Genomic DNA, 230686 nt, shown 5'->3' with positions numbered 1-230686 from the left:
TGAAAAAAAATACCGACATGGCCCGTCTGATTCAATCCAAGGGGCATGAGCTGTCCAATCATGCCTATTCTCATCCTGATATGAGCAAGCTTGACCGGCAATCCGCTTACAATCAAATCGCCAAAACGGAAGCGCTGCTGAAGTCAACCTTCAATGTGTCCAATGTGTGGTTTGCGCCGCCTTCCGGGGATTTTAATCAGATAACAATCGAGGTGGCGGCGGAGCAGGGGTTGAAAACGGTGCTTTGGACCCTCGACACTGTGGATTGGCAGCATCCTCCGGCCGCATCGATCGTGAACAAAATCCGGACCCGTGTCGAACCGGGATCACTGATTCTCATGCATCCCACCGATTCTTCAAGTCAGGCGCTGCCGGGTATAATTGCCGCAATCAGGCAGAAAGGACTTTCCTTAGGGACGGTCAGCGAAACATTATCCCCCAAGCGGGTGCATTTAGTTGAGGCGGGGCCTTAATTTTGTTATAGTGAAATCACTGATTTTGGCGATATGAACGAGTACTGCGCTTACGAAGTGATTTTTCTGCTTTGCAGAGAAGTAATTCACGAAGAAAGCAGAAAACTCAAAGCGAATGCTTACGAAGCCAGTTTTGCAAGCAAAACTTAAGATTATGCTTACGAAGTGATTTTTCTGCTTTGCAGAGAAGTAATTCACGAAGAAAGCAGAAAACTCAAAGCGAATGCTTACGAAGCCAGTTTTGCAAGTAAAACTCTTTAGGAGGAAAATAAGTGAACAATTATACACTCAGCAACGGGATGCGGGTCGTGGTGGAGTACATACCAACCTTTCGTTCCGTGGCTTTCGGGATATGGGTTAAGACAGGTTCGCGTAATGAGACGCCAGTCAATAACGGAATTTCCCATTTTATTGAGCACATGCTTTTTAAAGGAACAGCCAGACGAAGCGCGAAGGACATTGCCGATTTGTTTGATGGCATAGGCGGCAATATCAATGCTTTCACAGCCAAAGAATATACATGCTATTACGCCAAGGTGCTGGATCAGCATCTTCCTATCGCGGTTGATGCTTTGGCAGATATGTTCTTTGAATCGGTGATGGACGCCGGTGAATTAAGCAAAGAGAAGAACGTCATTCTTGAGGAAATATCCATGTACGAGGATACGCCTGATGACAAGGTGCATGATGAAGCATCACGCGCTTCTTACGGAGACCATCCGCTTGCCTACTCGATTCTTGGGCTGGAGGAGCGTCTGAATGCCATGGATGGCGATACACTCCGCGGCTATATGCGCGATCATTACCGGATCGACAACACTGTAATCAGTGTCGCGGGCAACGTCGAGGAAGGTCCTCTGCTTGAGCTGCTGGAGAAGCAGTTCGGCGGATTTAAGAATAAAGGCTCGGAAAGCATTCTGGAAGCACCTGACTTTAACGGCCAATATTTATTTCATAAGAAAAAAACAGAGCAAAACCATATCTGCCTGACCTTTCCCGGGTGCTCGATCGCCGACCCTCAGCTGTACGCGATGATTCTGCTGAACAACGCGTTGGGAGGCGGAATGAGCTCCAGGCTTTTTCAGGAAATTCGCGAGAAACGCGGTTTGGCTTATTCGGTGTACTCGTATCACTCCTCCCATGCGGATAGCGGCTTGTTTACGATTTATGCCGGAACCGCACCGAAACAAACGAAGGAAGTGCTCGATCTCACGCTGGAGCAATTGCATGACTTGGCAGCCAAGGGCCTCTCCGACAGCGAGCTGCATCGGGGCAAGGAACAGCTCAAGGGCAGTTTGATCCTCAGTCTGGAAAGCACAAGCAGCCGAATGAACCGGCTGGGGAAGAACGAGCTTATGATCGGCCGTCATTACACGCTTGATGAGATGCTGCTACGGATCGATTCTGTGCAAATGAGCGATATTCAAGCCGTTACCAAGCAAATGCTCTCCGTTCCGTTTGCGGTAGCAATGGTAGGATCCAATGATAAAGCGGCTTCCGCTCTCGGGAGGGATAGTCTTGTTTCAAGTATTGTTTAAACGATTGCCGGGCAATGAAGAACTGGTGCTTCCCCGCAGGATGTCGGAATTAGCAGCGGGATTTGACCTGCAGGCGGCTGTTGATGAACCCGTGACACTCGCTCCAGGCGAACGCAAGCTTATTCCGACAGGTTTCTCAATGGCCATGCCGGCGGAGCTTGAAGCCCAGATCCGCCCGCGCAGCGGCCTGGCATACAAGCATGGAATCACCTGCCTGAATTCACCCGGAACGATTGACGCTGATTATCGGGGAGAAGTAAAAGTGCTTCTCGTCAATCTCGGGAAGGAACCATTCGTCATCGAGCGGGGGGAGCGGATTGCTCAAATGCTGTTTCAGATTGTGCCGGCAATCAAAATTACGGAAGCAGAGGAATTGCCGGATACGGTTCGCGGAGCAGGCGGCTTCGGCCACACCGGAGTTTAACATAACTCGATATTCATCCGATTCATATTATAAATATTACGGCCATAATAAACCCGGTGCGGATGCATCGGGTTTTTTTGCCTGTTTTCGCCTTTAGTATCGGCAATGTGCCAGGCCTTGGTACTTTCAAACCAATACGAAAACCTCAAATGGCGCATTTTCCTTTTCACCCCTTTTGGGCCTTGGCATAAGATAATCTATATCCGAGGATTCGAATGTCGTAACGGATGAAGGGAGAAAGGAGTGATACCCTTATGCTGACAGGGGTTCAGGTCGTGCTGCTGGGTGGCGATGCCAGACAGCTTGAGGTTATCCGCAAGCTGACGGAGCTGGATGCGGCTGTAACGGTTGCCGGATTTGATCAGCTTCACACCCCGCTGGATGGAGCAGTACACGCTGAATTGAGCGCTGATTTATTTCCAGGCGCCGATGCGCTTGTGCTCCCGGCGGTCGGGACCGATGATGACGGAACGATTCCGGCTGTTTTTAGCGACCGCGAGCTTATTTTGACGGAAGAACATATTGCTCTTTTGCCAAAACACTGCAAGGTTTATACAGGTATGGCGAAGCCATATTTACGTGAGGCTTGCCAGAGACAGTCTATCGCGCTGGTTGAGCTTTTCGATCGTGACGATGTGGCGATTTACAATTCAATCCCGACAGCCGAAGGCGCCGTAATGATGGCGATTCAACATACGGACATTACCATCCACAGCTCATCCTGCATGGTGCTGGGTATTGGACGGACGGGAATGACGATGGCCCGGACGCTCCAGGGACTAGGGGCAAAAGTAAAGGTTGGCGTAAGAAGGGAAGAGCATTTTGCAAGGGCCTTGGAGATGGGTTTTGAGCCTTTTTATATCACGGATTTGCAGCAGCATGTGAGTAATATTGACTTGCTTTTTAACACAATTCCGACTATGATAGTCACAGCGCAAATTATAGCGAATTTGCCTTCGCGAGCGGTCATTATCGACCTCGCTTCCAAGCCGGGCGGAACGGATTTTCGCTTCGCTGAGAAGCGGGGCATTAAAGCGTTGCTCGCCCCCGGTCTACCAGGTATCGTCGCACCGAAAACCGCTGGACGCATCATTGCGGATTGTTTGAGTCGGTTGATTACGGAAGATACCAGGCAACGGGGGAATGCGCAATGAAATGGCAGGGTAAAACGGTAGGCTATGCCTTATCCGGTTCACATTGTACGTTTGCGGAAGTAATGCCGGTCATCCAGCGATTTGTTGATGAAGGTGCGAATGTCGTTCCGATTGTGACTCAAACACTTATGACGACAGACACCCGTTTCGGCACTTCGGAGGATTGGCAGCGGCAGTTGAAGATGATTACGGGCAATGATATTATTTCGACTATTGTAGAGGCTGAACCGCTGGGTCCCTCAAAGCTCCTTGATGTGCTGGTTATTGCACCGTGCACAGGAAATACTACGAGCAAGCTTGCCAATGCAATGACAGACAGTCCCGTACTAATGGCTGCCAAAGCCCAGATGCGTAATCTGCGGCCGCTCGTGCTGGCCATTTCCACTAACGACGGGCTCGGACTGAATGCGGCGAATATCGCCAAATTGCTTGTTTGCAAAAATGTTTATTTTGTTCCATTCGGGCAAGACAATCCGGTGCAAAAGCCGAATTCGCTTGTAGCCAAGATGGATTTGATACCAGAAGCCTGCGAAGCGGCTCTTCAAGGTAAACAGCTGCAGCCGTTATTGATTGACCGTTCCCTGGGATAAGCAGGAATGGCCGATGGCAGCTCGATTATAGAATATTTATATTCCCATCCGATATTTATTTCTATAAGCTGCGAGGGAAGAGGAAGAGATCTTTCCTCCAAGTTTCTTCCGGTATTTTAGTATGCAATTGGAGCAATCCTTGACATAAGTTTCATTTTGAGAGGAGACGACATATGTCGAATCAAAAATTGTTTAACGTTGCCGTAGTTGGGGCAACAGGCGCAGTAGGAGAACAAATTATAGGTCTGCTTGAAAAACGGAATTTTCCGGTTGCCGCGCTAAAGCTGCTTTCATCCGCACGCTCAGCCGGTACGAAGATTATGTTCAAGGGTCAGGAGCATACAGTGGAGGAAGCAACGCCGGAGAGCTTTAAAGATGTGGAGATCGCATTATTCAGCGCTGGCGGCGATGTGACGAAGGCGCTTGCCCCTCATGCAATCGAGCATGGGGCGGTCTGCATCGACAATACGAATGCCTTCCGGATGGATCCCGACACTCCGCTTGTTGTGCCGGAAGTGAACATTGATAAAATAAGCGAGCATAAAGGTCTTATTGCAAATCCTAACTGTTCAACCATTCAGATGGTTGCCGCGCTTAAACCGCTGCTGGACCGTTACGGCATCTCCCGTATTATTGTCTCGACGTATCAGGCCGTATCCGGAGCTGGAAGCCGGGCTATAGAAGAGATGCTGCGCCAGACGCGCGAGGTGCTTGACGGCAATGAGCTTGTTCCGGATATTTTGCCGGTTGGCTCGCTCCCGGTCAAACATCAAATCGCCTTTAATGCAATCCCGCAAATCGATAAATTTCAGGATAATGGCTATACGCTGGAAGAGATGAAGATGATTCGGGAAACCAAAAAAATTCTGGGGGACGATTCGATTGAGGTAACGGCGACCTGCGTGCGCATACCCGTTGTCTACGGCCACTCGGAATCCGTTTATGTTGAATTAAAGAATGATTACGACCTTGAAGATGTCAAAAAGCTGCTGGGAGACGCCCCAGGCGTTATTCTCGTAGATGATCCAGCCAATCAGCTCTACCCGCTGGCGACGGATGCTGCCGGTAAGCCGGATGTATTCGTCGGTCGTCTGCGTCGTGATTTTGGCTCCTCCCGCGGTCTCAATATGTGGATCGTTTCCGACAATCTGCTCAAAGGCGCAGCATGGAACGCAGTTCAAATTGCGGAATATATCGCAATCGGCAAATAATAGGATAAGCAGCATGGGCAGCTGGTCAAACATGAATGATCCGGCATCTAAAAAGTGCGGATACGGAGGTTTGACAATGGGCATCCTCGTCCAGAAATTCGGTGGAACCTCGCTTTCCACCGGGGAAGCAAGAGACTTTGTGCTTCGTCATATCGAAAGAGAGCGGCAACGACAGCATCAGCTTGTCGTTGTCGTCTCTGCTATGGGGCGTCAGGGTGATCCTTACGCGACGGACACGCTGCTCTCGCTTCTCCCCGATCATGGAGCGGGTTTGCCGGCCAGGGAGCGTGATATGCTTCTTGGCTGCGGCGAAATCATATCGGCAGCTATGCTTTGCGGACTTTTACGTGCACACTCGGTACCTGCTGTTGCTTTGACAGGGGGTGCGGCTGGTATTTTGACCGATAATCAATTCGGTCGTGCACGAATTGTCGAAATACGTACGGAGCGAATACTCCAATTTTTGCAGGACGGCAATGTAGTGATCGTCACCGGATTTCAGGGAATGACGGAAGCCGGTGAGACAACAACGCTGGGACGTGGGGGCAGCGATACTTCAGCCACCGCGATAGGTGCCGCCTTGAAGGCGGAAAGAGTCGATATCTATACCGATGTCAACGGCATATTAACGGCTGATCCGCGCCTGGTGGCGGATGCGCGCCCGATTCCGATTGTCGGTTATACGGAAATTTGCAATATGGCCCGGCAAGGAGCCAAAGTGATTCATCCCCGTGCCGTTGAAATTGCCCAGCAGGCCCGGATCCCGCTTCGCGTCCGTTCAACCTTCTCGGAGGATGAAGGGACATTGGTGACCGACACATTGAATCTCGCTCAGTCCGCGACGGTTCGCGACCGCTATGTAACAGGCGTAGCTCATGTTAGCGGAGTTACGCAAATTACGGTTCATGCGCAGGACGGGCATAATGATGTTCAGCTTCAGGTATTTCAGGCGATGGCGCGGCATCATATCAGTGTGGATTTTATTAATGTGACACCTGGTGGAGCGGTTTATACGGTTTTTGATCAGGATGCCCGGCAGGCGGTTGCGGTTTTGCAGGCGATTGGATATGCACCGATCGCAGTTAGCGGCTGCGCCAAAATATCTGTAATCGGCGGGGGAATGAACGGTGTTCCCGGGATTATGGCCAAAATCGTGGAGGCGCTAACAGCTCAGGGAATTCCGATTCTGCAATCGGCCGATTCCAACACTACGATATGGGTGCTGGTGAGCGAGAGTTTCATGGTAGACGCCTTAAGGGCCCTGCATGCGAAATTTTCGCTGCACGAATAAATGTTTGAAACGATGTTTAGGAGGAGTCATAATGGATTTCGGAAGATTGGTTACCGCCATGGTAACTCCGTTCGATGCGGAAGGAGCGGTTGACTGGGAAGCGACCGGCCGCGTTGTCGATTATTTGATTGATGAACAATTGAACGACAGCATCGTGGTTTCCGGAACCACCGGGGAATCACCGACGCTGACGGATGATGAGAAAATTGCTTTGTTCAAATACGTTGTCAAGCGCGCTAACGGCCGCTGCAAGGTCATAGCGGGAACCGGCAACAATGATACAGCCCACTCCCTTCAAATGACCCAGCTTGCTGAGCAATGCGGCGTAGATGGCGTTCTGCTCGTGGTTCCTTACTACAACCGGCCAAGCCAAGAAGGCATTTACCAACACTTTAAATGTATTGCCGAGGGCACTTCGCTGCCGGTTATGCTTTATAATGTTCCAGGCCGCACGGTCGTGAGCATGACAGCCCAAACGACGCTGCGTCTGGCGCAGATACCTAATATCGTGGCAACCAAGGAATGTGCATCGACAGATCAGGTGACTCAAATAGCTGCTGCAGCTCCTGAAGGCTTCCGGGTGTACAGTGGCGATGATGGAGCGGGACTTCCAATGATGTCTGTCGGCGCATATGGTATCGTCAGCGTAGCCAGCCACATTATCGGCCGTGAAATGAAACAGATGATTGAGTCCTTCGTCAACGGAGACGTTGCGGGAGCTGCCAGGATTCACGCATCCTGTCATCCGATTTTCAAAGGCTTGTTTGAACTGCCGCATCTCGTTCCCAATCCGGTTCTGGTCAAGTCAGCACTGGCGATTCGCGGCATTCCTGTCGGCGGAGTGCGCTTGCCGCTCGTGGGACCTACGGAAGAAGAGCTAGCTGCTCTTCGTGAGTTATTGAATTCTTGAGTTGCTTGCAGCTCTTTATGCAGCACTCACCAAAAACCGGTGCGTTTGCATCGGTTTTTTTTGACGTATATATAGGTATAACATCGGGAAGAAGCTAACTTCGACGCCGGAGAGTGGCGAGAGCCGGTTCTTCCTGCATACATGATCTAAAGTAATCATGACGTGAGTCCGGACAGATAAACGTCCTGTTTAACCTATATTTTCTAACAGTTCTTCGCCTTTACTTGTGTTTCATAAATTCAATCATGTATAATGGGGACAAGTGATGGTGTGCGGCAAATAATAATGAATCCTTTCCCTTGTTTTGAGCGGCATACAACAGCATAAGACACGGCTTCCTTGATAGAATGATGCGAATCTGATCAGGCAGGCTGATGTCCGCTTCTATCAGGCATTTTGCAATCGGAAGCATTCCATGTCCCGCCCAAGCATGAAGCTGGGTCACCGGACATTGTTTTGCTTTGCTTATTCACTTAAGTTTTATAAGTTTCATTAACATTTGACCATGGTTACGAAGATTTTCTTCGTAAAAAATATAACATGCTAACGAAGCGACTTTATTTCGTGAGGGTGATTGATTCTACACTTATGAATTTGGTTTTACTTCGTAAAAATTAGGAGGTACGGATACAATTGTCAAAGAAAAACAGCCAAGATAAGCTGCTCATATTTGCTTTGGGCGGCGTCGGCGAAATCGGAAAAAATATGTATGTCGTTCAGTATGGGAACGATATTGTCGTAGTCGATGCAGGTTTGAAATTCCCGGAAGAAGATATGCTCGGTATTGATATCGTGATTCCGGATATTACGTATTTAACGGAAAATAAGGACAAGGTACGGGCTATTCTTATCACGCACGGACATGAGGATCATATTGGCGGACTGCCTTATGTATTGAAGCATCTGAATGTTCCTGTTTATGCCACGAAGCTGACACTCGGATTGATTGAAGGCAAGTTGAAAGAGGCAGGTCTGCTTGGCGAAACGAAACGGATTCTGATTAATGCCGATTCCGAAATCCAGCTCGGCACGATCAAGGCATCATTCTTCAAAACCAATCACAGTATTCCGGATTCGGTTGGTGTTTGTCTCGATACGCCGGAAGGCACGATTGTCCACACTGGCGATTTCAAATTCGACCACACGCCGGTTAATAATCAATATGCGGATCTTCAGCGTATTGCGGACATTGGCCGGCGGGGCGTACTCGCTCTATTGTCGGACAGTACGAATGCGGAACGCGCAGGGTTTACACCCTCGGAGAGCATGATCGGTCCTTCTCTTGAAGATATTTTCCGCAAAGCTACACAGCGTGTAGTTATTGCAACCTTTGCTTCCAACGTGCACCGGATTCAACAGGTTATTAACGCCGCTATGGCTACGAAACGCAAAATCGTTGTCGTTGGCCGCAGTATGGTGAACGTGGTGTCTATTGCTTCTGAATTGGGTTATTTAACCATTCCGGAAGGCATGCTGATCGAGCCTGAAGAAATCAACAAGATGGCGGCTGACCGCGTCGTTGTGCTCTCCACAGGAAGTCAAGGCGAGCCCATGTCGGCTCTAACGCGTATGGCTCGTTCTACGCATCGCAAAGTGGACATCCTGCCGGGAGATACGGTTATTATTGCAGCTACGCCTATTCCAGGGAATGAGCGTTATGTGGGACGCACGGTGGACGAGCTTTTCCGCTTGGGCGCCAATGTTATTTACGGTCCGGGATCTGTTTCCGGCGTTCACGTATCCGGTCACGGAAGTCAGGAAGAATTGAAGCTGATGCTCAATCTGATCCGTCCAAAATATTTTATTCCGATCCATGGCGAGTACCGGATGCTTCGTCAGCATTCCCTGCTTGCAGAGGCGGTTGGCATCGAACGGGAGAACATTTTCATTATCGACAACGGGGATACGATCGATGTGCAGGGTGGAGTAGCACGCAAAGGCAGCAAAGTACCTGCCGGTAATGTGTTGATTGATGGTTTGGGTGTCGGCGATGTTGGAAATATCGTGCTTCGTGACCGTAAATTGCTTTCGCAGGATGGTATCCTCGTGGTAGTGGTTACGCTCAGCAAACAAGACGGCGCTATTTTATCCGGTCCGGATATCATTTCCCGCGGTTTTGTGTATGTGCGTGAATCCGAAGGGCTGCTTGAGGAAGCGAACCGCATCGTGACTTCGACCCTGCATAAATTAATGAATGATAAGGTGAACGAATGGGCTTCACTGAAAACCAATGTGAAGGATGCGCTCGGCCGTTTCTTATACGAACAGACGCGCCGCCGTCCAATGATTTTGCCTATTATCATGGAAGTATAATGATTTTCAGCCAAGAGTGATAAAACATGCAAAACGGTTTTCTCCTGCCCGGTTCATTCCGGGTGGGAGTAAACCGTTTTTTGTTATACATAAAATTTGTCTCACGAACGCGGCAATGGGACGTTCCAGGCTGTCAATTCCGTATAAACCGTATAATAATTCTCTGTCCTTCCATACTATGCAGAGCACATGAAAGAACAGGATTGATTCCTGGCGAATAGGCATAAGGAGGAAAAATCACATGCGGGAAATTGAAGTGCTTCAAAAATCGGAACAGCCGGATCCTGAAGGCGGCGACCGGAAAATGGTGAATCCTACGCTGGAAACGCTGCAGCAGTTGGGACAGACGACGATACCCACAACAGAATCTAATGTATTCTGCATGACCATCATTGGGCAGGTTGAAGGGCATATGGTGCTCCCTCCACAAAATAAAACGACCAAATATGAGCATATTATTCCACAACTGGTGGCGGCGGAGCAGAATCCAAAAATCGAAGGCCTGATCATCGTGCTGAATACGGTGGGCGGGGATGTTGAGGCCGGTCTTGCCATTGCCGAGATGATTTCCTCGTTGACGAAGCCGACCGTTACCCTTGTTCTGGGCGGCGGCCATTCCATTGGCGTACCCATTGCCGTAGCGGGAATGAAGTCATTTATCGCCGAGACCGCGACGATGACCATCCATCCCATCCGGATGAACGGCATGTTTATCGGAGTACCGCAAACCTTTGAATATTTGGAGAAAATGCAGGAGCGGGTGGTACGGTATGTAACTTCACACTCGAACATAAGCACCGAGATGTTCAAAGAACTGATGTTCAAGACCGGGGAGCTTAACCGCGATATCGGGACAACCGTAATTGGGGTGGATGCGGTCAAGTATGGATTGATCGATGCGGTCGGCGGGATTGGAGTGGCACTGCGCGAGCTGGATGGTTTTATTGCGGAACGCAAGAGAATAGGGCCGGGAGGGCTGACGCAATGACGCTGTACACGACGATGCCGCTGGAGCTTGTCCTAGATGGAATGGATGAACAGCCTGGTCCATATGTGGACATCACCATAGGCAATGTAAGAATGCAAATTGAGCCGATCTCACCGGGGATCGGTAAAATCGTCCGGCTGCTCGAGTGTCCATTGGACGCTTATTTGCAGCCGCAGTATTCACCGGGCACGGTTATTTTATTTGGCTCCCGCTCCTCCTGAAACAGCTGTTTTTCTCATAGTAAAGCTTCGGGGTGGGGTTATGAGCAGTTGGCAGCTCTACCCTGGATTGGAGATTAGTAGCGGCATCCAGAGGCCTCGTATGGTATAATGGCAACCAGAGGTGACTGAAGTTGGCGAAAAAAAAGCGAAGAAGAAAGAGCTCGATTGGGACGAGCCTAAAATATGAGGTTTATGGTATTTTGTTGATTACGGTGTCCGTCATCGCGCTTTCGGGTGAAGCTACGGTAGGACGTTCATTGTCCAAACTGTTTGGACTGATGCTTGGAAAGTTTTACTTTGCCCTGGCTCTTGTAGGCATTTACGTTGGTCTGACCGTTATGATCAAACGTACCTGGCCATCCGGCTGGTCCACCCGCAAGACCGGGATTTTGCTGCTGGTGCTGGCATTTACGCTGATGAGCTCGATTACGGTAATGGATCAGAAAACAGAGCCTACCGGGGGGTTGACTTCCGGTTACATATTAAGTCAATTAGGCGGCGATATTCGTGCTTCGTTAATTGATACTCCTGTCCTGGATGACGGCAGCGTGGCGCCGAGAGCAATCAGCGGCGGTTATGCAGGGGCAATTCAGTATACGCTGCTTTATTGGTTATTTGGTTATTTTGGCGCCAAATTCATTATGATCGTCATGTTTGCCATTTCTATTATGTTGATGACAGGCCGGTCCTATGTGGATTTGATGAAAGCCCTGCGCGTCCGGGGCGGACGTTTCTGGTCGCTAATGCGGGCGAAGCTGGTTGCCAGACGATCAGCGCAGCTTGCAGCAGCTCCGGCAAGAGGGGGCAAGGGCGCAGCCCCTATTATTCAGGATGATGATTTGGAAGATGATGAGGATGATCTTTATCAGCCGCGTCCCCGGGCGGCAAAGAGGAGAATACCCTTTTTCTCCTGGTTTAACGAAACATCGGATCCCGAGGAGCACTCAAGCAGCGACAAAGACGATTGGCAGATGGATGACGACCATTTGGTTCAGCCTGCCGGAAGCAGCCGCAGCAGAGTACCGCAGTGGGATGACGATGATGAAGAGGGCAGCGCTGAATGGCAGGCTTATAATGCCGGTAAAGGCAGTCCGGCAGTGGTGCCGGAGGTTTTTGATCCTGCAGGCGAAATCGAGCTTCCTCCTGCAATAGACAGCAGCAGGGGACTGATCGATAATACGGCTTTCCAAGGAGAAGATCTGGAACCGCATCTTGTCGATGGGGAAGAAATAGATGATGCATTTACCAGCATCTCTTCCCCAAGCTCGCCGCCTGTAAGTCCGGCAATTGAAACTGGCGAACTGGCAGAGGGCTCCGCCGCTGTAAATCCTGTTCCCCGTGTGCCTGCCGTCAAGCCTTATCAGCTGCCGTCACTTTCGCTGTTGACCAAGCCGAGCGGCAGCGGCAGAGCGGGGGAAGCTGCGGATGCGAATGACTCCCGCCGGAAACTGGAAGCTACGCTTGAGAGTTTTGGGGTGCGGGCGAAGGTTTTGGATGTTGTGCGTGGTCCGGCCGTAACCCGATATGAGGTACAGCCCGCGACAGGCGTCAAAGTAAGCCGGATAGTCGGACTGACCGATGATATCGCCCTCGCGCTGGCTGCCAAGGATATCAGAATGGAAGCGCCTATTCCAGGCAAATCCGCCATTGGCATCGAGGTGCCCAACACCGAGGTATCCGTCGTCACGATGCGCGAGGTTATGGAGATGCCTGCATTCTTGAATGCGCCTTCGAAGCTGTCCATCGCCTTCGGAAGGGATATTTCCGGCCAGACGATTGTGGGAAATCTTGCGAAAATGCCCCATCTTCTCGTCGCCGGGGCGACAGGCTCGGGTAAATCCGTTTGCATTAACGGTATCATTACCAGCATTCTATACAAGGCGCGGCCGGATGAAGTCAAGTTTCTGATGGTTGATCCGAAGATGGTTGAGCTTAATGTGTACAACGGCATTCCCCACCTGCTGGCGCCTGTTGTCACCGATCCGAGACGGGCGTCGCTCGCTTTGAAGAAGATCGTGGTGGAGATGGAGAAACGCTATGAGCTGTTTTCCAAATCGGGCACGCGCAATATAGAAGGCTATAATAATCTGATGGCGGAGAATCCATCCGCGGTTCTGCCTTATATTGTCGTCATCGTGGATGAATTAGCCGATTTGATGATGGTCGCCGCCAATGACGTCGAGGATGCGATCTGCCGTCTAGCCCAAATGGCCCGTGCCGCCGGCATCCATCTGATTATCGCGACACAGCGCCCGTCCGTTGATGTCATCACCGGACTGATCAAGGCGAATATACCATCCCGGATCGCCTTTGGCGTTTCCTCGCAGGTCGATTCCCGTACGATTCTGGATATGGTTGGGGCGGAAAAGCTTCTGGGACGCGGGGATATGCTTTTCCTGCCTGTTGGAATGTCCAAGCCCATCCGGGTGCAGGGGGCTTTCCTTTCCGACCAGGAGGTGGAAGCCGTGGTAAACTATTCGCGCGGCCAAGCCGAAGCGGAGTATACGAATGATCTGGTACCCGAAGTGGATGATTCCATGCCGGAAGCGGATGAGCAGATGGATGAGCTGTATGATCAGGCTGTCCGTATTGTTCTTGAAGCCAAGCAGGCATCCGTATCCCTGCTTCAGAGACGCATGCGAGTAGGCTATACGCGCGCGGCCCGGCTTATTGACCAAATGGAGGCCCGCAGCATTATAGGACCTTATGAAGGCAGCAAACCGCGTGAGGTTCTGCTGACAGTGGATCAGTATGATGCAGGAAAGATTAGCTCGTAAGTCAAATTCGTGCATAGAAGGCAATCCGATTTCTCATACTAGGAATAAGCTTCGCTTGCTTTTAGAATCCGCAAGAGAAAGGCAGATTCCAAAGATGAGAAATCGATTAATAATGGTGACCGTCGTCATCGTTCTTCTGTTGTTCGGCGCGTTCACGCTTAAGCATGGCAACAGCGGGAAAACCGCTGAAACTTTCAGCAGCGCCACGTTAAAGCCCGGATCATCCGGAAAAGATGTCAGTGAACTGCAGGGCCGTCTGAAGTATTTGGGATTTTTTAATGGCAAGGTGGATGGCCAGTTCGGGTCCACGACGAAAAATGCCGTCACGTGGTTTCAATGGAAATTCGGAATGAAATCCGACGGCGTTGTCGGGGCAAAAACCAAGCTGAAGCTTTGGGAGGCTACAAAGAGCTGGAAGCCAACCGCCGCGGACGCTCCGGCGCCTGCATCAGGCGGAGATGGCGGGAATACGGGTTCCTCGGGCGGAGGATCCAATGAAACGAAGTCCTCGAAGCTGGGACTATCCGCAAATGATTTGAAACTGATGGCCAACGCCGTATATGGAGAATCCCGCGGTGAGCCGTACGTCGGTCAGGTTGCCGTTGCCGCTGTTATTCTAAACCGTGTCAAATCGCCAAGCTTTCCGAATTCGATATCGGGCGTAATTTTTCAGCCGGGGGCATTCACGGCAGTTGCGGATGGACAAATCTGGCTGACTCCCAACGAGAGCGCCACAAAAGCCGTCAATGACGCCATTAACGGCTGGGATCCTTCAGGGGGCTGTACCTATTATTTCAACCCTGAGACGGCGACATCCAAATGGATATGGTCCCGTCCGCAGGTCAAAACGATTGGCAAACATATTTTCTGCATGTGATGCATGTTCACCCGAAGCAGCCCGTTTATGAACGCGGGTTGCTTCTTCCATTTCTCATCAGTTAGAATGGAATAGAGCTTTGAAAAATGGAATAGATTGACTTAGGAATAAGAAACTATTAGCGGAAGGGGACGCGAGGCGTGACCAAATCTGCATTTGAACGAGGACAGCTTAACCGTATACGTTTGCACGTCTTACCGACACAACGATTCAAGACATTCTCCATTTCGCTTTATATGGGGTCTCCCTTAACGGAAGCAACAGTGACAGCCAACGCATTGATACCATTCGTGCTGCGGCGCGGCACCGCTTCTACACCCGAGACCATCGCATTCCGCGAACGTTTGGATGAGCTTTATGGCGCGGGTTTCGGATTCGACGTGTACAAGCGTGGAGATTCGCAAATCATCCAGTTCCGGATGGATGTTATCAATGACCGGTTTGTTTCTTCCGAGCAGCCGCTTCTGGCTTCCTCGCTTAAATTTCTTGGTGAGGTGCTGACTGCACCGGCAGTGGAGAATGGATATTTTCGCGATAAATACGTCCAGGCCGAGAAAGAGACGCTGCGCAAACGTCTGGAAGCGATCATTAACGATAAAATCCGTTACGCAGCGGAGCGCTGTCTGGAGGAAATGTGCCGCGACGAGCCTTACCGCCTTCATCCGCTTGGCCAAATGGCCGATATTGATGCCATAACGCCGCAAAGTTTAACAGAGAGATATCAATCCTTATTATCCGAAGCTGCTTTCGATTTGTATGTGGTTGGGGATACGACGCTTGAAGAAGTCAAATCGCTTGTAGCAGAAGCTTTCCAGACAGGTTCAGGGACACCGTCGTCTTACACGATGCCGCCTGTTGCGCGTAAGGTTGCCGATGTGCGAACCGTCATTGAGCGGATGGATGTCAGTCAAGGCAAGCTCAATATGGGCCTGCGGATCAATACCTCGTACGGTGATGAGGATTACCCTGCAGCGCTGATGTATAACGGGATACTGGGCGGTTATCCGCATTCCAAGCTGTTCCTGAATGTCAGGGAAAAAGCAAGCCTGGCCTATTATGCGGCTTCCCGTCTGGATGGGCATAAAGGCATCTGCACCATACAATCCGGTATTGAAATCGATAATTTCGACAAAGCGACCGCTATCATTGAGGAGCAGCTGGCGAGCATGCGAACCGGTACCTACAGCGATCTGGAAATGAATCAGACCAAGGCGATGATTGCCAATCACCTTCGTGAGCTGCAGGACTCCGCCAATGAGATGATTGGGTTCGATTTCAATGCAATTTTAACCGGGCGTGAGCGTTCTGCAGATGAACTGATGCGCCAGGTGCAGGCGGTAACTGCCGGGCAGATTGCGGCTATTGCCCAAAAAACAGAGCTGGATACGATATATTTCCTGCGCGACGGGAAGGAGGACTAAGCCTGTGGAAACATTAGCTTATCCAGGCGTTCAAGAAACGATATACCGGGAAGTTCTGCCGAACGGGCTGGAGGTTGTTATTTTACCGAAAGCAGGCTTCAGCAAAACCTACGCCACATTTTCAACGCGTTATGGTTCGGTAGACAACCGCTTTTCAGTTGGCGGAGAGGAGCCGGTGTCCGTACCGGATGGAATTGCCCATTTTCTTGAGCATAAAATGTTCGAGGAGCCAACGGGCGATGTGTTTGCCACATTCGCTTCCCAGGGAGCGTCGGCCAATGCGTATACCAGCTTTGACCGTACGGTGTACTTGTTCTCCGCAACGGAGCAGATTGAGGCGAATCTGGAAACGCTGGTGAATTTCGTACAGAACCCTTATTTTACCGATGAAAATGTGGAGAAGGAAAAAGGCATCATCGAGCAGGAAATCAACATGTACCGCGATAATGCGGACTGGCGTGTTTATTTTGGACTGATCGACGCCTTGTACAACAATCATCCGATTCACATCGATATCGCCGGAACGGCGGAATCCATCGGAAAGATTGACAAGGAGACCCTTTACCGCTGCTATGAAACCTTTTACCATCCATCCAACATGTTTTTGTTCATTGTTGGAGGAGTTGATCCAGGCAAGGTGATGGAGCTTGTACGTAATAATCAGGCGCGGAAATCCTTCGAGCCGCAGGGGGCGATCAACCGCTTTTTTGATCCCGAGCCTTCATCCGTCAAGAATGCACGCAAAACAGCTGTGCTGCCCGTATCCATGCCAAAATGCATGATCGGTTTTAAAGAGGATCCCAAGCCGCTGGATCCGGCCGGACTTCTCCGCAAAGAGCTGATAACCAAATTGATGCTGGATGCGCTGCTCAGTTCCAGCTCTCCGATTTATAACACACTGTATGACGATAAATTGATTTCCGATTCCTTCGGTCATGAATATAACAGCAGCGAGGATTATGCTTTCTCAGTGATCGGCGGAGAGACCCCGGACCCTGACGAGCTGCTGGCGCGGCTCAAGGCAGCGATTGAAGCAGCACGTGCTAGCGGTCTTCAGGAAAGTGCTTTCGAACGGACACGTCGCAAAAAGATCGGTGGCTATCTCCGCATGCTGAATTCTCCCGAAGCGATTGCCGGAGAATTTACGCGTTATCGGTTCCGCGGCGCCGATTTGTTCAAGCTGGTGCCTATTTATGAGAGCATTACTTTAGAGGAAGTCAACGAACGGCTGCGTGAGCATTTCAACTGGGACCGCATGGCAGTTTCGATCGTGGCCAAAGCTCCACTTTGAAAACATTAAATGAGATGACGGTGCTCGTGACCGGGGGAAGCCGCGGGATTGGCGCGGCAGTGTCGCGTCGCTTTGCCAAGGAAGGCATGAATGTCGTGATCCATTACAATGAAGCTCATGAGGCGGCCAATGAAACAGCCAGAAGCTGCATGCTTCTTGGTGCGGCTAATGTGACCACCGTCTCGGCTGATCTGCGCTCAAAGGAGAATTTGCTGCGGATGCAGGAGAAGCTGGATGCTCGCGGCATGATACCGGATATCCTCGTCAACAATGCTGGTATTTCCCATAATGGGATGCTTGCCGATGTGTCGGAAGAAGAATGGGACGACGTGATGGCGGTTAATTTAAAAGGCATGTTTTTATGTACCCAGCTTTTTATGCCCGCTATGGTAACCCAGCGTTTTGGGCGCATTATTAATGTGTCTTCGATTTGGGGGTTATCGGGAGCGTCGTGCGAGGTGCTGTATTCCACAACCAAAGGCGGTATGAATGCATTTACGAAGGCGCTGGCCAAGGAGCTTGCGCCTTCCGGCGTGACCGTTAATGCAGTCGCTCCGGGCGCTGTCAATACAGTGATGCTCGATAACCTGGAGGCTGAAGAGATTTCGGCGCTGGAGATGGAAATCCCGGCGGGAAGACTTGGACAACCTGATGAAATTGCCTCTCTGGTCTATTTTCTGGCCCTGCCCGAATCGGCGTATATTACAGGGCAGATCATCAGTCCCAACGGCGGATGGCTCACTTGACCAACTTGGAATTAACTTTGAGTTCAAGGGGTCATATGGCGAATTTTCAAGGAATCGAAACTTTATGGCGGTTAAATTCGTCGTATAAGAAAGAACCTTTGCGCGCAAAATACGTTATGTTGCCGGATAACGGTTAACACGCAGAGGAGGCGTCAACACATGTCAAACGTCCTTTCTAATTTCGACACATGGAAAAAGTTCTTGGCCGGTCGGGTGGAGCAGGGAAAGAAAATCGGTTTGAGCGAGGAATCCATTTCGGATCTTGCTTATGAAATCGGGGCTTTCCTTGGCGAGAAGGTCGATCCCAAGAATGAGCAGGAGCAGGCGCTCAAAGAAATTTGGGAAGTCGGCAATGAAGAAGAACGCAAAACCATCGCCGGGCTGATGGTCAAGCTTGTACAAAGATCGTAAGCAGATTGCTTGCGGAAGAGCCTCCCTTGAAGGGGGCTTTTCTGCAATCTTTTATAGATGTGTTGCAGGAATATGGCGAATATTGTAGAATAATCTTTCTTGAACGATTGAACTTATTTCCTCGAATGAGGTGTCAAATTTGGAAGTTAAACAATGGTATATGGAATATAAAATACATAAAAACCGACCGGGACTTTTGGGGGATATCGCTTCATTGCTTGGTATGCTGGAAGTCAATATTGTCACGATTAATGGGGTAGAAAATAGGACGCGAGGCATGCTGCTGCAGACGAATGATGAAGAGAAGATCGAAATTCTTGGCAGAATGCTGCAAAAGGTCGACAATATCACCGTGCTGAAGCTCAGAGAACCTAAGTTGGTTGATATATTGGCTGTACGTCATGGCCGTTATATTGAACGTGATTCGGATGACCGCAAAACATTCCGGTTTACAAGAGACGAGCTTGGGCTGCTGGTGGATTTTCTGGGTGAAGTGTTCAAGCGTGACGGCAATCAAATCATCGGGCTTCGCGGCATGCCGCGGGTAGGCAAAACGGAGTCTATCATTGCGGGCAGTGTATGCTCCAATAAACGATGGACATTCGTTTCTTCAACCTTGCTACGTCAGACTGTCCGCAGCCAATTGTCCGAGGAAGAAATGAATCCGAATAATATTTTTATTATCGATGGAATCGTCAGCACGGTGCGTTCCAATGAGAAACATCATGCTCTTCTTCAGGAGATCATGGCTATGCCCTCAACGAAGGTAATTGAACATCCGGATATGTTTATTAAAGAGTCGGAATATGATTACAGCGCTTTTGATTATATTATCGAACTGCGCAATACACCGGATGAAGAGATTTCATACGATTTGTTTACATCCGGATTTCATGAATTTTAAGAATAGGAGGTGTGGTCAATGTCGGATTTGGGCGCTTTACTCCGCAAGGCGCGTGAGCAGCGCGGGCTGTCATTGGATGATATTCAGGATTTGACAAAGATTCGCAAGCATTACCTGGAAGCTATTGAAGAAGGAAATTATTCCGTATTGCCGGGGACATTCTACGTGCGCGCTTTTGTAAAAAATTATGCCGAAAATGTTGGTCTTGATGCTGAAGAAGTGCTGCGCTTATATCAAAGGGAAATTCCATCGGCAGCTCCAGAGCAAATTGCCGAACCTGTACAGCGGCCGCGCCGCGCCCAAACCCAAGCCTCCGACCGCTGGAGCCGGTTTGGGTTCCGCGTTCTCATGTGGTCCTTTCTGCTGCTTATTGTTGTGGTTGTGTACATTTTCGCTATCAACCGACCCGGCGGGGACGGTACTGAATCTGTTGATCAAACAGGAATGACAGACAAAACCGAGCCGCCAGTTACGGGAGGCGCTGCCGATCCATCGGGGACGACCAACACGAACGAGCCTGATCAAACCACGGACCAGGGAAATGGTACGAATACGGGCACTGATGAGTCAACTCCGAATAACACTCCAGAAACACCTGATAAGATTGCGCTGACATTAGACCGTTCTTCCGGAAAAACCGATTATTTCTTCTACTCTCCGAGCGCAGGAACGCACACTGTGACCTTCAAGCTCACAGGAGGAGGCAGTTGGGTGGGAATTAATCAGAACAGCGTATCGGGCAAAAGCCTTTACCAGAAAACCCTTCAGGATGGGGAGACCGGCTCAGCCGAAGTTGAGGGTAAAATTTATATCAATATCGCCCATGCCAACATCGTCGAGGTGACGATTGACGGCGTTCTGATCGATGATAAGGATCAAACCGGATCTCACAAAATGCTGTTAACCCCTGCTGATGATTCCGGTGAAAACGGGCAATCGCAGGATATAGCAGAGGGAACACAGGATGGCAGCCAGGAAAGTGAATAAATCAGATTGAAGACATCCAATCCTTGTGGACTTCCAGGATGGATGTCTTTTCTTATACATAAGGATCGGTTATAATACGGTTCAAGTAATAATTGGAAAAAGGAGCTGCTTACGAAAATGAGTTCGGAAAGTGCATTCGATATTGTTTCAAAGGTGGATATGCAGGAATTAGCCAATGCGATCAACCAGGCAGAGAAAGAGATTGAGACTCGATTTGATTTCAAAGGAAGCAAAAGCAAAATTTCGCTTGAGAAAGAAGACATCATACTTGTCTCCGACGATGAATACAAGCTAAAGAGCGTCATTGATATTTTGCAATCCAAAATGATCAAACGCGGCGTGCCCATCAAAAACATGGATTTTGGCAAAGTAGAATCCGCTTCCGCCTCTTCGGTCAGGCAGCGGGTTAAATTGCGACAGGGGATTGAGCAGGATATTTCAAAAAAAATCAATATCCTTATCCGGGATTCCAAACTGAAGGTGAAAAGCCAGATACAGGGAGATCAAATCCGGGTTACCGGCAAAAGCCGCGATGATTTACAGGCTGTAATGGCGCTGCTCCGCGGTGCGGATTTGCAAATAGAATTGCAATTCACAAACTACCGATAACTTTTTTTGCTGTGAACGTGGATGAAGTCCTCTTTAACGCCTGAGAGCGCGTGGGAAAGGACTTTTTCCTGTTTTGACACGCCTTGGGCCTTGTATTATACTTGTTGAGATAGCTTTTCGGAGGAATCTGGGGGATACATGATGACGGAACGAGTGAAAGTTGTAACATTAGGTTGTGAAAAGAATTTGGTCGATTCAGAGATTATGTCTGGATTAATCGATGAACGAGGTTATCAGCTTGTCGATCAGGCTGATGAAGCTACTGTAATTATTGTCAATACATGCGGTTTTATTGACGCGGCCAAGGAAGAATCGGTTAATACGATTCTGGATATGGCGGAGTTCAAGCAGACGGGCCGGCTGAAGGCGCTTATCGTTTCCGGGTGTTTGACTCAGCGTTATAAGAAGCAGTTGATGGAAGAGATGCCGGAAATAGACGGCATCGTTGGAACGGGTGATTTTCATCACATTACCGATATCGTTGATGAGGCACTCCGCGGGAAGAGACCGGTCAAGGTAGGCAATCCTGCTTTTGACTATGACCAGAAGCTTCCTCGTCTGGTAACCACTCCCCGTTATACCGCTTATGTGAAAATCGCGGAAGGCTGCGATAATGCTTGCACATTCTGCTCGATACCGATTATGCGGGGCAAGTTCCGCAGCCGGTCTATCGAATCCATTGTAAACGAAGTTCAGATGCTTGCAGATCAAGGCGTGAAGGAAGTCAGCTTGATTGCACAGGATTCAACGAACTACGGAACGGATTTGTATGACAAATTCATGCTTCCGGAGCTTCTTAATCGTGTCAGCGAAGTGGAAGGCATTGCTTGGGTCCGGCTTCATTACGCCTATCCGGGATTTTTCACGGATGAGCTGATTGATACGATTGCATCCAATTCAAAGGTTTGCAACTATATTGATATGCCTTTGCAGCATAGTGAGGATTCCATCCTGAAACGGATGCGCAGACCTGGCCGGCAGCGTGATACAAGGGAGCTCGTAGCCAAAATCCGCTCCAGAATTCCGGATGTCGCCCTGCGTACTTCAATTATCGTTGGTTTTCCAGGGGAAACCGAAGAAGACTTTAACCGCCTATGCGATTTTGTCCGGGAAATGAAATTTGACCGGCTGGGTGTGTTCTCCTACTCAAGCGAGGAAGATACGCCGGCTGTCCGGCTTCCGGATCATGTGCCAAGCGAAGTGATCGAGTGGCGAGCCAATACTCTGATGGAAATCCAGCGGCAGGTATCCAAGGACATCAGCGGCAAATACGTTGGCAATGATATTGAAGTGCTAGTTGAGCGCTACGATGGCCGCAGCGATGTCTACGTGGGTCGTTCGCCTTATGATGCGCCGGAAATTGACGGTGAAGTTTTTATTTCCAACTGCACGGCTGGAATTGGCGAAATTCAAAGAGTGCGCATAACGCATGCCTATGAATTTGATATGTCCGGGGAGGGGCTATAATCGTGAATTTAGCCAACCGGATCACATTGATTCGCATATTTTTAGTCCCGATTATTATGTTTTTGCTGCTCATCAATGTGGATTTAAAGCCGCTTAGCTTTGATGACTTCTCGATAACCTGGAATCAGATCTTGGCTGCATTGATATTTATCGTTGCGGCCAGTACGGATGGACTAGACGGTTATATCGCACGCAAGAACAAAATCGTGACTAACCTGGGCAAGCTGCTTGATCCATTAGCCGATAAGCTCCTTGTGGCGGCGGTGCTTATTTCGCTTGTCGAAATGGATAAGCTGGATGCCTGGATTGCAATTGTGATCATAAGCCGCGAATTTGCGGTGACCGGGCTTCGCCAAATTGCGCTGCTGGAGGGCAAGGTGCTGGCGGCGAGTACGTGGGGCAAGTGGAAAACAGCCGTGCAAATTACGATGATCATCGATTTGCTGCTGAATAATTTTCCGTTTACGTTTCTCGATTTCCGATTCGATCTTATTTCAAGCTGGGCTGCTGCCCTTATTACGGTCTATTCGGGAATTGATTATTTCATCAAAAATAAAAATCTTATTCCGCTTACGGAGTAGGACAATTTGTTTGTAAAGCATCATTCTCTGTCATTACAGGGGAATGGTGCTTTTCATTACCTAATGGAATGGAGCGGTTTATATGCGCGCTGAAATTATAGCAGTCGGAACGGAACTATTGCTGGGTCAAACGGTGAACACCAATGCCACATATATTTCAACAGGCCTTGCCGAGCTGGGAATCGATGTCTATTTTCAGACGGTAGTAGGGGATAATGCCGTCCGTATTGTGCAGGCGGTCGAGATTGCCCGCACCCGGGCCGATCTGATTGTATTTACGGGCGGACTTGGACCGACCCAGGATGACCTGACCAAGGACGCGCTCGCCGGTTACTTGAACCGTGGAATTTCGATTCATCAGCCGTCCATGGTGAAAATTGAGAATCTGTTCACTTCGCGCGGCATGCATATGGTGGAAAGCAACCGCAGGCAGGCGAATCAGATTGAAGGCAGCGATCCGCTCGTGAATGACGCCGGTCTTGCTGTAGGCAACGCTTTGATTGTCGAGGGTACTCATTATGTGCTGCTGCCAGGGCCGCCCCGGGAAATGAAGCCGATGTTTGACGGTCCGGCCAAAGCCTGGCTGCGAAGCGTAATGGGCGAGGAACGCAGGCTCTTCTCCCGTCTGCTGAAATTTGCCGGCATTGGAGAATCCAGTCTGGAGCAGGCGATTATTGATTTGATCGAGGTCCAGTCCGACCCTACAATTGCCCCGTATGCCAAAGAAGGTGAGGTAGCCATCCGACTTTCCACCAAGGCGCTCTCCTTGCATGAGGCGGATTCCAGACTGGATCAGGCGGAGCTGCAGATAAAGGAGCGTGTTGGCCAATATTTGTTTGCGAACGAGGATATTCCCCTCGAGGAAGCGGTCATACGCCTGCTTAGAGTAACGGGACGCAAATTTGCCAGTGCCGAAAGTCTTACAGGAGGGCTGTTGGCTGAGCTTGTGACCACCCTGCCGGGAAGCAGCGGCGAATTCGTCGGTGGCGTCGTTACCTACACCAACGAGATGAAGCATCAACTGCTGGGCATCCCGTTGTCCCAGCTGGAAGGAGCAGGCGCGCCTGGCGCCATATCTGAATCAACGGCAGCACTTATGGCGGAGCGGGTGCGCGATTTAACGGATTGCGACTTCGGCTTGTCGCTCACCGGGGTTGCAGGCCCGAGTGAAGCTGAAGGCAAGCCTGTCGGTCTGGTTTATTTTGGCATTGCCGAGCGCGGCAAACCGACAATTGTGCATAAGGCGCAGCTGAGCGGAACGCGCGATATTATAAGAGTGAGATCGGTGAAGTCGCTCCTGTACAGGTTCTGGCAGCTGCTGTCTGCCGAACAGCCGGGCAGATGATGATTTATTGCTTGTCAGAATACGGAAAATGAAATATAATCGTCATTAGTTGACGGAAGAACCGTGGCGAAGATCACTTTGCTGCGGTTCTTTTTTTCATTCATCGGCCGATGAAAAAAATAAGAATATATGTTCGTAAAAACTATTGTCATTAGAGGAGAAACAAGGTATCATTACATTATAAATAATGAAGGATGTGAACGCGTTGTCAGATCGTCGCGCTGCGCTTGAAACGACATTACGTCAAATAGAGAAACAATTCGGGAAAGGCTCCGTCATGAAACTCGGGGAGTCGAATCATATGAAAGTGGAAACAGTATCCACTGGTTCCCTTGCCCTGGATATTGCTCTTGGTATCGGCGGCTTGCCCAAAGGCCGGATTATTGAAGTGTACGGACCGGAATCCTCCGGTAAGACGACAGTAGCTCTTCACGCCATAGCTGAGGTACAGCGTGTGGGTGGACAAGCCGCTTTCATCGATGCGGAGCATGCTCTTGATCCGCTGTATGCCAGCAAGCTTGGCGTTAATATCGATGAATTGCTGCTCTCCCAGCCCGATACCGGTGAGCAGGGACTCGAAATCGCTGAGGCGCTCGTCCGCAGCGGCGCAGTGGATATTGTTGTTATTGACTCGGTTGCGGCACTTGTGCCCAAAGCCGAGATCGAGGGTGAAATGGGAGATTCCCATGTCGGCCTGCAGGCGCGATTGATGTCGCAAGCATTGCGTAAGCTGTCAGGCGCCATCAGCAAATCCAAGACGATCGCGATTTTCATCAATCAGCTGCGTGAGAAAATTGGCGTTATGTTTGGTAATCCAGAGACGACCCCTGGTGGACGCGCATTGAAATTCTACTCCACAATTCGACTTGATGTGCGCCGGATCGAATCCATCAAGCAGGGTAATGACATTGTCGGCAACCGAACCCGTATCAAGGTCGTTAAGAACAAGGTAGCCCCGCCTTTTAAACAGGCTGAGATTGATATCATGTATGGCGAAGGCATCTCCAAGGAAGGCAGCATTGTCGATATCGGCGTTGAGATGGATATTGTACAGAAGAGCGGAGCCTGGTTCTCGTATAACGGAGAACGTTTGGGACAAGGCCGGGAGAATGCCAAGCAGTTCCTGAAGGATCACCCTGATACTTCAACAGTAATCGAGAATCAAATTCGGGAAGCAAGCCATTTGTCAGCCGCCGCGCTCACAGCTTCTGCCGTGGATGATGAGGACGAGGACGAGCTGGATCTTGATCTCGAGTTGGAATAACTATTTACCCTTGGCTATGAATAGATTCGGAAGAGCACCTTCGCGGGTGCTTTTCTGCATGATATAGAACATGAACTTATTTATTTGATGCCATTCATTTTAGGGAGAAGCTCAAGGGAAATGGCAGGGAAGGAGCAGCCATAAGATGAAGGATGATGAACGGGTGCAAGATGAGCAAGAAGAGCAGGAAGAACAAACCGAGGCAGGTATGATGCTTATAACCGCTATTGAACAGGAGCGCAAGGACAAGCGGCGTTACCATTTGTATATGGATGGCAGTGATGAGCCCTTTACCTCTGTTCACGAAGATTTAATTGTCACGCACAGGCTTTTGAAGGGGAGGCAGATTGATCCGCATGAGCTGAAACAGATTGTGGAGAAGGACAATGATCATCGTGCTTATATTTTGGGATTGATTTATTTGGGGCCAAGGCCCCGCACCGAGAAGGAAATCTCGCGTTATCTCTCTGGCAAAGGGCTTGATGAATCCGCAATCGGCAAAGCTCTGGCGAGATTGCAAGGCGAGAGGCTGATCGATGATATCTCCTATGCCAATCAGTTTGCCGAGCAGCGAATGCGAAGCCAATTAAAGGGAAGACGACTGCTGCAGCAGGAGCTGACGCATCGCGGCATAGCCAGCGGTACAGCTAAGGAGGCCGCTCAGGGACTCGATTCGCAGATGGAGACCGAGGTTGCAATACGCGCAGCCAAGAAGAAATGGCCTTATGTCAAAGGGGAAATCCGGGACCGAAAACGGAAACTGATGGCATTTCTGCTGCGCAGAGGATTCCCGAGCGCGGTGGTTAAACAGGCCGTTAACGAGGCATGCCGGTCCGATGAAGACGACGAAAACGGGCATACCCTTGACAATTGATTTTCACAAAAGATAAAATGAGTGTGTATTCCTTCTTCCAGAGTCGATTTTTCTTCCAAAAATTGATTCGAAACGATTTATTTCGTCAAAATGCTATGTATGGATCGGGTTAAAAACCGGCTGGAAAACAAAATAGTCCCAAGCGTTTGCTTTGGTGAGCAACGAGGAGGTGAGAAGATGCCAGATTGGATTTGGATCCTGATCGCTCTCGTTGTTGGTGTGATTTTCTTTGGTATCGGGTATTTTATTCGAAAGTCAATCGCCGAGGCCAAGATTTCTAGCGCCGAGCAAGCCGCAAGTCAGATCGTTGACAGTGCGCGTAAAGAAGCAGAAGCGCTCAAGAAAGAAACAGTGGTCGAAGCGAAAGACGAAGTCCACAAGCTCCGTACCGAGGCAGAGAGAGATATTCGCGAACGTCGCAATGAGGTACAGCGTCTTGAAAGACGGCTTGTTCAAAAGGAAGAGTCGTTGGATAAAAAGATAGAAACGCTGGAGCGCAAAGAAGAACAAGTAGCCAACAAAGAGAAACGGATCGAGGAGACGCAAGAACAGATCGATTCTCTCTACAAGCAGCAGCTTAGTGAGCTTGAGCGTATTTCGAACTTGACGATGGATGAGGCCAAACAGATCATCCTGAACAATGTCGAATTGGAAGTTCGTCATGAAACAGCGCAAATGATTAAAGAAATTGAACAACAAGCAAAAGAGGAAGCCGATAAGAAAGCCCGCAATATCATTTCGCTTGCGATTCAACGCTGCGCAGCAGATCATGTGGCGGAAACAACTGTATCCGTCGTTACACTGCCTAATGAAGAAATGAAAGGCCGCATTATCGGGCGTGAAGGCCGCAATATTCGTGCCCTGGAAACGTTGACCGGTATCGATCTCATAATTGACGATACACCGGAAGCGGTCATCTTGTCCGGATTTGATCCAATACGACGCGAGATTGCCCGGACATCGCTTGAGAAGCTGGTTGCAGATGGACGAATCCATCCAGCCCGCATCGAAGAGATGGTCGAGAAATCGCGTAAGGAAGTGGATGAACGAATCCGCGAATACGGGGAGCAGGCTACCTTTGAGGTTGGCGTGCATGGCTTACATCCGGACTTGATCAAAATTTTGGGCCGATTGAAATATCGGACGAGTTATGGTCAAAACGTATTGAAGCATTCCATGGAAGTCGCCTATTTGACAGGACTTATGGCAGCGGAGCTAGGGGAAGATATCACGCTCGCCAAACGTTCCGGATTGCTTCATGACATCGGTAAAGCACTCGATCATGAAGTGGAAGGCTCTCATGTGGAAATTGGCGTTGAGCTGGCCAAGAAATATAAGGAACATCCCGTTGTTATCAACAGTATTGCATCCCATCACGGCGATTGTGAAGCGACATCGGTTATTGCGATGCTGGTTGGAGCTGCAGATGCTCTGTCCGCTGCAAGACCGGGAGCAAGACGTGAAACGCTCGAAACGTACATCAAGCGTCTGGAGAAGCTTGAGGGCATCTCGGAATCGTTTGAAGGCGTTGAGAAGTCGTATGCTATACAAGCAGGACGCGAGGTTCGCGTCATGGTTCAACCGGACAAGATTGATGATACCGAAGCATTCCGCTTGGCGCGTGATATTACGAAGAAAATTGAGAGTGAGCTCGATTATCCGGGTCATATCAAAGTGACAGTCATTCGCGAAACGCGTGCAGTCGAGTATGCCAAATAACAAAATCAGAAAGAAACTGGAAAAGTGGCTGCTTGTCGGCCACTTTTCTAGTCTATATAAGCGAGGTTATGAGATGAACGTCTTATTTATCGGTGATATCGTCGGCAGCGTCGGCCGCACTGCGGTCAAAAAAATACTGCCGTCGCTCAAGAGCAAATATAATCCCCATATCATCATCGCAAATGGTGAGAATGCAGCAGCAGGAAGAGGAATCACAGCCGCGATTGTTAAGGAATTATTGGATGCAGGCGTTCATGGCATCACCATGGGGAACCATACATGGGACAACAAAGATATATTTGAATGGATCGATGATCAACCGCGTATCATCCGTCCCGCCAATTTTGCTGATGAGGCTCCTGGCAAAGGGGCAGCGATTATAAAAGCGAATGGCAAGGAGCTCGCGATTATTAATCTTCAAGGCCGGGCCTTCCTGCCTCCGATTGATTGTCCATTCCGCAAGGCGGATGAACTGGTGGATCAGATGCGAGCGGAAACCAAATGCATTCTCGTAGATTTTCATGCGGAAGCGACTTCGGAGAAAATTGCCATGGGCTGGTATCTGGATGGCAGAGCTTCTTTTGTTGTAGGTACACATACCCATGTACAAACCAATGATGATAGGATTTTGCCTGGGGGCACTGCATATTTAACCGATGTCGGCATGGTGGGCTCCAAGGAAGGCGTTCTCGGTATGGAACGTGAAGCGGTTATTTACAAATTCAAGACGCAGCTTCCGACCCGGTTCGTAGTGGATGAAGGAGACTGGCATTTTCATGCGGCCCTGATTGATATCGATGAATCTACCGGGCAAGCGAAGCGGATTCAGAAAATACGCATGACCGAGACAGACTTGGCCATGATGTAATCATAGCGGCTTCCAATATGAAGCATTGAAAATTCTCATAATTCAGAACATTTTGTAAAGTGTTCGCCAATAAAGAAGGAATTTTATTGCCTCTCTCGAATACTATTTAAATAGTGGTATCCATCCATCATTCCCGAGGAGGTACTTTACATGGACGTAAATGTATTAAAAGTTTCAGCAAAGTCCAATCCTAATTCCGTTGCAGGGGCGTTGGCGGGTGTACTGCGTGAGCGCGGAGCGGCCGAACTGCAAGCCATCGGGGCTGGTGCTTTGAACCAGGCGGTAAAAGCGGTTGCTATTGCCCGTGGATTTGTGGCTCCCAGCGGGGTGGATCTGATCTGCATTCCGGCTTTTACAGACATCGTCATTGATGGAGAAGATCGTACGGCAATCAAGCTTATTGTGGAGCCGCGATAAGGATACTGCCTAAATATTCAATTTGAAACCTGTTTACGGCGTAGACAGGTTTTTTTGCATGCAAATATGGGAAAGCTTGGGAGGAAAGGTTATATGAAAATGATACCCACCGTTGATTTTCATTGCGATGTGCTGTGGAAGCTGCTTGAAAATGACCGGTTGTCCTTCATAGATAACCCCGATTTGATGCTCGATGTGTCATTGCCAAGATTGCAGCAGGCGGATTCGATCCTCCAAATCTTTGCTATCTATATCTCCGAGCGCAGCGAGAAAACAATGGTTCCAATTCTGCGAAGCATCGATTTGTTTCATCAAAAGGTGCTCGCGGCACCCGGTATGCGCTTCGTGCGCTCTCCGGAAGATGTGCGGAATTTGCGCAAGGACGGGGCAATCGGCGCTATGCTTTCACTCGAAGGCGCAGATGGACTGCAGGGAGATATGGCAATGCTGCGCATCCTGTTTGAGCTTGGCGTCCGCGCGGCGGGTCTGACCTGGAATAATGCCAACTGGGGGGCTGACGGTGTCATGGAGCCCAGGCAGGGGGGGCTAACGGCCAAAGGCAGAGAGTTTGTGGCGGAATGCAACCGATTAGGCATACTGCTGGATGCTTCGCATTTGAGCGAGCGCTCTTTTTGGGATGTGGTGGATGCTTCAGGCAGACCCATTATTGCTTCCCATTCCAACTCCAGGGAGATTTGTAACCATCCTCGCAATTTGTCGGATGATCAGATAAGAGCTCTTATTGCGGTGGACGGATTGATCGGTATAACTTTTGTGCCGCAGTTCGTGCGTGAAGGCGGCCGCGCTGATATGAATGATGTCCTGCGGCATGTGGAGCGGATATGCGGTCTGGGGGGCGGAAAGCAATTGGTTTTTGGTTCCGATTTTGATGGTATCGATACCCATGTGGCGGGCCTATCGAATCCCGGGGAGCTGGTGAATTTGAAAGAAACGCTGCTGAAACAGTATAATGCAGAGCAAGTTCAAGATTTTTTTGCTGAAAATGCGCTTCGTTTCTTAACGAAACATCTGCCTGCCTGAATAATTATTCGCCATTCGATCTCTTTCCGGTATGGATTCCATCGAAAAGAGTTATATTAGAAAATAGCGTTTACATCTTGCTTTTTAGTACCTGTCATCATACTATTTATGAGACTCTATATAATTTCCATGAACATACAGCATGTATTTCGTTATAATTTGTCGAGAAAGAACGTTCATCAAAAAGAGGAGATGGGCATTTTGATCAGTCAATTGTCTTGGAAGATCGGTGGACAACAAGGGGAAGGCGTTGAAAGTACGGACCGTATTTTCTCTACGGCGCTCAACCGACTTGGCTACTACTTGTACGGGTATCGTCACTTTTCTTCCCGTATTAAGGGCGGGCATACGAATAACAAAATTCGGATCAGCACGAATCCGATTCGGGCGATATCCGATGATTTGGACATTCTGGTCGCGTTCGACCAAGAAAGCATCGATTTGAACGCACATGAACTTCGTGCAGGCGGCGTAGTCGTAGCTGACGCAAAATTCAGTCCCGTTCTGCCGGAGGGTACCAACGCCCGTTTGTTTCCTGTTCCAATCACATCGATTGCAGAGGATCTTGGCACCTCCCTTATGAAAAATATGGTGGCGTCCGGCGCATCCTGGGCGCTTCTTGGTCTGCCTATCGATGTATTTAATAAAGCGGTGGAAGAGGAGTTCGGACGCAAAGGTCCGGCGATCGTCGAGAAGAACGTGGAGGCTGTCAAGCGCGGCTCGGATTTTGTACTGGATCTGGCCGGTGGTCCGCTGGAGGAATTCCAGCTTGAGCCTGCAGACGGCAAGCAAAAGCTGTTCATGATCGGCAATGAAGGAATCGGACTCGGCGCTTTGGCCGGCGGATGCCGCTTGATGGCCGCTTACCCGATTACCCCCGCTTCGGAAATTATGGAATATTTGATCAAAAAGCTGCCCAAGCTCGGCGGGACTGTTGTCCAAACCGAGGATGAGATTGCAGCAGTAACGATGGCGATCGGAGCCAATTACGCAGGTGTGCGTACAATGACCGCTTCCGCGGGACCTGGCCTGTCGTTGATGATGGAGGCCATCGGCCTTGCGGGCATGACCGAGACGCCGCTCGTTATCGTGGATACCCAGCGCGGCGGACCTTCAACTGGGCTGCCTACGAAACAGGAGCAATCCGACTTGAACGCCATGGTTTACGGAACGCATGGGGAAATTCCGAAGATTGTCATTGCTCCAGCTTCGATAGAGGACTGCTTCTATGACACTATTGAATCCTTCAACTTATCCGAGGAATATCAGGTTCCGGTCATTCTGATGACGGACCTGCAGCTTTCGCTGGGTAAGCAATCCTGCGAGACGCTTGATCTGGACAAAGTGAAAATCAGCCGCGGGAAGCTTACCCGAGACCTGCCGGAGCTTGAAACCAATCAGTTGTTCAAGCGTTACGAGCTGACGGAAGATGGCGTTTCACCGCGCGTTATTCCAGGCGACAAGAATGGTATCCATCACGTGACAGGCGTTGAGCATGACGAGACCGGGCGTCCATCCGAGAGCGCCGTCAACCGCAAGAAAATGATGGACAAACGACTTTCGAAGCTTGACAATATGCTGATCCGCGATGCGGTCCGGGCTGATGCTCCACATGAGGAAGCAGATCTGCTTGTCATTGGAATGGGTTCCACCGGCGGAACGATAGACGAAGCGCGCACCCGACTGGATAAGGATGGACATACAATCAATCACATTACTATTCGCCAAATCCATCCATTCCCTACCGATCTGGTAAACTCGTACATGCAGAGCGCGAAAAAAGTGGTTGTGCTTGAGAATAACGCGACAGCGCAGCTTGCTTCCCAAGTGAAGCTGCACGTCGGTCAAGCCGAAAAAATACACAGCCTGCTGAAATATGACGGCAATCCGTTCCTGCCTTCCGAAGTTTACAAAGCTTGTAAGGAGTTGGTCTAGAGATGGCGACATTCAAAGAGTTCCGTAATAACGTAAAGCCTAACTGGTGTCCCGGCTGCGGCGACTTCTCCGTACAAGCGGCGATTCAGCGTGCGGCAGCGAATGTGGGCCTGGAGCCTGAAAAATTGGCAGTCGTTTCCGGCATCGGCTGTTCCGGCCGGATTTCCGGTTATATCAATGCCTATGGGCTGCATGGGATCCATGGCCGGTCGCTCCCGATCGCTCAGGGTGTGAAGCTTGCCAACCGCGAGCTGACCGTTATTGCCTCAGGCGGCGACGGGGACGGCTTTGCGATTGGTATGGGACATACCGTGCATGCCATTCGCCGCAACCTGGACATTACGTATATTGTTATGGATAACCAAATATACGGTTTGACAAAGGGGCAAACTTCCCCGCGCAGCGCGGAAGGCTTCAAAACCAAGTCAACGCCTGAAGGATCGATCGAGTCGACGCTGTCCCCACTTGAAATTGCAATGTCGGCAGGAGCAACATTCGTAGCCCAATCATTCTCGAGCGATTTGAAGCAGCTGACTGCATTGATAGAAGCAGGCCTAAATCACAAAGGCTTCTCGCTGATCAACGTATTCAGCCCTTGCGTAACGTTCAATAAAGTCAACACCTACGACTGGTTTAAAGAGAATATCGTCAATCTGGAACAGTTTCCTGAATATGATTCTTCCAACCGGATGCTGGCGATGAACAAAATCATGGAGACCGGCGGCATGCTGACCGGCCTTATATACCAGAATAAAGAGCGGAAAGCCTACGATGACCTGATTGTCGGCTTCAAAGAAGAAGGCTTGGCCAACCAGGATCTGACGCTGCCGCAGGATCAATTCGAGAAATTGCTTGCCGAGTTCAAATAAGACGGCGCGGCAGCTTAATGAAGGCATACAACCCACTCGGGCTGTATGCCTTTTATACAAGATAAGCGAATCAATACTTTTTAGATGAATAGGAGAATTCAGCATGAGGACAGTACCTGTAGGTGTTTCCGCCCGGCATATTCATTTATCTCCAGAAGATTTGGTCTTGTTATTCGGCGAGGGTGCCGCTCTTACCGAGTTTAAACCATTGTCACAACCCGGCCAATATGCGGCAAACGAAACTGTTGAGGTCATCGGACCAAAAGGCAGCTTCCCGAAGGTCCGCATACTTGGACCGGTACGCAGGCGAACCCAGCTGGAAGTGTCGCGTACGGACGCTTTCGCTCTCGGAGTGAATCCGCCGGTACGGGAATCGGGCAATATTGCCGGATCTGCCGGTATTGTAATTAAAGGTCCGGCGGGGGAAGTGAAGATAGAAGAAGGCGTTATAGTAGCCGCCAGACATATTCATTTTCACACAAGCGATGCCGAGCGTTATGGAATAACGGACAAGCAGCGGTTATCCGTGCGACTGCACGGCGAAAGAGGCCTTGTGCTTGACCAGGTGATCGCCCGCGTATCACCGGACTATGCGTTGGATATGCATATTGATACGGATGAAGCCAATGCGGCCGGGGCAAAGACAGGAGATCAGGCGGAAATCATCGGATAAGAAGACTGATGATGGTACGTGAGGGCCCGAATGCGGGTCCTCATTTTTCTTTATAAACAGACGGCAGTTTGATATAATCAGGGAATGGACCGATACAATCAAGCAATTGGTGCACGTATATTGGAAGGAAGTGAAACACAACGTGAGCAAGGAGAGCCAGAACGCTGCGGAGCTGCAATCCGTGAAGAGCGAAAAAGACTACTCCAAATACTTCGATTTCTCAGGCGCCAAAGTCATCAAGGAGACTGAAGGCAAGACGACATACCGGATTAAGGGCCGGGATATTACGATCAACTCTGCGCCAAGCTACAAGAATGAGAAGAGCCGCGGCAAGGAAGAGATTCAGGTGCACTACGATTTTGCTATCCCTCCCCAGATTGCCAAGCTTGGTCAAGGCAAGTTTTATTTGATCGCCACTTACGGCTGCCAGATGAATGAGCATGACACGGAAGTGATGAGAGGCTTGTTCGAGGAGATGGGCTATCAGGCGACGGAAGACCGTCAGCAGGCCGATGTAATCCTGCTCAATACCTGTGCAGTAAGAGAGAATGCGGAGGATAAAGTATTCGGCGAGCTTGGTCATTTGAAGCATTTGAAGATTGAGAAGCCAGGGCTGATACTTGGCGTTTGCGGCTGCATGTCCCAGGAGGAATCTGTGGTAGGCCGCATTATGCAGAAGCATCCGTTCGTGGATATCATCTTCGGTACACATAATATCCATCGGCTGCCGCAGCTGCTGCAGGATGCCATGTTCAGCAAGGAAATGGTCGTCGAAGTGTGGTCCAAGGAAGGCGATATTATCGAGAACCTTCCGAAGAAACGCGAAGGCATGCGGGCCTGGATTAATATCATGTATGGCTGCGATAAATTCTGCACCTACTGTATTGTACCGTATACGCGCGGGAAGGAACGCAGCCGCCGTCCGGAGGATGTAATCGCCGAAGTGCGGGATTTGGCCCGTCAAGGCTTTAAGGAAATAACGCTGCTTGGCCAGAATGTGAATGCCTACGGCAAAGATTTTGAGGATATCCAATACCGATTCGGGGATCTGATGGCGGATATCTCGAAGATCGATATTCCGCGTGTACGCTTCACGACAAGCCATCCGCGCGACTTTGACGATCGTCTGATTGAAGTTCTGGCCGGAGGCGGCAACCTGGTGGAGCATATCCATCTGCCGGTCCAATCGGGCAACTCGGAAGTCCTGAAGCGGATGAGCCGAAAATATTCGCGGGAGATGTATCTGGAGCTGGTCGGCAAAATCAAACGGGCGATTCCGGATGCCGTGTTAACGACGGATATCATTGTCGGATTTCCCGGCGAGACTGATGAGCAGTTTGAGGATACGCTGTCGCTTGTGAGCGAGGTCGGATTTCATTCCGCCTATACGTTTATTTATTCGCCCCGTGTCGGGACTCCGGCAGCCGACATGGAAGATAATATCCCCATGGAGGTTAAGAAAGCCCGTCTGGCGCGTCTGAACAGTCTGATAGCCGAGCTGAGCCGGGTCAGCCATGAGAGAATGGTCGGCCAACTGGTGGAAGTGCTCGTGGAAGGCGAAAGCAAGAACAATGCCCATGTATTGTCCGGAAGGACGCGCACGAATAAGCTGGTTCATCTGGAAGGGCCCAGGGAATGGATCGGACAGTTCATCCAGGCACGTGTTACCGATTCACAAACCTGGTATATCAAAGCAGAACCGATTAAAGAACCGTCTGCGCAAGAAGCGGTGTCATAAGGACAATGGCTGCGCAAAAAATTGAGGAGTTGGAATGAACATGGCAAACGAACAGACAGCGGCAAATCATGAGCATGGACACGAGCATGATCATGCGCACGGAGAAGGTTATAATGTACCTTCGTTTAATACGGAAGATATAATCGTTCGTAAAGATATTATGCTCAAAACCAAGGAATTGGCCGACATGCTGTATACATCCGAGGAAGTTCAGCATTTCCGCCGCGCAGAGAAGCAGATTCAGGGCAATACGCGCATTCAGGATCTGATTGCGCTGATCAAGAAGAAGCAGAAGGAAATCGTGGCATTTGAAACCACGTTCAAAAATACGGATATGGTCGCCAAGATCGAAAAAGAAATAGAAGTGCTGCAGGATGAGCTGGATGGAATTCCGATTATTACGGAATTTCAGCAAAGCCAGGCGGATATCAATTATCTGCTGCAAACGGTCGTGTCCGTCATTCGTGACACAGTCGCCGAGAAAATCAATGTTGAGGATGCATCGCCTGCCGATGATCCGGAGGAATGTATCGAATAAGAAGGAACACCCGTCCCGATCCCCGCAAAAAAGCTGGCCCGATTCTTATCGGCGCCAGCTTTTCTAAAATATAAAGTTTACCGTGTTTTGCGCCTGGGGAGCAAGCTTTGCAGCGCTGCCGGGATACAGCTGTGTTCCATCGCCGCTTTACCCGCTGCATAGAAGTAAAGCGGCGGTAAAAAAGATAGACAGCCATACTTCCAAAGCTGCAGGCAAGCTGACAGGAAGGCCGCCGTTTGGTAAAATAAAGAAAGCTTTGTTAACAGCCAAAGAATTGCAGCCGTTACGAGATGGAGCAGCTTTTAACGAATGGTTTGATTGGGAGAGCGTTTCCAGATCAAGGTAAGTATAACGGCGCTGAGCGCAAATGCCCCTCCCAGCCAAAATCCGTAATCCCGGCCAAAGCCGTCATTAACAAAGCCGGCAAGAAAAGGTCCTGCGAACATGCCTATGGAATATACCGCCTGGTAGAATCCCATGGCCGTCGCCCGTTTAGACGGCTCAAACGGCTGTATGGCGAGTCCCAGCAGGAGCGGGAAATGAAGGCCCTGGGCAAAGCCGTTCAGCGCCTGTGTGGCTGCCAGCCACCCCAGTGACGGCGAGTATGCGATGGCCACCGTGAACACCGCGCTGAGTGCGAATCCGGCTGCAGCAACATTCCAGGTTCCGAAGCGTGGTGCAATAATTCGTCCGCTTAGCAGGGATGTGATTGCATGCGGCACCATGAACGCAATAACGATAATCGTGAGTTGGCCGCTTGTCGCTCCCAGCGAGGTCGCTTTCAGCGGCGTGAAGCCAAACATAGTAATAAACAGCACGCTGTGCGCCAGAATAGATAGTATGGATACCTGCAGCAGGGTCGGATTCCGAACGATCTCCCGCAAGTATTTGAGCGATATCGGGGCACGGGCGACACCGCCCTGCGGCTCTTTTACCGCAAAGGTCAGAATCAAACCCAAGAGCCCAAGTCCCACACCTGTAATAAAAGCCGCATTCCAGTTGTAAGCGCCAGCCAGCCAACCGCTTAGCGTCATTCCGATCAATTGACCGATGACCGTCAGGAAGCTGATGTTGCTCATCGCTTTGGTCGCTTCATTAGCGGAGAAGTAGGCGGCATAGAGCACTGTAAAGGCAACCCAGGCGGATGCGCATACGCCGGACATGATCCTTCCAGCCAGCGGCCACATCCATGAACCCGGAATCATAAACAAGAGACAGCTGAGGGCTCCGCTCAACAGACCCAGCATCATGAAGGGCTTGCGCTTGTGCATCTTGTCCGACAACAATCCCAGCGGGAAACGGATGAACATCTGCGTAAAACCATAACTCCCGAGCACGACACCGATCAGGATGTCCGAATAGCCGCCTTCCTTCATAAAAGGTGTCAATATAGGAACATAAACGTACAGAGTTGACCAATAAAGTAATGTAACGGCGATAAAGACAGCATGGTCAAACCGGCTTAAGGCCATGCTGGTCCCGCTCAGGCGGGCGGCAGTTTCAACTTGCAAGCTGTTTCACTCCTTGGCATAGAGGGTTTTGTCTCTATACTCTATCGCATGGCGCTTAGGAGGGGCAATCCTTTTTTTTATTGAAGATTTGGATGTGCAAAGCAACTAATTACCAGGTTCAATCGTATTAATGACAGATGCTTAGCCTGGATATCCTTGTAGGACAGAGAGGAGAATGGAAGTTGAAAGTGGAGCCGGAGCAGCCAAGGACCAGGAAATGGGTACGCGAGGTCAGAGACTGGTTATTATCATTAACGATCGCAGTGGTCGCAGCACTTCTCATTCAGAATTATGCATTTGCCCAAACCGAAGTTAGAAATGTTTCCATGCAGCATACCCTTTTTGAAGGGCAGCGGCTTATCGAGGACAAATTGTCCTATCATTTTGATCAGCCTAACCGTGGTGATATTGTCATTATTTCGGGGCCTGAAAGCGATAAAAGACTAGTTAAACGGGTCATCGGACTGCCAGGGGACATGCTCGATATCAAGGATGGACACGTTCTTATTAATGGAACCGTGCTGGAAGAGCCTTATGTAAAAGGGTTGACATTCAGCAACGGGTTGAGTATCCCCTATACCGTTCCGGACAAAAAAGTATTCGTGATGGGCGATAATCGCGAGAACAGCCAGGACAGCCGGGAGCTCGGCCCGATCTCCATATCAAGCCTGGAGGGCAGAGCGGTGTTCCGCTTGTGGCCGCTTAATAAATTCGGACTGCTGAATTGATTTTTGAAAAAAAGGGGGTAGACGATGCCTTTTACATTCGCGCATCCGTTATATGCAGCACCGCTGCACCGCATTGCCCCGAAATGGCTAAGCGTGACTGGACTTGTGCTTGGCAGTATGGCGCCTGATATGGAGTATTTTATTGCCATGGAGCCGTACCGTACCATCGGTCATTCCCTGAAAGGGTTTTTGCTGCTCGGAATGCCGTTGTCAATCGCTCTTGCTTTTGTATTTCATTTGGTCGTCAAGCCTGTTCTGCCAAAGTTTATGCCTGCCCGGGGAGGCCTTGATCATTTCGTTCAAAGCATGCTCAAGGATTGGCGTGTCCGTTCTTTTCGTGAATGGTCGGTCCTTCTCGTATCGCTGTTTATCGGCTTCCTGACCCATATTTTCATGGACGGCTGGACGCACACAGGAGGGTTTGTCAGCGATTTTCCTGTTCTGCGGACCATAATAGCAGGTAAAGGCGTCTACTCATGGCTGCAGTATGGATTTTCTGTTCTGGGGCTGCTTGTTCCGGCGCTGGTGCTGCTCCGGCGTTATTTCGTATGGTTAAGGTCCGTTTCCCTCATCACGCTGCAGCCTCTCGCCATCCCCATGACGCGCAAATTACTATGGGGTTGTGCGGTGGTCCTTGGGGCTCTCCTGTTTCTGGCCAAGGGCCTCTCCGCCGATAATCTTGATTGGGTCGGGGTATGGATCGTGGCTCCCATGTCAGCGATGCTGTTCGGCTGGTTTGCCTCCTCGCTGCTGTATATCGCGGCCAGAAACAACCGGATCATCGCTGCTGTTGCATCACTTGTGCTTATCGGAATCACGATTCTTTCCTATAAAGCGGCCCAGGTATGGCTGGAGCATAGGCTGATGGCCAGCCGTACCATCCTGGATTGGCGGCATGTTCAGAATGAACAGCAGGTTATCTGGTTTTGCTTTTACCTGGCCTGGGCAGTTCTGCTGATTATATCCTGCATGTTATGTGTAAGGGCCAACGGCAAGAACGGGGACCAAGGAAAAGCCTTGAAACAAAGGGTAACCTTTCCTGGGAAGTACTAGACATTCAACTGACGTTTCACGAATAGAATAGAGCTTGTGCGGGCACTCTACTTTCCAAATAGTGGAGGTGTCCTTTTATGAAAAAAACAATGATTCTAACAGCGGCTCTGCTGATTCTGATGGTCTGCCGTACGCACGCGGCTTCAGCTGAACCCGATTATGCCAAGTGGGGAAGACTTGCGGTGAAGGAAACAATCAAACGGTATCATGCCGATATAGTGGACTATAAGCATTTGGGAAGACGAACCGAGCAGGCAGGCGTTCTCTCCGAATCTTTCCGTTTAATTGTTGATAAAGGCAACCGGAAGCTCGCTGTAAAGGTAAGCATCTGGTTCGATCGCAAGACCGAGAAAGTTATTATGATCCGGTTTACGGAGGATGGCAAGCCTGCCAAGCAGGCCGCTCATTATAAAATAATTTGAGCCTGGGAGAGTGAAGTATGATATTCACAACAACGCCGACGATTGAAGGAAAGCCGATTCAGGATTATTTGGGTGTCGTAACTGGCGAAGCCATTATGGGAGCCAACATCATGCGCGACTTGTTCGCATCCATTACCGATATTGTCGGGGGGCGCTCAGGAGCATATGAAACCAAACTGAAGGAAGCGCGCGATGTAGCCTTCAGCGAAATGTCCGCTAATGCTTCGCGTATGGGAGCCAATGCGATTGTCGGGATTGATATCGATTATGAGGTGGTTCGTGAAGGAATGCTCATGGTTGCCGTGAGTGGAACGGCAGTCCGCGTGTAGAAATGGATAAATAGAATACGCGATCAAGCATCTGCCTTTTCTGGGCGGGTGCTTTTATTTTGAAAATAGCTGTTTCTTTTCGATTTGAGGCGTAATGCGCATTTTCCGGATGACTGGACATCGGCAGCGGACAACGGTACAATGCAAATGTGATTGCTGAATAAACTTCAATCCTGAATGGACCTATAAGAAGGAGATGCTTGTGTATGTATGGGGAAATAACGGCAAGCGAGCTTGAAACACGTCTGCGTGAAGGGGAGAAGCTGAGCGTTATCGATGTCAGAGAGCCGGATGAGTGGCAATCGGGCCATATCGCCGAAGCGGTCAGCATCCCGTTGTCCGAGTTCGTGGAGCGTGTAGGAGAATTGACTGATTTTGAGGAGCCGATCTATCTGGTTTGCCGGAGCGGCAACCGCAGCGGCAAAGCCTGCGATTATTTGTCCGCTCAGGGCTACGAGGTTGTGAACATCGCTGGCGGGATGCTGAGCTGGCCTGGGGAAGTAGTAACAGGAGAGTAAGGCAGGCTTCGATAACCGGTTTGATAGACATAGCAGTATATAAGAGGAGCATCGGCGTAATTGCCGGTGCTTTTTTGTTTGTTCAGGAACAGCATGTTGGATAAAGCCGGATCCCGGGAGCAGCCAGCCTGGAGACGACGTATTGAATGGCGATGGCTCGTGAATCAGGCAAGATTATCGCCCGGATAATCATGAGGAGCGGAATTCTGCCATATAGTGAGGAATAGGACAATCCTTGACGGTTTCGCAGATGGCAGACAAAGCTTTGATCTGGGGAAGGAGGGATGCATGGTGCAAAAGTTTGCCGCAGAGGAAGTGCTGGATCTACGCATTGAGGGGATGAGCTGCACCGCGTGCGCGGTCAGAATTGAGAAGGCTGTGGGCAAGATGGATGGCGTATACGGAGTCTCCGTCCATTATGCCGGAAAATCAGCCAACATCCGTATCGCCGAAGGGCTGGTGAGCTCATCCTCCGTCATTGAGCGCATTGCCCAGCTCGGGTTCCATGCGTTCCCTTTCGGCGAGGAACAGACAGGTTTATCCGAAATCGGTTCTCTGCGTATGCGTTTTATTATTTCTGCGCTGCTCACACTCCCTCTGCTCTGGACTATGGCGCATCATTACAGCTGGCTGCAGGGGGTTCCCCTGCCTGTCATGCTGCAGGAGCCGCTGCTGCAGTTTGCGCTTGCATCCATCATACAGTTTTTCATCGGCATGCCTTTTTATTTCGGTTCCTATTATGCGCTGCGGGAGCGGACAGCTACGATGGATGTGCTTGTAGCCATTGGGACGACGGCTGCCTTCGGATACAGCTACTATGCGATGATGGCCGGCAAACCGCTATATTTTGAAACCTCGGCTGTTGTCATCACAGCCGTTCTGCTGGGGAAGCTGTTGGAAGCCGCTGCTTCCGAGAGGGTGATGTCGGAAGGAGAGGCATTTGCACAGCTGCAGCCCAAGGACGCGGTTATCGTGCGCGGCGGCATCCAGGAGAGAGTACCGCTTGCGCGAATCCGGACTGGCGAACATCTGCTGACTGAAGCGGGTATCCCATTGCCTGCTGACGGAGTATTGCTGGACGGAGAGACGGAGATCAATGAATCCTTTCTGACCGGCGAAAGCATGCCGGTGGTGAAAACAGCCGGCGACCAGGTATTTGCCGGTACGACGGCTGCGGTCTCCGGGCTGCATGTGCGAATCACAGCTGCCGGTGACGATACGCTGCTGAGCCGAATCGCGGCATTGACCCGCCAGGCCCAGTCAACCAAATCGACGATCGGCCGGAGAGTGGACCGCCTTTCCGCAATATTCGTACCCGTCATGCTGGGGTTGTCCCTTGCAACACTGCTGCTTTGGCTGTTTGTGCTGCGCCCGGGCGACGCAGGGGCAGCGGGAATCCACGCGCTCGCGGTACTGCTGGCGGCCTGCCCCTGCGCGCTGGGGCTGGCTGCGCCCATATCGCTTGTTCTGGCCTCAGGCAAGCTTGCGCGGCGCGGGATTGTGCTCAAAGAGGCAGGCGCTCTGGAGCGTTTGGCGCAGCTCAATACGATTGTGCTTGACAAGACGGGCACGCTTACCGAAGGACGTCCCGCCATTACCTCGATATTCCCGCTTCGTGGCTCCCGGAATGCGCTGCTGCGGCTTGCTGCAGCAGCGGAATCCCAGGCGCAGCATCCTTTTGCCGCGGCGATCAGAACCGCAGCGGAGAGGGCCGGGATTGACGTGCCGCAGGCGGACGCGTTTCATTCTATGCCCGGCAAGGGCATTGGGGCGGTTGTGGAGGGAGAGCAGGTCCAGATCGGCAATGCGGCCTTTGCCGCAGAGCAGGGCTGGCAAATTAGCCCGAGCACAGCCATGTTTGCCAGCCATAGGGAGCTGGCCGGCGAAACCATTATCTACGCGGCGCGGGATGGGATATGCGCTGGCGCGTTTGCTTTCGCCGATCCGGTGAAACGGTCGGCCCCGGAGGCAGTCCGTTTGCTGCAAGCCGCGGGGGTCTCCGTCCTATTGGCGACGGGCGACCATTTGCCCGCTGCCAGGCATGCCGCACATGCTGTCGGCATAGCGGATTTCCATCCGTCCATGCTGCCGGAGCATAAGGCGGAGCTTGTCCGCAGTCTGCAGAAGAAGGGACAGGTAGTAGGCATGGCCGGAGACGGCTGGAACGATGCGCCAGCGCTGGCCGCAGCCCATGTCGGTATGGCTATGGGCAGCGGGACCAACGCTGCGCTGGATGCGGGCCATCTGACGCTGCTGCGTCCGAGACTTACCGGTATACACGAGGCATTGGTCATCAGCCGTTTGACGGTGAGGAATATCCGCCAGAACCTTGGCTTTGCCTTTGTTTACAACATGGTTGTCATCCCTTTTGCGGCCTTCGGCGGACTGGAGCCATGGATGGCAGGAACGGCGATGGCGCTTAGTTCGGTATCTGTTGTCGGCAATGCGCTTCGGCTTAACGGGCAGATGAAGAGGGCTTTGGGAAAAAGCAGCGATGCCAGGAGGGTCGATCAGCAGCCTGTATAGACAAGCAGCGTATGAGAGTGATATATTTACACATGCACAACTGAATAGGATTAAAAACAGGTGCCGCAATCCGCTTTTTTGTTAAGATTTTCTGCGATTCGGCTTAATAGGGGAAGACCGGTGAGAAGCCGGCACGGACCCGCCACTGTAAGGAGCTCCCGATGATCCGCTTGGATTCGGGCCTGCTTCAAGTCAGACAACCTGCCTGTTTTTATATAAACGCTACCTACGAGGACTTAGGGAGGTGCTTAAAGATTGGCTTTGACACGGGTTCATATTATGAACGCTCCGCCTGACGAGGCGTTCCGTCAACAAGCCGCTGTTCGAAAGAACTAGAGCATTTCTGACACTTCCATGTCGGCGATGCTTTTTTTGATATAAGGAAGTATAAATCCCACCATACTTTGCTTATAGTTCTGAGGTGAAGAAGCTTGGCATAGCCGCCAGAAGGCTGCGACAGCCGTTTCTTCTTTGTTTGAGATGTACAAAATTATATTTTTTTAGGAGAGAGACGAATTGATGAATACTGTAAAACGAATATCCTGGACAAAATATTCTCTTATGCTGCTTCTCGCAGCCATGCTGCTGCTTACCGCAGCATGCGGAAACAGCAATACCAATAACACGGGCGGATCCGGCACAAGCGTGGAAGATCCGGCAACGGCGACAGAAACCACGGCAAACGGCGGTACGAATCAATCCGGAACGGAAGAAGCGGCCAATAACGGTGCGGCCGATGCGGAAACAGCCGCAGGAGCAACCGTTTATCCGTTGACCGTCAAGGATGCTACAGGTACAGAGCTTACTTTTGCCCAGGCGCCTGCCAGAATCGTGACGCTTGTACCAAGTGAAACGGAAATCGTTTATGCTATTGGAGCAGGCGAGCAGGTCGTGGCTGTGGATGATTTCTCCAACTACCCGGAGGATGCTGCAGCCAAAGAGAAAATTGGCGGCATGGAAGCGAATGTTGAGAAAATCGTCAGCCTGAAGCCGGATCTGGTGCTTGCTTCTTCGGGAATGAACCAGCCGATTGTCGATAAGCTGCGTTCACTGAAGCTGACTGTATATGCAAGCGATCCGAAAACGTATGATGATGTCATAGCTAAAATCACGCAAATCGGTTCCATTATGGACAAGCCCAAGGAAGCGGCTGAAGTAACCGGGCATATGCAGGACGTTCGCCAGCAGGTGACAGATGCGGTAAAGGATGCGCCAAAGCCCAAGGTATTCCTTGAATTCTCCCCTGGCTGGACGGTAGGGAAAGGCGAATTTCTTGACGAGCTGCTTATGATCGCAGGCGGCACCAATATTGCCGATCAACAGGGCTGGTATGAAATCGATCCCGAATCGGTCGTGAAAACGAACCCGGATGTGATCATCTACGCTTCCATGATCGTCAAGGAAGGCGAGAAAAATCCGATCCTGACAGGAATTGAAGGCCGTCCGGGCTGGAACACGATTGCGGCGATCAAGGATAAGAAGATTTTCGAGGTCGACCAGGATCCTCTTGTGAGGGTTGGCCCCCGTCTTGCGGAAGGACTGCTGGAGGTAGCCAAAAAGCTGCATCCTGACCTGATCAAGTAAATGAAACTTAAACTGTACGTATTCGGAGGAGCAGCCATGCTCCTCCTTGTCGCATCTATTGTGGTCAGTATGTCGATCGGTTCAGCCGGACTTCCGCTGCGCGACGTATGGGGCATTCTCGTTCATCAGCTTCCCTGGATGAGCGGTGCGGAGGGCAAATGGGACGCAGGGGACATTGCTATTGTCACACAGCTCCGCCTCTCTCGCGTGCTGCTTGCTGTGATGGTCGGGGCCTGCTTATCCTTGGCCGGGGCCGGCTTCCAGGGTGTGCTGCGCAATCCGCTCGCAGACCCATTCACGCTAGGCGTGGCATCGGGCTGCGCTGTCGGCGCATCCTTCCTGATTCTCTTCGGCTATCAGACGGTTATCGGGATTTGGTCCATACCGCTGGTTGCTTTTATCACCGGCATCATAACGTTGATTATTGTGTTTGCCCTCTCGCGCGCGCGCGGAGCGGTGAATGTGGAGACTCTGATTTTATCGGGCGTGATTGTGCAGGCCTTTCTTGGCGCCTTCGTCACATTTATGGTCTCCTTGTCGCAAGGGGTTGTCAATGAAATTATGTTCTGGCTGATGGGAAGCCTGAGTGCGCGCGGCTGGGAGCATGTGCAGCTCATTTTTCCTTTTCTGATCATCGGTCTTCCTGTACTCATCCGCTATTCACAGCCGCTTAATATGTTTGCTTTTGGCGAGCGCCACGCGGCTTATATGGGGATTGACGTGGAACGGACGAAGATCATTGTACTTATTGTCTCTACGTTACTGACCGCTGTGGCGGTATCGATCTCCGGCGTGGTCGGATTTGTAGGGCTGGTTGTCCCGCATCTGCTGAGGCTGCTGGTTGGACCGGATTACCGTATTATTATTCCGCTGTCGGCCGTTGGCGGCGGCATCTATCTGCTGTGGGCCGATACGCTGGCGCGGACGGCGCTGAGTCCCAAGGAGATATCGCTGGGTGTAGTCACAGCCTTGATCGGAGCGCCATTCTTCGCCTATCTATTGTACAGGCGCAAGGTGCAGCGGGGAGGGGCATTATGATCGAAGCGATCGGGCTTGAGAAATCAATCGACGGGACACGCATCCTGAACGGAATATCGTTCAAGCTGGAAGCCGGGCGGATGTACGGGATTATCGGTCCGAACGGCGTTGGCAAATCGACTCTGCTGCAGCTCTTGGCTGGCGTTGAATCGCCGACTGCCGGGAAGCTGCTTCTTGAAGGTATTCCTGCGGAGCGGTACGGCCGCAAGCCCTTGGCCAAATGGCTCGCGGTGCTGCAGCAGGGCGGCCTAGCGTCTGTTGGCTTCACAGTCCGCGAGGTAATCGGCATGGGACGGTATCCCTTCCAGAACTGGATGGGCGATGAGCAGACAGATGCCGGGCCGCTGATCGATGAGGCTATTTCCGCGATGGGGCTTGACGAGCTGCAGCATCGGCGGATAGATCAGCTGAGCGGCGGTGAGCGGCAGCGCGTTGCCTTGGCCAAGGTCATGGTGCAGCAGCCAAGACTTCTGCTGCTCGATGAGCCGACTACTTATCTGGATATCGGCTACCAGATGCAGATGCTGGACACGGTAAAAAGCTGGCAGCAGGAACGCGGGATGACGGTGGTGGCTGTGCTGCATGATTTGAATTTGGCGGCCCAGTATTGCGAGGAACTGCTCGTGCTCAGCGAAGGGCGAGTTGAAGCATTTGGGACGCCGGCCGCTGTCATGAACGAGGATATGATCCACCGCGTGTACGGTGCAAGGTCCGTTGTGCTGCCGCATCCGCAGACCGGCGTACCGCAGCTTCTATTGCTGCCGGGCAGAGCTTCTGCCAAGCAGGGATAAAGGAAAGGAGATTAGGAAAAATGAATGAAGCGAAGCTGAACAGGCTCATCCAGGGCATTGATCCTGTGAGCAAGGAGACTGTTGAGGCTGCGGAGCAGCATCTGAACAATCTGACCAAGCCTCCGGGAAGTCTCGGCAGGCTTGAGGAGATAGCAGCTCAAATAGCCGGAATAACCGGCGAACTGGCACCGGACTTGTCGAAGCGGGCGGTTGTCGTAATGGCAGCCGACCATGGGGTTTGCGAAGAGGGCGTAAGCGCGTTCCCTTCCGAGGTGACAGCACAGATGGTTTTGAATTTTCTGGCAGGCGGAGCGGCAGTTAATGTTCTGGCCCGTCAGGCAGGAGCGCTGGTCAGCTGCGTCGATATCGGCGTGAAATCAGAGCTTGAGCATCCGCGTCTGATCAAGCGGAAGGTACGCGCGGGCACGGCTAATATGGCAAAAGGGCCAGCCATGTCCCGTTCGGAGGCCCTGCAGGCGATTGCAGCAGGCGCAGAACTGGCGAATGAGCTGGCCGCGGACGGGTATCGGATGTTTGCAACGGGCGAGATGGGAATTGGCAATACGACGGCAAGCGCAGCTATATCCGCGCTGCTGGCCGGAATGGATCCGGATGCCGCGGTCGGACGGGGGACCGGTATCGATGAAGAACGCCGCAGGCATAAGGTCGAAGTGGTTCGCCGCGCGATCACGGTCAACAAGCCGGATCCTTCAGATCCGCTTGATGTGCTGGCCAAGGTCGGCGGACTCGAGATTGCCGGTCTGGTCGGCGTCATTCTCGGGGCAGCAGCCAGCCGCTGCCTTGTCCTCATTGACGGATATATTTCCTCGGCTGCCGCGCTGGTGGCCTGCCGGCTGGCGCCGCAGGCGCTTCCCTATATGCTGGGCTCCCATCTCTCCAACGAGCAGGGTCATGGCGAGCTGCTGGGACGCATCGGGATCTCGCCGATGATTCACTTGGACATGCGTCTGGGTGAAGGAAGCGGGGCGGTGCTGGGATTTCATTTTGTTGATGCTGCGCTTGCTGTAATGAGAGAGATGGCGACTTTTGAGAGTGCCGGAATCTCTCGCGGGTAATTCTGGTTCACGAGGATGGGACAGAGAAAGGAAGAATAGCAAATGGCGGTAATGATTACTGGCGGCGCACGCAGCGGAAAAAGCGATTTTGCCGAGCGCTATGCCATGCAGATGGCGGACAGCGGCATCTATATTGCCACCTCCCAGAGCTGGGATGACGAGATGACGCAGCGGATAACGCAGCATCAACGCTCGCGTGAAGCGGCCGATTTTCGCTGGCAAACCATCGAGGAGCCGCTTGAGCTTGCCCCGGTTTTGCTGAGCTTGGAGAAAGATGCCGCAGAGAGAGGGCCAGACTGGCGGCGGCCTGCCGTCCTGGTGGATTGTATGACCTTGTGGCTGACTAATTGGATGCTCCGGCTGGATGCCGACGGACAGAATGCTTCCGCAGCGGACGCTGCCGATGAAGGAGAATCCGGAGGTTTGATGCCGCCGGATACCATTGAAGCCGTTGTTGACAAGCTGCTGTCCGCGATTGCTGCATACAGTGGCCCGCTGCTGCTGGTAACCAATGAAGTGGGGAGCGGCATTGTTCCGGCTTATCCGCTCGGCCGCCGGTTTCGCGACGAAGCGGGCCGCCTCAACCGCAGACTGGCGGTGCAATGCGATCAAGCCTTTCTTGTTGTGGCCGGTTTTGCGCTGGATTTGAAAGCACATGCTTTCCGATTGGAGGAGCGCTGAAGGTGCTGTTCTATTCGCTGCCTGAAACCCTGCTCCTGGTCGCGGCCGCGATTGTCATCGATTGGATTATTGGCGACCCGAAATGGCCGACGCATCCGGTCATCTGGATCGGGAAATTCATCAGCGCCCTGGAGAAACGGCTATACCCGACAGGGGCGGAGCTTCCTCCGCTTACGCTGAAGGGGCGGGGGATTCTGCTTGCGGCAGTCACCACGCTGCTGTCTTTCGCCATCATGTGGCTGATTACGGCTGTGGCGGATTGGATCCACCCTTGGATGGGATATGCCGTATCTTGCTGGTTTATTTCCACGACGATTGCTGTAAAGGGGCTCAAGGACGCCGCGATGCAGGTTCATCGTCCTCTTGTGTCGGGAGATCTTGAGCAGGCAAGAAAATATGCTGGCTATATCGTCAGCAGGGATACCAAGGCGATGACGGAAGCCGACGCTGCCAGAGCTGCGGTGGAAACGGTCGCGGAGAATACCGTGGATGCGTTTGTTTCTCCTTTATGCTTCGCTCTCATCGGGGCGGCTCCGCTTGCGATGCTGTACAGATCGGCCAATACACTGGATTCCATGGTCGGCTACCGCAATGACCGCTATCTTCAGCTGGGCTGGGCGTCCGCCAGGCTGGACGATATCCTGAATTTCATTCCGGCCCGGATATGCGGACTGCTGCTGGCTCTGGCAGCCTGGCTGACGCCAGGCTTGTCGGCAGGCAGAGCGCTCGGAGCGATCCGTATTTTTGCCAGCCTTCATCCAAGCCCAAACAGCGGCATTCCCGAATCGGCCGTCGCAGGCGCGCTGGGGATCGAGCTTGGCGGGCGCAATGTTTATTTCGGAAAAGTCAGCGAACGGGCGCGTCTTGGTTGGCCCTTGCGGACTCTCGAAGCAGGGGATATTATCCTGACCATCCGGCTGCTTTATCTGGTAAGTCTATTTTGGTTTGCGGGGGTGGTTCTGCTATGGTGCGGGATTCGCTGAAGTCACAGCTGCAGGCTGTCGGGGCCGCTTTTCAATTCATGACACGTATTCCGGTTCCCGTTGAAATCCCCTTCACTCCTGCCGTACTGGCAAGAAGCACAATCTATTATCCGCTTGTCGGGCTTGTGATAGGAGGCATTACCGCTGCTGCCGGATGGCTTCTGACGCTGGCTGTTCCCGCTCTTCCAGCTGCCGTATTAATCCTGCTGATCTGGACATCGCTCAGCGGCGCTCTTCATCTGGACGGACTGATGGATAGCGCGGATGGCGTGCTCAGCCATCGCCCGAGGGAGCGGATGCTGGACATTATGAAGGACAGCCGGGTTGGGGCTATGGGCGTCATGGCTGCTTTTTTTCTGCTGCTGCTGAAATTTGCCACGCTCTCGGCGCTTCTGGAGGGTGAGGGCGGATGGGTGGAGGCTGCGCCTCTAGTGGTTATGGTATGCGGCTGGAGCCGGCTGTGGGTGGTGTGCTCGATGGCGGGATGGCCATTCGCCAGACCGGGCGAAGGGCTTGCCGTGTTATTCCGGGCGGTGTGCAAAAAGCACGTAACAGCTGCGTCTGCAATGCAGCTTACTTTTGTTATCATTATCGGCATTGCATGCGGCTGGTCATGGCCGGAAATCGGGCTGATTCTCGTTGTCCACGGAGGGCTTGCGCTGCTTTGCGGGACGTTGCTTTCCCGGTACTTCACCAGCAAATTAGGTGGATTGACCGGTGATACCTATGGTGCGCTCAATGAAATATTGGAATGCATGCTGCTTTTTGCCCTGCTTTGGCTGGTTCGATAGCTGCGGCTGCTGCGGTCAGCGTGGCAGTCAAAGTTGGACTGGTCCATCATTAAATAATATCTTTGCTCATATAAGGAGGCCAGTCCTGGATGCTGGAGAGATTTGGTCATGGCGGAGACCTGTTAACCGCCCAGGAGCTGTTCGGCATCGGGGCCGGGAGCTTTACCGATTTAAGCGCCAATATGAACCCACAGGGTCCGCCTGCCTGTGTTGCCAGTCTTCTGGCGGATTACGCTCGAACGATTGGACATTATCCCGATCCCGCAGCAAGAGGGCTCATTCACAAACTGGCCGATCATCACGGGGTAAGCGGGAGCGCAATTCTGGCCGGCAACGGTGCTGCGGAGCTGATCGATCTGACGGTGCGGCTGCTGCGGCCAAAGGTGACGATCGTGACTGCTCCGAGCTTCGTCGAGTACGGCGATGCCGCCATAAAATGCGGAAGTGCCGTCAAGAAGCTCGTGCTCTTGGAGGAAGAGGGGTTCCGGCTGACGCTGCAGCAGGTATCCGATATGCTTGCCTCCCTGCGCGCGGAGGGAGTCGGCGCCGGGGAAGCATTATGGTTTCTGGGCTCTCCCAATAATCCGACCGGCCAACTGTCAGATCCTGCGATTATCCGGGAGCTTCTGGGAGAAGGCGAGAGGGTTGTCGTGGACGAGGCTTTCATGGATTTTGTTCCGGAGGCGGCGGCATTCAGCTTACTGAAGGAAGCGGCCATTCATGCAAATTTGATCGTCATCCGCTCACTGACCAAATTCTACGCGATTCCCGGTATTCGATTGGGCTATATGGTCGCAATTCCGGCAACGATTGACCGGCTCAAGGCGCTTCAAGTGCCCTGGAGCGTAAATTCGCTGGCTCAGCAAATCGGCGAAGCGGTGCTTGGCGATGAGGAATACCGGCGAAGCACCATGGATTGGCTTGCGGAAGAGCGCCCATGGCTGGCCGTGCAATTGAAGCGACTCGGTCTGGCGGTGTACGAAGGAGCCGCAAATTACATTTTATTTGCATTGTCATGGCAGCATTCGCTTGATGCAAAGTCCCTTCAGCAGCAGCTGGGGCTTCGCGGCATACTGATCCGTGATGCCTCGCTCTTCGACGGCCTGGATGAGCGCTACTGCCGGGTAGCGGTGCGGTTCCGGGAGGATCATATCCGGCTGCTGGAAGCATTGAAGCCTTTGCTGGAACAGGGATGAACGGAACGCTTGAGAGGACCTGTTACCGAATATATAAATACCCGGACCGGTGCAAATTGGATGAGCAGGAGTATACTCGCCGATCAAATCAGTCCGCAAAAAAAGAAGGGACAAGTGAAGATGGACGACGACAAGGCTTTGCCGAAACAAGCGCGAACCATTATGCTGCAGGGAACCGCTTCAGATGTGGGCAAAAGCCTGCTTACTGCTGCCCTGTGCCGCATTTTCAAAGAAAACGGCTGCCGCGTGGCACCCTTCAAATCACAAAATATGTCCTTGAACTCCTATGTGACCTGGGACGGCAAAGAGATTGGCAGAGCACAGGGCATGCAGGCAGATGCCTGCGGGATCTTGGCCACAACGGATATGAACCCGATTCTGCTGAAGCCCAAGAAGGAAATGGTGTCGCAGGTTGTTCTGCACGGCAAGCCGCTGGGGGATTATGCCGCCGCCGTATACCGGGAGAAGTTTCTCTTTAGCGCCGGACCCATTATACAAGAGTCGCTGCGCACGCTGCGCGAGTCTTATGACGTTGTCGTTCTGGAAGGCGCCGGAAGCCCTGCGGAAATCAATCTGAAAGATCGGGACATTGTGAATATGAAGGCTGCGAAGTGGGCGGAAGCGCCTGTCATTCTCGTGGCGGATATTGATCGCGGCGGCATGTTCGCTTCCATCGTCGGCACGCTCGAGCTTCTGGAGGAGGACGAGCGTGAACGCGTCTGCGGGTTTATCGTAAACAAATTCCGCGGCGATGTTTCGCTGCTGCAGCCCGGGCTGGATTGGCTGGAAGCCAAAACCGGCAAGCCGGTGCTTGGCGTGGTGCCTTATCTGCCGGATGTCGGGCTGGAAGATGAGGATTCGTTATCGCTTGATAATACGGTAAGGGGAATGGCGGCTGCAGCTCAGGCATACCCTGCAGCAGAAGCTCAAGGCAAACTGGATATCGCCGTGCTTCGTCTGCCGCATATTTCGAATTTTACGGACGTTGATCCGCTGCGCAGCGAGCCGGATGTACAGCTTCGGTTCGTCTCCTCGGCGCAGCAATGGGGCGAGCCGGACGCGGTGATCATCCCCGGAAGCAAAAACACGGTCGATGATCTGCTATATTTGCGCGAAAGCGGGCTCGCTGCGCGTCTGGAGGAGCATGTCCGCAGTGGCGGGTATGCAGTCGGAATATGCGGAGGATATGAGATGCTCGGAGAACGGCTGCTGGACCCGCTTCATACCGAATCCGACCGCGGCGAGACTCATGGCTTCGGCTGGTTTGGTTTCGACGTGACGTTCGCCGCTGAGAAACGGACGGAGAGAGTGAAGGGGAGTGGCTGGCTTCCCGGCCTGGAGCGCGATTATCCCGTGGAAGGCTTTGAAATTCATACGGGCCGGGTGAATTGGCGTAAGGCTTGGGATCTGGTGGAAGCGGGAAGCAGGATATCTTCAGGTGGACGGCTCAACCCGGCGGAACGAAGGCCTTTTAAGCTGACACCCGCCGGGCTGACGGCACCAGGCAATGGAGAGATCCGGCTGCCCCGGCAGCCGGCAGGAGAAGGCCAGCTGACGCGGTACGAGTCGGAAGGTGTACGAGCCGGCGATAAAATGAACCAGCTGGCATGGTGTCAGTCGGATGGTGAACAAGCCTGTGGTGAAGAGGCTCGCCTGCCTGGGCGTCATTCGGTTGGTGAACAAGCCTGTGGTGAAGAGGCTCAATTGCCCAGGCATCATTCGGCTGATGAACGAACCGTCGGTGAAGAAGCCGCCTTCGATTATGACGGCTGCGTATCCGCGGACGGCCGCGTATGGGGAACCTTTCTGCATGGCGTGCTGCATAATGATGATTTCCGCAGGGGCTGGTTGAATCTGCTGCGCTTGGCGAAAGGCTGGGAGCCTTTATCCGTTGGCGTACGCGTCAATGAGCTTCGCGAGGAAGCGTTCAACCGGCTTGCCGTTCATGTGAGGGCGCATGTGGACATACCAAGGATCACAGCCATTATGGGATTGAAGGAGCCGGGGACAGACAGAGGAGGCGAAGCGTAAATGACCCAGCCTTTTCGAAGTGCGGATAGACGCAGTTATTTATCGGAGTGCTGGCGGGAGATCCAGATCAGGCGTGAAGAAGATGCGATTATCATTACCTGCGCCAGGCCGCTGGAGACGATCAGCAGCGCGGTGCTCGGCGGTGGTTTCTCGATAACCGAACGGATCATCAATTGGAAGGTTCCGCTCGCCTATGACTGTTCGGATCCTGTACATGATCTGCATATGATGCTGAGCGAGCGGGGATATCCGCCGCAATCCACGGTGGGTATGCTGACAGCTGCGAAGCTGACGCATGCCTCCATTACCGAGATGCGGGGCGATGAATTCACCATCGTATGCTGCACCACCGCTGGCACTAGCAATGCGGCAAGAGCAGGATTGCTTCGCCCTGTCTTCTCTTCTTATACAGCGGGAACGATAAATTCGGTTGTGCTGATTGACGGACGGATGACGCCGCCTGCAATGGTGAATGCCGTGATTACCGCAACGGAAGCCAAGGCGGCTGCGCTCGCCGACCTCGGTATTGCCGATTCGTTTCATGGCCTTGCTGCCACAGGCACGACAACCGACGCGATCGTGATTGGCGCAAGCCAGTCGGAGCGTTATCTCGGACTTCATGCCTATGCTGGAGCAGCGACAACAATCGGCAATGCGGTTGGTCGAATGGTTTATGAAAGTGTGTACGAGGCTGTCTCAACGCAGAAGGAATAGCATTCCTTCTGGAACCGTCCATGAATATGGATAAGAGGCGTCTTAGCTTTATGACCAGCATGTCAATCTTACAGGAAGCACAAAAAGAGCAGGAACCGCGGTTCCTGCTCTTGATTTAGATTGCATAACATTCATAAGTGGCGGAGCTGACGGGATTCGAACCCGCGGTCTCCTGCGTGACAGGCAGGCATGTTGGGCCACTACACCACAGCTCCATGCAATAAGACAAGGCATATCATACCATGCCCGCCTGCCAATGCGCAATGTCTATTTATTTATTATATTTTTAGAAAGTGTATAATGGGCGATACGTCGCTTGCATGGCATGATTGATTATCTCTTCCGGTTGTGAAACACTATAATAGAAACATTGATTTGACCATAAGCATCGCAGCCATGCTGATTTGATAGAGGAGAATGAAATGGATGGATCTTCAGCATACAAATCATGACAATGAGGTGCTCCCGATCGATGCACTGCTCCCGGAGTTGAGGGAACTTCTGTCGATCGGGCACAGCGCGGTACTGATTGCCGCTCCCGGCGCCGGGAAGACAACGCGTGTCCCGCTTGCGCTTCTGGATGCGCCATGGCTTGGGGGGCAGCGTATCTTGATGCTGGAGCCCAGGCGTCTGGCGGCCCGCTCGGCGGCCCGCTACATGGCAGCTTCGCTTGGCGAGCAGCCTGGCGAAACGGTCGGCTACCGGGTAAGAATGGACACGAAGGTGGGGCCGGCAACCCGAATTGAAGTCATTACCGAGGGCGTGCTGACACGAATGCTTCAATCGGATCCTTCGCTAGAGGGCGTCGGGATCGTTATATTTGACGAGTTTCATGAACGCCATCTGCATGCCGATCTGGGACTTGCGCTCTGTCTTCAGATGCAGTCGCTCTTGAGGGAGGATCTGCGGCTGCTTGTCATGTCTGCCACACTGGAAGGAGGGCGGGTATCGGCATTGCTCGGCGGCGCTCCGGTTGTCCGCAGCGAGGGCCGCGCTTTTCCGGTCGAGACGCATTATGCTCCAAAACGGCTGGAGGGCCGCATCGAGGAAGCTGTTGCACGGACCGTAACGGACGCTGTCCGCAGCCATGACGGGGATGTGCTTGTCTTCCTGCCCGGGGCGGGCGAGATCCACCGTGTCCAGGGACTGCTTGGCGGCGCATCGGCGGCACTTGGAGCCAATGTGCGGGTGATGGCGCTCCACGGCAGCATGCCCGCGGAGGCGCAGGATCTGGCGATTGCCGCATCCCGGCCGGGCGAGCGTAAAATTGTACTGGCTACCACCATAGCGGAATCCAGCGTGACGGTGCGGGGTGTGCGTATTGTTGTCGACAGCGGTCTTAGCCGCGTGCCGAGATTCTCGCCGCGGACGGGCATGTCGCGGCTGGAGACGGTTGCTGTTTCAGCCGCGTCTGCCGATCAGCGGCAGGGCCGGGCAGGGAGGGAAGCGCCGGGCGTCTGCTACCGGCTGTGGACGGAGCATGAGCACCGGCAGCTGAGGCCGCAGAGCGAGCCGGAGCTGCTGGAAGCCGATCTGGCACCGCTGGCGCTGGAGCTGGCGGTTTGGGGCGTTGCCGAGCCGGGTGAACTCGCCTGGCTTGATCAGCCTCCGGCTGCGGCGTATGCGCATGCGAGGGAGCTGCTGCGCGAGCTTGGCGCTTTGGATGCCGGGAACAAGCCGACCCGGCATGGCCGGGCTATGGCCGAGCTTGGCATGCATCCGCGGCTGGCCCATATGGTGCTGGAGGCGGACAAGCTGGGCTATGGCGCCACCGCCTGCGAGCTGGCTGCGCTGCTCAGCGATCGTGATCCGCTTCGCAGCACTGTCCGCAGCATTGATATGCGGCTGCGGCTGGAAGCGCTGCATGGCCATTCTCCGGGCGCAATGGATGATGCGGTGATGAGGCGAATTGCCTCCGAAGCCCGGGAATGGAGGCGGGCGGCGGGGATTTCTCCCCCGGCGGCAGGCGCGAATTCCGCTGCCGGCGGGGGAGACAGCTGCGGGCTGCTGCTGGCGCTGGCCTACCCGGACCGGATTGCTCAGCGCCGGAACGACGGCCGCTTCCTGCTTAGCAGCGGGCGCGGCGCAGTCGTCCGGGAGCTGCAGCCGCTGTCGGGAGCGGCCTATCTGGGTGCGGCCGAGCTTGAAGACAGCGGGACGGACAGCAGGATACTGCTCGCCGCGCCGGTCACCCTGACAGAGCTGGAAGAGATAATGGGCAAGCAGATTATTGACGAAGCCGAAGTGCTATGGGACCGTTCGGCTCAAGCTGTCCGCGCCAGGCGCAAGCGGCGGTTGGGCGCGCTTGTGCTCAAGGAAAGCCAACTGGCCGATGCGGATCCTGCCCTGGTAGCTCAGGCGCTCATGAACGGCATAGCCGAGCTTGGGCTCGAGATCCTTCCCTGGACGAGGCAGGCCAGACAGCTCCAGGCCCGTATTGAATTAATGCATGCGCATAATGGAACCTGGCCTGATGTTTCCGACCAATCGCTGATGGCCGGGATGCCGAAGTGGCTCGCCCCTTATATTGGCGGGATGCGCAGCCGATCGGATCTGGCAAGAATCAATCTGGTGCCGATCCTTGAATCCCAGCTTTCCTGGCAGGAGAGCCAGGAGCTGGATCGGGAAATTCCGACCCATATGACTGTGCCCAGCGGCTCGCGCATTCCCGTCGATTACAGCAACCCGGCAGCTCCCGTGCTCGCTGTCCGCCTGCAGGAGGTGTTCGGCTGGCAGCAGACGCCCCGGATTGCCGGCGGCAAGCTGCCGCTAACGATCCATCTTCTGTCGCCCGCCCAGCGTCCGGTGCAGGTGACAAGCGATTTGGCGAGCTTCTGGCAGGGAGCCTACTTCGAGGTCAAGAAGGATCTGAAGGGGCGTTATCCCAAGCATTATTGGCCGGATAACCCTCTTGAAGCCCAACCGACGAACCGGACCAAACCGCGGATGTAAGAAAATATTTGTAATCGTTTAAAAATTCGGAGGTTCAAAGAATGCAGCTGCTTGGGCTTTATCTGGTCATTATAAATATAATTGCGTTTGTTCTTATGCGCGTAGACAAATCCCGCTCCGCAAGCGCACGCGGCCGCAAACACCGCATTCCCGAACGGAGGCTTCTGGGTATCGGAGCAGCCGGCGGAGCATTCGGCGGCTGGCTGGCTATGCGCATGTTCCGCCACAAAACGAAGCATATCGCTTTTGCAGCAGGCCTGCCTGTCATGGTTGTGATTCATGCCGCCATCCTGATAGCAGTCTACCGTTATCTCATCTAGCAAATCATAAGATGAGAACGGGCAGGCGGGGAAGCAGCGCATGGTGGATCCTTAACATAACGCCGAGATTCAGAGGTTCTGCTGTTTAAACGTGCTTATTTGCTGTATCATACTGCCGGATATCTTCATTATCATTGACTGCCGGCTCTATATATGCTATATTTCTAATTCGTGTTATAAGCGATTGATTCCCATGGCTGGAAGCCTGATGCGGAGACCTCATAAAGAAGAACGAACGAACAAGCCGCATGCGAATGCGGCTTTCTTGACCTTATCGAATTTATAGCGCTTCATTTCTATAAATTCCGGTCAGGTTTGAGGGGAGAATCCTGCTTTGCACCAAAAGAGGGTGGCGTCAGCCGTTTATTTCCGCCTTCTCATGTCTCATGCCGGGTCTCAAGGATCAACAACTATAAACTTTCAGGAGGGTAACTGACATGTCTGTTCAAAGTGCCTTTCAAGACGAAGCGGTGCGGATCGACGAGGTGCTCCGGCACATTCGCGGCCAGCTGCTTGCGATCGGGCCCCGTTACACGGGCAATGATTTTACGGAACAAATGCTGCAATTGCAGCGCGAACAAAGGCAGCAGCGGCTGGAGGTCGCCGAGCGCGAGCCTTATTTTGGCCGGATCGATTTCCAGGAGCATTTGCACGGCGATCCCAAGCCGCTCTATATCGGCAAAGCCGGCGTGGCGCACGAATCGAGCAAGGAGCTGCTTGTGGTGGACTGGCGGGCTCCCATTGCGAGCCTGTTCTACGCGTTCAGCGGCGGGGAAGCTCCGGTAGCCTATGAATCCCCTGAAGGGGACGTAGAGGGAACCGTTCATCTTAAACGCAATCTGATGGTCCGCGCCGGAGTGCTGGAACGAGTCGTTGACAGCTATATAAGAGGCCAGGAGGAAGAGTCGGTCACGGATGAATTCCTCTTGTACCGCCTTGGCGAGAACAAGGACAACCGGCTCCGGGATATTGTCTCGACCATTCAGCAGGAGCAGGACCGGATTATCCGGACGGAGAAGAACAAGACCGTCTTTATCCAGGGGGTAGCGGGAAGCGGAAAGACGACGGTTGCCCTTCACCGGCTGGCCTATTTGCTGTATCGGTATGCGGACCGGATTCGGGCCGAGCGGATGGTTATTTTTGCGCCCAACCGGATGTTTCTCGACTATATTTCGGGGGTGCTGCCGGAGCTCGGGGTCGGTGATATCCTGCAGACAACCTACAACGAGTGGGCGATCGAGCGGCTTGAGAAGTCGGTCCGTCTGGACGAATCGACGGATACGATGGCGTACTGGTTCGAGCATCCGCGGACAAGGGAAGAGATGGAGCAGGCGCCCGGCCGCATCAAGGGAAGTCTGGCGTTCAAGCAGGTTGTGGACAGCAGGCTGCAGCAGCTGGAGTCGACGCTCCTGCCGGAGCTTCCCTTTGAGCCAATTGACGGTCTGACGCTTCATCCCGAGGCGATTCGTGAATGGCTGCTGATCGAGGACAGCTATGAACCGTTTATGAAGCGCCGCGAACGGCTCGTTAACCGGATCAAGCGATGGCTGGAATCGGAATGGAAGGCGCGCCGCTTCACGGACCGCCAGCTGAAGAGCAAGGCCAATACAAGGCTGAATGCCTACTGTAAAAAGATTTCCTCTTATACCGCCGCACAGCTGTATGGCGATCTGCTGGGCACCCCGGAAGCGGCTGAGCTCATTCCGCTCAAGGCGCGTACGGCAACAATGAAAGCACTGAAGCAAAAGCTCGTGCAGCCGGAGGATCTGGCCCCGCTCGTTTATATTCAACTGCGGCTGTACGGTCTGGATCAGCCTGTTTATGATCATATCGTGATCGATGAGGCCCAGGATTACTCGCCCTTCCAGCTGGAGGCACTGAAGCTGTGCCAGCTGCACTCTTCAATGACCATCCTTGGCGATCTGCAGCAGGGGATTCACCGGTATGCGGGCATTACAAGCTGGACCGAGCTGACGAATGTGTTCGATGAGCAGGAGCAGGGCTATTTCGAGTTGGACCGCAGCTACCGTTCCACGATGGAAATTATTGATTTTGCCAACCGCATTCTCGGAAGCATGGGAGACGGTGTGAAGCCTGCCGTTCCGGTATTCCGCAGCGGCGAGCCTGTGGAAACGATGGAGCATGGGACGGACAGGGAACGCCTCGCGGAAGCTGTGCGAACCGTGCGGGATTGGCAAAACGGAGGAAGCTACCGCACCGTTGCGGTACTTGCCCGAACCGCCAGATCCGCTTTGGAGCTGGCCGAATATATCGCAGCGGAAGGAATCGAGGCTTCTCTGATCCAAAGCAGGCAGGAGGCCTACGGAGGCGGTCTGACCATTGTACCGGCTTACTTGGCCAAGGGGCTGGAGTTTGACGCCGTTCTGATTGCCGACGCGGATGCGGCAAGCTTCGGAGACAATGATGCGAAGCTGCTTTACGTGGCCTGCACCCGCGCGCTTCACAAGCTGAAGCTGCTGCACCACGGTCCGCTTACGAATCTGTTGACAGCAGAAGGATGATGCGGTTTTTACCCATAAGGCGGTAACAAAACACCTGAAGCTGGCGACATGAACTGTATGCCGGCTTCAGGTTTTGTTAATGATGATTGGGGGAGTGGGAAATGAATATGGAACTGGATTATTTGCTTCGCGTAGTAATAGCAGGCGCCTGTGGAGCGATTATCGGGTACGAGCGGAAAAGCCGGATGAAGGAAGCGGGCATCCGGACCCATTTTATTGTGGCTGTGGGCGCTGCGCTGATGATGGTCGTTTCCAAATACGGATTTCAGGATCAATTGAATTGGGACAATCTCTCTCTTGATCCCGCGCGGATAGCCGCACAGGTCGTCAGCGGGATCGGTTTTCTGGGAGCCGGAATGATTTTCATGCAAAAGCAAACGGTGAAAGGACTGACAACAGCCGCGGGCGTCTGGGCGACTTCGGGCATTGGCCTGACGATTGGAGCCGGGCTCTACACGGTGGGTGTCGGTGTCACTCTGCTGATCTTCATCGGACAAAAGCTGCTCCACCTGAAGCTCAGCTGGCTGAGAAGTCCGCGAACCGAGCAGGTTTTCATCCGGGCGGACAACGAGACCGGCATGCTGGACCTCATTTTGCAGGAAATTGAGAAGCAGGGCATCCGGATTGCCGGTTTTCATGTGGTGAAAAATAAAGCGGCCGAAATCGAGATCGATATCCAAATGATACTGCCTCCCTCATTCCAGATCAATCAGCTGATTCTTGTTATTCAGAATTTACCGGCTGTGCGTACCATTGATTATCAGTAAGGTCGCCGCACAGCAGAGGAGTTGCTATGCTTCATGACGATTGAAACAAAAGAGGAGCTTGTAAGCGTCCTTGCGGAAATCGAGAAATGGGAACGCTCGCAGAAGGACCTCTGGTTCTGGGAAAAACTGGGGCGGCTTCCCTTCGTGCTGCTGGACAAATTAACCCCGCGTTTTCTGCAGGACAAAATCGGGTTGGCCATTGACGAGATCGGCAGCTTCGTCCAGACCGGCGGAAAATATCTGATCGCCGAGAATATGGTGCTCCGCAAGCTTGGTGTGGATACGCTGGAGGAAGCTGCGTCCAGCCCGCTTGCGGTTATGGACAAGTCCGCGGAAGAAATTTCGCAGAGCAGGGCAGCCTTTGCCACCGTTCAGGGGGCGACTACGGGAATTGGCGGCATCTTCACATTGGCCATCGATATTCCGGCGCTGCTGGGCATTTCGCTCAAAGCGATTCAGGAGGTTGCGGTCAGCTACGGCTACGATCCCAGGCTCAAGGAAGAACGGGTATTTGTAATCAAATGCCTTCAGTTCGCTTCCTCCGACATTGTCGGCAAAAAGGCGATACTGGAGCAGCTCGGACATTTCGGCCAGCCGGAATCCCATAATCAGATGGCTTCGCAGATTCAGGGCTGGCGGGAGGTTGTGGCCACCTACCGGGACAATTTTGGCTGGAAGAAGCTGTTTCAGCTCATTCCCGTGGCAGGTATCCTGTTCGGAGCCTTTATCAACCGGGGCATGCTGAAGGATGTGGCGGAAGCGGCAACAATGCTGTACCGCAAACGCCGGGTGCTGGAGCGGTTGAACGCGTTTGAGGATGTCCAGCATTAGAAAATCGCGGAGCGCAAATGAAATGGGAGAAGCCAGGTCAAACCCCTATGGGTTTCCTGGCTTCTTTTCATCTCCATACAGGCAGATGATCCGCCAGCTGCTCCAGATGCATTTCTTATACCCGGGAACGCGAAAGCCTGTGAGAATAGCGTACTTGCGGTCATAAGGAAGAAAACAGCACTGGAATCCGGCTGAAAAATTATGCTATGCTATTGGCTTGGGTTTGCAGCTCCGACACAGCAGTTATTTGCAAGTGCTGCAAGCAAGTTATTATGAGCCGCAAAGGGGAAGGACGCACCTATGGATTTTATTGTGCATCATCTATCTTTTTTTGTTATTCAGGCAGACGGAGCGGATAATGCCGCCAAGGCGTTCAAGCATTTTCAAACCATGGACCAGCACGATTACGCCGACAGTGAGCTGAAAGCTTTTCTGGACGGCGAGTTTCAGCGGATATGCAAGCGCAAGGCGGAGCGCCATCCCAATACGGAGAACGCGCCAACCAAAATCGGACGATTTATAGCTGAACCCGGATATGATCTGGACAGCAACCCGAACTATAATTTGTTTCAGCGGCTTCGTGAAGCGGATAACAACCACGATTACCATAGCTACGCGGATGAGCTTGTCCGTCTCTATATGGATGCCGCAGCCGTCCGCGGAGGCGCATTGATCGTTGTGAAAGCAACGCCGAACCGGCATACGGACGAGCCCCTGCTATTTATCCTGAAATGCGATTTTGAACCGAAGATAGCCCGGATCTCGGATGAGAAAAGCCTGATTTCACATGTGGAAATGGCCATCAGCGCACGCAATATGAAGTCCATTCAATATCCCTTCATGCCGGAGGAGGGGATGCTGGAGCCCTGGGAGCTGAAAATCCATCAAGCCTCGCATGCCCGGTATTTCGAGGATTTTCTGCGGTTTGTAAGCTACGAGAAAGCGATGCCGGAGCTGATGAGCGAACAGATGATTACTATGGTGCATGACTATATGGATGAGAAGTGGCAGGGCCAGGACGGCGAGGAGCGGGAGCAGGAGGCTCAGCGCTTCGAGGCATGGGCGGCAAGCGAGAAGAGGGAGCTGCAGGAGAGCTGGACCCATCAGCAGGTTGCAGCGGCCGCGGAGCAGCTGGTAGAGCAGCAGCCGAACCTGAGCGTGGCCTTCAAGCTGGATGGCGTTTCGGTCAAGGGACCGCTGTCGGAATTCGGGCGCGCGATTCATTTTGCCACATATAATGGCCGATATATTGCGCTCATTGAAGGCGACGCGTTTCAGTTTGACCGCAGCGTATCGCCGGTGGAGCTGCTGCAGCCGCCGGATTTGCTCGAAGTGCTGGAGCTGGTTGGCCGTGCACAAGAAGAGCGGAAGAGCGGAGATAGCCAGCAGGCAGATATAACTCGTCCAGAAGACAACGAGCTGCCATATTAACAGTCGGTCTCATCCATAGCGGCAGGGGGTAAGGGGATTCCGGAATGACCGGGATTTCCTTTTTTTACGAGAAGTATAGCGCTTAACCTTTTGATCCCCTAAGGGTGCGAATCAACTTTATACCCATATAATAGGAAAATAATTGTTTCTTCCAGTCTCTATTGAATTCATCACTCGACAAACCGATAAAAGAAAGAGCAGCCTTTTTTTACGAAGCACGGCTCTTCTTTGTCTAAAAAATCGGGGTTGTTTTACATTTTCCGAACAACTACAATCTGTATTGACAGCAATCGAGTGTATGCGACAGATTCATCTCGCATCCTTGATATACTTCATAAATGATGAACAAGCCAATTTGAAATTGGCTGCAATATGATGTCTTACGCTCGAACATGGCATAGGGGTGAATACAATTGAAGGCGATACTGGTTGATGATGAAGCGCTGGCAAGCCACTATTTACGCAGACAATTGGAGAAAATCGGGGGCATACATATACTCGCTGAGTTACGAGACGCGCAGGAAGCGGTAAATCAGGCGGAGAGCCTTAAACCGGACGTCGCTTTCCTGGATATTGATATGCCGGCTCTGGGCGGAATTGAAGCGGCTGAGATTCTGCAAATGCGCGATCCGAACCTGAAGGTTGTGTTCGTTACCGCATACGATGATTACGCAATCAAAGCCTTTGAGCTTAACGCGATCGATTATCTGCTAAAACCGGTGAATGCCGAGCGGCTGAAAAGGACTGTGGAGCGGCTGCAGCTCTCATTGCCGCAAGCTGTGGCAGCCGGTAGGCCTGAAGCGTCCGATATTCAACCAGTATCACCCGTCTCAGCTTCACCTGCTATGCTGCGCTGCTTCCAGACGCTGGAGCTTGACAACGGCAAACTGGAGTCCATTCCGTGGCGCACTTTTAAAGCGCAGGAGCTGTTCTCCTTCCTGCTTCTGCACAGGGAGCAGCTGATCCGCAAGGATATGCTTCTGGAGCTTCTATGGCCGGAGGTCGATTACAAGAAAGGCTATACCCAGCTCTACACAACGGCCTATCAGATCCGCAAAACTATCGCGGCACTGGATGTCACGCTTGTTTTGAAAAGCAATGAGAAGGGCTACAAGCTTGAAGTAAACGGGCTTCCCCTTGATATCGAGGTCTGGGAGCAGGGCGTAATGGGGACGCCGGTGCTGACGAAGGATACGTTGGATCATCATCTTGCCCTTACGGAACTGTACCGCGGCGACTATTTGGCGGATTACGATTATTTATGGGCTGAGAGTGAACGCCAGCGCCTCCGCTATTTATGGTTCCGGCATACATCGGAGGCGGCGATGCTGCTGGCGCAGGTGAATCGCGTATCGGAAGCGATCCATCTCTACAACCAGCTGTTGGACAAGTTTCCCCACGCCGAAGAACTCCACTTCGAATTGATGAAGCTGTACCGGCAGTGCGGGGATGCGGAAGCGGCCAGAATTCAATACGGCAAGCTGGTGCAGATCCTGGCCGAAGAGGTGGGGGGAGCGCCGCGGGCAGACATCATGGAATGGATAGGCGCCTGAAGGCGACTGTATGAGGTTCATACCATTAACTTCAGGCAGCTATCAGGAGAACAAACGCAGCGCCGGATTCCGGTGCTGCGTTGTTTTTAAGCTTGGCTCCGCCGCAAGGTTCATGAAGCGTTCCACAATCTGTTATAATCAAGAAAAAACAAAGGTGGAGGAATCAACGTGGACAATGTCTTTTTCATAGAGCTGGGTATGGGTACCGACTTGCATGGACAGAACATCACGAAAGCGGCAGTGAGAGCCGTTCAGAATGCAATCCACCACAACTCCATGCCGGGTCTTCGCTCCGTGCTTCCGGGCAATGATTTGCAGGCGATGAAGGTTCATGTCAGACTGGCCGTCCCCTGCGACCGTGAACGACTGGACGAGGAAGCGGTCAGATCGGAGCTCCCATATGGTCAGGTTACGATTGAAATCGTCGACGGCGGAATGGTAACTTCAAGCGGAATTGTGCTGCCGGATAAAGAAGACAAGAATGATCTGATCTATGTTGTTATCGCTTCGGTAGAGGTAGGGTATTAACTGTCCGTCTCAGACGCTCCAACGACGGCAGGACTGACAGAAGGGCAGCAGACAGGATTTGAATCCTGTCTGCTGTCCTTTTTTTTTGACCGAGCCTCCCGTTAAACTTGTTTTCGTTCAGGAATGCCTGTCATCTTAACTCATCCCGCGGCAAAGTGGCATGCGCTCTGGAGGATTGTGTCATAGCTCACAAATAATCGGGTCTTCGGGGATTGACCTTCACCCCGGGTCAACGCTTACCGTACTTGTGAGGGCCATGCGGAAATGGCTTACTCTATGAAGCGTTAGGGAGAGTGGTTGCATGCGGACGTTGATTAAAGGCGGTACGATCTTGACGATGGAGACTGGGGCCCAGCCTTTTCAGGGAGATTTATGGATTGTGGACGAACGGATCGCATCGGTAGTCAGGTATCCGGACGAAGCCGGGGAAGGCCGGGGATGGACCCAAGAGCAGAGAAGGGAGAATTCACAGCCGGATAGGATTATAGAAGCGAAGGGAATGGCCGTAATGCCCGGCCTTGTCAATTCCCATCAGCATACGCCCATGAGCCTGCTGCGCGGATTTTCGAATGATTTGAAGCTGATGGACTGGCTGGATCAGAAGATGCTGCCTGCCGAGGCCAACATGAACCGGGAAGATATCTATTGGGGAGCAAAGCTGGCCATGGCCGAGATGATCCGTTCGGGAACGACTGCCTTTGCCGACATGTATATCGAAATGGACAGCATTGCAAGCGCAGTTGTGGAGACGGGGATGCGGGCTTCTCTTACCCGGGGGCTGGTGTTTATGCAGGATGACGGCGGAATCCGTATGCGGGAGGCAGTGGATCTGATCGACCGCTGGTCAGGGGCGGCGGACGGCCGTATAACGACGATGATCGGCCCGCATTCACCCTATATGTGCCCGCCGCAGCCGATGCAGGAGGTGATCGCTTTTGCCAAGGAACGCGGAATTCCGGTTCATATCCATTTGGCTGAGACCCGGGAAGAGGTTGTACGCATTCGTGAAAGGTATGACCGGACACCAACGGAATATTTGCATCAGCTTGGGCTGTTCGATTCGCTGCATGTGCTGCTCGCGCATGCGGTTCATTTGACACATGAGGATATTCGTCTGCTGGGCGGGATGAAGGGAGGAGTCGCTCATAATCCAGTCAGCAATCTGAAGCTGGGATGCGGAATCGCTCCAGTCAGCGAACTGCTGAGGCAGGGTGTTGCGGTGGGTCTTGGTACGGATGGCGCGGGCAGCACGGAAACGCTCGATATGTTCGAGGAAATCAAGGCGGCTGCCTGGCTGCAAAAGCTGGATTTTGGCGATCCAACGCTTCTGCCGGCCGGTCAGGCACTGCGTATGGCAACGATAGAGAGCGCAAAGCTGCTGCATATCGATAGGGATGTGGGAACGCTTGAAGCCGGGAAGCGGGCGGATCTGATCCTGATTGATCTAAAGAAGCCGCATCTGCAGCCCATCCATGATGTTGAGGCTCTGCTGGCATACAGCGCAAACGGGGCGGACGTCGACAGTGTAATGGTTGACGGGGTACTGTTGATGCAGGGAAGAAAGCTGCTGACGATAGATGAGGATGAGCTGTACAGCCAGGTCGCGAACAGGGCGGCCAGAATTGTCAAAGGCGTTTAGTAATTTGCCCTTATTCTTCGTTCATGTTCAGTTCATAAAGTGATCTTATACTACATTTCAAAGCGGTGCCGGCGCTCCATCTGCAAGGTTATGGAAGTGCCCGTTGGCTGGTGTTGACGAAACAGCCGGTTAACGCCATTATTGGAATAATTGATCATGAAAGCACGAACAGTATATGGATATGAGCTGGAACAGTTATAGGATATCCTCTTGTTCATCTTATAGCATGAATAAGTTTTACTCCTCTTTATGTCTATAAGGTCAATGGGAAGAAACTAACTGCGCCGCCAGAAGGACAACGACAGCCGTTTCTTATTACGCGGGCAGGAATCGGAGATGAATGGAAGATATGACGAAGCTGCTGATTGTAGATGATGATCCGCATATCCGCGAGCTGGTGTGTTTGTTTTTGGGTCGCGAGGGCTTTGAAACCATTGAAGCTACTGACGGCGTGGAGGCGCTGGCGCTGGTGGAGAAGGAGCGGATCGATATGGCCATCATCGACGTGATGATGCCCAATATGGATGGCTGGCAGCTGTGCCGGGAGCTTCGGGATTATGCGGATCTGCCGGTGCTCATGCTGACGGCCAAGGGAGAAACCTCGCAGAAGGTCAAAGGCTTCGAGCTTGGAGCAGATGATTATCTGGTCAAGCCCTTTGAGCCGCTGGAGCTGATCGCCCGTGTCAAAGCGCTGCTTAAGCGTTACCGGATCGCCACCTCCCAGACGGTACAGATTGGCGAGGTCCAGCTTAACCGCGGCAATCTTGAAGTCATTGCAGGCAGCTGCAGCATGACGATCCCGCTCAAAGAGTTTGAGCTGCTGTTCAAATTAGCCAGCTATCCGGGTAAAACATTCTCCCGCGAGCTGCTTATTGAGCAGCTGTGGGGATTTGATTATGAAGGCGACGAGCGGACCGTTGACGTTCATATCAAACGGCTGCGCGAGCGGTTCCCCGAGGAGCAGTGCCGGTTTCGCATTCAGACGATACGCGGGCTCGGCTACCGGCTGGAGGTATAGCCATGCCGAACTGGCTCAGAGTGGTGCTTGGCCTGCTTGGTTTCTTGCTTATGATTTCAGTCAGCTGGAGCATCGCCTATACCGTGGTTAGCTATGTGGCAGAGAAGGGAAACGAGTCGGAATCGCTTGCCATCATCCAGCATGACGGGGAGATGATGACTGGCTTGGCTGCGGCCGGACAGCCGGTCTCTGACCAGGTCTGGAAACAGATTGCAGGGCATAACGGGTACCGTATTCTGATTGCGGATGAAGCCGGCAAAGTCCGGACCTATGGCAGCAAGGCCAACCGTTTTCCCGAAAACCTGGAGGAGCAAGATATCCGGGCTGTACTCGCCGGCGGCATCGTCAAGCATATCAAGCGGCCGAATCTGTTCAAGACGGCGGTTGCCACAGTCGGCCAGCCGTTCGCCATGCAGGATAAACAGCTGGCTTTGTTCATTCAGAGCGAAGCCCCGGGATTATATAATCACTACGGCAGACAGATGATCATTCAGATTGCCAGCCTGGTCGTAATGTTTCTCCTGATCCTGTGCTTCCGCCCTTGGCGGCAGGATATGAGGGGCTGGGTTCAAATTCTTGACGCCATTCGAAGAATTGCCAAGGGAGACTTCAAAGTGGTTATTGGTACAGGCAAGCCTCTGCCCGGCCAGCTTGGCCAGCTCGTGAACAGTCTCAATGATATGGCGGTGGAGCTGGATGTGATGGAGCAGATGAGGCAGACCTTTATTTCCAATGTCTCTCACGAAATCCAGTCTCCGCTGACTTCCATTCGCGGTTTTGCCCAGGCTCTGCAGCAGGAGGAAGGCCTGGGTCTTGACCAGCGCAAGCATTATTACACGATTATCGAGATGGAGAGCGCCCGTCTGTCCAAGCTCAGCGATAATCTGCTTAAGCTGACCTCGCTGGAGTCCGACAAGCATCCGTTTGAAATCAAGCGCTACCGGCTGGACAAGCAGCTGCGCAGCATGATTCTCGCCTGTGAGCCGCAGTGGGTGGAGAAGGATATATTAATGGACGTGGATTTGGGGGAGATTAACATTACGGCCGATGAGGATCTCATGTCCCAGGTGTGGATGAATATGCTCAGCAACAGTATTAAGTTTACGCCTGAAGGCGGAACCATTACGATCGAAGCCGAAGATGCGGAGGACGGAGCCGTTATCCGCATTTCGGACAACGGAACGGGTATTGCCCAGGAGGATCTCCCTTATATTTTTGAACGCTTCTTCAAGGGGGACAAATCGCGCAACCGCCAGACGAGCGGCAGCGGGCTGGGACTTTCCATTGTGAAGCGGATTATTGATATGCATGGCGGGGAGGTCTCGGTAAGCAGCACACGCGGAATTGGAACGACGTTCACGGTCAAGCTTCCGGCCCCCGGGAAATCCAGTCCGGCATGAGCCTAATTAGAATCAGCGGTAGATGGTTAATAAGTAGGGAAGGAGGCGGTAACCATGCTAAGTAGGATAGATCAAAGGGTATCAGACAATCAAGAGCCGAATAGTCCCCCAGAGGTTCCACCAAAGGTCATACCGGAGATCAAACCTGATCAACCTCCGGAAATCAAGCCGGATGTCATTCCGGAGCTTCCGCCGACGGATCTGCCGGAAATTCCGCCGGACCCCGCACCGGAAATTCCGGACAATGAAGTTTAGCCGCCGCTGACTCCAATTCCGGATGGTTAACAGGATCAGGCGGCCCGTCATTACCGATAGACAGCCGCTCACGAAAACCTGTTTTTGATCAGCCCGGCCCCGCAGCTTTGATGCGGGGCCGGGCTTTTTTTCGAAATATCAGAAAGTACAAAATTTGGTCGCTGCTTCTCTGATATTTTTGGGGAAGAAACTAATCTGCCTTCAAAAGACGGCTTCAGCCGTTTCTTCTTACGGGAGTAGCGCCAGGAACAGGATTCTTCGTTGACAGCCTGCGAAGCTTGCTTATAAGATAAGAACCATCCCATCGCAGGCTGGCCGTGCTGCGGGGGGCACTTTATAAAAAGGAGGCGTATCCTTGCTTTCGATGAAAGCGCTTTACCGAAATCTCCGCATCAAATACAAGCTGTTTGTTCTCATCTCGGCAGTGATGCTGACCGTGGGGATTCTGATCGTGGTGGTGCAGCAGATGGCGTTCGAGGTGTACGACGGAGAAATTTATGAGCAGTCAGCGAAGGCGCTTCATCTGACCTCCTTCAGTATCGAGAACGAGCTGAAGAAGATGGAGCAGCTGACTTACCGGATCGCAACAGACGGGCTGATGCAGTCGTATCTGACCACGATCAAGCATGGAGGCACGGAGTATGACCGCTTCATCCTGGCGGCCAAAATTCGCGAGCGGATGATCAACCTGGGCGGTCTCGACACCTTTGTTTTGTCGCTGCAGATTTTTGATTACCGGGACGATGAATATGCTACAGGCGCCAAGCAGATCTCCACTTCGAAGGAACGCGCAGAGGCAATCAAGCGGGAAACCGGCCTCCTCATGGGCGGCAATACGTGGATTCTGCCTGATAAATCCGACAAGGTATTGAGCGCCGCCCGCTTAATCCGCTCTTATGACCAGCTGAATCTGGAGACGCTTGGCATGATTGCGATTCGCATCGATATGGATAAGCTGTTTGGCGATTTTATGAAGGGGCTTGACACGAGCTCTGCCGAATTTATAATTGCGGACGGCGATCATTTTGTCTATCCCGAGCAGCCGTCCATCACAGGCAGCGAGCTGAAAACCTATATGCGGTCGAATCAGGGTTATGCGGTCGCAAGCCGCGGCGGCAAACAATTCTTCATCACTTATGTGCCCTCTGCCAACACAAGCTGGACGTATATCAATGTCATTCCTTACGATGGTATTTTTAAGCGGATCGGCGATGTCAAGCATTATGTGTACCTGATTTACGGCCTGCTCGTCATTCTGGCGCTGATCTTCTCCTTCCGGTTGTCCAAGGGTATTACCATTCCCATCGAACGGCTTAACGACAAAATGAAGCGGGTGCGTCTGGATAATTTCGAGCGCTTCGAGGAACAGGACGATATCCCGATGGCGATGGATGAAGCCGGACAGCTTCACCGGAATTTCCGGATCATGGTCAGGAGGATCGACGATCTCATACAGGAAAATTATGTGAAGCAGATCACGATCAAGGAATCGGACTTCAAAGCGCTGCAGGCACAGATCAACCCCCATTTTCTTTACAACACCCTGGATACGATCAACTGGTCCGCCAAGATGAGCGGTCAGTCCCACATTTCGAGCATGGTAGAGTCGCTTGGTTTTCTGCTGCGCAGCTCCATCAACCTGAAGGAACCGCTGATCCCTTTGAGCCATGAGCTGGAAATTATCCGGAATTATATTACCATACAGCAATTCCGCTTCGAGGAGAGGCTGGACTTCCGGTTGGATATCGCGGAGGGGCTGCTGGACTGCGCCGTTCCGAAGCTGTCGCTGCAGCCCATTGTCGAGAATGCGGTAAACTACGGCCTTGAGCAAATGATCGGGGTCTGTACGATTCATGTGCATGCAAGCCTGGCGCCGGATGGGGCGGGAATTGCCATCACGGTAACGGATAACGGCCCCGGAATGGAGAAAGACGTCCTCGTGCTGCTGCAGAGCGGCGAGCTCAAGCCGCAGGGTTCGGGAGTCGGTTTGCGCAATATTGAGGAGAGGATCAAGCTGCTCTTCGGAGAGACTTACGGATTGTCCATAGAGAGCGTCAGAGGAGAAGGTACGAAGGTTATGCTCCGGCTGCCGCTGGATAAAGAGGAGGGAAATGTTCGTGTATAAGGTGCTGCTTGTCGATGATGAACGCATTATTCTGGAGGGAATATCCCGGATTGTCGATTGGAATGGCTGCGGAACCCGCCTTGCCGCAACCGCACGCAACGGTTTGGAGGCCAAGGCGTGGGCGGAACAGGAGCGGCCTGATATCGTAATTACGGACATTAAAATGCCGGGCATGGATGGGCTGCAGCTGGTTCAGCATCTGTACGAAATGGACCCTTCCATCCGGTTTATTATGCTCTCGGGCTTCAGCGATTTCAATTACGCCCGCACGGCCATGCAGCTTGGGGTCAGGCATTATCTGCTTAAGCCGTGCAATGAGCGGGCCATTATGGAGGCGTTGAACGAACTCGTCGGGGAACTGAATCAGAGGCTCAGCAAGGAGCAGTTCCTGCAAACCATGGAGCAGGAGCTGAAGAAAGTCAAGCCGCATGCGCGTGAGCAGTTCCTGAGAGAGCTTGTGACCAACAAGACGTACGGCCGGGAGGAGTGGGAGGATTTCAGCAGGCTGCTTGGCATCGCAACAGGAAGCGGGGAGGTCCGGCTGCTTCTGCTTCTTGTGGAAGGAGTCTGCGAATATGAGCAGCTGTTCGCGCTCAAAAATATTGCCGAGGAGCTGCTGGGCAAACGGCTGCTGCTCAGCGCCATCGTTGGCAAGCAGGTGCTGCTGCTGATCAGGGAAGCGTCAGAGCCAGTGCTGCTGCTTGCGCTTATTCATCAAATCAGGCGGATATTCACCGCCTATTATAAAATCAAAGCCGCCGCTGCCTTGAGCGATCCCGGCGACATTACAGCTGTCAGGCAGCTATACAGGGATACGCTGGAATGCCTGTCCTTCCGTTTCTATCTGGGGGAGGACAGTCTGATCACCAGAAAGGATATTGCCGCTGCGTCAAGACCGCAGGCGGAGCCTGCGCTTCCTGACGAGGAGAGCGTGTGTCTCGCGGTAAAATCCGGGCAGTGGCAGGAGGCGAAGGCGGGGCTGGATCTTTATTTCGAGGCATTGTCCCAGCCATATCTCGCGACGGCTCTCGTCAAATCTTATCTCGTTCCCCTATATGTCGGTATTGTCCGGGCGGGCGGGCCGGAGAAGCTGGGCGGCTATTTGCAGGAGCTGGCGAAATGGGATGAGCTTGATACCATGCGGGCGATGCGGGATTTTATTGTCGCAACGGCCAGGCAGATTTGTCTGGCGAATGAGGTGTTCCATCAGCATGCCAGATCGGATATTATCGCCAAGGTCATCCGATGCATTGAGGCGAATCTGGCCGATCAAAGACTCTCGCTGCTCTGGGTGGCAGGCGACATGCTCTATATGAACGCCGATTACCTGGGAAAGCTGTTCAAGAAAGAAACCGGGGAAAAATTCTCCCATTACGTCACCAGATTGAGAATGGAGAGAGCCATTGCGATGATCGACCGGATGGATGACGTCAAGGTGTTCGAGCTTGCGGACCGCCTCGGCTTTGGCGACAACCCGCAGTATTTCAGCCAGGTATTTAAGAAGCATACCGGTTATTCGCCTTCGGAGTTTAAGCGGACCTTGTAAAGACTGTTTTTTGAACAAAGGACACGGTTTATTGCATTCCCCTTCATCTGTAAATTCTTATAATTGGATATGTAAGAGCTACCAAATTCTATTGCCTGGGGAAGGGGAACTGTTCATATGAGGAAGAGTATGATGCTTCTGCTTGCACTCACGCTGCTGTTCGTGCTTGCAGCCTGTGGAGGCGCAAACGGAAACAATACCGGCGCATCCAATCCGGAACCGGCCAATGCCGGAACCACGAACAACACGGGAAATACCGGCGATGAGACGGTTGCGGAGAAGACGGCAGAAGACAAACCGGTCACGCTTCGTATGACCTGGTGGGGCAGTCAGCCAAGACATGATTACACATTGAAAGTTATTGAAATGTATGAAGCCCAGCATCCCAATGTGACGATTGAGCCGGAGTTTGCCAACTTCGACGATTACTGGAAGAAGCTTGCGCCGCAAGCGGCAGCCAACGAGCTTCCGGACATTATCCAGATGGATATTTCCTACCTGTCGCAGTACGGTGAGAAAGGACAGCTCGAGGATCTGACACCTTATTTGTCGAACATCATCAATGTAGCGGATATCTCCGAGAATGCCGTATCCGGGGGGAAAGTGGGCGACAAGCTGTATGGGTTCAATGCCGGCGTTAACGTCGTCAACTTCCAATATGATCCGGCGCTGCTCAGCAAGCTGGGCGTCGACAAGCTGGACCCAGACTGGACATGGGACGATTACGTAACACTGGCCAAGAAAGCCAAAGCAGCCGGCCTTTATTTCGACACAGGCATGCGACCGGAAGTGTTCTTCGGCTATTATCTACGGACAATGGGACAGCATCTCTACAATGCCGAGGGAACCGGGCTTGGCTATGAGGACGACCAGCTGTTCGTCGATTTCTTCGGGAAGCTGGCTGATCTTGTTCACAGCGGCGCAGTGCCGAACCCCGATTATATGGCACAGGTCAAAGGCGTGGAGGACGATCCCGTGGTGAAAGGAAAATCAGTCGGCATCTGGCAGTGGACGAACCAATTCGTCGCTCTGCAGCAGGTGGCGGCAAGACCGCTGGAAATGCAGCATATGCCGGGGCCGGACAGGGAAGCCGGGCTGTATCTGAAGCCGAGCATGTATCTGTCCGTCTCCAAGAACTCCAAGCATAAAGAGGAAGCGGCAAAATTCATCGACTTCTTCGTCAACGACATCGAGGCCAACAAGCTGATTAAAGGCGAGCGCGGCGTGCCGGTATCCTCCAAGGTGAAGGAAGCGCTTAAGCCGATGCTCGAACCCGCGCAGGTGCAGGTATTCGACTATGTCGCCTGGGCGGAAACGAACAGCACGCCGGTTGATCCCCCGGACCCGGTAGGCTCAGCCGAAATCATCAATATATTCAAAACCTACAGCGAGCAGATGGCTTTCGATCAAATCAAGCCTGAAGAGGCGGCCAAACGGTTCCGCGAAGAAGCAAATGCCGTTCTGGAGAAGAACAAGTAACCGCTCATGACGCACGCGAAAGCGGCTGTCCACGTACCAAGCAGCCGCTTCGCGGATTCATGAAAGCCTTTTAAAAGTAGGGGTTGATGATTTGAAAATCGCATGGAAGCAGCATCTCACCGGCTATGCTTTTATCGGGCCGTTCGTTCTGGGCTTTCTTATATTTACGCTTGTTCCCATGTTCGTTTCCCTGTACCTCTCCTTCACCGACTACGATCTTTTCTCGGCCCCGGAATGGGCGGGATTAGCCAATTATAAAAAAATGTTTCTGCATGATCCGAAATACTGGAATTCGCTGAAGGTAACCTTTCTCTACGTATTGGGAGGCGTGCCGCTGCGGCTGCTGTTTGCGCTGCTGATCGCGATGCTGCTCAACACGGCTTCCAGAGCCATCGGATTATACCGGACCCTGTTTTATTTGCCCTCCATTATCGGAGGCAGCGTCGCGGTATCGATCATGTGGCGCAATTTGTTCGGCGACGAAGGTGTGGTCAACATCCTGCTGGGATCGCTAGGGCTGGAAGCCGTCCGCTGGTTCGGCAGCCCGCTCGCGGCGCTGTGGATGCTGATATTCCTGTCCGTGTGGCAGTTCGGCTCCTCCATGCTGATCTTTCTTGCGGGGCTGAAAAATATCCCGTCCAGCTACTACGAAGCGGCCAATGTTGACGGGGCAGGGGCGTTCTCCCGCTTCTTCCGGATCACACTGCCGCTGCTCAGCCCGGTTATTTTGTTCAATGCGATCATGCAGACCATCGGGGCGTTCATGACCTTCGTACCGGCCTATATCATTTCCAAAGGCGAGGGAGGTCCGCTGGACGGTACGCTTCTCTATTCTCTCTATCTGTTCCGCCAGGGCTTCGTATTCACCAATATGGGCTACGCCTCGGCTATGGCATGGGTAATGCTGATTATTATTGCGATTCTGACCGCGATATTGTTCAAGACCTCCCGTTTCTGGGTTCATTACGAATCGAAGGGGGATCAATGATGATGCTGTCCAAACGCTTCAAATGGTCCCTTTATCATGTGTTCACTGCTGGCGGGGCGACTCTCCTGCTCTATCCGGTTCTGTGGCTGGTTATAAGCTCGTTCAAGCAAAGCGAGCGCATCTTCATCACGGCGGGTTCCCTGATTCCCTCCCCCTGGATATGGACCAATTTCAAGGAGGGCTGGGAGGGTGTGGGGGGATATACCTTTGCTACCTTTACGCAAAATTCGCTGATCATCGTCATTCTCTCGACGATCGGGGCGGTGTTGTCCTCGGCGCTGGTGGCCTTCGGCTTTGCCAGATTGCGGTTTGCCGGGAAGACGTTCTGGTTCACGATCATGATGATTACGCTGATGCTGCCGCATGATGTGGTGCTGGTGCCGCAGTATATCCTTTTCGCCAAACTCGGCTGGCTTAATTCCATCAAGCCAATCGTTATACCGAGCTACTTCGGCGCGCCGTTCTTTATTTTTCTGCTGATTCAGTTTATCCGGACAATTCCGGCGGAACTGGATGAGGCGGCGACCATCGACGGCTGCGGCAAATTCAAATTGTTTTACCGGATTATTCTGCCCCTGGTGGCTCCGGCGATGGCGACGGCGGCGATCTTCTCCTTCTATTGGAGATGGGAGGATCTGCTTGGCCCCGTGCTCTATCTGAACAAGCCAAGCATGTATACCGTGTCCATGGCTTTGAAAATGTTTCTCGACAGCGACTCATTGTCCAATTGGGGAGCGATGTTCGCGATGTCCACATTCAGTCTGCTGCCTGTCGTTATCGTCTTTTTTACATTTCAGAAATTTATTGTTGAAGGAATCAGCACAAGCGGTTTGAAGGGCTGATCAGGAAGGGGATGTCTTAAATGCCGCCACTGGTATTTGAAGAGGAGCAGGTCGCAGGCGCGATCGACCGGGTTGTCGAGCGCATATTCCGGATGGATTTCAATTGGGATTGGCCCGCGGGCGTCGCCTTCTATGGCGTTGCGGAAGCGTACGAGGCAACCGGCAAAACAGAGTATCTGAATTTGCTGAAGGGATGGGTGGACGAGAAGCTGGAGGACGGTCTGCCCAAGCTTTCCGTCAATGGAGTATCCGTCGGACATACCCTGATTACCCTCTACAAGGCGACGGAAGACAAATCGTATCTGGAGGTCGCCGAGCAGATGGCCGAATATTTGCGGCTCGATGCGCCGCGCTTCGCAGAAGGAATATTCCAGCATACCGTGAACTCTGTCACCTATCAATTCCCGGAGCAGGCATGGGTCGACACGATGATGATGGCGGGTTATTTTCTGATCCGCATGGGCGCGCTGCTGGAGAGGAAGGATTATCTGGAGGATGGTCTGCTGCAGTATCATGGACATGAGCGCTGCCTGCAGGACGGCATCACGAATCTGTATTATCATGGCTGGGATAATCTGGCCGGCAATCATATGTCCGGGATTTATTGGGCAAGAGGCAATGCATGGGCCGCGCTCACGATGGCGAAGGCGCTGCCGCATATTCATGTCACCCATCCCTCCTTCATGATGATTGAGGGCTCGCTCCGCGATCAGCTCAGCGCCCTGGTGCGGCTGCAATCGGAGGAAGGGATGTGGCATACCGTGCTGACTGACGATTCCTCCTACCTGGAAACATCGGGCTCGGCAGGGATCGCCGCGGCGCTGCTTCATTCCGGGACGCTATATAACAGATACGTGAACAAGTCGATACGCGGCATTATGGAGCGGATTACCGATGACGGGTCGGTGACCGGCGTTTCGGCGGGAACGGCTGTGATGCGGGATGCCGAGGGCTATCGAGGCGTATCGCATAAGCGGGTGCAGGGCTGGGGACAAGGCCTGGCGCTTGTTTTCCTGGCTGATCTGCTGCGGACGAGAGACCGGGTGTACGGCTGAGCGGTATCTTGGAATGGCGACAGTCGGGAGGCTCGCTGCGCCGCATTGCAAGCGCGGCAAGTTTTTTGGAATTATAAGAACATATAAAATTATCCTATACTCTAAATGATATTTCCAAGGGAAGAAACTTACTGTGCCGCCAAAGGAATGCGAAGCCGTTTCTTCTTGCCTTATAGAACGGGAACAAGTTTCAAGCCGTACAAATCCATAAGATTTAAGGGAAGAGACTAACTTTGCCGCCAGAGGACGGCGATAGTTGGTTTCTTTCTTTTTTTGCAACTTTTGGACATGGATTCTCGTCTATAAAATGTTAATCTGTCCCAATTGCCACGTTGTTGCCATTCCCTCGATTATTCACAGCCAAGGAGTTGTTATTGATGTCTCTTCATGCCGACCCTCGGGTGAAGAAAAACATGAGCCGGCGGCATTTTGCGCTTCGTTTGAACCTGTTTTTCTTTGTCTCCTTTATCCTGTTTGCCATTCTCATTATTCAGCTGGCTGTTCTGCAATTCGTCAGAAGTCCCGCCCTCCAGGAGGAGGAAAGCAAGTCGGGACAAAGAGACATTGAAATTCCGCCTGCGCGCGGCAATATACTGGATTCATCCGGTCAGCCCATTGCATATTCCATCTCCTCGCAGTCCCTCTATTTCACGATTCAGCCGGGCTTCCAAGAAGAGGATGCCGAGGCTCTTGCCGCGAAGCTGAGCGAAGCTTTTGCTGAATATGGCAGCAAGGAAGAGCCTGCCATGACTTCCGGAGACATTATCCGTCAGATGGATTTGGGCCATACCCGGAATTCGTACACGGTGCCCCGGCGGATCAAATCAGGCTTGTCGCAGGGGGAAATCGCTTATTTCTCCGAGAACCGGGATCTGTATCAGGGAATCGATATCGTGGAGGAAAGCGTCCGCCATTACGATCAAAGCACGATTGCCGTGCAGCTGGTCGGCTATTTGAAGAAATATAAGGGTGTACGGGAGAGCGTGGACAAGTATAAACAAAAGCAGGAAGAGACAGACCCGGCGCTGCAGCTTCTGGACGATGAGGATGTAGGCATGGACGGGCTTGAATATATGTATCAGGATCAGCTGCGGGGCAAAAACGGCTTGAAAACCTATCCGGTTGATGCCAGCAGCCTGATTATCGGACCTCCCAAAATTACAAAACCGGTGCGCGGCGATGATATCTATCTGACCATCAACCGGAATGTCCAGCTGTCAACGGAGCAGGCGATTACGGATCAGCTGAAGACGCTCCAAACCGCCGCAAGCTCGCCTCTGAACGAAGGCAAAAATGCCAAGACCGGCTATGCGGTAGCCATGGAAGTGAATACGGGCAAGATTGTCGCCATGGCCAGCATGCCGGATTATAACCCGAATGTATGGGCAGGCGGGAAAATATCCGAAGAGGATTTGAAAAATATCGAATATTATCAATACAACGGTACAATCCGGCAGGTCTATGCTCCCTATGATTCCAAGAAGGAGCGGGACCGGCATCCGCCTTCGCTCGTATATTTGGGTTCGACGCAGAAACCCTTATCAGTCATGATTGGATTGCAGGAGGGCTTGTTCACGACCGGCTCCGTCTACTCCGACACGGGGGTATATTATTTTGGCAAGAAAGGCCATGAGGTGCCAATCCATAACTCCGACAACCATGCTTACGGTCAGCTCCACCCTTATCAGGCGATCGCAAAATCGTCCAATACCTTTATGTCGGCAATGGTCGGAGACAGGCTTCTGGACAAGTACGGCGCGAAAAGCGTGGATGTATGGGACAGCTATATGAAGCAGTTCGGATTGGGAGTATCTACAGAGAGCGGCCTTCCGGGGGAATCGGCCGGCGTAATCGATTATTATCACGAAGCCGAGGCAGCAAGCAGGCAGTCGGCGCTTGTCCGGGCTTCGTTCGGCCAGCAGGGGCGGTACACCGCGCTTCAGCTTGCCCAGTATGCCTCAATGCTGGCCAATGGCGGGAAGAGAATGCAGCCGCAATTTGTGAATGAAATCCGCGTCACGGATGGAAGCATCATTCAGGGCTTTGAGCCCAAAGTATTGAATACCATCAGTTTCCCCCAGAAGTACTGGGATGAAATTTACAAGGGGATGTCCCAGGTTAAGGTCGAGGGCTTTGAGGGCGTCAACTATACCTTTCTGCGCAAGACCGGCACGTCCGAGCAGGACGCGGGAGACCGCAAGAAAGTGGAAAATGCGGTGCTGATCGCTTTCGCGCCGGCTGAAGACCCGGTGCTGGCAGTGGCGGTCATCGTTCCCGACGGCGGCTTCGGCGGCTGGGGGGCGGCTCCGATTGCCCGGCAAATTTTCGATGCCTACGATGCGGAGACCGGCAGATTGTCCGGAAAGAAATAAGGCAGCGCTTTGCAAGCCCTGCCGTTCTACCGGCAAAAACAAGAAAGCGGAGCGCTGCAGGAGCGCTCCGCTTATTAAGCGTAAGTAATGAATTGATCTTCTGAAGACAGTCTGGTAAAATCTATAGACGGACTGAAAAGAATAAATTATAAATTTTCGTAATTATCCACTATAATTATATCATAATAATTGTTTGGATGTCAATAGTTTCTTTGGGATAGAGAGGGCGATTAGACGATGAACGAAACCAATCAGGATTGGACAGAGGAACAGCGGCGCGTGGATGAGGTCGTAGAACAGATCGATACACGCATAGATCTGCTGGAGCAGGAAACATTGGAGTCAAAATCCGAAATGGTCGAAATACGGAAAAATTTCTGGGAAGACGTAACCGTCAACTTTGAAGATACTGCGGAAGTCGCAGAAACCTTTGCCAGCATGAAGCAGCAGGCCGAGCTGCTGTCCGAGCGTGAGCGTACTCACGGCCAGGCGTCCATGCAGCTTAGAACACTCAGGAAGCTGCGGAATTCCCCCTACTTCGGGCGGATTGATTTTATGGAAGACGGGGAGCAGCAGGAGGATTGCATTTACCTGGGAATTGCCTCACTTCGTGACCGCGCGGATGAGAATTATCTGATCTATGATTGGCGGGCTCCCATATCCAGTCTCTATTACGACTATCCTCCTGGCCCTGCAGAGGTCGAGACTCCATCCGGAACGATTCATGGCGAGCTGAAGGTGAAGAGACAATTTGTAATCCGCGACGGCATTATTGTCAGCTTATTCGATACCGGTGTGACTATAGGGGATGAACTGCTCCAGGAGGTGCTGGGCAAACAATCCGACGCGCAGATGAAGAGCATCGTGGCGACCATCCAAGGGGAGCAGAACCGGATCATCCGCAATGAGCGCAGCCGCCTGCTGGTTGTTCAGGGCGCCGCTGGCAGCGGCAAGACCTCTGCCGCGCTGCAGAGAGTAGCCTATCTGCTTTACCGGTACCGGGGCATTCTGAAAGCCGATCAAATTGTGCTGTTCTCGCCAAATCCGATGTTCAACAGCTATGTTTCTACCGTTCTTCCCGAGCTTGGCGAGGAAAATATGGAGCAGACGACCTTCCAGGACTATCTGGCCTACCGGATCGGGAGGGCCTTCCGGCTGGAGAATCCGTATGCCCAGCTGGAATACGCGCTGACGGGAATGGATCAGCCGGGCTACGAACCCCGCATTGAAGGGATCCGGTTCAAGGCTTCGGGCGGCTTCGTCGCGCTGATGGACCGCTATTTGGCTGAACTGGGCAGTCAGGGACTGCTATTCCGCGATCTTGTCTTCCGCGGGAAGGCCGTCGTAACGGCAGAGGGCATAGCGGAGTCCTTCTATTCGCTGGACCCGTCAATGGCTGTTCCGAACCGTCTGCGCCTGGTGGCCCAGAGGCTGCTGCAGCGTCTGAGCGAGCGCCAGAAGGAGGCGCGCGGGGAGGATTGGGCGATGGATGCCATCGAGCTGCTGGATAATGAGACCTATGCCCGGATTTATCAGAACCTGAAGCGAAAAAAACAATACTCCGGCTCGACCTTTGATGACCATGACCTTGAACGCGAGGAGCTGATTGATTATGTCCTTGGCGAGAGCTTCAAACCGCTCCGCTCGCGGGTGAAGAAATTTGCCTTCGTCAATCTGAAAGCGACCTACCGGCAGCTGTATGCCGATCCGGCCTTTGCCCGGAGATTTGCCTCCGAAGTTGAGGGCGGCCTTCCGGAGTATTGGGAGGAAATATGCGCGGCAACAATTGCGAGGCTGGACAAGGGTGAAATGGCCTATGAGGATGCAACTCCATATTTGTATCTGGTCGAACGTGTGCGCGGCTTTCATACGAATACCTCCGTACGTCATCTGCTGATTGACGAAGCGCAGGACTATACCGCTTTTCAGTTCGCCTTCCTGAAGCGGCTGTTTCCGCACAGCAGAGTAACGGCGCTTGGGGATCTGAACCAGTCGATTAACGCCCATAACGCGGCAGGAAGCAGCGGATTCAAGGCATTATCCGCTCTCTATGATCCGGAGGAAACGGAAACCATAACGCTGACCCGAAGCTACCGTTCGACGCGGCAGATCGTGGAGTTTACGAGCCGCTGCATTGAAGGAGGAGAGGTTATCCAGCCGTTCAACCGGGATGGCGAAGAGCCCGCGCTGACGCTTGTCTCTGGCGAAGAGGAGCTGCACAAGCTCATTTCCGGCACGGTTGCCGGTTTACTTCAAGCCGGACATCAGACGGTTGCGATTATTTGCAAAACAGCCGCGGAGAGCATGCTGGCTTACCGGGCCTTCAGCGAAGTGATCCCGGGGCTTCATCTTGTTGAACGGGAATCCACGACCTTCGAATCCGGCGTAGTGGTCATTCCCTCTTATCTGGCCAAAGGGGTGGAGTTCGACGCTGTCCTTGTCTATAATGCATCAGCTGTCCAGTATGGCCGGGAGAGCGAGCGCAGGCTGTTCTATACGGTATGCACGCGGGCCATGCATGAGCTGCATTTGTATGCGATAGGGCAGTGGAGCCCCTTTATTCAATTGGAGAGTTAGCAGCAGGCAGCAGGACATAAAGTCCATTTATTGCCGCCCGTGTGATTATTTGCTGTGCCTCAAGGGTAATATACGTATCGTAGGCGGGACCGTCTTCGCCGTATATCATGACAAGAAGGAGCTGGTTTTCGATGGCTAGAATTGCTTTTCTATTAGGTCAGGAGTTCGAAGACTCCGAAATGTCAGAGCCCTATGAGGCTGTCAGGCAAAAAGGGCACGAAGCGGAATTGTCGGTTTGAAAGCAGGAGAGACCTTGAAAGGGAAGCAGGGGAAGGCGAGCTATACTTCGGATAAAGCGATTGGCGACGTTAAACCCGAGGAATTCGATGCGGTCATCATTCCCGGCGGTTCGTCCCCGGAGAATATCCGCCTGGATGCAGGTATGAAAAAATTCGTCACCGCCATGCTGCAGGCGAACAAGACCGTTTCGGCGGTCTGTCACGGCCCCCAGCTGCTGATCAGCGCAGGGCTGCTCAAAGGGCGCACGATCACCAGTGTTCCGGTGCTGCAGGATGATATGCGCAACGCCGGCGCTACTTTTGTAGATAAGGAAGTTGTCGTTGACGGCAATCTGATCACTTCAAGAACGCCGCAGGACCTTCCCGCCTTTATCCGTGAAACGCTGCATGCGGTTGAAGTCACGAACGGGGTTAGGTCTTAATCCGGACGTTGCAGCTGCCGATATTGTGAAAATATATGTATATTGAAGGGGCCATATCGGACACGCTCCCCCGCGTCCGGTATGGTTTTTTTGCGGTTCAGTAACTGTATGAGAGATTCTCGGGGCAAGCAACTGACGGCATGTATGAAAAATACGCGAAAATCGCTCCGACCTATTCTTTCGCCATGTCCGGTACTGATGGACGCAAGGCCCTCCGGATGCTGGGCGGGCTGCTGAACAAGTCAGAAACGGCCGAGAGGGCCATTGCCGATTATGAGGCCAAAGCGGCCAAAGCCAAAGAGCGGCTGCAGGCTGCAATCGGTAACAAGCCTGTGGCGATTGTAGACATTTCCGGCAAAATATTTTCGCTGCTGGGAGTTCAATTTTACAGCGGAGCGGTGCTTTACAAGGATCTGGGGCTGACTCAGACCCCTGGTGAAGGATGCGGGCGGAGAACACGGTCTGCAAGGGATCGCAGTTTTATGGAAGATAGGAAACCTGGCTGCCCAAGCCCTGATAGAAGAATCGGCAGGCACCTCTCGGAGCAAGAGAGGTGTTTTGCTATGCCTGCGCTCCAGGCAAGAGCAATATCTTATACATGCGGGAACAAGCAGCTGTCCGGCTCAGAGGATAGCTGATAAGCCAATTCCTTAGCTAAAGATGTATAGACAAAGGAGAGAAATTTTGCTATATTTAGCTCAACATTAATTCTTATTGGAATACTGGGTATTTGTCGTGAATAAATGATATCCATTATATGCAGAAGTGCATGCTCAAGGAAGGAGGTATTGTCTCCTTCGTCCTAAAAACTTTCAGGAGGTCATTCAATGGCACAAATCGTGATTATATCAGGCAGCACGAACCGGAGCTCGAGATTGTACGGACTCATTCAATATAGCCAGCCCAGGCTTGAGGCATGGGGACATGAGATCAGAACGATCCATGTCGCCGATCTGCCGGCGCAGGATCTGATTCAGGCCAATTTCAACAGCCCCGAAATTATCGAGGCGGTTGGCTGGGTAGAACTAGCGGATGCCGTGATTATCGGCAGCCCCGTCTATAAGGCGTCCTACACCGGCGTTTTGAAGACCTTCCTGGATCTGATACCGATGAAGGGTCTGCGCGACAAGATTACGCTGCCTTATTTCATCGGCGGCTCCATTGCGCATTTGTTGGCCATCGACTATGCCCTGAAGCCTGTTATTGCCGCATTGGGCGGGCATCATATTCTGGGCGGCGTCTACGCGGTAGACCAGGCGATCAGCCGCTTCGATAACAATGTCTTTGAGGTATCGGAGGAAATCCGCCAGCGTCTGGATGATGCGCTGGGACAGCTGCATGACGAGCTGCAGTGGAAGAAAGCACGCAATAAAGAAATTGCTGCGGGATGAATGGCCATGGGAACCGGTATCGATAAGCAGGTGCTGCAGCGGCCCGATCTGGCCTTTTACGAGTACTGCCTGGTTCATTTCAAGCTGAACAGGGGCATATACAATACAATCGACCAGCGGCTATTCGACAATGGGCTTGTGGATATTATGGATAGACGAAGAGCAATTATACAATTTCTTGAATTTGCTGCGCGTGATCAAGGAATCAGCACAGGCAAGTTTATATCCTTCGGAAGAGGGAAGCTTGCGGATGTTCTGGATTCCTTTCTGGAGCGTACGCAGCAGGCAGTTTGATAAACCAGAGCTGAAACCATTATAAAAACATTCCGGTCCATACAGACGGAATGTTTTCTTTTAATCCAGGGAAGACAGCGGGACGGCATTACGCCTCCGCTTCTAGTCGAATCAAAGGGGATGAACGCCAATGAATATAGAAAATATGGAAGCTTTCGTTTATGTCATTCACTATGGAGGATTCAACAAGGCTGCTGAAGCCTTATATTTGTCGCAGCCGTCCGTAACGGCCCGCATTCAATCGCTTGAGCGTGAGCTGAACTGCAAGCTGTTTGACCGGATCGGCAAGCAAATCCAGGTTACGGAAGAAGGCAAGCGGTTCCTGCCTTATGCCCAGCAGCTGCTTCTGATTTATCAGAAGGGCAAGCAGAATATCAACCAGAAGAAATCGCTCCCGGATGAATTCAGAATCGGTTGTACGCTATCGGTTTCGAATTACCTGATTCCGGAGCTGCTTCCGCTGCTGAATCGGGTTTTTCCGTCAACCCGGTACAAAATCGTCACAGGTGTGACAGATGATATTGTCAATAAAGTGCTTAACAAAGAGGTGGACATCGGCTTCGTCCGCAATGTTTCCCACCCCAATCTGCAGTCGGTCAAATTATATGAGGACCCGATCCAGCTGTATACGTATGAAGGCCACCCGTTTCTGAGTGAAACGCAGCTTACGATCGAAGCAATTGCCGGGCAGCCGCTTGTTTTCTTCGAGTGCGGGGCTCTGGACTGGCTGCGAATCCACCGGATCTTCGATAAACTGGATCAACCGCCCAACATCCAGATCCAGACGGACAACTCCGAAATGGCCAAGAAGCTCGTCATCGAGAAAGCGGGGATGTGCTTCCTTCCGGGTTGGTGTGTGCGTCAGGAAATCCGCAGCGGCAAGCTGTTTCCAATTTATTTTCCAGAGACGGACGGCATTTCCATGCAGACGAATCTGATCGCCAATCTTGGCGAGCATGCGGCGTTTATTGACGCTATTCTGGACATTGGCAAGGAGCTTTCGATCCGCTGAAGCCCCGCCGCTGCGGGATGATTGGATATTTGAATGTTCATATAGAACCTTTCTATAAGCGCACCTATTGACGATGCCCGGGGCGGGGTGTAAAGTAAATCTCAACTATAATCCTTACTTATCCGGTAGGAATTATAAACATAATGTTTGAACATAATCGGAGGGGTTTGAAGATGAAGAAATTTACTGTGTTTTCCCTGATTCTCGCTATCGTCCTGGTCATCTCGGCATGCGGCAGCAAGAACAACACAAACGAAGGTTCCGCTAACGGAACGAATGCCGCCGCTAACGTAAACACCACCGATACCGCCGGTACGGATGCTTCGCAGGAGGTTAAAAAAATCATTGTCGGAACGGGAACGCAGTTCCCCAAAGTCTGCTTCCTGGACGAGAACGGCAAGCTTACCGGGTTTGATGTGGAGCTTGTGAAGGAAATCGACAAACGACTTGCAGGTTATGAATTTGAACTGCAAACGATGGATTTTGCCAACCTGCTGCTCAGTCTGGATACCAAGAAAATCGACTTCGTCGCTCATGAAATGGAGAAAAATCCGGAGCGCGAAGAGAAATATCTCTTTAACAAAGAGGCCTACGCACATTGGAAAAATAAAATCGTCGTCGCGAAGGACAATGACACCATCAAGACGCTGGATGATCTGGCAGGAAAGAAAGTACTGACGGGCGCCACCAGCGCGGAGGCTCAAATTCTGGAGAATTACAACAAGGATCATGACAAAAAAATCAACATCGTCTACCAGAGCGGCGCAGCCAACGATACGGTGAGCCAACTGACCACAGGCCGAGTCGACGCTACGCTTGCAGCTGATTTCTCGCTGTCTTTGATCGATCCGCAGGGCGAGCTCAAAACTGTTGGCGAGCCGCTCAGCGATGCTGAAATTCTGTTTGTATTCCGCAAGAACGACGCCGATGACCAGAAGCTGTCCGATGCAATCGACGAAGCCATCAAGGAAATCAAAGCCGACGGAACGCTTTCCAAACTCAGCACCACCTGGCTTGGTCAAGATTACACCTAGATCAAGGCTGTATAACCTTATGAAAGGTGAGATCGCATGATGGGCGAGCCCTTTGATATTTCCTATGTCTTCGAGTATCTGATCAAGCTTCTGCCTACGCTGAGAATCACCCTTCTCATTGTGGCCAGTTCGATTCTGCTGGGGATTGTCGTCGGATTTCTCGTCGCGCTCCCCAGATTGTACCGGATACCGGTCCTGCAGCGTTTCTCGCAGGTGTATATTTCCTTTTTTCGCGGCACGCCTGTTCTGATCCAGCTCTTCCTGTTCTACTACGGGCTGCCGGAGATCCTGAAGCTGATTGATCTGGATGTATCCCGGGTCCCTGTCCTGTATTTCGTTATTCTGACGTATTCCCTGCATGGCGGGGCATATATGGCCGAGGCGATCCGGGGAGCCATGACGGCCGTGGACAGGGGGCAGGTGGAGGCAGCCTACTCGGTGGGCATGACGGGTTATCAGGCATTCTCCCGCATTATGCTGCCGCAGGCGCTCGCGATCTCCGTTCCCGTGTTCGCCAATCTGGTTATTGCCACGCTCAAGGACACGTCCCTGGCGTTCACGCTCGGCATTATGGAAATGACCGGCAAGGCGCAGACGCTTGGGGCGTTGTCGCAGCATTTTATCGAAACCTATATTTCACTGGCGATCATCTATTTTATTATCAGCTTTATTCTGGAGAAAATGTTCAACAAGCTGGAAAGCAGGCTGCTCCGGCACGAGAATCAGGCTGTTGAGAAGACCAGGAGGCGCAAAGGAATAAACATGGTCTTCCGTCAGGTTACGGGCGCAATCGGCATTGGCAGAGGGGAGTCGAGACTATGAAGCTGGACCCGTCATTCATCTGGACTGCCGTCGTGGGACTGCTCGCGGCGCTGCCGACAACCCTGTACATTACGATTGTCTCCGTAAGCTGCGGCTTTATTATCGGGACGGCCATTGCTCTGATCCGCATCTATAAGGTGCCTGTGCTCTATCCTATCGCGGCATCCTATGTGACCTTTATCCGGGGCACGCCGATGCTGACGCATCTGCTTCTCATCTATTTCGGGCTTCAGCTGATCATAGACAGCCTGGCTAAGCAGTTCGGCTGGTCCTTCAACTCGGCCTCGATCCCGATGATTGGTTTTGCGTATATTTCCTTCTCCATCACAGCCAGCGCTTATATGTCGGAGGTCATACGGTCAGGCCTGCTGGCAGTCAACAAGGGGCAGATGGAGGCGGCCTATTCGGTGGGAATGACCACCCCGCAGGCGCTGAGGCGGATTTTATTCCCGCAGGCACTCGCCGCTTCACTGCCGAATCTCTCGAATAATGTCATCGGCATGCTGCACGGTTCAACACTCGCTTTTACGGTATCGGTTGTGGATCTCAACGCCCAGGCCCAGATCGTCGCCTCGACGAACTGGAAGTTCGCAGAAGCCTATATTGCGGCCGCGCTGATCTTCTGGGCACTGACCTTCCTGATCGAGCGGGCAACGGGTCTTATCGAGAGAAGGATCAACGTTTACAACAAGGGGGGAGTAGCATGATCAGGCTGACCCAAATCACCAAGTCCTTCGGCCGACACCAGGTGCTCAAGGGCATCGATCTGACGGTCAAAAAAGGCGAAGTCGTCGCCATTCTCGGCCCAAGCGGCTCCGGCAAAACCACTCTGCTGCGCTGCATCAATTATTTGGAGAGAGCAAGCGGCGGGGAAATTTCCATTGACGGCTTCACTGTCAACTGCAGGAATCCGGCAAAAGCGGATATTCACCAGCTTCGGCAGAAGACGGCTATGGTCTTCCAGCAGTACAATCTGTTCCGCCATAAGACAGCTCTTGAGAATGTTATGGAAGGCCTGATCATCGTCAAGAAGCTCTCCAGAGAAGAAGCCCGCAAAATAAGCGTGGAGCATCTGGAGAAGGTGGGCCTTGGAAACAAGCTGGATGCCTATCCGAGCCAATTATCGGGCGGGCAGCAGCAGCGGGTGGGAATTGCCCGGGCGTTGGCGCTCAATCCGGATGTTATATTGTTCGACGAGCCGACCTCGGCGCTTGATCCGGAGCTTGTGGGAGAGGTTCTGGCCGTCATCCGCAAGATTGCCAGGGAAGGCATTACAATGATTATCGTGACCCATGAGATGAGCTTTGCCCAGGATGTCGCAAATCATGTCGTCTTTATAGATGACGGCGTCATTGTGGAGGAAGGTACGCCAACAGAGATTTTCGGCTCGCCCAAAGAAGAGCGGACCAAGCAGTTCCTGAAGCGCATTACGCCGGAAGGCGTGTATTCCATATAACGATTGGAGCGGATGCAAATGGCTGTCAAATTTGGTATTTTAGATCAAAGCATAGTATTCCTGGGGCAAACGCCGGGCGAGGCGCTGGCCAATACCGTCAAACTGGCGCAGCTGGCGGAATCGCTTGGTTTTGAGCGCTTCTGGGTGTCTGAGCATCATGATTCGCCTCTGATGGCCGGCTCCTCCCCGGAGGTGCTGATTTCCTATCTTCTGGCCCGGACAGAGAAGATCCGGATCGGATCGGGAGGCGTCATGCTGCAGCATTACAGCCCTTATAAGGTAGCCGAAAACTTCAACGTGCTGGCGGCGCTGGCGCCAGGCCGCGTGGAGCTCGGCATTGGCCGGGCGCCCGGCGGACTGCCGCGTTCCACCAAAGCGCTGCAGAAGGGGCAGACGGAGTCACCGTCCCTGGCCGAGAAGCTGACAGAGCTGGAGCAGTTTCTCCACAGTCCGGCAGGGGAGGATCACCCGCTCGCAGGTCTTCAGGCGAATCCGCTCACTCAGCAGCCGGCTGCCATTCATATGCTTGGCACCAGCGTAAGCAGCGCCGAGCTGGCCGCCGAGCGCGGTTACCCCTATGCTTTTGCCTTATTTATCAACAATGATCCGGAAACGGCGAAGCAGGCTTTTGAAGTCTATCGGAGCCATTTCAATCGGGAAACCGGCGCACAGCCGAAAACCATCCTTGCATTGTCCGTCATCGCGGCGGATACTCATGAGGAAGCCGTGGAAATGGCGGGAGAGTTCAAGAATGTCCGGATAACGCTGGCCAGCGGCAAGACTGTGAATGTCGGCACGCTTGAGCAGGCGGAGGAATTCGCGAGGCAGGCCGGGGAGACCTTTACTTATGAAATCCGGGATGCGGATATTACGAAAGGCACCAAGGAAACCGTCCGTGCAAGGCTGCTGGAGCTGAAGGAAATCTATGGCGTGGATGAGTTTATTTTCACCACGATCGTGAAGGAGTTCGACAAACGGATTCATTCGTTCAAATTATTGAATCAGGCGTTTACCGAGCTTCCTGTATAAAGCTTTAAGGAGGATGTTGATATGAGTTTGTCTTCTGCAGAACCGTTGGTGGAGCAGTTGGTTGCGATACGCCGTCATCTTCATGAGAATCCCGAGGTGTCGGGCGAGGAATTCGAGACTACCGCATCGATACGCCGGTGGTTGACGGAGGCCGGCATCCGCATCGCCGATTATCCGCTCAAAACCGGACTCGTCGCGGAAATCGGCGGACTTCATGGCGGGCCCGTTGTTGCCGTGCGGGCGGATATCGACGCGCTGCCGATTCAGGAAGAGACCGGCTTGCCCTTCGCGTCCCGCATTACCGGCAGGATGCATGCCTGCGGACATGATTTTCATACCGCATCCATTATCGGCACGGCGCTGCTGCTCAAAAGCAGGGAGCAGGAGCTCCGCGGAACGGTGCGCTTCCTGTTCCAGCCCGCCGAGGAGAAGGCGAGAGGCGCTCAGCAGGTTATCGCAAGCGGCGCTCTGGAAGGCGTTCAAGCCGTATTCGGCATGCATAACAAACCGGATCTGCCGGTGGGAACCATCGGTATCAAAGAGGGCCCGATTATGGCTGCCGCCGATGGATTTGAAGTTGCGGTGGAAGGACTGGGCACACATGCGGCGGTTCCGGAAGCCGGTCTTGATCCGATTGTAACGGCAGCGCATATGATTACCGCCCTGCAGTCGATCGTCAGCCGCAATGTCAGCGCGCTGGGCAGCGCCGTCGTCAGCGTGACCCGTCTCCACAGCGGGACGGCCTGGAATGTGATTGCCGACAGGGCCATCTTCGACGGCACCATCCGCACCTTTGACGAGAATGTGCGCAGCAGGGTGCTGGAGCGTTTCGAGCAGGTGGTCAGCGGCGTAGCCGCAGCCTTCGGGACCAAAGCCAGAGTCAACTGGATTGACGGGCCGCCGGCGGTGATAAACGATCGGAAGTGGGCGTCCCAGGCGGCGCAGACAGCGGAATCGCTGGGCTTGACGGTTGTCCGGCCCGCTCCGTCCCCGGCGGGCGAGGACTTTGCCTTTTATCTGAAAAAGGTGCCCGGCGTGTTTGTGTTCATGGGGACATCGGGGCCGCAGGAGTGGCATCATCCCGCTTTTGATGTGGATGAAGCGGCACTGCCGGTCGCCGCATCTTTCTTTGCGGAGCTGGCTGTTGACGCCATCAGTCGATTGAGCGGGCAGGAGGGTTCACCATTACCATTCAACGAACATATGACGCTATCGTAATTGGAGCTGGCTCCATGGGAATGAGCGCAGGTTACGAGCTTGCCCTCCGCGGTCTGAAGACGCTGCTTATCGATGCATTTGATCCGCCGCATGCGCTCGGCAGTCATCATGGCGAGCCGCGTCTCATCCGTCACGCCTATCATGGCGGCGCAGCTTATGTATCCATGGCGCTGCGCGCCGATGAACGGTGGCTTGAGCTGGAGAAATTGACCGGGGAGAAGCTGCTGGAGCGCTCGGGTGTGCTCAATATGTCCGATCCGGATGTCTATTCCTACGACGTCCGCCTTGATGATGCCGCTGCGCTTGGGGTAACCACAGAACTGCTCAATGCCGCGCAAATTCGCAGCCGCTGGCCAGGAGTGCGGCTGCCGGACGGCTTTGAAGGCATGTATGAGCCGAATGCCGGTTACCTGTACAGCGAGAGAGGCGTTGCCGCCTATAAACGGGCTGCTTTAGAAGCAGGCGCCGGGCTGCTCACGAATACATTCGTTACGGATATTGTGCCGGATGCCGGTGGAGTTACCGTCCGTACCAAAGACAACATCTTTCACGCCGGCAAGGTAATGATCAGCGCCGGAGCGTGGTTCAAGCGTCTGGAACCGTTCATTTCCCTGCCTATCCGATCCGTCCGCAAGGTCGTCGGCTGGTTTGAAACGGAAGGGAACGGATTTGATTCCGGCGTATTTCCCGGATTTACGCTTGGAACCAAGGACGGCGGCTATTATGGATTTCCAAGCATAGACGGTAAAGGTCTCAAGATCGGAAGGCATGACACCGGAGTGGAATGGAAGCCCGGCGAGGAGCTTGCTCCATTCGGCTTCTATCCGGAGGATGAAGGCGATCTGCGCAGGGCGCTCTCGGCATTCATGCCGGGGGCTGCAGGGAGGCTGCTGAGCGGCGCGGTATGCAAATATGAGATGACCCCGGACGAGGATTTCATCATCGACACGCATCCGGAGCATCGGAATGTGCTGCTCGCCGGCGGCTTCTCCGGACATGGGTTCAAGTTTGCCAGCGTGGTCGGCGAAATTGCGGCTGACCTGATCGAGAAGGGCAAGTCAGTACAGGATATTGGATTATTTTCGTTATCCCGGTTTGCTTTGCGTTAGGTGAGGGCTAAAAACCGGATACTTATAAGGAGGAATTAAGATGAGTCAGACGACTATTAATATAGAGTCCTATCTGGAGACGTATGAGCAGTTGAAGCAGGCCGTTGCCGGCCTGACAGAAGAACAATTGACTGAAAAAGAAGCCCCCGGCAAATGGAGCATCACCGAGGTGCTTGCCCATTTGGCAGACCATAATATCGTCGTGTCCTTCCGGCTCCGCGAAATACTGGCAGGCTCGGAAGCCCGCTTGCCCGCCTTCAATCAGGATAACTGGGTGGCCGGGCAAACGCCCAATGCCGGTCATGCTTCGGATATTCTCGATGTATTCCATGCGCTGCTGGTCTATAACAGCCTTCTGTTTCGCCGTTTGTCCGCTGAGGATTGGGAGAAGACGGCTTTGAATTTCAAGGGAGATCCGGTGGCGTTGTCGACGATTATCCAATCCTTTATCAATCATGCAGTTAATCATATTGGTCAAATCGAGCGCATCAAAAGCAAGGTTCTTTTACCACAGGCTTGATAGGTAAAATTGCATGATGCACATACTGTTGTGAGAACTTCGGGAAGCAGGTGGATGCGATGTCAACGAAAACGATTGTCATTCGCGAGGCGAAAGACACGGATGCGGATGCTGTCCAGGAGGTATTGTTGGATGCATACGGCCAGTATGAACAGACGCTCCCCGAGGATCGCTGGGGAGAGTACAAGGAGAATATTATCTCCTCCGTGAGCGAGGCGGCAACGAAATCGCGTTTTGTTGCCGAGCTGCATGGAGAAATTGTCGGCACCGTATTCCTGTTTGATTCCTCCGAAGCCGCTTATGGAAGAAGCGATCTGGATATTCAAAATCCCGTTATCCGGCTGCTTGCGGTTTCCCGCAAAGCGCGCGGGCTTGGCGTGGCGACTGAGCTTATCCGCGCATGTGCCAGAGAATGCCGGCAGTGGGGCGCCCAAACGGTTCATTTGCACACATCCGATATGATGGACTCCGCAGTGCGATTATATGAGCGACTTGGCTTCGAACGGGCGTTTGACAAAGATATTATGAACGGCAATCTGCTGGTAAAGAGCTACCGGCTGCAGCTGAACGAAACCGCGTTGTTATTATAGAAGCTGTTTAAAATACCCGGCAATGAACTGGCGGAATAGGCGGAAATCGCCTAGAGAAGCGTAAGCAGCAACAGAGCAGACGGTTCCGCCTGCGCCGCCTGTTTATTTCACCGGAAGTCCACAGAGGAGGAATTTGTCATGGCAAATCGCAAGCAAATCAAATTTGGCGCACTGATTCATGGGGTGGGCGGCAATGTGTCCGTGTGGCGGCATCCCGAGGTTCCGGTAGATGCCAGCGTGAATTTTGAGTTCTACAAGCAGCAGGCGCAAACGGCAGAGGCGGGGAAATTCGATCTGGTATTTATCGCCGATGGTCTCTACATCAATGAGAAATCCATCCCGCATTTTCTCAACCGCTTTGAACCGATCACGATTCTGTCCGCGCTTGCCGCTGCTACCTCGCATATCGGCTTGGTAGGAACTTTGTCCTCCTCGTACAGCGAGCCCTTCACGGTTGCCAGGCAGTTCGGCTCGCTGGACCATATCAGCGGCGGCCGGGCCGGGTGGAATGTGGTGACATCCCCGCTTGAGGGCTCCGCCAAAAATTATGGCAAAACCGAGCATCCGTCCCATGATGAACGGTACAAAATCGCTGAGGAATATCTAGAGGTTACGCAGGGACTGTGGGATTCGTGGGAGGATGACGCCTTCATCCGCGATAAGGAATCTGGCGTTTTCTTCGATCCTTCCAAGCTGCACACGCTCAATCATAAAGGCACTTATTTCTCTGTACAAGGACCATTGAATATTGCAAGATCCAGACAGGGACAGCCGGTTATTTTCCAGGCTGGCTCATCCGAGAGCGGGAAGAAGCTGGCGGGCAAGGCGGCCGATGCGGTTTTCACCGGACATGAGAGCATAGAGGAAGCCAAACAGTTCTATAAGGAAATTAAGGACAACGCCATTGCGAACGGCCGTTCCGAGGACGATATTGTGATTCTGCCGGGCATAGGGCCCATCATTGGGGCAACAGAAGAAGAAGCGGAACGCAAATACGAGGAAATTGCCGGACTTGTCAGCATTGAGAATGCGCTCAATTATTTGGGACGTTTCTTCGAGCATCATGATTTTTCACAGTATCCGCTTGATGAGGCATTCCCGGATGTAGGCGATTTGGGCAAAAACAGCTTCCGCAGCGGAACGGATAAAATCAAAAAACAGGCCAAGGAACAAAATCTTACCCTGCGGCAGGTTGCCCTCCGCTCGGCAACGCCGCGCGGGGCCTTCATCGGCACGCCGGAGAAAATCGCCGACTTGATCCAGCAGTGGCATGAGGAAAAGGCTGCCGACGGATTTATCATCCATACTCCCATTCCGAGCGGCCTGAAGGATTTCGTTGAACTGGTGGTGCCGATTCTGCAGGAGCGCGGGTTGTACCGTACGGACTACGAATCGGATACGCTACGCGGCAATCTGGGCATTCCGATTCCGGCCAACCGCTATGCGGCCGCGAACAGGACTGCTGATGTCAACGGCTGAGAATGAAGCAGCTGGCGTTTGAAAGGCTTGCAGATAACCCCGCATTGATGCTGATGCGGGGTTATTGCGCTTGACGCATGGCAGCGGTGAAGCTACAATTAGATTCAAGTTCATATTGTGACGGAAGAATCGGAGAAATTCACATAGACACTCCTGCGCCTCGTGCGCGAGGGATGATTTTATGTGTTTTTTTGTTTATTTGCGAGATAGCGATGCGATCGAGGCTTGGGGGGACGGATTCGGAATGTCATTTCAGCAACAGCTCATTTTGCCTGCCGCCAGAAATATAAAGGATTTCGAGAAATTGCTGAATTTATCCTATCAGTACATCGTGCTGCTGGACAGCCATATCAGTCAGCTTCAGTCGCTTGTTCAGCTGGCCAAGTCCTGCGGCAAGCAGGTGCTTATTCATGCAGATCTGATCGAAGGCCTCAAGAATGACGAGTATGCGGCTGAATTTCTCTGCCAGGTGATTCAACCGGCCGGCATCATGTCAACACGCGCCGGCGTCATCACCAAAACCAAGCAGAATAAGCTGCTGGCGATTCAGCGTTTGTTCCTGCTGGACTCCGGTGCGCTCCAGAAGAATTATGCGCTGCTTCGGCGCACGCAGCCGGATTATATTGAAGTGCTGCCCGGGATTATTCCGGACATTATCAAGGAAGTGCATGAGGAGGCGGGCATTCCCATACTTGCCGGCGGCTTCATCCGGACGGCGGAGGACGTGGAGAGAGCGCTTACAGCGGGTGCGACTGCCGTCACCACAAGCAATGCGGCATTGTGGAAGCATTTTATGTAAGACGGAACTTGCCTCGAAAATAAAGCCCCGGAAAGGATTGTGGTTAAGGATGAACCAGGCGGAACATTCTACGGATTCATACATATTGGCATTGGATCAGGGTACCACCAGCACAAGAGCCATTTTATTCGATAAGCAGGGATTGATGAGAGGGATCGCCCAGCAGGAATTTACGCAGCATTTTCCCCAATTGGGGTGGGTGGAGCATGACGCGGAGGAAATTTGGGAGTCAGCCCAGTCGGTGCTTCGGCGCGTTCTGGAGGAGAATGACATCGGACCGGAGCAAATTGCCGGAATCGGGATTTGCAATCAGCGGGAAACGACCGTCATCTGGGATAAAAATACAGGTATTCCGGTCTATTCGGCGGTAGTCTGGCAATCGCGCCAGAGCGCGGGAATTTGCGAGCAGTTGAAGGCGGATGGTCATGAGGAGCTCATCCGGGAGAAGACGGGGCTGATGGTGGATGCCTATTTCTCGGCAACGAAAATCAAATGGATTCTGGATCATGTCGAGGGAGCGCGCCGGAGAGCGGAGGCGGGGGGGCTGCTGTTCGGCACCATCGATACCTGGCTGATCTGGAAACTGACCGGCGGCGCCGTCCATGTAACGGATTATTCGAATGCGGCGCGCACGATGCTGTACAACATTCATGAGCTGAAGTGGGATGAGGAGCTGCTGGCGATTCTTAATATACCCCCGGAGCTGCTGCCGGAAGTCAAGCCTACTTCCCATCTATATGGACACACGACAGATGAGCTGTATGCCGGACATGCGATCCCGATTGCTGCCGCGGCCGGGGACCAGCAGGCTTCCCTGTTCGGTCAGGCCTGCTTCGAGAAAGGCATGGCCAAAAATACATACGGCACCGGCTGCTTCATGCTGGTGAATACCGGCAGCGAAGCCGTCCGCTCGGAGCATGGGCTGCTGACGACGATTGCCTGGGGGATCGACGGGAAGGTGGAGTATGCCTTGGAGGGCAGCACCTTCGTGGCGGGATCGGCGGTGCAGTGGCTTCGCGACGAGCTGCAGCTGATCGGCTCCGCCCAGGAAAGCGAGCAGGTCGCGGAGCAAGCCGACTCGACGGACGGGGTGTATGTGGTGCCCGCATTCGTCGGGCTGGGCACCCCGTATTGGGACAATGAGGTTCGCGGAGCCGTATTCGGGCTGACAAGAGGAACCAGCAAAGCGCAGCTTGTCCGCGCTACGCTGGAGGCGATCGCGTATCAGGCGAAGGATGTCTTCACGGTGATGGAACGGGAAGCCGGGCTGTCATTTGCCAGCTTTCGCGTCGATGGCGGCGGCTCCCGGAACAATCTGCTGATGCAGTTTCAAAGCGATATGCTGGGAATCGCCGTGGAGCGCCCGACAGTCAGCGAGACGACGGCAAGGGGAGCGGCCTTTCTGGCCGGTCTGGCGGTTGGCTTCTGGAGCTCCAGGGCAGAGCTTGCCGGCCTCTGGGAGCTGGATATCCGATTCGAGAGCAGCATGGAGGAATCGCTCCGCGAAGCGAAATACGAGGGCTGGGGCAGGGCTGTCCGGGCAGCTCAGGCTTTCAAATAATTGAAATGTGTGGTAGGATGAAAGCAAGTTAATAATGGGTCGGAGATATGGAGAAGCCGTGATAACCTTTCGCAAATTTGCGGGAAGGTTTTGTCGCGGCTTCTCTTTTTTCTAGCCTTTTTGTCAGAGTGCATAAGCTTCATGCCTATAAATTTCTACAAGGTTTGAGGGAAGAAACGAACTTCGCGGCCCAAAGGACGGAGAAGCCTTTTCTTCCTAATTGACGGGAAATGGGAGAGACAACTTTATGACGGCTAACTTTTCAGGCTTTAACCGTGAGGAGATCATCAGTCAACTGGAGGAAACACGCTGGGATCTGCTTGTCATCGGAGGAGGGATCACTGGGGCGGGGATTCTGCTTGATGCGCAGAAACGCGGCATGCGGGCTGCACTGGTGGAGATGCAGGATTTTGCGGCTGGCACTTCGAGCCGCTCGACCAAGCTGGTCCATGGCGGGCTCCGGTATCTGAAGCAGCTCGAGATCGGCGTTGTCGCCGAGGTCGGGAAAGAGCGGGCGATCGTGTATGAGAATGCTCCCCATGTGACGACACCGGAATGGATGGTACTGCCGATCTACAAGGGTGGAACCTTCGGCTGGTTCTCGACGTCGCTTGGTCTGCGTCTGTACGATTGGCTCGCTGGTGTGAAACGCGGGGAGCGCCGCCGTATGCTGAGCCAGGCGGAGACGTTGAAACGCCTGCCGCTCTTGAAGCGCGATGGACTGAAGGGAAGCGGTTATTATGTCGAATACCGCACGGACGATGCGCGACTTACGCTTGAAGTCATGAAGCGGGCTGTAGCCGAGGGCGCCCGGGCCATTAATTATATGAAGGTTGATGATTTTCTATATGAAGCAGGGCAGATGGCGGGCGTTGAGGCAAGCGATCAATTGACGGGGAAACGGGTGGTTATTCATGCCGCACAAATTGTCAATGCAGCCGGTCCGTGGGTGGATACACTCCGCGAGAAGGATGGCTCGCGCCAGGGCAAGACGCTTCATCTGACCAAGGGCGTCCATCTGGTCTTCGACCAATCCCGGCTGCCCCTGCATCAGGCCGTATATTTCGACACGCCCGACAAGCGGATGGTGTTCGCTATTCCCCGTGCGGGGAAAACCTATGTGGGGACCACCGATACGACCTACACCGGCAATTACGAGAAGCCGCGGATGACGAAGGAGGACAGGGAATATCTGCTGCGCGCGGTGAATGCCTTGTTTCCATCAGTCCGCTTAACCGTTATGGATGTGGAATCCAGCTGGGCCGGTCTCCGTCCCCTGATCCACCAGGAGGGCAAAGACCCTTCGGAAATTTCCCGCAAGGACGAGATTTTCCGCTCCCCATCGGGCCTGCTGTCCATTGCCGGGGGCAAGCTGACCGGTTACCGCAAAATGGCCGAAGCAGTCGTGAATAAAGCGGCGGAGGAGCTGACCCGCCAGCAGGGTTCAGCTTTCCCCGCCTGCCTGACCAGGCACGCGGCTCTCTCCGGAGGCGATGTCGGAGGCTCGAAAGGTTTTGGCGCATTTATTGCCGATCAGACATCCCGTGGCGTCAAGCTTGGTCTGTCAACGGAAGCGGCGGAGCGGCTCGCCCGTTTCTACGGCTCCAATGTCGGCTCGCTGCATCAGATCATGAAGGACCGGAAGCAGGAGCAGGTACAATCCGGACTTCCTCTGGAGCTGTTTGCGTCTGTGGAGTATGCGCTCAATGAGGAAATGACCCTCACGCCGATGGATTTCTGGATCCGCCGGACAGGTGCGCTGTTCTTCGATATCTCGCGGGTGTACCGCTGGAAGGAAGCCGTTCATGCCTGGATGGGCAAACGTCTGAACTGGACGGAAGCCCAGTCTTCAAGCTATAAAGCGGAGCTTGACGCCGGGCTGGAAGCGGCGGTCGCAACGGTCAGCGCGGATGCGGACAACTCATAAACATGGCGTTCTGAACGGTAATTGTATGAATACCGCATCTTACTCCTATCACGTCTAAGCATGAACGAACAGACCAGAAAACTAGTGCTCAAAAAGAACCAGCCCAACTCGACTGGTTCTTTTTTTGGTGTATATGACGGGGACCCGTCTGCACCTATAAATGAAACACGCCGATCGCGATGCCGCCATAGGCAAATGCACAGAGAATGACAAGTGCAGGGTGGATCTTCCTGCGCTGCATCAGCCAGAAGGCAACCGCTGCGATGATTAACGCCTGCCAGATGCCGATAAGAGAAATCGACGAGGAGGCGATCTGCCAGGTCAGGGTCACCATCATGATGGCGATAACCGGCTGCACAAGTATTGTAATCCCCTTCACCGCATTGGATTTGCGGAAACGCTGCAGCAGCTGCAGCAGCAGAATGAGCGCTATTGCCGAAGGCAGGATGGTGGCCGCCAAGGCAATGACAAGGCCGGCCCAGCCAGCCACTTCATAGCCGACATAAGCGGCAATCTTGGTCGCAATAGGGCCGGGAAGGGCATTGCCGAGCGCCAGCATATTGGAAAATTGCGGGTCTGTCAGCCATCCGTAATGCGTGACAATCTCCTGGTACATCAGCGGTATGGAAGCCGGACCGCCTCCGTAGCCTAATACATTGGAAATCAGAAAGCCCAGAAAAAGATGAATCCATTCTATCCAGTCCATGCGCTACATCCTTTTTTCGTTACTTTAATTAATCTGCGAGGGTTTAAACCACTGTTAGTTTCCCTTATCCGGCATTCTCTCTTTCCGCTTGCTCTTCAGATAGGCTACTGTCCGGATATGGACAATCCCGTATGCGATGAAGAGGGCAATGACCATAGCCGGATGAATATGGACCACGTTCATCATCAGGAAAGCCAGCAGGAAGAAGAACAGGCCTGCTGTCATGCCAAGCCCCTTGACCGCCCTGTTTGCGAATTCATAGGCCATGACTCCAAGCATAACCGCGATCACCGGGGTGACCGCTCCGATCATACCGGCAATTACAGCCGAGCCGCTGAGCCACCGGACAATGGAGATGAGCGCCACCATGGCAAGGGCTGTAGGCATAATATGCGACAGCAGAGCGATTAAGGCGCCGGGACTTTTACGCAGCCGGTATCCCAGATAAGCGGCCATTTTGGTGGCAATAGGACCCGGAAGAGCATTGGCAAGCGCCAATATCTCGCCGAATTCACTTTGGTCCAGCCATTTGTACTTGGTTACAGCTTCATACTGGATGAGCGGAATAACGGATGGACCGCCGCCGTATCCGATAATGCCGGTTTTGAGCATGGCCCATGACAAATCCCGATAATCCTGTTTGCTGGTTTTCTGAATAGAGTCTGTCATCGTTTATAGCCTCATTCCCATCCGGCTTTTGTATCGGTTGATCAGTACTTGGCAATCCACGCTCATGATTCCGGGAAGCTTATAGAGCACGTCCTTCATGAACTGCTCCATCTCCTGGTTATTCGTAAAGAGGCCGTGCATGTGAAGCTTGCTGGGACCCGTCATATGGTAAAGGCTGGTTACGACAGGTTCATCGGCAAGCGCCGTCGCTGCCTCGTGCAGAAACTTGGGCTCCACTTCCACGTTGAAAAAGGCGGAGACGAGGATGCCGATTTTCTCCGGATTGATGACGGCGGTGAAACGTTCGATCACGCCGTTCTCCATGAGGGCATTGATTCTGGATTGCACCGCAACCCGGGAAAGTCCGATATCCTTGGCCAGATCGGTGTATGAAATTCTCCCGTTCATGTTGAGGGCTTTAATAATCTTACGGTCTGTCTCATCGATCTGAATCGCGGGATTCCCTGCGTTTGGCGAGATTTGCATAATGGAGGCTCCTTTCAATAAAAGTATAGGGATGGTTAAAAGAAGTGCTGGCCGTTATATGACTTTTTGAATGCAAAATGACATGTTTAATTACTATATGTTCAAATATACATGGAATATCATACGTTATCAATTAAAATTTATATCATTGCTTACGAATTATATGTCTATATCTGAGGAATCGGCTTGGCGTAGGGCACCGGGATTGACTTTGCCATGGGGATGGGTTATTTTATTTGCAGGTCTTGGGAAATGGTCAGGGTTTGGCTCCCAGGCATAGTTAACAACGATTATCAAGGATATGAGCGATAGATTGCATACTTGCCGTCCTTAACGGGTGGAAGTGAAGCATCATGAAAGAGCTTGCGGCCTGCGTCCAGAGAGGGAATTCATCGGCTGAAAAATTCCCGGCATCCGCCTGTTGCTCCCCGCCTTGTAGTTGCTGCAGGGAAATCATAGTATCTGCAGCCGGGATATTCCCGTTATCCGCTAATGAGAGCTGTGCCGAATCTTGGCATAGTCAAATTAGGGTGGTACCACGAGACAGCGCGCTCGTCCCTTTCCGGGGACGGGCGCGTTTTATTGTATCCGATGGATTCTGAGAACTTCAATAGTAGCGGAGGTGCTAAAGAAATGAGACAACGTCATTCGTTTATCCCGACCCTGCGGGAAGTTCCTGCCGATGCCGAGGCGGTCAGCCACCAGCTGATGGTGAAGGGCGGATTTATCCGGCAGCTCGCCGCAGGAGTTTATTCGCTTCTGCCGCTCGGCAGGAAGGCGCTGCGCAGGGTAGAGACGATCGTCCGCGAGGAGATGGACAAGGTTCAGGCGCAGGAAATCCTGCTCCCGGCGCTTCAACCGGCCGACATATGGCGTCAATCCGGAAGATACGATAGATATGGCCCCGAATTGGTCCGGCTGCATGACCGCAGCGGAAGAGAATTTGTACTGGGACCGACTCATGAAGAAATCATCACGACGCTCGTTCAGCAGGAAGTGAACTCCTATAAACGGCTGCCCCTGCTGCTTTATCAAATCCAGACCAAGTTCCGGGACGAGCGCCGTCCGCGCTTTGGTCTGCTGCGGTGCCGCGAGTTTGTCATGAAGGATGCTTATTCCTTCGATACCGATTGGGAAGGGCTGGGCCGGACTTACGATGCCATGTATGAGGCGTATCACCGCATTTTCGAACGCTGCGGTCTGAATTTCCGGGCGGTGGAAGCGGATGCCGGCTCCATAGGCGGTGAAGGCGGCACGCATGAATTCATGGCTCTGGCCGAATCGGGTGAGGATGTCATTATGTCATGCCGCTCCTGCGGCTATTCCGCCAATCTGGAGAAGGCCCAGTTCCAAAGCTCCGGCTCTGCCGGCATAAAGGGCTCAGTTACTCCCGCTGCGGAGAAATTCCACACTCCGGGCATCAAGACCATTGATCAGCTTACCGCTCACACCGGCCAGCAGCCGCAGGAGATGATCAAGACACTGGTTTACGCCGCAGATGGGCGCCTTGCCGCCGTGCTCGTGAGGGGCTCCGATGAAGTGAACGAAACGAAGGTCAAGCTGTGGCTGAACGCGGAAAACCTGGAGCTGGCTGTTCCCGCAGCCGTTCAGGCCGCGACCGGAACCGTTCCGGGCTTTGCGGGTCCGGTTGGACTCGCAGCTACTATTCCCGTTCTGGTCGATCGGGATGTGGCGGCGATGGACGATGCGGTAGCGGGAGCGAACGAAGCGGATTATCATCTCCGGCATCTGCTTCCCGGGCGGGATTTTCCGCTTGAGCATGTCGGCGATTTCCGCAATGCGCAGGAGGGGGATCGCTGCCCGCGCTGCTCAGAGGAGCTGGTTATGGAGCGAGGCATCGAGCTCGGACATGTATTTAAACTCGGAACGAAATATAGTGAAGCTTTTGATGCCCGTTTTCTCGATGCGGGCGGCGTGGAACGGCCGATCATTATGGGCTGCTACGGCATTGGCGTCACCCGGCTGCTGGCGGCAATTGTGGAACAGCATCATGATCAGCACGGGATGATCTGGCCCATCGAGACCGCGCCTTATCATGTGCATCTGATTGTTGTTTCCCTCCAGGATGAAGCCCAGCTCGCAGCAGCTGAGCTTATGTACGAACAGCTGAAGCGGGAAGGAATCGAAGTGCTCTACGACGACCGGGAAGAGCGGATGGGCGTAAAGCTGAAGGATGCCGATTTGATCGGACTTCCTATCCGGATTGTGGTCGGTAAAGGAATAGCCCAGGGCTTGGTGGAGTTGAAGGAGCGAACGGGCGAGAGTGCTCAAGTCGGGCATGGAGAGGTAATAGACCGTGTACGCGCGATACGATCAGCTTCGCTGGCATGACTTCAATTTCGAACAGGCTTATCAATGGGGAAAGGGTGAAACGTTATGATTACCGGCTTCCATCATGCCCAGATTACGATTCCGCCTGGTCAGGAGGATCAGGCAAGAGCTTTTTATTGCGGGGTGCTGCAGTTAAAGGAGATTCCCAAGCCGGATTCTCTTGCCGGGAGAGGCGGTTTCTGGGTTGAAGTAGGGCCGCTTGCCCTGCATATCGGGACGGAGGACGGCGTGGACCGGACCCGTACCAAGGCCCATTTGGCCTATGAAGTCACAGATTTGAAGCTTATCGAAACAACGCTTGCCCAGCGGGGGATTGGGATTCTGGATGGAATACCTATACCGGGCTATGAGCGGTTTGAATTTCGGGACCCCTTCGGCAACCGCATGGAATGCATTCAGCGTATCAGCTAGCTTCGTCTTGTCAAGCAGCAGCTGAAGTCCATAAATTTCTGCAAAATAAGGAGTTGAATTCCGCATGAAGTATGAAGGAAAAGTAGTTGTGGTGACTGGAGCATCAGGAGGCATTGGCAGTGAATTGTCCAAAGCCTACGCCGAAGCGGGAGCGCAGGTAATTATGACGGACATCGAGAACGAGAAGGGGCCAATTCTGGCCCGGAGACTCACGCAAACCGGCGCTCTGGCCCATTTCGTTGAAACGGATTTGAGCCAGCCCGGCCAGATTGTGCAGCTGTTTGAGAGTATCGGGGAATTGTACGGAACGGTTGATATTCTTATTAACAACGCAGGATTCGGCATAACGAAATCCCCTTACGAGCTGTCGGTCGACGAATGGGACAGTGTCGTTCATGTCAATTTACGCGGCACCTTCCTCTGTTCCCGCGAGGCTGCGAAGCGGATGAAATCCGGCGGCGGCCGGATTGTCAATATCGCCTCTACACGGGCGGCCATGTCCGAGCCTAACAGCGAGGCTTATGCCGCCACGAAGGGAGGCATAGTCGCCATCACTCATTCGCTGGCTGTATCGCTTGGACCCGATCATATTACCGTCAACTGCATCAGTCCGGGATGGATCGAAACAGGCAATTATGCGGAACTGCGTCCGGTTGATCATGAGCAGCATCCCGCAGGACGTGTCGGACATCCCGGCGACATCATCCGTGCTTGCATGTATTTGACGGATCCGGAGAATGATTTTGTGACAGGCTTGAACATGACGGTGGATGGCGGGATGACCCGTAAAATGATCTATGAGCACTAGCAAGTAAATGGGCTGAAGACAGCTAGGCTTCCTTGCGCAGCCTGGCGTCCAGGAAGAAGGTTCCCAGCGGGATAAAGGCGGAAAGAAAAGCGATAAAGACAAACAGGAAGGACCATTTTCTGACGATCCAGGCATGAAGCAGAGCCAGGAGAAACAGCGTGAAGAGCAGTCCATGCAGCGCGCCTGCGATGGTTACGGCAATGGGGATGTCGGCCCAATATTTGAGGGGCATGGCGATGAGCAGCAGTACGAGATAAGAGACGCCTTCCACATTGCCGATCCATCTCAATCGTCCGATTGCAGTTTTGAGCATTGAATTAAAATACCTCCACGTTTCGTATCATGATATGATTCTACTATCTATACGGTTGCGATGGTGATAGGGTCCGCCAATTATGTTACGAAAGGGTGAATGTTGAATGGTGTGGTCCGAACTAAGAGCAATTCCGAACGAATATAATGATCAAATCAAATCAATTGACGAGAAGCTGTTGTCTCTTATAAAGGAGAGGAAGGCACTCACCGGAAACCGCAGGTTTTTTCCGCCTTGGGAGCAGGTGCAGGCCTGGGGCGAGCAGTTCCAGATGGCGGACTTGCAGATCAGTTATTTTTTTCAGAATATCCAGGAACGCACCCGGCCTGTTATGCCTGACAGTACCGGCGATTTGAAGGGTGTGGTTTCCATTATGAAGAAGGTGACAAAAGATCATATAGACTATATATTGACGCATGCCATGCAGCATGAGCATGTAAGTGTCGCTTATCTGGAAATAAACAACAGAAGAGACGATGCCGACAGCAGCAGCCATACGCGCATTAAAGCAAATCTGACCCTTGAAATCATAGGGGATCAGGATTATGCCGTAAGGCGGAGCAGCATGGGCGGTAACGGAGCGCAGACGACAATGACCTTCCATATTGCGCCTGCTCTGCCGGATGATCTGAAGACTGTGGAATTTTCGCTCATACCTGCCCAGGTGTTTCCGGAAACATCTGTTGAGGAAATTATTCTGGACCAGCAGATCGACTTTATTTGAGCAATTAATCGTCGCGCTTCTGGCGGTCGATCGCCTCTGCCATGGTACGGTCCGTGAGATGGGCATAGATTTGTGTCGTTTCCGGCGAAGCGTGGCCAAGCTGCTCCTGGGTCTTGTACAGGTCGTTGCGCAAGTAATAATCGGTTGCAAAGGAATGACGCAGCTTGTGGACCGAGAGATACGGCTTGCCGAATCGCTTGGCATATTTGATCACCATTTCCTGAATAGCCCGCTTGGTCATGCGTGAGCCCTCGCTTCTGCCGTTGGCGATGGCCAGAAACAGCGCCTTCTCCCTCTTCGGCGCCCTGTATTGCGATTCGCGCTGGGAGAGATACAGCTGCAGATCATGCATGGCTTCCTGACGGAAATAAACCGGCGTCTTGAAGGTGTTATCGTTTTTCCCTTTTCGAAACACATAAAGCAGCTTCTTCTTCAAATCGAGATCATCGGTATTCATATTGACGATCTCCGACACCCGCAGCCCGGAATTGAGGATAAGACTGACAATGCAAGTATCCCGGATCCGGTTGAGCATATAGGAATACATGGCCTGTTTGTTCGCCGCGGCGTCCGAACCGTAGTCCTCATGAATATACCGGATAAACTCGTCAATTTCCCGCTCCTGCAGCAGCTTGCCCTCAAGCTTGGCCGCGGTATCCTTGGGCTTGTTCGCCCGTTTGATCGAGACTTTGGCCATGACGTTGCGCTTCAAGAGCGGATAAAACTCTTCGTCCTCGGCAATCTGGCTCAAATAATGAAAAAGCGAGCGCAGGGAGGAAAGCTTGCGCGATATGGTTGTCCTGCTGTTGGCATGCTCCCGGCGGGTAGCCAGAAACATCTTGAACTGATCGATGCTGTCCATATGCAGCTTCTCCAGCTCCTCCAATTGCACTTCCCGCATGGACGGACCTGCGGCAAGCCCTTCTGCCAGCATCCAGGACAGAAAAGTCTCGTAGTCCCTGACGTATTCAAGCAGGGAGGACGGGGAAAGATCCGGTAATTTATAATTGATAAATTTCTCTATATACCATGGCATGGATGGAGTTTTGCGGTCCAGTTCCTGCCGGTCCTTCAGCTTGATCACATTCAACTTCATCTCACCTCAGGTTTTCTTAGGATGATTCTTTCAATCCATGATGCAGCTTGCAGCGATATGTATGATGATAGCTTCATTGTAATGCAGGTACTGGTCGATGTAAACCGGAATAGGGAACATTTGATCGCATGACAGATATCGCAATTTAAACCTTCGTTCCAATGTTAGTGAGGAATAACCGGCGCTAGGAGTCATAAGGGGGACAACGATGTGATTGCAGCTGCACCGCCGATCAGCAGAGAGGCAATTGTGATTGGCGCAGGTATTGGCGGATTGAGCGCGGCCATAGCTCTGCGGCAGAGAGGCTGGCGTGTAAGGTTGTTTGACAAAGCGCATGAATTGGCTGACCTTGGCGCCGGTATTGTGCTTGCGGCCAACGCGATGAAAGCGCTGGATCTGCTGGGTGTGGGTACAGAGATCCGATTCAGGGGAGCCGCCGTCGGCAAAGCAGAGATCCGCACGCATGACGGCCGGATACTGACCGTTCTACCGGCTGCGGAACAAGCTGTCCGCTATGGAACTCCAAGCTATCTGATTCACCGGTCAGCGCTTCAGCATACTCTCTATAACCACCTAGCATCGATGCCGGAGACGGATATACATTTGGGCGTCAAACTTAAGGGGCTGGAGAACCGCGGACATTGCGTCCATGCCGTATTTGAGAATGGGGAAGAGCATGAGTCGGCTGTGCTGATCGGCTGCGATGGGGTGAATTCCGTCGTCAGGGAGCAGATCCGGGGCCTTGACGGCAGTCCTCTCCAATATGGAGGCTTCACAGCGCTGAGAGGGATTGCGGAATTCCAGGACAGCCGGTATCCCATTGATCTCGGTGGCGGATTCGAGGCCTGGGGCCCAGGCAGGCGCTTTGGATTTTCCCATTTGGGTGAGGGACGCGTCTTCTGGTTTGGAGCCGTCAATGCTCCGAGGGGCACACAGGCTCTGCCGGGAGAGAGGAAAAAGGCGGCTTTAACGTATTTTAAAGGCTGGCATAGTCCGATTGAAGCCGTTATAGCGGCCACGGACGAAGAAGCCATTCTCTCTCATGATCTGTTTGACCGTGAGCCGCTTAAGATCTGGAGCAGCGGGCGTGTTACACTTCTTGGCGACGCTGCTCACCCTATGCTGCCGAACCTTGGTCAAGGAGGAGCGCAGGCTATTGAGGATGCAGTTATGCTGGCCTATCATTTACGGACGGTTTCCATATCCGGGGATGATATCATGTCGGCACTGCGCGCCTACGAGCTGAGCCGAATTCCCCGTACGACGCGGATAGTCAGACAGTCCCGCCGCATGGCAAGGATGGTTCAGCTGGAAAATCCGGCAGCGCTTGGCCTTCGCAATATGATCCTTCGGGCGCTGCCATCCGGGTTTCTGGCCAACCGGCTGGATTGGGTGGCAGGTTATGATATTTCCGGTCATATGAGAGATTTTTAAGATGATTAAAAAAAACTAGCAATAAGCATCTTTTACCATTATCCATGCTACAATTCATCAGCCGAACGTTTCCGCAGGAGATGAACCGGGCAAATTGAATGGAGTATGGAGGAATTATCAGGAATGTTCAAACGAATTTCACTGCTCGTCATATTGTTAACGGCCGCAGCGCTGGCTGCAACCTGCAGTCATTCCGAGGCTATGGCTCCCAAGACGCTTCAGCTTGGCAGCAAGAGTCAGGATGTGCCGGATTTGCAGTTCAGGCTGCAGCTTCTGAATTATTTCAAAGGTGCATTAACGCAGTCCTTTGGTAAAGAGACCTCGCAGGCCGTCATGCGTTTTCAACAAGCTCATGGGCTGAGTAGCGATGGAATCGCAGGACCGGCGACTTGGGCGGCGCTCAGGAAGGTTACGGTCAGCAAGTCGGAGCTTGCGATGCTGGCCCGGGTAATTTACGGCGAAGCCAGAGGAGAAGACTACAAGGGACAGGTTGCGGTCGGTGCAGTTGTGATGAACAGGCTGCATTCTCCCTTGTTTCCGCATTCGGTCTCGGAGGTCATCATGGAGCCTCATGCGTTCTCGGCTGTTGCTGACGGCCAATATTGGCTGATTCCGGACGAGACTGCTTTTAAAGCGGCCCGTGAAGCCGTCAGAGGCTCGGATCCCACCCATAATGCGCTTTATTACTATAATCCCGACACCGCCACTTCCAAATGGATCTTTACGCGCAAGGTCCTCGAGAAGATCGGCAGCCATTCCTTTGCCGTCTAGCAGCAAGCATGCCCGAGCTTTAAAATCCGCCCTTTCAGGTGCGGATTTTTTTTGATGTTTTTGCTGGGGAACATAATGGTATATAATTAATCTGGCATACGGATATCACAGGGTAACAGTCGCTATATATAAAACACGGACAGGGTGAAGCACTTATGGAGGCAAAATATTGCATGACCTGCGGCAGCGCGATGGAGCTCCGGGATGTGGACGGCACACCTCGCAGCGCATGCACCGCTTGCAGCTTCGTTCATTGGGGTAATTACAGCGTAGGGGTCGGTGCGCTTGTCGTGAAGGAAGACAAGGTGCTGCTCGTGCGGCGCGCCCAGGAGCCGGGCAAAGGATACTGGACCACGCCAGGCGGTTATATCGAACAAAACGAACTGATTCATGAGACGATTTGCCGCGAGGTTCTTGAGGAAACGGGCGTTGAGGCCGTTGTGAAAAGTCTTGTAGCGGTCCGCGATCAGCCAAGCCGGATTCATAATGTTTATATTGCGTTCTCGATGGAATATGTCTCAGGCGAGCCGACTCCCGACCAGTTTGAAGTGGATGCAGCCGGGTTTTACAGTCTTGAAGAAATGGCAACGATGAATGTAGCGGGCTTTACCAAGTGGCTCGTGAAGGTAGCTCTCGACTCTCAGGAAGATGGTCTCAAGATTGATGAACAGCCGATAGTTCCGCTCAATGGCTATGGATTATTCCGCATATAATCATTCTGGCTCAGCCAGGAAAAAGCGAGGGGATAAAGATGAGTTTGGAAAATGAACAGCAGCTGGATGAAGCAGCGGATCTGTATGAATTGGCAACTTTTGCCGGCGGCTGCTTCTGGTGCATGGTGACTCCATTCGAGGAGACGCCGGGCATTATCAGCGTCGTTTCCGGTTATATGGGCGGACATACCGTCAACCCGACCTATAAAGAGGTGTGCTCCGAAACGACAGGCCATGCCGAGGTGGTTCAAATCGCGTTTGATCCACAGATTTATTCTTATGAGAAGCTGCTGGATACGTATTGGATGCAAATTGATCCCACCGATGCCGGCGGGCAATTTCACGACCGAGGCTCCTCCTACCGGACGGCGATCTTCTATCACACGGAGGAGCAGCGTTTGACGGCGGAGAAATCCAGACTCAAGCTTGAAGAGAGCGGGCGGTTCGACGGACCGATCGTAACGGAGATTGTTCCAGCCAAGCCTTTTTACCCGGCAGAGGATTATCATCAGGATTATCACAAGAAGAATCCGCTGCGGTACCGGATGTACCGCAAGGGCTCCGGCCGCGACGCGTTTATCAAAAGCCGCTGGAATACAGATAAGGATAAAGCCAAACGCAGGGAGCAGCTAACCCCGATTCAATACGAGGTGACGCAAAATAACGGAACCGAGCCTCCTTTCCGCAATGAATTCTGGGATTTTAACGGCGAAGGCCTCTACGTGGATATTGTTTCGGGAGAGCCGCTGTTCAGCTCGCTGGACAAATTCGATTCCAATTGCGGCTGGCCGAGCTTCACCAAGCCTGTCGTCAGCGGACATGTGAAGGAGAAACAGGATATCACCCATATGATGATCCGCACGGAGGTACGGAGCAAGGAAGCGGATTCCCATCTGGGTCATGTGTTCAATGATGGTCCCGGTCCAAGCGGATTGCGCTACTGCATCAATTCCGCCGCACTGCGGTTCATTCCCAAGATGGATCTGGAGCAGGAAGGCTACGGGCAATATTTGTCTCTGTTCAAATAAATACCCTTGCCTCACCCGCCTGACATCCATTTATCGCATCCCTTTCATTTTCTGCTGCAGGAAATGAAGGGGGATTTGTTTTTTACGTCTTCTTGGTAAACTGAAAGTAAGTAAGTGAATCCTAGTTCAGCTCTTACCACAGATTATGGTATTCTCTATAATGATGGTAGACCGGAGCTTGCACGGGCTGCCGGTCCAAATGAAATGGAGGCGTAGGATAGATGAACTATAGAACCCTTGGCAAGACCGGACTGAAGGTATCGGAGATTGGATACGGCGCATGGGGCATTGGCAAGACGTCGTGGATCGGGGCATCTGATGAGGAATCCCTGCAAGCATTGAACCGCTCGATTGAGCTCGGTCTTAATTTCATTGATACCGCGCTTGGTTACGGCAACGGGCACAGCGAGAAGCTGGTTGGACAAGTTGTCCGGGAGTCGAAGGAAACGATCTACGTCGCCACCAAGATTCCGCCGAAGAACTTTCAATGGCCTGCACGCGCAGGTGTTCCCGCCAATGAAACCTTCACAGCCGAGCATGTAATTGCCAGCACCGAGCAGAGCCTGAGCAACCTGGGTCTGGAGCGCATCGACGTTCAGCAGTTTCATGTATGGTCGGATGACTGGCTGGAGCAGGGTGATTGGCTCGAAGGTGTCCGCAAGCTGAAGGAGCAGGGCAAAATACGTTTCTTCGGTGTATCGATTAACGACCATCAGCCGGAGAGCGCGATCAAACTGGTGGAATCCGGAATCGTGGATACCGTTCAGGTTATTTATAATATTTTCGACCAAAGTCCGCAGGATCAGCTGCTGCCGGCCTGTGAGAAGCATAATGTAGGCGTTATTGTCCGTGTAGCGCTGGATGAGGGCGGACTGACAGGACGGATCACGCCGGAAACGACCTTCGAAGAGGGAGACTTCCGCAACGGCTATTTCCGCGGCGACCGGAAGCAGCAGGTATTTAACAGAGTGCAGCAGATTGCCGCAGATCTGGGCATTGCAGTGGAGGCGGTTCCCGAAGCCGCGCTGCGTTTTGTTCTTAGTCATCCGGCCGTCTCGACGGTCATCCCGGGTATGCGTTCGATCCGCAATGTCGAGAGCAACATGAGCTTCGGCGACGGCAATGGATTGCCGAAGGAGCAGGTGGCGAAGCTGGGAGCGCATCGCTGGATCCGCAACTTCTACCAGACCTGAGAAAGCCGAATGTATTAATAGATTGAACCGCGCCGGAAGGATGGCGCGGTTTTTTTTGTCTGCTGCCGGCGGGCTTGCCGGGCCTTGGAATCCGCTCTTGATAGGAACCGGTTCCGCAGGCAAAAAGATTTGCCTCAGCCGCCTATATTTCCATAGTTATAATGCTATAATTATGCAGAGCTCTTTATACCCGAAAGGAGAAATACATAATGAAGAAGTCCATAAGGCCGTTCGTAATCGGCGCGGTTGTCGGTTCATTATTAACCGCATCCTCGGCCGTTTTTGCCGATGACGGCATTCAGGCGATCAAGGCTATGCTGAACAAAAACACGAACATTACAGTCAATGGCAAAGCCGCGACCCTGGCAAACCCCACCTTGACCTACGACGGTAAAACTTATGTTTATCTGAAGGATATCGGGAAGCTGGTCGGGGCAAGTGTGAACTGGAACACGAAGCTCAAAACCATCGAGATTAAAACCGGCGCAGCCGCACCCGGCGCTGTTGCGGAGAAAGTGATCGCTACCTACTCCGGCGGCAAGGTCACCAACACGGAATTTGCGAAATATGCCTTATTCTTCAGCATTGTTAACCCGGATACCGCGGCATACTTGAATGATCCGGTGGCCAAAGAGCAGTTCCTCCGTGAATATATCGGCTACAAGCTGCTGTACGGGCCGGTTGCGGGTAAACCGCTGAGTGCGGAAGACCAGAACGGGCTAACCCAGTTCATGGAGCAGTACAATGCCTACATCGCACAAAATGCGGAATTGAAGGCAAGCAACGAGAAGGCAGGGCTGGCCGAGAGCGATGTGAAGAAGTTCTACACGATGATTACCGTCGCACTCGGCAGCATGCAGAATAAAGTAACGGATGCGCAGATCAAGAGCCGGTTTGACCAGACCAAAAGCGATTATAATATCGTTTCCGTCCGGCACATTCTGGTAACCACGTCCGATCCCCAAACAGGCGAGACCGTACGTACGGATGCGGAAGCACTGGAGCGTGCCAATAAGGTGAAAGGGCTGCTGGATGACGGCGGGGACTGGAATGAGCTGGCCAAGGAATATTCCGATGATCCCGGATCTTCCGGCAATGGCGGTTTATATGAGAATGAGCAGTCCAATGCATGGATTGCCGAATTCAAGGATGCAGCCAATACACAGCCAATCGGGACGGTCGGGGCGCCGGTCAAATCGGATTACGGCTACCATGTTATCAAGGTGGAGAAGCGCGATACGAAAACCTTCGAGCAGTTGTCCGCCGAGGACAAGCTGGAGATCAAAAAAATGATCGCTGCAGAGGCCATGAGCAATTTTATGAACAAAGAGCTTCCCGGCAAAATAACCAAAATCGACCTGGCATAATCTTTTACTATATAGCAGCAGCTTGCTTCAAATAGGGAATACTGCAACAGTCGGATAAAGACTTAATGGTTCCAATAAAACAGGCCAAATGGATATTCCCATGCAGGGAACTTATCCACTTGGCCTATTTGCAGGTTCTAATAATGTATTCATTTATTCACTAAATCGATAACGTCTGCCGGCTCTTCCGAAGTTCAACAAAAATAGAGTATAACCTTGACCTTCGTGAGCTCAAGAATATTTCTGACGAAAAATGGGAAAATACATGTATCAGTGTTTGCTTTGGGGGGCTTATTCAGTGAAACGGTTTAAGAAGAGAGTACGCATTAATCCCGGGTATCCAAATATACCGGAGGATGACTATTCTGAAGATGAAGAAAACTCCAGGCTAACATCGGATTTAGAGCAAAATGAGTTGATTTTTAAACATATATTTCAAAACAGCTCCGATATCGTTTTCCGTAAAGTTCGGCTGGCTGGAGAAAATCAATGGCTTGTCCTATATTTCCCAAGTCTAGTTGATGAAAAGATGATTGACGATCATATATTAAAGCCAATGATTGCTAAATCTACCACTAAAGATGATTTGATAATTGAAAAAGCAGCAGCTCTGGATGATGAGATTATCTCCGTAGGGACGACGGAAATTACATCAGACGTAACCGACATGGTTCGTCACGTGTTAAATGGTCATGCTATCGTTCTTAGGAGAGCGGACAGCAATGCCATGATGGTCAAGGTAAATGGCAATAAACAGCGAAGTCTTGAAGAACCTTCTTCAGAACCCGTTATTCGTGGTCCCAGGGATGGATTCATTGAGAACCTTTCGACGAATATTGGTCTACTGCGCAGCAGGCTTAAAACATCGCGATTGAAAATGGAATCCAATACGATTGGGGAGCTTTCTCAAACCCAGGTTGTCATCGCTTATATCGTGGGTATTGTTCCCGAATCATTAGTCGAGGAAGTTCGAAAAAGGGTAACCCGGATTCAAATTGACGGAATTCTCGACTCAGGCTATGTGGAGGAATTTATTGAGGATTTGCCTTACTCGCCTTTTCCACAAGTACATAGTACGGAACGGCCTGATGTGGTAGCTGCAGAGCTGTTGGAAGGAAAAATTGCTATTCTTGTTGATAATACCCCATTTGTATTAATTGTCCCCATGACGTTCTGGACTGGACTTCAAGCCAGCGAGGATTACTATGTTCGCTGGCCCATTGCAACCTTTGTGCGATGGATTCGATTCCTCTTCATATTCATCGCCATATTCGCTCCTCCCCTCTATGTTGCGGTTACGACCTACCATCAGGAAATGATTCCGACTAATCTGGTGCTGAGTATTGCATCTTCAAGGGAGGCTGTACCGTTCCCGGCTCTGGTCGAAGCTTTTCTGATGGAAATCACTTTCGAGGCACTGCGGGAAGCGGGAATTCGTTTACCCAAACAGCTTGGTCAAGCGATAAGCATCGTAGGGGCATTAGTTATCGGCCAGGCGGCCGTGCAGGCGGGAATTATATCGGCTCCGGTCGTCATTATCGTATCCATCACCGGTATCGCGGCGTTTACGATTCCACGATATAGTTTTGCCAATGGCATCCGATTACTGCGCTTTCCGATGCTGTTCCTGGCCGGTACGCTTGGGCTTTATGGCATTGTACTTGGATTTCTTGGCGTCCTGCTGCATGTTGCTTCCTTGCGTTCGTTCGGCGTCCCTTATTTTACATCCATAGCACCGCTCACTTTCATGAATGTGAAGGATATCTTCATACGGGCACCCGTATGGGCTAAAACCCGTCGTCCACAGGCAACGCAATTCAACAATCCAGTCCGCGAACCTGCTGGACAGAAACCAAGCCCAACTCAAGGGAAACGGCCATCCGAGAGCAATTAGGACGTGACACTGAGAGGAAAGGAACTTCAGAATGAAAGCATTTCTATACATCGGCTTACTTTTTACTGTATTGCTGACAAGCGGTTGTTGGGACCGAACGGAGATCAATGACCTTGCGTTCATTTCGGGCACGGCATTTGACTTGACGGATGACGGGGAGTATTTATTATCGGTACAGATTGCAATCCCATCTTCCGGCCTGGGGGGGCCGGGGAGCGAAGGAGGCGGACAGCCAGAAAATTTTTTTGTTTTGTCCGCCGCGGGAAAGAATGCCGACGAAGCGTTTCACAAGATTCAGAAAAAAAGTTCCCGCCGGTTATTTACCGCCCATCGCAGCGTTATTTTTATAGGCGAATCCTTAGGCAGACATGGGATCAACGATATTCTTGACATTTTCAATCACGATCCGCGCCAACGGTTAAGAACCTATATCATGATGGTAAAGGGAGGCGAAGGACGAGAAATTCTCGAAGCGAATTACCCCTTTGAACAAGTGCCTGTCGAAGCGGTCAAGGAAATGGAAAGTCTGGAAAGCGAATTGGCGGTTACCTTGCGTGACTTTTTTATCGCGGCATCAAGCGAAGGCATCAGTCCGGTTATGGGCGTTATCGAGGCCAAGGATTATTCGGAAGGAACAAAAAAAAGCAAAAACGACCTGTTTCAGCTCGCGGGGTCTGCCATTTTAAAGGATTTAAAAGTAGTCGGGTTTTTAAACGAAAATGAAACCAATGGATTTATTTGGGTTACCGATCGGATGAAGAACGGCAGGGTCGACGCCTATTTGCCGGAAGGCGGCGGAATGGTCGGGATGTTGTTAAATCATGCAGAGCGAAGAATTGCCTTCGATATAAACGGGGATAACATCAAAATGAAGATTCAATTGCAGGGGGAAGGAAGTCTCGTTGAAAATAACACCCCCCTGGATATCAGTCGGCCGAAGAATCTCGAGCTTGTGCAGCGAGTATTGGAGGCAGCAGTTGAGAAACAAGTTCGGGATGCATTATTCAAAGTCCAAGGGCGCTACAAAGTAGATAGCGTGGGTTTCGGCCAAGAAATCCACCGCAATAAGCCGAAACAGTGGAAATCGTTGAAGGAACAATGGGATAAGAAGTTTCCTCAGGTAGACGTTACCATTGTTGCAAAGCTAAGTTTAAACGGAGCCGGCATGGGGGGGCCCCCTCTGCAATTGAATGAAAAGGAGCTCAAAAAATGATCGTGCAAATAGCGGGTTATGTACTTATATTGGCGGTATGGTCTTTATTTCGAATACAATCCTTGCTAAGCAAGCAAAAAAACAAAGAAGCAGCCGTATACGGTGGTTTAATGGGAGCAGCAGCTATTATCGGCTCCTTATTAATCGCGCGGGTCGACCTGCCAGGCTTTGCTGTCCCTTTCAAAATTATTTTTGAACCCATCGGGAAAATGCTGTTAAAGCCGTGAATTCTCCACTCTTCTTCTTATCGTGTCTATCACCAGAAGTAACAGCGGTAAGAAACTTTGGTTGAAAAAAGCCAGGAGCGGGAATGTAAAAGCAAGATAATTAAGAAGCTCCGATCCGTTTTTGAAAATCCAGACCGATCCAATGAGGGACAACAGCGTTATGGGAAATACGATTTCGCGGTAACTTCTCATTCCGAAAAGCTGGGTTATGCAAAGGGATAATATAAACAACGATACCGATACCTTCACAAAGCAACCCATTACCCACATTGAAACGGCGATTGCCTCCAGACGTTCGAAGGATCCGGCAATACCGATATATTGGATGACGCTTAGAAAAGAAAAGGTCAGTTTACCCGTCAATGGACCGAGGACCATAATTGTTACTATTACAATGATAAAAATAAGCACGACAATGCCGGAAAGCGCAATCAGCGAAACCTTGCGGGCTTTTTTCGGTTGATTCAAATAAGGCAGGAGCCATCCGAGAATAAAGAGTTGATTCATATATCCGCCTCCAGGGCTGACTGCAGCTTGTAATATAGGCAGAATTCCTTCTCCCAAAATCGGCTTTAGTTGATTGGAATTCGCTTCCCCGATTGTCAGAATCAAGAGCGGAATCAAAAAAAACAGAATGATTACCGTAATAAACTCATTACATCTTGAGATGACCTCAATTCCCGCAATGGCGGCCAGCCCGCATAAGATCAAGAACACCAGACTCGCTACGATGGAAGGGCTTTTTGGCAATAGCAGCGTATTGATAAACTCGGCATGCTGCATGATAATCGTCGAAATTGAAACGAACCAATAATAAATGTAGTTCACTGCCAAGCATGTTCCTAACCATTTCCCGACGATATTTGAACTGTATTGTATAATCGTCAAACCCGGATAACGATTCGCAAGGGTAATCATCACCCATATGCTTACTAAGCCTGTTAGAGAAGCAGGGAAAACCGACATCCAGGCATCTTGTTTGCCGAACATGGTCATAATACCGGGAACGGTTAACATGATTGTGGAAATGACAAAGGTAAATAGTAAAAAGCCCAGTTGGGTTCCCGTGATTTTTTCCGTTGTCTCCATCTACGCGCAGCGCTCCTTTCCTCGCAGAGGTGTCTCAAGTATTGACTTATCGCATTCCATTTATACCGTGTGTTTTGATATGATTGAGTATTGCCTATGGCTAGGCGACACCGTTTGACGTTCATAGAGCAGCAGTCGGAATCAATCCGGGGTTAACCGGGGTTGACAGACTATCTACTAAAAGGTAGAATGACAAACATGAACAAAAATAAAAATACAGCAGAGCTTATTTTGGATGTTGCCCAGTCAATTGTTCAGGAATTCGGGTTCAACGGATTCAGCTATGCGCATATTGCAGAAAAAGTAGGGATACGTACTGCCAGTATTCATTACTATTTCCCTAACAAGGAGGATTTGGGAGAAGCGCTGATAGCACGGTATTACAAAAATTTTATATCTTCAGTCGCTCAAATTGATACCGACACACAGGACAATTTGGAAAAACTGCGCAAATTCATTTTACTTTACGATGCTCCTGTGCAGGAGTATTGTACTTGTTTGAGCGTAATGCTCTCTACTGACCTGGCTACGTTATCAGGCAATGTAAGAGAAGGGGTCGCTCAGTTTTTCGCAGCCAATTTGGAGTGGTTGGAACGTGTGTTGGATCAGGGGCGGGCCGGAGGACATCTGAATTTCGAAGGTACCGCGGAAGTTCGAGCCCATCAGTTTCTTGCATCGCTTCAAGGTGCACAATTACTTGCCAGAAGTTTTCGGGATGTAAGCAGGTTTGACAGGATTGCCGATGAATTAATATCCGCTTTAACTTAAAAAGGCGGATATTTTTACAAGTATAATCTACCTTTTAATAGATAGATGAAATAGGAAATGGAGGAGGTGAAAAGATGCTGTATGAGCTGCGAATTTATGATGTTAATCCAGGCAAAATGAAGGTTATCCAAAATAGGTTCAGAGATCATGTCATTCCATTATTCATGAAACACAATATGAAAATCACACAATTCTGGGAAGATTCAGATGAAGCAAATAACCGCCTCTATTATGTTGTTGAGCATGCTGATTTGGCAATGCGCAACCTTAATTATGATCGTTTTCGCAACGATCCTGAATGGATTGAATTAAAACGAATTACAGAGCTTGACGGGGCGTTGGTTAACAAACAAGAAAGTATATTTATGAAGAACGTCGCATTTTTCGGGAACAAATGAAAAACAGGAATCATATCGGCGGATATTGGTTTGGCCGACAACAAATAAAGTTTGGAGCGATACCAATGAGTATATTTCAAAAACGAATGAAAAAGGAGATTAAATCGATGTCATCATCAAAAGTGAATTTAGCCGTCATCTATTACAGCTCAAATGGAACTAACTTTCAATTGGCCCAATGGGCAGCGGATGGAGGTCTTCAAGCCGGGGCGGATGTGAAAGTTTTAAAAGTACCGGAAACTGCGCCACAATCCGTTATTGACGGCAGTCCATCCTGGAAAACTCATCTTGAAGCGACCAAACATATCCCAACCGTATCTTTGGCAGATCTGGAATGGGCCGATGCGATAATCTTCAGTATGCCGACCCGATTTGGTAATCTTCCAGCTCAAATGAAACAGTTCATCGATACGGCAGGCGGTCTTTGGGCAAAGGGCAAACTGGTGAATAAAGTGGTGAGTGCCATGACTTCCGCCCAAAATCCGAATGCCGGACAGGAACAAACGATACTTCAGTTGTACACGTCGATGTACCATTGGGGTGCGATTGTGGCAGCGCCCGGATTTACTGATCCATCGATTTTTGCTGCCGGAGGGAATCCGTATGGCACAAGTGTGACAGTGGATCAAAATGGAGCGATGAAGGAAGACGTGCGCGCTGCTGCCGAACATCAGGCAAAACGCACCGTATCCGTTGCTAAATCCATGAAGAACGGCTTAGAACAATCATAATAATCATCACTTATTGCGGTCACACATGCAGGCTATTTATCAGGCATAATTAAAATTTCATAAACAGGAGTAAACTAACACATGGATATTCAGGGAAGAGTAGCAGTCATAACTGGCGGCAGCAGCGGTCTTGGAAAAGCGATGGCCATTGAGCTGGTGAATCGGGGAGCGAATGTAGTTATCAATGGACGTCGTGAACAAGCGCTGGTTGAGGCTGCAAAAGAAATTGATCCTACAGGAAAACAAGTACGTTTTGTTGCAGGTGATATTGCAGATCCCGAGATCGCGCTGCGCTTAATCAACGAAGGTTTGGCTCATTTTGGACGCATTGATACTCTGGTTAACAACGCCGGAATCTTCATGGCTAAGCCATTTACGGAGTATTCGGAAGAAGACTTTACAATGATTTTATCCACTAATGTTTCCGGATTCTTCCATGTTACCCAACGCGCGGTGGTAGAGATGCTGAAACAGGGAACGGGACATATCATTAACATTACAACAAGTCTGGTTGACCAACCGGTAGCTGGCATTTCTTCGGTACTCGCCTCATTGACGAAGGGGGGGCTGGTCTCGGCAACGAAATCATTAGCGATCGAGTATGCTTCAAGTGGGATCCGCGTGAATGCAGTTTCTCCGGGGCACATCAAAACGCCGATGCATCCCGTCGAATCCCACGATGCCCTGGCCAAGCTTCATCCTATGGGACGCATGGGCGAGCCGCATGATATCGTCGATGCCGTCTTGTATCTGGAGACAGCCAGCTTCGTAACGGGTGAGATTCTTCATGTCGATGGCGGTCAGAATGCCGGTCACTAAGCAAATGCAGCAGTAGATACAAAAGGAGGAGAATATCCATGCCAATCGTTACGATCCAAGTGACCCGCGAGGGCACCGCTCCAGAACGTCAGTCTGTTACGGCGGAGGAAAAGGCTGCGCTCATTAAAGGGGCCAGCGAGCTGCTGCTTAACGTTCTGAACAAGCCGTTAGAAGCTACCTTCGTCGTTATCGAAGAGGTTGACACCGAGAATTGGGGTTGGGGTGGACTGCCTGTGCTGGAGTATCGCCGTCAGCTTGCTGCTAAGATGAAGTGATCACATTGAAGGAGTTCAAAGCTGCTTCGCCACCTTCACTGTGACAGTGCAGGTGGCATTTATCATTCGCTTGTGTCGGGTGGCATGAACTAGTCTGAATTAAAGTCCGCGATTTAGGGCTGTTGACAACAGCCCTAAATCGCGGACTTTTTTAGTTATTTTTGCCGATTATAGGCCTGCGATTGAGTAAGCCAGGCACAGCGGTTAAACTAGTGACAGAGGTGTAGACACCGATCCTCAAGACATGGGGAAGATGGCTATTCGCTGCAACTGCCCATGTGCAGATGGCCTGTTCTTGCCGTCCGGATCGTGGACCAAACGGTCCAGGGCTGTTTTGGAGCGGCCAGAAAAACTTATGGATCCGGTGACACCGAGGGGTTTTTCGTCAAAGGAGGCCTGGCATAATGGATGATAATGAGAAATGCGTGATTAGACGCCTGGCGGTTTTTCTGCGGTATGAGGCGGAATTTGCTGTTATTGAAGTGGAAGAAAAAGAGATCCGCATTCCGGCGGACAAGATTGGCCCGGATGCTGTTCCCGGCGGTACGCTGGCCTGGACACGGGGCTTATGGCGTCCGGCTGATTGAAGCTTTGGCCGCGTCGAGCATCATCTAGCTTGTTAGCCGGCTGCTCTTAACGGGTAAGGAAGAGAACGGCATCCGCTTTGGCGGAATTCCGAATTCCTTGTTAGGGGGAAGCCCGATATGACATATTTGAAGCAAAAGCAGCTGGAAGAGCTGAAGCATAGGCTTGTGGAGGAAAAGGAAGAGCTGGAGAGTCATTTCAGGCTTGAAGACGCCGATGAGAGGGGCACAATGACGGATTCCACCGGGGAATTATCCGCTTACGATAATCACCCGGCCGATCTGGGCACGGAAACCTTTGAGCGGGGGCGGGACATGGCTGTCGACGAATCGATGGAGAATAAGCTGAGAGAAGTGAACGAAGCGCTCGTCCGGATGGAGGAAGGGGCTTACGGTCAATGCCGTGAATGCGGCGAGACTATAGAGTATGAACGCCTGCAGGCGCTCCCGACCGCACAAACCTGTATCAAGGATGCTTCCAGTCCCGGGCTTAATGAAGAGCGGCCGGTGGAAGAACAGATTATGACTCCGCCGCCGAAGGGGGCTGGCGCCAACCGTCAGAATCATGCCGGCCGATTCGATAATGCGGATGCCTGGAAGGAAGTGGAGAGCTTCGGCAGCTCGGACGGGACTGTCGACCCGGATTCGGATATTCAGCCGGAAGAAGGTTTGAAGCCGCAATAATGTGGTAATAGAAGGAGGGACAACTTCACCATCTATTATCAGGAGGTAACAATATATGAATAACGCAATGAACCTATGGGATACGCTCCCGGAGAACACAGTCGATGAGAAGGATGCGCTGCAGGAAGTGGAAGATACGCTGGCTGAGCTTGAAATCTACCTCGACCGCTATCCGGAGGATGACATAGCACGCATGCAGTATGAACAATTTTCACAAAAGCGGGAAGCGCTGACCGCTGATTCGATAGCCGGCATTTGCAAAGAGCTGATCTGCCTTGAGAGCATACGTTCTCTGCAGAATGCGGCCATCTGATCATCCGCTGCTAGGATGATGAAGTCAGAAAATAAGGAACCGCTCCTGCCAACTCGCGTGGGTGCGGTTTTTGCTTCTTTCGTGGAGGCTCTGATTATGGGAACAGCGTTGAATAGAGGGAATTTAGCCTGAGTGGAGATTGGGGTGAACCGTGATGGGAAAAATCAAAATTGGCATTGTTGGGACCGGATTTTCTGCAAGCTTTCATCTGGAGGCGCTTCGGCGTCTGCCGCATGTTGAGGTGGTGGCGATCTCGGGAAGCAATCTGGAGAGGGCCTTGGAAGTGGCTTCACGATATGAAATACCCAGGGCCTACGGCTCCGCGGAAGAGCTTATCCGCGATCAGGAGGTTGAAGCGGTGCACAACTGCACGCCCAATGACCTTCATTATGAAATCAACAAACTGACGCTGCTTGCAGGCAAGCATCTGCTCTCCGAGAAGCCACTTGCTATGGACAGCAAGGAATCGGAGGCTCTTGTGGCCCTCGCCAAGGCGACCCCTGTTATTAGCGGCGTATGCTATAATTACCGCCATTATCCGCTGGTCGCGGAGACCAGGCGTCGCATAGCCGAGGGAAGAATCGGCGGGATCCATCTGGTGACAGGCGGGTATTTGCAGGATTGGCTGCTGGAGGAGACGGACAGCAATTGGCGCATGTACCCGGAGCGCGGCGGCGCAACGAGAGCGATTGCCGATATCGGCTCCCATTGGTGCGACCTGGTTCAGCATGTGACCGGGGAGAGGATCACGGAGGTTTTTGCCGATCTGAAAACTGTCTATCCGGTTCGCAAGGTGCTGACCGGGGAGAATGGACAGGAGACATACAAGGAGGTGCCTGTTCATACGGAGGACTGCGGGATTGTCATGATCCATATGGAAGGCGGCGCACAAGGGGTCTTCACAGTTTCACAGGTAAGCGCCGGGCGGAAAAACAAGCTTTACTTTGAAATTTCCGCCGCATCGGAGTCACTGCAGTGGGATCAGGAGCAGCCGAACCGGCTGTGGAGCGGGCGGCGCGGCTCCTCGAATCGGGAAATTGGCAGCGACCGGGAAGAGCTGTCCGATGAGGCTGCTGCGATGGTGCATTATCCCGGAGGCCACGAAGAGGGCTGGCCAGATGGCGTCAAAAATCTGTTTATTGATTTCTATGACGCGGTGGAACGCGCCGGGCAGGGCGAGCCTGCCGTACATCCCCGAACATTCGCATCCATGGAGGATGGCCATTATATTATGCTGATCAATGAGGCCATTGTTGAAAGTGACCGGCGCAAGTCATGGGTGAAGGTCAAACAGCCCTGAGCCTTACGCATAAAACGGACTTTACAGCAGAAAAAAACCGGACTTCCGCCACAAAACGGATTTCCGGTTTTTTTGTGTGACTAATCTATCATCCGCCACAAGTAGAAGGTTGAATAGGAAAGCCAATCTCCCCAAGCCGAAGAGAGCTGCCTGATCTCTGCAATTGTAGGCTTTTGCTCGAGCTGCATAACATGCTTGATGGCATTATGAAGCCCCACATCGGCAATAGGGAAGGCCGAAGGAATCCGCAGGCAGCGCATCAGCACATAATTAGCCGTCCAGGGGCCAATCCCCCGGATGCCGACCAGCTCTTTCTCAATCGCTTGCAGTCCGCCGAGCTCAAGCAGCTTTTCCCTGGATAACTGTCCGCCGGCAATCAGGGATGCGATACCGATCAGGTATTCGGATTTCCTGCCCGTGAGCTGAAGCGGTGTGAGGTTATCGACGGAGAGACCCGCAATCGTGGATGGCTTGGGGAAAATCCAGTAAGAGCGGCCCTCCCATTCTACGGATTCACCGAAAGTTTCGACAAACTTTTTTTTCAGCGTATAGGCAAAAGCAAGATTGATCTGCTGCCCCATAACTCCCCAGCATAAAGCCTCGAATAAATCGTGGATTCCGATAATCCGCAGTCCGTAATGCTCCGTCACGGCCCGATTCAGAAGAGGGTCCCTCTCAGCCATTTCATAGAAGGGAGTCAAATCGCTGTCCAGATCAAACCACTCCCACACGTAGGCGGCGACGGCTTCACGCGCATGAGCCTCCGGAAGCGGAGCATCGCCAAGGAACTCGATGCGTACGGCTGCGTTATCCTCCCCGGAGATCCGGATGAGCACATGCTTTTCATCCACCGGAACAAGCCGGGTGACCTGTCCGTTTTGGATAGCAAACATGCATTCCTTGGAGGAGCGGCTGAGATAACCGAGTGCAGCATCGAAGCTGAACGGCTTCGGAGGATAAAGGAGCATGCTGCTTATATGGTCGGACCATTTTATCATGTTCATTTTATTCGTCATTGCAAAAATTCCCGCCTTTCGTATAGCTTTATTAAACCATAAATAATCAAAATATGCGCTGCTGCAATCTTGCTCTTTTATTCGCCATCCGTTTATTATGGGAAAGGTCTGTTTAAAATGGGCAGCACAGCAGAAATTAAATGTGTATCTGTCAAGATTTTGAACATCCTAAACACAAATTGTTTTATTGTTTCCTCGTTGAGGGAATTGTAGAATGTTGGGAACCGCTTCAAGGGAGGGGCATTTATGAAAGACGGGACAATGAGCATACCTGCCCGGCAGGGCAAAGGTCCGGAACAATTGGCTGCTGCAGGAAGGCTGTGCGGCAGTACGAGGCCGGACAGGGAGAAGGCTCATGTTTAAATGGCTGTTCATCAACAGAAGCATCCGCACCAAAATCGTCTTGAGCAGCGTCCTTATTTCACTGATCCCGATGCTTATTCTTTCTTATCTCTTTTATGAGACGAGCACCCGTTCTCTGGAACGGACGATGCTGCGCAGCTCCGATCAGAATGCTGTCTATTTGTCCAAATATCTGGATCAATACTTTCATAATATCGCGACATCGGCGCTTCAGGTGTACAAGTTCGCCCGGATCATCGGTCTGATGGAGCATGGCGTCAACTATGGCGACCCCGATTTCATTAATCTGAAGGACACGCTGCAGAACTATTATTCGCTCATCCAGAACAACAACAAGGATATCATCAGGACGATGATCTACGGCAGGGACAATACATTGAAGGATTCCTGGTCCATTGCCGGAAGCTACGACCAGATTGATTTCAAGAGCATTCCGGGCTACAAGGAGATGCTCGATTTGCCGTTCCAGCAATCGATGATGCTTTCCTATTATGACGAAACCATGAAGCAGAATTTTTTTGTTTACGCGATAACGATCTACAATCCTTTCTATAAGGAGAAATACGGCACGCTCGTTTTCTACATCCAGCAGAAGCAGCTGACGAAAATCGTGGAGTCCAACAACCGTCCGCCCAACGTCATTGTCCTGCAAAATGCCAACGGGGAGGCGTTCTATCGGACAAACGATAAGTATGCGGATGTCGTGGCTGCGTTCAAGCGGCCCGCCAACCCGTACGTGAACGACGATTATGATATCAGCTTCTCCAAAACGCCGAATCTCCTTGTCAGCACGTCCTATCTCGATCATGCGAATATGGGACTTACAATTGTTTATCCGAGCACGGAAATGGCGCAAAACCGTAAAAATACGCTGCATATTACAGTCGGAGCCTTCCTGTTCGTGATGCTGGTCATCCTGCTTTGTTCCATCCTGGCGCAGCAGTACATTACCAGGCCGATCCAGCTGCTGGGCAGGGCGATGAAGGATGTCCGCAAAGGCAATTTTCATGTCAGCCTCAAGCCTTACAAGTACCGGGACGACCTGTCAGAGCTGACGCGCAACTTCAATTTTATGACGGAGAAAATCCGCGATCTGATCGAGCAGGATTACCAGATGCAGCTGCGCAGCAAGGAAGCGCAAATCCTTGCCTTGCAGATGCAGATCAATCCGCATTTCCTGTACAATACATTGCAAACGATAGGCGGCAAGGCCGTTCTGTTGGGAGACTATGAGATCCATGAGATGTGCCGCGCGCTGGGGGATATGTTCCGCTACAGCTTCTATGAAGGCAATATGGAGTCGACGATCAGGCAGGAGCTTACCCATGTGAACAATTATTTATATATCCAGCAGTTCCGGTTTGACGATGCGCTGTCGGCGGATTTTGACGTGCAGCCGGATTTAATGGACTGCTCCATTATCCGCTTCGTGCTCCAGCCGATCATGGAGAATGTGATTGTGCATGTCTGGGACAAAGAGATGAGCGATCAACTCCGGATCAGTGTCGGTGCCATCCACGAGCGGGATTCCGTTATCATTACGCTTCGAGACAGCGGTCCGGGCATGGCCCCTGACAAGCTGGCCGCGCTGCGGTCCGGACTTGACCGCAAGTCGCTTGATGTGTTCTCCGGCATTTCCATCGGGCTTAAAAATGTCCATGAACGGATCCGGCTCGTATACGGCGGTCCGAATGGACTGGAGATTGACAGCGAGCCCGGATTGGGTACGACAATCCGGATACGAATCCCTTACAGAAAGCGGAGGGCTTGAGCTTGTACAAAGTAATGGTGGTAGACGACGAGACTGTAGGGAGGAAATCCGTCAGCAAGATGATCAGCGAGCTTGGTCTGGATGTCATTGTCATTGCAGAGGCCAAGCATGGGGAAGAAGCGCTTGAATTGATCCGGATCAATAAGCCGCATATCGTGGTGACGGACATGAATATGCCTATTATGGACGGGCAGCTGTTTCTGGAGAACCTGTACAAGCATTATAACGAAATCAAAACGATCGTGATGAGCGGATACTCTCAATTCGAATATTTGAAGGCAGCCTTGACCTATCAGGCATGCGAATATGTGCTGAAGCCCATATCCGTTGCCGATTTGAGAGACGCGATGGTCAAGGCGATCGAAGCCTGCCGCAACTATTCAAGTCTTCAGCAGCAGAAGAAATCAACGCAGGATATCGTGAAATTGCGCCGTGAAGAATTCTTGCAGCATGTCGCAGGCGGACGCATCACGAATTTGTCGGATATCCGCAAGCAGGCGGAGGAATTGCAGATATCCCGGACAGCCGGAAGCTACCGGTTGGCCATCTGCATGTTTCGCCAGTTCAATGAGATTTCCGCTACCAAATTCCACGGCAATGCAGACCTGTTCATGTTCAGCGTCGAAAATATATTAAATGAAGTCATCGCCGGGGCGATGCAAGGCAGCCCGCCTCTGGTGTACAAGTCCGACGACCGGATGCGGATTTGCCTGATCCTTCCCGAGCAAGTCTTTGACGACAATCGGAGCCGGGAACTGGTAGCGGCCTTTCATCATGCCGTGCACTCGATACTCAAAGCGGATGTTGCTGCCGGGATCAGCTCGGTTTACCGGGAACTGGACAAACTGCCGGAAGCCTTTCGTGAAGCCAAAGACGAGCTGTTCCGGAATCGGTTGAATTATTCCGGGCTGAGTATATCCTCCGCCGCCGGTCCTGCCGGGACAACGAACGGGGAACTGCTGTCTTCATTTGACCTGAAAACACTCCATCAGGCCTTCGCTGCAGGCAAAGCGGCGGAGAGCAGCAGGCTGCTGCAGGTTTTTTTGCGCAAGGCTGCTGCTGATCCCGTAATCACGATCCAGGGCATCCACCGGGATCTTCATAAAATACTGGATATCGCCGCTTCGGAGCTGAAAGGCATCGGGGCGGCCCATCCTTCGCTTTTTGATCCAAGGGCTATTGCGGTTATTCTGGATGCGGAGCAGCTCCGGTTGTTTCTGGACCAGCTGGCGGAGGCGCTGGGCCACTACGGGGCAAGTCTGGGTGTATCGGAATCTGTTCATACAATCCGGGAAGTGGTGCAGTTTATGGATGAGCACTACTTTGAGGATGTCAGCCTGATCGATGTGGCAACAAGGTTTCATATGGACCCTAGCTATCTCAGCAAGCTGTTCAAGACCGTGACCAACGAGAATTTTATTGAGTATCTCACGCGCAAGCGGATGGAAAAAGCATGCGAGCTGCTCGGCGGCTCCGACCGCAAGATCAACGAAATCGCCGAGCTTACAGGCTACGAGAACCAGCGTTATTTCAGCCAGGTATTCAAGAAATTCACCGGCCGGACGCCTTCCGAGTACCGCGAGCATCATGCCCCTGGAACATGATGCTCCAAAATATTGAACATCGGAAGCACAATTTATTTTATTACCAGCCGTACCAGAGCGGAAGTAAGATAAAGGCAGAACGGGGAATTTCACGTTCAACCCAAACCAAACAAGAGAAGGGGAAACGAAATGAAAAAGTTTTTAAGCCTTGGCATCTGCGCGCTTCTTCTGATGCTTGCGCTGTCCGCATGTGGAAGCGGCAACAATAATCCGCAGCCTGCTGCAGATACCCCGGCAGCACCGGACAACGGCGCCGGCAATGGCGGAGCGAATGAGCCTGCTGCGAGCGATGAGCCTGTCACCATTTCGTTCATGCACTTCAAGAGCGATGTGACCGACGGCGTCGCCAAAATCGTCGAACAGTTCGAAAGCGAGAACCCGAACATTAAAGTCGATGTGCAGCCTGTCAAATATGACGATTACTACACGCTGCTCAAAACCAAGATGGCCGGCGGGGATATCATTGACGTGTTCACCCTGAACTCCGGCGCCCAAACGAAGCTGTTCGCGGACGGCGGTTATCTGGAGGATTTGACTGGCAAGGACTTTTTGTCAAACTTCGATGACAGCGTACTGAAGGCGCAGGCAACAGACGGCAAAAACTACATTATGCCTGTAAATGCAGGACCAATCGCTGTTTACTATAATAAAAAAATCTTCAGCGATCTGGGTATTGAAATTCCAAGAACCTATGACGCGCTGATGGCGGCAGCCCAGAAAATCAAGGATTCCGGCAAAACGCCTTTCGCATTGGGCTGGAAGGATCTGTGGACGCTTAATATGTGGATCGGACGGGATCTGCCGAGCAACACGGTGCTTGTAGGCAACATTCCCGACTTCTTCGACAAAATCGAGACGGGCGCCGCCAAATTCGCTGACAATCCGGCGATCAAAACCACACTGGCGCATGCGATGCAGCTCTACCAATACGGCAACAAGGACCAGCTCGGCGTAGACTACAACGGCAGCGTGGATCTCTTCGCCAAGGGCGAAGCCGCCATGCTGTACTCCGGCACATGGCCGCTGGCTGATATCCAGAAGAAAAATCCCGATTTGTACAATAGCGGAATGGGCGTCTTCCCTTACCCGTTCAGCAATGACGAAAGCCTGAACAAGCTGGAATTCAATCCGGATGCGTCGCTCGCGGTCAACAGCAAGTCCGAGCATAAGGAAGCAGCCTTGAAATTCCTGGCCTTCATGGCGAGCAAAGAGGGCGGCGACGCATGGGTGAAGAACATCAACTCCCTGAGCTATGTAAAAGGCTCGTCGACTGATATTGCGCCGGCCATCAATGATTTGAAGCCTTACTTCGATAATGGCGAAACCTATGATTCTCAAGGTTATATGGCACGTACGACAATCGACTGGCTGACTCCGCTCGGTCAGGATATGCAGAATCTGTTCTTCGGCAAGGAAACCGAGGATCAGGTCATCAAAAATATTGACGACTGGATTGCCAAAAACCATAAATAACAGATGCAAACAGCAGCTGACGGCATAGGCGCGAGATGCCTATGCCGTCAGCTTTAAGGAAGGGAACTTGGCCTATGGGAAACCTGAAACGAATGATACGCGGCGAGGCATGGTATTTGCTGTTCCTTGTACCGGGGATCTGTTTATTTTTGATCGCGGTGTTTATTCCGCTGCTGCTCGGAGTCCGCTATTCCTTTACAAGCTGGGACGGAATATCACCCAAGCTTACTTATATCGGCTGGGACAATTACGTGCAAGCTCTTCAGGATTCCGATCTGTGGAGAGTACTCGGGAACACGTTCAAATATGCGTTTATCCTCACCATTCTCGTTAATGTTCTATCGCTGCTGCTCGCCCTGCTGCTTGATTCCTATCTGAAATTCCGGAATCTGTTCCGAACGATATTCTTTCTGCCAAGCGTTATATCCGTCGTCTTGTCGGGATTTGTATGGAACTACAATTACAGCAACGGCTTTCCCAAGCTGCTTGCCTATTTCGGGCTGGACGTCACCAGTCCGCTGGGCAATCCCGATTATGCCTTGTTTGGGCTGATCGTGGTCGCCGTCTGGCAGGGCATCGGCTCTCCGATGATCATTTATATCGCCGGGCTTCAGGGCATCCCTGGCGAATTGATCGAGAGCGCCAGGATTGACGGGGCGGGCGCATTCCGCACGTTCAGAAGCGTGACGCTGCCGCTCCTGGCGCCTTCGGTCACCATCAATTTGCTGCTGGTGCTGACAGGAGCGCTCAAAGTGTTTGATCTTGTATTCGTCACTACAAACAGCGGACCGGGCTTTGCCACCGATGTGATGACGACCTTCATCTACAGAACCTCGTTCGCCAATTTCAAAGCCGGATACGGAATGGCGCTGTCGATGATTTTCTTCCTCATCCTGGTCATCGTTACGATTGTCCAGCTGGGCATCTTCAGAAGACGGGAAGTGGAATTCTGATATGAAAGCATCCCGAATAACAGTCTTCGTCCTCGTCGCGATTCTGGCGGTTGTGTTCCTGTTCCCGCTTTATGTCGCGCTGCTTATGTCACTGAAAACCTCACAGCAGACGTTCGTTTCCTTTTACGCGCTGCCGTCGAGTTTGAACCTGTCCAATTTCGTGCATGCCTGGGATACATCGAAATATCCGACGGCCATTTCCAACAGCTTGATCGTAACCGTCATCTCCGTGGCCTTGATTATCATTTCTTCGGCGCTGGCCGGTTATTCGATCGCCAGAAGGAACAAGCCGTTCTACAATGCGATCTTTGTCATTCTGCTCTCGGGAATGATGGTGCCTTTCCAGGTGACGATGCTGCCGCTGTACAAAATGGGCAAGACGCTCCATCTGATCAATACGCACTGGGGAATCACGCTTATCTACGGAGGTCTCGGCGTACAGATGGGGGTGCTGTTCTATACCGGATTCATCCGCGGCATCTCCAGGGAAATCGAGGAGGCGGCCCGTATTGACGGCTGCTCGACGCCGGGTATCTTCATCAAGGTCATTATGCCGCTGCTCAAGCCGGTCACCGCGACTGTCATTGTGCTGAATGCGCTGTATATCTGGAATGACTTCCTGCTGCCGCTGCTGTTTCTGCAGGACAAGGCGTACCGCACCATTCCGCTGCAGCAGTATTTTTTCTTTGGCCAATACAGCAGCGATCTGAATCTGGCCTTCGCTTATGCCGTAATGGGGATGATTCCGATCATCGTGTTCTTCCTGTTCATGCAGAGATATATTATAAAAGGGATTGCAGCCGGCGCAATCAAGGGCTAGCCCGGTTATAAATGCAGCCTCCTCGAACAGGGCTATAACAATAATAATTACACCTGATGTCATCCCCGCGATGGCATCGGGTGTATTTCATTTGCGCCCTGTACAGGCAGCAGAGCGCTGTGCGGCGGTGCATCCCGGGGGATAACCACATCCTCAAGCCGCATGCATGAACGCCATGCACATCGATAACAACCTGAACGTACTGAAAATGGCGGATTCCTGCGAATCTTTATAGGAACGGGCAAAAGGGACATCAAGGTTGGAGGCAGCAAATGAATCCGGTTATGAAGAACAAGACGAAGCATACACGTTGGAAAGTGTTAATGATTGCAGTTGTGATCGCATGTATTTTGGCAGCGGCTGGTTGGGAGATCTTCCGCATGATGGTTGCGGAGCAGGATATTTCAAAGCTGGCTGAGCCGCTGCCTGCGGCGACTATTCTATATGAAGCGAGCGGCAAGGAGGCCAGCCGGATCGCTCTTGGCACCATCGAAGCCGTCCGTTACGAAAGCTTGCCCAAGTCATTCATCGATGCTGTGGTGGCGGTCGAGGACAAGCGTTTCTTCGAGCATGACGGCATGGATATTTGGGGGATCGGCCGTGCGCTTTTTACCAATCTCACGTCCGGAGAAACCAAACAGGGCGCAAGCACCATCACACAGCAGCTGGCCAAGAATGTGTTCCTGTCCCAGGAACGCACATGGTCCCGCAAGTGGAACGAGGTGCTGCTCGCCAAGAAGATAGAGGAGAATTACAAGAAGTCCGATATTCTGGAGATGTATGTCAACCAGATTTATTACGGAGAAGGGGCATGGGGGATCAAGCATGCCTCGGAAACCTATTTTGGCAAATCCCCCTCGGAACTGACAGTATCGGAGTCTGCGCTGCTGGCAGGCCTTGTCAAGGCCCCATCTGCGCTTACTCCCTACAAAAAACCGGACCAGGCCAAAGCGCGGCGCAATGTCGTGCTCCAGCTTATGAAGGACCAAGGCCGGATTACGGAGGAGGTTTACAGTCAAGCGGTGAAGGAAGTGATCATACTGCGGAATCCCGCATCCAAGCAGGATACGGCATTGAAATATCCGTATTATGTCGATCAGATTATTCGCGAGGCGTCCGCCAAATACGGATTGACAGAGAATGAAATTCTGCATGGCGGTCTGCGGATCTATACGACGCTGGATGCGCGTATGCAGCAGGCGGCTGAACAAGTCTATGCGCAGGAGGAGCTGTTTCCGCCAAGCGCGGCGGATCAATTGATCCAGAGTGGAGCCGTTTTGGTCGATCCCCGCGATGGCGGCATCAAGGCGCTTATCGGCGGCAGGGGCAAGCAGCCGTTCCGCGGCTTCAACCGTGCCGTTCAGTTGAAGCGGCAGCCGGGATCAGCCATGAAGCCGATATCGGTCTATACGCCGGCCTTCGAGAAGGGTTACCGCCCGGATGACACAATCGTCGACGAACCGGTTAATTACGGGGGGTACCAGCCGCAGAATGCGGGAGGGACTTACCATGGCGAGGTGACGATTCATGAGGCGATTACCGAGTCCTATAATATTCCTGCGGTCCGGCTGCTTAACGATATGGGCATTGATGCGGGGATGGATGCGGCGGCCCGGTTCGGGCTTGAGCTGACGGATGCCGACCGAACGCTGGGACTTGCTTTGGGCGGTCTGCAGGAAGGCGTATCCCCGCTTCAGATGGCCGAAGCCTTTGGGGTATTTGCCAATGACGGTACCCGTATGCCGGCACATTCGATTATCCGGATCGAGACTGCGAGCGGCGAGGTTCTCGCTGATGCAGGAGATATAACCGGAGAGAAGACGACCGATCCTGCTATCGCCCGTATGATGACAGCAGAGCTCGAAGGGGTCGTGCAGGATGGAACGGGGGAAGCCGCCGCACTGGCTGGCCGTCCGGCTGCCGGGAAGACGGGAACGACGGAGATGCCGGGAACCGGAGGCGCGGGAGCCAAGGACAATTGGTTCGTCGGCTACACGCCTCAATTGGTGGGAGCGGTATGGCTCGGATACGATCATACGGACGCCGATCATTATTTAACCACAAGCTCCAAAGCTGCGGCTGCCGTATTTCAGGTGCTGATGACTGAAGCGCTGCAGGGCGAGCCGGTCATGGATTTCCCGGATCCGCCGGGCACATCTAGCGGCAGTGCGCATGGCGGTCACGTCGATGACAACGCTGAGAATCAGGATCAGAAGGGACACAAGAACCCGGATAAGGATCAGAAGGAACCAAAATGGCATAACCCGTGGGGTAAAAAAGATGATGATCATCCCCGTGACCGGGAGAATGGAAGCCGCGGACATAAGAAAGACGACAAACATAATGACGATGACGATTGAATAGTGGAGAAAACTGCTTCTGCAGAATTTTCTACCTGCTCTCCGGTTAATCACCGGCCACTTGCGTTTTATATAGATAAACGGGATGTCGCCGCTAAACACGGTGACATCTTTTTTTGTTCCGGAAGCTTGATTTGTGCGTCACGCACGCGATAAATTTAAGGGGGGTTAGCATGAAGCGGGTTGCGTACTGGATACCCGGGATCAAGATCCTGGTCTTTTTCTTTGGCAGCTGAATAGGAGTTGATTATTCAGACTGAAATGCTGAAAATAACGGCAAAATAAAGACGGAGTACTCTAAGAACGGAGGAATTCTGCATGAGAAGCACTCATCATCAATTGCCGGGAGAATCTATTCATCTGTACAAATGGGAGCCGGATGAAGGCGAAGAGATCACAGGTTTGATTCATTTGATCCATGGCTCCTGCGAGCATGCGAGGCGCTATGAGCATTTTGCCAGATATTTGACGGGCCGGGGGCTGGTTGTGTACGCCAGCGATCTGCGTGGTCATGGCTGGTCGGTGGAGAAGCGGGAGGAGCTCGGCTTCTTCGGAGAACGGAACGGCTGGGCGGGCATGGTGAGCGATCTGAGGCGTGTGACAGCCCTGGCCAGATCCGAGCATCCGGATTTGAAGCTGACGCTGGTCGGGCACAGCATGGGGTCCTTTCTCGCCAGGCATTATGCCATTATAGCCGGTGAGGAGCTGGACGGTATGATTTTGATCGGAACGGCGCATCAGCCCCGGGTGCTGCTTCATCTGGGGAGAGGGATTGCGGCATGGGAGATCATGACCAAGGGCTGCATGTACCGCAGTCATTTTCTCAATAAGCTGACCTATAAATCCTTCAACCGCCGGATTAAACCGGCAAGAACGCTCCAGGACTGGCTCACCCGCGACGAAGCGGAGGTGGATCGTTTTATTGATGACGAGCAGTGCGGATTTGTTTTTACAGCCGCCGGCTTTCGGGATATGTTTGACGGACTGCTCTACATTACGAAGAAATCCAACATCCGGCACATGCCGCGCAATTTGCCCATTGTCATGCTCTCCGGTCAGAATGACCCGGTTGGCGCCTACGGCAAAACAGTGAAAAGAGCCTACCGTTCATTCGGAAAAGCTGGGGTAATGGAGCTGGGGATGACCTTGTATGAAGGCATGCGGCATGAAATCCTCAATGAAATTGGCCGTGAGCAGGTATATGGCGACGTTCTCAAATGGATTTACGGGACCGTAATTAAACCGGCGAAACAGACTGCGCATTCATAATCGTCTGAAGTGTGAACAAACCGCTCTTCAATTTCTTACATAAAGCATAGGAATAAGGCGAATAATTCGTTATAATATAAGGGATCTCGTCAAAAATTTCATTATTAAGGAGAACAACCATGGAAAAAATACTTATTTTCGGACACAAAAACCCGGATACGGACACTATTTGTTCCGCAATCGCTTACGCCGATCTGAAAACTCAGCTGGGTCTGAATGTTGAAGCCGTTCGCCTCGGTGAAGTGAACGGAGAAACGCAATATGCGTTGACACATTTCAACACCGCAGCACCCCGTCTTGTGGAGACGGTTGCCGGTGAAGCTTCCGGCGTTATCCTGGTTGACCATAACGAACGCCAGCAAAGCGCTGCCGATATTGATCAGGTTCGCGTTGTGGAGGTTATCGACCATCACCGTATTGCCAATTTCGAGACAAGCCAGCCCTTATACTACCGCGCTGAGCCGGTTGGCTGTACAGCGACGATTCTCAATAAAATGTACAAGGAAAACGGCTTGAAAATCGGCAAAGAGATTGCCGGTCTGATGCTCTCTGCCATCATCTCCGATTCCCTGCTGTTCAAATCCCCGACCTGCACGGAGCAGGATATTGCGGCAGCCCGAGAGCTTGCCGAGATTGCCGGCGTGGACGCTGACAGCTACGGCCTGGAAATGCTCAAAGCGGGAGCGGACCTTAGCGACAAAACGATCGCTCAACTGATCTCCCTTGACGCCAAGGAGTTTACGATGGGCAGCTATAAAGTGGAAATCGCTCAAGTAAACGCTGTGGATACCAATGATGTGATTTCCCGTCAAGCCGAGCTTGAAGATGCACTGAGCGGCATTATCGCCGATAAAGGACTCGACCTGTTCCTGCTGGTTGTGACCGACATTCTCAATAACGATTCTGTTGCGCTTGCGCTAGGCAAAGTATCCGGTGCTGTTGAAAAAGCTTATAACGTCAAGCTTGCCGACAATAAAGCAATCCTCAAGGGCGTTGTTTCGCGCAAATCGCAAATCGTCCCTGTTCTGACGGATACGTTGAACAACTGGTAATTCCAATCGATTCAATAGAGCAGCCGCCGGCCATTGAGCCTGCGGCTTTTTATTATTCCCGTTATAGTCCTTGTCTCTACAGGATTTTGAAGGTGAGCAATCCCAGATTGTGGTACAATTGTAAAAGTAACTTTTGGTATCTGCGTAAAGGAGTTGGGGGAATTGATCAGGACCATTCTGCAAAGCCTACTGGCAGGGGCTGCGCTCGCCGTTATTTATTTGGCGGTGCAGATTGGACAAGGCGTCTACATGACCATGAAATATGTGCCTGACATTGCCGAGGCGTATAATACGGTGGAGCCGGCTGCAAGCGAGGTTTCCTTTGGCCGGGTGGAGAGTCCGAATCAAGAGGTCTACATGTTCATATTTATTGTCCTGGCAGGAAGTGTCCTGTTTATATTGGGAAAGCTTGGCTATAGGCGTTATCTCAAAAAATCTTGATTGCTGCAAGCGTTTCCTATAGAATAAAAAGTACGTTGAAGCAGGAGGTAGTTTGCCGTGATGATGATGACCGTATTCTTGACAGCTGTTCAGTCCTAATAAACTGAATAGACGGTATTTCCAAATTGAGATGAGAAGATTCGGTCGAATGGCCGGATTGATTTTTCATGGCTTGATTGGGATACCGGAAATGTCTTGAACATTACGGTCAATCGGTTGCTCCTGCAAATAAACAGGGTTATTTCAGTTATTACCCGTTGTATGCCTGAGCTGTGAATGGACATTTGTTCATTTGCGGCTTTTTTTGCGTTCAGCCGGTTTTCCGATTTTTCATATCGGAGGAACCCAGCATGAAGAGAATTCGTTATATGGCCACGGCGCTCCCCGGAATAGAAGCCGTCCTGGCTGATGAAATGACCCGTAAAATTCCGGAGGCGCAAATCAAGTCGATTAAACGAGGAAAAATCTTTTTTGAAACGGCTTTGCCCGCCTGCGATCTTTTGTCCTTGCGCACCGCAGATAATATATACCGTGTAATCTGCTGCTTTTCCATTGGGTTGCACCGTTCGGACCTGCCCAGTCTGCTGAAGAATATCGCGGCATGCGATTTATCTTTTGCAGATACCGCCGGCTTGCGCGAGGCGGGATTCGTGGTCAATGCCAGCCGGAAGGGTGCGCACAGCTACAGCCGGTTTGAGGCGGCTGAGGCGGCCATGTGCGGCATCGGGAGGCATTATCCCGGGTGGAGAAAGGGAAGCCCTGAGAGTCACAGCTGCGAATTTCGCCTGGATATTGATGATGATGCGGCTGTTTTTTCATTCCGTATGACGGATTCAACCTTCAGATACCGCTCCAGGGACCGCATCTTCACTCCCGGTGCTCTTCGCCCAACCATTGCCCACGCGCTTGTGTGGCTGTCATCGCCGCAGCCTGCCGACCGCATCATCGACCCGTGCTGCGGATCCGGAACTTTAGTAGGCGAACGCCTGGCTTATCCTCTTCGGGAAATCAGGGGAGGGGATTGTTCCGCGAATGCGGTTCAGGCCAGCAGGGATAATTTTCCAGGTAGGTTCCCGGCAGCTATCCATCAATGGGATGCAAGGAATCTGCCGATTGACAACGGCTGGGCCAGCACGATAATCAGCAACCTGGCGTTTGGCAGGCAAATAGGCCAGCGCGAGTCATTACAGGAGCTGTATGGCGCTCTGCTCAGGGAAATGTCCAGGCTGCTTGACCCGGCGGGCAGAGCTGTTCTTCTTGCGGAAGACGGCGCACTGCTTCGCTCGGCAGCGGAGCAATACGGGCTTGACTGTACGGAGCTGATGCGGATCAGTCTGAAAGGGATTCAACCCGCGATTTACCGTTTAACCAAATAACTGACATTTAATAAAAAGAGAAGAGGGATTTATATGTCTGTCATCAAGTCTGATATGGACGGCCAGTCCGCCGCTGCTTTTCTGCAGGATTATTGGGGAGAGCCTGTTTCAGGATTGGAGGCTATTGAACAGGGAGAGGTCAACCGCGCATATTTCTTCCGGTTCAGGGAGCAGGATTATGTTGTTCGTTTTAATGCCCAGGAGAGCGGATTTCAAAAAGAGCGTTACCTGTCCGACCATTTCGGTTCAGATGAGCTGCCGATTCCGGCAATTATTGAAATCGGTCCTGTTAACGGCATGTACTTCGCGATCTCCAAGCGAGCTGCGGGAAAGACCCTGGTTCAATATGATGCGGATCAGCTGCCCCTGCTCCAATCCATGCTGATTAAGCTTTTTGCCGGGATAAACAAGCTGAATGTGGGGGAGACACAGGGGTTCGGATGGATTCTGCCTTCCGGCAATGGCAGCCAAGCAAGCTGGAAGGCGCATCTGGAATCGTCCTTCGATGAGAAAGAGCCGGGATTCTGGCAGGGCTGGCATAGTCTGTTTGAAGGGAGTTTCCTGGATAAAGGACTGTTCGATGCCTTATACGGCAGGATGATGAGGCTGGCTGCGTACAGCCAGGAGGAACGTTATCTGGTTCATGGCGATTTTCATACGGGAAATCTGATCGCAGACGGGCCGCGCTTGACTGGCGTGATTGACTGGGAAATGGCGATGTATGGCGATTATATGTTCGACCTGGCCACCTTTGATTTGTGGTCGCCGCATGTCAGGCTTCCCGAGCTTTATTATAAGCATTGTCAAGCCGAAGGCAAAGAGATCAGGCATTTTGAAGAGAGGTTTCTCTCGGCTCTGCTGTGCAAGGGTCTTGATGCTCTGCGGTTCTATGCCAGAACCAATGACGAGCATGCTTATGTTTATGTAAGGGACGATCTGCTCCGCCGTATTGCCGGGAATAAGATATAATGAATCCCTCCTTCATTTCTATGGCCTTTCGGATGCAGTTCCGAAAGGCTTATTTGAAATATAAGTAAGCGTTTATTTGGCTTAAGTTTTGCTTATTTCGGAGGGAGGAAATTACCGGTTGTTACTGAAGGAGCTCAGCGGACAGCTGACTGTCCAAGCAGCGCACGGGCCAAAGCCCTGATCCCCGGTTCTATATCCTCAAGCCTGGGCTTGGCGTAGCTGAGCCGGATATAACCTTCCTCTGATCCATACACAGTTCCGGGGACGAATACGACTCCGCTGCGGATTCCTTCCTCCAGCAGACGGCTGTCATTTACCTTCCGGTTGATTTTGCACCACAGGTTCAGACCGCCATACGGAAGGTCGAAGGTGACGGCATCCGGCAAATATTTGTTCAGGGCGTCGATCATCTCGTCCCGCTTCTGCTGCAGCGCCATCTGCAAATGGATAATGTGGTCCTCAAAACGTCCGGAGCGCATCAGTTGTTCCGCCAGCCATTCCGACACGATGCTGAGCCCAAAATCCATTTGCTGCCTGGCATCCGCGAGCCGGCTGACGACAGATTGCGGGGCGGCAAGCCAGCCAATCCGCAGGCCGGAGGCGGCAATTTTGGATAAGGAGCCGATATACATCACGATGCCGTCCTTGTCCAGTGCTTTCAACGTCTGTGGAGGCTCCGGCAGCATCGAGGTGAGGCTGAAAGGATCGTCCTCGACAATGGGAATCCTGAGTTCTGCGGCGATTTCCAGAAGACGTCTCCTCTTCGTCAGACTGAGAATACTCCCGGTGGGATTCTGGAAATTGGGATTCAGAAAGACCATTCGAATCCGGTGCTCGCGGTACAGCCTGGCGACATCCTCCGGGTCAATGCCGTCTTTGTAAACTGGAAGCCGGCATATGCGAAGGCCCGCAGACTGGAACATCGGCAGGGAGTAGCAGTAGGAGGGATCCTCAATTGCTACCGCATCTCCCGGTGATAACAGGCATTGGGTGATCAAGTACAGGGACTGCTGGGAACCCGATGTAATCAATATGGAGGATTCCGTAGCGGCAATCCCGTGCCGGCGGCCAAGAAACCGTGCCAGGGTCATGCGCAGCGCCGGGCTGCCCTGAGGATGATCGTAGCCCAGATGCTCCGTAAAGGGCTGCTCCCGCAGAAGCTCCTGGACGAGTTCATTGGGAAACAAATCGGCCGAAAGCTCGCCGCTTGCCATATCGATCAAATTCGCGTCATGACGGACGACTTCGCGGATACGCCGCATCAGCGGGAGATTGGGCAGGAAGGCTCCTCCCTCCGTATACTGCCGCCAATTTGGCGTATGGGATGGAGTGAGCCCCCATTTGGTGCGGTTGACGCTGGTGCCTCTGCCTACAGCGCTTTCCAGCAATCCGGATGCGCGCAGCTCTTCATAGGCCTGTACAATGGTGCTGCGGTTTACATCCAGCTGCTCCGCCATTTTCCGCTCGGACGGAAGCAGACTGCCCGGAGGAAGCTCGCCGCATGCAATACTCCGCTCCAAATGCTCCACGATTTGCCGGTATATCGGCTGTTTCGAATGCCGGTCAGGTTTCCACATCTAGAAGTCACACCTTTGACAAATAAAATACAGGCTTTGAACGATACAAACGAATCATAGCCGGTTCAAGCTATCATACAGCCTGCCAATTGGATTTGCAATTGACCATCCAATTCATCATTTCGTCTCAAATGGATGGGTTCATTCCGATCCAATTGGCTGGTTACAAGGGGGTCATTTGCTTCTATGATAGGGGCATATCGAATAGAATTGCATCTTCAACAGACATGAATAAGGGCTTGCAGGAGAGGATGGTCAGGATGGGGCAAAATGTACGGATTGCAGTCGTTCAAGCGGCGCCGGTCCTATTTGACAAGGAGTCGGCACTGGAGCGTATCGCCGATTACGCATCGCAAGCGCAATCTCAAGATGCCCGTCTGCTTGTGTTTCCTGAGGTTTTTGTCGCCGGCTATCCGAGAGGGCTTTCCTTCGGCGCCCGGGTCGGCAGCCGAACGATGGAAGGCCGCAAGGACTTCGCAAGATACTGGCAGAGCGCTGTCGATATTCCGGGCAAGGATACGCTTCGACTAGGCGAGATTGCCCGTGAGACCGGACTTTATCTGGTTATCGGAGTGGTTGAGCGCGACGGGGAATTCAGCGGCGCTACGCTTTACAACACCATCCTGTATATAGGGCCGGACGGGGACGTGCTGGGCAAGCATCGGAAGCTGATGCCGACAGGAGCCGAAAGGCTGCTGTGGGGGCAAGGGGACGGCAGCACCTTGACGGTGATCGACACGCCTTTTGGCCGTATTGGCGGTTTGATCTGCTGGGAGAATTATATGCCCTTGGCGAGAACGGCCATGTACGCCAAAGGTATCGATATTCTGGTCACGCCTACTGCTGATGCCCGCGACACATGGCAGGCTACCCTCCGGCATATTGCCTGCGAAGGACGCTGCTACGTCATTTCCAGCAATCAATATGCAACAAAATCGACCTATCCCGAGGATTTATACGGCTATGACAATATCGCAGGCGATCCGGAGGTGCTGTGCCGTGGCGGCAGCGCAGTTGTAGGGCCGCTGGGCGAATATGTCGCCCAGCCTTTGTATGATGAAGAAGGCCTTATTATGGCCGAGCTGGACATGGCACTGGTAACGCAGAGCCGGTTTGACTTTGACGCAGTCGGCCATTACAGCCGTCCTGATGTGTTCCAGCTGACCGTTAACGAGTCGAAGCAGAGCATCGTCCGATTTAAGGTATAGGACCTGGCGGCAGCCTGCTTCACAATAGATAAGGGAGGTGTACAAAATGGGTGTACCTGCTTTTGTATGGATATGTGCCATTATTATTGCCATTATCGTAACCTGGATAACCATTTGGGTAACGAACAAAGCCTATTCCCGCAGATGGGAGGACAGGACCAGCGAGATCGACCGGACGGATAATTAATAGGGACAGCCCCTCCCCCAAGGACGGCAAGGCCGCTTCTTGCCATGTAAGGTTTTTGAAAGGTGTATTTTCAGATTATTGCCAAATATGGTATGATTGCAATAATCTGTACTGCCCTGTCAAAGGGGTATGAAGCGGCTGGGGAGGGGAATTTCTTGCGCACTCATTACATCCAGGGAGTAGACCATGTTCAATTGCCCGTCAATGATTTGAAGAAAGCGACACAGTGGTATTCCGAGGTGCTCGGACTCGAGGTTAAATCTGTACATAAGCATGCAGCATGGCTGCGTTTTGCCAAAGGCCCCTTTTTGATGCTCCACCACAGCAATAAGGAAACGAAGGTTCAATGGCTGTCGGAGGAGGATTTTCCAATGCCGGCTTTTATGTTCATTACGGAGAATATGGTTCAATTGAAGCAGCAGCTGGACAAAAATAATACCTTCATCCGTATGTATCAGGATGAAGGCTTCGGTTGGGTAATCAAATTCGTCGATCCGTTCGGCAATGAGCTTGGCGCATATCGGCCGAACTGAACAGCTTTTTGCTTTTTATGACTTGTCATCGCTGGTAATCAGATTAAGCAGTCTGATCGTCGTTCCTGAGGACTCTTTCTTTTTGTTCTCGGTGACGACCAGCTTAAATGAATGCGCGCCCGATGTCAGACCGCTGGTTATGAACATCTTTTTTGTCGTGGAGACTTTGGAATAGGCATCCACCATGCCCGCGAACTTACCGTCGATATATATTTTGCCGATTCCGCCGCTGCTTGAAGTCTCGACATTGAGACCCAGCACGTTCCCTTCGAAGGAACTGCTGATATAGTCCCCAGGGCGGCTGCCTGTATAGCCGTTGTTGTTTTCAACAAATCCTTGCGAGCTCATGTCAGATGGGGAAATCATCGTTTCTTTTCCTGTATGGAACAGCTCCGAATCCGGGAAAAGAGGCGTTTCGGGAATCGCTGTTATGGTTTTGCCAGCGTTCAGATCGGCTTCCAGTGCTTGCATAATTTGGCCGGTGTACATCTCATAACCGCGACTATTGGGAAGAGTGCCGTCATCCGTCAGTTTTTCTTTTTGGTTGGAGAGGAATTCGTTTCTGGTATCGATTGCGGTGAGCCCGTAATAGGAGCTCAGTCTTTTGAGTATATCGGGGTATGCGTTTTTCTTCACGGTGTTCTCGATAAGCAGCAGAATTTCAGTTTTTGGGTTACGGTTCTTGATATTGCGGATCAGGCTCTCGTAGATCGCACCGTACGTTTGCGGGTCCAGTGCAGCCTGATCATTCTGGCCGAAGCTGATGATGGCCAGATCATATCTGGCATTGACGTTCAAGAGCGTCCAGTAGTCTGACCATCCTCCGAAAACGGTACCTGCGGGATTGGTGACCAGCGTTCGCAGCGCCGTCACCTGGCGGGTTGTTTTCATCTGATCCTCGAACCGGTAAAACCACTTGTCCCGCTTGCGGCCTGCCCCGTCGCTTTGACCGATAGCATCTCCGACCACCAGATAGTTGATGAATGAGCCTGTCTTCATTTTGTCGTACACATTCGAGGAATTTGGCTGAATCTGTAGGGAAGCGGCATTTACTGTCGAGGTCATCCTGATTTTGTTCTGCAAATTTTGACTGCCTAAAAATAATGTGAAAACAAGAATGATGACTAGAAACCCTGCTGGCAGAATCGGTTTTATTAAGAATAATTTAATCATTCTCTTCAATATCACCAGCTCCTACTATTTAGTTTTGTTTATTATGATACAAATCGTATCATTTACAATGATTAATGTAAATAATAACAGAACCCTTTCATAAAAAATTTATTTATGAACTGCGCAAAATTTATATTTTTTACAATTATTTACTCGTGTCCTGGCTGGATGTAGGGTATTCTGAGACGGATATCGGGTCGAAATGTGACGAGTTGCTCAATCCGGTCTAACGAAGGGAAGCTGACAATGCTGCTTGAAGTGAGTACGCTTAAAGAAAAGATACCTGCGGGAAACAGGTATCCGTTCAATATTCCTTCCATTAAGTCTCTGGATCGGCTGCGCTTTGGCAGGAATGTAACCTTTCTGGTCGGAGAGAATGGATCGGGCAAGTCAACGCTGCTGGAAGCGATCGCTTATCAGTGCCATTTCAACACAGCAGGGGGCGGGCGCAATAATCAATATGAGCTGGCCTCCGCCGGAGCACAGCTCGGTGATTATATCCGGCTATCGTGGATGCCCAAATTGACCAATGGTTTTTTTCTGCGGGCGGAATCCTTTTATAATTTTGCCAACCATATTGACGACATCGCCAGGGAGCACGCATCCGTTTATGATGCTTACGGCGGCAAATCGCTGCATGAGCAGTCGCACGGCGAATCCTTCCTCTCCCTGTTCAAGAACAGATTCGGCCAGCGGGGAATTTATCTGCTTGACGAGCCCGAGGCTGCGCTGTCTCCGGCAAGACAGCTGGTATTCCTCAGCATGATTCATGAGCTGCAGCGTCATGCGCAGCTTATTATTGCCACCCACTCTCCGATTCTTCTGGGCTATCCGAATGCCGATATTTACAGCTTTGACGCAAGGCCGCCGGCAATGATCCGTTATGAGGATACCGATCATTATCAGATCACCCGAAGATTTCTGGAAAACAGGAAAAGCTATCTAAATGAGCTGATTGACTGATCCTTATCTGCTGCGGGATAAGCTTGTTGTGAGCATGCGCTTATTCATTAAGGGAAGCTGGCTGCTCGGCAGGCGGGCTGGTGCGGATGGGCCGCTGGACAAGCCGCGCATTGCCCATGAAGAAGCTCGCCGCGAGCGCAATCAGGACGAGCACGCTGCCGATTGCAAACAGATGATCCAGAGCGCTGCTGAATAACTGCTGAAGCTCCAGCAGTTCGTTGCCGGAGAGCTTGCTCCGGGAATCACTATCCAGCAGCAGCTGCGGATCGAGAGTCATCCGCTGTGCGAGCAGACTGCCAAACACGCTGACTCCGATTGTCCCCCCGATCGAACGGAAAAACTGCGAGGATGAGGTGGCGACCCCCCGGGTTTCGAAATCCACGGCGCTCATGGCGGCCGTTCCAAGGACAGGAAAAACGGCGCCTATGCCAAGGCCGGTCACAATCATATAGAGAATAATTTGCGCCAGGGTTGTCTCTGCGGTCATAGTGCTCAGCAGCAGGAGACCGCCGGCCATCATGGCCAGGCTTGGCAGAAGCAGGGTCCGGAAGGATACCTTGCTCATGAGCCGTCCGCCATAGGTTGAAGTGATAACGACAGACAGCATCAGAGGGGTTAGAACATATCCGGCTACAGAAGGACTCACGCCAATAACGCCTTGAATATACAAGGGAATGTAGGCAATAGCTCCGAACATGGCCGCACTCATGAAGAATCCGGCGATGTTGCCGAACGCGATTTCCCGCAGCTTGAACAGCTGTAAAGGGATAATCGGTTCATGGGTCCGCGTTTCAATCCATAGAAACAATCCCAATAGCAAGGCGCTGCCTGCGAATAGGCTCACGATTTGCCAGGAGCCCCATCCCAAATGAGTCCCGTCCTCCTGTCCTCCGCCTGCCAGCACCAGAGCGAGCAGAACGGAAACGACCGCACCGCTCAGCGTGACCGCCCCATACCAGTCAATAGAGCGTTTCTCCGCGCCCTTGCTCTCCTTCATGGCGATCAGAATAATGAGTACCGCAGCGATCCCGATAGGCAGATTAATCAGGAAAATCCATCCCCAATGCCAATAATTGACGATGATTCCGCCGAGCGTGGGGCCGAAGCTGCTGGTCAGCGCAAAAACGCCGCCGAACAATCCCTGAAATTTTCCCCGCCGCTCAGGCGGATACAGATCGCCGACAATGGTGAAGGCAATGGGCATTAAAGCACCGGCACCCAGGCCTTGAACGGCTCTGAATATAATGAGCTCCGTCATCGTTCCGGACATGGCGCACAGAGCAGAGCCTGCCAGAAATACCAGTAAGCCGGTCATATACACTTTTTTGCGTCCGAACAGGTCGGCTAGCTTTCCATAGATGGGAATAGTCGTAGTGGAGGCCAGCATGTAGATCGCGAATACCCAGCTGTATAGATGAAGTCCCGATAAATCTTTAACAATGGTCGGCATGGCAGTGGACACGATGGTCTGATCCAGGGAAGCCAGTACCAAGCCAAGCAGCAGCCCGGCTGTAATCCATTTGATATGGGCATGTTGTTTCAATATCGCACACTCCGTCTCTCAGGAAGTCCCTCTATCTTGCCGTCAGGAAGTCCCGGAAATATTGGTGCTGTTTGCAGGCCTGCGAAAGCAGCATAAAAAATATAACGGAAAAATCGAAAAAAGAGTAGACTTTTTCTTTCCGGTAAGTTATCTTATTGATATAGTGCGCCCCAATCAGGGTGCTCTTTTTTTATGTTTATTCCGCTTCTTTATAATGCCGCAGCAGACAAGGGAAGCCCGCATGTTGAAGAGCTTCCCGTCTGCCCGACTTGCGGTGGCAAGATTACTTTTGTTCTTCCTCAATATCGTCTTCAAGTTTGCTGATGTATTCGTTTGGTATTTCATCCCCCTGGGGATTGTTATTCTTGAACATGCTTTTTCGTCCATTGCGAAACTCGCCGCCATGCACTTCGGATTGGCTTTGCCCGTTATTATCGCTTCCGCCGTGGCGGTTCCGATCCTTGTTCACATTATTGGACACTGTCAGTTGCCTCCTCATTCATATTGCCGATCGCTCTCGGCACGTGGTTAGCTTTTGCAAATTGGGTTTGAATATACAGTCCTTCCTGCATCTGGCTCATGTTGGCGCGTGTAAACGTTCATAGTCTTGACATATCTTCATAAAGTGCGGCATGATGAAATGAAGACTCAAGTTGAAAGGATTGCTACTATGGCTGAACAAAATAGGATGCAGCAGATTATTGATGTTATGGTGAAGAACGGCTGGAGAATAACGGAGCAGCGCCGCATGATGGCGGAGATTTTTACGAAGCGTGAAGGCTATTTGTCCCCAAAAGACGTTTATGATCTGATGACTGTCCAATATCCGAGCCTCAGCTTTGATACGGTATACCGCAATTTGCGGCTGCTTAGCGAGATGGGAGCGCTGGAGCAGTTTTATTTTATGGACGGCGGGCTCAAATTCAGGGGCAGCTGCACTGCGCATCACCATCACCATCTCATTTGCGTCAACTGCGAGAAAACGTTGACCTTTGATTATTGTCCCATGGAAAATTCCCTGCAGCTGCCGGGTAATTTCAAAATCATTAATCATCGCTTCGAGGTTTACGGGATATGTGAAACCTGCCAGGTGGAAGCATCGGCCTGATCCCCTTGCTGCAGCAAGGAATCGGTTTAAATAAAGGACGGCAAGCGGTTAAGGGGTCGATTTCCACGCGGGAATCGGCCCTTTTTATTTTTTTGAGGTTCATACTGGAGAGGCAGAACGGCTTGCATCGCCACGGATAAGGAAATAAAAGGCGGCTGGTCTGCGGCATTGACTAATGCTGCGTTAGCTGGTAAACTTCATTGAGTAAATATTACGATTAAGGAAAACGGAGGACGGCAGGGGCCGTTTCTTCTAAAAATATAAGAAAATATCAAATACCTCGATACTTCGCTTATATTTCTGTTGGAGGAAATGAACTGCGCCGCTAAAGGACGGCGAAACCCGTTTCTTCTTGCATGTCTCAAAATCGTAAAACTTACATATAAATAGATTGGATTTGTGCAATCAGAGAAAGGAAGGGGGGTTCAAGCATGCTGCTTGCCGAAATGCAAGGCGTTGAGTTCGGATACCGGGATGTGCCCTGTCTGGAAGATGTAAGTCTGGAGATCCACTCGGATGAGTTTGTTGCCGTAACCGGACCCAATGGCGCCTCCAAGACAACACTGCTCAAGCTGGTGCTGGGCCTGCTGGATCCGTGGAAGGGTGACGTCCGTTTATCCCCCATGAATGCCACAGGAAACAAGCTTGTCGTCGGTTATGTTCCGCAGCAAATTGCCGCTTTCAACAGCGGATTTCCTAGTACGATCGCAGAATTTGTGCGGTCCGGACGGTATGTTCACGGTTCATGGCTGCGCCGGTTGAAAGCCAAGGATCATGACAGCACCGAGCAGGCTCTCCGCCAGGTCGGCATGTGGGATCTGCGGCACCGCAGGATCGGGGAGCTGTCAGGCGGGCAGAAGCAGCGTATCTGTATTGCCCGGGCGCTGGCGCAGGAGCCGGATCTGCTTGTGCTCGATGAGCCTACGACCGGTATGGATCAGGCGAGCCGATTCGGCCTCTATGAGCTCATGCGGCATCAGGTGAAGGAGTACGGAAGGACTGTTATTATGGTGACCCATGGATTATCGGAGGTCAGTCCTTATCTGGACCGGGTGATCGAGCTCGTTCGGAAGGAGGATGGCGGATGGAAATGCTGCACTACGACTTCATGCAGCGGGCATTTTATGCCGGTGGGCTGATTGCGCTGGTGGCCTCGGTGCTTGGCGTTTATTTGATGCTGCGCCGGCAGGCGCTCATGGCAGACATGCTCTCTCACGTTTCGCTTGCAGGCGTTGCTGGCGGCGCTTATCTTCATATCAATCCGACATTGACCGGATTTGCGGTTGCCATTATTGGCGCAATAGCAGTGGAATATGTCAGACGCTCTTATAAAACCTACAGCGAGATTTCCATTGCCATTATTATGGTTGGCGGCTTGTCCAGCGCGGTTGTGCTGATGAGTCTTAACCATAGCGTGAACAAAAGCTTCTCCTCCTATCTGTTCGGGTCGGTCGTTGCTGTAAACAGTACGGAATTGAAATTAATGGGTGCGGTGGCAATCGCCGGAGGATTATTTTTCTTTCTCTGCCGGAGGCCCCTCTATCAAATTACGTTTGACGAAGAGACAGCCAGAACAAGCGGGCTGCCCGTAAAATGGATATCGCTTGGCTTCAGCGTGCTGACGGGCATGATTGTGGCGGCGGCCATGCCGATTGTCGGCGTGCTGCTTGTTTCCTCGCTCATCATTCTTCCGGCGGCGCTCGCGATCCGGATTGCCCCAAGCTTCACGGCGGCGCTGATTTACGCGATGATCATCGGATTGATTGGCGTCTTCTCCGGCTTGACCGCGTCTTATCAATTCAGCACACCGCCCGGCGGTACGATTGCATTGCTGCTGCTGTTCATTCTGATCGCCGGCATCGGCGTCAAGAAATTCGCGGCATGGCTGGTCAGAAGCAGGAGCAAAACCAGGAAGGAACCGGAGGCGGCCGTAATAGGGCAGCTGCCCCGATTTTCTAAAGATTCATCGCTTCATTAAGCTGTATAAAGAGAACAAGCCGGCCTGAAGGCCCGAAAGGGTATGTGGATGCAGAATCGGGTGCCTTCTGGCTGGTAAAGATCACAAGGAGGAAGAGCAATGAAATTCGGGTTGAGCAAATCTTTGGCAGTGGTGGCTGCTTCAGCGGTATTGATCGCGGGCTGCGGGGGAAATACGAATAATGCGGGCAATACGGCAAGCACAGGCAATAACAATGCAGCGGCTGCAAACAGCACAACTGCTTCGAATGGGGTAAACGGCAGCACAAATGCGGATAGCGGCACGAAGCTGAAAATCGTCGCCAGCTTTTATCCGATGGTGGAATTCAGCAAACAGGTGGCCGGCGATCACGCCGATGTCGTTGGACTGATCCCTTCCGGTACGGAGCCCCATGATTGGGAGCCAAGCGCCAAGGATATGGTTCAGGTGCAGGAAGCCGATGTATTTGTTTACAACGGAATCGTTGAAGGCTGGGCGGACGACGCGATAAGCAGCACAACCAATGACAAACGGATTGTCGTTGAAGCCAGTAAGGGCCTTGCTCTGATGGAAGGGACGGCGGAGGAGGAAGAAGAAGGGGAAGAGGCGCCAGCGGATGCCGGTCCCGTTCTTGATCCCCATGTATGGCTTGACCCGGCGCTTGCCCAGAAGGAAGTGGCGGCTATCCAGGCTGCGCTCATTCAGGCGGATCCTGCCAATGAAGCGGACTACACGAAGAACGGCGAAGCATATATTGCCAAACTCCAGGAGCTGGATGATGCCTATAAGACAGGTCTTGCCAATACGAAACGAAAAGGATTTGTGACCCAGCATGCGGCTTTTGGATACATGGCCAAGGAATATGGAATCACCCAGATTCCAATTGCCGGATTGTCGCCGGAGGAAGAGCCTTCCCCGGAAAAAATGGCTGAAATAGTGGAGTTCGCCAAACAAAATGAAGTGAAAACCATTTTCTTCGAAACACTGGTTGACCCGAAAGTCGCCCAAACCATCGCGGATGAAATAGGAGCCAAAACGGATGTGCTTAATCCTCTGGAAGGGCTGACTGATGAAGAAATCAGCAAAAATCTGGATTATATCGCCGTTATGAAATCCAATCTTGAAGGCCTGGAGAAAGCGTTGAATGAATAGTGCTTTTTATTTCCGGTCATTATCGTAATAATTACGCAATTGAAGGGACGTTGTGATTCATGAATACGACCAAAATTCCCGTAACCGTATTGAGCGGTTATTTGGGAGCAGGCAAAACCACGGTATTGAATCATGTTCTGAACAACCGGAGCGGTTTGAAGGTTGCGGTAATCGTGAACGATCTCAGCGAGGTCAACATTGACGCGGACCTGATCAAGGACGGCGGAGGCCTCTCCCGGACCGATGAGAAGCTGGTGGAGATGTCCAACGGCTGTATCTGCTGCACGCTCCGCGAGGATCTGCTCAAGGAAGTGGAAAAGCTGGCCAGAGATAACCGGTTCGATTATATTCTCATCGAATCGACGGGCGTCGGCGAACCGCTTCCGGTCGCCCAGACCTTCACCTACATCGATGAGGAGCATGGTATCGATTTGACTGCGTTTTGCCGTCTGGACTGCATGGTGACCGTTGTCGATGCCTACAGGTTCTGGCATGACTTCTCCTCGGGCGAAACGCTGCTGGAGCGCAGTCAGGCGGTTGGCGACGACGATCACCGCGATGTCGTCGATCTGCTCATCGATCAGATTGAATTCTGCGATGTGCTTATTCTGAACAAATGCGATCTGGTGGATGAAGAGGATTTGACGGAGCTGGAAGGCGTGCTGCGCAAGCTGCAGCCGAGCGCCAGGCTGATCCGCAGCAGTCAAGGGAGGATTGACCCGGCGGAAATACTGAACACCGGATTATTCGACTTCGACGCGGCGAGCACGTCGGCAGGCTGGATGAAGGAAATGGCCAAGCCTGTTCATGTGCCGGAAACCGAAGAATATGGCATCTCGTCATTTGTTTACGAGCGTCATAGACCGTTCCATCCCGGACGCTTGCTGCAGTGGATGGAGAACTGGCCGGTTGACATTGTCCGCGCGAAGGGGATAATGTGGTTGTCCTCGCGTCATGATATGGCCCAGAATATCAGCCAGGCAGGCCCATCCATCCAGTTTGGACCCGCTGGCTACTGGGTTGCCGCACTGCCCGAGGATGAGAGGCAGGCAGTTCTGCTTGAGGATCAGGAGCTGCTCACCGACTGGGATGAAGTGCATGGGGACCGGATTAACAAGGTTGTATTCATCGGCATCGAGATGGACGGACCGCAGATCATCTCTACCCTGGACGATTGCTTGCTGTCGGATGAGGAGCTTGAGCAGGACTGGAGCAGCTTCCAGGATGATCTGCCGAATCCGGTTCAGGAAGAGGAAGCAGTGCTTCATTAAAATCAAATCATTAAAACCAAGAAAGGTTGATAATCATGAGAGTCGTTGTTACACTTGCCTGCACGGAAACCGGAGACCGCAACTATACGACAACCAAGAACAAACGCAACCATCCCGAGCGGCTGGAGCTGCGCAAATACAGTCCGCGGCTGAAAAAATTCACGATTCACCGGGAAACGAGATAATCGCTATAATCGCGCAGGTAAAAGCCGGGCTGCTGCTGCAGCCCGGCTTTTACCTGCGGATAAACATGAGCAAGCCTGACTATAAGCCAAAATCATAGTCCGGATATACATAGGGATCATCTGACGGCTTGATTTTCTCGGATTTGCCGGCTGTAAAGAGGATGACATCTGTGCCGTTATACTGGGTTTTATTAATGGTCCCGGTCATTCTTAGCCAGGTATCGTTCTTATACGCGCCAGCATCTGCCGCATTGACCAGCACGCCGTAGGGAAGAGCATCCGCCGTACAGCACTGGACGGCGAAGCGGCCCAGAATGAATTGATTGGCCGCAAGCGTTTCGTCGCGGTATACGAAGCCCTCCATGGTCAATTTCTTCCCTATAAAGTTATCCAGATACAAATCGATAGTCGTAAGGATTTCCATATAATTCTTCTCGGTGACGGTAATGAGCGGCTTCTGGTAGAGCTCCATGCCGTATTTGGAATATGCCTCGGTGAACTCATCTGCCGGGAACAGCTTCGCAAGCTCCGACTGGGGCCCGTCAGCTGACGGGGCATCTTCCGGGCTGCCGGGCGTTGATTGCGGAGCAGAGGCGGCTTGAGCGCTTACGTCAGCCGATAGCAGCGATGGATCGGCAGCGGCGTTTTTTTCTTTCATCTTGATGCTCCCCGATGTACTCAAGGTCATGCCCTTCTGGGCGGCCATCGCGCTGCCAATGGTTGTGTCCGGGGTGAAAATGAAGACGGCAAGCGGGACGACGAACAGGCCGTATACGAGTATATTGCGTATGAGAGAAGGCGAAGGCGGATGCTCGCAGCCGCAGTCGTCTTCTTTGCCGTTCCACAGCTTGAAAGCCTGGTAGATCTGTACAACGGCTACGCCGTAAAGGGCAATTGCAGCGAGCTTGACGTAAATCGTCATACGCGGGGCGATATACAAGGTCAGATGCCCCGTCAGCTGCAGCCGGACAATATAGAACGCGATACCTCCCAGTATAACGGCACGGATGATCGGATGGATGACCTGGCGTCCAACGGATTGTTCTTCCATGGCTTGCGCCTCCTTGATTATGGATTTGGCCAAAGCTGTCCGGCAACGATGGACAGGATCAATACGACAGCTGTAATCAGGACAATGAGCCCAAACACAAAACGCGAGCGGAAAACCGCCAGCATCATGAGCGTATTTTTGAAATCAACCATCGGTCCAAAGACCAGAAAAGCAAGCAGGGCTCCTTTGGGAAATACTCCATTGAAGGAAGCGGCGATAAAAGCATCGGAGGTTGAGCATAACGAGATCAGGAAGGCAAAAGCCATCATCAGAGCATGCACGCCGAGATCGCCTCCGCTGAGCGAAACGAGATCATCCCGGCTGACAAAGGTTTGGATCAGGGCTGTCAGGAAAGCGCCGAGCATCAGAAATTTGCCCATTTCAAAAAATTCATCCGCGGCATGCGTGAATACGGAGAGGAATTTGCCTCCCGATGCATGGTTGTGATAGTGATCATGCGCATGTCCATGCCCGTGAATATGATGATCATGCATATGCGCCTGATGATGACTGCCGCTGACATGTTCATGGGCGCCATGCCGGAGCACGGAATCACTATGAATTGGACCTTGCGAATAACGGTCATGCGGACGGCCGGAAGGGCCGGCAGCAGATTCGCCCGCTTCCAGGGAAGCGGAGGCAAATTCAAGCGGGCTGGTTCTCACCCGGTGATACAGCACCAGCCCGACTATGGCAGAAACGGCGAAGGCGAGTCCCATCCGGAAATATACCATGTCCGTATTCAGCCGGAAGGCCATATAGGTTGCTGCGAAAGTGACGGGATTGATGATCGGGGCAGCCAATATGTAAGTAATTCCGATATAGACAGGCATGCCTTTGCTGATCAGCCGGCGCACAATGGGAATCATGCCGCATTCACATACGGGAAGCAGAATCCCCAGCAGGCAGGCATATACAACGCCAAGCAGCGGATTCCTGGGGATAAATCTGCGCATTCGCTCCTCGGAAATATACAGATTCATGAAGGAAGAAACGAGCACGCCAAGCAGAATGAAGGGCAGCGCCTCCAGAAAAATACTGACGAAAACCGTCTTCAGGCTCTGCCACTGGGCTGCCGAAATATCAGGTAACAGATCCGTCGATAGCATACGATGTCCTGTGAAGACCAGCAGCAGAGCGGCCAATATCCCGACCGTGACAATGTTCAGGCTCCAGCGGTAAATCGAATTGGGCATATTGGACCGACCTTTCGTAACTAGTAAGGATTACGATTAAGTATAAAAGATTTATCCCTTTTGGTAAATAGATCAAACCAAGTGTCTATTTTTTGTCAATCTGGCATATTGGAGGCATATGGCGCATGATTGGGCCGGATCTTATAGAAGAGCCTGTCCGTAAATGTTATACTGGAGGACATGAATAAATGAACAGGAAAGGATCTGGATTTTCGTGGAAAAAGCTTTATTCAGAAAACAACGATATACGCTGTCCTTCCAAGATGAGAAGCGGCGCCGTATTCCTCTCTTTTATATCACATTCCTGCTGCTGCTTCTAAAGATGATTCTGCTGCGCAGCTTTTTCTTTCATGATATTGCCTGGAGCCGCCTGACGACAGACGCCGCTGCATTACTGGTAATTTTGAGCCTGTTCGAGCTCGCTCTGCCTCTTAAGGTGAAGTCCATCGTATTCTGGCTGTTTAATTTCATCTATTCGCTCACCTTGTTTGCAGCCACCTTATATTTCTCGCATTTTGGCTCGGTACCGACCTATACGGCGCTTTATAATCTGGATCAGGTGCTGCAAATCAAATCAAGCGTTCAGTCCACGGTTGAGTTAAGCAATTATCTCTATTTTATCGATATCGTTATTGCCGTTATAGTCTGGCTTGTGCTCAGAATCATCGGAGTACGCCTGCCGGCCAACCGTTCCATCTGGAAAATAGGCGTGCTTATCACTTTCGTCGTCTGCATCGCGATATCCGCCAGATATATCCAGCTGGGCATGCCCATTGAGAATGAGCTGGTGGCGGCCGAGACCGATGGATTTCTAAATTATCAGGTAGCCTCGGCCATCAAGGCCGTGAAGGATAACAGCATAGCAGCGGAGGGCAATACGGATGAGATCGCCCAGGAAATTAGTGACCTTCAGGCATCCTATGCGTATAAGGATCAGCCGGGGGAAGCGCCGGCATTCTTCGGGGAAGCCAAAGGGAAGAACGTCATCGTCATTCAAATGGAGGCGTTTCAGAACTTTCCGATCCATCTGTCGCTGGACGGGAAAGAGCTGACGCCTGTCCTGAACGGATTGGCTGATCAGGGCATGTACTTCCCGCATATCTTCCAGCAAATCGGACAGGGCAACACCTCCGATGCCGAGTTTATGTCGAACACGTCCATCTATCCAACGGGGAAAATAGCGATGTCGACAGGCTACGGGAACCGCGTGCTGCCGAGTATGCCAAGACTGCTGCAGGAACGCAATTACGAAGCGGATACGTTCCATGTCAATGATGTGGGCTTCTGGGACAGGAGCAAGCTCTACCCGGCGCTTAATTTCAATCATTATTACGACAAGCCTTTTTATACCAATGATCATTTCAACAGTTTCGGCGCTTCCGATGAAGAGCTGTACCGAGTAGGGGTTGAGAAGCTGTCGGAGCTCAGCAAGCAGGGCAAGCCGTTTTACGCCCAATTCGTCACCGTATCCAGCCACTTCCCGTTCGAGGTGCCGGAGGATCGTTTGAAAATGAAAATACCGGACGCGCTGAAAGGCACGCAGCTTGGGAGCTATCTGGCTGCCGTCAACTATACGGATTATGCGGTCGGCACGCTCATTGACCGCTTGAAGCAAAACGGCATGTGGGATAACACGGTGCTGGTTCTGTATGGGGATCACTTCGGCCTGCAGCCCGATCAAATTGATTCCGCTCTTATCAGCTCTGAGCTTGGCATCACGTATGATCCGCAGGTTTCCCGGTTTAACATCCCGCTCATTATCCACATGCCCGGAGAGACGGACGGCAAGGTTGTAAACACAGTTGGAGGACAGCTTGATATCATGCCGACGATCGCCAATCTGCTCGGAGTCTCCCTCAGCGAAGAGAAATTTACAGCGTTTGGACATGATCTGATGAATATCGATCACAATGTGTTTGGCATGCGCTATTATTTGCCGACGGGCTCATTTTTCAACAATGACATCCTGTTTGTTCCCGGCAAAGGGTTCGAGGACGGTAAAGCGACATCATTGTCAACGCTGAAGCCCGTGACTGATTTCTCCGCTTACCGCAAAGACTACGATTATGTGCTTAAGTTGATGGAGCTTTCGGACCAATATGTCCGTTCTCTCCCCAATCGAAAATAGATACCATTATACCAACAATAAAGGAGGATCAGCATGGGGGTACCGGCAGGCGTCTGGATTGGAGCAATTGTTATTGGGGTCATTGTAGTCTGGCTGACCATTTGGGTAACCAATAAGGCGTATTCGAAGAGATGGGAAGAGCACGAGGAAGAAAATCAGGGAAAAAAAGAATAACAGCTTTAACCCTGGAGCCGGCAGCCTAGTCTGTACGGTTCTTTTTTTGCAATTATATTCGGGGAGAAATTTGCTTTGCCGTTAAAGGACGGAGAATTCGCTTCTTTTAATTGACAATGATAATCATTATCAATTAAAATGAACACAACCGCATATACATAGAAAAAGCATGTGCCGGCGAATGCAGCTATTGTTCCAGGCCAGGCAGGCAATAAGGTAGCGAGACAGGAGGCGACCGAATGGGAATTTTGTATGAAATCATAAACCGTACGAATCCTGATCAGAATAAAGAGGAGAATAAGCTGGAGCGGCCATGCGCGGATGAGCTTGTGCGTCAAAGCTATTACAGGGCGGATAAGAAGCTGAGAGAGAATTTGCTGCATGCGGACAAAGGACTGAATAAAGCTTAGCGGAAGAGCGGCTGCAATGCGAATCCGCATACGTTTGGACCCGTATGATTTGATCATAAAGCCTAAGACAGAAATTCATCAAATCAAACGGATCGAAGCGTTTAGCGAGTCGACAGGGAAGAAGGGTTAGATCTTGATCAGCCCTTTTTCTTTGATTTCATTCTCAAACTCGGAAGCATGCTTGGACATACAGTTGCAATAGTAGTCTTTACGGCAAATCGGGCATGGAACGGTAAGCAGGCGGTTAACGCCGATTAACTCCCAATCCGGTTTCTTGCTGTAAATAAGCCGGCATTTGGTGTTGTCCGTCAGTGTGGCAACAAAATGGTAAAGTCCTTCTGCTTCATTGCTGTCCACTACTACAAGGTTTTTGATATGAATTTTAAGCGCCATGTTTATCTCCTGTTCACATATTTGATTTTTATTTGCATAAGCGTGTGCTTAGTAATACTAATTGGATTATACCACTTTTGTCAAAGTGAAATTACCCCTTTGCTATATTTATTATACGATTATGGTTAATTGTGAAGCAATGTGTGTAATAAGGAATACGGCAAGCCGAAAATAAACTGAATCAAGGCGGTGAATGACATGACAGTCCGATATCTTGTGAACTGCTATAACACAACCATTACGGTGAAGCAGGAAGATGACAGCATTGGGCAATATGATGTCAACATTCAAAGCAATAACAGTCCTTTCGGTTCCGGCAACACGCTGTATTCCGCACATACGGAAGAACAGGCCGTTCGGATTGCCAATCAGCTGTGTGCTTTTTACTCCATGGCAAGGGAAAACGGGTATTACCTGCAGGGGAAGAAGTTTATGAAGCCTGACAGGCGGGATATCCATGCGGAAGAAGTGCTTAGATTTGAAAGAAGCGAAGAAGATATGCACGCGTTACTAACCGGAGCTTAAATAAAATCATATACGAACCCATATAAGGGACCTCTCCGGAGGTCTCTTTTTTATTGGAAGCAACAATTTCCATTATGATGCGTCCAATATATAAGTGAAGAAGCAGAGTCTAACGAAATTTGGAGGATTTATTAATGAACTTGCGCAAGTGTCTGGCTGTTTTGCTGTTTGTTGTCTTATGGTCGCAAGCTGCGGCCCTGAATGTACATGCCCAAAATTCCAGTACGATTAAGATCTTTTTGGACGGGCAGGAAATCATAAGCGATGTATCTCCTTATATTGTTCCTAAAGTGGACACAACCCTGGTTCCCCTCAGAGTGATCAGCGAAGGATTGGGAGCGGCGGTGGATTGGAAGCAGAGCAGCAAGAGCGTGACCATCAGCTGGCCTGAAACGGCGATTGCGCTGACGGCCGGCCAAACCTACGCTCTCGTGGACGGGAGCAAGATTGCCTTGGGAACGACTGTGACAGTCAAGCAGGGCAGAGTTATGGTCCCGCTGCGCTTTGTCGGAGAGCAGCTCGGTCTGCAGGTAAACTGGAATCAAAGCGAGCATACGATCACGATGCTAAGCGGAGGTTTGGCTGAGCTGCCTCCTTCCGAACCTGTCGATCCTGTTGCCCCGGCGGAGCCAAAGCCGCCGGTCGATCCCGCCTTTCCATTGCCGCCCCTTGACGATAACGGCGGCGGGAATACGGGGGGCATCGGCTCAGGCCTCAGAGGAGCCTGGGTATCGACGGTTTTCAATCTGGATTGGCCATCAACAGGTTCATTCGGAAACAAGACGAAGCAGCAGGATGAGTTCATCAAGCTTTTGGATGATTTGCAAGGAATGGGCATGAACGCGGTATTTGTACAGGTTCGCCCGGCAGGCGACGCTTTATACCCCTCCACGCTTGTTCCATGGTCTGCATTTCTGACCGGAACAAGTGGGAAAGCGCCGGATTATGATCCGCTGGCATTCATGATCGGGGAGACACATAAGCGGGGAATGGAATTCCATGCCTGGTTCAATCCGTTCCGCGCGACGACAGATACGAAAACGGATAAGCTGGCCGGCAATCATGTGGTCAAGCAGCATCCCGAATGGATCGTCAAATCCGGCAGCATGTTTTATATTAATCCCGGCATCCCGGAGGCGAGGCAGCATATTATCGATACGATCATGGAAGTGGTCCATCAATACGATGTGGACGGCATCCATCTGGATGATTATTTCTATCCGTCCGGCGGCACCTTTGGCGATGATGTTACTTTCCGGACATACAACAGCAAGAAACTCGCCACGCTCGCCGACTGGCGCCGGGATAATATTAATGAATTTGTCCGGCAGCTGGGCGAATCCATCCACAGCGCCAAGCCGCAGGTGCAGTTCGGCATCAGTCCGTTCGGAGTGTGGCGCAACAAGGCGCTGGATGCGACAGGCTCGGATACCAAGGCTGGTGTAACCGCTTATGACAGCATGTATGCGGATGTACGCACCTGGATCAAGCAGGAGTGGATCGATTATGTCGTTCCGCAGATATACTGGAGCTTCTCTTTCACGGCGGCTCCCTATGGCACCTTGGTAGATTGGTGGGCGAATGAGGTACGGGGCACAGACGTTAAGCTGTATATCGGCCATTCACCTTACAAGCTGGGGACTGCCGAGGCAGGCTGGCAGAATGCCAAGGAGATTATCGATCAATTGTCTTACAATACTTCGATTAAAGAAGTCAGCGGCGATCTGTTCTTCAGCGCCAAGGATTTGCGCAAAAATCCGCTGGGACTTCTTCAAGCGCTCACGGTTTATTACAATCTTAATTAATTTATACGGTATTGTTACCTTTTCGAAACAATTTGGAGCCTATTCCCGGTTATAGTTATTCTATAACCAGATGTCCTTGATAGGGAGTGGCTTAAGTATGAAAAAATTATCATTATCTACAGCCGTAATTGCAGTCGTTCTGGCATTCTCCATCCCGAGTGCAAATGCCGTAGGCAAGGGAGAAAGCGCGCCAGCCGGGCAGTCAGCTGAAACGGTCACCGCTTTTATCAATCATATTGATCACAAGGAAGGCAAGCTGTATCTGACAGTCGACGATATTCAATGGTTTGAGGGGGCTGCCGCCGATGAGGCCTTTCTCGAGAATGAACCGGATTCCGGAATGGACGGCGCGCCGGATGGCTATTATATTGTCAATTCCGATAATCAAACCAGAGCGGTCGAGATCGATCCAGACGCGCAGGTAGAGATGCAGATATATGATCAGGATGGTGTGCTGGAAGATCTTCAGCCCGTCTTTAATCAGGCAATTCCGCTCGAGAAGTTTAATGTTATTTTTGCAGATAAGCATATCGTGGATTTGAGCGGTTTTCCTTATCATTTGACGATCAAGGACGGGAAGGTAGTCCGCATCGTTCAGCAGTATATCCCTTAATTGTCAGCTTGCGGCTATACATAGTCCCGCTCGGTTACCGAGCGGGTCTTTTTTTGCCTTATAGAATGTGTAAGTTTCACTTTTATCGATTTGGGGCACTTCGGCTAATCGGAGAAAATGCAAGGTCCTGCCGCTTCCGAATAGACAATGCCGAGCGATTACCTATACAATGGAAACAGGGCCCTTATCCGGTCCTGTTTTTTCCTTAGTTAGATGAATTATGGGCAGAATAGCATTTTATCTGAACGAAGCAGGTTTTACGGCGTAAAACTTAAAGCTTCTGTTTGTGAAGCAAGTTTTACTGCGCAAAACACACAGGAGGTAACCGCTATGAAAGCACTTGTATGGAACAGACCGGGAAAACCGGAATCCCTGGAAACGACGGAGCTGCCGGTTCCGGCGGCCGGACCGGGTGAAATCCGGGTCAAGGTAATCGCGGCCGGATTGAATCCGGTTGATTACAAGCTCGCTTTGAACGGCCATCCCGCATGGGTGTACCCTTTTGTCCCGGGCGTGGATGTTGCGGGCGAAGTAGTGGAGATTGGGGATGGCGTGACGAAGTGGCAGATTGGCGACCGCGTTGTTTATCATGGCGATTTTACCAAGCCGGGCGGATATGCTGAATTCAGCGTGACCACCGCACATACAGCTGCGCGAATTCCTGAAGGCGTCTCCTTCGTCGAGGCGGCGGCTTTTCCATGCGCTGGCCTGACCGCTTATCAGGTGTTATTTCGCAAAATGCATATGCAAGCGGGTCAATCGATCCTGATTCATGCCGGCGGAGGAGGCGTAGGCGGATATGCCATTCAGCTTGCCAGGCTTGCCGGAGCATCATTGATCCTGACAACGGCATCCCAGAAAAGCATGGAGCATGTGAAGGCGCTTGGTGCCGACGTCGGAATAGATTATAATAAGGAGGATACGTACAGCCGGATCAGAGAGCTTACTGACGGGGCCGGCGTGGATCTGATCCTGAATTCCGTCAACCGCGCAACCGCCCAGGAGGATTTGTCCGCTTTGAAGTTCGGGGGGCAATTAGCCTGCATCGCGGGGGCTCCGGAAACCGTAGCGGATTTTCAGCCCTCCTCCAAGACGTTCACGCTGCACAAAATCATGTTAAGCGGGGCACATGGATCTGGAAACCGGGAGGCCGAGGAGGATCTGGCAGCCATGGCGGACGAGTTTATGGCCTTGATGCTGGAGAAGAAGATCAAATCGATGGTCAGTGAGATTATCTCGCTGGAGCAGGTGCCGGAAGCGCTGACCCGATTATCGCAAAGACATGTTACTGGGAAAATAGTTCTTCTCCTTCAATAGGAGCAAGGAGCTCCAATACAGCAGGGGGTGCCGGTACGAGCCATTTGATTATGATAACATCAGCTGATTTGAACCATCCGTTATGGCCAGAGGCGCTGCGGATTTATCACGGAGCTTTTGCGCAGGAAGGCCGGAAATCCGATGCGGTGATCAAGCGGATGTTCGACAAGCATTTGTGTTTTCTGCACATCGGGTCGATTAATCAGGAAGCGGCCGCTATGGCGATATCCGCCAGAAGCGATGACGGCAGGGTGCTGGTTATCGATTATCTTGCCGTTCGGGAGGACCTGCGGGGTCAAGGTGCGGGAGCGGACTTCGTCCGGGCCATTTCCCGCTGGGCGCAGGAGGAGCAGGCTCTGGAGGGAATCGTTATTGAGGCGGAAGCGGATGAGACGGCCATAAACGCCAGCCGGATCCGCTTTTGGGAAAAATGCGGATTTACCTTAACGGATTATGTCCATCATTATAGATGGGTCCCTGAGCCTTATAGGGCCATGTTCAACTGGTTTGAGCCTGGCAGCGGTCTGCCTGTTGATGGAGAAGCTTTATTCCGCTATATCATTTCATTTCACCAGAAAGCTTATGCCAAATGAATACGAATATATAACGGACTGCCGCGAGGCAGTCTTTTGTCTGATCAGGCCAACCGGCGGTTTCCGGTTGGCCTTTTTTTCTGCCTCACAGCGTTACAGGCCAGCATGCATAATCGAATGAAATAATTGGAAGCCTATCAGGGAGAAGAATATCGATGATGAGCAAGCTTTCTATTCCGGTATGTGAGGGGGAACGGATATGTCCGTCTGGAGATCCATGATTAATAGATCCAAGCAAAAGTCAAATCATATCCAAAGGTCTGATCAGTCACGAAGGAAAATAGAGACGCCCAACAAGATTATGGAGAAGCTGGGGGATGAGCCTACTCATCGGTCAATTGATGAAACGGTTCTTTTCTTGCAGGAATTGCTTAAAGACAGCGATGACTTCATTATCCGTGAATTCGATATTCACGGCCATTATCCGGCGGTTTTGTTCTATTACTTCAGTTTGGCCGACAAAACGCAAATCAATGAGGACGTGCTGCGGCCTTTGATGAGGATTGTGGAGACGCCAGAGGAGGAACGCAAAACCCCCAAACAGCTTGCGGAGATGATTAAGCGGCAGACGCTGACTTACAGTCCCATCAAGACGACCTCCAAGATCAGCGAGCTGGTGGATGGCATCTCGAGAGGATCAACGGTCCTTGCCATAGAAGGTCTGGATGAAGTGCTCATTATGGGCTGCCGGGATATTGGCAAGAGAGCGATCGAGCAGCCGCCGACCGAGCAGGTGATTCAAGGCCCCAGGGAAGGGTTCATCGAACATCTGGACGACAACCTGGGCTTGATCCGTTACCGGCTGATGACCCCGGATTTGCGGGTAAAGGTGATTACGCTTGGACGGGTGACCAAAACCGATGTCGCGATTACGTATCTGGACGGGATTGTAAATCCGGAACTGGTTCAGGAAGTGGAAAAGCGGCTGTCCAATATCGATATCGATGGAATTATGGATGCCGGCTATTTGGAGCAGTTCATCGAAGACAACTATCTGTCCCCGTTCCCTCAGGTGCAGAATACCGAGAAGCCCGATAAAGTCGTTGCCAATCTGCTGGAAGGAAGGGTTTCCATTCTGGTGGACGGAACGCCCTTCGCGCTTATAGTGCCGGCGGTGTTCAACCAGTTCTACCAGGTAACCGAGGATTATACATCGCGTTTTCTGCAGGGCAGCTTCATCAGGGTGGTGCGTGTCATAGCGTTGGTTTTTTCTCTCATATTTCCATCGTTATATGTTGCCATCATCTCCTTCAATCCCGAACTGATTCCTACGGAGTTCGCCGTTGCCGTAGCCGGGGGGAGAGCGGGAGTGCCGTTCCCGTCTTTTTTTGAGGTGCTTATTGTCGAGATATCCATGGAGGTGCTGCGGGAAGCTACCATCAGGCTGCCGCAGCAGGTCGGTGGTGCATTATCCATCGTAGGCGTGCTTGTTATTGGCCAAGCGGCGGTTGCGGCCGGATTCGCAAGCCCGATTACCGTTGTCGTTATCGCGCTGACGACAATCGGATCGTTCGCAACGCCTGCCTATAACTCAGCCTTCGCGCTGCGTATGCTGCGGTTTCCGCTGATCATCATGGCCGGTATGTTTGGTTTGTATGGCGTCGTCATTGGCTTAATCGTGATCGGGAATCATATGCTTTCCCTGAAATCCTTCGGTATTCCGTATATGAGCCCGGCAGTTCCGGTTGATATGCAAGGCTTCAAGGATTTGGTTACGCGTGCTCCGATCTGGTCGATGAAGCTGAGGCCCGCGATGCTCCATTCTCCTGATCCGACCCGGGTAGGGGAGAAGTCGCAGCCCAACCACGAACAGCAATCCAATGTGCTTGATCCGATGCAGAATACCGAATCGGAGGAAGGAGGGAATCAAGATGGAAGCTCGTCAGATAACGATGGTTCAGGCGGCAGCAGTTATCGCTAGCACCATCATCGGGGTCGGTGTGCTTGAACTGCCCCGTCTGTCCGTTAATGCCATGGATTCAGGAGCTCCATTGTTTACGCTTATCGGAGCTCTTATCGGACTAGTCGGATTGATACTGACAACCGTGCTGGGCGTACGTTTTCCCAGAAAGTCGTTGATTCAATACAGTGAAGACATTATAGGCAGATGGCTTGCCCTGGTTATCAATATGGCGCTCGTCATTTTCTTCTCCATTCTGACCGCCCTGGCCTCGCGCGAGTTTGGTGAGGTGGTCGTGACCTCCGTATTGAAGCGCACTCCGCTGGAAGTTACGGTGATCATGATGCTGCTGCTGGCAGCGGTGATTGTAAGAACGGATATCGCCACATTTACCAGCGTCCATCTGTTCTATTTGCCTTTTATGTTTGTTCCGGGAATTGCCATTGTTATTTTTTCGCTCAAAAATGGTTTTGCCTTAAACCTGCTTCCGATATGGGGAAACGAGCACCATCAGATATTCAGCGGCCTGCTGACGATAGCGGCGCTGTTCCAGTGTTCCTTCGTCATAACATTGATTATTCCCTTCATGCGCTCCCCCAAAAGAGCGTACGCCTCGATGCTATGGGGTTGGGGAATATCAGGCGTTTTATATCTGCTGATTGTAATTGCGGCAGTTGCCGTATTCGGCCCGGAAGAAATTAAAGTATTGATGTGGCCAACACTGGAGCTGGCGAAAACGACTGCTCTTCCCGCCAATATCCTGGAAAGACTGGATGCGGCATTTTTGGCTGTTTGGGTAACCGCGGTTTTCACGACGCTGTTCTCAAGCTATTATTTGACAATAAAATCCATTACGCAAATGTTCCGTCTCCGCGATCACAAGATGTTCTCTTATTTTCTGCTGCCATTTATCTTTCTGAGCGCCATGCTGCCGCAAAGCGTGCTGCAAATGTATGATTATATTGATATCGTTGGCCAAACCGGACTCATCCTTACGATTGGGTATCCGTGTCTGCTATTGATGCTGGCCATGATCCGCAAGAAAAGGGGCGAAGGGAATGTCGGTTCAGACCATCAAAAGAACCTGTAGCTCAATTCTGCTTGTGAGCATCTTCGTTCCTTTGCTGACGGGCTGCTGGGATCGTCTGGAAATCGAAGAGCGGGCAGTTGTGCTTGCTATAGCGATTGATGTTGCAACTCCTCAAGGGGAGGAGGAGGAACCGGAGGTGGCCCATGTCAAGGACTCCATCCCGGAGCCGGAGGGCATCGGGTACCAGCTTACCGCTCAAATCGCTGTGCCGGGACGTATTCCGCTGGGGCCAAGCAGCGAAGGAGGAGGCGGGTCCGGGGCTTCGCAGAAGCCGGTCTGGATTTTGTCGGCAAGCGGACATACCATGGATGATGCCATGAGTGTGCTGCAGCAGCAGCTGGCGGATAAGCTGTTCCTTGGCCATCTTCGCGTCATTATCGTATCCGAGAAGGTAGCCCGCGTGGGACTTGAGAATTTGAATGATTATCTGAGAAGAAATGCGGAGGTGCGAAGACTCGCATGGCTCAGTATATCCAAAGGCAGAGCCGAGAAGGTGGTAAGGGCGGCTCCGCAGCTGGAAAGGGTTCCTGCGCTTTATTTGCTGGCCATGTTTGATCATGCTGTGGAGATGGGCAAATACCCTAATGAATTTATCGGGATATTCTGGAGCAAGAGTACGAGCAAAGGGGTAGAGCCGATTCTGCCGCTGCTCAATATGAACAGGGAAGGAAGCATTGAAGTCGCCGGACTTGCCTATTTTAAAGGGGATAAAATGGTTGGAAGCACCAAGCCGCTTGAAATCGGCTTTTATATGGCTTTGACCGGCAGGAAGCGGGGAGGTTACACAGCCTTTATTCCAAGGCGCAAGGGCAGCCAGGACATGATTATGATCAGAGCCACGCAGCGAAGAACCAGAACGCAGGTATCTGTGAAGGATGGAAAGCCGCATGTGCAGGTGCATGTGCTCCTGGAAGAGGTAATTGAGGAGAATGCGAACGAGAACTCCAGCATCGACAAACAAGCGAGCCTGGAGGAGCTTGCTGTCACCTCGGCTTCCATGACTGTGAAGGGAACCACGGAATTTGTTAAGCAATTGCAGGCAGCAGAGTCGGATATATTCGGCTTTGGCGAACAGTTTCGGGCGAAGATGCCGGGTTACTGGAATCGCAATATCCGGACGGATGAGAAATGGACGGAGACCTTCAAGACCTTGTCCGTCGATATTCAATGCCAGGTGCGGATGCGGAGGGTCGGGATGAAGGCAAGCTGATTTTTATCAAATGAGGTGATGAATTGCTTCAAAATGTGGGGTATGTCAATTTTATTATTTTGACTTTTATTGGCTCGGGTTACTTGATTCTTCGCTTCGATGGACGAAAGCAGGCCAAGGACAAGCTGCAAAAGGAGCATAAAATTGCACATGTGCTGGGATGGGTAAATATCGGTCTGGGCAGCTTGACGCTTGTTATTAATATTGTCACGGCTATCGTGACCTGAGCGGATTATCACAGGCGGCACCGCCGATCCAGAGTGTGAATGAGGGTATACATGGAGGGAAGGACTAGGGATCTGCATGATCCCCGGTCCTTTTTAATGAAATTGCTTTTGAATTCCTTGTGTTAGGTTTATAGTGGATACATCGGAACATCTGTTTTTTTGCTGGAACCCCAATATGGAAGGATGCGAAAGCCCTTATGACTTATCGGTTATCAAAGCAAGATTATGACCCCTATTTTGGTACGTACATAGGCTTAGTGCCGGATGGGAGTGTCACGAAAATTCTTGAACAGCAGCTGGGGGAAACGCTGGAGCAGTTCAGGAATTTGTCTGAGGATCAGGGGAGTTTCAGATATGCGCCGGGTAAATGGAGTCTGAAAGAAGTCATCGGCCACATCTCGGATACCGAAAGAATCATGAGCTACCGGCTGCTGCGGATTGCCAGAGGTGACAAGACGCCGCTCCCCGGCTTCGAGCAGGACGATTACGTGGAGGCAGCAGATTTTGATTCGCGTTTATTGTCTGAATTAATGGAGGAATACACTCTGGTGCGGCGGTCCACTTTATGTCTGCTGAAGGGGTTGTCCGGGGATGCCCCGACCAGAAGGGGGATTGTCAACGGGAAGGAAATCAATGTTCTCGCATTGGCTTATATCATTGCCGGTCATGAGCTTCATCACAGGAAGATCATTAACGAGAGATATGGAATCGAATAGGAGGAAACACGAATGAGCCGAATCACGATCAAGGGAACCGATCTCTCCCTGCTTCCTGTCGCGCTGGGCACGGCGGATTATGGAACGGCTGTAACCCTGGAGCAGTCCTTCCGCCTCCTCGACCAGTTTGTTGATGGCGGAGGCAGCGTAGTGGACAGCGCCCGTGTCTATGCGGACTGGCTGCCTGACGGTCACGGGATGAGCGAGAAAACGGTCGGAGCCTGGCTGAAAGCCTCCGGCAAGCGGCAGCAAATTCAGATCTCCACCAAGGGCGCCCATCCCGATCTGTCGACCATGAACATATCCAGGCTGTCGCCACGGGATATTGTTTCCGATCTGGATGAGAGCCTAGCCGCTCTGGGCGTCGATGAGATTGATCTGTACTGGCTGCACCGGGATGATCGGAACAGACCGGCCGGCGAAATTCTGGAAACCTTGAACCGGCTTGTGCAGGAGGGTAAAATCCGTTATTTTGGCTGCTCCAACTGGCGTTCCGACCGTATAGAGGAAGCTAATGCCTATGCGAGGGATAAAGGAATTCAAGCTTTTTTTGCCAGTCAAATTCAATGGAGCCTCGCCGAAGTCAATGAGGAGGCTATTGGCGACCGCACGATGGTGGTAATGGACAGGGCGGAGCTGAATTTTCATAAACGATCGGAAATGGCTCTTTTCGCCTTCACGTCGCAGGCCAAAGGTTTTTTTTCAAAAATGGCGGCAGGCGGAGCAGAGTCTCTGCGGGATTCCACAAAACAAACCTATTATAACGAGATCAATTTGGGCAGGCTCGGGAGAGCGCTGGAGCTGTCCGGGCAGCTGTCGGTTCCGGTATCCGCCATTGCCCTTGCTTATCTGATCAGCCAGCCATTCCCGGTTATTCCAGTCATCGGCAGCCATACCCAGACCCAGATTGAAGAGGCTCTGCAGGCGGCAGAAGTCAGGCTGACACCCCAAATGGTCAAATATCTGGAAGAAGGCTGACGAGCATCAGATCTTGACGGCAGGCTCTTGTAAAAGCAAAAACACCTCTTTTAGCAAGAGGTGTTTTTGCTTTTTTTAAAGTTTTACAGGCTTAGTAAGCGGTCCAGCCTGCGTCCGCAGTCACCACGGTGCCATTAATGTAGCTGGCATCATCGGAGGCGAGGAACAGGGCGACAGGGGCAATTTGAGCGGGATCAGCCGGCTCGGCCCGGTTCAGGCCCATACCGGCCATGGCGTTTTCCATACCGTAAGGATCCGGGGTTTGCATGGTGGTGCCGATGTTGGTTGCGACAGAACCGGGAGCAATGGCGTTGCAGCGGATTCCAGCCTTGGCATATTGGAAGCCGACGTTTTTGGTCAGACCGACGACGCCGTGCTTGGAGGCTGTATAAGCGAGTCCCGCTCTTGAACCAAACAGCCCGCCGATTGAGGCCGTATTGACGATGACCCCTTTGCCTTGCTTGATCATGATGGGCAGCGCCTTGCGGATCGCTCTCATTGGGCCGGTAAGGTTAATATCTAGGACACGGTTCCACAGCTCGTCCGTCAAATTTCCGGCAGCAACCATATTGTCCATAATGCCTGCGTTGTTTACCAGAATATCGAGAGAACCGAAGCTGTCCACTGCCTGATCGATCATCCGCTGTACATCCTCTTCCTTGGACACATTGGATATGACCCCGACAGCTTTGCCGCCTACAGCCGTAATTTCCTGAACAACGCTGTCTACCGCATCGCCATTCACATCAGCGACAATGACGCTGGCCCCCTCCTGGGCAAACAAAAGCGCCATGGCCCGTCCCATTCCTGACCCTGCGCCTGTGATGACGGCTGATTTGGATTGAAGTTTCATCTAAATCCCATCCCTTCGATTTCAAAAAGTTGTTTGTGTTAAGGGTGTTATCTATAATGATAGCAACAGCTTTCAAATGGTCAATGACACAACAAGCGATTCAGTCGTTTTTACGACAGAAGCCGGGAATCTGTCAATTAATGTTTACGGGTGGTTATAGAATGTTGAAGCACGGGAGTGTTTATCCGGATATCCGCGTTATGCGGACGCGCGCGCTGCTAATAGAAGCCCTGCTGGGCTTGATGATGGAAAAAGGATTTCATGAGCTGAAAACAAAGGAAATTGCCGATCGTGCCGGTATCAACCGGGTCACATTTTATGATCATTTCTCCTCCAAAGAGGAGCTGCTGTCAGAGGTAATGGACGGAACTCTGAACGAATACGCGGCAATAATTGATCAAATGTCCGCCATTTCGGCTCCATCCCCGACGGATTTGTTCCTTGCCGTCCAGCTGTCAGTCAGGCATATCAAGGATAATGCGGCTTTCTATAAAGTCATGCTCCTGACGCAGGGGGTCCCGGAGTTCGCATCCAGATTCCATGAGCGCATCTACCAGGCCATGAACAACAGCTACCGGAAAGCAGCCCCGGTTAATACCAAGGTAAACCCTGAGCTTTATATCAACTGGATAATTGGCGGGGCTATCGGCGTATTTACGTATTGGCTCAAAAATGATCTGCAGCCCTCGGAAGAAGAGATAATGGAGCAAATTCTGATGATTGCCGAATCGACGAGCAGGCTTCTGCTGTAGAATTGCTTATTTTTCGGAGGATGACTGGACCCTCTTCTTCCTGACGTGAGAAGGTATGGCAACGAAAGGCAGATATAGAATCAGGAACAGCACCAAAGCCACGCCCTCCAGCGAAAGCAGGTACCAGGGATAGGGGCCAAGGAAATCGAGGAGCGACGCGGAATCGGGCTTTCTGGAGAGAAACATGTAATTCCCCCCGGTTGCGGCATTAACGAACAGGACAACAATAAGCAGAGCATTCAGAACGATCATGGTAAGCCCTATGGATTTCAGTGTCGGCCGGAACCGCTCAACCCATACCATATAGAGAACGGCCAGAATAATGGCAATATGGGCGGTGAAAAATTCAATGAAGCGAAAATGGGGATAGCCGTAATCAAGCGCCGGCGTAAGCAAGGCCTGAATGGCTCCGCCGATTCCCGTAAAATATGCGATTTGAAAAAGCATGCGGCTTCGGGTCAGCAGCATCAGGATGCACAGATACAAGGTGATGCTGCACAGCTCAAGCGGCAGAGAGCTTTTCACCTGATACACGGATTCCGCGGTATACCAGATATTCAGCGATGCCTCGCAGATCACTAATACAGCCGCCAGAAAATACCGGCCGTTCCGGTTCCGGCTGCCCTTCTGAAGCCAGCCGCGGAACAGATACAGCAGGATAACGGCCAGACCGAAAATAAGGAGAGCGAACAGATGCGGCGGAGAGTAGGCCGTGAAGGCCGCTGCCTGTTTGACATCAAGAAATCGATCCATTGGCTTTTCCTCCTGGTTTGAAAAATGTTCCATTACTTTATATTATCTTATGGAGGCGGAGAATAGCATCGGGAAACGGTATACTTTTTTCGGCGAAGGGCAGAATGTTAGCGGCAGTATTAATAAAGGAATAACGGATATAAAGGCGATGGAGAAGGAGTGGTGGAAAAATGGCGGATAATCAAGATCTGAGGATTCGAAGCATCGTGATCAGCGAGGGCGTCAACCGGGTTCCAAACCGTGCGATGCTCCGTGCTGTGGGATTTAATGATGACGATTTCAAAAAGCCGATGATCGGCGTTGCCAGCACCTGGAGTGAAGTGACGCCCTGCAATATGCATATCGACCATTTGGCGAGGGAAGCCAAGAAGGGCGTCCAGGCCCACGGCGGCGCTCCGTTGATCTTTAATACGATCACCGTGTCAGACGGAATATCGATGGGGCATGAGGGGATGCTGTTCTCGCTTCCCAGCCGGGAAGTGATTGCCGATTCCATTGAAATTGTGACCCAGGCGGAGCGTTTTGACGCGTTGGTTGCCATCGGAGGGTGCGACAAGAATACCCCGGCCTGCCTCATGGCGATCGGGCGCATGAATTTGCCTGCCGTCTATGTATATGGGGGGACGATTCAGCCCGGCAAGCTTGACGGCAAAGACGTCGATATCGTTACGGCCTTTGAAGCGGTAGGACAGCATCAGAACGGTCAAATCAACGATGAGCAGCTGCATCAGGTGGAATGCCGGGTATGCCCGGGTCCTGGCGCTTGCGGGGGCATGTATACCGCCAATACGATGGCATCCGCTGTCGAAGCCATGGGTATGAGTCTGCCTGGATCGTCTTCCACGCCCGCGATTTCGCCCGATAAAGCCCTGGAATGCGCGGAAGCGGGAAAAGCGGTGCTCAAGCTGCTGGAGAAGAATATCCGTCCGCGCGATATCATGACCAAAAAAGCTTTTGAGAATGCGATCACGGTCGTAATGGCGCTTGGCGGCTCGACGAATGCCTTCCTGCATTTGATTGCAATGGCGCATTCCGTCGGGGTCGATTTGAAGCTTGACGACTTTGAGCGTATCCGTTTGAAGGTGCCGCATCTGGCGGATTTGAAGCCAAGCGGCAAATATGTCATGCAGGATCTCAATGACGTGGGCGGCGTCGCCGGCGTCATGAAGCTGCTGCTGGCTGAAGGACTGCTCCATGGCGATTGTTTGACTGTCACGGGAAGAACCCTGGCTGAGAATTTGGCGGATGCCCAGCCATTGGCTGACGGACAAGCCGTCATCCGGCCTTTCGATAATCCGCTTAAGCCGAGCGGTCCGCTCGTCGTACTCCGGGGCAATCTGGCTCCCGAGGGTGCCGTAGCCAAGATGTCGGGACTGAAGAATCTCCGCTTCTCCGGACCTGCGCGCGTGTTTGACAGCGAAGAAGAGACGACGCAGGCCATTATGAATGATGAAATACTGAAGGGGGACGTCGTGGTCATCCGTTATGTCGGTCCCAAGGGAGGCCCCGGCATGCCGGAGATGCTCTCTGTAACAGCCATGATCGTTGGGAAAGGACTGGGTGGGGAAGTAGCCTTGATGACAGACGGAAGGTTCTCGGGAGGCTCGCACGGTTTCGTTGTCGGGCACGTCTCTCCCGAGGCCCAGGTTGGCGGCCCCATCGGTTTACTGCGGGATGGGGATATGATTACAATCGACAGCGAAACCCGGGAGATTTCGTTTGCGGTCTCCAACGAGGAATTGGAACGACGCGCGCTGACCTGGACCAGGCCCGTACCCAGATTCACCACAGGCGTTCTGGCCAAGTACGCACGCCTTGTTTCGTCCGCATCGACCGGGGCTGTGACCGATTTGAATCTGGATTAACCAATAGGAAAAGCAAATCCTTGCCATCAAGAGCCTCTGGTCCAGTGGACCAGAGGCTCTTGTTATGCCGGGGCTGTTTCTAAGGGCGAAGAGAGGCCATATCGATGCAGGCTTGTTTCCATGAACGGGAACGTGTTACGATTTTGCATATGAAAAGTTTGCAGGGAAGGGGAATTGAGCATGACCACTTATATTGCTTTGCTCCGCGGCATTAATGTCGGGAAGAAACAGATCAAGATGGATGTACTGAAAAGCATTATGGAATCCCTGCCTGTCCAGAAGGTGCAAACCTATATCCAAAGCGGAAATGTGGTCTTTCAGGCACAAAAGAAGCAAACGAAGCTATTGTCCGAAGAGATCGGGAACAAGCTTGCGGACTCGCTCTCATTCGATGTGCCGGTGATCGTGCGTACCATGGATGAGCTGGACGAGGTCATCGGCAGCAATCCATTTGCCTCTTACGGCAATGACGACGAGGGGAAGCTGTATATTGCGTTTCTTGCCAATGAACCGGCTGCAGAGTCCATTCAGCATTTGCTTTCCTTCCAGAACGGGACCGACGAGCTCCGCGTCCAGGGAAAGGAAGTTTACCTCTGGTGCCGCACCAACTATGGAACTACCAAATTCTCCAATACCTTTCTCGAGAAGAAGCTCAAGGTGAGCGCAACGACCCGCAACTGGCAAACCGTAAACAAGCTGGCGGCAATGTGCAGAGCTTGATTGGATACCCGTGAATAGTTGGCCTCCGCGTGCGCAGGCATGCCGGGATGTCAATAAAGACGGGAAAATGATTTTACCCAAAAGGATCGCCTCAGAGAACGGAGAATGCCGATGTTCAAGTTATTTATTGTTGAAGATGACAAGGGACTGGTGGGCTTGCTGCAGGAGCATTTGCATAATTTCGGTTACGAGACCAGGGCCGTTATGAATTTTGAAGCGGTTCTGGCTGAATTCGAGCAGTTCGAGCCGCATCTTGTGCTGATGGATGTGAATTTGCCCAAATTCGACGGTTACTATTGGTGCAGGCAGATCCGCAGCAGCTCGACATGTCCCATTCTGTTCATCTCCGCCCGCGAGAGCAAGATGGATCAGGTGATGGCCCTGGAGAACGGCGCGGACGACTATATTACCAAGCCCTTCGATTATGAACTCGCAACCGCCAAGATCCGTAGTCTGCTCCGCCGGGCTTACGGCTCCTATGCCATTGCCGCTAACGAGAGGACCATTTCCGTTGCCGGACTTACGCTGGATGTGGAGCGGCTGCTGCTTTCCCTGCATGATGTGAAAATCGAGCTCAGCCATACGGAAGCGAAGATCATGGATGAGCTGATGAAGAAAGCGGAGAAAGTAGTCAGCCGGGACCGGCTGCTGGACAAAATATGGGATGAGCAAACTTTTGTGGACGATAATACGTTGAATGTATATGTGAACCGTGTCCGCAAGAAGCTAACGGCTCTGAATATTCACGATTCGCTTCAGACGATTCGCGGCCAGGGGTATCGGCTTTACCCGAACTGGGGGAGTGAGTAAGGCATGAAGCTATTCTTCCGCGAGCAGCTGCCCTTTATCTATTTGTATTTCTCGCAGCTGCTTGTTATCGGTTTTATCTATTGGCTGGACGGTTACCGTCATACGGCTGTCAGCTTATATGCGGGCCTGCTGGGCACCTGCATGCTGATTGGCTACCTGGCTTTCCGGTATATCACAAACCGCAGTTTCTATGAGCGGCTCGAGCAGCCGCTCGCCTCGAATGAAGATTTGTTCAAAGCCCGCCATCAAACCCCTCTGACTGAAAGCCTGCAGGCTCTGCTCAAGAGCCAATTCCGGCACTACCAAACGGATCTGCTGCAGTATAAGCAGCGGATTGAGGATCATATTCAATTCATCAACCAATGGGTTCACCAAATGAAAACGCCGGTGTCGGTCATTCATTTGATGATCCAAAACGAGGATGAGCCCCGTTTTACAGCCATCGGCGACGAGATGGACAAGCTCAAAAAAGGTCTTGAGATGGTCCTGTACACTGCCCGTCTGGACATGTTCGAGCATGATTTTTATGTGGAGCAGCTTGATCTGGAAGCCATCGTGCGTGCAGCGGCCAGCAGCCAGAAGCGCTTGTTTATCCGCCGGCGTATTTTTCCGGTCATTCATATCGAGGGGAAGCTTGCAGTCGCCTCGGATGACAAGTGGCTGTCCTTTGTCATCAATCAGATCATTACGAATGCTGTCCGTTATACGGCACAGGACAACCGTCATCTTTATTTCCGGGGATTTTCCGGCACGGAAGGAACAGTTCTGGAAATACGCGATGAAGGGGTAGGCATAGCCGAAAGCGATCTGCCGCGTGTCTTCGATCCCTATTTCACCGGGGAGAACGGGAGGCAGTTCCAGGAGTCGACGGGAATGGGACTCTATCTGGTGAACCAAATCTGTGAAAAGCTGGGCCATGACGTGAAGCTTGAATCCACTGTCGGGCTGGGAACGACGGTCCGGATTCTTTTCAAGTCTTACAAAGCTGTAAGCTAATGTAATCTTGAACGATAGCAGAGACTTCTCCTGCCTTTATATAATAAGGACATTCCACTGCACAAGGAGTTATGCCCATTGTCTATTTTGAAGGTTCGTAATCTGTCGAAGCTGTATGAGGGCAAGGTGGCGTACAGGGCATTGGATAATATCCAGTTCGACGTTCAGGCAGGCGAATTCGTTGGGATCATGGGCCCGTCGGGCAGCGGAAAAACGACCTTGCTAAATCTTCTGGCGACCATCGACGAGCCGACATCAGGAGAAATCATCATCAACGGCAAGGATCCGCAGCAGCTGAACAAGCAGGAGACCGCCCTTTTTCGCCGCCATGAATTGGGTTTTGTCTTTCAGTATTACAATCTGCTCGATTCGCTGACGGTGGAAGAAAATATTCTGCTGACACTGACCCTCGATGGCGTGGCTGTGCCGGAGATGGACCGAAGGCTCCAAGAAGTGGCCGCGAAGCTTGGGATTCAGGCCATATTGAAAAAACGGACCTATGAAATCTCAGGCGGACAGATGCAGCGGACCGCGATAGCAAGGGCGATCATCCATGCCCCTTCGCTTATTCTGGCGGACGAACCGACGGGCAATCTGGATTCCAAGGCTTCCAAGGATGTGATGGAAACCTTCTCGGCTGTTAACGAGCAGGATGGAGCCACAATTCTGATGGTCACTCATGATGTGCTGGCCGCCAGCTTTTGCCGCCGGGTCATCTTCATCAAGGACGGCAGGTTCTACAACGAGATTTACCGCGGGAACAATCGTCAGGCCTTTTTTCAAAAAATCATCGATATGCTGTCGCTGTTAGGGGGGGACAGCCATGACCTTTCGTCAGTTCGCTTATAGGAATGTAATGCGGAACAAGCGGACCTACGCGGCTTATTTTCTGAGCAGCTCCTTCTCGGTGATGATCTTTTGCATCTGCGCGCTGTTCATCTTTAATCCGGGCATTCAGGAGGGTATGATCTTCAATGCCGCGATACAGGCGCTTGTGGCAGCAGAGGGCATTATGTACGTGTTCTCATTTTTCTTTGTTCTGTATTCTGTCAGTTCTTTTCTGAAAATGCGCAAGCGTGAATTCGGCATATTGATGATGCACGGCATGACCAAAGGACAGCTCAACCGGATGATTTTCTTTGAGAATATGCTGATTGGCCTGGGAGCGATTGCCGCGGGGATTGCAGCAGGGCTGCTGACGGGGAAGCTGTTCCTGATGATCGGCTCGAAATTCGTAGGCTTGTCGTCGCTGCCGTTCTATCTGTCGGGTAAGGCTCTTGCGCTCACGGCGCTGTCCTTCATCGTCTTGTTTCTGTTGATTTCCTTATGTACCGCGGTCCTGATCCGCAACAACAAATTAATTGAATTGTTTCAATCCGGCCAGAAGCCAAAAGCGCAGCCGAAGAGCTCTGTTCTGCTGTCGCTGCTTGCCGTCGTCCTGCTAACCGCAAGCTATTATTTATCGGTGTCCGCGAGCGTGTCCACGGTGATCCTGCGGATGATTCCGGTTATCGTGATGACAATAACCGGCACCTATTTCTTCTACACGCAGCTAAGTGTATACACGATCAAGCTGCTGCAGAGGAAGCGTTCCTTTTTCCTGCGGAAAACGAACATTATAACGGTTTCCAGCCTGGCTTACCGGGTGAAGGACAATGCCCGGATGTTCTTTATGGTTACCATCATCTCGACTGTTTCGTTCTGCAGCGTTGGCGCATTTACCTCCCTGCAAACCTTGACCAGTCAATTCGCCGATGATTATCCGGCCGCCATCGGCTACGTGGCCAAGGATGGAAGCGGGCTTGAGGAAGGGCATCTGCAGCAGATCAGGGATGAATTAGCCGACAAAGCTATTCCCTATGAAAGCTACCGCATGCCGGTCAAATATGTCGCGGTTCAGACCCATTCGGCAGCGGATTCCGCTCAAGAAAGAGAGCTGCATCTGATCTCATTCTCGGATTACAAGGAAGTGACCAAGCTTGCGGGCGTGCCCACGACGGAACAAGCTTTAAGCGGCGATGAAGCCTTGGTTCTGATGAGCTCACTCCGGGATAAAGCCTATATCCAGATTCGGGAGCTCTTGACGTATACCCTCCAGGACAGCGGTATAGGCCTTCGCGAGACCGGCTACACCAAGCGGGTTGCCATACCGGATTATCTGATGACGGATCTCGACGATGATCGGGATCTGGCCGAGCTGGAGGAGGATATCGATACGGAGTTCAGCGGAATGGTCGTGAGCGATCAGCTTTTCAACCAAATCACCGCATCGGTCCAAACCGATTACTATACCGGCTTCTATGTCAAGGATATTGAACAAACGATCGGGATGCTGGAAGAGCTGGCGGACTTCGGAGTGATGCGCTATGACATGGGCCAGCCTTATGCAATTACAGTAAGCGGAACGCTGCAGGCTGCGCAAAACAGCTTGTACAGCATTATGCTGTTCGTTGCGCTTCTCGTCGGCACTGTGTTTTTTATTGCCGCCGGCAGCTTCCTGTACTTCCGTCTTTATGCGGATCTGGATTATGACCGCCGCCAATTTCTCACGATGGTCAAGATTGGACTCACGGAAAAAGAGCTGTCGAGGATGGTTACAAGGCAGCTTGCCCTGCTGTTCTTCGTTCCGATTCTGTTTGCGGTTGTGCACAGCATATTCGCGTTTATTGCTCTGCAGAAGTTTTTCTTCCTGTCGATCGCAAATCAAATGGGGGTCGTGCTGATCAGCTTTTTCATGGCGCAGATATTATATTTCTTCTTCATCCGCAACCGCTACTTGCGGAACCTGAAGAAGACGCTTGTTTAAAGGCAGGTGAATAACTGGCGGAGCAGGCGGAAATAGTCTGGAGAAACGTAAGCGTTCGCCTTTGTACCCCGAATTTAACCGATACAGATATCCACAAAAAAATTCAGGGGTACAACAGCGATCGGAAGACGTTTCCACCTGCGCAGCCTGGCTTTCACCTGACTAGTGAGGAGGCTTAAGAAGGTGCAGAACTGGATAACTGATTTTATGGAGCAGTTTGGTTATTGGGGAATCTTGCTGATGATCGCCCTGGAGAATGTCTTTCCTCCCATTCCTTCGGAAGTCATTCTTACCTTTGGCGGGTTTATGACGACCAACACGAGTCTGACAGTACCCGGCGTCATCGCTTTTGCTACGGTGGGGTCTGTGCTGGGAGCCGTTGTCCTGTACGGCATCGGGCTGCTGCTTCACGTGGAAAGACTGGAGAAAATCGTCGAACGCTGGGGTCATGTTCTGAGGCTCAAGAAGGCAGATATCCATAAAGCGAATACCTGGTTCGAAAAATATGGATATTGGACCGTGTTATTTTGCAGGATGATTCCGCTCATACGAAGTTTGATTTCCATTCCGGCGGGCATGTCGCGGATGAAATTTTGGCTGTTCCTTCTTTTCACTACCCTGGGGACGTTGATCTGGAACATTATTCTGGTGATGATTGGAGCAGCCCTGGGAGAGAATTGGGCGGATATTCTCCATTTCATGGACTTGTATTCCCATGCTGCATATGCGGCAATCGGTGCCGGAATGATCGTGTTAGTATTCTTATTTATCCGCAGACAGAGAAGAGCTAAAGCTTAAGTTTAAGCAGGACGGGAGAGATGCCAGGAATGGATTTTATTGAATTGTTGAAAGCACTGCTGCTGGGCCTGGTGGAAGGCGTAACGGAATTCGCTCCCGTCTCATCGACAGGACATATGATTATCGTGGATGATATGTGGCTGCAGTCCGAGCAATTTCTGACCAAATATGTGGCGAATACGTTCAAGATTGTTATCCAGTTGGGCTCCATATTAGCCGTCGTTATTATTTTCTGGAAACGGTTCATGGACCTGCTCGGGCTGCGGCGGCGCAGCGAGGGTCAAGCTGCCGCCCCGGGACAGCGTCTGAGACTGTCGCAGGTCATTGTTGGCTTGCTTCCAGCCGGCGTGCTTGGAGTATTGACGGAAAGTTATATTGACGATCATCTGTTCTCTACGGGAACAGTGCTGATCGGACTTGTGCTTGGTGCGGTTCTGATGATTGCAGCCGACCGGTTCGCTCCGGCTGTTCCGAGTATTCAAACTGTCGACCAGATTACCTACAGACAAGCCATCATGATCGGTCTTTTTCAATGCCTGTCGCTGTGGCCGGGATTCTCCAGATCGGGCTCCACGATCTCCGGCGGTGTGCTCCTCGGGATGAGCCACAGGGCGGCAGCCGATTTCACCTTCATTATGGCAGTGCCGATTATGCTGGGGGCGAGCATGCTCTCGCTGGTCAAGAATTGGGAGTATTTCACCATGGATTCCCTGCCGTTCTTTATTGTCGGTTTCGTGAGCGCCTTCCTCTTCGCCCTCATTTCCATCCGCTTCTTCCTGAAGCTGATCAACCGCGTCAAGCTTGTTCCATTTGCAATATACCGGATCGTGCTCGCCGTCATTGTGTATGTTATCTATTTTTAAATCCAGCTCAGGCCGGATCATCGAGGCGCTAAGGCGCCGGTGGTTCGGCTTTTCTTTCGCAACCTTAAGAGGAGCAATATCGTCTAGAATAGAGAGACACCCTCTCTCGGTGCATCGTCTCATTCAACATGATATAATCGTGTCAGAAACGGATTTTGGAATAAGCAGGACGATCGGCAGACCTGGAGTTGAGAGGACAATCGTGAAAAAGCTGTTGATTTCGTTGGTTATTTTGGTCATTATCATAGCTCTGGCGGTCACCGGCGCTATATGGTATGTCTCCCCAAGCCAGAAGCTTGATTTGGCTTATGAGGAAGTGCCGCTCATGGACAGGGCTATGAGCATGGTCAGACGGTTATCTACGGAATTGATGCTGTCAGAGACGGATATTAACAATTTTGGAAAACAGGCGCTTGCGCAAGCACCCCGGTACGGCAGTGGAATTGTAGTAACGGGTGCAAAATTTCAACTGGCCGGGGACAGGCTGATCGCCGATCTGAACATTCGTGTCAAGGACCGGATTCCCGCGGCACTGAAGCTGACCTACCGGCTGGAGTGGCGGAATCCGGATCTGACAGCTGTCATCGAAGAGGCCCGGATGAGAGATATCACGCTGCCTATCCGTTACTTCGGGAATGTCGTGATTCCAATCGGGGAAGAACTGCCGGAAGTTCTGGTTGTCCGAAACATCAGGATTCATAATGGAAGCCTTGTCGTAGAGTTCCAGAAGCCCAGGCTGGAGGATTTAAGCGGGCTGCTGCCATAGCAGCGCGTCAAGTCGAAACGATATGAAGAGGTGGATACTATGAAGGTTTATGAATTTATTATCCATTCCGAGATTCAACGCGAGGATTTGATTGCGGTTTTTCAGAAGGCTGCACAGTTCACCTCCGACATCCATATTTATTTTGACCATCACTATATCGAGCATGCGGTGGATGCCAAAAGCCTTGTTGGCGTCATGCTGGTGCCCGTTGATTCGGGTACGAAGATCCGGATTGAAACAAAAGGAAATGACGAGGAAGAAGCGATGGCCTTCATTGTCGGTTTACTGGAAGATCGTTAATTCCTCTATTCGCATGCGCAGCCAGATTCTTCACTGGATATCCCGTTCGGATAAGGAAACAAAAAAAAGGGGACGATCCGATAGGATATCGGATAATCCCCTTTGCGATACGTGGATTACAGTACGCGGCGTGCAGTTTCGTAGTGATCTTTCCACCAGCCGGAGTTGATGCTGGAGATGGTGACTCCCGGGGCTCCATATGTATGGATGATTTTACCGTCCCCGATGTAAATGCCTACATGGTGGATGGGGGAATAGAAGAAGACCAGATCGCCGACTTTAAGGTTGCTTTTCGAGACATATTTACCGGCTTTGGACTGGGCTTTGGATGTGCGCGGAATAGTTACACCGACAGTCGACAATACGCGTTTGGTGAAAGATGAGCAGTCAAAGCGTTTCGTTGTGCTTGTCGAAGCTCCAAACTGATATTTTACGCCCAGATACTTTTTGGCGTTTGCGATGATTTTGGATGAAGTTGAGCTTGTGGTAGCGGATGCCGCTGCAACCGGTTTTGGCGGTGCTGCCAATGTGCTGCTTGCCAGGACGGCCAAGCTCAAGGTGATGCCGACGATGCTTTTCCGAAACAGGTTTTTCTTATTCAATGTGTTCTGCCTCCCAAGGATGTAATGGATGAATCAAGAATGTAAAGGATTGCATAAATCACTATAACACGTTAATATTTTCCACTATTTACATAGTGTTATAGATTTTGAGCGATTCTGCGGCTTTTAGGAGTTTATGAGATTTTGATTAGAAAATCTTCATGGTTTGGGTGTGGACAAGGCAGGAAACTATCATTACAATAATAGATTTATTATGACTCCATGGGATGAAAGCACCAGGAAATATAATGTTTCGGTTAAATGCGAATGAATGGGAAAATGGAATAATAGAATACATAGAATAAGGGTTATCTGTTTATGAAAGGGGAAAGTTCATCGACATGCATAACGACAAAATTCTGATTTTGACCGGCAATTACGGAGATGGCCATCAACAGGCTGCAGCCGCTGTCAGCCATTCCTTAAAGCTCGGCTATCCGCAGGCCGAAACCGTCATTGTCGATGTGATGGATTTGACGCACCCCTATTTTCATTCCATTGGCCGTTATCTTTTTCTGCAAAGCTTGAAGAAAGTGCCTTCTATGTACGGCTATTTGTATCGCAAAACGAGGCATGTGAACTCTTTGTCGGATTTTCTCAAAAAGCTCAACCGTTTCGGCGAGGAGAAGCTGCTGGATTTGATTGAGAGCATGCGTCCGTCCGTCGTGGTCTCCACATTCCCCGGTGCTGCCGGTCTAATGTCGCTGCTCAAGTCTCACGGTCTGACGGAGGTTCCGACCGTAACGGTGATGACCGATTATACTGTTCACAGTTATTGGGTTTATCCGTTTACGGATCTTTATATTGTGGGCTCCGATGAGGTCAAGCAGGGGTTGATCCGCCATCATATACCAGGTGAAAGCATATCTGTAACAGGAATACCCCTTCGGCTGGAATTCAGCCAAAGGGGTAATTTGGAACTGCTGAGGAGAAAGCATCATCTGGACGACGGCCGGCCAACGCTGCTGTTTATGGGAGGCGGAGACGGTTTTTTCGGCGAGAGTCCCCATCAGATCGAAGCGCTGGAATCGCTTGCGGATCCCATTCAGGTCATTATTATTTGCGGGCATAACCATAAACTGAAGCAGCAATTAACCGAGAAATTCAAATCATCCAGTCACAAGGTGCTTATTCTGGGTTATATCGACTATGTACATGAATTGATGGCGGTTGCCGATTTATTGGTGACCAAGGCAGGCGGGCTGACAATTTCGGAAGCCTTGAACATGGAACTGCCGATGATTGTCTTCAAGCCGCTTCCCGGCCAGGAGGAAGACAACGTCAACTACTTGCTCCGATCGGGTACGGCGCTGCTGGCAAACAGTACCAGGGATTTAGGCAGCAAAATCAGGGAATGCTTCAGTCAGCCCTCCATTTTGGGGCGGATGAGGGAGCAGGCAAGAGAAATTGCCAAGCGGCAGGCGGCAACGGATGCTGCCGATATGATTTGGAAATTGCGCTACCAAAGCGTCCAGGTCCAGCATGGGTAACGACTGTTAATCCATGCTGGACTTGGACTTGGAATATCAGAAAATCATACTGCGGCCATTGATTATTGCCCGGTAACGAGCACCGCCCCGTCTCCGTATTTGTCCATATACTGCTCCAGCGTCAAATCCTCGGATGCGACCACTTTGGCTATTTCTTTACCCACGTAGCGGATATGCCAAGGCTCATATTTGTAGCCGGTAATGTCATCTTTTCCTTCAGGGTAGCGAATGATAAATCCATATTCATCTGCATGCTCGGCTAACCATTTGGCTTCGGGCGTACCGCCAAAGCAGTCCGATGCGGCACATTTGCCGTCCTTGCCGGACACGTCGATGGCAAGACCGGTCTGATGCTCGCTTGTCCCCGGCACCGCACTGTAGGTGCGGGCTTTTTCCAATCCATCCTCGCGGACATAATTATCAAACAACGTCTTTTGTCTGGAATAGGAACGGTAGGCGGATACGCCGGCCAGCGGAACGCCGTCTTCCTTGGCTCCCGCAAACAGTTGAACCAGCGCGTCCGCAGCGACCTGGCGGATTTTGCGTTTTTCGATTTTCTCCGAGAATGTGAACGGAACATCCGGATAGACCAGATCGGCCGGTTCATAGTCCTCGGGCAGCGCAAAGTGTTTGTTTATGAGTGCGGTGACGCTTTCGGGCTGTGCAACGACAACGATGGAGTCATCATCGTTAGTTGAATCAGCCACAGGCGGCTTGGCCGGCGTCTGGTTCGCGTCAGCAGGCTGCTGATCATCTGCTGGCGGCTCTTCCTGACCTGTATTGGAGGGCTCGTCCGTGCCCGATTGCACGGGTTCGCCGGTGGTGGTGCTGTCCGATGAGTCGGCAGCAGCATTCTCATTCTGGCCCGGGCTCTCATTTGCCGATTGGCCGGTTTTGGCAGAATCCGAGCCTGCTTTAATTTCCTGAATAGTGACAACTGCGATAACCGCACAAATAAGCACAAGCAGGACGGCTATACGGCCGCCGGATTTTTTTTTCGTTCTTTTTCTCATCTGTCGAAACCTCCCGAATGATCTGTACCCATTATATAAGCCAGATGTTTCGAGACTGGCAAGTAATGTTTCGAGCTTGTAAACATTTGAGCACAAGGATATGAAGCAGATAACGGGCTTATCAAGCGCCATCCAATAGAATAGACGCAATTTTAATAGAGAAGGTTTCGACTTGATAGAAAAATCCGGAAAATCATTTTGTGCAAATAGCGGGCACTTCATGAATGGTCTGCAGCTGTAAAGGAGCATATAATAATACGAGAAGAAAATGGGTTATCTATCCTATAAAGCGGAGGCGGTTGTCATGAATCTGACAGGAATGCCGGAGCTATCCTCTATCAGGCCGATTCCGGTACAAGATCGCTGGTGCGTGCATGCCTACTACACGATTAGTCCGTATGCGCCGGACGGCTCGGGATTGTTATTGCTGGCCGGAGGAGATTTGGACAATGGGCTTGGAGAGGTGCTTGTCGTATCTTCGGATGGAGAGGTAGTCGACAGATTCGGACAAACTGCGCTGCATGCCGGCTTTTTCCATACGGGTCTATGGCAATCCTGGAGCCCGGACGGTAGATATGTATACTATCAGAGCGGCACATTAAACCGGCCCCTTATTGTCAGGCGCGAGTTGAAAACGGGAGAAGAGCGAATTCTGGAGGGCGATATGGAAGGAGTTCCGCCGCGCGGCGAGCCGATTATTTCCGGCTTGATGGGGATGCTGTATGCGGCGGGGTACGGAACTGGCGTTTATGAGCCTGGTCTTAGTCCGGTTCCTTTTCAGCGGCGGGGTGAGCATGGACTTTTCCGGTTCTCGTTCGATCCGGACCGGGCATCGCTGGTCATGAGCACGGCCGATATACTCAAGAAGCATCCCCGGCTGGATCGTCTGATGCATTCAGAGCTTGAGCTTAGACAGAAGCTGGGGGACGAAGAAGGATTGACGCTGATGTGCTACTGCGTCCGATGGAATGCGGACAGCAGCCGGTTTTTATTTTATTTTGGCAATCATTGCGTGGACGCGGGTAGGGAAGAGCCGCGGCTGGCTTATGTATTTACTTCGGATCAAGATATGAGGCATATTCATCTGGCTCTCGATTTAAGCTATGACAGATCGGGCGTTCACTGGTCCTGGCATCCTGACGGGGAGCATCTGATCGGATACGGGCAGGACCCGGAAGACAGGGCGAAGCTGTGCGTGGCTCAGGTCCGATATGATGGGAGCGGTTACAGGAAAATAAGCAAACATAACAGCGGGGGGCATCCGAGCATATCGCCAACGGATTATAATCTGCTTGTTACCGATACAGGAGGAATTCCGGGGGAAGTGGTGTTCATAGATCTGCAGACAGACACGGTTATGAAAAGTCTATTCCTTCCCCGTACCCTGGGAGAGTCCGAAATCAGCGGCAGAAATCCTCATCGGGTATGCCATCATCCCGTTTTCTCCCGGGACGGCAGCAGGGTTCTGGTCAACACGCTGCCCGGCCGATTGGCGGTAGTCAGCGAAATCGACGTGGCTCGCTTGCTTGGATAAGTCCAGAGCATTCAGGGAGAACGGTATATACTACACTCATAGGGGCTGCCGCATGGCAGCCCTTGCGTATTGATGATACTTTGTTCGATAGCCTATAGAAATTTATCGGGATGAAAGGTCATAAGGCTCCGCCAATACCCAGAATACATAATTTTTGGTCTTGCTGGTCTTGTACGGGTAATCCCATTCCGTTACACCGCGTACAATCGTTTGCCCCGGAGACAAATAGCTGATGTAGCGGCGATATTGGCCAATGCGCTCTGAATCGCCTCTGGGCCGGTATGCCCCCTCGAGAAACTCATAGTCATATCCTGCCGGCACATACAGCCAGCTTTCCACGCGTTGATAGCGGTCCGTCGTATTTGTATAGCTGTACCAGTCAAAATCCCATCCCGCAGGATCATCGCTGTTGCCGATATAGCCCATATTAAATTGATTCGATAAAGTGGAACGGACGGCGCCCAGCTCAAATTCATTGCCATAGTCCACCGTTTCCAGAAAGGATTTCGGAATTACGGGGGCCGCGGCCGCGGTTTGTGACGTCATAAGAACGGCTCCTGTCAAGGCAGCAAGAAGAACGCTTTTGAGCTTCAAAATAATTCCTCCTTCATACTCATGATCAGCTGGCCAGCCTCTTAACAACAGCATGCCATTACATCCATATTTTGTTAATCGGACTAAAGCCTTATTCTTTTGTCGTAATTTACAACTGCACTTTCATGCACAGCCAACACTTTGGCAAAAAAGTGCAGTGGGGAAGCAGTGAACATTTTTGCCGCCGGAGTCCTTCAGCTCTTGCAACCAGCGAAAAACAAGGGTTTTCTCTTTCAGCACCAGGGCAAAAAAGTCGTCTAGACGGTGAGCTTATCCATCAAGTAAATTGGGTTTACCAAACGTCCGAGCCAGATTCCGCAGCAGTAGACCGAACAAGAACAGGAGGACCAAAGCTCATGGGTAAAACGCTGGCAACTACAAATTTGGGCAATAAAGGCCATTCACGAATGAAGGTGTTGTTCCGGGACCGTTATTTATATCTGCTGGCTCTGCCCGGATTATTGTTTTTTCTCATTTTCAAATATGTCCCCATGTGGGGCCTGGTCATTGCGTTCCAGAATTACTCGCCATACGCCGGAATTCTGGGCAGCGAATGGGTGGGGCTGGATCATTTTATCCGCTTCTTCAGCAATTCGGACTTCTATATTCTGCTGCGCAACACATTAGCGATCAGTTTCCTGAACCTGCTGCTGTTTTTCCCGGCGCCGATTGTCATCTCCATTATGCTCAATGAAGTACGGCAGGTGATACTGAAGCGTCTGATCCAGACCGTTATTTATTTCCCTCATTTTCTCTCCTGGGTCATCATTGCCGGGATCAGCTTCATAATGCTGGGGCAGTCGGAGGGGGTCATCAACAGCATCCTGGCGCTATTGGGGATTGATAAAATAGCCTTCCTGACCTCGCCCAATCTGTTCTGGCCCATGCTGACCCTGCAAAATATATGGAAGGACGCCGGTTGGGGGACGGTCATTTTCCTGGCGGCTGTCTCCGGAATCGATCCTACCTTGTATGAAGCAGCGAAGATGGATGGCGCCGGCAAATGGAAACAGATCTGGCATGTCACGCTTCCCGGTATCCGGAATGTCATATTTGTACTGCTGATTCTGAAGCTTGGAGATGTGATGGACGTCGGATTCGAACAGGTATTCCTGATGGGCAGCGCTGCAGTATCGAATGTATCCGACGTATTCGACACCTATGTATACCGCAATGGCGTACTGAACGGGGAGTTCAGCTATACCGCTTCAGTCGGTTTGTTCAAATCGATTGTCGGTTTAATCATGGTGATGGCAGCCAATAAATGTGCCAAATTATTCGGTCAGGATGGCCTCTATTAAGAGGATGGGCTCTTGCCTGGCTCAAGCAAATCCATAAGGGGAGAAATCATGATTAAAGAAACCTTTGCCGAAAAAATATATTCCCGGCTTAATGTGCTGCTGCTTCTCCTGCTCAGTCTGGTTATGGTGTTTCCGTTGTATTACGTGCTCAGCGTATCCTTCACGGATCCGAGGGAGTATCTGAAAGGCGGAATCATCTGGTATCCACGCGGGTTCACATTGGAGAATTACCGGTATTTGTTTTCTACACCGCTGTTTATCCGCTCCATCGGCGTATCGACCTTTCTGGCCGTAGCCGGTACGGTGCTTGGGCTGATCGTCACATCGGCCCTTGCTTATACGTTATCGAGAAAGCGCTTACTGGGAAGAAAGACAATTCTCATGGTGATTTTGATTACGATTTTGTTTCATCCCGGCATTATCCCGAACTATTTGCTGATACGGGATCTGAATCTGATGAACTCCTTGTGGGCGCTCATTCTTCCCGCGCTCAGCAGCGGATGGAATGTGTTTTTGATGAAAAGCTTCTTTGACAGCATACCCGCAAGCCTTGAGGAGGCTGCCGTCATAGACGGCTGCAACGATCTGCATGTATGGTGGCGCATTATTCTGCCATTGTCTCTGCCGGCTCTGGCGACATTCGGCCTGTTCTTCGCCGTTGCCCACTGGAATGTGTTCTTTAATGCGGTGCTGTATATTAATGATTTCCGCAAATGGCCGCTGCAGCTTGTATTGAGGCAAATGCTGATTGATTCCAACACATCGGCGGGCGGCGGCAATGTGCTCCAGGAAGGGCAAATCATTAATCCCCAATCAATCAAAATGGCAGCCGTCATTATTGCGACTGTTCCCATCATGATGGTATATCCATTCCTGCAAAAGCATTTTACCAAGGGAGTAATGGTAGGATCTGTAAAGGAATGATGACATACAGATAGAATATATTTCAAAGGGAGGAAGCAAATTGAAGAAAAAGAAACGATTATCGATGCGGTCTATGGCTGCGGTGCTTCTGGTTTTTACACTTGCCGGGATGGCTCTGCTCAGCGCCTGCAGCAGCGGCAGCAACAGCCCGTCGAACAACACACCAAGCACCGGCAATACGGATCAAACGGACAACAACACCGCCAGCCAAACGGATAACCAGACCGGCAATCAAACCAATGAGCCCGCCGTGGAGCCGGAGAAGCAGGAAGAGCCAACAAGCATCAGCATTATGACCCAGTTCTATGGCGAAGAGCCGCCGGGTCCGGATAATGTGGTGATTAAGGAAGTCGAAAAACGGACCAATACCAAGCTGACCATTACATGGGTATCCCCCAACAGCTACAATGAGAAGGTGAATGTCACGCTTGCCTCCGGGGACATGCCGGATCTTACGCTGATCGGGGACAATTTTGCCCAGAATGTCAGAACAATGGTAACCCAGGGTGCTTTTTGGGAGCTTGGCTCATATATTAAAGATTATCCGAACCTTAACGCCTATCCTAAGGAGGCTTGGGAAAATACCAAGTATCAGGACGGTAAAATCTATGCGATTCCCCGGGTCAGGGGACTTGACGGGGGCCTCGCATCAGTACGGAAAGACTGGCTTGATAAGCTGAACCTGCCGGTTCCGAAAACAATCGACGAACTATACAAGGTGATGCAGGCGTTCACCAACGACGATCCGGATGGAAACGGCAAGAAGGATAGCGTGGGACTAGTCGGAAGCATAGGCGCGGATGGATTGGGTCTGGGCAGCTTCGCACCGATTCTGAACGCGTTCCAAGGCGCCAATGACGGCTGGAAGGTCGACGACAGCGGAAAATTGGTGAATATGGTAACGGATAAATCAACCAAAGATGCGCTCGCCTGGCTAAGCAAGGCCTACAAGGAGGGACTAATCCATAGCGATTTTGCCACCTTGAAGAATACCCAGGCCAGAGAAGCTGTCATGGCGAGCAAAGCGGGCATTGCCTTTGAAGCCGTGTCGGCGGCGTGGGTGATGACCGAAGGAATCCGCACCACCAATCCCGCTGGCGATATGCTTCCACTGGTTTCCTTAACCGGACCAGGCGGCACGCCGTATGTGGGCAAAGGCGTTGGATTCAACGGCGTTTTCGCAATTCCGAAGTCCGTGTCCGAAGAGAAAATGAAAAAAATTCTCGCGTTCCTCGATTATGGTGCGTCGGAGGAAGGGTATGAGCTTGGCGCTTATGGCTTCAAGGATGTGCACTTTACGAAGGACGGGGACTTCTACGTGCAGACGGAGCAGGCGAAGAAGGATATTGTCTCCACCTCCGCATTCGGTCAAATATTTACCCGCTATGATCAATACGCCTATGCGAAAGCGCCGAATATTCCGGCTGATTATTACAACCGCAACAAAGGCATCATTGACGAAATCGGCAAGGTCAGCGTCTCCAATCCAAGCTTTGGGCTGTACTCCGAAACCTGGACCAAGTACCGCAACGATTTTCTCAAGAAGATTACCGATCTGCAGGTGAAAATCATGCTGGGCACGGAGCCGCTGGACAAATGGGATGCCTTCACGGCTGAACTGCTTGCGGATCCGAACTGGAATAAATCGCTGGAGGAATTAAATGACGCTTATCATAAAAAAGCAGGCAAATAGATAGGCAAGGTTTGATATAATGGGAGTATTATGAAGTTGATTAAAGGATGGACGGATTGCCATGAGGAAGCTTAACCTGAATTTTTTCTACAAGAATTTGATCATTGTGTTCATGGTTACCTGCCTTCCCATGGCAATCATTGCGGCAAGCAATTATTTTATCGGGGTCAAACAGATTGAGGCTGAAGTGAAGCGGAATCACCGGCTGCAGCTGGATGAAATATACCAAAGCATGGAGAAGCAGCTGTCCCAGCTTGAGATCATCGGGAATCAATGGGTATTCAATCCGGTATTCAATCAGGAGCTGCTTGAGGGCGATCTGAGGCAGAAGCCGAATACGACGCGGGAGCTGTTCGTATCGCTCCGGATATTGAAGGAATCGAATCCGCTCATCGGCAATGCCGTGCTTTATCTGAACAAGGAACAGCTGCTTGTTTCGGATGAAGAAGGCATCTATACCATCACAGACGAGGCAGTCAAGCGGACATTCCAGGATCTGCAAAGGGGAAAATCCTCCTTGATGTGGTGGAATGAGCCCATTAGTCCGCTAAAGTATAAAAACAATGTGAACGCTGCGCTTGTCCACAAGGTTCTCGGCGCGGGGGAAGAACCTCTGGGAACGATCATTCTGTACCTCGACAAAAGCCAAATTGACGATTTCCTGTACCCGCTTAATCCCGACGGGGAGGGTGTAGCCTATATCCTCCGGCAGGACGGCGATTGGATCACAAAGGGCAGAAATCAAGGCGCGAAGGCCGTCGACCTGGACGAAGCCGTCCGCAGCGAGGTCATCGACCGCAAGCTCGAAGTAGGAGATTTTATCTTCAACCGCAAAGGTATCAGTTATTCTGTCACAGTAGGCGCATTATCGCGGAACGAATGGAAGTATGTCGTTGCCACTCCGCTCTCCAAACTAACATCCCCTGTCATTCTGGTATCCAAGCTGGGCCTTGTCTTCAGTCTAATAGGCCTTGCGGTTGCCGTCATCCTCTCCTGGCTCGCTTCAAGACGCATCTACAGACCGGTTAAACATCTTGTCGGTTTGTTTAAGGACACAGTTGGAATACCCTCCACATCCGATAAAAGCGACGAGTTTCAATTTATTGCCGGCAGGTGGCGCAAGCTCATCGATGAAAGCCATCAGCTGGAGACAAAGCTTGAGCAGAACAGGCAGTCTCTGAAGGAAGGTTTCCTGCTTCAATTGGTGCAAGGACATCTCTACTTCTTCACCGAAATGGAGCTCAAAGAAAAAATGACGTTTCACGGCTGGAAGGCGAGCGATAAAATCTTCGCCATTCTGCTGGTGCGTATGGACAGATTCGCCCATAACAAAGGGAAGTTTAATGAAGGCGACGAACAGCTGGCAACCTTCGCAGCCGCCAATATCACGCAGGAAGTGCTGCAAAGCAGCCGGCAGGACGCCGAAGTAATTAATTTTCATGATCTGTCCCTCGCTGTCATATTTGCCTTTCCGGCAGAGCGGCCCAGGGAGCAGGTCAAAAGCGATTTGTTTCACTTCTCCAGCGAGCTCATTCAGATGCTGACTCAATATACGACGATGCGGATAACGGTGGGGGTCGGAAAACTTGTAGATGATCCGCGGGATATTCACAAGTCTCTGGAGGAAACGCGGGCCGCTCTCCAGTTCAGGGATCTGGACAAAAACGAAGAGATTCTGGATATGGACGATCTGCTGCCCCGGCAAACCATTCAAGTAAACTATCCGTTCAACCTTGAGAATGCCATCATCCAATCCATGAAAATGGGACTCAGAGATGAGGCGGTCAGGGAGCTGGACCATTTTGCCGAACAAATAAAGCATAATCATTCCAGGGAAATGCAGTTTCAGCAGGGGATGCTGCAGCTGCTTGGAAGCATCATACACGAGCTGCTGAGGTCAGGAGTATACTCGTCCGTTATGCAGAGCGGCAATCTCTATGAACAATTGAGCGGAATCAAGGATCAGGATGAAATGCTTGGCTGGCTGAGATTTACCATTATCGAACCTTATATCGAGGAGCTTTCGGAGACCAGGGAAACGATATTGGAGCAGATTGTCAGCAAGGTGACGGAAGCGATTCAGGTCGATTTTCACACATCGATATCGCTGGAATCATACGCGGATCAGCACGGTGTTACATCCTATAATCTAAGCAAGGCATTCAAGCAATATACAGGAACGAATTTCATTGATTATTTGACCATTACCAGATTGGAAAAGGCAAAGGAACTTCTGAGCGGCACGGATCTGAAAATAAATACAATTGCGGAAAAAGTGGGCTACCAGCCAACCTACTTCATACGGATCTTTAAAAAAGTCGAAGGAATTACGCCGGGACGCTACAGAGAAACAATGCGAACATGAGAGATGCCTGATGAGATTCCTTCTTCTTTCTTTAAGACTATGTAAGCGCAATCAATTCTATAAAAACAAAAATATGGATATTCAAATTGATCAGGACAACAATGATATTTCATGAGGAGTGATCAGTATGTTATTTAAAGGGGTAAGGTTACACAGCACGCAAAAGCTGAAATGGCTGTTGTTAATTGGCTTGACCTGTTTGTTTGGGATCATGTTATCACCAGGAAATACGCGTGCAGAGGATCCGGTACCCGACATCGAACCGGGAGCAATTCACGTTTCTCCGCAAGGATCCGATTCGGGGGATGGATCGGAGGCAGCGCCTTTTCAGACACTTGAGAAAGCGCGTGATGAAGTAAGGTCCATCCTGGCATCTGGCGATCAGACAGCTGATATTGTAGTTTATCTTCATGGTGGAACGTATAACTTGACCCAGACGCTTCTTTTCACCAATGAGGACTCTGGAAAAAACGGCCATCAGGTCATCTATCAGGCTTACCCGGGGGAACATCCCATCCTTAGCGGCGGCCAGGAAATTACAGGCTGGGAATCGATTGGTGGTGGCGTGTTCAAAGCGCCAATCGGCAATTTGGAATTTCGCCAGCTGTATGTCAATGACAACAGGGCGGTTCGGGCCCGGACGCCCAATATAGGCGAATTCTTCAGGGTCAAGCGGTGGGACAGAGCGAATCAAGATATATACGTTAACCAATCCGAAGTAGCAGGCATCCAAAACCCACAGAAAGTCGAAATGGTCATTCAGACGTATTGGTCCGATCAGCATATGCTAATAGAGTCCATGAATGTGAGCGGTGATGAAGCGGTCATCAAACCACAGAATCCAGGAAGGGATGTCATATTTAACCGCACAGCCCCTCAGATGGATCCCAAACAAGCTTACCATTTTGAAAATGCCTTAGAATTTATGGATCTTTCAGGCGAGTTTTATCTCGATAAAGAAAATAGCGAGCTCTTTTACAGACCACGCTTTGGTGAAGATATGGCAAGAGCTTATGTAGTCGCACCGGTTTTGGAATCGCTGGTGAAGGTAACCGGAACACTGGATCAGACTGTGAAAAATATGAAATTTATCGGATTATCGTTTCAGCATACCGGGTGGAATCTGCCCACTCAGCAGGGATATACCAGTACGCAAGCGAGCTTTTACCCCATAATGACGAATTATGACGGCAAAGTTCCGTCGGCATTTTCCGTCGAAGCTGCGGAGAACATTGTCTTCGAGCGCAATACCTTTCAAAATCTGGGTGGAACGGGACTCGATCTTATTTCTGCAACGAACAATGTGGATGTCATAGGCAATGTATTTAAAGATATTTCCGCAAACGGAGTGAATGTGGAGAGTGGATTATCTATATTGAAGCAGGTGCCTGCAGATCCTAGGACCATCGTTAAACAAACGCTGGTAGCCAATAACTTCATTACGAGAGTCGGACAGGATTATTACGGGGCTGTCGGAATATTCGGAGGGTTTACGGAAGCGCTTACTGTGGAGCATAACGAATTAACGGATCTTCCCTACAGTGCAATCTCCGTAGGGTGGGGCTGGACAATAAATACGACACAGCTTAAAGACAATATTATCAGATACAACGATATTCATCATGTCATGAAGCAGATGGTGGATGGCGCTGGAATCTACACGTTGTCCAAACAGCCGAATTCGCAAATTTATGAAAATTTCATACACGATTTTGACCGGTCTCCCTGGGCGGCACCGCCAACGGATCCCACCAAGAACTGGTTTCCCGTAGTTGGTATTTATCTCGACCAAGCTACCGAAGGATATGCAGTGGAACGAAACGTGATTGTTAATGTTCCTACCCCAATTTTCGCAAACCGGTTCAAGCTCGGTGCTGACACCTATACCGATAATTACGGCGATTTTGCATCAATTAAAGCTAATGCGGGCTTAACGGCACAATATAAGGACATTTCGATTCCCGTTAAAGAGTACGATCCGATAAAGCCAGAGTTATTACAAGCTATTACGGATGAAGAAGGCACAAAAATCGAACTGACCTTCAGTGAAGCGATATCGCCGTCTTCGATAGATCCCGAACGGTTTATTCTAAACGGGACGGCCGCAACAGTCGCGTCGGTCGTAATGAATACCTATTTGCCGAATAATAATGCAGTGATTCTGCAAACGAATGGAATTCTCGAATATCAGCACCCGATAACGCTCACAATGGCCGAAGGAGCGCTGCAGGATCCTGCGTTCAACAAGAATGCTCTCACCGAACAATTCTCCATCACGAATCAAGTCCGGAACCCTTACGTGATCGATCTTGAAATTACCGGATCTCCGATTCTAAGCGTTAATGATACCGCTGCTCTTCATCCGTTTGTCAAAACCCGCGACAATGTCCCCGTTACTTCGGGTCCTGAGGAATGGCAGTTCGTTTCGGCAAATCCGGCGATTGCGACGGTAGATGCTCAAACGGGCGAAATACAAGCACTAGGTGCCGGCGAAACCTATGTTACCATTACAACGGAATACAATGACATTGTCGTTACTGCAAAACTTGACCTATATATTTCAGCTGCCGGACAGATAAAACCCGCCTTTGTCAACATTGCAAAAAATAAACAATCCTATTCCACCGGCACTATTGCGGGACCCAATTTTGGATCGGAAAAAGCGCTGGACGGTAATATCCAGACGCTTTGGACGACAGCAGGCACGGGTACTTTAACGGCTGATTTGAGCGATCTCTATCATCTGTTCAAAATTCAACGCATCGAAGTTGTTACACGTCAGGACACTGACCAGCAATCACCACGGAGAAATTTTGAGCTGCAGGCCTCCAACCGCAAAGATTTTGCAACTTATACCGTACTAGGGAGCCAAAATGAACTGACGCTTCCATACCGCTCAACTTGGACTGTGAATTTGCCCGAGCCGCAATCTTTTCAATATATTCGTTTTTCAAAACCTATTGATTACGCAGCTGTTGCAGAACTGCGCGTCATAGCTGAATATGATACGGGAGAAGACTTATCTCTCAATTGGCCGGAAGGGAGTGTGCTTCAGGCATTCAAAATGGATGATCCCGGCAAAGTCCGATTGGAATGGTCTCTACTTGATCCTTCGTATAACATTGCTTCCTATAATGTTAATGTCGATGGGCGTGCTCCTCTTACGGTAACTGGTTCCGTTTATTCAACTACGATTAGCAATTGGCCGGAAAATGTGCCTGTAACAGCCAAGGTTGAGGCGGTAAATACGGAGGGGCGCTGGAGTATGAATGGTCCGTCTGTCTCGTTTACAGCGAATTGGCCGGACTATCACATCGAATTGAATATGAGCGGAGGCTCACCTGTTATGAATGCGGGTGAAACTCTGCAGCTCCAGCCCGTCCTGACACACGATAACGGAACTGTCATTGAAGGAGAGACCTTATGGCAATATGAGTCGCTTAATCCGTCAATCGCGACTGTCAATGCTCAAACAGGGTTAATTAACGCTGTGGGCAGCGGTGATGCCCAAATAAAAATTACCGGCGTGCACAGTGACGGGAACTTTATTACCAAACTTGATCTTTTTATCGTTGCAGCGGGGCAAACAAAGCCGGAGACTGTCAACCTTGCCAAAAGAAAACCGGCTACGGCTACTTCTGCTTTCAGTGCGACCTATGGAGCGGATAAAGCGGTTGACGGCAATAACAGTTCGCTATGGACGACAAGCGTTCCCGGCTCGTTGACCGTAGATTTGGGAGAATCATACCGCTATTACGATATTACCCGTATAGAGGTCGTTACACGCCAGGATGCAGACCAGCAATCAACACGCAAATTATTTACGGTTCAGGGATCGAACCAAAGCGACTTTGCCGATATAACCGTGTTGGGGTCTCAGAATGAAGAAGTTCTGCCATATCGGGCAACCTGGTCCATCGAATTGCCGCAGCCGGTGTCATTTCGGTATATTCGGTTTGTCAAACCGGTGAATTATGCTGCGGTGGCGGAATTGAGGGTGATCGCAAAACCTAAACAGGCGCAGATGCTGGAGGATCAAGCACTGGAGGACCATGTGCCACCGCAGGATCAAGCGCCGCCGCAGGATCAGGCACCGCAAGACCAGGCACCGCAGGACCAGGCGCCGCCGCAGGATCAAGTGCCGCAGGACCAGACGCCGCCGCAGAACGAAGCGCCGCAGGACCAGACGCCGCCGCAGGACCAAGCGCCGCAGGGCCAGGCACCGCCGCAGGATCAAGCACCGCCGCAGGATCAGGCACCGCAGGATCAAGCGCCGCAGGATCAGGCGCCGCAGGACCAGACACCGCCGCAGAACGAAGCGCCGCAGGACCAGGCGCCGCCGCAGGATCAAGCGCCGCAGGACCAGACGCCGCCGCAGGATCAAGCACCGCCGCAGGACGAAGTGCCGCAGGATCAGGCACCGCAGGACCAGGTTTCAGAGCCGGATATTGTCTAGAATCGCACCAAGAAGCGGAGCTCGTGAGGCTCCGCTTTTTTCTCTGCTGTTCAGCGAATGAGACAAAAATTAGTTGTTTCCTTCATGTTCCCCTGCGCCTTGAAATTATAGAATAGGGTTGTAATTCAATCCGGATTGCCAAGGAGGCTAATGATTCGTGAATCCGCTTTATATTTCACAAAAGCTGTATGAACACTATGAGCATGTCGAAGAGGTCAAACACTATTACGGGTTATTGGCCATCTACGCACTGCTGCTGACCGCTGAAGAAAAGCAGGATCCCGTGTTACTCGAAAAGTGCAAAACGATTCTGTCCCGTTTTCCCGACCGTATTGAACATCCTACTTATAATTTTCCAAGCTACCGGATTGGCGGAATCCCAAAGGCTTATGCACTGATGAAAGGCCATTTGCCCGAAGCGGAGGATCAGGTCAGGCAGTATGCGGAGGAGATGATGACGGCAGCCAGGGACCGCAGCGGCATCATGTCATACCCCTATGCGCCCGAGCGCGAAATGATCTGGATTGACGTTGCGATGGCGGTAACGCCGTATTTGCTATTCGCTGGCTTGGCGCTTGGCGAAGAGCGATTGATCGATGAGGCGGCCAATCAAAGCTTTCTCATGTATGAGGAGTTTCTTGACCCTGAGAATGGCCTGCTCCATCAGAGCAAGAACTTCGCAGGACCCGGCAAATATTCGCAGGATCATTGGGGAAGAGGCAATGGCTGGGGGTTTCTGCCTCTTGCGGAGCTTGTACAGCATCTGCCGCAGCATTCCCGCCACAGGCCGAAGGCGGAGAAATATTTCAGGGATTTGGCGGCAGCCCTCCTTCCTCATCAGTCGGAGAGAGGACTATGGAGACAGGAAATTCCTTTCGAATATTCTTATGAAGAAACGTCGGGCACCGGGTTGTTCCTTTATGGTATTGGTGTGGGCATGCGATGCGGACTGTTGGACAGGGATACCTATTCGCCCGCATTCCTCAAGGGAATCGAGGGCTTGAATCAGATCAGCATTAATGCTGACTTCTCAACGGAGCGAAGCTGCCCGGGCTGCCTGTGTCCCGGTGAAGGCGACGAGAAAGGCACGGTCAAATCCTATGTGACGCTGATGCTTCCCCACCGCGACGAGCATCACAGCTTCGCCCCTCTGATGTTTGCGATGGTGGAGGCTTACCGGAACGGTCTGTACGATTTGCCCCGTAAATCTGAAGCGTAACGTCATATGCCAGGAATGCAGGAAGCCGCAATTCAGGAGGGATGAGAGAATGCTGCCACATCTGCAGGAGCGTTTTTTTAGAGATGAGCATGAGTTGAATACCGGTACATGGAACATTGAAGCGGCAGATGAGGATGGAATCAGGCAGCTGCCCGTGGAGGAAGCATGGAAGAAAGAAGGAGCTGCATCGCCGCATAAACCGGCGCGTATGGTCACAGAGCGGGACGGTATTGAGGTGATCCGTTCGGACGCGGCGGAGCTGTACGGGTATCCGATCATTAAAGCGGAGCGGATCTGGATTACTGCGATGTCACACACCCTGTTTATTATAGACCGCTTGAAAGCGGAGAGGCCGGTCAGGGTCGCCAGCACATTCATGCTTAACGATGACGACAACCGGATGAAGGTCAAGGCGGCGGCCGAAACGAAGCTTGTTCTGAGGCGAAACGCAGCGGGAATGAAGTTCTTTCAGGTTAGCGCCGCATCCGGAGGGGAAGCCAGCCGGAGCAGTCTTTGGATAGGAGATACGCCCTACAGCGGGCCGGTGGAAATGAACGCATCCACGTTTCGCTTTGCAAGCGATTCCTGCCAATCGGAGCACATCCATGTATATGCCGCTGCCAGAGACGATACGGAGGCAGTGAAAGAGTGGCATATCCTTCCGCTGACTGACCGGCAGTTCTATGTGGAGCCGCCCGCCGGATTAACCGGCTATTCACTGGAGCTTGGGGAGAATGATGAGCTTGTCGTCAGAAGCCATCCGGATGGCAATGTCCGGACCATCTGCTATTCCAGCCATTGAATTTTAAATCAAGGCAACAGGCTAGTCCTTCAAGTAGTAGGAAGGGGATGCGCCCGTCAGCTTTTTGAACAGCCTGCTAAAATAATAGATGTCTTCAAAGCCGACGGATCTTGCTGCTTCCGATACATTGCAGTCGCCGCTCAGCAGCAGATCCTTGGCTTTATAAATACGAATCTGATTCTGGTATTGTACGGCTGTCATCCCGATTATTTTCTTGAACAGCAGCCGGAAATGTGAGGAGCTTAACCCGCTTAGCGCAGCCAGCTCGTCTATCGAGAAGTGGTCCCTGTAGCTGGACAGGATGAGGTTGGCGGTTTTCTCAATCACGTAGTAGTGGGCGCCGCCATGCTCGGCCCGATCCTGTTCCTTGATGATCTGGTACAGGATATCCATCATGATGCTCTTGCATTTGATCGTGAACCCGCTTCGCCTGCCGCTCCAGACCATGCTGAGTTCGGCGAACAGGGACTGCAGCTTGAAGGGATGTGGGCTGCGGATGACATTTTTGAACCCCTTGAAGAAATCATATGTGCTGTCATTCAGAAATTCAATGTCAAAGGAAACCGTATAGAACGACCACGGATTGTCCGGGTTGGATCTTGCTGAGCGGACCAATCCCTTGGGGAAGAAAAGCAGATCGCCTTCCTTAACCGGAACTTCACGGTTCAAATAACGATAGACGGCCTCGCCGGAGGAGCAAAATGCGATGACGTAGGTATTGTGATAAACAATCTGATCAATGCGCCACTGCAGATCAGGCTCTTTTTCATTGATGTGCTCGATGAACCGTATGTTGAAATCTAAATCATCTTGTACATGGATACCAGACATATACGCATCGCTCCAGCCCAATGGGATCATGGTATTCATTATAATTATGCGGCAGGATTATTGTCTATCTCTAAACAGGAGGAAATCAAATGAATCTGGACGATCTGAAAGCCAAACGCGGCAGGAGGGAGCCAAGTGCCCTTCCCATACCGGAGAAAGAACTGTGCAATCGCTTCCAGGAGGTGTTTACGGCGGCCGTGAATGATGTATTAAGAGAGCATGGGCTGCTGCATCAGGTGCTGCCCAGCAATATTGCGCCCTTGAAGCCGGAAATGAAAGTATGCGCCGTCGCCTTCACGGTTAAGGGTTCGAAGAATCTGACGATTGAAAGCGAGATGGAGCAGCGCGCCAAGATGCTGGAGGAAATCGGAGATAATTCCGTTGTCGTCTGGGATACGAGCGGGGATGACGAGTCGGCTCAGTGGGGCGAGGTGATGACGATGGCTTCGCAGAAGCGGGGCTGCAGGGGGGCTGTCATTGACGGGGGTGTCCGCGATACGAACAAGGTACTGGAGCTGGATTTTCCCGTCTTCTGCAGGTACCGCACCTCCAACGGCATGCTCGGCCGCTTCCGGATGATCGATTGGCAAATTCCCGTCATGATTGGCCAGGTATTCATCTATCCGGGGGATATTATCTTCGGCGATATCGACGGCGTAATCGTGATTCCAAGGGATATCGCTTATGATGTGCTGCTCAAATCAGAATATATTAAAGAGAATGAGAAAGCGATCAAGCAGATGGTTCTCGAAGGATTGACACCCTCTGAAGTGATAAAAAAAGGCGGGTACTTTTAAGGGATGTGCATCTTCATGAAGGGAGGAATTTGATGAAAGCGGCCGTTTTGACAGCGTGGGAAAATATTGAGATTCAGGATGTTCCGGTTCCCGAAATCGGGGAGGAGGAATGTCTGATCAAGGTGAGGTATGCGGGGATTTGCGGCACTGATCTTCATATTTATGGCGGTCACCATCCTACGGCAAAAACTCCGGTTATCCTGGGACATGAATTCGTCGGCACGATTGAGCGGATCAACACAAAAAGTCCCGTTAACCTTAAGATAGGTGACCGCGTTGTCGTTGAGCCCTTAATCAGCTGCAGCAGCTGCGGTGCGTGCAGAGAAGGGAACTGGCATGTATGTCAAAATCTCAAGCTGCTTGGCATTCATACAGGCGGCGGGTTCGCCGAGTATTTGAGAGCGCCGGTAGGCAAGGTCATCAAGGTGAACGACAGATTGTCTGACCGGATCGCAGCGATGGCCGAGCCCTTTGCGGTAGGCTTTCATGTCAACCAGCGGGCCGGGGTCAAGAACGGCGACCGTGTATTGGTGATCGGCGCAGGGCCGATCGGACTGATCGTGGGACTTGTTGCCCGTGAAGGAGGAGCCGCACAGATCGCGTTCTCGGAGATCAACCCGATCCGGATTGATCAGGTGAGGTCCTTTGGCTTTACGGACATCATTAACCCGATCGAGAATGATGCCGCCGCAGATGCTGCTCTGCTGACAGAGGGAGAAGGGTTCGACGTTGTCATCGAGGTTTCGGGCTCCCAGGCAGGCCTCCTGTTGGCAACGCAAGCCTGCAGAATCAGAGGGACGGTTGTTTTTGTCGGTTTTCCCGGAAGCATTCCGCAGTTTAACGTGATGCAGGGGATTTTCAAGGAATTGACCATGGTGGGCAGCCGCGTGTATACCTACTCCCATTTTCAGAAAGCCGTGAGACTTCTGGAGAGTGTGGAGGCGGCGGGTCATTATGATTTGGAGAAGCTTATCAGCGGTGTTCATTCCCTGGAGGAGCTCGCGCAGTCCATCCAGACGATGAAGGAAGGGACAGTGCCCGGAAAAATATTGATCGAATTTTAGGACTTGCATGATTAGAGAAAGGAGACGTTTGATATGCAGGATGAGCGGTTGAAGGATAAAGTGATTGTAATCATAGGCGCTGCCGGTGGGATGGGGCAGGCGGCCGCAAGAGCGCTTGCCGCGCAGGGAGCAAGGGTAGTGCTCGGTTCGCGGAACGAGCCGGCTTTGCAGACTCTGGCCGATGAATTGATAAGCAGCGGCGCCCAGGCGGCGTACAAGAAAGTGGATGTGACAAACGAGCAGGAGGTAGAGGCATTCTTCGGGCATGCGGCCGAGGCGTTCGGACAATGCGATGCCCTGCTCAATTTGGCCGGCCTCAGTATACCCTCAGCCATCTCGGAGATGACGATCCAGCAGTATGAACAGTCGATGGATGTCAATTTGAGGGGTACCTTTCTTTGCTCGAAGCATTTTATTCCCTGCGTGGATCAGGAAGCGGGGGGATTGATCGTCAATGTCGGTTCAATGGCGGCCAAACGCGCGAATGCCAATGCTCCTCTGTACTGCACGGCCAAGGCAGCGGTCAATATGTTCTCGCAGGGGCTCTCCCTGCAGCTGATCGAGCGGAATATTCGCGTCACGACCCTGAATCCGGGGGCGACGGATACGGGCTTCTGGGGAACGCGCCAGGTCCCGAGGGAGAAATTCATGACAGCGGAAGATGTGGCGGAGGTGCTGCTGTTCGTTCTGCAGATGGATCCGCGGCTTGTGATCCATGAGATTAACTTCGAGTCTTTTGCATTCTACAAATAAATCCGCACATGAAGAAGCTATAACCGTCGTTTGGCGGCGAGCCTGCATGTTAACGATCAGAAGCCTGCGACAGCCGCAGGCTTCTTCTTATTGCATCCGATAATAATGGCTCAATTTGGGAAAATGAATGGTCACTGTTGTCGATATGCCTTCTTCCGATTGAATGGATAGATCATGTCCCAGCTTGAGAGCCATCTGCCTGGCGAGATACAGTCCCATTCCCGTCGATTTGGCATGGCTTCTTCCGTTTGCTCCCGTAAAGCCTTTCTCAAACACGCGGTGGATATCCTCCATTTTGATGCCGATTCCCGTATCCTTGATCAACAGCCGCTTCTCTTTGCCGTCCTCCTCGAAGCTGAAGGCGATGCTGCCGCCCTCCGGCGTATATTTCAAGGCATTGGAGGTGATCTGGTCGATGATAAAAACAAGCCATTTGCTGTCGCTTTGTACAAACTGCTGCACATCGTTCATTTGCAGGCCGATGTCCTTGTTGATGAACAGCTTGGCATATTTTTTCACGCTTTCTTTAACCCTTTGACCCAGCTGAACCTCCGTGATGAAATAATCTCTGGAGAAGGAATCGATCCGGGAGTAATAAAGCGCCTGCTCCACATAATTGTCGATTTCAGCCAGTTCATCCTCCAGCTTGTCAACCAGATAATCGACCGATTTGCCTGAACTGTTATCCATCAGCAGGCGGCTTGCCGCAATCGGCAGCTTGACTTCATGAATCCAGGACATAATAAAATCCTGATGATCCCGCTGCTCGTCGACCGAACGCTGCAGCTGCCGGGAATGGGCCTCATAAAGCGTCTTCACAAGCTCAAGGTAAAGCGCCTGCTGATGATTTTGCGGTTCGGAGAGGGTTGCAATCGCCTGCTCCGAATCGCTGCCAGTCAGCGCTTTCAGCTCCAGGAAGAAGGCTCTGCGGTAAAAGTAGCCGATCACGATGTACAATGCCATGAAGAAGAAGCATCCCGCATTGGCATACATGATATTATGATAGATAGGCTGACGTTCCCCGACGCTCACGAGCATAAGGGAGCTGACAAACAGCATGATGATTACATAGAAACAGAGAAAATATCGCTTGTCCTGCATATAGGCGAGAAAGCTCATGAGATGATGTATCCCTCTCCTTTCCGGGTGGCGATGAAGGAATCCTTGCCAAGCTCCGCCAGTTTTTTGCGAACCCGGGTGATATTGACCGTAAGCGTATTATCGTCCACGAAGCTTTCATCTTCCCATAAACTGCGCATGATTTTTTTACGGTGAACGACTGTACCTTTATGCTGCATCAGCAGCTTCAGAATGGTAAGTTCGGTCTTGGTCAGCTCCACCCGCTGTCCCCCCGCCGAGATCGTTCCGTCGCCCAAATGCAGGACAATGCCGTCATGCTCCAGCACGTTCAGGGCATTTTCGGTATAGGAGTAGGTTCTGCGCAGCAGGGCATTGATTTTGGCGATCAGCACCTCGGTAAAGAAGGGCTTCTGGATAAAGTCGTCTCCGCCCATATTCATCGCCATAACCATATCAATCGGCGTGTTCCGGGAGGAAATAAACAGAATCGGAACCTTCGAGATTTCCCTGATTTGACTGCACCAGTAGAAGCCGTCGAACGCCGGCAGATTAATGTCCATCAGGACAAGCTGCGGATTTTCTTTGACAAACAGCTGCAGAATATGATCAAAGTCATCGGCCAGGGCAACCTCGAAGCCCCATTTGATCAGCGTCTCCGCTACCAGATCGCCAATTACGCGGTCATCCTCCACGATCATTATTTTCACGCCTGCACCTCCCTGGATAAAGCATGCTGTATGATGAAACATACCATTTTACCGGATTTGAAAGCAATCCATGTGACAGTTTTGTAAGGTTAAACGGGGATGTTGTAAGTCCGCATGCGGTTTGAATCTTGTAGAATAAATCCATAAGCATGACAAATGATAGCAATGGAGGCGCCGCAGATGAGCAGAACCATCGTGGAAGCGAAGCAAATCAAAAAAATATACGGAACCAAAGGAAATGTGTTTACGGCATTGGACGGCATTGATCTTACAGTACAGGAAGGGGAATTCGTCGGGATTATGGGTCCGTCGGGCTCGGGGAAATCGACGCTGCTCAACATGCTGGCCACCATCGATCAGCCGACTTCAGGGGACATTGTCATTGACGGAACCAGCATTCTGAAGATGAACGAGGAGCAGCTGTCGGTTTTTCGAAGGGATAAGCTAGGTTTTATCTTCCAGGACTTTAATTTGCTCGATACACTGACGGTCAAAGAAAATATTCTGCTGCCGCTCGCGCTGGCCAAAATGAATGTAAAGGAATTGGAGCGGAGAGTGGACGAGATCGCCGATAAGTTCGGCATCAGGCAGCTGCTGGACAAATACCCTTATCATATATCCGGCGGTCAGAAGCAGCGCACGGCGGCATCACGCGCGATCGTGGCAAGTCCGAGCCTGGTTCTGGCGGATGAGCCGACAGGCTCGCTCGATTCCAAATCGGCCACCGATTTGCTGGAGAGTCTCAGAGATTTGAATGAGCAGGCGAAGTCGACCATTCTCATGGTCACGCATGACGCTTTTGCCGCAAGCTACTGCAAGCGGGTGCTGTTCATCAAGGACGGCCGTATGTTCACGGAGCTGGTGAAGGGGCAGGCCGCCACCCGCAAGGAATTTTTCAATAAAGTGCTCGATGTGCTGTCCGTGCTCGGGGGTGGCGTAAGTGACGTTGTTTGATATCGCGAAGAAAAATGTCACCGGGAACTTTAAAAGCTATTTGCTCTATTTTGTTTCCATGATCTTCAGCGTTGTGATTTATTACACCTTCGTTTCCCTGCAATATTCCGAAGAAATCCAGGCAACGATGCAGTCGTCGCAGGTTATGAGCTCGGTATTTATGGGGGCATCCATTGTATTGATTCTGTTCGTAGCTGTATTTATCTGGTATTCGAACTCCTTCTTCACGAGAAAAAGAAAAAAGGAGGTAGGGCTGTATTCGCTCCTTGGGATGAGGAAACGGACAATCGGTAAAATGCTGTTTTACGAGAACCTCATCATGGGAGCAGTGGGTGTGGCGATTGGCGTCGTGTTCGGGACATTATTGTCCAAATTGTTTACGATGATTTTCCTGAAGCTGCTGGATTCAGCCATCAATGTAAGCTTCAGTATCTCCCTGCAGGCGATTTTGAATACGGTCATCGTATTTGCGGTGCTGATTCTGTTCACATCGGTTCAGGCTTATCGCCTGATTTACCGCTTCAAGCTGATTGAATTATTTCAGGCCGAAAAAGAAGGCGATCAAGCGCCCAAAGCCTCGGTAATGGTGTCGTCCCTTGCCGTTCTGCTGCTTGCCTTCAGCTACTGGCTTGTGTTCCAGCCGATGACGACCAATGAACAAATGGGAAGGAATATGTTGTTGTTCATTGTGGCGCTCATTACCGGAACCTATTTCCTGTTCCACTCGGCCATCGTCTGGCTGCTGCGCGCATCGCAAAGCAACAAGTCGCGTTACTATCGCGGGATGAACGTTATCGCCACCTCCCAGCTGCTGTTCCGCATCAAGGGAAATACGCGTACGCTGACTATGATCGCCCTGCTCAGCGCGATCACCTTGAGCGCGGTGGGCGTGGGCTACAGCATGTACTACAGCAATGAGAAGAATGCGGATGATGCCGCTCCCTTCAGCTACAGCTATATCTCGGATGGGGGCGCGCTGGATAAGCAGGTCGAGCAAATTCTGGCGGCGGATACGGAGCATCCGGTCACGAAGAATTTTGCCATTCCGGTTATAAGGCTAAAGGCGAATACAGCAGCGCTGGCTTATAATCCATCGAATTTCCCGCCTGATGATACGCCTTTGAAATTGATTGCGGCAAGCAAATACAATGAGGTTTCCGGGGCAATCGGCCGGAAGGGACGGGCTCAGCTGACAGATAATCAGGCAGCCGCTATCCGTCCAAGGTATGCGACTGATTTGACTTCTTCCGATTATGCGGGCAGGTCCGTCACGATTAAAGCCCCTCAGGGGGATAAGGATGTCTCCTTCGTACAATTCCTTGAAAGCAATGTGCTGCGCTGGACTTTTCCTGATGTGACCATTGTCGTCAGCGACCGGTTGTTTGACGAAATAGCAGGGCAAGTGCCCCCGGATGTCTATCACGTGTATCAGGTCGAGGATCAACAGACAGCGAAAGCTTCTTCGGAACAATTAAACGGGCTTGCGACGGAAGAGAATCAGATGTCCTCCTATTATGCGGTATACCGGGATGGACTCGAAGATGCCGCCTTGAATATATTTGTCCTTGGGTTTCTGGGCCTGGTGTTTCTGGCGGCAACCGGCAGCATCATTTATTTCAAGCAGCTGACCGAAGCCCGTTCGGATCAGGGGCGTTATGATATTTTGCGGAAAATCGGCGTCAGCCGGAAAGAAATCCGGATCTCTGTCGCGAAGCAGACCTTTTTCGTATTCGCGCTTCCGCTTGTCATAGGCATTCTGCACAGCTCCATGATTCTGAAAGCCTTGTCCAGCATTAATCTCATCAACGGCAGCCTGTCCACGCCCATTATGACTTCCATGGCTGTTTATGTTGTTATTTATCTGATCTATTATGTGCTGACCGTGCAGTCCTTTAATAAAATCGTGAACAAGTAAGAAGAATCGCGCCGGGATATAAAAAGAACGCCCGCGGCCCCCTTCGCGACGAAGGGCGGCTGCGGGCGTTTCTTCTTGCTGAAAGTTTAATCCGCCGCAGATCCATCTGCCGGGGATTTCCTCCGGTTGGCCAGAACAAGGACAAGCGGGAGCAGGATAGCGGTGAGTCCAGCCAGCAAATAGAGACAAAGCAGGTACGCATCGGCATACGATTGTGCGAATGCCTGCGGGCTGACGTTAGCAGCGGGACTGCCCAGCGCGTTCAGCCACACGATGCCGATCAGGCCGATGCCGATTGCGAAGGCAACCTGCATGCCAGTCGTCAGGATCCCGGAGGCGGAGCCAATATCGCCAGGACGTATTTTGGAGAGCACGATATTCGTAATCGGAGCAGCGACGAACCCCTGTCCGATACCAAGCACTGCTAGCGCAGGTATCCACTCATAGCCGTTGAAGCCAATTCCGGTTGCATGGACGGACAATGCAAGGCTCAGGAAGCCGAGAACTGTCAAAGCAGAGCCGATGGTCAGCACATGAGGGCCGATTCTGGCGGAAATTCTGGAAGACATAAGGGATGCGGCAAAATACCCGAGTCCCATCGGCAGAATAACGGATCCCGCTTTCAATGCGCTGAAACCGAGTCCCACCTGCAGGAGATAAGCGGTGACCAGGAAAAATGCAGCCTGCGAGCACAGCAGAATAAAGACAATCAGCATGCCGACCGTAAACATTTTATGACGGAACAGCTGTACATTCATGAAAGGCACCCGTCCGTGTTTCAACAGCCTTTTCTCGAACCAGGCGAATACGGCAAGCACGGGTACAGACATAATAAGGCTGATAATCAGCAGGGCTGGCCAGCCTTCTTTTTGTCCTTGAACGAGAGGGTAAACGAGCATCAGCAAGCCGGCTGCGACAAGCACGGCTCCGGAGAGATCAAGCCTGGTCTTGACCGGCTCCTTCGATTCCTGAATGAAGGGAATCATGGACAGGATGATCAGACCTAGCGGAACGCTGAAGAAGAATACCATACGCCAGTCCAGGTCCCACGGGTTCCAGTATAGCAGAAGTCCGCCGATTAATTGACCGCTTGATGCCGCTATTCCCTGCGAGGCGCCGTACAGCCCGAAGACGGAGGCGCGTTTCTCGGCCGGATAATTGACCTGGATCAGGGACAGCACCTGCGGCGAAATCAATGCGGCGCTCAGACCCTGAATGATACGGGCCAGTATAAGCATGTTGACACCGGAAGCGACACCGCACAGCAGCGATGTGAGCGTAAACCCCGCAACTCCAATCATTAGCATCCGTTTCCGTCCGTAGCGGTCACCAAGTCTTCCGCCAATTATCAAGGCGATAGCATAAGCCAGCGTATAGCCGGTTATGACGAACTGCACGCCGGAAAAGCTGGAATGAAGTCCGCTTTGAATGGCAGGCGTAGCCACATTTACAACAAAAATATTGGCGACAGCCATAAAGACAGACAACAGCATCACGCTCAGCATAATACGGGGCCGCGGACGCATTTCTTTCACCGGGGCAGGGTGAGTTTGTGCGGCTGTTTTTACTAACGTTGACATGGGATCCGCTCCTTTATACCCGTATTCTTGCTTAACGAGGGCCGAATCATGACCCAGGTTGTCAGCAGACGGGTTTATTCATAATATGAGAGAGACAGTTCCGTCTCATTCCGTAAATTGAATAATACAGACGGATCTGTACCATGTCAATATTTAAATTTGCCGCGGACGTCTCTGGGGCACGGGGAATGGAGTTGTAAATGCATGGAAAAAAAAGAATCTGCCAAGGAGCGCATCCTGCGGACGGCTTCCGCCTTATTTTACAGCGAGGGTGTGCGTGCGGTAGGGATTGACCGTATTATAGAGGAATCCGGCGTGGCCAAAGCCAGCTTCTACCGTAATTTTGCGTCGAAGGACGATCTTGTCGTCGCTTATCTGGAATATCGCCACGGGATCAATATGGACAATATGGACAAGGCGAAGCGCCATTACCCGGATAATCCAGTCAAACAGCTGTATGAACTGCTCCATGGTCTGGTCGTACGGGCGGAGAATGTAGTTTACCGGGGATGTTCGCTCATGAACACCTCTGTGGAGTTTCCAGACAAGGATCATCCCGGCAACAGGAAGGCTGCCGCTTTCCGGCAGGAGCTGTGGGATGGAATTGAGGCGATCGCCCGTGAAGCCGGCGCGAAGGATGCCAAAGCGTTGTCTGCGCAGCTTCGTATGCTAATCAGCGGAGCGATAATGGTATCCTCGATGGACAGGTCGGTCTTTAATGCGGAGGAATTCTCAAATACACTGCGTTTGTTGATCAATCAACAAATAGACGGAGCAGATACCGCCATGCGGAAGCTGAGCGTCTAATCTTTCTGGTCAACAAGTCGAACCCGGTCCTCAAGGAAATCCCTGGCGGCCGGGTTTATATTTTGCTCTTATAGAATTATAAGGCTTAAGGGAAGAAGCTAACTCTGCCGCGAAAGGACGACGAAGCGGTTTCTTCTTGTTCATTATTAACGCCGGGCCGCACGCAGCCTGGGAAGAAGTGGCCGCAGGACCGGAATCAGGATGACCGCGATGACGGTTTTGATCGTATCGCCTGTCAGGAACGGGTAACAGCATGCCGCCAAGGCTTTGGCGAGAGAGACATGGGCAAAATGCGCATACCATAAAACACCCGACGCATAGACAAACAGAACGCCAAAGACGATAATGCTGATTATAAGAGCGATCCATTTTACGGTGGTTAACTTATTGCCGCTGCGGAACACAAGATCGCTGACCCAGCCGATCAGCAGAGCGGCGAATGGAAACATCCAGATAAAACCGCCAGTGGCTCCCAGAAGCACGGACATGCCTCCGCTGCCATGAAGCAGCGGCAGTCCGGTGGCAGTCAGGAGCACGACAAGAGCGATACTCCAGAATCCGTACACAGCTCCGAGCAGTCCGCCAGCCAGCATAACGGCAAGTGTCTGAAGCGTGATAGGGACCGCCGTGTACCAGAGCGGAATTTGAATAAAGCTGAAGGCAATGAATAACGCGGCGAACAGCGCGGTGAATACGATCCCGCGTATCCGGTAGATTGTCCCGGGTTGGGATGCTGAAGCAGGTGAGATTGGATTCGATGTGGACATTGTTTAATCCCCTTTCATATGTTAACTTGTTATTTGTTCGAGGTTAACAATTCGCATTTTATCATGGGATCATCAACTTGGGAAGAGTGAATTTTGTGAATGAGCAATTAAAGAATGGATATTTTAAGCTTTCAGGCATTAAGGTCTCAGGGGATCCGGAGGCTGAGGGAAGCACGGCAAGACTGGAACAAATCGACCTGCTCCTGGCGCCCGGCGAGTGGTTGAATCTGGTCGGCGTGAACGGGAGCGGCAAGACGACACTTGCCCGTCTACTGGCAGGACTCACGATGGAAGGCGTCTATGGAGAGATGGACCGCGGATTCGCCGGCTTCGGGCCATCGCCTTATGTGATGCAGCATCCCGATGCGCAGCTGTTCGGCGAGAATCCGAGGGAGGAGGTCAGCTTCGCTCTGGAGTGGCGGGGTGTACCGGCTGATGAAATTCCGGGCAGGTCTGAATATATTCTATCCTGGACGGGGCTGCTGCCAATTGCGGACTGGCCATGGGATCAGTTGTCGGGTGGACAGCGCCAGCTCGCGGCGGTCGCGGCTTCAGGCGCGGCGGAAACGCCGCTGCTGGTGTTCGATGAAGCGACTTCGATGCTGGACGATGCCTCCCGTGGACGTGTACAGCAGGTTGCTGACCGTCTATGCCGCAGCGGAACGGCGGTTGTCTGGGTTACTCAACGGCTGAATGAACTGGATCCTTACTCGCGCGTGGTGGCCTTGGCCGGAGGCAAAATCGTCTATGACGGAACAGGTCGGCAGTTCCTGCTTGGCGACGGGCTTGGCGGCAAGAGTCAAACACCCTGCGAGCAGTGCGGGCTGCGCTTGCCGTACCTGGCTTCGCTGGCCATTGAGATGAACCGGCTAGGCAAGCTGGATCCCCATTCACCTCTTCCGGTTACGGCGGAAGAATGGCGGGAGGTATTGAAGCGTCCATGAGCGAACAGCTGCTCCCTTTAACGATAGACGGGATTAGATTAACCGGTGACAATGACGGGCTGAATCCGCAGCATTCTCCGGGAACAGGGCTGAAATTAAACCAAGGATCAATTACGCTGGTAATGGGACCAAATGGCGCGGGGAAGACGAGGCTGTTGGAGATGACTGCAGGCTTGAGATTCGCGGAAGAATGGATTATTTCCTATGGAGACGAAAAGATGTGGCTCAGGGGCAGGAAGAGCAGACGGCGCCGGAATCCAGCCGCGCTTCTTGCATACGGATATGCATCCCAATCGCCGGAGGAGCAGTTATTTGCCCGTTCCGTCGCGAGCGAGCTGAGTTATGTACTCAAACCCTATAACCTGTCTGAGCCGGAGGAGCGCCGCCGTATAGCTGCAGCCCTGCATGCGGTCGGCTGGGATCATACATGGCTGGAGAAGGACCCGTATGCCATGAGCGGCGGGGAGCGCAGGAGGACGGCTCTTGCTTGCCTGTTCGCCGTTCCCGCCCGATGGCTGCTGCTGGATGAACCGACAGCCGGTCTGGATGCCGCCGGACATGAGCTGCTGGCAGAGCAGCTGAAGCAGCGGGCTGCCGCGAGCCAGGGAATTCTGCTGATTTCTCATGAAAGCGATTGGGCGGCGGCACTGGCGGACAATATTCTGATCATGAGCAGCACCGGTATGACCAGGTTATGCGGCCGGAATGATATTATCGCTCATCCGGAGTGGCTGTCGCAAGCCGGGATGCCAATCCCTGCATGGCTTGAAATCGCACATGAATGGTGGAATAGAGGCGTGCCGGCTGACAAGCTTTGGTCTCCGGCCGATCTGGCGGACGTACTTCCGGCTCTCGGCCGGAAGAAGCAGGGAAGCGTTGAAAGCGAAGAGCTGCCGCAAATAAATCTGCCATTGCAAGCAGATCAAGCACAGCTGCCGCATGCATTTGCTGCGAGAGCAGGGGCAGCTGCCAGATCAAAATCGCGGCTCCCCTTATTCGATCCCCGATCGGTGTGGCTGTCCTATATACTCGTTTCCAGCGGCATATTTATGCAGAAATCCTGGTCCGGAACCGGATGGTCATTGATCTTGGTGTTAACCGCTATTATCTTATTTCGTATTCCGCTGGCCCGCTGGCGCATTCCGATCATAAGCTTCGGATTCTTTATGATCATGATCTCGATATTGTCGGGTGCGGGGAACACGGCAGGCGGCGGCTGGTGGAACACGGATGCCTTCCTGGTATCGCTCCAATCGCTGGCGCGTCCGTGGCTTGTGATGCTGCTTGGCCTTGGCCTGCCGCTTGCGATAACGCCGCTGCGCCTTCGCCGCTCGCTGGAGCAATTATTTGCCTGGGCGGAACGTGTTCCCCCCTGGGCGCAGCGCCTGATCTTGACGATAACGCTGCTGCTTCGTTTCGTGCCGATTCTGCTGGAGGAATGGGAAAGATTCTCCCGTATTGCCGTTGCCCGGGGCAAAGCCCCGCGGGTAACAATCCTTGGAGCTGTGGGCCAGCTAAGAGACACTGCTATTCCTTTCATGCTTGCCCTGTTCCGTCTGGGCGAGCATGCGGCGGATGCGCTGGAGAGCCGGGGAATCGGCATACGCCAGCCGACCTTTATCCGCAGCCAGTTCTGGAAGCGGAGGGATACGTATCTATTTATCGGATGTTTATTGATTTTTGGATTTTTATGGATTTGGGCCAAAGGTCTTTTTAACATTATGTAATAAAACCTTACATGAACATTGACACGCCGATTTTCTCCTCCTATAATACGGATATCAGCACTCAACAACTGCATATCGGTTCTCATCCATATGTGGAATGGAGAACGATAAACTGTCTAGGGTTCCGTTGATTAGGGGTTTCACCGATTTATCGGCCGCTGCCTGCTAGTCAAGTCTGGTCCAAGAGATAGTGTACAGAGGATGTCAGCACAGCTGCCTCTTTTGTATAACACGGAAGGATAAAAGCCTGGGAGATTGATCTCCCAGGCTTTTTTGTTGTAAATCCGGGGATTTCATCCGGATAACAGGATGAATATGGGAGGAAATCACACATGGACAAACAATGGAGCAAGACCCTGCCTGCCGGGGGGAAGTGGTCGGCTGTGATAGGCAAGGGCAAGCTGATCCAACTGACTGCCTTGGGCGAAGGCGCCAATCTATCCATGCTGCTGTACAACGCCAGAGACTTGACCGAGCGCTACAATATGTCCGATACCCTCAAGGCGCAGCATACCTCGCATTTAAGCAAAGGACATGTGCTGATGAGCGACAATGGACTCGCCATGGCAAGTCTGGTCGAGGACGAACTGGGATGGCATGATCCCATCAGCGGTTACACCACACGCCAGCAGACGGATACGAAATATGGAGTCACGACCTATCAGGAGCTGCGAAACGACTGGCTGCGCAGCGGACAGGAGAATTTTGCCGTCGAGCTGGTCAGAAACGGGTTAGGGGCAAGGGATCTGGTGCCTGTCGTGAATCTGTTCTCGAAGGTGTCCTGCGACGCGGATGGCGATATGCGCTTCAGCGCCGGCCATTGCGCGGCGGGGGCGAGCGTGACGCTCCGCACGGAGATGGATGTCCTGCTGCTCTTGTCCAACACGCCGCATCCGCTTGATCCTGCCGCCGTTTATCCATCGGTTCCAATTGCGATCAACATCAGGGCGGCTAGTCCGGTGGAAGCCGATGATTGCTGCCTGAATTTCCGGCCGGAGAACCGCCGCGCATTCGAGAATACCTGGGACTATTACGTTCTTTCCACATAAGCTTGAACAGGTTAAAGATCCACATTCATGGAGGAGGAAATCTTATGACTGGTTTTAACCGCGCAGAAAGCACGCTTCTTGCTGAAGATGCCATTTATAGTCAAATTATACCCGCAGGTGAGGGCTGGATGCATGAGCTGCTCCCTGGACAGGTGCTGCGGATTGTCGATCTGGAGGGCAACCAGGCTGCAGATACGCTGTTCTATGATGCAGATAACCCGGAGGACCACTACAGCGCTGTCGCTACTATAGCAGGACAAGGCAACATCTATCTCACAACGGGATCTATCCTGCGTTCCGAGTCCGGCAAGGAGCTGCTGTCCATCGTTGCGGACACCTGCGGGCGGCACGATACGCTGGGCGGGTCCTGCTCGGCGCAGAGCAATACTGTCCGTTACGCCCACGACAAGCTGCCGATGCACAACTGCCGCGACACGTTTATGCTGCAGCTTTCCCGGCATGGCGGAGCTTCCTACTTGAAGAGGGACCTTGCCCCCAACATCAATTTCTTCATGAACGTGCCGGTAACGCCTGACGGGGGGCTGGAATTCGCCGATGGGGTCTCGGCGCCCGGCTGTTATGTGGAACTGATATCGCTGTGCCGAACAATGGCGCTCATCAGCAACTGTCCACAGTTGAATAATCCCTGCAATGCCTATAATCCGACGCCGATTCAGCTGTTGATCTGGGACAGCGGATTACAGTAAACAGAGATGACATTGAGGAGTGGACAGTATGTTCAAGAAAATTTTAATCGCCAACCGGGGAGCCATCGCAGTCCGGATTGAACGAACGCTGCGCAAGATGGGAATTAGCTCCGTTGCTGTATATACGCAAGCCGATCAGGACAGCCTGCATGTCGAATTAGCGGATGAAGCGGTTTGTATTGGAAGCGGGCCAGCCAAAGAGAGCTATCTGAATGCAGAGCTTATTCTCCAAAGCGCTATCGAAACCGGCGCAGAGGCGATTCATCCCGGCTACGGTTTCCTCAGTGAGAACGCTGAATTCGCCCGCGCCTGCCGCGAGCGAGGGATCATATTTATCGGCCCTACGCCCGAACAGATGGAGATGTTCGGACTGAAGCATTCCGCCCGGGAGCTGGCAGAGCGCTCCGAGGTTCCTCTGCTGCCGGGAACCCCGCTGATCCAGGAGCTTGAGGAAGCGGTCCGGGAAGCGTCCCGCATCGGGTATCCCGTTATTTTGAAAAGCACAGCGGGCGGGGGCGGCATCGGGATGCGCGTTTGTGCGGATGAGAACGCGCTGCGCTCCGCTTATGACGGCGTGCGCCATCTGGCCGAGACGAATTTCAAGAACGGCGGTATTTTTCTGGAGAAATATATAGCCCGGGCCCGTCACGTGGAGGTGCAAATCTTCGGCAACCGCTTTGGCGAGGTGGCAGCGCTCGGTGAGCGCGACTGCTCTATCCAGCGCAGAAATCAGAAGGTCATCGAGGAAAGCCCCGCACCTCATCTGCCGGAGCATGTGCGTGAGGAAATGTTCGCTTCGGCGAAGCGTCTGGCGGCCGAGACCGGATACCGCAGCGCAGGTACCGTGGAATATCTTTATGACCCGGAATCCTTTGCCTTCTATTTTTTGGAGGTGAATACCCGTCTGCAGGTCGAGCACGGCGTTACCGAGGAGGTGTTGGGCATCGATCTGGTGGAATGGATGGTCCGGGAAGCGGCGGATGAGCTGAAGGAAATCCATTTGCTGGTCCGGGGGCCGGTGGGACACAGCATTCAGGCGCGTATTTACGCCGAGGATTGCTTGCAGGATTTTCGTCCGAGCGCCGGCAAGCTGGATAAGGCCGTGTTCACGGAGAATGCCCGCATCGAAACCTGGCTCCGGGACGGTATGACGGTTACGACCCTTTATGATCCCATGCTCGCCAAGATCATCGTTACTGGCAGAGACAGGGAGGAAGCGATTGACAACCTGATCCGTGCGCTGGATGAGACCCGGATCTACGGCATAACGACTAATTTGTTTTATGTACAGGAGCTGCTGAAAGAAGAGGAAGTGCGGGATGGCCATGTATATACCCAATTGTTAAATGCCTTCCAGCCGTCCGAGCGCGCGGTTGAGGTTCTGGATGGCGGCATACAGACGACCGTTCAGGACTGGCCGGGCAGGGTCGGGCACTGGGATGTGGGCGTGCCGCCATGCGGCCCTATGGACCCGCTGGCTTTCCGGACCGGCAACAAGCTGCTTGGCAATCCGGACGACGCATCCGGCCTTGAGCTGACGCTGCGCGGAGGATCGTACCGTTTCCGCGGCGGCATGTGGTTTTGTGTGACCGGCGCCGACATGAATGCGCATCTTGATGAAGAGCCTCTTCCTTTGTACCAACCGGTATATGCCGAGCGGGGCCAGGTGCTCAGCTTCAGTGAAGCAGCCGTTGGCATGCGCGGATACTTGCTTGTCTCAGGCGGCTTCGATATGCCCCGCATCCTTGGCAGCTCTTCCACCTTCACGCTTGGCGGTTTCGGCGGTCATGGCGGCAGGGCGCTGCGCACCGGCGATGTGCTGGCAGTCAGGCAGGCAGCGGATGCCCCTGTCAACCGGGTTGAGCTGGCAGAGAGCCGCCGCCCGCAAATGACACGGGAATGGACGATCGGGGTTATTCCCGGGCCGCATTGTACGGAGGAGTATTTGCAGCCCGATTATTTGCAGGAGCTTGCCGCTACAAGCTACGAGGTGCATTTCAACAGCTCGAGGACCGGCGTCCGTCTGAGCGGACCTGCGCCATTGTGGGCAAGGGAGGACGGCGGTGAAGCAGGGCTGCATCCATCCAATATTCATGATAATGCCTATGCCGTCGGAACTCTGGATTTGACCGGGGATATGCCGATTCTCTTGGGGCCGGACGGTCCCAGTCTTGGGGGCTTCGTCTGCCCGGTGACGACGGCCTCGGCCGAGTTCTGGAAGATTGGCCAGCTTCATCCGGGCGACCGGGTCCGCTTCCGGCTGCTTACGCTGGAGCAGGCTGATGAGCTGCGGAGGCTGCAGGACCGGAATCTCGGGTTTATCGGCAGCGGCAGCCGGGAGAAGCTTGTCCCGGCAGAGCTTCCGCTCCAGGTTGATGGGCTGTCTGCGGACTATCCGCTGCTGGTGCAGGAGAAGGGGAACCGCCGCTTTCCGATCACGATCCGCTGCAGCGGCGATGAGAATGTGCTGGTGGAGTACGGCAGCATGGAGCTTGATCTGCTTCTGAGGTTTCAGGCGCATGCCCTGATGCAGGCGATCCAGGAACGGGATGACATTCCGGTGCTGGATCTGACGCCGGGCATCCGCTCTTTGCAGGTTCATATCGATTCCAAGCGGATAACGGTGCAGGAAGCCTGCCGGATCATTCTGGAGCTGGACAGCCAGCTGCCGCCGCTTGCTTCCATTCGCGTTCCTTCGCGGATCGTCAGACTCCCGCTTTCCTGGGATGATCCGGCGACCCAGCTGGCCATTGAACGCTACCAGCAGAATGTCAGGCCGGACGCTCCCTGGTGTCCAAGCAACCTGGAATTTATCAGGCGTGTGAATGGTCTTGCATCCATCGATGAAGTGAAGAGAGTCGTCTTCGACGCGAACTATCTGGTGCTGGGTCTGGGTGATGTTTATCTGGGCGCGCCTGTGGCGACGCCTGTGGACCCCCGGCACCGTCTGGTTACGACCAAATATAATCCGGCCCGCACATGGACGCCGGAGAACGCGGTTGGTATCGGCGGAGCTTATATGTGCGTCTACGGTATGGAAGGGCCTGGCGGCTATCAATTCGTCGGCCGCACGATCCAGATGTGGAATTTGAACCGGCAGAACGCGAGCTTTCAGCCCGGAAAGCCCTGGCTGCTGCGATTTTTTGATCAGATCCAGTTCTATCCGGTAGAGGCGGAGGAGCTGCTTCAACTGCGGGAGGATTTCTCCCGCGGCAGGTTCGAAGCCGATATCACGGAGACGACCTTTGATCTGAACGAATATTTGCAATTTCTGGATTCCATCAGCGAGAGCACGGATACTTTCCGCAAGCAGCAGCAGACGGCTTTTCATGCGGAACGGGAAAGCTGGAGAGAGCTTGGGCTCTCCGAATATATCTCGGAGCATGAGTCGTCAGCGAAGAATGCGCCGGAGGACGAACTTCCGCCGGGCACTACGGCTGTTCGCTGTTCCATGCCTGGCAGCGTGTGGAAGGTGCTTGTCACTCCCGGTCAGGCAGTCCGGAAAGGCGATGTGCTGATCATCGAAGAAAGCATGAAGATGGAATTCTCCCAGCTGGCGCCATGCGACGGCATTGTCGCTGCCGTATTGGTGAAGCCGGGCGATGAAGTGTTTACAGGACAGCTGATTGTAGGGATTACCAATGAAAGCGAAAGCGTGGTGACCGCAATATGAAACCCTTCCAGCTTCCCCGGGAGCTCACGATAAGCGGGCTGCGGCGGATGTATGCCAGCAAGGAAGCGACGCCGAGGCAGGTAATCGCAGAAATTTTAAAGCGTGCAGACAGGGACAAAGAAATGAATATCTGGATCACTCCTCCGGCGATTGAGCATATAGAGCCTTATCTGGCGAAATTGGATTCGCTTGATCCGGCCAGCTCGCCGCTGTGGGGCATCCCTTTTGCCATCAAGGATAATATTGACCTGGCCGGCATACCGACTACGGCAGGATGCGCGGAATATGCCTATACGCCGGATGACAGCGCGGAGGTCGTTGCGCGGCTCACCGCTGCGGGCGCCATTCCGCTGGGCAAAACGAATCTGGACCAGTTCGCGACGGGGCTCGTCGGAACCAGAAGCCCATACGGCGAAACCCGTAATTCCCTGCGGGAAGAGCTGATCAGCGGCGGCTCCAGCTCAGGTTCCGCCGTGGCTGTTGCCTGCGGGCAAGCGGCATTCGCCCTCGGTACCGATACCGCAGGCTCTGGGCGGGTGCCGGCAGCGCTCAACCGCCTGGTCGGCTTCAAACCGAGCCTCGGCGCCTGGCCGACCAAAGGTCTTGTACCCGCCTGCGCAAGCCTGGATTGCATCACGGTGTTCACGCATAGTCTGGCCGACGCATTATCCGTAGATTCCATTGCGCGCGGCGTGGATCTCACAGACCCGTGGTCCAGAAGCGTGCCTCATCCCAAGGCCCGCCAGCCTGCCCTTATTTACCTGCCGCGCGGGCCGCTCGAATTCTTTGGACCTTATGCGGAGGACTACAGGCAGGCCTGGGAAGCTTCCGTCATGACATTGGAGAAGCTTAAGATTCCTGTTGAATATATAGACACGCACTTGTTCAAGGAAGCTGCCGAAATCCTGTATGGCGGTCCCTTGGTGGCGGAGCGCTGGGCAAGCCTGGGCGGGTTCGTCGAAGAATATCCGGACGCCATATTTCCGGTAACCGCTCAGGTACTGCGTACCGGAGCAGCAACCCGCTACACGGCGGCATCCGTATTCCAGGCTATGCACAAGCTGCAGCGCCTGAAGCTTGCAGCCGGCGGGCTGCTGAAGGACGCCGTTCTCGTAATGCCGACATGCGGCGGAACCTGGACGCGCGATCAGGTCAGAGAAAATCCCGTCAGCACCAACAGCGATATGGGACGTTATACGAATCACTGCAATCTGCTGGATTTGTCGGCAGTGGCAGTTCCTTCATGTGACGCGGCCGCCGGGCTTCCCTTCGGCATTACGTTGTTTGGCCTCTCGGGGGAAGAGGGGATGATTTGCGAAGCTGCGGAGTGGTTCGTTGAGGCGGCCGCCGGCAATGCTGCAGTTGATCATTCCGCAGCTCCGGAAGCTGCCGCTGCCATGGAGGAAGCAGCCACGCTGGTGGCGGTTTGCGGCCTGCATATGCGGGGGTTTCCGCTGGAGAAGCAGATGCGCGCATGCGGTGCGCGATTCGTGCGCGAGACGGCAAGCGCAGCGAAATATAAGCTGGTCAAGCTGCCGACAGCTCCTGCCAAACCGGGCATGATCAAAGTGAATGACGGCGGTTCCGCCGTTCTGCTGGAGGTGTGGGAGATGCCGCTTGCCGCATTCGGCTCCTTCGCGGCGTCCATTCCCGCACCCCTTGGGATCGGCAAGGTCGAACTGGAGGACGGGACGGAGGTTCCCGGCTTTGTCTGCGAAGGGTATGCCTTGTCCGGCGCGGAAGACATCACGGCTTCCGGCGGATGGCGCAATCATATGATGAAGTAATGGCTGATCTCTTCATGAAATACAGCAAGCTGAGGCCGGTGTTCCTCTCTAAGGAGAGGAAGGCCGGCTTTTCTGCGCTTCTGCACTCCTGCTGACGATTCTCTTGCAGCTTGCTCCGGCCTCGTGAAGAACAGCTTGTCAAACGAGGATGCGCGCATTAGGATTGTTGGTAGGTTAGTCGTTTATGAAGATGCATGCGTGGGGACAGAAGAAACCTCATTTGTAATCGGTTGATAAGTGTTTTTTCTACTTTATAGAAAATATAAGTCTCACGCCTATATATTTCTATAAAGTATGAGGGAAGAAACTTACTCGCCAAGCCGTTTCTTCTTAATATAAGCTAAAGAAAGGGACGCGATCGGCATGGCAATCGGTTTATTCGTTCTGGCTGGTCTGGCCGAAATCGGAGGCGGGTACCTCGTATGGCTGTGGCTGCGTGAATCCAGGCCTCTATGGTTTGGCATTGTCGGGGGATTGATTCTCCTCGTATACGGCATTATCCCGACATTGCAGCAGTTCCCCAGCTTTGGCCGCGTATATGCCGCATATGGCGGCGTATTTATGGTGCTGGCGGTGCTTTGGGGATGGGCAGTCGATAAGAAAACGCCCGATCTGTATGATTGGGTCGGAGCGCTTATTTGCCTCGTTGGGGTTTCGGTCATTTTATGGGCGCCGCGGAGCTGACACAGGATTTTCACGCCTGCTGTTGGGTGATCCTATCGCGCCTGACGGCATGGCAATCGGCTGATCTGCGGCAACGCTGCATGGGATTGACAGCGTCTTTTATTGGTATAGGCTTCGGAAATCGTGTAAAATTCCTAATGGAGGGATTTAGACGATGACAGAGAAACCGGTTATGGAAAATAGTCAGAAACCGCCCGCACAGACAAGCCAAGGCTTGCGCGTGCTTATTGTAACGTCTGTGAACGCGGAGAGAGATGCCGTACTGCGGGGACTCGGCGGTACAGGAGCAGAACGGTTCGAAGTTCTTGTTGGCGGAGTCGGCGTGGCCGCTGCGGCAGCCAGCACGGCAGGCGCCCTGGCATTATCCCGTTATGATTTGATTATTTGCGCAGGCATTGCCGGAGGCTTCAAGGATAAGGCGGAGATCGGCACGATTGTCATGGCCAGCGAGATTATCGCAGCCGACCTGGGGGCCGAGACGCCGGATGGCTTCCTCAGCGTGGACGAGCTTGGCTTCGGCAGCTCGCGGTTTCAGGTGAATTCCGGCCATTTGGCTGCCTTGACGGAAGCAATCCGCACGGCGGGTGTCAGCGTTCAGACCGGTCCGGTGCTGACCTTATCCACCGTTACCGGGACAGCGGAGACAGCCGCTTTGCTGGCCGAGCGTGTACCCGGTGCCGCAGCTGAGGCCATGGAAGGCTATGGCATTGCAGCTGCCGCATATCAGCGGGGCGTGCCGGTGCTGGAAATCCGGGCGATCTCCAATATTGTCGGTCCCCGCGACCGTGACGCCTGGCGGATCGGGGACGCGCTCAAAGCGCTGGAAGCTGCAAGCTCAATTTTAACGGAGGTGTTACAATGAATATTGCTTTTTCACCATGTCCCAATGATACCTTTGTTTTTCATGCATGGGAGCACGGCCTCCTGCCGGATGCGCCTGAGTTGAATGTAACCTATGCGGATATTGACATAACCAATAATCTTGCTGCCAAGGTCAGCGGGCCCGAGGTCATGAAGGTATCCTATGCAGCTCTGCCGTGGCTGCTGTCCGACTATGCGCTGCTGCCCTGCGGAGGAGCGCTCGGCAGAGGCTGCGGGCCGCTGGTTCTTACCGCTGGCGGTGATGGCAGCGCGAGTGATCCGGCATCGCTGAGCGGCAAGCGCGTAGCTGTGCCCAGCGAGCGATCAACGGCCTATCTCCTGTTCCGCCTATGGGCAGCCCAGAAAATTCCTGGAGGCGTCGGCGAGATTGTCGTCATGCCTTTCCATGAAATTATGCCTGCTGTGCGGGATGGCTTGATCGATGCCGGTCTGGTCATACACGAAGCCCGCTTTACTTATCCCTCCTATGGCCTCACTCTGCAAACCGATCTTGGCAGCTGGTGGGAAGCGGATACGGGGCTGCCGATCCCGCTCGGCGCTATCATTGCCCGGCGTTCCATGGATCTGAATGCCATCGCCGGCTGGATTCGCGCCTCTGTCGAATATGCCTGGGCGCATCCCGATGCTTCGCAGGATTATGTGCTCGAGCATGCGCAGGAGATGTCGCCCGAGGTTGCCCAGGCGCATATCGACTTGTATGTGAATGAATTTACGGCCAATCTTGGCGAGGATGGATATGCGGCCGTTACGGCTTTGCTCGGCAGAGCGGCAAAGGAAGGACTGGTTCCGGAAATCGATCCGGCGCTGCTGCGCTAGCAGAGGAAGCCATTGTTTCAACATATAATAAAGGTTGAAAATGGCTATACTTTGCAACTATTTCATGAGGAAAACAGGCGGATTCATCGTCTGTTTTTTGTTTTTTCTGCATTTGTCTGCCATTATCATGAAATTATGATGCTTTCTCTATTGTACGGATTTCCCGCAGCAGGCTATGATTAGAGAGGATGGGTTATTTAGACATAATAGAGAGAGGGAGAGAAGCTTGAAAAAAGGGTTGCTTTATTTGACAGGTGCGCTGGTTGTACTCTTCGTGCTTCTCACGGGCTGCGACAAGGAAGAAGCGGAGAAGCCTTCGGATGTGTTTCAGGCTTACTTGACGGACTGGCAGCAGCAGAATTTTGCAGGCATGTATACGAAATTGACGCCGGCAGCCAAAACCGCCATCACAGAGACGGATTTCGCCGAGCGCTACAGCAAGATATATGAGGGCATTTCAGCCAGTCAGCTGACGGTTACGGGCGCGGTTCCTCCTGAGGAGGACAAACCAGGCGAAGAAGTTACGGAGATCAGCTACACGTATAATGTCAAAATGGAAACGGCGGCAGGTCCCGTGACATTCAGCCATGCTGCAAAGCTGCTCAAGTCCGTCATCGATAAAGAAACGAAGTGGCTCGTCGCGTGGGAACCGTCGCTTATTTTTCCGCAAATGGAGGAGGGCGATAAAGTTCGTATGCTGACCTCGGAAGGTCAGCGCGGAGAGATTTATGACAGGTCCGAGAATGGACTGGCTGTCAATGCCGAGCTTCCGCAAATCGGCATCGTACCCGGGAAATTAGGCGACAACCCCGAAGGGGCCAAAGCCAGGCTGGCTGAGAAGCTTGATATTACGGTGGACGATATAAACAAGAAGCTCAGCGCAGCATGGGTCAAGGATAATCTTTTCGTCCCGATTGCCGTTGTTCCGCAAGAATCGCTGCAGCCGTATCTGGACATCCCCGGGGTGGATTATCAGAAGAAGACGGTGCGCGCCTATCCGTATGGAGCCGCCGCCGCCCATCTGACGGGTTATATTGCCGAAATCAGCGCCGAGCAGCTGGAGCAGAATAAGGACCAAGGCTATAAAACGGGCGACCTCATCGGAAAGTCGGGATTGGAGCAAGTGTTCGAGAAGCGGCTTAAGGGGAAGGACGGCAAGCGGATTATTATCGCCGATGAAGCGGGCAAGGAAAAAGCCGTTCTTGCACAGATTGAAGCCGCAGCCGGCGAGACGATCCGCCTGACCATAGACGGAGAGCTGCAGCAGACAGTCTATGATGAGCTCAAATCCGATACGGGCTCCGCAGCGGCGATCGATCCGCAGACCGGAGACGTGCTGGCGCTTGTGAGCAGTCCGTCCTATGATCCCAACGCCTTCCAGCGGGGAATTCTGGGCAAGCAGTACCAGCAGTGGAATGATGATCCGGATAAGCCTTTTCTGAACCGCTTCGCGCAGGGCTACGCGCCAGGTTCGGCCTTTAAAGTCATAACGGCCGCCATTGGTCTGGATACCAAGAAGCTTGATCCGGCGGAGAAGAAGAATATTTCCGGTCTGACCTGGAGCGCCGATCCCTCGTGGGGGAATTATTATGTGAAACGGGTGCATGATGTGAACCCGGTCAATCTTCAGGACGCCCTGGTATATTCGGATAATATTTATTTTGCCCAGACGGCGCTTGGCATCGGCCGGGATGCCTTTATGGAGGAGACGGCCAAATACGGTGTGGGCGAAGCCATCCCGGTTCCCTATCCTTTGAAGAAATCGCAGCTGGCCAACGACGGTATTCAAAATGACATTCAACTGGCGGATACAGGATATGGACAAGGGGAGCTGACGATGACCTCCCTGCAGGTGGCGCTGATGTTCTCCGCTCTCGTCAATGACGGGAATATGATCTACCCGCTATTGTCGGAGGATGACCGGGCAGGCAGCGCCAAATACTGGAAGGAACACGTCATGTCGCCTGAAACGGCAGCGCTTCTGAAGAGCGATCTGGTCAAAGCAGTGAGCACTGCCGGCGGTGCCGGCCACGGCGCCTATATCCCTGGGGCTTCCATCGCGGGCAAGACGGGAACGGCAGAATTGAAGCAGAGCAAAGGCGGAGAGGGCAGCGAGAACGGCTGGTTTGCCGGTTTTAATGCCAATAATCCGAATTTGCTGCTGGCGATGATGATCGAAGATGTGAAGGAACGCGGGGGGAGCGGCTACACGACTCCGAAGGTGAAGCATATTTTCTTAAAAACGCTCCAGCTCCAGGATAACGGGTAGGCCGCGAGGGGGCTGCGATCGATTCGCAGCTCCTTATTTTGTTTGAAGGCGGGGTGGAACGACGGGCGTTTGCTGCGGCGGAACAACATGGAGGATATACCCTTTTCCCCGTATACTTTCAATTGCGAAGGTGTCGTTGCTTTTTTTGCGGATGCGGTAGAGCAGCGAATTCAATTCTTCCGGCGACACTTGCGAAGCCGCATCATCGGTCATGCGCTCGGGCCAGACGCAGCGGATAATCTCGTCCTTGCCGACGAATTGATGCTCTTTGCGGACAAGCAGCTCCAGACAATTATATTCTTTTTCCGAAAAACGATAATCCTGATCATGCAGCCGGATCGTCTGTCTGATGGGATCAAACATGAAATCACTGCGCAGGCTGCGGTTCTCCGAGCTTAGAAGGGTAAAGTCCAGCGTCTCCTCCAGATTTACCGGGGAGAACGTGAGAACGACCATGCCTTTGGCAAAGGAAATATTGTCGGACGGCTCAAGCGGCACAGGCTGAAACGGGATCAGCGAGTTCCCGTTCAAGTCGGTTCCGTGCTTGCTGTCCAGATCCATGATAAAGGTTTGATTATGTTCGGAATAGATTGACGCTTGCTTCCGGGAAACAAAGGCATTCTCGAAAGCCATGTCGGGCTCCCACTGCTCTCCTTTTCTTCCGAGGATCGTCTGAGAGGGATGGCAGGGCAGAATCGTTCCGCATTCATAGGGGTAACCGCGTTCAACAACCAGGCATGAGGGCAAACTCACAGGCAAAACCTCCAGTACAGACCATAGATAACTCTTATTTTATCATGAATTCTCCGAATATTCCTCTTATCCAAAGAATGGAAGGACTGGGACGTTTCATTGACTTGAACAATCAACAAGGTTAATATAAATCCATCAAATCTAGCATTGGAGCCCGGTGATATGAAATATTCCAAAGCAACGAATTATGCACTGCACACTATGCTTCATCTGGTCGCATCTACTGCCGAGAATCCGGTTGGCGTTCAGCAGCTGGCCGAGATTCAGCAGGTATCGCAAACCTATCTTTCCAAAATATTGACCAAACTCGTCAAAGCGGGCATGATTGAATCGGCTTCCGGGGCAGGCGGGGGCTACAAGCTGATCCGGAGGAAAGAGGACATTTCCTTCCTGGACGTGATCCATGCCATAGAAGGAACGGCTTCATTGTTTCATTGCGGATTGGAGCATAACAGCGAAGAGTGCCTGATCCAGGGTGTCATGGTGGAGGCCGAGCAAACGATGGAGCAGGTATTGCGGGAGCGCAAGCTGATTTCGCTTGTCGATAAAGTACAGGTTGTCCGGAAGTAGGCATTGCTGTAATAAGATATGGAAGGGCCACTCCCCAACCCGGGATGGTGGTCTTTTTGCTGTTGCATCCGGATGAATTTAAGTTGAATAAAATGGAAACCGTTTTGCCCATTCCTTCTTTTTTTTTGTCGCGAAACCCTGTAAACTCATAATGGATGGGCAAGCACCCATTGAACCTGACGCTTAAGGACGGGTGTTATAATGTCAAACGGACTGCTGATTTATCAATTTATCTGTTTCGGAATTATTTTCTGGCTAGGCTTATATATGCTCAATCGAATACCGGGTCAGCCGCGCCTGTCTGTCATCGGCGCTGCTCTTGCTGCCTTCGCGGTCTCCTTGAATTCATCTATCTTAATGAGGTTTTCCACGGGCGGAATAACCAAAACTATTCTTTCCGCAATCGATCATATTTCGGCTGTGGTCACTCTCATACTGCTTCTTTTGTCTATTGTTTTTGTGGTTTCGGCTTATCTGGGAAAACAGCTCACAGCCGTAAAGGGCTTGGCCGGACTGCTGCTTCTGCTCTATATATTCGCTGGTGTGTATAATGGGCTCGTTGACGCTGACATGACCAACAGCGGCCTTTGGCTGGGAAATGGATTGGCGCTGCTGCTGCTCGGAGCCGCAGCGGTTTCAATGGAAATCAAGCGGCAGGGCGAGGCCTGGCTGCCTGATTTCTTCCGTTCGCTCGACTATTCCGCCTTCTACGCGCTGCTCTTCTCCGGTATGGTCGTGCTGGCGATTGTATGGGGTACAGGCAGCGACATCACGCTTCTGGGGTTATTATCGGGGGTTATCGCACTGTCGGTAGGGCTTCAGGTGTTCTCGCACCAGCTGCGCACCCTGCTCGATAATGTGGCATATGCGACATTTCCCGCTCTCCGGGAAGAGAGTGCCGAGCTGCGGATGGTGGACCGCGCTGCGCCCCGTGTGGACGAAGAAGCGGTTCCGGAGCAGCTGGACGATGAAGCATTGTTCCGCTTTACCCGCAGCGCCCTGAAAAGCTTCGGCGATCTGGAGCGTCTGGCATCCAATCCTTTGACGCGGCTTAAGCTGATTGATCAGCGGATGCATAGTCAAAGCGGACAGGGCGAGGTCATTGAACGCGCCATAGAATTGAAGGCCGTATTGACCGAATCGATTGAGCAGCTGAAGCCCCGCCAGAATGAGCCGTTCGGCACTACGGATGAGTGGAGGTACTACAATGCCTTATATTTTCCTTACCTTGCGGGACTGAAGCCATATAACCGCAAATTCTCCGAAGAGCTCCTGGACGCCACATCGCTCGAAGCTCTGGAGTGGTTCCGGGCTTACGTACCCGAGCGAACCTTATACAACTGGCAAAATGCAGGCGCCCGCCTCATCGCCTTAAGGTTGAAAGAAAAGATGGCAGGCTAGATTTGCCGGGAATTTATTTGTCCAGCTGATGCATGTAAGGGACAGAGACTCCGGGGAGGCTAAGAACTGTTGAAGCCTTTACCAGGGTGGGACCAAATTGACGCAGCCAGGCTGCGCAGAAAAAGCTTCGCCCTCGAATGGGAGCGAAGCTTTTTCTGCTAATCTTGATATCAAATCTCAGTATGTTAAGGATTAATGCCTGCTGCATGCTTCATATGATCAATCCCAACGAGTTCCCGCAGCAGATTTTCGCTGCTTTGCTCCAGGCGCATGGGAAAGAGCTCGACCTTGTCCGGCGCCATTTTCTTCAATTCCGGAAATACGGCCTCGGAAGCGTAAATTTTGGCCGACCGGTCCAGCGCCTCCGACAGATGTTCACTGTCCAGGAGACCGAATGCTGCAGACTTGATTCCGGTAATGCCGGCATCGTTAACGCGCCGCGCCATCCATTCTCCGCCCTTTTTACCAAGACAGACAAATGATACCTCCATATCCGGCTGCAGCCTGGCAATTTCCAGGAGGACGGAAGGCTCGGCTGTGGCGCCGATCACATGCACTTTCTTATCAAAAGGCGCAAGTACGGCTTTGACCTCCTCCGCCTGGTTAAGGGTTGTAACAATGATATCGGCTTGCCCGGCCTCTCCGATCGCGCTTAATCCCCCGGACAACAAATCCTCCGTGAAAACCATTTGGACTTCGCGGCCGGTAGCTTTCTCGATTTCTCTCCGGTAGAAGGTGTAGGCATGTCCCTTGCATTCCACAAACAGGATCCGCGCAACCGATGGCTGTTCGTTCTGCAGCAGGCTGTAGGCAAGCCCGGCTACGAACAAATCGTGCAGATGGATGCCTTCAGCCTGCGCTTCCTTGATCGCGCGCTCGAGCAGCTGCCGCATCGGCGAGCGCTCCTTTCGCAGCTGCTCCGTTTCCGCACCGCCCAGCACCTGCGTCCCCTTGCCTTTTTGCATGGAGACAAGACCTTCGTCACGCAGCTGGGTATAGACCCAATTGACCGTATTCCGATTAAGACCCAGTGTGGCAGCCAACTGGCTGGCGGCAGGCAGCATATCTCCCGTTTCTATTTGCCCGGTGCCGATCAGCCATTTGAGCTGTTCCTTGATTTGCGTATTCACACTGAACGTCAAGCGGTGATCGACCTGTAGGCATATCTTGTTTCTCATTCTATATAACCCCCAAATACCTAGTTAACTATTTATATTATACATTTATATTTCCTAATTTCCATAATAATTATTGATTTTGTGCGTTGACAAGAAAATAAATTATGCGGTATAACTAGATTGCTGGTTATTTAGCGAGAGAGGGAATTTGAAGGCAAGCTAAACGAATTCCTAGGTTTTAGGGTAGGAGCTGCAAACCATATTGAATACAGGGAGGAAGTAACATGGGTAAAATTGCGGTATTTGGATTTGGCCGGATAGGCAGACAATTATTAAGGGTGGCGCTGCAGGAAGAACTATTTGTTCCGGTATCGGTTTCCGATATCAAGGACGAAGGGACACTCGCAGCGTTATTCGAGGTCGATACCAACTACAAACGTTGGCACGAGTCCGTTTCCGGAAGTGAAGGTCAGCTGGTTATCGGCGGAAGAGAGATCCAGTACATCAACTCGTCCAAGGAAGTGCCGGATTGGAAGGCCTTGGATGTGGATCTTGTTATCGACTGTTCCGGCCGCGCCGTTACCCGTGCTGTTGCCCAGATTCATCTGGACAGGGGGGCCAAGCGGGTGCTCGTAAGCGGGCCAAGCAAAAGTCTTGACGATTGCGATGCCGTTCTGCTTAAGGGCATCAACCTGGATACATTTGACCCGGAAAAACACAAAATCATCAGCATGGCGAGCTGCACGACAAACGCATTGGCGCCTGTTGTCAAAATCATTAAAGAAAATTTCGGCATTAAATATGGACTTTTCTCAACGGTCCATTCCTATACGAACACCCAATCGCTGACAGATCAGCCTATGAAGGACCGCCGGGATTCCTGGGCAGCAGCGGAAAACATCATTCCTTCCTCCTCGGGAGCGGCGAAAGCTCTGAAATTTATCTGGCCCGATCTGCAAATTACAGGCAAGGCCTACCGGGTGCCGACCCGTACCGGAAGCATTGCCGAATTGAATCTTGTGGCGGAGAAGTCCTGTACCGTTGAGCAAATTAACGATATCTTCAGAAGCGCTGCTTCAGAGGGTGCATTGAAGGGAGTCATCGATGTTTTGGAGGGCGAATGGGCTTCTTCCCGAATTGTAGGAGACTCGCATTCCTCCATTATTGATCTTCCGCTGACGCAGGTTCAGGGAGAGATTCTATCCATTGCCACCTGGTACGACAACGAATGGGGCTTTGCCTCGCGGCTGGCTGAAGTCGCTGCCTTTCTGGCCCGCTAACCCAATTCTTCAAAAGATGCCAGAAAGAACCCGTGCCCGCATAGATAGCACTAAAAAAACAGGAATCTACCTCGATCCGGAGGAAGGGTTCCTGTTTTTTTTCTGCGGGTCGGCATATCTGTATAAAAAGCCGATGATTTGATCATCTTTGAAAAAGATTATAGCTTATTCATTTCAATTGACTTATCCCAAGTACAGGATGGAACCGCTGAAAAAGCGAATATAAAGATTATATATTTGGAAAAAGAAATGACGTTTATCCGGATACTAAAATGGAACCTGGAGGAATTAATATGAACAAATGGTTCACTCTTATCCCGATGCTATTACTGATTTCTGCATGCAAGAACAATCAGGATATGCCAGTTCTGAATGACGTTACGACAACCATTCAGGAGGAAACATCAATAGCTGAAAATGCGGGCAAAGAAAAGCTTTTCGAGTTAAAGCCATACAACGGGGAGGAGAAAATTATGACCGGTTGGGGCGGTCAAGAATTTACGGCAGTATACAGCGAGCCGCAGTAATTCAAAAGGGATGAGAAAGCCACCTTCGAACATTGTTTGTAACTCCTAAATTATTAGGGGACGAAGCCCACCAGGCGACTTGGGAGCGTTGCATGCTCCGCATGGAAGTGTGTCCCGAGAGGGACGAAAACGATCCATGCAGGGAAGCTGCTCCTGAACATCACAGTACCTCCTACGTTAGTAAGGGACGAAGTCCACCAGGCGGCTTGGGAGCTCCGCATGGAAGTGTGTCCCGAAAGGGACGAAAACGATCCATGCAGGGAGCATCAACCAAGCGTTTCTCTGCAACGCCAACGTTATTCAAATTCCGGGTGTCCAGAGGGCCGGCGGCCCTTTGGGGTCCCTCCTATGGAGGGATTGAGGGAGGAGCTATACGCAGTCCACCAGGCGGCTTGGGAGCTCCGCATGGAAGTG

At 52.1% G+C, this 230686-nt stretch carries 211 protein-coding genes, 1 tRNA gene, 1 pseudogene and 2 riboswitches (1 of these 215 cut by a window edge); of the genes and pseudogenes, 186 read left to right on the top strand and 27 right to left on the bottom strand.

The features are described 5' to 3' along the window. The 34 genes from AC0YNV_RS09010 to AC0YNV_RS08845 form a co-directional block, all read left to right on the top strand. On the top strand, window positions 1-473 hold the 3' portion of the coding sequence (locus tag AC0YNV_RS09010) for a polysaccharide deacetylase family protein (protein ID WP_475767682.1). The gene continues 523 nt to the left of window position 1, outside the view; 473 of the gene's 996 nt are visible here — the last part of the coding sequence; its start codon lies beyond the left edge, outside the window; the stop codon is at window positions 471-473. A 272-nt stretch (window positions 474-745) separates the two neighbouring features. Continuing rightward, window positions 746-2011 carry a M16 family metallopeptidase gene (locus AC0YNV_RS09005; protein WP_210041113.1) on the top strand — a complete coding sequence of 422 codons (1266 nt, stop codon included), beginning with the start codon at window positions 746-748 and terminating at the stop codon, window positions 2009-2011. After that, a complete protein-coding gene (dut, locus tag AC0YNV_RS09000; protein ID WP_475767680.1) occupies window positions 1992-2435 on the top strand; it encodes a dUTP diphosphatase in 444 nt (147 codons plus the stop codon). The genes AC0YNV_RS09005 and dut overlap by 20 nt, the downstream gene beginning before the upstream one ends. 254 nt (window positions 2436-2689) lie before the next feature. Next, window positions 2690-3589: a dipicolinate synthase subunit DpsA gene (dpsA, locus tag AC0YNV_RS08995; protein WP_210041109.1), complete on the top strand. Its 900-nt coding sequence runs from the start codon at window positions 2690-2692 to the stop codon at window positions 3587-3589. Beyond that, window positions 3586-4179 carry a dipicolinate synthase subunit B gene (locus tag AC0YNV_RS08990; protein WP_210041107.1) on the top strand — a complete coding sequence of 198 codons (594 nt, stop codon included), beginning with the start codon at window positions 3586-3588 and terminating at the stop codon, window positions 4177-4179. Before dpsA ends, AC0YNV_RS08990 begins: the two co-directional genes overlap by 4 nt. A gap of 173 nt (window positions 4180-4352) precedes the next feature. Beyond that, window positions 4353-5390 carry an aspartate-semialdehyde dehydrogenase gene (locus AC0YNV_RS08985; RefSeq protein WP_475767678.1) on the top strand — a complete coding sequence of 346 codons (1038 nt, stop codon included), beginning with the start codon at window positions 4353-4355 and terminating at the stop codon, window positions 5388-5390. 76 nt (window positions 5391-5466) lie between these two features. Next, a complete protein-coding gene (gene dapG, locus AC0YNV_RS08980; protein ID WP_475767676.1) occupies window positions 5467-6681 on the top strand; it encodes an aspartate kinase in 1215 nt (404 codons plus the stop codon). A 31-nt stretch (window positions 6682-6712) separates the two neighbouring features. Further along, window positions 6713-7591, top strand: coding sequence for a 4-hydroxy-tetrahydrodipicolinate synthase (gene dapA, locus AC0YNV_RS08975; RefSeq protein ID WP_475767674.1), 879 nt, complete (start codon window positions 6713-6715; stop codon window positions 7589-7591). 633 nt (window positions 7592-8224) lie between these two features. Further along, window positions 8225-9904, top strand: a complete 1680-nt coding sequence (locus AC0YNV_RS08970; RefSeq protein ID WP_210041099.1) for a ribonuclease J — start codon at window positions 8225-8227, stop codon at window positions 9902-9904. Window positions 9905-10145: 241 nt separating this feature from the next. Next, window positions 10146-10892: a ClpP family protease gene (locus AC0YNV_RS08965; protein ID WP_475767673.1), complete on the top strand. Its 747-nt coding sequence runs from the start codon at window positions 10146-10148 to the stop codon at window positions 10890-10892. Then, on the top strand, window positions 10889-11113 hold the full coding sequence (locus tag AC0YNV_RS08960) for a YlzJ-like family protein (protein WP_210041097.1): 225 nt from the start codon (window positions 10889-10891) through the stop codon (window positions 11111-11113). The genes AC0YNV_RS08965 and AC0YNV_RS08960 overlap by 4 nt, the downstream gene beginning before the upstream one ends. A 131-nt stretch (window positions 11114-11244) precedes the next feature. Next, complete coding sequence (locus AC0YNV_RS08955; RefSeq protein WP_475767671.1) at window positions 11245-13890, top strand: FtsK/SpoIIIE family DNA translocase; 2646 nt, start codon at window positions 11245-11247, stop codon at window positions 13888-13890. 94 nt (window positions 13891-13984) lie between these two features. Next, on the top strand, window positions 13985-14767 hold the full coding sequence (sleB, locus tag AC0YNV_RS08950; RefSeq protein ID WP_475767670.1) for a spore cortex-lytic enzyme: 783 nt from the start codon (window positions 13985-13987) through the stop codon (window positions 14765-14767). A gap of 140 nt (window positions 14768-14907) precedes the next feature. Next, the gene (yfmF, locus tag AC0YNV_RS08945) at window positions 14908-16188 is read left to right on the top strand and encodes an EF-P 5-aminopentanol modification-associated protein YfmF (protein WP_475767668.1); all 1281 of its coding nucleotides are present in this window, start codon (window positions 14908-14910) and stop codon (window positions 16186-16188) included. A 4-nt stretch (window positions 16189-16192) separates the two neighbouring features. After that, window positions 16193-17479, top strand: a complete 1287-nt coding sequence (yfmH, locus tag AC0YNV_RS08940) for an EF-P 5-aminopentanol modification-associated protein YfmH (RefSeq protein WP_475767666.1) — start codon at window positions 16193-16195, stop codon at window positions 17477-17479. A gap of 14 nt (window positions 17480-17493) precedes the next feature. Further along, window positions 17494-18225 carry an elongation factor P 5-aminopentanone reductase gene (gene ymfI, locus AC0YNV_RS08935; protein ID WP_475768398.1) on the top strand — a complete coding sequence of 244 codons (732 nt, stop codon included), beginning with the start codon at window positions 17494-17496 and terminating at the stop codon, window positions 18223-18225. A 159-nt stretch (window positions 18226-18384) separates the two neighbouring features. Beyond that, entirely contained in the window at window positions 18385-18636 is a 252-nt protein-coding gene (locus AC0YNV_RS08930) for a DUF3243 domain-containing protein (protein ID WP_210041089.1), read from the top strand. A gap of 139 nt (window positions 18637-18775) precedes the next feature. Then, complete coding sequence (locus tag AC0YNV_RS08925; protein ID WP_379112710.1) at window positions 18776-19540, top strand: DUF3388 domain-containing protein; 765 nt, start codon at window positions 18776-18778, stop codon at window positions 19538-19540. An 18-nt stretch (window positions 19541-19558) separates the two neighbouring features. Beyond that, window positions 19559-20527 carry a RodZ domain-containing protein gene (locus tag AC0YNV_RS08920; RefSeq protein WP_475767663.1) on the top strand — a complete coding sequence of 323 codons (969 nt, stop codon included), beginning with the start codon at window positions 19559-19561 and terminating at the stop codon, window positions 20525-20527. 117 nt (window positions 20528-20644) lie between these two features. Next, window positions 20645-21136, top strand: coding sequence for a YajQ family cyclic di-GMP-binding protein (locus AC0YNV_RS08915; RefSeq protein ID WP_475767662.1), 492 nt, complete (start codon window positions 20645-20647; stop codon window positions 21134-21136). Window positions 21137-21277: 141 nt separating this feature from the next. Beyond that, a complete protein-coding gene (gene rimO, locus AC0YNV_RS08910) occupies window positions 21278-22603 on the top strand; it encodes a 30S ribosomal protein S12 methylthiotransferase RimO (RefSeq protein ID WP_210042192.1) in 1326 nt (441 codons plus the stop codon). 2 nt (window positions 22604-22605) lie between these two features. After that, window positions 22606-23184: a CDP-diacylglycerol--glycerol-3-phosphate 3-phosphatidyltransferase gene (gene pgsA / locus AC0YNV_RS08905; RefSeq protein WP_210041083.1), complete on the top strand. Its 579-nt coding sequence runs from the start codon at window positions 22606-22608 to the stop codon at window positions 23182-23184. Between the two features lie 82 nt (window positions 23185-23266). Then, window positions 23267-24529 (top strand): competence/damage-inducible protein A, encoded by a 1263-nt coding sequence (locus AC0YNV_RS08900; protein WP_475767660.1) that lies wholly within the window; start codon window positions 23267-23269, stop codon window positions 24527-24529. Between the two features lie 205 nt (window positions 24530-24734). Then, window positions 24735-25793 carry a recombinase RecA gene (gene recA / locus AC0YNV_RS08895; RefSeq protein ID WP_475767659.1) on the top strand — a complete coding sequence of 353 codons (1059 nt, stop codon included), beginning with the start codon at window positions 24735-24737 and terminating at the stop codon, window positions 25791-25793. 145 nt (window positions 25794-25938) lie between these two features. Then, a complete protein-coding gene (locus AC0YNV_RS08890; RefSeq protein WP_475767657.1) occupies window positions 25939-26667 on the top strand; it encodes a RecX family transcriptional regulator in 729 nt (242 codons plus the stop codon). A 177-nt stretch (window positions 26668-26844) separates the two neighbouring features. Further along, entirely contained in the window at window positions 26845-28386 is a 1542-nt protein-coding gene (gene rny / locus AC0YNV_RS08885) for a ribonuclease Y (RefSeq protein WP_210041075.1), read from the top strand. Between the two features lie 73 nt (window positions 28387-28459). After that, window positions 28460-29254, top strand: coding sequence for a TIGR00282 family metallophosphoesterase (locus AC0YNV_RS08880; protein ID WP_210041073.1), 795 nt, complete (start codon window positions 28460-28462; stop codon window positions 29252-29254). A gap of 150 nt (window positions 29255-29404) precedes the next feature. Then, entirely contained in the window at window positions 29405-29671 is a 267-nt protein-coding gene (locus AC0YNV_RS08875) for a stage V sporulation protein S (RefSeq protein ID WP_188992461.1), read from the top strand. Between the two features lie 93 nt (window positions 29672-29764). Further along, window positions 29765-30712 (top strand): dipeptidase, encoded by a 948-nt coding sequence (locus AC0YNV_RS08870; RefSeq protein ID WP_475767654.1) that lies wholly within the window; start codon window positions 29765-29767, stop codon window positions 30710-30712. A 201-nt stretch (window positions 30713-30913) separates the two neighbouring features. Then, window positions 30914-32647 (top strand): 2-oxoacid:acceptor oxidoreductase subunit alpha, encoded by a 1734-nt coding sequence (locus tag AC0YNV_RS08865; protein ID WP_475767652.1) that lies wholly within the window; start codon window positions 30914-30916, stop codon window positions 32645-32647. Between the two features lie 2 nt (window positions 32648-32649). Then, window positions 32650-33516 carry a 2-oxoacid:ferredoxin oxidoreductase subunit beta gene (locus tag AC0YNV_RS08860; protein WP_210041063.1) on the top strand — a complete coding sequence of 289 codons (867 nt, stop codon included), beginning with the start codon at window positions 32650-32652 and terminating at the stop codon, window positions 33514-33516. 103 nt (window positions 33517-33619) lie between these two features. Next, window positions 33620-34189 (top strand): phosphate propanoyltransferase, encoded by a 570-nt coding sequence (gene pduL / locus AC0YNV_RS08855; protein WP_475767650.1) that lies wholly within the window; start codon window positions 33620-33622, stop codon window positions 34187-34189. 142 nt (window positions 34190-34331) lie between these two features. Beyond that, complete coding sequence (gene miaB, locus AC0YNV_RS08850; protein ID WP_475767648.1) at window positions 34332-35927, top strand: tRNA (N6-isopentenyl adenosine(37)-C2)-methylthiotransferase MiaB; 1596 nt, start codon at window positions 34332-34334, stop codon at window positions 35925-35927. 40 nt (window positions 35928-35967) lie between these two features. Beyond that, complete coding sequence (locus AC0YNV_RS08845) at window positions 35968-36465, top strand: YlbF/YmcA family competence regulator (protein WP_475767646.1); 498 nt, start codon at window positions 35968-35970, stop codon at window positions 36463-36465. 302 nt (window positions 36466-36767) lie between these two features. Here AC0YNV_RS08845 and AC0YNV_RS08840 read toward each other — a convergent pair whose 3' ends face one another. Beyond that, window positions 36768-37976, bottom strand: a complete 1209-nt coding sequence (locus AC0YNV_RS08840) for an MFS transporter (protein WP_475767644.1) — start codon at window positions 37974-37976, stop codon at window positions 36768-36770. 188 nt (window positions 37977-38164) lie between these two features. Between AC0YNV_RS08840 and lepB the strand changes: the two genes are divergently transcribed. From lepB to AC0YNV_RS08760, 16 genes are all read left to right on the top strand, one after another. Beyond that, complete coding sequence (lepB, locus tag AC0YNV_RS08835) at window positions 38165-38704, top strand: signal peptidase I (RefSeq protein ID WP_379112722.1); 540 nt, start codon at window positions 38165-38167, stop codon at window positions 38702-38704. Window positions 38705-38728: 24 nt separating this feature from the next. Beyond that, window positions 38729-39757, top strand: coding sequence for a DUF4184 family protein (locus AC0YNV_RS08830; protein WP_475767642.1), 1029 nt, complete (start codon window positions 38729-38731; stop codon window positions 39755-39757). A gap of 77 nt (window positions 39758-39834) precedes the next feature. Next, window positions 39835-40179, top strand: coding sequence for a DUF3889 domain-containing protein (locus AC0YNV_RS08825; RefSeq protein ID WP_475767641.1), 345 nt, complete (start codon window positions 39835-39837; stop codon window positions 40177-40179). A gap of 17 nt (window positions 40180-40196) precedes the next feature. Continuing rightward, window positions 40197-40508 (top strand): heavy metal-binding domain-containing protein, encoded by a 312-nt coding sequence (locus AC0YNV_RS08820; RefSeq protein WP_210041049.1) that lies wholly within the window; start codon window positions 40197-40199, stop codon window positions 40506-40508. Between the two features lie 206 nt (window positions 40509-40714). Then, a complete protein-coding gene (locus AC0YNV_RS08815) occupies window positions 40715-41026 on the top strand; it encodes a rhodanese-like domain-containing protein (RefSeq protein ID WP_475767639.1) in 312 nt (103 codons plus the stop codon). A 288-nt stretch (window positions 41027-41314) separates the two neighbouring features. After that, a complete protein-coding gene (locus AC0YNV_RS08810) occupies window positions 41315-43552 on the top strand; it encodes a heavy metal translocating P-type ATPase (protein WP_475767637.1) in 2238 nt (745 codons plus the stop codon). 51 nt (window positions 43553-43603) lie between these two features. After that, window positions 43604-43766, top strand: a riboswitch (cobalamin riboswitch). Window positions 43767-44071: 305 nt separating this feature from the next. Then, the gene (locus AC0YNV_RS08805; protein WP_475768397.1) at window positions 44072-45136 is read left to right on the top strand and encodes an ABC transporter substrate-binding protein; all 1065 of its coding nucleotides are present in this window, start codon (window positions 44072-44074) and stop codon (window positions 45134-45136) included. Beyond that, window positions 45137-46174, top strand: coding sequence for a FecCD family ABC transporter permease (locus tag AC0YNV_RS08800; RefSeq protein ID WP_475767636.1), 1038 nt, complete (start codon window positions 45137-45139; stop codon window positions 46172-46174). After that, a complete protein-coding gene (locus AC0YNV_RS08795; protein ID WP_475767634.1) occupies window positions 46171-46965 on the top strand; it encodes an ABC transporter ATP-binding protein in 795 nt (264 codons plus the stop codon). The genes AC0YNV_RS08800 and AC0YNV_RS08795 overlap by 4 nt, the downstream gene beginning before the upstream one ends. Window positions 46966-46985: 20 nt before the next feature. Beyond that, the gene (cobT, locus tag AC0YNV_RS08790; RefSeq protein WP_475767633.1) at window positions 46986-48041 is read left to right on the top strand and encodes a nicotinate-nucleotide--dimethylbenzimidazole phosphoribosyltransferase; all 1056 of its coding nucleotides are present in this window, start codon (window positions 46986-46988) and stop codon (window positions 48039-48041) included. A 42-nt stretch (window positions 48042-48083) separates the two neighbouring features. Beyond that, window positions 48084-48722, top strand: a complete 639-nt coding sequence (cobU, locus tag AC0YNV_RS08785) for a bifunctional adenosylcobinamide kinase/adenosylcobinamide-phosphate guanylyltransferase (protein WP_475767631.1) — start codon at window positions 48084-48086, stop codon at window positions 48720-48722. Between the two features lie 2 nt (window positions 48723-48724). Continuing rightward, a complete protein-coding gene (cbiB, locus tag AC0YNV_RS08780; protein ID WP_475767629.1) occupies window positions 48725-49705 on the top strand; it encodes an adenosylcobinamide-phosphate synthase CbiB in 981 nt (326 codons plus the stop codon). Further along, window positions 49687-50496: an adenosylcobinamide-GDP ribazoletransferase gene (cobS, locus tag AC0YNV_RS08775; RefSeq protein WP_475767627.1), complete on the top strand. Its 810-nt coding sequence runs from the start codon at window positions 49687-49689 to the stop codon at window positions 50494-50496. The genes cbiB and cobS overlap by 19 nt, the downstream gene beginning before the upstream one ends. A gap of 89 nt (window positions 50497-50585) precedes the next feature. Continuing rightward, window positions 50586-51692, top strand: a complete 1107-nt coding sequence (cobD, locus tag AC0YNV_RS08770) for a threonine-phosphate decarboxylase CobD (RefSeq protein ID WP_475767625.1) — start codon at window positions 50586-50588, stop codon at window positions 51690-51692. Between the two features lie 120 nt (window positions 51693-51812). Continuing rightward, on the top strand, window positions 51813-53723 hold the full coding sequence (locus tag AC0YNV_RS08765; RefSeq protein ID WP_475768396.1) for a cobyric acid synthase: 1911 nt from the start codon (window positions 51813-51815) through the stop codon (window positions 53721-53723). Further along, window positions 53724-54437 carry an adenosylcobinamide amidohydrolase gene (locus AC0YNV_RS08760; RefSeq protein ID WP_475767624.1) on the top strand — a complete coding sequence of 238 codons (714 nt, stop codon included), beginning with the start codon at window positions 53724-53726 and terminating at the stop codon, window positions 54435-54437. A 138-nt stretch (window positions 54438-54575) separates the two neighbouring features. On the opposite strand, the gene AC0YNV_RS08755 is transcribed toward AC0YNV_RS08760, so the two are convergent. Further along, window positions 54576-54652: transfer RNA gene (locus AC0YNV_RS08755), tRNA-Asp, on the bottom strand. 211 nt (window positions 54653-54863) lie between these two features. On the opposite strand from AC0YNV_RS08755, the gene hrpB reads away from it, so the two are divergent. From hrpB to AC0YNV_RS08565, 38 genes and pseudogenes are all read left to right on the top strand, one after another. After that, window positions 54864-57389 carry an ATP-dependent helicase HrpB gene (hrpB, locus tag AC0YNV_RS08750; RefSeq protein WP_475767622.1) on the top strand — a complete coding sequence of 842 codons (2526 nt, stop codon included), beginning with the start codon at window positions 54864-54866 and terminating at the stop codon, window positions 57387-57389. Window positions 57390-57430: 41 nt separating this feature from the next. Then, window positions 57431-57709, top strand: a complete 279-nt coding sequence (locus AC0YNV_RS08745) for a DUF1294 domain-containing protein (RefSeq protein WP_475767620.1) — start codon at window positions 57431-57433, stop codon at window positions 57707-57709. 437 nt (window positions 57710-58146) lie between these two features. Then, window positions 58147-60231 (top strand): HelD family protein, encoded by a 2085-nt coding sequence (locus tag AC0YNV_RS08740; RefSeq protein ID WP_475767618.1) that lies wholly within the window; start codon window positions 58147-58149, stop codon window positions 60229-60231. 107 nt (window positions 60232-60338) lie between these two features. Further along, on the top strand, window positions 60339-60998 hold the full coding sequence (locus AC0YNV_RS08735; RefSeq protein WP_475768395.1) for an MgtC/SapB family protein: 660 nt from the start codon (window positions 60339-60341) through the stop codon (window positions 60996-60998). Between the two features lie 33 nt (window positions 60999-61031). Further along, window positions 61032-61829, top strand: a complete 798-nt coding sequence (locus tag AC0YNV_RS08730) for an EcsC family protein (protein WP_475767616.1) — start codon at window positions 61032-61034, stop codon at window positions 61827-61829. Between the two features lie 300 nt (window positions 61830-62129). After that, the gene (locus tag AC0YNV_RS08725; RefSeq protein WP_475767614.1) at window positions 62130-63260 is read left to right on the top strand and encodes a DUF3900 domain-containing protein; all 1131 of its coding nucleotides are present in this window, start codon (window positions 62130-62132) and stop codon (window positions 63258-63260) included. Window positions 63261-63673: 413 nt separating this feature from the next. Next, window positions 63674-64813: a response regulator gene (locus AC0YNV_RS08720; protein ID WP_475767612.1), complete on the top strand. Its 1140-nt coding sequence runs from the start codon at window positions 63674-63676 to the stop codon at window positions 64811-64813. Between the two features lie 168 nt (window positions 64814-64981). Beyond that, complete coding sequence (locus AC0YNV_RS08715) at window positions 64982-65341, top strand: Lin0512 family protein (protein WP_210039685.1); 360 nt, start codon at window positions 64982-64984, stop codon at window positions 65339-65341. Window positions 65342-65642: 301 nt separating this feature from the next. After that, a complete protein-coding gene (locus AC0YNV_RS08710) occupies window positions 65643-66980 on the top strand; it encodes an amidohydrolase (protein WP_475767610.1) in 1338 nt (445 codons plus the stop codon). A gap of 349 nt (window positions 66981-67329) precedes the next feature. Next, complete coding sequence (locus AC0YNV_RS08705) at window positions 67330-67998, top strand: response regulator transcription factor (RefSeq protein ID WP_475768394.1); 669 nt, start codon at window positions 67330-67332, stop codon at window positions 67996-67998. Between the two features lie 2 nt (window positions 67999-68000). After that, window positions 68001-69398 carry a sensor histidine kinase gene (locus tag AC0YNV_RS08700; RefSeq protein ID WP_475767608.1) on the top strand — a complete coding sequence of 466 codons (1398 nt, stop codon included), beginning with the start codon at window positions 68001-68003 and terminating at the stop codon, window positions 69396-69398. Between the two features lie 54 nt (window positions 69399-69452). After that, window positions 69453-69653 carry a hypothetical protein gene (locus tag AC0YNV_RS08695; protein ID WP_475767606.1) on the top strand — a complete coding sequence of 67 codons (201 nt, stop codon included), beginning with the start codon at window positions 69453-69455 and terminating at the stop codon, window positions 69651-69653. 364 nt (window positions 69654-70017) lie between these two features. Next, window positions 70018-71778 (top strand): cache domain-containing sensor histidine kinase, encoded by a 1761-nt coding sequence (locus tag AC0YNV_RS08690; RefSeq protein ID WP_475768393.1) that lies wholly within the window; start codon window positions 70018-70020, stop codon window positions 71776-71778. Further along, a complete protein-coding gene (locus tag AC0YNV_RS08685) occupies window positions 71771-73324 on the top strand; it encodes a response regulator (protein ID WP_475767604.1) in 1554 nt (517 codons plus the stop codon). Before AC0YNV_RS08690 ends, AC0YNV_RS08685 begins: the two co-directional genes overlap by 8 nt. 117 nt (window positions 73325-73441) lie before the next feature. After that, window positions 73442-74803, top strand: coding sequence for an ABC transporter substrate-binding protein (locus tag AC0YNV_RS08680; protein WP_475767602.1), 1362 nt, complete (start codon window positions 73442-73444; stop codon window positions 74801-74803). Between the two features lie 91 nt (window positions 74804-74894). After that, a complete protein-coding gene (locus AC0YNV_RS08675; protein ID WP_379113293.1) occupies window positions 74895-75791 on the top strand; it encodes a carbohydrate ABC transporter permease in 897 nt (298 codons plus the stop codon). Between the two features lie 2 nt (window positions 75792-75793). Further along, a complete protein-coding gene (locus AC0YNV_RS08670) occupies window positions 75794-76633 on the top strand; it encodes a carbohydrate ABC transporter permease (protein WP_475768392.1) in 840 nt (279 codons plus the stop codon). A 20-nt stretch (window positions 76634-76653) separates the two neighbouring features. Further along, on the top strand, window positions 76654-77688 hold the full coding sequence (locus tag AC0YNV_RS08665; RefSeq protein ID WP_475767600.1) for a glycoside hydrolase family 88/105 protein: 1035 nt from the start codon (window positions 76654-76656) through the stop codon (window positions 77686-77688). 377 nt (window positions 77689-78065) lie between these two features. Then, window positions 78066-80060: a peptidoglycan D,D-transpeptidase FtsI family protein gene (locus AC0YNV_RS08660; RefSeq protein ID WP_475767598.1), complete on the top strand. Its 1995-nt coding sequence runs from the start codon at window positions 78066-78068 to the stop codon at window positions 80058-80060. A 237-nt stretch (window positions 80061-80297) separates the two neighbouring features. Further along, entirely contained in the window at window positions 80298-82637 is a 2340-nt protein-coding gene (gene helD, locus AC0YNV_RS08655; protein ID WP_475767596.1) for an RNA polymerase recycling motor HelD, read from the top strand. A 131-nt stretch (window positions 82638-82768) separates the two neighbouring features. Then, a pseudogene (locus AC0YNV_RS08650) lies at window positions 82769-83298 on the top strand (type 1 glutamine amidotransferase domain-containing protein). A 140-nt stretch (window positions 83299-83438) separates the two neighbouring features. After that, entirely contained in the window at window positions 83439-83936 is a 498-nt protein-coding gene (locus AC0YNV_RS08645; RefSeq protein WP_475767595.1) for an ABC transporter substrate-binding protein, read from the top strand. A gap of 189 nt (window positions 83937-84125) precedes the next feature. Beyond that, the gene (ssuE, locus tag AC0YNV_RS08640) at window positions 84126-84689 is read left to right on the top strand and encodes an NADPH-dependent FMN reductase (protein ID WP_475767593.1); all 564 of its coding nucleotides are present in this window, start codon (window positions 84126-84128) and stop codon (window positions 84687-84689) included. Between the two features lie 6 nt (window positions 84690-84695). Continuing rightward, on the top strand, window positions 84696-84983 hold the full coding sequence (locus tag AC0YNV_RS08635) for a hypothetical protein (RefSeq protein WP_475767591.1): 288 nt from the start codon (window positions 84696-84698) through the stop codon (window positions 84981-84983). A 130-nt stretch (window positions 84984-85113) separates the two neighbouring features. Then, the gene (locus AC0YNV_RS08630) at window positions 85114-85995 is read left to right on the top strand and encodes a LysR family transcriptional regulator (protein WP_475767589.1); all 882 of its coding nucleotides are present in this window, start codon (window positions 85114-85116) and stop codon (window positions 85993-85995) included. A gap of 173 nt (window positions 85996-86168) precedes the next feature. Then, window positions 86169-87029 carry a transporter substrate-binding domain-containing protein gene (locus AC0YNV_RS08625; protein ID WP_475767587.1) on the top strand — a complete coding sequence of 287 codons (861 nt, stop codon included), beginning with the start codon at window positions 86169-86171 and terminating at the stop codon, window positions 87027-87029. 39 nt (window positions 87030-87068) lie between these two features. Beyond that, window positions 87069-87851 (top strand): amino acid ABC transporter permease, encoded by a 783-nt coding sequence (locus tag AC0YNV_RS08620; protein ID WP_475768391.1) that lies wholly within the window; start codon window positions 87069-87071, stop codon window positions 87849-87851. After that, complete coding sequence (locus AC0YNV_RS08615) at window positions 87848-88558, top strand: amino acid ABC transporter permease (protein WP_210039702.1); 711 nt, start codon at window positions 87848-87850, stop codon at window positions 88556-88558. Before AC0YNV_RS08620 ends, AC0YNV_RS08615 begins: the two co-directional genes overlap by 4 nt. Next, window positions 88555-89307 carry an amino acid ABC transporter ATP-binding protein gene (locus AC0YNV_RS08610; protein ID WP_475767585.1) on the top strand — a complete coding sequence of 251 codons (753 nt, stop codon included), beginning with the start codon at window positions 88555-88557 and terminating at the stop codon, window positions 89305-89307. The genes AC0YNV_RS08615 and AC0YNV_RS08610 overlap by 4 nt, the downstream gene beginning before the upstream one ends. An 18-nt stretch (window positions 89308-89325) precedes the next feature. Continuing rightward, complete coding sequence (locus AC0YNV_RS08605) at window positions 89326-90336, top strand: LLM class flavin-dependent oxidoreductase (protein ID WP_475767583.1); 1011 nt, start codon at window positions 89326-89328, stop codon at window positions 90334-90336. Between the two features lie 21 nt (window positions 90337-90357). After that, complete coding sequence (locus AC0YNV_RS08600; protein ID WP_475767581.1) at window positions 90358-91554, top strand: M20 peptidase aminoacylase family protein; 1197 nt, start codon at window positions 90358-90360, stop codon at window positions 91552-91554. A gap of 14 nt (window positions 91555-91568) precedes the next feature. Continuing rightward, window positions 91569-92663: an N-methyl-L-tryptophan oxidase gene (gene solA / locus AC0YNV_RS08595; RefSeq protein ID WP_475767579.1), complete on the top strand. Its 1095-nt coding sequence runs from the start codon at window positions 91569-91571 to the stop codon at window positions 92661-92663. Between the two features lie 40 nt (window positions 92664-92703). Continuing rightward, a complete protein-coding gene (locus tag AC0YNV_RS08590) occupies window positions 92704-93183 on the top strand; it encodes a DinB family protein (protein WP_475767577.1) in 480 nt (159 codons plus the stop codon). Between the two features lie 59 nt (window positions 93184-93242). Then, window positions 93243-93773, top strand: coding sequence for a GNAT family N-acetyltransferase (locus tag AC0YNV_RS08585; RefSeq protein ID WP_475767575.1), 531 nt, complete (start codon window positions 93243-93245; stop codon window positions 93771-93773). Between the two features lie 138 nt (window positions 93774-93911). Next, entirely contained in the window at window positions 93912-95252 is a 1341-nt protein-coding gene (locus tag AC0YNV_RS08580) for an LLM class flavin-dependent oxidoreductase (RefSeq protein ID WP_475767573.1), read from the top strand. A gap of 244 nt (window positions 95253-95496) precedes the next feature. Continuing rightward, the gene (locus AC0YNV_RS08575) at window positions 95497-96051 is read left to right on the top strand and encodes a glycerol-3-phosphate responsive antiterminator (RefSeq protein WP_475767571.1); all 555 of its coding nucleotides are present in this window, start codon (window positions 95497-95499) and stop codon (window positions 96049-96051) included. A gap of 49 nt (window positions 96052-96100) precedes the next feature. Beyond that, window positions 96101-97612: a glycerol kinase GlpK gene (gene glpK / locus AC0YNV_RS08570; protein ID WP_475767569.1), complete on the top strand. Its 1512-nt coding sequence runs from the start codon at window positions 96101-96103 to the stop codon at window positions 97610-97612. Between the two features lie 247 nt (window positions 97613-97859). Continuing rightward, window positions 97860-99539: a glycerol-3-phosphate dehydrogenase/oxidase gene (locus AC0YNV_RS08565; RefSeq protein ID WP_475767567.1), complete on the top strand. Its 1680-nt coding sequence runs from the start codon at window positions 97860-97862 to the stop codon at window positions 99537-99539. 154 nt (window positions 99540-99693) lie between these two features. Here the strand turns inward: AC0YNV_RS08565 and AC0YNV_RS08560 are convergent, their stop codons facing one another. The 3 genes from AC0YNV_RS08560 to AC0YNV_RS08550 are packed head-to-tail and all read right to left on the bottom strand — an operon-like array spanning window position 99694 to window position 101400. Then, window positions 99694-100245, bottom strand: coding sequence for a chromate transporter (locus tag AC0YNV_RS08560; RefSeq protein WP_379113297.1), 552 nt, complete (start codon window positions 100243-100245; stop codon window positions 99694-99696). 54 nt (window positions 100246-100299) lie between these two features. Then, the gene (locus AC0YNV_RS08555; protein WP_475767565.1) at window positions 100300-100914 is read right to left on the bottom strand and encodes a chromate transporter; all 615 of its coding nucleotides are present in this window, start codon (window positions 100912-100914) and stop codon (window positions 100300-100302) included. A gap of 3 nt (window positions 100915-100917) precedes the next feature. Next, entirely contained in the window at window positions 100918-101400 is a 483-nt protein-coding gene (locus AC0YNV_RS08550) for an Lrp/AsnC family transcriptional regulator (RefSeq protein WP_475767563.1), read from the bottom strand. A gap of 633 nt (window positions 101401-102033) precedes the next feature. Here AC0YNV_RS08550 and AC0YNV_RS08545 point away from each other — a divergent pair. From AC0YNV_RS08545 to AC0YNV_RS08535, 3 genes are all read left to right on the top strand, one after another. After that, window positions 102034-103752, top strand: a complete 1719-nt coding sequence (locus AC0YNV_RS08545; RefSeq protein ID WP_475767562.1) for a proline--tRNA ligase — start codon at window positions 102034-102036, stop codon at window positions 103750-103752. Window positions 103753-103797: 45 nt separating this feature from the next. Beyond that, window positions 103798-104163 carry a VOC family protein gene (locus tag AC0YNV_RS08540; RefSeq protein ID WP_475767560.1) on the top strand — a complete coding sequence of 122 codons (366 nt, stop codon included), beginning with the start codon at window positions 103798-103800 and terminating at the stop codon, window positions 104161-104163. Between the two features lie 64 nt (window positions 104164-104227). Then, complete coding sequence (locus tag AC0YNV_RS08535; RefSeq protein ID WP_475767558.1) at window positions 104228-104971, top strand: SDR family NAD(P)-dependent oxidoreductase; 744 nt, start codon at window positions 104228-104230, stop codon at window positions 104969-104971. Window positions 104972-104993: 22 nt separating this feature from the next. Here the strand turns inward: AC0YNV_RS08535 and AC0YNV_RS08530 are convergent, their stop codons facing one another. Then, window positions 104994-105284 (bottom strand): DUF3817 domain-containing protein, encoded by a 291-nt coding sequence (locus AC0YNV_RS08530; protein ID WP_475767556.1) that lies wholly within the window; start codon window positions 105282-105284, stop codon window positions 104994-104996. Window positions 105285-105390: 106 nt separating this feature from the next. On the opposite strand from AC0YNV_RS08530, the gene AC0YNV_RS08525 reads away from it, so the two are divergent. Then, window positions 105391-106008 (top strand): hypothetical protein, encoded by a 618-nt coding sequence (locus AC0YNV_RS08525; protein WP_475767554.1) that lies wholly within the window; start codon window positions 105391-105393, stop codon window positions 106006-106008. 4 nt (window positions 106009-106012) lie between these two features. On the opposite strand, the gene xerS is transcribed toward AC0YNV_RS08525, so the two are convergent. Next, entirely contained in the window at window positions 106013-107098 is a 1086-nt protein-coding gene (xerS, locus tag AC0YNV_RS08520) for a tyrosine recombinase XerS (protein ID WP_475767552.1), read from the bottom strand. 216 nt (window positions 107099-107314) lie between these two features. On the opposite strand from xerS, the gene AC0YNV_RS08515 reads away from it, so the two are divergent. From AC0YNV_RS08515 to AC0YNV_RS08475, 9 genes are all read left to right on the top strand, one after another. Then, window positions 107315-108538 carry an FAD-dependent monooxygenase gene (locus tag AC0YNV_RS08515; RefSeq protein WP_475767551.1) on the top strand — a complete coding sequence of 408 codons (1224 nt, stop codon included), beginning with the start codon at window positions 107315-107317 and terminating at the stop codon, window positions 108536-108538. Window positions 108539-108661: 123 nt separating this feature from the next. Further along, window positions 108662-109309 (top strand): cell wall hydrolase, encoded by a 648-nt coding sequence (locus tag AC0YNV_RS08510; RefSeq protein WP_475767549.1) that lies wholly within the window; start codon window positions 108662-108664, stop codon window positions 109307-109309. Window positions 109310-109464: 155 nt separating this feature from the next. Further along, complete coding sequence (locus AC0YNV_RS08505) at window positions 109465-110022, top strand: NUDIX domain-containing protein (protein ID WP_475767547.1); 558 nt, start codon at window positions 109465-109467, stop codon at window positions 110020-110022. A gap of 38 nt (window positions 110023-110060) precedes the next feature. Beyond that, complete coding sequence (msrA, locus tag AC0YNV_RS08500; RefSeq protein WP_475767545.1) at window positions 110061-111050, top strand: peptide-methionine (S)-S-oxide reductase MsrA; 990 nt, start codon at window positions 110061-110063, stop codon at window positions 111048-111050. A gap of 221 nt (window positions 111051-111271) precedes the next feature. Further along, window positions 111272-112243 carry an aldo/keto reductase gene (locus AC0YNV_RS08495; protein WP_475767543.1) on the top strand — a complete coding sequence of 324 codons (972 nt, stop codon included), beginning with the start codon at window positions 111272-111274 and terminating at the stop codon, window positions 112241-112243. Between the two features lie 209 nt (window positions 112244-112452). Further along, window positions 112453-113610 (top strand): peptidylprolyl isomerase, encoded by a 1158-nt coding sequence (locus AC0YNV_RS08490; protein WP_475767541.1) that lies wholly within the window; start codon window positions 112453-112455, stop codon window positions 113608-113610. A 298-nt stretch (window positions 113611-113908) separates the two neighbouring features. Further along, on the top strand, window positions 113909-115504 hold the full coding sequence (locus AC0YNV_RS08485; RefSeq protein WP_475767540.1) for a spore germination protein: 1596 nt from the start codon (window positions 113909-113911) through the stop codon (window positions 115502-115504). A gap of 31 nt (window positions 115505-115535) precedes the next feature. Continuing rightward, window positions 115536-116717 carry a Ger(x)C family spore germination protein gene (locus tag AC0YNV_RS08480; RefSeq protein ID WP_475767538.1) on the top strand — a complete coding sequence of 394 codons (1182 nt, stop codon included), beginning with the start codon at window positions 115536-115538 and terminating at the stop codon, window positions 116715-116717. Further along, window positions 116714-116944, top strand: a complete 231-nt coding sequence (locus AC0YNV_RS08475) for a hypothetical protein (protein WP_475767536.1) — start codon at window positions 116714-116716, stop codon at window positions 116942-116944. Before AC0YNV_RS08480 ends, AC0YNV_RS08475 begins: the two co-directional genes overlap by 4 nt. On the opposite strand, the gene AC0YNV_RS08470 is transcribed toward AC0YNV_RS08475, so the two are convergent. Next, window positions 116933-118033 carry a GerAB/ArcD/ProY family transporter gene (locus AC0YNV_RS08470; RefSeq protein WP_475767534.1) on the bottom strand — a complete coding sequence of 367 codons (1101 nt, stop codon included), beginning with the start codon at window positions 118031-118033 and terminating at the stop codon, window positions 116933-116935. The two genes, AC0YNV_RS08475 and AC0YNV_RS08470, sit on opposite strands and share 12 nt — an antisense overlap. 198 nt (window positions 118034-118231) lie before the next feature. On the opposite strand from AC0YNV_RS08470, the gene AC0YNV_RS08465 reads away from it, so the two are divergent. From AC0YNV_RS08465 to AC0YNV_RS08425, 9 genes are all read left to right on the top strand, one after another. Then, window positions 118232-118801, top strand: coding sequence for a TetR/AcrR family transcriptional regulator (locus AC0YNV_RS08465; RefSeq protein WP_475767532.1), 570 nt, complete (start codon window positions 118232-118234; stop codon window positions 118799-118801). A 74-nt stretch (window positions 118802-118875) separates the two neighbouring features. Continuing rightward, window positions 118876-119199 (top strand): NIPSNAP family protein, encoded by a 324-nt coding sequence (locus AC0YNV_RS08460; RefSeq protein ID WP_475767530.1) that lies wholly within the window; start codon window positions 118876-118878, stop codon window positions 119197-119199. A gap of 65 nt (window positions 119200-119264) precedes the next feature. Further along, window positions 119265-119930, top strand: a complete 666-nt coding sequence (gene wrbA / locus AC0YNV_RS08455) for an NAD(P)H:quinone oxidoreductase (protein ID WP_475767528.1) — start codon at window positions 119265-119267, stop codon at window positions 119928-119930. A gap of 81 nt (window positions 119931-120011) precedes the next feature. Continuing rightward, window positions 120012-120749: an SDR family NAD(P)-dependent oxidoreductase gene (locus AC0YNV_RS08450; protein ID WP_475767526.1), complete on the top strand. Its 738-nt coding sequence runs from the start codon at window positions 120012-120014 to the stop codon at window positions 120747-120749. Between the two features lie 38 nt (window positions 120750-120787). Next, entirely contained in the window at window positions 120788-121024 is a 237-nt protein-coding gene (locus AC0YNV_RS08445) for a tautomerase family protein (protein ID WP_475767525.1), read from the top strand. 404 nt (window positions 121025-121428) lie between these two features. Beyond that, a complete protein-coding gene (locus AC0YNV_RS08440; RefSeq protein ID WP_475767524.1) occupies window positions 121429-121611 on the top strand; it encodes a hypothetical protein in 183 nt (60 codons plus the stop codon). Between the two features lie 117 nt (window positions 121612-121728). After that, window positions 121729-122292, top strand: coding sequence for a TraR/DksA C4-type zinc finger protein (locus AC0YNV_RS08435; RefSeq protein WP_475767522.1), 564 nt, complete (start codon window positions 121729-121731; stop codon window positions 122290-122292). Window positions 122293-122347: 55 nt separating this feature from the next. Further along, entirely contained in the window at window positions 122348-122605 is a 258-nt protein-coding gene (locus AC0YNV_RS08430; protein ID WP_475767520.1) for a hypothetical protein, read from the top strand. Window positions 122606-122759: 154 nt separating this feature from the next. Next, on the top strand, window positions 122760-123905 hold the full coding sequence (locus AC0YNV_RS08425; protein ID WP_475767518.1) for a Gfo/Idh/MocA family protein: 1146 nt from the start codon (window positions 122760-122762) through the stop codon (window positions 123903-123905). An 80-nt stretch (window positions 123906-123985) separates the two neighbouring features. On the opposite strand, the gene AC0YNV_RS08420 is transcribed toward AC0YNV_RS08425, so the two are convergent. After that, window positions 123986-124921: a DNA-3-methyladenine glycosylase family protein gene (locus tag AC0YNV_RS08420; protein ID WP_475767516.1), complete on the bottom strand. Its 936-nt coding sequence runs from the start codon at window positions 124919-124921 to the stop codon at window positions 123986-123988. Between the two features lie 355 nt (window positions 124922-125276). On the opposite strand from AC0YNV_RS08420, the gene AC0YNV_RS08415 reads away from it, so the two are divergent. The 11 genes from AC0YNV_RS08415 to AC0YNV_RS08365 all read left to right on the top strand — a co-directional run bounded on the left by AC0YNV_RS08415 (window position 125277) and on the right by AC0YNV_RS08365 (window position 139372). Next, the gene (locus tag AC0YNV_RS08415) at window positions 125277-127055 is read left to right on the top strand and encodes a sensor histidine kinase (RefSeq protein WP_475767514.1); all 1779 of its coding nucleotides are present in this window, start codon (window positions 125277-125279) and stop codon (window positions 127053-127055) included. A gap of 2 nt (window positions 127056-127057) precedes the next feature. Further along, window positions 127058-128659, top strand: coding sequence for a helix-turn-helix domain-containing protein (locus AC0YNV_RS08410; protein WP_475767512.1), 1602 nt, complete (start codon window positions 127058-127060; stop codon window positions 128657-128659). Window positions 128660-128788: 129 nt separating this feature from the next. Beyond that, window positions 128789-130132: an ABC transporter substrate-binding protein gene (locus tag AC0YNV_RS08405; protein WP_475767510.1), complete on the top strand. Its 1344-nt coding sequence runs from the start codon at window positions 128789-128791 to the stop codon at window positions 130130-130132. 74 nt (window positions 130133-130206) lie between these two features. Beyond that, a complete protein-coding gene (locus tag AC0YNV_RS08400) occupies window positions 130207-131085 on the top strand; it encodes a carbohydrate ABC transporter permease (protein WP_210039741.1) in 879 nt (292 codons plus the stop codon). Window position 131086: 1 nt separating this feature from the next. Beyond that, entirely contained in the window at window positions 131087-131905 is an 819-nt protein-coding gene (locus AC0YNV_RS08395; RefSeq protein WP_475767508.1) for a carbohydrate ABC transporter permease, read from the top strand. A gap of 272 nt (window positions 131906-132177) precedes the next feature. After that, the gene (locus AC0YNV_RS08390) at window positions 132178-134265 is read left to right on the top strand and encodes a transglycosylase domain-containing protein (RefSeq protein WP_475767506.1); all 2088 of its coding nucleotides are present in this window, start codon (window positions 132178-132180) and stop codon (window positions 134263-134265) included. A gap of 318 nt (window positions 134266-134583) precedes the next feature. Beyond that, on the top strand, window positions 134584-135534 hold the full coding sequence (locus AC0YNV_RS08385; protein WP_475767504.1) for an alpha/beta fold hydrolase: 951 nt from the start codon (window positions 134584-134586) through the stop codon (window positions 135532-135534). 119 nt (window positions 135535-135653) lie between these two features. Further along, complete coding sequence (locus AC0YNV_RS08380) at window positions 135654-136586, top strand: manganese-dependent inorganic pyrophosphatase (protein WP_475767502.1); 933 nt, start codon at window positions 135654-135656, stop codon at window positions 136584-136586. A gap of 162 nt (window positions 136587-136748) precedes the next feature. Further along, on the top strand, window positions 136749-137027 hold the full coding sequence (locus tag AC0YNV_RS08375) for a cytochrome b family protein (RefSeq protein ID WP_475767500.1): 279 nt from the start codon (window positions 136749-136751) through the stop codon (window positions 137025-137027). Between the two features lie 350 nt (window positions 137028-137377). Next, window positions 137378-138403, top strand: coding sequence for a THUMP domain-containing class I SAM-dependent methyltransferase (locus AC0YNV_RS08370; protein WP_475767498.1), 1026 nt, complete (start codon window positions 137378-137380; stop codon window positions 138401-138403). Window positions 138404-138436: 33 nt separating this feature from the next. Continuing rightward, entirely contained in the window at window positions 138437-139372 is a 936-nt protein-coding gene (locus AC0YNV_RS08365; protein WP_475767496.1) for a phosphotransferase family protein, read from the top strand. Between the two features lie 134 nt (window positions 139373-139506). Here AC0YNV_RS08365 and pdxR read toward each other — a convergent pair whose 3' ends face one another. After that, window positions 139507-140949, bottom strand: a complete 1443-nt coding sequence (gene pdxR, locus AC0YNV_RS08360; protein WP_475767494.1) for a MocR-like pyridoxine biosynthesis transcription factor PdxR — start codon at window positions 140947-140949, stop codon at window positions 139507-139509. A 251-nt stretch (window positions 140950-141200) separates the two neighbouring features. Between pdxR and AC0YNV_RS08355 the strand changes: the two genes are divergently transcribed. The 3 genes from AC0YNV_RS08355 to AC0YNV_RS08345 all read left to right on the top strand — a co-directional run bounded on the left by AC0YNV_RS08355 (window position 141201) and on the right by AC0YNV_RS08345 (window position 142877). Further along, on the top strand, window positions 141201-142157 hold the full coding sequence (locus AC0YNV_RS08355) for a carbon-nitrogen hydrolase family protein (RefSeq protein WP_475767492.1): 957 nt from the start codon (window positions 141201-141203) through the stop codon (window positions 142155-142157). A 46-nt stretch (window positions 142158-142203) separates the two neighbouring features. Continuing rightward, window positions 142204-142344, top strand: coding sequence for a hypothetical protein (locus AC0YNV_RS08350; protein WP_210039751.1), 141 nt, complete (start codon window positions 142204-142206; stop codon window positions 142342-142344). A gap of 155 nt (window positions 142345-142499) precedes the next feature. After that, on the top strand, window positions 142500-142877 hold the full coding sequence (locus tag AC0YNV_RS08345; RefSeq protein WP_475767490.1) for a VOC family protein: 378 nt from the start codon (window positions 142500-142502) through the stop codon (window positions 142875-142877). A gap of 15 nt (window positions 142878-142892) precedes the next feature. Here AC0YNV_RS08345 and AC0YNV_RS08340 read toward each other — a convergent pair whose 3' ends face one another. Next, complete coding sequence (locus AC0YNV_RS08340) at window positions 142893-144050, bottom strand: SGNH/GDSL hydrolase family protein (RefSeq protein ID WP_475768390.1); 1158 nt, start codon at window positions 144048-144050, stop codon at window positions 142893-142895. Window positions 144051-144296: 246 nt separating this feature from the next. On the opposite strand from AC0YNV_RS08340, the gene AC0YNV_RS08335 reads away from it, so the two are divergent. Next, window positions 144297-145013, top strand: coding sequence for an AAA family ATPase (locus AC0YNV_RS08335; protein ID WP_475767488.1), 717 nt, complete (start codon window positions 144297-144299; stop codon window positions 145011-145013). Window positions 145014-145053: 40 nt separating this feature from the next. Here AC0YNV_RS08335 and AC0YNV_RS08330 read toward each other — a convergent pair whose 3' ends face one another. Continuing rightward, complete coding sequence (locus AC0YNV_RS08330; RefSeq protein WP_475767486.1) at window positions 145054-146556, bottom strand: MDR family MFS transporter; 1503 nt, start codon at window positions 146554-146556, stop codon at window positions 145054-145056. Between the two features lie 61 nt (window positions 146557-146617). Here AC0YNV_RS08330 and AC0YNV_RS08325 point away from each other — a divergent pair, with 61 nt between their 5' ends. The 7 genes from AC0YNV_RS08325 to rpmG all read left to right on the top strand — a co-directional run bounded on the left by AC0YNV_RS08325 (window position 146618) and on the right by rpmG (window position 152229). Further along, entirely contained in the window at window positions 146618-147088 is a 471-nt protein-coding gene (locus AC0YNV_RS08325) for a hypothetical protein (protein WP_475767484.1), read from the top strand. Window positions 147089-147226: 138 nt separating this feature from the next. Further along, window positions 147227-147664 carry a Fur family transcriptional regulator gene (locus AC0YNV_RS08320; RefSeq protein WP_475767482.1) on the top strand — a complete coding sequence of 146 codons (438 nt, stop codon included), beginning with the start codon at window positions 147227-147229 and terminating at the stop codon, window positions 147662-147664. 431 nt (window positions 147665-148095) lie between these two features. Beyond that, complete coding sequence (locus AC0YNV_RS08315; RefSeq protein WP_475767481.1) at window positions 148096-148803, top strand: metal ABC transporter ATP-binding protein; 708 nt, start codon at window positions 148096-148098, stop codon at window positions 148801-148803. Continuing rightward, window positions 148749-149642 (top strand): metal ABC transporter permease, encoded by an 894-nt coding sequence (locus tag AC0YNV_RS08310; RefSeq protein ID WP_475767479.1) that lies wholly within the window; start codon window positions 148749-148751, stop codon window positions 149640-149642. The genes AC0YNV_RS08315 and AC0YNV_RS08310 overlap by 55 nt, the downstream gene beginning before the upstream one ends. 99 nt (window positions 149643-149741) lie before the next feature. Continuing rightward, the gene (locus tag AC0YNV_RS08305) at window positions 149742-150773 is read left to right on the top strand and encodes a metal ABC transporter substrate-binding protein (RefSeq protein WP_475767477.1); all 1032 of its coding nucleotides are present in this window, start codon (window positions 149742-149744) and stop codon (window positions 150771-150773) included. A 59-nt stretch (window positions 150774-150832) separates the two neighbouring features. Further along, window positions 150833-152044: a GTP-binding protein gene (locus AC0YNV_RS08300; RefSeq protein WP_475767475.1), complete on the top strand. Its 1212-nt coding sequence runs from the start codon at window positions 150833-150835 to the stop codon at window positions 152042-152044. Window positions 152045-152079: 35 nt separating this feature from the next. Continuing rightward, complete coding sequence (rpmG, locus tag AC0YNV_RS08295; protein ID WP_210039760.1) at window positions 152080-152229, top strand: 50S ribosomal protein L33; 150 nt, start codon at window positions 152080-152082, stop codon at window positions 152227-152229. 79 nt (window positions 152230-152308) lie between these two features. Here the strand turns inward: rpmG and AC0YNV_RS08290 are convergent, their stop codons facing one another. Together AC0YNV_RS08290 and AC0YNV_RS08285 are read right to left on the bottom strand one after the other, a co-directional pair. Continuing rightward, the gene (locus tag AC0YNV_RS08290; protein WP_475767473.1) at window positions 152309-153280 is read right to left on the bottom strand and encodes a TIGR03943 family putative permease subunit; all 972 of its coding nucleotides are present in this window, start codon (window positions 153278-153280) and stop codon (window positions 152309-152311) included. Between the two features lie 17 nt (window positions 153281-153297). Then, window positions 153298-154476 carry a permease gene (locus AC0YNV_RS08285; RefSeq protein ID WP_475767471.1) on the bottom strand — a complete coding sequence of 393 codons (1179 nt, stop codon included), beginning with the start codon at window positions 154474-154476 and terminating at the stop codon, window positions 153298-153300. A gap of 322 nt (window positions 154477-154798) precedes the next feature. Between AC0YNV_RS08285 and AC0YNV_RS08280 the strand changes: the two genes are divergently transcribed. From AC0YNV_RS08280 to AC0YNV_RS08270, 3 genes are all read left to right on the top strand, one after another. Beyond that, window positions 154799-156604, top strand: a complete 1806-nt coding sequence (locus tag AC0YNV_RS08280) for an LTA synthase family protein (RefSeq protein WP_475768389.1) — start codon at window positions 154799-154801, stop codon at window positions 156602-156604. Window positions 156605-156637: 33 nt separating this feature from the next. Next, a complete protein-coding gene (locus tag AC0YNV_RS08275) occupies window positions 156638-156778 on the top strand; it encodes a hypothetical protein (RefSeq protein WP_210039763.1) in 141 nt (46 codons plus the stop codon). 239 nt (window positions 156779-157017) lie between these two features. After that, on the top strand, window positions 157018-157188 hold the full coding sequence (locus tag AC0YNV_RS08270) for a hypothetical protein (protein ID WP_210039764.1): 171 nt from the start codon (window positions 157018-157020) through the stop codon (window positions 157186-157188). A gap of 126 nt (window positions 157189-157314) precedes the next feature. Here the strand turns inward: AC0YNV_RS08270 and AC0YNV_RS08265 are convergent, their stop codons facing one another. After that, complete coding sequence (locus AC0YNV_RS08265; protein WP_210039765.1) at window positions 157315-157581, bottom strand: hypothetical protein; 267 nt, start codon at window positions 157579-157581, stop codon at window positions 157315-157317. Window positions 157582-157779: 198 nt separating this feature from the next. On the opposite strand from AC0YNV_RS08265, the gene AC0YNV_RS08260 reads away from it, so the two are divergent. The 11 genes from AC0YNV_RS08260 (at window position 157780) to AC0YNV_RS08210 (ending at window position 168555) form a co-directional block, all read left to right on the top strand. After that, window positions 157780-158106, top strand: a complete 327-nt coding sequence (locus tag AC0YNV_RS08260; RefSeq protein ID WP_475767469.1) for a hypothetical protein — start codon at window positions 157780-157782, stop codon at window positions 158104-158106. A gap of 134 nt (window positions 158107-158240) precedes the next feature. Beyond that, the gene (locus tag AC0YNV_RS08255) at window positions 158241-159911 is read left to right on the top strand and encodes a family 10 glycosylhydrolase (RefSeq protein ID WP_475767467.1); all 1671 of its coding nucleotides are present in this window, start codon (window positions 158241-158243) and stop codon (window positions 159909-159911) included. Between the two features lie 97 nt (window positions 159912-160008). Then, on the top strand, window positions 160009-160524 hold the full coding sequence (locus tag AC0YNV_RS08250) for a hypothetical protein (RefSeq protein ID WP_475767465.1): 516 nt from the start codon (window positions 160009-160011) through the stop codon (window positions 160522-160524). Window positions 160525-160854: 330 nt separating this feature from the next. Then, entirely contained in the window at window positions 160855-161841 is a 987-nt protein-coding gene (locus AC0YNV_RS08245) for a zinc-binding dehydrogenase (protein ID WP_475767464.1), read from the top strand. Window positions 161842-161891: 50 nt separating this feature from the next. Beyond that, window positions 161892-162434, top strand: a complete 543-nt coding sequence (locus tag AC0YNV_RS08240; RefSeq protein ID WP_475767462.1) for a GNAT family N-acetyltransferase — start codon at window positions 161892-161894, stop codon at window positions 162432-162434. 199 nt (window positions 162435-162633) lie between these two features. Then, window positions 162634-164355: a spore germination protein gene (locus AC0YNV_RS08235; protein ID WP_475767460.1), complete on the top strand. Its 1722-nt coding sequence runs from the start codon at window positions 162634-162636 to the stop codon at window positions 164353-164355. Next, on the top strand, window positions 164306-165424 hold the full coding sequence (locus AC0YNV_RS08230; RefSeq protein WP_475767458.1) for a GerAB/ArcD/ProY family transporter: 1119 nt from the start codon (window positions 164306-164308) through the stop codon (window positions 165422-165424). Before AC0YNV_RS08235 ends, AC0YNV_RS08230 begins: the two co-directional genes overlap by 50 nt. Beyond that, window positions 165393-166634: a Ger(x)C family spore germination protein gene (locus AC0YNV_RS08225; protein WP_475767456.1), complete on the top strand. Its 1242-nt coding sequence runs from the start codon at window positions 165393-165395 to the stop codon at window positions 166632-166634. The genes AC0YNV_RS08230 and AC0YNV_RS08225 overlap by 32 nt, the downstream gene beginning before the upstream one ends. A gap of 23 nt (window positions 166635-166657) precedes the next feature. Further along, window positions 166658-166861, top strand: coding sequence for a CLC_0170 family protein (locus AC0YNV_RS08220; RefSeq protein ID WP_210039772.1), 204 nt, complete (start codon window positions 166658-166660; stop codon window positions 166859-166861). 197 nt (window positions 166862-167058) lie between these two features. Then, the gene (locus AC0YNV_RS08215; RefSeq protein WP_475767454.1) at window positions 167059-167577 is read left to right on the top strand and encodes a DinB family protein; all 519 of its coding nucleotides are present in this window, start codon (window positions 167059-167061) and stop codon (window positions 167575-167577) included. Window positions 167578-167589: 12 nt separating this feature from the next. Beyond that, complete coding sequence (locus tag AC0YNV_RS08210; protein ID WP_475767452.1) at window positions 167590-168555, top strand: aldo/keto reductase; 966 nt, start codon at window positions 167590-167592, stop codon at window positions 168553-168555. Window positions 168556-168646: 91 nt separating this feature from the next. On the opposite strand, the gene AC0YNV_RS08205 is transcribed toward AC0YNV_RS08210, so the two are convergent. Further along, window positions 168647-169408: an SDR family oxidoreductase gene (locus tag AC0YNV_RS08205; RefSeq protein WP_475767450.1), complete on the bottom strand. Its 762-nt coding sequence runs from the start codon at window positions 169406-169408 to the stop codon at window positions 168647-168649. A 161-nt stretch (window positions 169409-169569) separates the two neighbouring features. Between AC0YNV_RS08205 and AC0YNV_RS08200 the strand changes: the two genes are divergently transcribed. Beyond that, entirely contained in the window at window positions 169570-170160 is a 591-nt protein-coding gene (locus tag AC0YNV_RS08200; RefSeq protein WP_475767448.1) for a TetR/AcrR family transcriptional regulator, read from the top strand. Between the two features lie 6 nt (window positions 170161-170166). On the opposite strand, the gene AC0YNV_RS08195 is transcribed toward AC0YNV_RS08200, so the two are convergent. Next, window positions 170167-170913 (bottom strand): YwaF family protein, encoded by a 747-nt coding sequence (locus tag AC0YNV_RS08195; protein WP_475767446.1) that lies wholly within the window; start codon window positions 170911-170913, stop codon window positions 170167-170169. Between the two features lie 170 nt (window positions 170914-171083). Between AC0YNV_RS08195 and ilvD the strand changes: the two genes are divergently transcribed. The 10 genes from ilvD (at window position 171084) to AC0YNV_RS08145 (ending at window position 180837) form a co-directional block, all read left to right on the top strand. After that, window positions 171084-172778 carry a dihydroxy-acid dehydratase gene (ilvD, locus tag AC0YNV_RS08190; protein ID WP_475767444.1) on the top strand — a complete coding sequence of 565 codons (1695 nt, stop codon included), beginning with the start codon at window positions 171084-171086 and terminating at the stop codon, window positions 172776-172778. A 180-nt stretch (window positions 172779-172958) separates the two neighbouring features. Next, the gene (locus AC0YNV_RS08185) at window positions 172959-173498 is read left to right on the top strand and encodes a DUF1697 domain-containing protein (protein ID WP_475767442.1); all 540 of its coding nucleotides are present in this window, start codon (window positions 172959-172961) and stop codon (window positions 173496-173498) included. Between the two features lie 111 nt (window positions 173499-173609). Next, a complete protein-coding gene (locus AC0YNV_RS08180) occupies window positions 173610-174308 on the top strand; it encodes a response regulator transcription factor (protein WP_210039780.1) in 699 nt (232 codons plus the stop codon). 3 nt (window positions 174309-174311) lie between these two features. Beyond that, entirely contained in the window at window positions 174312-175304 is a 993-nt protein-coding gene (locus AC0YNV_RS08175; protein WP_475767440.1) for a sensor histidine kinase, read from the top strand. A 78-nt stretch (window positions 175305-175382) separates the two neighbouring features. Beyond that, window positions 175383-176153 (top strand): ABC transporter ATP-binding protein, encoded by a 771-nt coding sequence (locus AC0YNV_RS08170; RefSeq protein ID WP_210039782.1) that lies wholly within the window; start codon window positions 175383-175385, stop codon window positions 176151-176153. After that, window positions 176128-178110 (top strand): ABC transporter permease, encoded by a 1983-nt coding sequence (locus tag AC0YNV_RS08165; RefSeq protein ID WP_475767438.1) that lies wholly within the window; start codon window positions 176128-176130, stop codon window positions 178108-178110. The genes AC0YNV_RS08170 and AC0YNV_RS08165 overlap by 26 nt, the downstream gene beginning before the upstream one ends. A gap of 183 nt (window positions 178111-178293) precedes the next feature. Beyond that, on the top strand, window positions 178294-178908 hold the full coding sequence (locus AC0YNV_RS08160) for a DedA family protein (protein WP_475767436.1): 615 nt from the start codon (window positions 178294-178296) through the stop codon (window positions 178906-178908). Between the two features lie 29 nt (window positions 178909-178937). Then, window positions 178938-179771: an undecaprenyl-diphosphate phosphatase gene (locus AC0YNV_RS08155; RefSeq protein WP_475767434.1), complete on the top strand. Its 834-nt coding sequence runs from the start codon at window positions 178938-178940 to the stop codon at window positions 179769-179771. Window positions 179772-179973: 202 nt separating this feature from the next. Continuing rightward, window positions 179974-180537 carry a hypothetical protein gene (locus AC0YNV_RS08150; protein ID WP_475767432.1) on the top strand — a complete coding sequence of 188 codons (564 nt, stop codon included), beginning with the start codon at window positions 179974-179976 and terminating at the stop codon, window positions 180535-180537. Window positions 180538-180576: 39 nt separating this feature from the next. Then, on the top strand, window positions 180577-180837 hold the full coding sequence (locus tag AC0YNV_RS08145; protein WP_475767430.1) for an HPr family phosphocarrier protein: 261 nt from the start codon (window positions 180577-180579) through the stop codon (window positions 180835-180837). A 116-nt stretch (window positions 180838-180953) separates the two neighbouring features. Here the strand turns inward: AC0YNV_RS08145 and AC0YNV_RS08140 are convergent, their stop codons facing one another. Continuing rightward, window positions 180954-181439, bottom strand: a complete 486-nt coding sequence (locus AC0YNV_RS08140) for a C40 family peptidase (RefSeq protein ID WP_210039788.1) — start codon at window positions 181437-181439, stop codon at window positions 180954-180956. A 341-nt stretch (window positions 181440-181780) separates the two neighbouring features. Between AC0YNV_RS08140 and AC0YNV_RS08135 the strand changes: the two genes are divergently transcribed. Continuing rightward, a complete protein-coding gene (locus tag AC0YNV_RS08135) occupies window positions 181781-182929 on the top strand; it encodes an MGDG synthase family glycosyltransferase (protein WP_475767428.1) in 1149 nt (382 codons plus the stop codon). A gap of 62 nt (window positions 182930-182991) precedes the next feature. Here AC0YNV_RS08135 and AC0YNV_RS08130 read toward each other — a convergent pair whose 3' ends face one another. After that, entirely contained in the window at window positions 182992-183942 is a 951-nt protein-coding gene (locus tag AC0YNV_RS08130) for a M15 family metallopeptidase (protein ID WP_475767426.1), read from the bottom strand. Window positions 183943-184246: 304 nt separating this feature from the next. On the opposite strand from AC0YNV_RS08130, the gene AC0YNV_RS08125 reads away from it, so the two are divergent. Then, complete coding sequence (locus AC0YNV_RS08125; RefSeq protein ID WP_475767424.1) at window positions 184247-185476, top strand: hypothetical protein; 1230 nt, start codon at window positions 184247-184249, stop codon at window positions 185474-185476. 102 nt (window positions 185477-185578) lie between these two features. Here AC0YNV_RS08125 and AC0YNV_RS08120 read toward each other — a convergent pair whose 3' ends face one another. Continuing rightward, window positions 185579-186070, bottom strand: coding sequence for a hypothetical protein (locus tag AC0YNV_RS08120; protein WP_475767422.1), 492 nt, complete (start codon window positions 186068-186070; stop codon window positions 185579-185581). A gap of 356 nt (window positions 186071-186426) precedes the next feature. Between AC0YNV_RS08120 and AC0YNV_RS08115 the strand changes: the two genes are divergently transcribed. The 7 genes from AC0YNV_RS08115 (at window position 186427) to AC0YNV_RS08085 (ending at window position 198830) form a co-directional block, all read left to right on the top strand. Next, window positions 186427-187371, top strand: coding sequence for an ABC transporter permease (locus tag AC0YNV_RS08115; RefSeq protein WP_210039793.1), 945 nt, complete (start codon window positions 186427-186429; stop codon window positions 187369-187371). Between the two features lie 48 nt (window positions 187372-187419). Further along, window positions 187420-188295, top strand: a complete 876-nt coding sequence (locus tag AC0YNV_RS08110) for a carbohydrate ABC transporter permease (protein ID WP_475767420.1) — start codon at window positions 187420-187422, stop codon at window positions 188293-188295. Between the two features lie 40 nt (window positions 188296-188335). Continuing rightward, the gene (locus AC0YNV_RS08105) at window positions 188336-189988 is read left to right on the top strand and encodes an extracellular solute-binding protein (protein ID WP_475767418.1); all 1653 of its coding nucleotides are present in this window, start codon (window positions 188336-188338) and stop codon (window positions 189986-189988) included. Window positions 189989-190049: 61 nt separating this feature from the next. After that, entirely contained in the window at window positions 190050-192353 is a 2304-nt protein-coding gene (locus tag AC0YNV_RS08100; RefSeq protein WP_475767416.1) for a helix-turn-helix domain-containing protein, read from the top strand. Between the two features lie 127 nt (window positions 192354-192480). Next, entirely contained in the window at window positions 192481-196809 is a 4329-nt protein-coding gene (locus AC0YNV_RS08095; protein WP_475767414.1) for a galactose-binding domain-containing protein, read from the top strand. A 157-nt stretch (window positions 196810-196966) separates the two neighbouring features. Continuing rightward, window positions 196967-198028, top strand: a complete 1062-nt coding sequence (locus AC0YNV_RS08090; protein ID WP_475767412.1) for a glycoside hydrolase family 88 protein — start codon at window positions 196967-196969, stop codon at window positions 198026-198028. A 49-nt stretch (window positions 198029-198077) separates the two neighbouring features. Further along, on the top strand, window positions 198078-198830 hold the full coding sequence (locus tag AC0YNV_RS08085) for a hypothetical protein (RefSeq protein WP_475767410.1): 753 nt from the start codon (window positions 198078-198080) through the stop codon (window positions 198828-198830). Between the two features lie 21 nt (window positions 198831-198851). Here the strand turns inward: AC0YNV_RS08085 and AC0YNV_RS08080 are convergent, their stop codons facing one another. Next, window positions 198852-199661, bottom strand: a complete 810-nt coding sequence (locus AC0YNV_RS08080) for a helix-turn-helix domain-containing protein (protein ID WP_475767408.1) — start codon at window positions 199659-199661, stop codon at window positions 198852-198854. A gap of 89 nt (window positions 199662-199750) precedes the next feature. On the opposite strand from AC0YNV_RS08080, the gene AC0YNV_RS08075 reads away from it, so the two are divergent. The 3 genes from AC0YNV_RS08075 to AC0YNV_RS08065 are packed head-to-tail and all read left to right on the top strand — an operon-like array spanning window position 199751 to window position 202275. Continuing rightward, window positions 199751-200458: an RraA family protein gene (locus tag AC0YNV_RS08075; protein WP_475767406.1), complete on the top strand. Its 708-nt coding sequence runs from the start codon at window positions 199751-199753 to the stop codon at window positions 200456-200458. A 32-nt stretch (window positions 200459-200490) separates the two neighbouring features. Further along, window positions 200491-201522 carry a zinc-dependent alcohol dehydrogenase gene (locus tag AC0YNV_RS08070; RefSeq protein WP_475767404.1) on the top strand — a complete coding sequence of 344 codons (1032 nt, stop codon included), beginning with the start codon at window positions 200491-200493 and terminating at the stop codon, window positions 201520-201522. 33 nt (window positions 201523-201555) lie between these two features. Next, a complete protein-coding gene (locus tag AC0YNV_RS08065) occupies window positions 201556-202275 on the top strand; it encodes an SDR family oxidoreductase (RefSeq protein ID WP_475767402.1) in 720 nt (239 codons plus the stop codon). Between the two features lie 87 nt (window positions 202276-202362). Here AC0YNV_RS08065 and AC0YNV_RS08060 read toward each other — a convergent pair whose 3' ends face one another. Together AC0YNV_RS08060 and AC0YNV_RS08055 are read right to left on the bottom strand one after the other, a co-directional pair. Next, the gene (locus AC0YNV_RS08060; protein ID WP_475767401.1) at window positions 202363-203394 is read right to left on the bottom strand and encodes a sensor histidine kinase; all 1032 of its coding nucleotides are present in this window, start codon (window positions 203392-203394) and stop codon (window positions 202363-202365) included. Continuing rightward, a complete protein-coding gene (locus AC0YNV_RS08055; RefSeq protein ID WP_475767399.1) occupies window positions 203391-204062 on the bottom strand; it encodes a response regulator in 672 nt (223 codons plus the stop codon). Before AC0YNV_RS08055 ends, AC0YNV_RS08060 begins: the two co-directional genes overlap by 4 nt. Window positions 204063-204242: 180 nt before the next feature. Here AC0YNV_RS08055 and AC0YNV_RS08050 point away from each other — a divergent pair, with 180 nt between their 5' ends. Further along, window positions 204243-205016, top strand: coding sequence for an ABC transporter ATP-binding protein (locus AC0YNV_RS08050; protein WP_475767397.1), 774 nt, complete (start codon window positions 204243-204245; stop codon window positions 205014-205016). After that, a complete protein-coding gene (locus AC0YNV_RS08045; RefSeq protein WP_475767396.1) occupies window positions 205003-206931 on the top strand; it encodes an ABC transporter permease in 1929 nt (642 codons plus the stop codon). Before AC0YNV_RS08050 ends, AC0YNV_RS08045 begins: the two co-directional genes overlap by 14 nt. Window positions 206932-207017: 86 nt before the next feature. Here the strand turns inward: AC0YNV_RS08045 and AC0YNV_RS08040 are convergent, their stop codons facing one another. Continuing rightward, window positions 207018-208511, bottom strand: coding sequence for an MFS transporter (locus AC0YNV_RS08040; protein WP_475767394.1), 1494 nt, complete (start codon window positions 208509-208511; stop codon window positions 207018-207020). Window positions 208512-208715: 204 nt separating this feature from the next. Here AC0YNV_RS08040 and AC0YNV_RS08035 point away from each other — a divergent pair, with 204 nt between their 5' ends. Next, entirely contained in the window at window positions 208716-209318 is a 603-nt protein-coding gene (locus tag AC0YNV_RS08035) for a TetR/AcrR family transcriptional regulator (protein ID WP_210039809.1), read from the top strand. A 146-nt stretch (window positions 209319-209464) separates the two neighbouring features. Here the strand turns inward: AC0YNV_RS08035 and AC0YNV_RS08030 are convergent, their stop codons facing one another. Further along, window positions 209465-210085: a biotin transporter BioY gene (locus AC0YNV_RS08030; RefSeq protein ID WP_475767392.1), complete on the bottom strand. Its 621-nt coding sequence runs from the start codon at window positions 210083-210085 to the stop codon at window positions 209465-209467. Between the two features lie 95 nt (window positions 210086-210180). On the opposite strand from AC0YNV_RS08030, the gene AC0YNV_RS08025 reads away from it, so the two are divergent. From AC0YNV_RS08025 to AC0YNV_RS07980, 10 genes are all read left to right on the top strand, one after another. Continuing rightward, entirely contained in the window at window positions 210181-211029 is an 849-nt protein-coding gene (locus AC0YNV_RS08025) for an energy-coupling factor ABC transporter ATP-binding protein (protein WP_475767390.1), read from the top strand. Beyond that, window positions 211026-212756 (top strand): ATP-binding cassette domain-containing protein, encoded by a 1731-nt coding sequence (locus AC0YNV_RS08020; protein WP_475767388.1) that lies wholly within the window; start codon window positions 211026-211028, stop codon window positions 212754-212756. Before AC0YNV_RS08025 ends, AC0YNV_RS08020 begins: the two co-directional genes overlap by 4 nt. Before the next feature lie 105 nt (window positions 212757-212861). Continuing rightward, window positions 212862-213012: riboswitch (guanidine-I (ykkC/yxkD leader) on the top strand. A gap of 76 nt (window positions 213013-213088) precedes the next feature. Beyond that, complete coding sequence (locus AC0YNV_RS08015) at window positions 213089-213805, top strand: urea amidolyase associated protein UAAP1 (RefSeq protein ID WP_475767386.1); 717 nt, start codon at window positions 213089-213091, stop codon at window positions 213803-213805. A 44-nt stretch (window positions 213806-213849) separates the two neighbouring features. Next, the gene (locus AC0YNV_RS08010) at window positions 213850-214512 is read left to right on the top strand and encodes an urea amidolyase associated protein UAAP2 (protein WP_475767385.1); all 663 of its coding nucleotides are present in this window, start codon (window positions 213850-213852) and stop codon (window positions 214510-214512) included. 28 nt (window positions 214513-214540) lie between these two features. Beyond that, window positions 214541-218185 (top strand): urea carboxylase, encoded by a 3645-nt coding sequence (gene uca / locus AC0YNV_RS08005; RefSeq protein WP_475767383.1) that lies wholly within the window; start codon window positions 214541-214543, stop codon window positions 218183-218185. Continuing rightward, on the top strand, window positions 218182-219972 hold the full coding sequence (atzF, locus tag AC0YNV_RS08000) for an allophanate hydrolase (protein WP_475767381.1): 1791 nt from the start codon (window positions 218182-218184) through the stop codon (window positions 219970-219972). Before uca ends, atzF begins: the two co-directional genes overlap by 4 nt. A gap of 357 nt (window positions 219973-220329) precedes the next feature. Continuing rightward, window positions 220330-220656, top strand: a complete 327-nt coding sequence (locus AC0YNV_RS07995; protein ID WP_475768388.1) for a YnfA family protein — start codon at window positions 220330-220332, stop codon at window positions 220654-220656. A 172-nt stretch (window positions 220657-220828) separates the two neighbouring features. Next, window positions 220829-221518, top strand: coding sequence for a futalosine hydrolase (locus AC0YNV_RS07990; RefSeq protein WP_475768387.1), 690 nt, complete (start codon window positions 220829-220831; stop codon window positions 221516-221518). Then, on the top strand, window positions 221515-222354 hold the full coding sequence (locus tag AC0YNV_RS07985; RefSeq protein WP_475767379.1) for a 1,4-dihydroxy-6-naphthoate synthase: 840 nt from the start codon (window positions 221515-221517) through the stop codon (window positions 222352-222354). The genes AC0YNV_RS07990 and AC0YNV_RS07985 overlap by 4 nt, the downstream gene beginning before the upstream one ends. A gap of 226 nt (window positions 222355-222580) precedes the next feature. After that, a complete protein-coding gene (locus AC0YNV_RS07980; RefSeq protein WP_475767377.1) occupies window positions 222581-224623 on the top strand; it encodes a penicillin-binding transpeptidase domain-containing protein in 2043 nt (680 codons plus the stop codon). Between the two features lie 33 nt (window positions 224624-224656). Here AC0YNV_RS07980 and AC0YNV_RS07975 read toward each other — a convergent pair whose 3' ends face one another. Further along, entirely contained in the window at window positions 224657-225376 is a 720-nt protein-coding gene (locus AC0YNV_RS07975) for an FHA domain-containing protein (RefSeq protein WP_210039820.1), read from the bottom strand. A 162-nt stretch (window positions 225377-225538) separates the two neighbouring features. Between AC0YNV_RS07975 and AC0YNV_RS07970 the strand changes: the two genes are divergently transcribed. After that, a complete protein-coding gene (locus AC0YNV_RS07970) occupies window positions 225539-225946 on the top strand; it encodes an Rrf2 family transcriptional regulator (protein ID WP_210039821.1) in 408 nt (135 codons plus the stop codon). 201 nt (window positions 225947-226147) lie between these two features. Beyond that, window positions 226148-227347, top strand: a complete 1200-nt coding sequence (locus AC0YNV_RS07965) for a hypothetical protein (RefSeq protein ID WP_475767375.1) — start codon at window positions 226148-226150, stop codon at window positions 227345-227347. Window positions 227348-227532: 185 nt separating this feature from the next. On the opposite strand, the gene AC0YNV_RS07960 is transcribed toward AC0YNV_RS07965, so the two are convergent. Beyond that, a complete protein-coding gene (locus AC0YNV_RS07960; RefSeq protein ID WP_475767373.1) occupies window positions 227533-228525 on the bottom strand; it encodes a GntR family transcriptional regulator in 993 nt (330 codons plus the stop codon). 224 nt (window positions 228526-228749) lie between these two features. On the opposite strand from AC0YNV_RS07960, the gene AC0YNV_RS07955 reads away from it, so the two are divergent. Both AC0YNV_RS07955 and AC0YNV_RS07950 read left to right on the top strand, forming a co-directional pair. Next, entirely contained in the window at window positions 228750-229745 is a 996-nt protein-coding gene (locus AC0YNV_RS07955; RefSeq protein ID WP_475767371.1) for a type I glyceraldehyde-3-phosphate dehydrogenase, read from the top strand. Window positions 229746-230038: 293 nt separating this feature from the next. Next, complete coding sequence (locus AC0YNV_RS07950) at window positions 230039-230272, top strand: hypothetical protein (RefSeq protein WP_475767369.1); 234 nt, start codon at window positions 230039-230041, stop codon at window positions 230270-230272. Window positions 230273-230686: the final 414 nt, after the last annotated feature.

The sequence above is a fragment of the Paenibacillus sp. JT31N11 genome (genome assembly GCF_056269285.1).
The sequence above is the reverse complement of the archived record's forward strand: the minus strand, read 5'-3'. Positions and strand labels throughout refer to the sequence as shown.

Coding starts and splice junctions, on each gene's coding strand:
- dpsA (WP_210041109.1), top strand. CDS start 2,690: ATGCTGACAGGGGTTCAGGTCGTGCTGCTGGGTGGCGATGCCAGACAG.
- AC0YNV_RS08990 (WP_210041107.1), top strand. CDS start 3,586: ATGAAATGGCAGGGTAAAACGGTAGGCTATGCCTTATCCGGTTCACAT.
- AC0YNV_RS08985 (WP_475767678.1), top strand. CDS start 4,353: ATGTCGAATCAAAAATTGTTTAACGTTGCCGTAGTTGGGGCAACAGGC.
- dapG (WP_475767676.1), top strand. CDS start 5,467: ATGGGCATCCTCGTCCAGAAATTCGGTGGAACCTCGCTTTCCACCGGG.
- dapA (WP_475767674.1), top strand. CDS start 6,713: ATGGATTTCGGAAGATTGGTTACCGCCATGGTAACTCCGTTCGATGCG.
- AC0YNV_RS08965 (WP_475767673.1), top strand. CDS start 10,146: ATGCGGGAAATTGAAGTGCTTCAAAAATCGGAACAGCCGGATCCTGAA.
- AC0YNV_RS08960 (WP_210041097.1), top strand. CDS start 10,889: ATGACGCTGTACACGACGATGCCGCTGGAGCTTGTCCTAGATGGAATG.
- sleB (WP_475767670.1), top strand. CDS start 13,985: ATGAGAAATCGATTAATAATGGTGACCGTCGTCATCGTTCTTCTGTTG.
- ymfI (WP_475768398.1), top strand. CDS start 17,494: ATGACGGTGCTCGTGACCGGGGGAAGCCGCGGGATTGGCGCGGCAGTG.
- AC0YNV_RS08930 (WP_210041089.1), top strand. CDS start 18,385: ATGTCAAACGTCCTTTCTAATTTCGACACATGGAAAAAGTTCTTGGCC.
- AC0YNV_RS08920 (WP_475767663.1), top strand. CDS start 19,559: ATGTCGGATTTGGGCGCTTTACTCCGCAAGGCGCGTGAGCAGCGCGGG.
- AC0YNV_RS08915 (WP_475767662.1), top strand. CDS start 20,645: ATGAGTTCGGAAAGTGCATTCGATATTGTTTCAAAGGTGGATATGCAG.
- rimO (WP_210042192.1), top strand. CDS start 21,278: ATGACGGAACGAGTGAAAGTTGTAACATTAGGTTGTGAAAAGAATTTG.
- AC0YNV_RS08900 (WP_475767660.1), top strand. CDS start 23,267: ATGCGCGCTGAAATTATAGCAGTCGGAACGGAACTATTGCTGGGTCAA.
- AC0YNV_RS08890 (WP_475767657.1), top strand. CDS start 25,939: ATGAAGGATGATGAACGGGTGCAAGATGAGCAAGAAGAGCAGGAAGAA.
- rny (WP_210041075.1), top strand. CDS start 26,845: ATGCCAGATTGGATTTGGATCCTGATCGCTCTCGTTGTTGGTGTGATT.
- AC0YNV_RS08880 (WP_210041073.1), top strand. CDS start 28,460: ATGAACGTCTTATTTATCGGTGATATCGTCGGCAGCGTCGGCCGCACT.
- AC0YNV_RS08875 (WP_188992461.1), top strand. CDS start 29,405: ATGGACGTAAATGTATTAAAAGTTTCAGCAAAGTCCAATCCTAATTCC.
- AC0YNV_RS08870 (WP_475767654.1), top strand. CDS start 29,765: ATGAAAATGATACCCACCGTTGATTTTCATTGCGATGTGCTGTGGAAG.
- AC0YNV_RS08860 (WP_210041063.1), top strand. CDS start 32,650: ATGGCGACATTCAAAGAGTTCCGTAATAACGTAAAGCCTAACTGGTGT.
- pduL (WP_475767650.1), top strand. CDS start 33,620: ATGAGGACAGTACCTGTAGGTGTTTCCGCCCGGCATATTCATTTATCT.
- AC0YNV_RS08845 (WP_475767646.1), top strand. CDS start 35,968: ATGGCAAACGAACAGACAGCGGCAAATCATGAGCATGGACACGAGCAT.
- AC0YNV_RS08830 (WP_475767642.1), top strand. CDS start 38,729: ATGCCTTTTACATTCGCGCATCCGTTATATGCAGCACCGCTGCACCGC.
- AC0YNV_RS08825 (WP_475767641.1), top strand. CDS start 39,835: ATGAAAAAAACAATGATTCTAACAGCGGCTCTGCTGATTCTGATGGTC.
- AC0YNV_RS08820 (WP_210041049.1), top strand. CDS start 40,197: ATGATATTCACAACAACGCCGACGATTGAAGGAAAGCCGATTCAGGAT.
- AC0YNV_RS08815 (WP_475767639.1), top strand. CDS start 40,715: ATGTATGGGGAAATAACGGCAAGCGAGCTTGAAACACGTCTGCGTGAA.
- AC0YNV_RS08810 (WP_475767637.1), top strand. CDS start 41,315: ATGGTGCAAAAGTTTGCCGCAGAGGAAGTGCTGGATCTACGCATTGAG.
- AC0YNV_RS08805 (WP_475768397.1), top strand. CDS start 44,072: ATGAATACTGTAAAACGAATATCCTGGACAAAATATTCTCTTATGCTG.
- AC0YNV_RS08800 (WP_475767636.1), top strand. CDS start 45,137: ATGAAACTTAAACTGTACGTATTCGGAGGAGCAGCCATGCTCCTCCTT.
- AC0YNV_RS08795 (WP_475767634.1), top strand. CDS start 46,171: ATGATCGAAGCGATCGGGCTTGAGAAATCAATCGACGGGACACGCATC.
- cobT (WP_475767633.1), top strand. CDS start 46,986: ATGAATGAAGCGAAGCTGAACAGGCTCATCCAGGGCATTGATCCTGTG.
- cobU (WP_475767631.1), top strand. CDS start 48,084: ATGGCGGTAATGATTACTGGCGGCGCACGCAGCGGAAAAAGCGATTTT.
- cobS (WP_475767627.1), top strand. CDS start 49,687: ATGGTGCGGGATTCGCTGAAGTCACAGCTGCAGGCTGTCGGGGCCGCT.
- cobD (WP_475767625.1), top strand. CDS start 50,586: ATGCTGGAGAGATTTGGTCATGGCGGAGACCTGTTAACCGCCCAGGAG.
- AC0YNV_RS08765 (WP_475768396.1), top strand. CDS start 51,813: ATGGACGACGACAAGGCTTTGCCGAAACAAGCGCGAACCATTATGCTG.
- AC0YNV_RS08760 (WP_475767624.1), top strand. CDS start 53,724: ATGACCCAGCCTTTTCGAAGTGCGGATAGACGCAGTTATTTATCGGAG.
- hrpB (WP_475767622.1), top strand. CDS start 54,864: ATGGATCTTCAGCATACAAATCATGACAATGAGGTGCTCCCGATCGAT.
- AC0YNV_RS08745 (WP_475767620.1), top strand. CDS start 57,431: ATGCAGCTGCTTGGGCTTTATCTGGTCATTATAAATATAATTGCGTTT.
- AC0YNV_RS08740 (WP_475767618.1), top strand. CDS start 58,147: ATGTCTGTTCAAAGTGCCTTTCAAGACGAAGCGGTGCGGATCGACGAG.
- AC0YNV_RS08735 (WP_475768395.1), top strand. CDS start 60,339: ATGGAACTGGATTATTTGCTTCGCGTAGTAATAGCAGGCGCCTGTGGA.
- AC0YNV_RS08730 (WP_475767616.1), top strand. CDS start 61,032: ATGACGATTGAAACAAAAGAGGAGCTTGTAAGCGTCCTTGCGGAAATC.
- AC0YNV_RS08725 (WP_475767614.1), top strand. CDS start 62,130: ATGGATTTTATTGTGCATCATCTATCTTTTTTTGTTATTCAGGCAGAC.
- AC0YNV_RS08710 (WP_475767610.1), top strand. CDS start 65,643: ATGCGGACGTTGATTAAAGGCGGTACGATCTTGACGATGGAGACTGGG.
- AC0YNV_RS08705 (WP_475768394.1), top strand. CDS start 67,330: ATGACGAAGCTGCTGATTGTAGATGATGATCCGCATATCCGCGAGCTG.
- AC0YNV_RS08700 (WP_475767608.1), top strand. CDS start 68,001: ATGCCGAACTGGCTCAGAGTGGTGCTTGGCCTGCTTGGTTTCTTGCTT.
- AC0YNV_RS08695 (WP_475767606.1), top strand. CDS start 69,453: ATGCTAAGTAGGATAGATCAAAGGGTATCAGACAATCAAGAGCCGAAT.
- AC0YNV_RS08690 (WP_475768393.1), top strand. CDS start 70,018: ATGAAAGCGCTTTACCGAAATCTCCGCATCAAATACAAGCTGTTTGTT.
- AC0YNV_RS08680 (WP_475767602.1), top strand. CDS start 73,442: ATGAGGAAGAGTATGATGCTTCTGCTTGCACTCACGCTGCTGTTCGTG.
- AC0YNV_RS08670 (WP_475768392.1), top strand. CDS start 75,794: ATGCTGTCCAAACGCTTCAAATGGTCCCTTTATCATGTGTTCACTGCT.
- AC0YNV_RS08665 (WP_475767600.1), top strand. CDS start 76,654: ATGCCGCCACTGGTATTTGAAGAGGAGCAGGTCGCAGGCGCGATCGAC.
- AC0YNV_RS08660 (WP_475767598.1), top strand. CDS start 78,066: ATGTCTCTTCATGCCGACCCTCGGGTGAAGAAAAACATGAGCCGGCGG.
- helD (WP_475767596.1), top strand. CDS start 80,298: ATGAACGAAACCAATCAGGATTGGACAGAGGAACAGCGGCGCGTGGAT.
- AC0YNV_RS08645 (WP_475767595.1), top strand. CDS start 83,439: ATGTATGAAAAATACGCGAAAATCGCTCCGACCTATTCTTTCGCCATG.
- ssuE (WP_475767593.1), top strand. CDS start 84,126: ATGGCACAAATCGTGATTATATCAGGCAGCACGAACCGGAGCTCGAGA.
- AC0YNV_RS08635 (WP_475767591.1), top strand. CDS start 84,696: ATGGGAACCGGTATCGATAAGCAGGTGCTGCAGCGGCCCGATCTGGCC.
- AC0YNV_RS08630 (WP_475767589.1), top strand. CDS start 85,114: ATGAATATAGAAAATATGGAAGCTTTCGTTTATGTCATTCACTATGGA.
- AC0YNV_RS08625 (WP_475767587.1), top strand. CDS start 86,169: ATGAAGAAATTTACTGTGTTTTCCCTGATTCTCGCTATCGTCCTGGTC.
- AC0YNV_RS08620 (WP_475768391.1), top strand. CDS start 87,069: ATGGGCGAGCCCTTTGATATTTCCTATGTCTTCGAGTATCTGATCAAG.
- AC0YNV_RS08615 (WP_210039702.1), top strand. CDS start 87,848: ATGAAGCTGGACCCGTCATTCATCTGGACTGCCGTCGTGGGACTGCTC.
- AC0YNV_RS08610 (WP_475767585.1), top strand. CDS start 88,555: ATGATCAGGCTGACCCAAATCACCAAGTCCTTCGGCCGACACCAGGTG.
- AC0YNV_RS08605 (WP_475767583.1), top strand. CDS start 89,326: ATGGCTGTCAAATTTGGTATTTTAGATCAAAGCATAGTATTCCTGGGG.
- AC0YNV_RS08600 (WP_475767581.1), top strand. CDS start 90,358: ATGAGTTTGTCTTCTGCAGAACCGTTGGTGGAGCAGTTGGTTGCGATA.
- solA (WP_475767579.1), top strand. CDS start 91,569: ATGGGAATGAGCGCAGGTTACGAGCTTGCCCTCCGCGGTCTGAAGACG.
- AC0YNV_RS08590 (WP_475767577.1), top strand. CDS start 92,704: ATGAGTCAGACGACTATTAATATAGAGTCCTATCTGGAGACGTATGAG.
- AC0YNV_RS08585 (WP_475767575.1), top strand. CDS start 93,243: ATGTCAACGAAAACGATTGTCATTCGCGAGGCGAAAGACACGGATGCG.
- AC0YNV_RS08580 (WP_475767573.1), top strand. CDS start 93,912: ATGGCAAATCGCAAGCAAATCAAATTTGGCGCACTGATTCATGGGGTG.
- AC0YNV_RS08575 (WP_475767571.1), top strand. CDS start 95,497: ATGTCATTTCAGCAACAGCTCATTTTGCCTGCCGCCAGAAATATAAAG.
- glpK (WP_475767569.1), top strand. CDS start 96,101: ATGAACCAGGCGGAACATTCTACGGATTCATACATATTGGCATTGGAT.
- AC0YNV_RS08565 (WP_475767567.1), top strand. CDS start 97,860: ATGACGGCTAACTTTTCAGGCTTTAACCGTGAGGAGATCATCAGTCAA.
- AC0YNV_RS08560 (WP_379113297.1), bottom strand. CDS start 100,245: ATGGACTGGATAGAATGGATTCATCTTTTTCTGGGCTTTCTGATTTCC.
- AC0YNV_RS08555 (WP_475767565.1), bottom strand. CDS start 100,914: ATGACAGACTCTATTCAGAAAACCAGCAAACAGGATTATCGGGATTTG.
- AC0YNV_RS08550 (WP_475767563.1), bottom strand. CDS start 101,400: ATGCAAATCTCGCCAAACGCAGGGAATCCCGCGATTCAGATCGATGAG.
- AC0YNV_RS08545 (WP_475767562.1), top strand. CDS start 102,034: ATGAGACAACGTCATTCGTTTATCCCGACCCTGCGGGAAGTTCCTGCC.
- AC0YNV_RS08540 (WP_475767560.1), top strand. CDS start 103,798: ATGATTACCGGCTTCCATCATGCCCAGATTACGATTCCGCCTGGTCAG.
- AC0YNV_RS08535 (WP_475767558.1), top strand. CDS start 104,228: ATGAAGTATGAAGGAAAAGTAGTTGTGGTGACTGGAGCATCAGGAGGC.
- AC0YNV_RS08530 (WP_475767556.1), bottom strand. CDS start 105,284: ATGCTCAAAACTGCAATCGGACGATTGAGATGGATCGGCAATGTGGAA.
- AC0YNV_RS08525 (WP_475767554.1), top strand. CDS start 105,391: ATGGTGTGGTCCGAACTAAGAGCAATTCCGAACGAATATAATGATCAA.
- AC0YNV_RS08510 (WP_475767549.1), top strand. CDS start 108,662: ATGTTCAAACGAATTTCACTGCTCGTCATATTGTTAACGGCCGCAGCG.
- AC0YNV_RS08505 (WP_475767547.1), top strand. CDS start 109,465: ATGGAGGCAAAATATTGCATGACCTGCGGCAGCGCGATGGAGCTCCGG.
- msrA (WP_475767545.1), top strand. CDS start 110,061: ATGAGTTTGGAAAATGAACAGCAGCTGGATGAAGCAGCGGATCTGTAT.
- AC0YNV_RS08495 (WP_475767543.1), top strand. CDS start 111,272: ATGAACTATAGAACCCTTGGCAAGACCGGACTGAAGGTATCGGAGATT.
- AC0YNV_RS08490 (WP_475767541.1), top strand. CDS start 112,453: ATGAAGAAGTCCATAAGGCCGTTCGTAATCGGCGCGGTTGTCGGTTCA.
- AC0YNV_RS08480 (WP_475767538.1), top strand. CDS start 115,536: ATGAAAGCATTTCTATACATCGGCTTACTTTTTACTGTATTGCTGACA.
- AC0YNV_RS08475 (WP_475767536.1), top strand. CDS start 116,714: ATGATCGTGCAAATAGCGGGTTATGTACTTATATTGGCGGTATGGTCT.
- AC0YNV_RS08470 (WP_475767534.1), bottom strand. CDS start 118,033: ATGGAGACAACGGAAAAAATCACGGGAACCCAACTGGGCTTTTTACTA.
- AC0YNV_RS08465 (WP_475767532.1), top strand. CDS start 118,232: ATGAACAAAAATAAAAATACAGCAGAGCTTATTTTGGATGTTGCCCAG.
- AC0YNV_RS08460 (WP_475767530.1), top strand. CDS start 118,876: ATGCTGTATGAGCTGCGAATTTATGATGTTAATCCAGGCAAAATGAAG.
- wrbA (WP_475767528.1), top strand. CDS start 119,265: ATGAGTATATTTCAAAAACGAATGAAAAAGGAGATTAAATCGATGTCA.
- AC0YNV_RS08450 (WP_475767526.1), top strand. CDS start 120,012: ATGGATATTCAGGGAAGAGTAGCAGTCATAACTGGCGGCAGCAGCGGT.
- AC0YNV_RS08445 (WP_475767525.1), top strand. CDS start 120,788: ATGCCAATCGTTACGATCCAAGTGACCCGCGAGGGCACCGCTCCAGAA.
- AC0YNV_RS08440 (WP_475767524.1), top strand. CDS start 121,429: ATGGATGATAATGAGAAATGCGTGATTAGACGCCTGGCGGTTTTTCTG.
- AC0YNV_RS08435 (WP_475767522.1), top strand. CDS start 121,729: ATGACATATTTGAAGCAAAAGCAGCTGGAAGAGCTGAAGCATAGGCTT.
- AC0YNV_RS08430 (WP_475767520.1), top strand. CDS start 122,348: ATGAATAACGCAATGAACCTATGGGATACGCTCCCGGAGAACACAGTC.
- AC0YNV_RS08425 (WP_475767518.1), top strand. CDS start 122,760: ATGGGAAAAATCAAAATTGGCATTGTTGGGACCGGATTTTCTGCAAGC.
- AC0YNV_RS08420 (WP_475767516.1), bottom strand. CDS start 124,921: ATGACGAATAAAATGAACATGATAAAATGGTCCGACCATATAAGCAGC.
- AC0YNV_RS08415 (WP_475767514.1), top strand. CDS start 125,277: ATGTTTAAATGGCTGTTCATCAACAGAAGCATCCGCACCAAAATCGTC.
- AC0YNV_RS08405 (WP_475767510.1), top strand. CDS start 128,789: ATGAAAAAGTTTTTAAGCCTTGGCATCTGCGCGCTTCTTCTGATGCTT.
- AC0YNV_RS08400 (WP_210039741.1), top strand. CDS start 130,207: ATGGGAAACCTGAAACGAATGATACGCGGCGAGGCATGGTATTTGCTG.
- AC0YNV_RS08395 (WP_475767508.1), top strand. CDS start 131,087: ATGAAAGCATCCCGAATAACAGTCTTCGTCCTCGTCGCGATTCTGGCG.
- AC0YNV_RS08390 (WP_475767506.1), top strand. CDS start 132,178: ATGAATCCGGTTATGAAGAACAAGACGAAGCATACACGTTGGAAAGTG.
- AC0YNV_RS08385 (WP_475767504.1), top strand. CDS start 134,584: ATGAGAAGCACTCATCATCAATTGCCGGGAGAATCTATTCATCTGTAC.
- AC0YNV_RS08380 (WP_475767502.1), top strand. CDS start 135,654: ATGGAAAAAATACTTATTTTCGGACACAAAAACCCGGATACGGACACT.
- AC0YNV_RS08370 (WP_475767498.1), top strand. CDS start 137,378: ATGAAGAGAATTCGTTATATGGCCACGGCGCTCCCCGGAATAGAAGCC.
- AC0YNV_RS08365 (WP_475767496.1), top strand. CDS start 138,437: ATGTCTGTCATCAAGTCTGATATGGACGGCCAGTCCGCCGCTGCTTTT.
- pdxR (WP_475767494.1), bottom strand. CDS start 140,949: ATGTGGAAACCTGACCGGCATTCGAAACAGCCGATATACCGGCAAATC.
- AC0YNV_RS08355 (WP_475767492.1), top strand. CDS start 141,201: ATGGTCAGGATGGGGCAAAATGTACGGATTGCAGTCGTTCAAGCGGCG.
- AC0YNV_RS08350 (WP_210039751.1), top strand. CDS start 142,204: ATGGGTGTACCTGCTTTTGTATGGATATGTGCCATTATTATTGCCATT.
- AC0YNV_RS08340 (WP_475768390.1), bottom strand. CDS start 144,050: ATGATTAAATTATTCTTAATAAAACCGATTCTGCCAGCAGGGTTTCTA.
- AC0YNV_RS08335 (WP_475767488.1), top strand. CDS start 144,297: ATGCTGCTTGAAGTGAGTACGCTTAAAGAAAAGATACCTGCGGGAAAC.
- AC0YNV_RS08320 (WP_475767482.1), top strand. CDS start 147,227: ATGGCTGAACAAAATAGGATGCAGCAGATTATTGATGTTATGGTGAAG.
- AC0YNV_RS08315 (WP_475767481.1), top strand. CDS start 148,096: ATGCTGCTTGCCGAAATGCAAGGCGTTGAGTTCGGATACCGGGATGTG.
- AC0YNV_RS08310 (WP_475767479.1), top strand. CDS start 148,749: ATGGAAATGCTGCACTACGACTTCATGCAGCGGGCATTTTATGCCGGT.
- AC0YNV_RS08305 (WP_475767477.1), top strand. CDS start 149,742: ATGAAATTCGGGTTGAGCAAATCTTTGGCAGTGGTGGCTGCTTCAGCG.
- AC0YNV_RS08300 (WP_475767475.1), top strand. CDS start 150,833: ATGAATACGACCAAAATTCCCGTAACCGTATTGAGCGGTTATTTGGGA.
- rpmG (WP_210039760.1), top strand. CDS start 152,080: ATGAGAGTCGTTGTTACACTTGCCTGCACGGAAACCGGAGACCGCAAC.
- AC0YNV_RS08290 (WP_475767473.1), bottom strand. CDS start 153,280: ATGGAAGAACAATCCGTTGGACGCCAGGTCATCCATCCGATCATCCGT.
- AC0YNV_RS08285 (WP_475767471.1), bottom strand. CDS start 154,476: ATGCCCAATTCGATTTACCGCTGGAGCCTGAACATTGTCACGGTCGGG.
- AC0YNV_RS08280 (WP_475768389.1), top strand. CDS start 154,799: ATGATTCTGCTGCGCAGCTTTTTCTTTCATGATATTGCCTGGAGCCGC.
- AC0YNV_RS08275 (WP_210039763.1), top strand. CDS start 156,638: ATGGGGGTACCGGCAGGCGTCTGGATTGGAGCAATTGTTATTGGGGTC.
- AC0YNV_RS08270 (WP_210039764.1), top strand. CDS start 157,018: ATGGGAATTTTGTATGAAATCATAAACCGTACGAATCCTGATCAGAAT.
- AC0YNV_RS08265 (WP_210039765.1), bottom strand. CDS start 157,581: ATGGCGCTTAAAATTCATATCAAAAACCTTGTAGTAGTGGACAGCAAT.
- AC0YNV_RS08260 (WP_475767469.1), top strand. CDS start 157,780: ATGACAGTCCGATATCTTGTGAACTGCTATAACACAACCATTACGGTG.
- AC0YNV_RS08255 (WP_475767467.1), top strand. CDS start 158,241: ATGAACTTGCGCAAGTGTCTGGCTGTTTTGCTGTTTGTTGTCTTATGG.
- AC0YNV_RS08250 (WP_475767465.1), top strand. CDS start 160,009: ATGAAAAAATTATCATTATCTACAGCCGTAATTGCAGTCGTTCTGGCA.
- AC0YNV_RS08245 (WP_475767464.1), top strand. CDS start 160,855: ATGAAAGCACTTGTATGGAACAGACCGGGAAAACCGGAATCCCTGGAA.
- AC0YNV_RS08240 (WP_475767462.1), top strand. CDS start 161,892: ATGATAACATCAGCTGATTTGAACCATCCGTTATGGCCAGAGGCGCTG.
- AC0YNV_RS08235 (WP_475767460.1), top strand. CDS start 162,634: ATGTCCGTCTGGAGATCCATGATTAATAGATCCAAGCAAAAGTCAAAT.
- AC0YNV_RS08230 (WP_475767458.1), top strand. CDS start 164,306: ATGGAAGCTCGTCAGATAACGATGGTTCAGGCGGCAGCAGTTATCGCT.
- AC0YNV_RS08225 (WP_475767456.1), top strand. CDS start 165,393: ATGTCGGTTCAGACCATCAAAAGAACCTGTAGCTCAATTCTGCTTGTG.
- AC0YNV_RS08215 (WP_475767454.1), top strand. CDS start 167,059: ATGACTTATCGGTTATCAAAGCAAGATTATGACCCCTATTTTGGTACG.
- AC0YNV_RS08210 (WP_475767452.1), top strand. CDS start 167,590: ATGAGCCGAATCACGATCAAGGGAACCGATCTCTCCCTGCTTCCTGTC.
- AC0YNV_RS08205 (WP_475767450.1), bottom strand. CDS start 169,408: ATGAAACTTCAATCCAAATCAGCCGTCATCACAGGCGCAGGGTCAGGA.
- AC0YNV_RS08200 (WP_475767448.1), top strand. CDS start 169,570: ATGTTGAAGCACGGGAGTGTTTATCCGGATATCCGCGTTATGCGGACG.
- AC0YNV_RS08195 (WP_475767446.1), bottom strand. CDS start 170,913: ATGGATCGATTTCTTGATGTCAAACAGGCAGCGGCCTTCACGGCCTAC.
- ilvD (WP_475767444.1), top strand. CDS start 171,084: ATGGCGGATAATCAAGATCTGAGGATTCGAAGCATCGTGATCAGCGAG.
- AC0YNV_RS08185 (WP_475767442.1), top strand. CDS start 172,959: ATGACCACTTATATTGCTTTGCTCCGCGGCATTAATGTCGGGAAGAAA.
- AC0YNV_RS08180 (WP_210039780.1), top strand. CDS start 173,610: ATGTTCAAGTTATTTATTGTTGAAGATGACAAGGGACTGGTGGGCTTG.
- AC0YNV_RS08175 (WP_475767440.1), top strand. CDS start 174,312: ATGAAGCTATTCTTCCGCGAGCAGCTGCCCTTTATCTATTTGTATTTC.
- AC0YNV_RS08165 (WP_475767438.1), top strand. CDS start 176,128: ATGACCTTTCGTCAGTTCGCTTATAGGAATGTAATGCGGAACAAGCGG.
- AC0YNV_RS08155 (WP_475767434.1), top strand. CDS start 178,938: ATGGATTTTATTGAATTGTTGAAAGCACTGCTGCTGGGCCTGGTGGAA.
- AC0YNV_RS08145 (WP_475767430.1), top strand. CDS start 180,577: ATGAAGGTTTATGAATTTATTATCCATTCCGAGATTCAACGCGAGGAT.
- AC0YNV_RS08135 (WP_475767428.1), top strand. CDS start 181,781: ATGCATAACGACAAAATTCTGATTTTGACCGGCAATTACGGAGATGGC.
- AC0YNV_RS08130 (WP_475767426.1), bottom strand. CDS start 183,942: ATGAGAAAAAGAACGAAAAAAAAATCCGGCGGCCGTATAGCCGTCCTG.
- AC0YNV_RS08125 (WP_475767424.1), top strand. CDS start 184,247: ATGAATCTGACAGGAATGCCGGAGCTATCCTCTATCAGGCCGATTCCG.
- AC0YNV_RS08115 (WP_210039793.1), top strand. CDS start 186,427: ATGGGTAAAACGCTGGCAACTACAAATTTGGGCAATAAAGGCCATTCA.
- AC0YNV_RS08110 (WP_475767420.1), top strand. CDS start 187,420: ATGATTAAAGAAACCTTTGCCGAAAAAATATATTCCCGGCTTAATGTG.
- AC0YNV_RS08100 (WP_475767416.1), top strand. CDS start 190,050: ATGAGGAAGCTTAACCTGAATTTTTTCTACAAGAATTTGATCATTGTG.
- AC0YNV_RS08095 (WP_475767414.1), top strand. CDS start 192,481: ATGTTATTTAAAGGGGTAAGGTTACACAGCACGCAAAAGCTGAAATGG.
- AC0YNV_RS08085 (WP_475767410.1), top strand. CDS start 198,078: ATGCTGCCACATCTGCAGGAGCGTTTTTTTAGAGATGAGCATGAGTTG.
- AC0YNV_RS08080 (WP_475767408.1), bottom strand. CDS start 199,661: ATGTCTGGTATCCATGTACAAGATGATTTAGATTTCAACATACGGTTC.
- AC0YNV_RS08075 (WP_475767406.1), top strand. CDS start 199,751: ATGAATCTGGACGATCTGAAAGCCAAACGCGGCAGGAGGGAGCCAAGT.
- AC0YNV_RS08070 (WP_475767404.1), top strand. CDS start 200,491: ATGAAAGCGGCCGTTTTGACAGCGTGGGAAAATATTGAGATTCAGGAT.
- AC0YNV_RS08065 (WP_475767402.1), top strand. CDS start 201,556: ATGCAGGATGAGCGGTTGAAGGATAAAGTGATTGTAATCATAGGCGCT.
- AC0YNV_RS08060 (WP_475767401.1), bottom strand. CDS start 203,394: ATGAGCTTTCTCGCCTATATGCAGGACAAGCGATATTTTCTCTGTTTC.
- AC0YNV_RS08050 (WP_475767397.1), top strand. CDS start 204,243: ATGAGCAGAACCATCGTGGAAGCGAAGCAAATCAAAAAAATATACGGA.
- AC0YNV_RS08040 (WP_475767394.1), bottom strand. CDS start 208,511: ATGTCAACGTTAGTAAAAACAGCCGCACAAACTCACCCTGCCCCGGTG.
- AC0YNV_RS08035 (WP_210039809.1), top strand. CDS start 208,716: ATGGAAAAAAAAGAATCTGCCAAGGAGCGCATCCTGCGGACGGCTTCC.
- AC0YNV_RS08030 (WP_475767392.1), bottom strand. CDS start 210,085: ATGTCCACATCGAATCCAATCTCACCTGCTTCAGCATCCCAACCCGGG.
- AC0YNV_RS08020 (WP_475767388.1), top strand. CDS start 211,026: ATGAGCGAACAGCTGCTCCCTTTAACGATAGACGGGATTAGATTAACC.
- AC0YNV_RS08015 (WP_475767386.1), top strand. CDS start 213,089: ATGGACAAACAATGGAGCAAGACCCTGCCTGCCGGGGGGAAGTGGTCG.
- AC0YNV_RS08010 (WP_475767385.1), top strand. CDS start 213,850: ATGACTGGTTTTAACCGCGCAGAAAGCACGCTTCTTGCTGAAGATGCC.
- uca (WP_475767383.1), top strand. CDS start 214,541: ATGTTCAAGAAAATTTTAATCGCCAACCGGGGAGCCATCGCAGTCCGG.
- atzF (WP_475767381.1), top strand. CDS start 218,182: ATGAAACCCTTCCAGCTTCCCCGGGAGCTCACGATAAGCGGGCTGCGG.
- AC0YNV_RS07990 (WP_475768387.1), top strand. CDS start 220,829: ATGGAAAATAGTCAGAAACCGCCCGCACAGACAAGCCAAGGCTTGCGC.
- AC0YNV_RS07985 (WP_475767379.1), top strand. CDS start 221,515: ATGAATATTGCTTTTTCACCATGTCCCAATGATACCTTTGTTTTTCAT.
- AC0YNV_RS07970 (WP_210039821.1), top strand. CDS start 225,539: ATGAAATATTCCAAAGCAACGAATTATGCACTGCACACTATGCTTCAT.
- AC0YNV_RS07965 (WP_475767375.1), top strand. CDS start 226,148: ATGTCAAACGGACTGCTGATTTATCAATTTATCTGTTTCGGAATTATT.
- AC0YNV_RS07960 (WP_475767373.1), bottom strand. CDS start 228,525: ATGAGAAACAAGATATGCCTACAGGTCGATCACCGCTTGACGTTCAGT.
- AC0YNV_RS07955 (WP_475767371.1), top strand. CDS start 228,750: ATGGGTAAAATTGCGGTATTTGGATTTGGCCGGATAGGCAGACAATTA.
- AC0YNV_RS07950 (WP_475767369.1), top strand. CDS start 230,039: ATGAACAAATGGTTCACTCTTATCCCGATGCTATTACTGATTTCTGCA.